The 230686-nt window shown below is 45.2% G+C and carries 176 protein-coding genes, 27 tRNA genes, 13 rRNA genes, 1 pseudogene and 1 riboswitch (1 of these 218 only partly in view); of the genes and pseudogenes, 80 read left to right on the forward strand and 137 right to left on the reverse strand.

What is annotated here, in order from left to right; all coding sequences use genetic code 11:
- Positions 1-83: 83 nt before the first annotated feature.
- From OCU87_RS14555 to OCU87_RS14615, 13 genes and pseudogenes are all read right to left on the reverse strand, one after another.
- Positions 84-159 (reverse strand) — tRNA-Ala (locus OCU87_RS14555).
- A gap of 42 nt (positions 160-201) precedes the next feature.
- A tRNA-Val gene (locus tag OCU87_RS14560) sits at positions 202-277 on the reverse strand.
- A 30-nt stretch (positions 278-307) separates the two neighbouring features.
- Positions 308-383 (reverse strand) — tRNA-Lys (locus OCU87_RS14565).
- A gap of 16 nt (positions 384-399) precedes the next feature.
- Positions 400-475 (reverse strand) — tRNA-Glu (locus OCU87_RS14570).
- Positions 476-572: 97 nt separating this feature from the next.
- Positions 573-2115 (reverse strand): 16S ribosomal RNA (locus OCU87_RS14575).
- A 714-nt stretch (positions 2116-2829) separates the two neighbouring features.
- Positions 2830-3030: pseudogene (locus OCU87_RS25010) on the reverse strand (methyl-accepting chemotaxis protein); the annotation flags it as partial.
- A gap of 248 nt (positions 3031-3278) precedes the next feature.
- Positions 3279-3363, reverse strand: a tRNA-Leu gene (locus OCU87_RS14585).
- Between the two features lie 168 nt (positions 3364-3531).
- A complete protein-coding gene (locus OCU87_RS14590) occupies positions 3532-4527 on the reverse strand; it encodes a LacI family DNA-binding transcriptional regulator (RefSeq protein ID WP_261857456.1) in 996 nt (331 codons plus the stop codon).
- A gap of 98 nt (positions 4528-4625) precedes the next feature.
- Entirely contained in the window at positions 4626-5360 is a 735-nt protein-coding gene (chbG, locus tag OCU87_RS14595) for a chitin disaccharide deacetylase (protein ID WP_315972477.1), read from the reverse strand.
- Positions 5361-5439: 79 nt separating this feature from the next.
- Positions 5440-6750 carry a 6-phospho-beta-glucosidase gene (locus tag OCU87_RS14600; RefSeq protein WP_261857457.1) on the reverse strand — a complete coding sequence of 437 codons (1311 nt, stop codon included), beginning with the start codon at positions 6748-6750 and terminating at the stop codon, positions 5440-5442.
- Positions 6743-7072, reverse strand: coding sequence for a PTS lactose/cellobiose transporter subunit IIA (locus OCU87_RS14605; RefSeq protein WP_062691853.1), 330 nt, complete (start codon positions 7070-7072; stop codon positions 6743-6745). Before OCU87_RS14605 ends, OCU87_RS14600 begins: the two co-directional genes overlap by 8 nt.
- A 63-nt stretch (positions 7073-7135) precedes the next feature.
- A complete protein-coding gene (locus tag OCU87_RS14610) occupies positions 7136-8470 on the reverse strand; it encodes a PTS sugar transporter subunit IIC (RefSeq protein ID WP_062691852.1) in 1335 nt (444 codons plus the stop codon).
- 107 nt (positions 8471-8577) lie between these two features.
- On the reverse strand, positions 8578-8892 hold the full coding sequence (locus tag OCU87_RS14615; RefSeq protein WP_094958525.1) for a PTS sugar transporter subunit IIB: 315 nt from the start codon (positions 8890-8892) through the stop codon (positions 8578-8580).
- Between the two features lie 430 nt (positions 8893-9322).
- On the opposite strand from OCU87_RS14615, the gene OCU87_RS14620 reads away from it, so the two are divergent.
- A complete protein-coding gene (locus OCU87_RS14620) occupies positions 9323-9814 on the forward strand; it encodes an RDD family protein (protein WP_062691848.1) in 492 nt (163 codons plus the stop codon).
- 79 nt (positions 9815-9893) lie between these two features.
- Here the strand turns inward: OCU87_RS14620 and lptG are convergent, their stop codons facing one another.
- Together lptG and lptF are read right to left on the reverse strand one after the other, a co-directional pair.
- Positions 9894-10964: an LPS export ABC transporter permease LptG gene (gene lptG / locus OCU87_RS14625; RefSeq protein ID WP_261857458.1), complete on the reverse strand. Its 1071-nt coding sequence runs from the start codon at positions 10962-10964 to the stop codon at positions 9894-9896.
- Positions 10957-12063, reverse strand: coding sequence for an LPS export ABC transporter permease LptF (lptF, locus tag OCU87_RS14630; protein WP_062691847.1), 1107 nt, complete (start codon positions 12061-12063; stop codon positions 10957-10959). The genes lptG and lptF overlap by 8 nt, the downstream gene beginning before the upstream one ends.
- Positions 12064-12259: 196 nt before the next feature.
- Between lptF and pepA the strand changes: the two genes are divergently transcribed.
- From pepA to OCU87_RS14650, 4 genes are all read left to right on the forward strand, one after another.
- A complete protein-coding gene (pepA, locus tag OCU87_RS14635; protein WP_062691845.1) occupies positions 12260-13768 on the forward strand; it encodes a leucyl aminopeptidase in 1509 nt (502 codons plus the stop codon).
- 55 nt (positions 13769-13823) lie between these two features.
- Positions 13824-14276, forward strand: coding sequence for a DNA polymerase III subunit chi (locus OCU87_RS14640; RefSeq protein ID WP_261857459.1), 453 nt, complete (start codon positions 13824-13826; stop codon positions 14274-14276).
- Positions 14277-14304: 28 nt separating this feature from the next.
- A complete protein-coding gene (locus tag OCU87_RS14645; protein ID WP_062691842.1) occupies positions 14305-17178 on the forward strand; it encodes a valine--tRNA ligase in 2874 nt (957 codons plus the stop codon).
- 170 nt (positions 17179-17348) lie between these two features.
- Positions 17349-17756: a DUF2061 domain-containing protein gene (locus OCU87_RS14650; protein WP_062691840.1), complete on the forward strand. Its 408-nt coding sequence runs from the start codon at positions 17349-17351 to the stop codon at positions 17754-17756.
- Positions 17757-17864: 108 nt separating this feature from the next.
- Here the strand turns inward: OCU87_RS14650 and OCU87_RS14655 are convergent, their stop codons facing one another.
- Both OCU87_RS14655 and OCU87_RS14660 read right to left on the reverse strand, forming a co-directional pair.
- Positions 17865-18863 (reverse strand): M48 family metallopeptidase, encoded by a 999-nt coding sequence (locus tag OCU87_RS14655; protein ID WP_261857460.1) that lies wholly within the window; start codon positions 18861-18863, stop codon positions 17865-17867.
- Positions 18860-20008: a YjgN family protein gene (locus tag OCU87_RS14660; RefSeq protein ID WP_261857461.1), complete on the reverse strand. Its 1149-nt coding sequence runs from the start codon at positions 20006-20008 to the stop codon at positions 18860-18862. Before OCU87_RS14660 ends, OCU87_RS14655 begins: the two co-directional genes overlap by 4 nt.
- A 266-nt stretch (positions 20009-20274) precedes the next feature.
- Here OCU87_RS14660 and OCU87_RS14665 point away from each other — a divergent pair, with 266 nt between their 5' ends.
- Complete coding sequence (locus tag OCU87_RS14665; RefSeq protein WP_261857462.1) at positions 20275-21180, forward strand: bifunctional helix-turn-helix transcriptional regulator/GNAT family N-acetyltransferase; 906 nt, start codon at positions 20275-20277, stop codon at positions 21178-21180.
- Positions 21181-21277: 97 nt separating this feature from the next.
- Here the strand turns inward: OCU87_RS14665 and rraB are convergent, their stop codons facing one another.
- Complete coding sequence (gene rraB, locus OCU87_RS14670; RefSeq protein WP_062691835.1) at positions 21278-21679, reverse strand: ribonuclease E inhibitor RraB; 402 nt, start codon at positions 21677-21679, stop codon at positions 21278-21280.
- 537 nt (positions 21680-22216) lie between these two features.
- Between rraB and OCU87_RS14675 the strand changes: the two genes are divergently transcribed.
- The 11 genes from OCU87_RS14675 to OCU87_RS14725 all read left to right on the forward strand — a co-directional run bounded on the left by OCU87_RS14675 (position 22217) and on the right by OCU87_RS14725 (position 34306).
- Complete coding sequence (locus OCU87_RS14675) at positions 22217-22390, forward strand: hypothetical protein (protein ID WP_157072684.1); 174 nt, start codon at positions 22217-22219, stop codon at positions 22388-22390.
- 213 nt (positions 22391-22603) lie between these two features.
- Positions 22604-24049, forward strand: a complete 1446-nt coding sequence (locus OCU87_RS14680) for a YfcC family protein (RefSeq protein ID WP_261857463.1) — start codon at positions 22604-22606, stop codon at positions 24047-24049.
- 1109 nt (positions 24050-25158) lie between these two features.
- Positions 25159-26379: an arginine deiminase gene (gene arcA / locus OCU87_RS14685; RefSeq protein WP_261857464.1), complete on the forward strand. Its 1221-nt coding sequence runs from the start codon at positions 25159-25161 to the stop codon at positions 26377-26379.
- 88 nt (positions 26380-26467) lie between these two features.
- Positions 26468-27379: a carbamate kinase gene (arcC, locus tag OCU87_RS14690; RefSeq protein ID WP_062691832.1), complete on the forward strand. Its 912-nt coding sequence runs from the start codon at positions 26468-26470 to the stop codon at positions 27377-27379.
- Positions 27380-27503: 124 nt separating this feature from the next.
- A complete protein-coding gene (argF, locus tag OCU87_RS14695) occupies positions 27504-28514 on the forward strand; it encodes an ornithine carbamoyltransferase (RefSeq protein WP_062691830.1) in 1011 nt (336 codons plus the stop codon).
- A gap of 482 nt (positions 28515-28996) precedes the next feature.
- Positions 28997-29926, forward strand: a complete 930-nt coding sequence (gene pyrB / locus OCU87_RS14700; RefSeq protein ID WP_062691829.1) for an aspartate carbamoyltransferase — start codon at positions 28997-28999, stop codon at positions 29924-29926.
- A gap of 16 nt (positions 29927-29942) precedes the next feature.
- A complete protein-coding gene (pyrI, locus tag OCU87_RS14705; RefSeq protein ID WP_062691827.1) occupies positions 29943-30407 on the forward strand; it encodes an aspartate carbamoyltransferase regulatory subunit in 465 nt (154 codons plus the stop codon).
- A gap of 233 nt (positions 30408-30640) precedes the next feature.
- Positions 30641-31717, forward strand: coding sequence for a serine protease (locus OCU87_RS14710; protein ID WP_261857465.1), 1077 nt, complete (start codon positions 30641-30643; stop codon positions 31715-31717).
- 240 nt (positions 31718-31957) lie between these two features.
- A complete protein-coding gene (locus tag OCU87_RS14715) occupies positions 31958-32452 on the forward strand; it encodes an arginine repressor (protein WP_062691821.1) in 495 nt (164 codons plus the stop codon).
- A gap of 153 nt (positions 32453-32605) precedes the next feature.
- Positions 32606-32992, forward strand: coding sequence for a RidA family protein (locus OCU87_RS14720; protein WP_261857466.1), 387 nt, complete (start codon positions 32606-32608; stop codon positions 32990-32992).
- Positions 32993-33101: 109 nt separating this feature from the next.
- Positions 33102-34306, forward strand: a protein-coding gene (locus tag OCU87_RS14725; protein WP_261856952.1) for an IS3 family transposase whose coding sequence is annotated in 2 segments (ribosomal slippage) — positions 33102-33489 and positions 33489-34306 — 1206 coding nt in all. Because the reading frame shifts where the segments join, the coding sequence is not laid out codon by codon here.
- A gap of 60 nt (positions 34307-34366) precedes the next feature.
- On the opposite strand, the gene idi is transcribed toward OCU87_RS14725, so the two are convergent.
- The 8 genes from idi to nudF all read right to left on the reverse strand — a co-directional run bounded on the left by idi (position 34367) and on the right by nudF (position 42822).
- Positions 34367-34900 (reverse strand): isopentenyl-diphosphate Delta-isomerase, encoded by a 534-nt coding sequence (gene idi / locus OCU87_RS14730; RefSeq protein ID WP_261857467.1) that lies wholly within the window; start codon positions 34898-34900, stop codon positions 34367-34369.
- Positions 34901-35002: 102 nt separating this feature from the next.
- Positions 35003-35725: a 1-acylglycerol-3-phosphate O-acyltransferase gene (locus OCU87_RS14735; protein WP_261857468.1), complete on the reverse strand. Its 723-nt coding sequence runs from the start codon at positions 35723-35725 to the stop codon at positions 35003-35005.
- Positions 35726-35878: 153 nt separating this feature from the next.
- On the reverse strand, positions 35879-38146 hold the full coding sequence (parC, locus tag OCU87_RS14740; RefSeq protein WP_261857469.1) for a DNA topoisomerase IV subunit A: 2268 nt from the start codon (positions 38144-38146) through the stop codon (positions 35879-35881).
- Between the two features lie 106 nt (positions 38147-38252).
- The gene (gene parE, locus OCU87_RS14745) at positions 38253-40136 is read right to left on the reverse strand and encodes a DNA topoisomerase IV subunit B (protein ID WP_261857470.1); all 1884 of its coding nucleotides are present in this window, start codon (positions 40134-40136) and stop codon (positions 38253-38255) included.
- A gap of 83 nt (positions 40137-40219) precedes the next feature.
- Positions 40220-40816 carry an esterase YqiA gene (gene yqiA / locus OCU87_RS14750; protein ID WP_261857471.1) on the reverse strand — a complete coding sequence of 199 codons (597 nt, stop codon included), beginning with the start codon at positions 40814-40816 and terminating at the stop codon, positions 40220-40222.
- Positions 40816-41640 carry a 3',5'-cyclic-AMP phosphodiesterase gene (gene cpdA, locus OCU87_RS14755; RefSeq protein ID WP_062691813.1) on the reverse strand — a complete coding sequence of 275 codons (825 nt, stop codon included), beginning with the start codon at positions 41638-41640 and terminating at the stop codon, positions 40816-40818. The genes yqiA and cpdA overlap by 1 nt, the downstream gene beginning before the upstream one ends.
- 106 nt (positions 41641-41746) lie before the next feature.
- Positions 41747-42139 carry a DUF1249 family protein gene (locus OCU87_RS14760; RefSeq protein WP_062691866.1) on the reverse strand — a complete coding sequence of 131 codons (393 nt, stop codon included), beginning with the start codon at positions 42137-42139 and terminating at the stop codon, positions 41747-41749.
- Positions 42140-42177: 38 nt separating this feature from the next.
- Positions 42178-42822 (reverse strand): ADP-ribose diphosphatase, encoded by a 645-nt coding sequence (nudF, locus tag OCU87_RS14765; protein ID WP_261857472.1) that lies wholly within the window; start codon positions 42820-42822, stop codon positions 42178-42180.
- A 288-nt stretch (positions 42823-43110) separates the two neighbouring features.
- Between nudF and tolC the strand changes: the two genes are divergently transcribed.
- Entirely contained in the window at positions 43111-44409 is a 1299-nt protein-coding gene (tolC, locus tag OCU87_RS14770; protein ID WP_062691809.1) for an outer membrane channel protein TolC, read from the forward strand.
- A 112-nt stretch (positions 44410-44521) separates the two neighbouring features.
- Here tolC and hldE read toward each other — a convergent pair whose 3' ends face one another.
- From hldE to OCU87_RS14785, 3 genes are all read right to left on the reverse strand, one after another.
- Complete coding sequence (gene hldE / locus OCU87_RS14775) at positions 44522-45952, reverse strand: bifunctional D-glycero-beta-D-manno-heptose-7-phosphate kinase/D-glycero-beta-D-manno-heptose 1-phosphate adenylyltransferase HldE (RefSeq protein ID WP_062691807.1); 1431 nt, start codon at positions 45950-45952, stop codon at positions 44522-44524.
- An 86-nt stretch (positions 45953-46038) separates the two neighbouring features.
- Positions 46039-48921, reverse strand: coding sequence for a bifunctional [glutamate--ammonia ligase]-adenylyl-L-tyrosine phosphorylase/[glutamate--ammonia-ligase] adenylyltransferase (gene glnE, locus OCU87_RS14780; RefSeq protein ID WP_261857473.1), 2883 nt, complete (start codon positions 48919-48921; stop codon positions 46039-46041).
- Between the two features lie 212 nt (positions 48922-49133).
- Positions 49134-50735 carry a methyl-accepting chemotaxis protein gene (locus tag OCU87_RS14785; protein ID WP_261857474.1) on the reverse strand — a complete coding sequence of 534 codons (1602 nt, stop codon included), beginning with the start codon at positions 50733-50735 and terminating at the stop codon, positions 49134-49136.
- 168 nt (positions 50736-50903) lie between these two features.
- Between OCU87_RS14785 and OCU87_RS14790 the strand changes: the two genes are divergently transcribed.
- On the forward strand, positions 50904-51734 hold the full coding sequence (locus OCU87_RS14790) for a potassium channel family protein (protein ID WP_094956112.1): 831 nt from the start codon (positions 50904-50906) through the stop codon (positions 51732-51734).
- Between the two features lie 109 nt (positions 51735-51843).
- Here the strand turns inward: OCU87_RS14790 and OCU87_RS14795 are convergent, their stop codons facing one another.
- Entirely contained in the window at positions 51844-53358 is a 1515-nt protein-coding gene (locus OCU87_RS14795) for a CYTH and CHAD domain-containing protein (protein ID WP_062691805.1), read from the reverse strand.
- A gap of 186 nt (positions 53359-53544) precedes the next feature.
- Here OCU87_RS14795 and OCU87_RS14800 point away from each other — a divergent pair, with 186 nt between their 5' ends.
- The 3 genes from OCU87_RS14800 to OCU87_RS14810 all read left to right on the forward strand — a co-directional run bounded on the left by OCU87_RS14800 (position 53545) and on the right by OCU87_RS14810 (position 56259).
- Positions 53545-54225 (forward strand): TIGR00153 family protein, encoded by a 681-nt coding sequence (locus OCU87_RS14800; protein ID WP_062691800.1) that lies wholly within the window; start codon positions 53545-53547, stop codon positions 54223-54225.
- 32 nt (positions 54226-54257) lie between these two features.
- Positions 54258-55526 carry an inorganic phosphate transporter gene (locus tag OCU87_RS14805; protein WP_062691798.1) on the forward strand — a complete coding sequence of 423 codons (1269 nt, stop codon included), beginning with the start codon at positions 54258-54260 and terminating at the stop codon, positions 55524-55526.
- A gap of 115 nt (positions 55527-55641) precedes the next feature.
- Positions 55642-56259, forward strand: coding sequence for a TIGR04211 family SH3 domain-containing protein (locus OCU87_RS14810; RefSeq protein ID WP_094956113.1), 618 nt, complete (start codon positions 55642-55644; stop codon positions 56257-56259).
- Between the two features lie 111 nt (positions 56260-56370).
- Here OCU87_RS14810 and OCU87_RS14815 read toward each other — a convergent pair whose 3' ends face one another.
- Positions 56371-57282, reverse strand: coding sequence for a general secretion pathway protein GspB (locus OCU87_RS14815; RefSeq protein ID WP_261857475.1), 912 nt, complete (start codon positions 57280-57282; stop codon positions 56371-56373).
- Positions 57282-58949, reverse strand: coding sequence for an ExeA family protein (locus tag OCU87_RS14820; RefSeq protein ID WP_261857476.1), 1668 nt, complete (start codon positions 58947-58949; stop codon positions 57282-57284). Before OCU87_RS14820 ends, OCU87_RS14815 begins: the two co-directional genes overlap by 1 nt.
- Before the next feature lie 75 nt (positions 58950-59024).
- On the opposite strand from OCU87_RS14820, the gene OCU87_RS14825 reads away from it, so the two are divergent.
- On the forward strand, positions 59025-60263 hold the full coding sequence (locus OCU87_RS14825; protein ID WP_062691794.1) for a multifunctional CCA addition/repair protein: 1239 nt from the start codon (positions 59025-59027) through the stop codon (positions 60261-60263).
- Between the two features lie 114 nt (positions 60264-60377).
- On the opposite strand, the gene OCU87_RS14830 is transcribed toward OCU87_RS14825, so the two are convergent.
- The 3 genes from OCU87_RS14830 to folB are packed head-to-tail and all read right to left on the reverse strand — an operon-like array spanning position 60378 to position 62021.
- The gene (locus tag OCU87_RS14830; RefSeq protein ID WP_062691792.1) at positions 60378-61181 is read right to left on the reverse strand and encodes an undecaprenyl-diphosphate phosphatase; all 804 of its coding nucleotides are present in this window, start codon (positions 61179-61181) and stop codon (positions 60378-60380) included.
- Positions 61168-61671, reverse strand: a complete 504-nt coding sequence (gene folK, locus OCU87_RS14835) for a 2-amino-4-hydroxy-6-hydroxymethyldihydropteridine diphosphokinase (RefSeq protein WP_094956118.1) — start codon at positions 61669-61671, stop codon at positions 61168-61170. Before folK ends, OCU87_RS14830 begins: the two co-directional genes overlap by 14 nt.
- On the reverse strand, positions 61668-62021 hold the full coding sequence (gene folB / locus OCU87_RS14840) for a dihydroneopterin aldolase (protein ID WP_062691788.1): 354 nt from the start codon (positions 62019-62021) through the stop codon (positions 61668-61670). Before folB ends, folK begins: the two co-directional genes overlap by 4 nt.
- 260 nt (positions 62022-62281) lie before the next feature.
- Here folB and plsY point away from each other — a divergent pair, with 260 nt between their 5' ends.
- The gene (gene plsY, locus OCU87_RS14845; RefSeq protein WP_062691787.1) at positions 62282-62923 is read left to right on the forward strand and encodes a glycerol-3-phosphate 1-O-acyltransferase PlsY; all 642 of its coding nucleotides are present in this window, start codon (positions 62282-62284) and stop codon (positions 62921-62923) included.
- Between the two features lie 74 nt (positions 62924-62997).
- Here the strand turns inward: plsY and tsaD are convergent, their stop codons facing one another.
- A complete protein-coding gene (gene tsaD / locus OCU87_RS14850; RefSeq protein ID WP_062691785.1) occupies positions 62998-64026 on the reverse strand; it encodes a tRNA (adenosine(37)-N6)-threonylcarbamoyltransferase complex transferase subunit TsaD in 1029 nt (342 codons plus the stop codon).
- A 194-nt stretch (positions 64027-64220) separates the two neighbouring features.
- Here tsaD and rpsU point away from each other — a divergent pair, with 194 nt between their 5' ends.
- The 5 genes from rpsU (at position 64221) to OCU87_RS14875 (ending at position 69002) form a co-directional block, all read left to right on the forward strand.
- Positions 64221-64436: a 30S ribosomal protein S21 gene (rpsU, locus tag OCU87_RS14855; protein ID WP_062691783.1), complete on the forward strand. Its 216-nt coding sequence runs from the start codon at positions 64221-64223 to the stop codon at positions 64434-64436.
- 27 nt (positions 64437-64463) lie between these two features.
- On the forward strand, positions 64464-64907 hold the full coding sequence (locus OCU87_RS14860; protein ID WP_094956119.1) for a GatB/YqeY domain-containing protein: 444 nt from the start codon (positions 64464-64466) through the stop codon (positions 64905-64907).
- A 151-nt stretch (positions 64908-65058) separates the two neighbouring features.
- Positions 65059-66807, forward strand: a complete 1749-nt coding sequence (dnaG, locus tag OCU87_RS14865; RefSeq protein ID WP_261857477.1) for a DNA primase — start codon at positions 65059-65061, stop codon at positions 66805-66807.
- Positions 66808-66900: 93 nt separating this feature from the next.
- Positions 66901-68745 carry an RNA polymerase sigma factor RpoD gene (gene rpoD / locus OCU87_RS14870; RefSeq protein ID WP_261857478.1) on the forward strand — a complete coding sequence of 615 codons (1845 nt, stop codon included), beginning with the start codon at positions 66901-66903 and terminating at the stop codon, positions 68743-68745.
- Between the two features lie 181 nt (positions 68746-68926).
- Positions 68927-69002 (forward strand) — tRNA-Ile (locus OCU87_RS14875).
- Positions 69003-69195: 193 nt separating this feature from the next.
- Here the strand turns inward: OCU87_RS14875 and OCU87_RS14880 are convergent.
- The gene (locus OCU87_RS14880) at positions 69196-69567 is read right to left on the reverse strand and encodes a hypothetical protein (protein ID WP_062691779.1); all 372 of its coding nucleotides are present in this window, start codon (positions 69565-69567) and stop codon (positions 69196-69198) included.
- Positions 69568-69952: 385 nt separating this feature from the next.
- Entirely contained in the window at positions 69953-70954 is a 1002-nt protein-coding gene (locus OCU87_RS14885) for a hypothetical protein (protein ID WP_062691777.1), read from the reverse strand.
- Positions 70955-71568: 614 nt separating this feature from the next.
- Here OCU87_RS14885 and pykF point away from each other — a divergent pair.
- Positions 71569-72981 carry a pyruvate kinase PykF gene (gene pykF / locus OCU87_RS14890; RefSeq protein WP_062691776.1) on the forward strand — a complete coding sequence of 471 codons (1413 nt, stop codon included), beginning with the start codon at positions 71569-71571 and terminating at the stop codon, positions 72979-72981.
- Positions 72982-73269: 288 nt separating this feature from the next.
- A complete protein-coding gene (locus OCU87_RS14895; protein WP_062691774.1) occupies positions 73270-73923 on the forward strand; it encodes a GntR family transcriptional regulator in 654 nt (217 codons plus the stop codon).
- Between the two features lie 37 nt (positions 73924-73960).
- Here the strand turns inward: OCU87_RS14895 and OCU87_RS14900 are convergent, their stop codons facing one another.
- The 8 genes from OCU87_RS14900 to OCU87_RS14935 all read right to left on the reverse strand — a co-directional run bounded on the left by OCU87_RS14900 (position 73961) and on the right by OCU87_RS14935 (position 86196).
- Complete coding sequence (locus OCU87_RS14900) at positions 73961-74092, reverse strand: hypothetical protein (protein ID WP_048899495.1); 132 nt, start codon at positions 74090-74092, stop codon at positions 73961-73963.
- 306 nt (positions 74093-74398) lie between these two features.
- The gene (ilvN, locus tag OCU87_RS14905) at positions 74399-74896 is read right to left on the reverse strand and encodes an acetolactate synthase small subunit (protein WP_062691772.1); all 498 of its coding nucleotides are present in this window, start codon (positions 74894-74896) and stop codon (positions 74399-74401) included.
- A complete protein-coding gene (locus OCU87_RS14910) occupies positions 74896-76614 on the reverse strand; it encodes an acetolactate synthase 3 large subunit (RefSeq protein WP_261857479.1) in 1719 nt (572 codons plus the stop codon). Before OCU87_RS14910 ends, ilvN begins: the two co-directional genes overlap by 1 nt.
- Before the next feature lie 651 nt (positions 76615-77265).
- Positions 77266-79077, reverse strand: coding sequence for an AMP-dependent synthetase/ligase (locus OCU87_RS14915; protein ID WP_261857480.1), 1812 nt, complete (start codon positions 79075-79077; stop codon positions 77266-77268).
- A gap of 290 nt (positions 79078-79367) precedes the next feature.
- Positions 79368-80321, reverse strand: a complete 954-nt coding sequence (leuO, locus tag OCU87_RS14920; protein WP_062691768.1) for a transcriptional regulator LeuO — start codon at positions 80319-80321, stop codon at positions 79368-79370.
- Positions 80322-81098: 777 nt separating this feature from the next.
- Positions 81099-84212, reverse strand: a complete 3114-nt coding sequence (locus OCU87_RS14925) for an efflux RND transporter permease subunit (protein WP_261857481.1) — start codon at positions 84210-84212, stop codon at positions 81099-81101.
- Positions 84209-85555, reverse strand: coding sequence for an efflux RND transporter periplasmic adaptor subunit (locus tag OCU87_RS14930; RefSeq protein ID WP_261858394.1), 1347 nt, complete (start codon positions 85553-85555; stop codon positions 84209-84211). Before OCU87_RS14930 ends, OCU87_RS14925 begins: the two co-directional genes overlap by 4 nt.
- On the reverse strand, positions 85555-86196 hold the full coding sequence (locus tag OCU87_RS14935; RefSeq protein ID WP_261857482.1) for a TetR/AcrR family transcriptional regulator: 642 nt from the start codon (positions 86194-86196) through the stop codon (positions 85555-85557). Before OCU87_RS14935 ends, OCU87_RS14930 begins: the two co-directional genes overlap by 1 nt.
- A gap of 607 nt (positions 86197-86803) precedes the next feature.
- Here OCU87_RS14935 and leuA point away from each other — a divergent pair.
- The 8 genes from leuA (at position 86804) to thiQ (ending at position 96213) form a co-directional block, all read left to right on the forward strand.
- Positions 86804-88348 carry a 2-isopropylmalate synthase gene (gene leuA, locus OCU87_RS14940; protein ID WP_261857483.1) on the forward strand — a complete coding sequence of 515 codons (1545 nt, stop codon included), beginning with the start codon at positions 86804-86806 and terminating at the stop codon, positions 88346-88348.
- Positions 88349-88452: 104 nt separating this feature from the next.
- The gene (leuB, locus tag OCU87_RS14945) at positions 88453-89541 is read left to right on the forward strand and encodes a 3-isopropylmalate dehydrogenase (protein ID WP_261857484.1); all 1089 of its coding nucleotides are present in this window, start codon (positions 88453-88455) and stop codon (positions 89539-89541) included.
- Positions 89542-89567: 26 nt separating this feature from the next.
- Positions 89568-91007, forward strand: a complete 1440-nt coding sequence (leuC, locus tag OCU87_RS14950) for a 3-isopropylmalate dehydratase large subunit (protein WP_261857485.1) — start codon at positions 89568-89570, stop codon at positions 91005-91007.
- Positions 91008-91024: 17 nt separating this feature from the next.
- A complete protein-coding gene (gene leuD / locus OCU87_RS14955; protein ID WP_062691765.1) occupies positions 91025-91627 on the forward strand; it encodes a 3-isopropylmalate dehydratase small subunit in 603 nt (200 codons plus the stop codon).
- 185 nt (positions 91628-91812) lie between these two features.
- Positions 91813-92616 (forward strand): DUF547 domain-containing protein, encoded by an 804-nt coding sequence (locus OCU87_RS14960; protein ID WP_261857486.1) that lies wholly within the window; start codon positions 91813-91815, stop codon positions 92614-92616.
- A gap of 56 nt (positions 92617-92672) precedes the next feature.
- Positions 92673-92791, forward strand: a riboswitch (TPP riboswitch).
- A 99-nt stretch (positions 92792-92890) separates the two neighbouring features.
- Positions 92891-93889 (forward strand): thiamine ABC transporter substrate binding subunit, encoded by a 999-nt coding sequence (thiB, locus tag OCU87_RS14965; protein WP_390960112.1) that lies wholly within the window; start codon positions 92891-92893, stop codon positions 93887-93889.
- Between the two features lie 13 nt (positions 93890-93902).
- Positions 93903-95492 (forward strand): thiamine/thiamine pyrophosphate ABC transporter permease ThiP, encoded by a 1590-nt coding sequence (gene thiP / locus OCU87_RS14970; RefSeq protein ID WP_261857488.1) that lies wholly within the window; start codon positions 93903-93905, stop codon positions 95490-95492.
- A 1-nt stretch (position 95493) separates the two neighbouring features.
- Positions 95494-96213: a thiamine ABC transporter ATP-binding protein gene (gene thiQ / locus OCU87_RS14975; RefSeq protein ID WP_261857489.1), complete on the forward strand. Its 720-nt coding sequence runs from the start codon at positions 95494-95496 to the stop codon at positions 96211-96213.
- Positions 96214-96305: 92 nt separating this feature from the next.
- On the opposite strand, the gene OCU87_RS14980 is transcribed toward thiQ, so the two are convergent.
- Positions 96306-97682: a PhoH family protein gene (locus OCU87_RS14980; RefSeq protein WP_261857490.1), complete on the reverse strand. Its 1377-nt coding sequence runs from the start codon at positions 97680-97682 to the stop codon at positions 96306-96308.
- A gap of 362 nt (positions 97683-98044) precedes the next feature.
- Between OCU87_RS14980 and rapA the strand changes: the two genes are divergently transcribed.
- Positions 98045-100963 (forward strand): RNA polymerase-associated protein RapA, encoded by a 2919-nt coding sequence (gene rapA, locus OCU87_RS14985; RefSeq protein ID WP_261857491.1) that lies wholly within the window; start codon positions 98045-98047, stop codon positions 100961-100963.
- 139 nt (positions 100964-101102) lie between these two features.
- Positions 101103-101933: a bifunctional tRNA pseudouridine(32) synthase/23S rRNA pseudouridine(746) synthase RluA gene (gene rluA, locus OCU87_RS14990; RefSeq protein ID WP_261857492.1), complete on the forward strand. Its 831-nt coding sequence runs from the start codon at positions 101103-101105 to the stop codon at positions 101931-101933.
- 64 nt (positions 101934-101997) lie between these two features.
- Here the strand turns inward: rluA and djlA are convergent, their stop codons facing one another.
- Positions 101998-102837, reverse strand: a complete 840-nt coding sequence (gene djlA, locus OCU87_RS14995) for a co-chaperone DjlA (protein WP_062691757.1) — start codon at positions 102835-102837, stop codon at positions 101998-102000.
- Positions 102838-103012: 175 nt separating this feature from the next.
- Between djlA and lptD the strand changes: the two genes are divergently transcribed.
- The 6 genes from lptD (at position 103013) to OCU87_RS15025 (ending at position 109910) form a co-directional block, all read left to right on the forward strand.
- Positions 103013-105412: an LPS assembly protein LptD gene (gene lptD / locus OCU87_RS15000; RefSeq protein WP_261857493.1), complete on the forward strand. Its 2400-nt coding sequence runs from the start codon at positions 103013-103015 to the stop codon at positions 105410-105412.
- Between the two features lie 80 nt (positions 105413-105492).
- On the forward strand, positions 105493-106812 hold the full coding sequence (gene surA, locus OCU87_RS15005) for a peptidylprolyl isomerase SurA (RefSeq protein WP_261857494.1): 1320 nt from the start codon (positions 105493-105495) through the stop codon (positions 106810-106812).
- Positions 106799-107791 carry a 4-hydroxythreonine-4-phosphate dehydrogenase PdxA gene (gene pdxA / locus OCU87_RS15010; protein ID WP_062691753.1) on the forward strand — a complete coding sequence of 331 codons (993 nt, stop codon included), beginning with the start codon at positions 106799-106801 and terminating at the stop codon, positions 107789-107791. The genes surA and pdxA overlap by 14 nt, the downstream gene beginning before the upstream one ends.
- Positions 107788-108600, forward strand: a complete 813-nt coding sequence (gene rsmA / locus OCU87_RS15015) for a 16S rRNA (adenine(1518)-N(6)/adenine(1519)-N(6))-dimethyltransferase RsmA (protein WP_094956085.1) — start codon at positions 107788-107790, stop codon at positions 108598-108600. The genes pdxA and rsmA overlap by 4 nt, the downstream gene beginning before the upstream one ends.
- A 102-nt stretch (positions 108601-108702) precedes the next feature.
- Positions 108703-109083 carry a Co2+/Mg2+ efflux protein ApaG gene (apaG, locus tag OCU87_RS15020; protein ID WP_261857495.1) on the forward strand — a complete coding sequence of 127 codons (381 nt, stop codon included), beginning with the start codon at positions 108703-108705 and terminating at the stop codon, positions 109081-109083.
- A gap of 8 nt (positions 109084-109091) precedes the next feature.
- Positions 109092-109910, forward strand: coding sequence for a symmetrical bis(5'-nucleosyl)-tetraphosphatase (locus OCU87_RS15025; RefSeq protein WP_261857496.1), 819 nt, complete (start codon positions 109092-109094; stop codon positions 109908-109910).
- A 126-nt stretch (positions 109911-110036) separates the two neighbouring features.
- On the opposite strand, the gene folA is transcribed toward OCU87_RS15025, so the two are convergent.
- From folA to rplU, 7 genes are all read right to left on the reverse strand, one after another.
- Complete coding sequence (folA, locus tag OCU87_RS15030; RefSeq protein WP_261857497.1) at positions 110037-110519, reverse strand: type 3 dihydrofolate reductase; 483 nt, start codon at positions 110517-110519, stop codon at positions 110037-110039.
- A 54-nt stretch (positions 110520-110573) separates the two neighbouring features.
- Positions 110574-111047 carry a threonine/serine exporter family protein gene (locus OCU87_RS15035; RefSeq protein WP_062691748.1) on the reverse strand — a complete coding sequence of 158 codons (474 nt, stop codon included), beginning with the start codon at positions 111045-111047 and terminating at the stop codon, positions 110574-110576.
- On the reverse strand, positions 111047-111835 hold the full coding sequence (locus tag OCU87_RS15040; protein ID WP_094956080.1) for a threonine/serine exporter family protein: 789 nt from the start codon (positions 111833-111835) through the stop codon (positions 111047-111049). Before OCU87_RS15040 ends, OCU87_RS15035 begins: the two co-directional genes overlap by 1 nt.
- 130 nt (positions 111836-111965) lie before the next feature.
- Entirely contained in the window at positions 111966-113138 is a 1173-nt protein-coding gene (gene cgtA, locus OCU87_RS15045; protein WP_261857498.1) for an Obg family GTPase CgtA, read from the reverse strand.
- 85 nt (positions 113139-113223) lie between these two features.
- Complete coding sequence (locus OCU87_RS15050) at positions 113224-114153, reverse strand: DMT family transporter (protein ID WP_062691744.1); 930 nt, start codon at positions 114151-114153, stop codon at positions 113224-113226.
- A gap of 131 nt (positions 114154-114284) precedes the next feature.
- The gene (gene rpmA / locus OCU87_RS15055) at positions 114285-114542 is read right to left on the reverse strand and encodes a 50S ribosomal protein L27 (protein ID WP_062691743.1); all 258 of its coding nucleotides are present in this window, start codon (positions 114540-114542) and stop codon (positions 114285-114287) included.
- Between the two features lie 17 nt (positions 114543-114559).
- The gene (rplU, locus tag OCU87_RS15060; RefSeq protein WP_062691742.1) at positions 114560-114871 is read right to left on the reverse strand and encodes a 50S ribosomal protein L21; all 312 of its coding nucleotides are present in this window, start codon (positions 114869-114871) and stop codon (positions 114560-114562) included.
- 279 nt (positions 114872-115150) lie between these two features.
- Here rplU and ispB point away from each other — a divergent pair, with 279 nt between their 5' ends.
- Both ispB and OCU87_RS15070 read left to right on the forward strand, forming a co-directional pair.
- Positions 115151-116122 carry an octaprenyl diphosphate synthase gene (ispB, locus tag OCU87_RS15065; protein ID WP_261857499.1) on the forward strand — a complete coding sequence of 324 codons (972 nt, stop codon included), beginning with the start codon at positions 115151-115153 and terminating at the stop codon, positions 116120-116122.
- A 163-nt stretch (positions 116123-116285) separates the two neighbouring features.
- The gene (locus OCU87_RS15070) at positions 116286-116477 is read left to right on the forward strand and encodes a hypothetical protein (RefSeq protein WP_062691739.1); all 192 of its coding nucleotides are present in this window, start codon (positions 116286-116288) and stop codon (positions 116475-116477) included.
- Positions 116478-116556: 79 nt separating this feature from the next.
- On the opposite strand, the gene mdh is transcribed toward OCU87_RS15070, so the two are convergent.
- Positions 116557-117495 carry a malate dehydrogenase gene (gene mdh, locus OCU87_RS15075; protein ID WP_094956077.1) on the reverse strand — a complete coding sequence of 313 codons (939 nt, stop codon included), beginning with the start codon at positions 117493-117495 and terminating at the stop codon, positions 116557-116559.
- Positions 117496-117889: 394 nt separating this feature from the next.
- Between mdh and argR the strand changes: the two genes are divergently transcribed.
- The 4 genes from argR to OCU87_RS15095 all read left to right on the forward strand — a co-directional run bounded on the left by argR (position 117890) and on the right by OCU87_RS15095 (position 122849).
- Positions 117890-118360 (forward strand): transcriptional regulator ArgR, encoded by a 471-nt coding sequence (argR, locus tag OCU87_RS15080; RefSeq protein WP_062691860.1) that lies wholly within the window; start codon positions 117890-117892, stop codon positions 118358-118360.
- 299 nt (positions 118361-118659) lie between these two features.
- Positions 118660-119631, forward strand: a complete 972-nt coding sequence (locus OCU87_RS15085; protein ID WP_094956076.1) for a TAXI family TRAP transporter solute-binding subunit — start codon at positions 118660-118662, stop codon at positions 119629-119631.
- Positions 119632-119757: 126 nt separating this feature from the next.
- Positions 119758-122343: a TRAP transporter permease gene (locus OCU87_RS15090; RefSeq protein ID WP_261857500.1), complete on the forward strand. Its 2586-nt coding sequence runs from the start codon at positions 119758-119760 to the stop codon at positions 122341-122343.
- A gap of 56 nt (positions 122344-122399) precedes the next feature.
- Entirely contained in the window at positions 122400-122849 is a 450-nt protein-coding gene (locus OCU87_RS15095; RefSeq protein WP_062691736.1) for a universal stress protein, read from the forward strand.
- A gap of 100 nt (positions 122850-122949) precedes the next feature.
- Here the strand turns inward: OCU87_RS15095 and OCU87_RS15100 are convergent, their stop codons facing one another.
- Positions 122950-123564: a flavin prenyltransferase UbiX gene (locus OCU87_RS15100; RefSeq protein WP_062691734.1), complete on the reverse strand. Its 615-nt coding sequence runs from the start codon at positions 123562-123564 to the stop codon at positions 122950-122952.
- 11 nt (positions 123565-123575) lie between these two features.
- A complete protein-coding gene (gene mpl / locus OCU87_RS15105; RefSeq protein ID WP_062691732.1) occupies positions 123576-124934 on the reverse strand; it encodes a UDP-N-acetylmuramate:L-alanyl-gamma-D-glutamyl-meso-diaminopimelate ligase in 1359 nt (452 codons plus the stop codon).
- Between the two features lie 185 nt (positions 124935-125119).
- On the opposite strand from mpl, the gene fbp reads away from it, so the two are divergent.
- Together fbp and ppa are read left to right on the forward strand one after the other, a co-directional pair.
- Positions 125120-126136: a class 1 fructose-bisphosphatase gene (gene fbp, locus OCU87_RS15110; RefSeq protein WP_062691731.1), complete on the forward strand. Its 1017-nt coding sequence runs from the start codon at positions 125120-125122 to the stop codon at positions 126134-126136.
- Positions 126137-126302: 166 nt separating this feature from the next.
- Positions 126303-126830, forward strand: coding sequence for an inorganic diphosphatase (gene ppa, locus OCU87_RS15115; protein WP_261857501.1), 528 nt, complete (start codon positions 126303-126305; stop codon positions 126828-126830).
- Between the two features lie 117 nt (positions 126831-126947).
- Here the strand turns inward: ppa and OCU87_RS15120 are convergent, their stop codons facing one another.
- The 3 genes from OCU87_RS15120 to tamA are packed head-to-tail and all read right to left on the reverse strand — an operon-like array spanning position 126948 to position 132783.
- Complete coding sequence (locus OCU87_RS15120) at positions 126948-127301, reverse strand: gamma-glutamylcyclotransferase family protein (protein ID WP_261857502.1); 354 nt, start codon at positions 127299-127301, stop codon at positions 126948-126950.
- Between the two features lie 8 nt (positions 127302-127309).
- Positions 127310-131065 carry an autotransporter assembly complex protein TamB gene (gene tamB, locus OCU87_RS15125; RefSeq protein WP_261857503.1) on the reverse strand — a complete coding sequence of 1252 codons (3756 nt, stop codon included), beginning with the start codon at positions 131063-131065 and terminating at the stop codon, positions 127310-127312.
- Positions 131062-132783 carry an autotransporter assembly complex protein TamA gene (gene tamA / locus OCU87_RS15130; protein ID WP_261857504.1) on the reverse strand — a complete coding sequence of 574 codons (1722 nt, stop codon included), beginning with the start codon at positions 132781-132783 and terminating at the stop codon, positions 131062-131064. Before tamA ends, tamB begins: the two co-directional genes overlap by 4 nt.
- 164 nt (positions 132784-132947) lie before the next feature.
- Here tamA and msrA point away from each other — a divergent pair, with 164 nt between their 5' ends.
- Positions 132948-133583: a peptide-methionine (S)-S-oxide reductase MsrA gene (gene msrA / locus OCU87_RS15135; RefSeq protein WP_261858395.1), complete on the forward strand. Its 636-nt coding sequence runs from the start codon at positions 132948-132950 to the stop codon at positions 133581-133583.
- Positions 133584-133626: 43 nt separating this feature from the next.
- Here msrA and OCU87_RS15140 read toward each other — a convergent pair whose 3' ends face one another.
- Positions 133627-133836 carry a DUF1107 domain-containing protein gene (locus tag OCU87_RS15140; RefSeq protein ID WP_062691725.1) on the reverse strand — a complete coding sequence of 70 codons (210 nt, stop codon included), beginning with the start codon at positions 133834-133836 and terminating at the stop codon, positions 133627-133629.
- Between the two features lie 282 nt (positions 133837-134118).
- Between OCU87_RS15140 and OCU87_RS15145 the strand changes: the two genes are divergently transcribed.
- The 6 genes from OCU87_RS15145 (at position 134119) to OCU87_RS15170 (ending at position 139042) form a co-directional block, all read left to right on the forward strand.
- On the forward strand, positions 134119-134670 hold the full coding sequence (locus tag OCU87_RS15145; RefSeq protein ID WP_062691722.1) for a YtfJ family protein: 552 nt from the start codon (positions 134119-134121) through the stop codon (positions 134668-134670).
- 191 nt (positions 134671-134861) lie between these two features.
- The gene (gene zrgA, locus OCU87_RS15150) at positions 134862-135536 is read left to right on the forward strand and encodes a zinc uptake protein ZrgA (protein WP_261857505.1); all 675 of its coding nucleotides are present in this window, start codon (positions 134862-134864) and stop codon (positions 135534-135536) included.
- 41 nt (positions 135537-135577) lie between these two features.
- Positions 135578-136273, forward strand: coding sequence for an ABC transporter ATP-binding protein (locus tag OCU87_RS15155; protein WP_062691719.1), 696 nt, complete (start codon positions 135578-135580; stop codon positions 136271-136273).
- Entirely contained in the window at positions 136270-137529 is a 1260-nt protein-coding gene (locus OCU87_RS15160; protein ID WP_062691718.1) for an ABC transporter permease, read from the forward strand. Before OCU87_RS15155 ends, OCU87_RS15160 begins: the two co-directional genes overlap by 4 nt.
- 9 nt (positions 137530-137538) lie before the next feature.
- Positions 137539-138024: a DUF3299 domain-containing protein gene (locus OCU87_RS15165; RefSeq protein WP_062691716.1), complete on the forward strand. Its 486-nt coding sequence runs from the start codon at positions 137539-137541 to the stop codon at positions 138022-138024.
- A gap of 148 nt (positions 138025-138172) precedes the next feature.
- Positions 138173-139042: a TIGR03899 family protein gene (locus OCU87_RS15170; protein WP_062691713.1), complete on the forward strand. Its 870-nt coding sequence runs from the start codon at positions 138173-138175 to the stop codon at positions 139040-139042.
- Between the two features lie 37 nt (positions 139043-139079).
- Here the strand turns inward: OCU87_RS15170 and OCU87_RS15175 are convergent, their stop codons facing one another.
- The 22 genes from OCU87_RS15175 to cysG form a co-directional block, all read right to left on the reverse strand.
- Complete coding sequence (locus OCU87_RS15175) at positions 139080-140087, reverse strand: glycosyltransferase family 9 protein (protein WP_261857506.1); 1008 nt, start codon at positions 140085-140087, stop codon at positions 139080-139082.
- A 414-nt stretch (positions 140088-140501) separates the two neighbouring features.
- Positions 140502-140578: transfer RNA gene (locus OCU87_RS15180), tRNA-Asp, on the reverse strand.
- Between the two features lie 66 nt (positions 140579-140644).
- A 5S ribosomal RNA gene (gene rrf, locus OCU87_RS15185) occupies positions 140645-140760 on the reverse strand.
- Between the two features lie 122 nt (positions 140761-140882).
- Positions 140883-143776, reverse strand: a 23S ribosomal RNA gene (locus tag OCU87_RS15190).
- Between the two features lie 287 nt (positions 143777-144063).
- Positions 144064-144139 (reverse strand) — tRNA-Ala (locus OCU87_RS15195).
- Positions 144140-144185: 46 nt separating this feature from the next.
- Positions 144186-144262: transfer RNA gene (locus OCU87_RS15200), tRNA-Ile, on the reverse strand.
- A gap of 76 nt (positions 144263-144338) precedes the next feature.
- A 16S ribosomal RNA gene (locus OCU87_RS15205) occupies positions 144339-145881 on the reverse strand.
- 358 nt (positions 145882-146239) lie between these two features.
- A 5S ribosomal RNA gene (gene rrf / locus OCU87_RS15210) occupies positions 146240-146355 on the reverse strand.
- A 122-nt stretch (positions 146356-146477) separates the two neighbouring features.
- Positions 146478-149371, reverse strand: a 23S ribosomal RNA gene (locus tag OCU87_RS15215).
- A 336-nt stretch (positions 149372-149707) separates the two neighbouring features.
- Positions 149708-151250, reverse strand: a 16S ribosomal RNA gene (locus OCU87_RS15220).
- Between the two features lie 427 nt (positions 151251-151677).
- Positions 151678-151793: ribosomal RNA gene (gene rrf / locus OCU87_RS15225) — 5S ribosomal RNA — on the reverse strand.
- A 122-nt stretch (positions 151794-151915) separates the two neighbouring features.
- Positions 151916-154808 (reverse strand): 23S ribosomal RNA (locus tag OCU87_RS15230).
- A gap of 336 nt (positions 154809-155144) precedes the next feature.
- Positions 155145-156687 (reverse strand): 16S ribosomal RNA (locus tag OCU87_RS15235).
- A gap of 358 nt (positions 156688-157045) precedes the next feature.
- Positions 157046-157161 (reverse strand): 5S ribosomal RNA (gene rrf / locus OCU87_RS15240).
- 122 nt (positions 157162-157283) lie between these two features.
- Positions 157284-160177, reverse strand: a 23S ribosomal RNA gene (locus OCU87_RS15245).
- Positions 160178-160512: 335 nt separating this feature from the next.
- Positions 160513-162055: ribosomal RNA gene (locus tag OCU87_RS15250) — 16S ribosomal RNA — on the reverse strand.
- Together the 16S, 23S and 5S rRNA genes with 3 tRNA genes alongside form the textbook arrangement of a ribosomal RNA operon.
- A gap of 739 nt (positions 162056-162794) precedes the next feature.
- Positions 162795-163538, reverse strand: a complete 744-nt coding sequence (gene cysQ / locus OCU87_RS15255; RefSeq protein ID WP_261857507.1) for a 3'(2'),5'-bisphosphate nucleotidase CysQ — start codon at positions 163536-163538, stop codon at positions 162795-162797.
- A 19-nt stretch (positions 163539-163557) separates the two neighbouring features.
- Positions 163558-164178: an adenylyl-sulfate kinase gene (gene cysC, locus OCU87_RS15260; protein ID WP_094957217.1), complete on the reverse strand. Its 621-nt coding sequence runs from the start codon at positions 164176-164178 to the stop codon at positions 163558-163560.
- A gap of 25 nt (positions 164179-164203) precedes the next feature.
- Positions 164204-165931, reverse strand: coding sequence for an SLC13 family permease (locus tag OCU87_RS15265; protein WP_261857508.1), 1728 nt, complete (start codon positions 165929-165931; stop codon positions 164204-164206).
- A gap of 4 nt (positions 165932-165935) precedes the next feature.
- Entirely contained in the window at positions 165936-167366 is a 1431-nt protein-coding gene (gene cysN, locus OCU87_RS15270) for a sulfate adenylyltransferase subunit CysN (protein WP_062691700.1), read from the reverse strand.
- A 10-nt stretch (positions 167367-167376) separates the two neighbouring features.
- Positions 167377-168285 (reverse strand): sulfate adenylyltransferase subunit CysD, encoded by a 909-nt coding sequence (gene cysD, locus OCU87_RS15275; RefSeq protein WP_261857509.1) that lies wholly within the window; start codon positions 168283-168285, stop codon positions 167377-167379.
- A gap of 13 nt (positions 168286-168298) precedes the next feature.
- Positions 168299-169705 carry a siroheme synthase CysG gene (gene cysG / locus OCU87_RS15280; RefSeq protein ID WP_261857510.1) on the reverse strand — a complete coding sequence of 469 codons (1407 nt, stop codon included), beginning with the start codon at positions 169703-169705 and terminating at the stop codon, positions 168299-168301.
- A 408-nt stretch (positions 169706-170113) separates the two neighbouring features.
- Here cysG and OCU87_RS15285 point away from each other — a divergent pair, with 408 nt between their 5' ends.
- From OCU87_RS15285 to OCU87_RS15295, 3 genes are all read left to right on the forward strand, one after another.
- Entirely contained in the window at positions 170114-172078 is a 1965-nt protein-coding gene (locus tag OCU87_RS15285) for a bifunctional 2',3'-cyclic-nucleotide 2'-phosphodiesterase/3'-nucleotidase (RefSeq protein ID WP_261857511.1), read from the forward strand.
- A gap of 88 nt (positions 172079-172166) precedes the next feature.
- On the forward strand, positions 172167-172748 hold the full coding sequence (locus OCU87_RS15290) for a Crp/Fnr family transcriptional regulator (RefSeq protein WP_094957222.1): 582 nt from the start codon (positions 172167-172169) through the stop codon (positions 172746-172748).
- A gap of 107 nt (positions 172749-172855) precedes the next feature.
- The gene (locus OCU87_RS15295; RefSeq protein WP_062691688.1) at positions 172856-173317 is read left to right on the forward strand and encodes a GNAT family N-acetyltransferase; all 462 of its coding nucleotides are present in this window, start codon (positions 172856-172858) and stop codon (positions 173315-173317) included.
- Between the two features lie 99 nt (positions 173318-173416).
- Here OCU87_RS15295 and OCU87_RS15300 read toward each other — a convergent pair whose 3' ends face one another.
- Complete coding sequence (locus OCU87_RS15300; protein ID WP_261857512.1) at positions 173417-174112, reverse strand: LysM-like peptidoglycan-binding domain-containing protein; 696 nt, start codon at positions 174110-174112, stop codon at positions 173417-173419.
- A gap of 136 nt (positions 174113-174248) precedes the next feature.
- Here OCU87_RS15300 and OCU87_RS15305 point away from each other — a divergent pair, with 136 nt between their 5' ends.
- Both OCU87_RS15305 and OCU87_RS15310 read left to right on the forward strand, forming a co-directional pair.
- Positions 174249-174869, forward strand: coding sequence for an FKBP-type peptidyl-prolyl cis-trans isomerase (locus OCU87_RS15305; RefSeq protein ID WP_062691685.1), 621 nt, complete (start codon positions 174249-174251; stop codon positions 174867-174869).
- A gap of 210 nt (positions 174870-175079) precedes the next feature.
- On the forward strand, positions 175080-175580 hold the full coding sequence (locus tag OCU87_RS15310; protein ID WP_094957225.1) for a DUF2780 domain-containing protein: 501 nt from the start codon (positions 175080-175082) through the stop codon (positions 175578-175580).
- Positions 175581-175694: 114 nt separating this feature from the next.
- Here the strand turns inward: OCU87_RS15310 and OCU87_RS15315 are convergent, their stop codons facing one another.
- From OCU87_RS15315 to dusA, 7 genes are all read right to left on the reverse strand, one after another.
- Entirely contained in the window at positions 175695-176483 is a 789-nt protein-coding gene (locus OCU87_RS15315; RefSeq protein WP_062691683.1) for a phosphoadenylyl-sulfate reductase, read from the reverse strand.
- Positions 176476-178167 carry an assimilatory sulfite reductase (NADPH) hemoprotein subunit gene (cysI, locus tag OCU87_RS15320; protein WP_261857513.1) on the reverse strand — a complete coding sequence of 564 codons (1692 nt, stop codon included), beginning with the start codon at positions 178165-178167 and terminating at the stop codon, positions 176476-176478. The genes OCU87_RS15315 and cysI overlap by 8 nt, the downstream gene beginning before the upstream one ends.
- Positions 178167-179984, reverse strand: a complete 1818-nt coding sequence (locus OCU87_RS15325; RefSeq protein ID WP_261857514.1) for an assimilatory sulfite reductase (NADPH) flavoprotein subunit — start codon at positions 179982-179984, stop codon at positions 178167-178169. Before OCU87_RS15325 ends, cysI begins: the two co-directional genes overlap by 1 nt.
- A gap of 144 nt (positions 179985-180128) precedes the next feature.
- Positions 180129-180362 (reverse strand): hypothetical protein, encoded by a 234-nt coding sequence (locus OCU87_RS15330; RefSeq protein WP_062691681.1) that lies wholly within the window; start codon positions 180360-180362, stop codon positions 180129-180131.
- A gap of 149 nt (positions 180363-180511) precedes the next feature.
- Positions 180512-181159, reverse strand: coding sequence for a TIGR04219 family outer membrane beta-barrel protein (locus tag OCU87_RS15335; protein ID WP_062691679.1), 648 nt, complete (start codon positions 181157-181159; stop codon positions 180512-180514).
- Between the two features lie 151 nt (positions 181160-181310).
- On the reverse strand, positions 181311-181547 hold the full coding sequence (gene pspG / locus OCU87_RS15340; RefSeq protein WP_062691677.1) for an envelope stress response protein PspG: 237 nt from the start codon (positions 181545-181547) through the stop codon (positions 181311-181313).
- A gap of 246 nt (positions 181548-181793) precedes the next feature.
- Complete coding sequence (dusA, locus tag OCU87_RS15345; protein ID WP_239928787.1) at positions 181794-182741, reverse strand: tRNA dihydrouridine(20/20a) synthase DusA; 948 nt, start codon at positions 182739-182741, stop codon at positions 181794-181796.
- Between the two features lie 1006 nt (positions 182742-183747).
- Between dusA and zur the strand changes: the two genes are divergently transcribed.
- Complete coding sequence (gene zur / locus OCU87_RS15350; RefSeq protein ID WP_062691676.1) at positions 183748-184197, forward strand: zinc uptake transcriptional repressor Zur; 450 nt, start codon at positions 183748-183750, stop codon at positions 184195-184197.
- A gap of 28 nt (positions 184198-184225) precedes the next feature.
- Positions 184226-184687: a chemotaxis protein CheX gene (locus tag OCU87_RS15355; RefSeq protein WP_048900367.1), complete on the forward strand. Its 462-nt coding sequence runs from the start codon at positions 184226-184228 to the stop codon at positions 184685-184687.
- A gap of 173 nt (positions 184688-184860) precedes the next feature.
- On the opposite strand, the gene OCU87_RS15360 is transcribed toward OCU87_RS15355, so the two are convergent.
- Both OCU87_RS15360 and pgi read right to left on the reverse strand, forming a co-directional pair.
- Complete coding sequence (locus tag OCU87_RS15360) at positions 184861-186255, reverse strand: SPFH domain-containing protein (RefSeq protein ID WP_083541006.1); 1395 nt, start codon at positions 186253-186255, stop codon at positions 184861-184863.
- 305 nt (positions 186256-186560) lie between these two features.
- The gene (pgi, locus tag OCU87_RS15365; RefSeq protein ID WP_261857515.1) at positions 186561-188213 is read right to left on the reverse strand and encodes a glucose-6-phosphate isomerase; all 1653 of its coding nucleotides are present in this window, start codon (positions 188211-188213) and stop codon (positions 186561-186563) included.
- Between the two features lie 276 nt (positions 188214-188489).
- On the opposite strand from pgi, the gene OCU87_RS15370 reads away from it, so the two are divergent.
- Complete coding sequence (locus OCU87_RS15370) at positions 188490-188909, forward strand: secondary thiamine-phosphate synthase enzyme YjbQ (protein WP_062691672.1); 420 nt, start codon at positions 188490-188492, stop codon at positions 188907-188909.
- A gap of 46 nt (positions 188910-188955) precedes the next feature.
- Here OCU87_RS15370 and OCU87_RS15375 read toward each other — a convergent pair whose 3' ends face one another.
- From OCU87_RS15375 to OCU87_RS15385, 3 genes are read right to left on the reverse strand one after another with little or no spacing between them, the layout of a single operon-like run.
- Positions 188956-190206, reverse strand: a complete 1251-nt coding sequence (locus tag OCU87_RS15375; RefSeq protein WP_261857516.1) for a BamA/TamA family outer membrane protein — start codon at positions 190204-190206, stop codon at positions 188956-188958.
- Positions 190207-190236: 30 nt separating this feature from the next.
- The gene (gene alr, locus OCU87_RS15380) at positions 190237-191316 is read right to left on the reverse strand and encodes an alanine racemase (RefSeq protein WP_062691668.1); all 1080 of its coding nucleotides are present in this window, start codon (positions 191314-191316) and stop codon (positions 190237-190239) included.
- A gap of 24 nt (positions 191317-191340) precedes the next feature.
- Positions 191341-192738, reverse strand: coding sequence for a replicative DNA helicase (locus OCU87_RS15385; protein WP_062691665.1), 1398 nt, complete (start codon positions 192736-192738; stop codon positions 191341-191343).
- Between the two features lie 209 nt (positions 192739-192947).
- Here OCU87_RS15385 and OCU87_RS15390 point away from each other — a divergent pair, with 209 nt between their 5' ends.
- On the forward strand, positions 192948-193697 hold the full coding sequence (locus OCU87_RS15390; RefSeq protein ID WP_062691663.1) for a DUF481 domain-containing protein: 750 nt from the start codon (positions 192948-192950) through the stop codon (positions 193695-193697).
- A 197-nt stretch (positions 193698-193894) separates the two neighbouring features.
- Here OCU87_RS15390 and rplI read toward each other — a convergent pair whose 3' ends face one another.
- The 7 genes from rplI to nsrR all read right to left on the reverse strand — a co-directional run bounded on the left by rplI (position 193895) and on the right by nsrR (position 199507).
- Positions 193895-194347: a 50S ribosomal protein L9 gene (gene rplI, locus OCU87_RS15395; RefSeq protein ID WP_094957913.1), complete on the reverse strand. Its 453-nt coding sequence runs from the start codon at positions 194345-194347 to the stop codon at positions 193895-193897.
- Between the two features lie 38 nt (positions 194348-194385).
- A complete protein-coding gene (gene rpsR, locus OCU87_RS15400) occupies positions 194386-194613 on the reverse strand; it encodes a 30S ribosomal protein S18 (protein ID WP_006233798.1) in 228 nt (75 codons plus the stop codon).
- Positions 194614-194616: 3 nt separating this feature from the next.
- A complete protein-coding gene (gene priB / locus OCU87_RS15405; protein ID WP_062691661.1) occupies positions 194617-194931 on the reverse strand; it encodes a primosomal replication protein N in 315 nt (104 codons plus the stop codon).
- A gap of 7 nt (positions 194932-194938) precedes the next feature.
- Positions 194939-195352, reverse strand: a complete 414-nt coding sequence (rpsF, locus tag OCU87_RS15410; RefSeq protein WP_062691660.1) for a 30S ribosomal protein S6 — start codon at positions 195350-195352, stop codon at positions 194939-194941.
- A 243-nt stretch (positions 195353-195595) separates the two neighbouring features.
- Entirely contained in the window at positions 195596-196333 is a 738-nt protein-coding gene (rlmB, locus tag OCU87_RS15415) for a 23S rRNA (guanosine(2251)-2'-O)-methyltransferase RlmB (RefSeq protein WP_062691658.1), read from the reverse strand.
- A 3-nt stretch (positions 196334-196336) separates the two neighbouring features.
- On the reverse strand, positions 196337-198904 hold the full coding sequence (gene rnr, locus OCU87_RS15420) for a ribonuclease R (protein WP_261857517.1): 2568 nt from the start codon (positions 198902-198904) through the stop codon (positions 196337-196339).
- Between the two features lie 162 nt (positions 198905-199066).
- On the reverse strand, positions 199067-199507 hold the full coding sequence (nsrR, locus tag OCU87_RS15425) for a nitric oxide-sensing transcriptional repressor NsrR (protein WP_062691656.1): 441 nt from the start codon (positions 199505-199507) through the stop codon (positions 199067-199069).
- Positions 199508-199612: 105 nt separating this feature from the next.
- On the opposite strand from nsrR, the gene hmpA reads away from it, so the two are divergent.
- Positions 199613-200797 (forward strand): NO-inducible flavohemoprotein, encoded by a 1185-nt coding sequence (gene hmpA, locus OCU87_RS15430; protein WP_261857518.1) that lies wholly within the window; start codon positions 199613-199615, stop codon positions 200795-200797.
- A gap of 96 nt (positions 200798-200893) precedes the next feature.
- On the opposite strand, the gene motX is transcribed toward hmpA, so the two are convergent.
- The 12 genes from motX to OCU87_RS15490 all read right to left on the reverse strand — a co-directional run bounded on the left by motX (position 200894) and on the right by OCU87_RS15490 (position 214122).
- Complete coding sequence (gene motX, locus OCU87_RS15435) at positions 200894-201520, reverse strand: flagellar protein MotX (RefSeq protein ID WP_062691652.1); 627 nt, start codon at positions 201518-201520, stop codon at positions 200894-200896.
- A gap of 273 nt (positions 201521-201793) precedes the next feature.
- On the reverse strand, positions 201794-203110 hold the full coding sequence (locus OCU87_RS15440) for an adenylosuccinate synthase (RefSeq protein WP_062691651.1): 1317 nt from the start codon (positions 203108-203110) through the stop codon (positions 201794-201796).
- Positions 203111-203231: 121 nt separating this feature from the next.
- The gene (locus OCU87_RS15445) at positions 203232-203426 is read right to left on the reverse strand and encodes a DUF2065 domain-containing protein (protein WP_062691649.1); all 195 of its coding nucleotides are present in this window, start codon (positions 203424-203426) and stop codon (positions 203232-203234) included.
- Between the two features lie 64 nt (positions 203427-203490).
- Entirely contained in the window at positions 203491-204483 is a 993-nt protein-coding gene (gene hflC / locus OCU87_RS15450; protein ID WP_062691647.1) for a protease modulator HflC, read from the reverse strand.
- A gap of 2 nt (positions 204484-204485) precedes the next feature.
- Complete coding sequence (hflK, locus tag OCU87_RS15455; RefSeq protein WP_094957837.1) at positions 204486-205640, reverse strand: FtsH protease activity modulator HflK; 1155 nt, start codon at positions 205638-205640, stop codon at positions 204486-204488.
- A gap of 51 nt (positions 205641-205691) precedes the next feature.
- Entirely contained in the window at positions 205692-206981 is a 1290-nt protein-coding gene (gene hflX, locus OCU87_RS15460; protein WP_261857519.1) for a ribosome rescue GTPase HflX, read from the reverse strand.
- A 27-nt stretch (positions 206982-207008) separates the two neighbouring features.
- Positions 207009-207275 (reverse strand): RNA chaperone Hfq, encoded by a 267-nt coding sequence (gene hfq, locus OCU87_RS15465; protein WP_062691638.1) that lies wholly within the window; start codon positions 207273-207275, stop codon positions 207009-207011.
- 86 nt (positions 207276-207361) lie between these two features.
- The gene (gene miaA, locus OCU87_RS15470) at positions 207362-208297 is read right to left on the reverse strand and encodes a tRNA (adenosine(37)-N6)-dimethylallyltransferase MiaA (RefSeq protein WP_062691636.1); all 936 of its coding nucleotides are present in this window, start codon (positions 208295-208297) and stop codon (positions 207362-207364) included.
- Positions 208290-210449, reverse strand: a complete 2160-nt coding sequence (gene mutL / locus OCU87_RS15475) for a DNA mismatch repair endonuclease MutL (RefSeq protein ID WP_261857520.1) — start codon at positions 210447-210449, stop codon at positions 208290-208292. Before mutL ends, miaA begins: the two co-directional genes overlap by 8 nt.
- Before the next feature lie 2 nt (positions 210450-210451).
- Positions 210452-212158, reverse strand: a complete 1707-nt coding sequence (locus OCU87_RS15480; protein ID WP_062691634.1) for an N-acetylmuramoyl-L-alanine amidase — start codon at positions 212156-212158, stop codon at positions 210452-210454.
- Between the two features lie 4 nt (positions 212159-212162).
- On the reverse strand, positions 212163-212627 hold the full coding sequence (gene tsaE, locus OCU87_RS15485; RefSeq protein WP_062691632.1) for a tRNA (adenosine(37)-N6)-threonylcarbamoyltransferase complex ATPase subunit type 1 TsaE: 465 nt from the start codon (positions 212625-212627) through the stop codon (positions 212163-212165).
- Positions 212628-212634: 7 nt separating this feature from the next.
- Positions 212635-214122 carry an NAD(P)H-hydrate dehydratase gene (locus OCU87_RS15490; protein ID WP_261857521.1) on the reverse strand — a complete coding sequence of 496 codons (1488 nt, stop codon included), beginning with the start codon at positions 214120-214122 and terminating at the stop codon, positions 212635-212637.
- A 297-nt stretch (positions 214123-214419) separates the two neighbouring features.
- Between OCU87_RS15490 and OCU87_RS15495 the strand changes: the two genes are divergently transcribed.
- Both OCU87_RS15495 and queG read left to right on the forward strand, forming a co-directional pair.
- Positions 214420-215199 (forward strand): PEP-CTERM sorting domain-containing protein, encoded by a 780-nt coding sequence (locus tag OCU87_RS15495; protein WP_094957843.1) that lies wholly within the window; start codon positions 214420-214422, stop codon positions 215197-215199.
- Between the two features lie 206 nt (positions 215200-215405).
- Complete coding sequence (gene queG, locus OCU87_RS15500; protein ID WP_062691625.1) at positions 215406-216539, forward strand: tRNA epoxyqueuosine(34) reductase QueG; 1134 nt, start codon at positions 215406-215408, stop codon at positions 216537-216539.
- A gap of 834 nt (positions 216540-217373) precedes the next feature.
- Here the strand turns inward: queG and OCU87_RS15505 are convergent.
- The 19 genes from OCU87_RS15505 to orn form a co-directional block, all read right to left on the reverse strand.
- A tRNA-Gly gene (locus tag OCU87_RS15505) sits at positions 217374-217449 on the reverse strand.
- 24 nt (positions 217450-217473) lie between these two features.
- Positions 217474-217550: transfer RNA gene (locus OCU87_RS15510), tRNA-Met, on the reverse strand.
- 72 nt (positions 217551-217622) lie between these two features.
- Positions 217623-217698, reverse strand: a tRNA-Gly gene (locus OCU87_RS15515).
- A 24-nt stretch (positions 217699-217722) separates the two neighbouring features.
- A tRNA-Met gene (locus tag OCU87_RS15520) sits at positions 217723-217799 on the reverse strand.
- A gap of 72 nt (positions 217800-217871) precedes the next feature.
- A tRNA-Gly gene (locus tag OCU87_RS15525) sits at positions 217872-217947 on the reverse strand.
- 24 nt (positions 217948-217971) lie between these two features.
- A tRNA-Met gene (locus tag OCU87_RS15530) sits at positions 217972-218048 on the reverse strand.
- A 73-nt stretch (positions 218049-218121) separates the two neighbouring features.
- Positions 218122-218197 (reverse strand) — tRNA-Gly (locus OCU87_RS15535).
- A gap of 24 nt (positions 218198-218221) precedes the next feature.
- A tRNA-Met gene (locus tag OCU87_RS15540) sits at positions 218222-218298 on the reverse strand.
- Positions 218299-218368: 70 nt separating this feature from the next.
- A tRNA-Gly gene (locus OCU87_RS15545) sits at positions 218369-218444 on the reverse strand.
- 24 nt (positions 218445-218468) lie between these two features.
- Positions 218469-218545: transfer RNA gene (locus OCU87_RS15550), tRNA-Met, on the reverse strand.
- Positions 218546-218615: 70 nt separating this feature from the next.
- Positions 218616-218691, reverse strand: a tRNA-Gly gene (locus tag OCU87_RS15555).
- A 24-nt stretch (positions 218692-218715) separates the two neighbouring features.
- Positions 218716-218792: transfer RNA gene (locus tag OCU87_RS15560), tRNA-Met, on the reverse strand.
- 72 nt (positions 218793-218864) lie between these two features.
- A tRNA-Gly gene (locus tag OCU87_RS15565) sits at positions 218865-218940 on the reverse strand.
- 24 nt (positions 218941-218964) lie between these two features.
- Positions 218965-219041, reverse strand: a tRNA-Met gene (locus OCU87_RS15570).
- Between the two features lie 87 nt (positions 219042-219128).
- Positions 219129-219204: transfer RNA gene (locus tag OCU87_RS15575), tRNA-Gly, on the reverse strand.
- Between the two features lie 24 nt (positions 219205-219228).
- A tRNA-Met gene (locus OCU87_RS15580) sits at positions 219229-219305 on the reverse strand.
- 70 nt (positions 219306-219375) lie between these two features.
- Positions 219376-219451 (reverse strand) — tRNA-Gly (locus OCU87_RS15585).
- 57 nt (positions 219452-219508) lie between these two features.
- Positions 219509-219585 (reverse strand) — tRNA-Met (locus OCU87_RS15590).
- 129 nt (positions 219586-219714) lie between these two features.
- On the reverse strand, positions 219715-220260 hold the full coding sequence (gene orn, locus OCU87_RS15595) for an oligoribonuclease (RefSeq protein ID WP_062689322.1): 546 nt from the start codon (positions 220258-220260) through the stop codon (positions 219715-219717).
- Between the two features lie 82 nt (positions 220261-220342).
- Here orn and rsgA point away from each other — a divergent pair, with 82 nt between their 5' ends.
- The 3 genes from rsgA (at position 220343) to OCU87_RS15610 (ending at position 224033) form a co-directional block, all read left to right on the forward strand.
- Positions 220343-221395: a small ribosomal subunit biogenesis GTPase RsgA gene (rsgA, locus tag OCU87_RS15600; RefSeq protein WP_062689324.1), complete on the forward strand. Its 1053-nt coding sequence runs from the start codon at positions 220343-220345 to the stop codon at positions 221393-221395.
- Between the two features lie 211 nt (positions 221396-221606).
- Entirely contained in the window at positions 221607-222473 is an 867-nt protein-coding gene (gene asd / locus OCU87_RS15605; RefSeq protein ID WP_094958452.1) for an archaetidylserine decarboxylase, read from the forward strand.
- A 144-nt stretch (positions 222474-222617) separates the two neighbouring features.
- Positions 222618-224033, forward strand: a complete 1416-nt coding sequence (locus OCU87_RS15610; RefSeq protein ID WP_062689325.1) for an SLC13 family permease — start codon at positions 222618-222620, stop codon at positions 224031-224033.
- A 58-nt stretch (positions 224034-224091) separates the two neighbouring features.
- On the opposite strand, the gene OCU87_RS15615 is transcribed toward OCU87_RS15610, so the two are convergent.
- A complete protein-coding gene (locus tag OCU87_RS15615; RefSeq protein ID WP_261857522.1) occupies positions 224092-224673 on the reverse strand; it encodes a porin family protein in 582 nt (193 codons plus the stop codon).
- A 579-nt stretch (positions 224674-225252) separates the two neighbouring features.
- Here OCU87_RS15615 and OCU87_RS15620 point away from each other — a divergent pair.
- Positions 225253-227136: a methyl-accepting chemotaxis protein gene (locus OCU87_RS15620; RefSeq protein WP_094958450.1), complete on the forward strand. Its 1884-nt coding sequence runs from the start codon at positions 225253-225255 to the stop codon at positions 227134-227136.
- A gap of 288 nt (positions 227137-227424) precedes the next feature.
- Entirely contained in the window at positions 227425-228159 is a 735-nt protein-coding gene (locus tag OCU87_RS15625; RefSeq protein WP_261857523.1) for a carbonic anhydrase, read from the forward strand.
- 357 nt (positions 228160-228516) lie between these two features.
- Here the strand turns inward: OCU87_RS15625 and epmA are convergent, their stop codons facing one another.
- Complete coding sequence (epmA, locus tag OCU87_RS15630; RefSeq protein ID WP_062689331.1) at positions 228517-229482, reverse strand: elongation factor P--(R)-beta-lysine ligase; 966 nt, start codon at positions 229480-229482, stop codon at positions 228517-228519.
- A gap of 597 nt (positions 229483-230079) precedes the next feature.
- Here epmA and frdA point away from each other — a divergent pair.
- A protein-coding gene (gene frdA / locus OCU87_RS15635; RefSeq protein WP_261857524.1) for a fumarate reductase (quinol) flavoprotein subunit crosses the window boundary here: on the forward strand, positions 230080-230686 show its beginning. The gene runs 1208 nt beyond the window's last position; 607 of the gene's 1815 nt are visible here — the first part of the coding sequence; the start codon lies at positions 230080-230082; its stop codon lies beyond the right edge, outside the window.

The following is a 230686-nucleotide window of genomic DNA, read 5'->3' on the forward strand; positions in this document are numbered from 1 at the left end:
AGATTGTTAAAGAACAGGTGTTTTGATCATCAGAGATGAAAAATCCACTTTCTAATCACACTCTATCGAATGTCTTTAGAAAGTGGTGGAGCTATGCGGGATCGAACCGCAGACCTCCTGCGTGCAAGGCAGGCGCTCTCCCAGCTGAGCTATAGCCCCATAAAGTTTTACTTCTTAGGAGAAGTTCTCTTAAAGAGAAGATGGTGGGCGATACCGGGCTCGAACCAGTGACCCCCTCCTTGTAAGGGAGGTGCTCTCCCAACTGAGCTAATCGCCCTCCGATATTTTACATCCTCAAAGGAGAAGATGGTGGGTCGTGCAGGATTCGAACCTGCGACCAATTGATTAAAAGTCAACTGCTCTACCAACTGAGCTAACGACCCATACTTCTAAAAGAAGTGGCGTCCCGTAGGGGAGTCGAACCCCTGTTACCGCCGTGAAAGGGCGGTGTCCTAGGCCTCTAGACGAACGGGACTAAGTATTTCTCCATGTTATTGGGTAACATGGCTGTTCTTTTACATTTTAACCAAGCAATCTGTGTGGACACTGCATCAAACAAGCAGTCTATCGTTTAAGGAGGTGATCCAGCCCCAGGTTCCCCTAGGGCTACCTTGTTACGACTTCACCCCAGTCATGAACCACACCGTGGTAAACGCCCTCCCGAAGGTTAAGCTATCTACTTCTGGTGCAGCCCACTCCCATGGTGTGACGGGCGGTGTGTACAAGGCCCGGGAACGTATTCACCGTGGCATTCTGATCCACGATTACTAGCGATTCCGACTTCATGGAGTCGAGTTGCAGACTCCAATCCGGACTACGACGTACTTTCTGGGATTCGCTCACCATCGCTGGTTGGCAGCCCTCTGTATACGCCATTGTAGCACGTGTGTAGCCCTACTCGTAAGGGCCATGATGACTTGACGTCGTCCCCACCTTCCTCCGGTTTATCACCGGCAGTCTCCCTGGAGTTCCCACCATTATGTGCTGGCAAACAAGGATAAGGGTTGCGCTCGTTGCGGGACTTAACCCAACATTTCACAACACGAGCTGACGACAGCCATGCAGCACCTGTCTCAGAGTTCCCGAAGGCACTAAGCTATCTCTAGCGAATTCTCTGGATGTCAAGAGTAGGTAAGGTTCTTCGCGTTGCATCGAATTAAACCACATGCTCCACCGCTTGTGCGGGCCCCCGTCAATTCATTTGAGTTTTAATCTTGCGACCGTACTCCCCAGGCGGTCTACTTAACGCGTTAGCTCCGAAAGCCAGGACTCAAGGTCCCAACCTCCAAGTAGACATCGTTTACGGCGTGGACTACCAGGGTATCTAATCCTGTTTGCTCCCCACGCTTTCGCATCTGAGCGTCAGTCTTTGTCCAGGGGGCCGCCTTCGCCACCGGTATTCCTTCAGATCTCTACGCATTTCACCGCTACACCTGAAATTCTACCCCCCTCTACAAGACTCTAGTCTGCCAGTTCAAAATGCTGTTCCGAGGTTGAGCCCCGGGCTTTCACATCTTGCTTAACAGACCGCCTGCATGCGCTTTACGCCCAGTAATTCCGATTAACGCTCGCACCCTCCGTATTACCGCGGCTGCTGGCACGGAGTTAGCCGGTGCTTCTTCTGTTGCTAACGTCAAACGGCAACGCTATTAACGTTACCGCCTTCCTCACAACTGAAAGTACTTTACAACCCGAAGGCCTTCTTCATACACGCGGCATGGCTGCATCAGGGTTTCCCCCATTGTGCAATATTCCCCACTGCTGCCTCCCGTAGGAGTCTGGACCGTGTCTCAGTTCCAGTGTGGCTGATCATCCTCTCAAACCAGCTAGGGATCGTCGCCTTGGTGAGCCATTACCCCACCAACTAGCTAATCCCACCTGGGCTAATCTTGACGCGAGAGGTCCGAAGATCCCCCTCTTTGGCCCGTAGGCATTATGCGGTATTAGCTATCGTTTCCAATAGTTATCCCCCACATCAAGGCATATTCCCAGGCATTACTCACCCGTCCGCCGCTCGTCAGCAAATTAGCAAGCTAATTCCTGTTACCGCTCGACTTGCATGTGTTAGGCCTGCCGCCAGCGTTCAATCTGAGCCATGATCAAACTCTTCAATTTAAAGTTTTTGATGGCTCAATGAATACTGATTGAATATCGATAACTAGAAGCTAGTCATGATATTCGAATTGACTGTGCCAAAGCTTAAGTAAACTTAAGTTTTGTATTGGTCACTCAGTTCATTGATGCCAAATTCATTGTTACTTAAAAAGTCACAATGAACAGTTTCGACTATTCATTTCACGAGTGCCCACACAGATTGCATGGTCAAATTGTTAAAGAACATACTGACTTCGTAGCGGGCTTAGCGCCTTGCTCCGTGTCAGTGAGGTCGCATTATAGAGATTTCGATCACGTTGGCAAGCGTGAATTACAAAAAAATCGAAATTAAATACCAAGCGTTTAAAATACAACCAAGAGACTCAAATCTGATTAAATTCGAGCCATCGTTTATTACGTTTCCTTTATATTGTCACAGACTCCCACGATACAAATTATGCCTGTGGGTGCGATTCCAACTTAAATTTAATCAATGAGGCTTTAAGGTGTGCCACCTGCTGCAGTAATATTTCCTGCTGTTGGCTACATTGGTTGATAACCTCATTATTATGTACCGCAATATTTAATACGCTCGAAATACTTGCCGCTTGCTGCTCTATAATAGATAAGGACTGTTGAAGCTGCTCAATTGCATCACTGCTACTTTTTACGCCATCTATATTAGCATCTGTCGCAGCTGTCGTTTCTGAACAATATTAAGCGCGTCCTGCGAGCTTTGTCCTAAACGTTCAATAATTCCATCTACACTCGCTGTACTTTCTTGAGTACGAGTTGCTAATTTTCTCACTTCATCGGCAACAACAGCAAAACCACGCCCCTGCTCTCCAGCACGCGCAGCCTCACAATAGCAGCATTTAATGCAAGTAAGTTAGTCTGCCCCGCTATCCCACCAATTTCAGTAACGACACTTTCAATTTCATTAATGTCTTTATTCAATGCTGTCATCGCTGCTACAAGCTGATCAATATCTGTAGATAGTAGGTAAGTAGGTAAGTAGGTAAGTAGGTAAGTAGGTAAGTAGGTAAGTAGGTAAGTAGGTAAGTAGGTAAGTAGGTAAGTAGGTAAGTAGGTAAGTAGGTAAGTAGGTAAGTAGGTAAGTAGGTAAGTATTGTACGCCAGATACAACAAAGCCCCAACCGAAGTTGAGGCTTTATCATTTTATCTGGTGCCCGAGGACGGACTTGAACCGTCACGCTCGAAAGCAACGGATTTTGAATCCGTCGTGTATACCAATTTCACCACTCGGGCAGATGCAGCTCATTATACGTATGCACTAAACCGACGCAAGCCTTTATTTACAAAAAACAGCATCAAACAGACCAACAGATGAATAAGCAACCAAAGCGAAACAATAACAACCACAAATCCTTTTATTATTTTGATTTTAAAGCATATGCTGATTAGTCATGATTGCGATTACCGTGGCAATACACTGCAACGAGAGATCAGTTTAGGTAAAAAGTGGCGGTCTATATCTGTCTCAGTTTTTTTGAGTTGATGATTCAATACAGCAACCGCTGTACGTGCCATATCGCTAATTGGGAAATGAACCGCTGTCACTGTTGGATAAAAGCTGGCACAAAGGTACACACTGTCAAAGCTCGTGACAGATAACTGTTCAGGAACTGCGATCTTGTGCTGATGAAAGAACTGTAATGCCCCACTCATCATCTCTTCACTGCACGAGAATAAAGCATCCATATCATCATGTTGCTGATAAAGGTTCAGTGCTGCTTGATAACCACTTTCTCGACCATAGTTTCCCTCACTCGTAAGCGATGATTCAAAAGGGATCCCTGCGGCTTGCAGTGCATTCTTATAACCTTGAAAACGTTGTTTACTTGTTTCTCTATTTAGGTCACCAGAGATACACGCAATTTTCCGGTGCCCTTGTTGAATTAAATGCCCTACCGCTAATTGAGCGGCAAGAGTATGATCGAAGGTAATGCAACGGTCTTCAAGTCCTTCCACGAAACGATCAAGTAACACAAATGGTGTAGGTAGCTTGGCTAACTCTCGTAATTCATCATCACTTAAATAGCGGCTATGTAGAATATAACCATCACATCGCAGGTCATGAAAACGTTGGATAGCTTCTCGCTCGCCTTCTGCATTATGGTGACCTTGGGCTGTGATCAAAAATTTATTATGGCAGTCTAATTCAGACTGCACTTGATCCATCATTTCGCCAAAGAAGCCCCCAGTATAATAAGTGACTAATAACCCAACCATATTCGATGAAGCTGTCGCCAACGAACGTGCAATCGCGCTAGGCCTATAATTAAGCTCTGCCATTGCTTGCTCGACTTTACGCTTAGTATCAGCGCGAAACTTTCCTTCACCATTAATAATGCGCGATACCGTGGATCGATTCACTCCAGCCAGTAATGCAACATCTTTGATTCTTGCCATTCAGGCTTCATTCCTTTGTTATTAGCTGTGATTAATGAGAGAAATAGTGCTCTCTACCGATACGAACTTCAATAAACAAGCAACTTCACTCTCTCATTTCATGAAAAAACAGCATAGTCACACAATGTAATATCTCGATTAGCTAATTGTTCAAGTAAATAAGGATCCGTCAACACGGCTAATTCTTTCGCTCTTGGCATCGTATAGCCGCTGCATTCCAATAGCGGTTGATCAACATAGGCGGGATGACACATGATTTCTAATACATCACACAACCCTTGTTGTTGATCGATAACACTTAGCAAGCTATCGATGCTCACGGCCGTATCGTAGAACTGATTACAAAATGCATAATGGCACCCCTTCACCTGCTCACTATCCGTAACACCGCGTACGACGAGTTGATGCGATGACGCTATCTCTTTTACCACAGGTAAGATTTGAGGATGAAAGTGCGCATGATGATGGCTATCTAAATGGCTTAAGGGGATCCCCAATGCCTGAAATGCGCAGATTTGAGCTTCAATTTCATCTGCGATTTCCATCGCATCAAAATCCATATATCGAGCAATGTACTCTTTCGACCAACAATCCCCTCGAGGATCCACTAACGTTTTTCCAGAAGTTAAAGGCTTCCCTGTCGTGAAACGCAAGTGCAAGCCAACTTTCAATGACGGAGACTGCGCTAATAAATTCAGCGCATGTTGCTCGGCAGGCATGCCGACCATCAAGGTAGTAGAACGCACTACACCATGTAAGCACGCATCTAAAGTGCCAAGGTTAACACCTTTCGTTAATCCAAAATCATCAGCATTGAATATCAGTTTCATCATTAGTCCTTTTACACGAAACACCACTAAACGCTCTAACCTTGCCCCCGAAGAAAGCAAGGTTAGCGACCGCCATTACACCCTAACTAAATTGCGGTAGATAATCATGGTTGGTCCGCAAGATATCATCCAAAATAGCTTTGGCTTTATTAATATCTGGCACTAATGGGTTATTCGTTAATGCCATCAAGGCTTTATCATAATCACCATGTACAGCAGCTTCGACTGTCAGCTGTTCATACGCTTTAACCTGATGAATCAAACCCGTTACATTGGGGCTCAATGCCCCTACGACTAATGGTCGAGCCCCCGCACTACCAACAACGGCGCTGCACTCTATAACAACATCATCAGGTAAAAAATTTAATGTGCCATTGTTGCGTACATTAACGACATTGATTGTATTTCGATTGTTGTACAAGGCATCAACTAAATTTAATGAAGCATCGGAATAGTAAGCCCCACCACGCTCTTCAAGTAAGGCCGGCTTCTCATCAAGCGTAACATCTTTATAAAGTTCAAATAACGCTTGCTCAGTTGCCATTACCTGTTCTGCGCGTGTGCCTTCTTTGGCCGCACTTTCCTTCTCATCCGCGAGCATGGCTTCGGTCTGATAAAAATAGCGATGATATGGGCATGGAATTGCACCTAACGCTTTCAGAAAAGCGGGATCCCAAGGTTCTTCAAATATATTTTTCATACTGAAGTTGGCACCATCCCCGACTTTCTCGAGTACCTGCGCTGTAATATTCTCACCATTAAGCCAGGCGCGATGCGCCCACAATAAGTGATTTAATCCAGCACATTCCAACGTGAGATCTTCTGGCTGACAAGCCATCATGTCTGCAATCATCATGCTCATTGAGACAGGAACATTACATAAGCCAATCGTTTTGACTTTAGTATATTTCTGCACAGCTTCAGTGACTAAGCCCGCTGGGTTGGTAAAGTTAAGCATCCAAGCATTGGGGGCTAATGCTTCAATGTCTTTACATACGTCGAGAATGACAGGGATAGTGCGCAAGGCTTTAGCAAAGCCACCTGGGCCTGTGGTTTCCTGTCCAATAACATCATACTTAAGTGGAATACGCTCGTCGTTCGCACGAGCTTGTAATCCACCAACTCTAAACTGAGTCATCACAAAATCAGCATCCGCGATTGCTTTACGGCGATCCAACGATGCTTGAATAACAATATCAGCCCCGTGTTTGGCAACCATTCGCTTCGCTAAGGCGGCAATAATCTCAAGTTTCTCTTGCCCGGCTTCAACATCCACAAAATGGATTTCTTTAACGGGCAAATACGCTAAGCGCTTTAAAACCCCTTCAACCAATTCAGGGGTATAACTGCTGCCGCCCCCAATAATGGCTAACTTTAATGCCCCTCTAGCCATGATGAACTCCTTGTTCTGTTTGACGAAGTTCATGCAATACAACCAACTCGGTGGCGAGTTCATGGGCAAGGATCGTTGTCATTAAATGATCCTGAGCATGCACCATCACCAAGGTCATTTTCACTTTACCCTCACCTTCATCGGCTTCTATTAGCTGGGTCTGCGTTAAATGAGCTCTATTCAAACAAGCCTTCGCTTGCGTTAAACAACTTTTCGCTTCATCAATCTGCATCTTCTTTGCATACGCTAATGCTTCAAAGCATAAACTTCTGGCTTCACCTGCATTAACAATGATGTCCATGACTACCGCTTCTTGATCCATTTCGTTCTCTCCCGAAACCTATTTTCATTGAGGAGGCATGTATATACCTCCTCATCATGCATATTAAGCAGTGGCTCCCTCACCCGCAGGCGTTGCCGATTTATCGCTGCTTTTTTCAATTTTGCTTTCTTCTTCCACTAATTGCTTTTCAAACATTTTGAAGAAAGGCAGATAAATAAAGATATCCATAATAAGTAACCCAATGACTAACAAGACTGGCGATAATGTCCATCCGGTTCCCCAAGATGCCCCCAATAATGCAGGTGCAGTCCAAGCCGTTTGTGAAACCGCCATACCAACAATACCGGTATGAACAGCGGTATAAGCAATAATGGCGTTAATCACAGGAGCAAAAATAAATGGAATAAACATGGTCGGGTTTAAGACTAATGGGCTCCCGAAAATAACGGGCTCATTAATTTGGAAGAAGCCAGGTACAACACTCATTCTACCTAAGCTACGAAGATGAATGGATTTACTAAACACCATTAAAATCACCAAGGCTAACGTTGCACCAGAGCCACCAATGAAGATATAAAAATCCCAAAATGGCTGAGTAAACACATTTGGAATTGGCTCTCCTGCTAAAAATGCTTCTTGGTTTGCACCTATATTAGTCAAGAAGATAGGTGACAACAGACCTACCACAATGGCCGCGCCATGAATACCAGCAAACCACAACAACTGGCACAATAATAAAGCGCCAATAATTGCAGGCAGTGAATTAGAAGCACTAACTAATGGGCGGAACATTTCAAGCACCAGATCAGGAATTAGCATCTCGTATTGCGATTGAAAAAATAGGCTTAATGGATAAACCGTCAAAAAGACAAACAACACTGGGATCAGTATTTCAAATGACCGAGCAATAGCTGGCGGTACTTGCTCTGGCAATCGGATAGTCACATTGTATTTGTTCAAAATGCGAATCAATTCAACCGAGAAGAACGCACTGATCACTGACGTAAATATCCCAGTACCTGATAAATGACTCGTCGACAAAGCACCGTCAGCAACCGGTGCTGATGCCACTAAAAAAGTCATTAAAGATAACGATGCGCTCGTAATACCATCCATATTATAGGCTCGAGCGAGGCTATAGCCGATCCCCATCGACACAAAAATAGCCATCAACCCCATTGTCATTTCGTAGGGCAACATAATATTGTCAAAATTTGCAGCAGCAAAATCTAACCATGCGCGGCCAAAAGTATTCTGCGTATCTTCAGCAAAAGGAGGAAACGCAAATACCAGCATGAAACTACCAACAATAATAAATGGCATAGCAACAATAAAACCATCACGCATGGCACGTATATGTTTTTGGTTACCCACCGTCACTGCAATTGGCGCTATCTTCCCTTCAACAATTTTAATTATTGAATCATAGAGCTTCATAACATGAATCCTTTTTTGAATATGAAACATCCCACCCCACATAAATAAATGCAGAGTAAATATATTTAAAATAAACCGCTAAGTTAATTTAGCGGCTATAAATTGAATTAAGCTGTTGCAGGCAACAAAGATAGCGCCAATGCTAACGTCTCATCACCTTTCATCATTCCATACATTTGAGGGGGAATTGGCGCGACTGTCTTATTGTAGCTATCTGCTATCTTCTGAAGTTCTTCTTGTTGAAATCGAACTTGCGGGCCAAGAAGGCAAACGTCAAACTCTTGTATTAATTCATTAAAGTTAGTCACAGCATGTGCTTCAATCAAGCAAGTGATACCTTGCCTCTCTGCTGTCTGCTGCATTTTCTTTACCAGCATACTGGTCGACATCCCGGCACTACAACATAATAAAATCTTTTTCATTTCATGCTCCTTGCTTATGTTATTCACGCTATTTCAATGATGTGTAAATTGTATACAATGAAAAACAAACTTAAAAGCGCAACCGGTTGCGTTAATGGTGAGAGAGATCGAATTTCAATTATTTAATAATGCAAAATTTTACATATGGATATTATTCATCATTTATTTAATTTAAAAAAACAAATAAACAACAATATCTGTCAGGATAAAACCTGATGATGTGAAACGTCTTCTTAGATGGTTTAGCCTTCCGTAGTTAATATTTTACCTGCATAATATCAGTCAGTTACACGCAAACTTTTATTAAAAGCAACAATCCTTGTCTATTTCAGAAAAAACAAATAGTTGATAGACTGCCCTCAAAGAGTGTGACGTCACCACAATTGAAGCATCACGCGGTGAACTAGTAGATGGAATTATCGGAGTTATCATGAAAAAAAAGCAGCAAAATGTACAACCTTCTAAAGAGTACGCCACTCTACTTCGACGATTAGGTGCGTGGTTTTATGACGTATTGATCGTTGCCGCTGTGCTGATGCTCGCTGGCGGTATTGCGATGGCTCTCATTGCAGGTTTACTGCAACTTGGCATATTAGATATTAGTGGGTATGAAGATGCGAGTGCTTATCTTGGGAAGCACCCAGTCGCAGGCATGCTGTATTCAGGTTACTTAGCGGCTGTCGTTATTGCTTTCTATGCTTTCTTTTGGTGTAAAGCAGGACAAACCTTAGGAATGCGTGCATGGAAACTGCGCTTACAAAATAGCGATGGATCTAATATTCGCCTAACACAAGCTTTCATTCGGATGGCAACGTCTGCCTTTGGCTTGGGTAATTTTATTGCTCTGTTTAGTAAAAAGAAGCAATCATTTCAAGATATTATGGCTGAGTGTGAAATGATCATCACACCCAAGGTCCGTTGATCCTGTTTCATTTGATACAAAAAAGGAGCACTAGGCTCCTTTTTAATCATCACGTTACAAGTTTTACGCTGCTAACTAACTACAATTTACGCCGCAGTAAGTAGATAGTGATCAGTAAGAACACGACACTAGGCCCTATCGCACCAATGATCGGCGGTAAGCTATACACTAGGCTCATAGGCCCAAATACTTCGTTTGAAATATAGAAAGCAAAACCAAAAATAACGCCGGATAAGACCCTTACTCCCATCGTAACTGAACGTAATGGACCAAAGACAAATGACAGCGCAAGTAGCATCATTACTGCGATAGTTACCGGTTGTAAGGCTTTACGCCAAAACGCCAACTCATACCGCGAGGCATCTTGCTTCGACTCTCTCAAGTAAGAGACATAATCATATACCCCAGACAAAGCCAGCTCTTCCGGTTTTACTGTCACAACGGCTAATTTATCGGGTGACAAGACAGTATCCCAAATCTGAGTGTCAGCATGTGTATTTATTTGACGATCTTCGCTAAAGGTTGTCTCAGTTACATCGCGTAACTGCCAGCCTTCATCAGTCAAGTATTGCGCAGAGCTGGCATAAATAGATTTTTGAAGTTTATCATTATCGTCAAATTCCCAAATGTTAACGCTTTCTAAGCCCTGCTTCTCTTTAACGCGACCAATGTAAATAAAATCATTGTTATCTTTTGCCCAGACTCCGCTTTGCACCGACAACATGCTGCCGCCAGACGTCCAAATCGTACGGAGTTCACGCGCCATTTTCTGCGCTTGCGGTGACCCCCATTGCCCTAACGCCATGATAATCAACATCAAAGGCACTGCGGTTTTCAAAACGGATAATCCAATATCTAATTTTGAAAAACCAGCCGCTTGCATAACCACCAGCTCAGAGCTTGATGCCAGCATTCCCAAGCCAATCAATGCTCCCAGCAACACTGCCATAGGGAAAAACATTTCAATATCACGTGGCAAACTTAAGCCAACAAATGCTAATGCTTTCCATAAATCATAAGTTCCTTCGCCGACTTTTCTTAACTGCTCAACGTACTTGATGATTGCCGATAGCCCCACCAAAGTTGCCAGCGTCAACGAAGTCGTCGCAATGATGGTACGGCCGATGTACCAGTCAAGGATCTTAAACATTACCACGTCTCCGGAACTTATCTTTTAATACACGAATAGGCATGGTATCCCACATGTTGAGCACCACGGCGATCACTAAGGTCACCACATTTACCGACCATAAACCAATATACGTCGGCAAAGTACCATCTTCTAAGGCAGACTTTGCTGCACTCATTGCAAGGAAGTACGCGAGATAAATCATGATAGCGGGGAATAACTTAGCAAAGCGCCCTTGGCGAGGGTTAACGGCTGACAGCGGTACCACCACCATAATCAATAGTGGAATACATAAGAACATCGACACCCGCCATTGGAATTCAGCAACCGCGGATAAATTGCTATGACTAAGCAACTCAACTGTGGGTACCGCTTCCCAATCTCGGTTTTTTTCTCGCACAGCCCGCTGACCAATTAATGCTTGATAGTCCTCAAAATCCGTAATGGTGTAATCTAATCGGGTCGGCAAACCTTCGTAGCGAGTCCCGTCTTTAAGATCGAGCACTTGGCGCCCATCAGGCAACTCACTAACATAACCACGATCTGAGAACGTAATACTTGGGCGTAGTGTATCGGTTGAAAATGGCTGAGCCACAAACACCCGGTGCAGCTTCTTGCCACTTTCTGTTATGTCATCAACAAAAACCACGCCTCGACCATCTGGCGAGCCTTGGAATTGGCCTTTTACTAGCAGGTTAAGCCCTGAATCAGCTTCCGCTTGCTCCATCACTTTTGTTTCTTGCTCTGCCGCCCATGGCGTTAACCACAAGGAATTGAAAGCAGCAAATGAGCCAGAAATAAGCGCCAATAGTAAAGCTGCTTGGATCAGAAATTTATTGCCAATCCCCGTAGCATTCATCACAGTAATCTCACTTTCGGCATACAATCGGCCGAATGTCAGTAAGATCCCGACAAATAAACTCAGCGGTAACATCATTAGCGCCATGTATGGGAAGTAAAGCCCCATAATGGTCAATATTAGATCACCAGGCAGCGAGCCTTCCGATGCGGAGGCTAAAATACGAATAAACTTTTGACTCAGAAATATTAAAAAAAGCACAAAAAGAATCGCAAATTGGCTCTTTAATGTCTCACGTGTCAAATACCGAACAATAATCACGCTTTATATACCCATAGAAAACTTGTTTTTTTGCTGGAATAACTATAGTTTCTCGGTAAACCAGTTATTTTTTTATCTTTCAGCTAAATGTTAGCCTGCACTTTAGATCCTATACTGTTACAGCGATCCAGCAAGTCAGTACGGCATTATCCAACATTTAGCCCTAATTGTCTTTATATAGGATGTAGGAGTACGCATGGAGTTCAGTGTTAAAAGTGGCAGCCCCGAGAAACAGCGCAGTGCCTGTATTGTCGTGGGTGTATTTGAACCACGTCGACTTTCTCCAATTGCTGAACAACTAGATAAGATTAGCGATGGCTATATTAGTTCCCTACTTCGTCGTGGTGATCTAGAAGGTAAGCCAGGCCAAATGCTACTGCTTCACCATGTACCGAACGTACTGTCTGAGCGTGTACTACTTGTCGGCTGTGGTAAAGAGCGCGAACTCGATGAGCGCCAATACAAGCAAATCATCAAAAAAACGATCAGTACATTGAACGAAACCGGTTCAATGGAAGCGGTATGTTTCTTAACAGAGCTTCACGTTAAAGGCCGCGACACTTACTGGAAAGTTCGTCAAGCGGTAGAAACAACCAAAGACAGCCTATACACCTTCGACCAATTCAAGAGCAATAAGCCTGAAACGCGTCGTCCACTACGCAAACTTGTTTTCAACGTGCCAACACGCCGTGAACTCTCTCTTGGCGAGCGTGCAATTTCACACGGCCTTGCTGTTGCATCGGGTGTAAAAGCGGGTAAAGATTTAGGTAACATGCCACCAAACGTGGCAAACCCAGCTTACCTTGCTTCTCAAGCACGCCGTCTGGCTGACGATTTCGACACCGTGAACACCAAAATCATTGGTGAGCAGGAAATGAAAGAGTTAGGCATGACATCTTACCTAGCTGTTGGTCGTGGCTCTAAGAACGAAGCCATGATGTCGGTTATTGAATACAAAGGTAATCCAGACTCAACCGCGAAGCCGATTGTACTTGTAGGTAAAGGTCTAACATTCGATTCAGGCGGTATCTCCATCAAGCCTGGCGCACAGATGGATGAAATGAAGTACGACATGTGTGGTGCTGCGACCGTATTCGGTGCAATGAAATCATTGGCGAAGCTAAACCTTCCAATCAATGTTGTTGGTATTCTTGCTGGCTGTGAAAACATGCCAGGTGGTAATGCTTACCGCCCAGGTGACATTCTGACGACTATGTCAGGTCAAACAGTTGAAGTACTTAACACCGATGCTGAAGGCCGTTTAGTGCTTTGTGATGCACTCACTTATGTTGAGCGCTTTGAGCCTGAATGCGTTGTTGATGTTGCAACATTAACTGGCGCATGTGTTGTCGCCCTTGGTCACCACATTAGTGGCCTAGTTGCTAACCACAACCCATTAGCCCACGAACTGATCAATGCATCAGAGCAAGCAGGTGACCGCGCTTGGCGTCTACCTATGGCTGATGAGTACCAAGAGCAACTAGCGAGCCCATTTGCTGATATGGCAAACCTTGGTTCACCAGGTGCTGGCACTATCACCGCAGGCTGTTTCCTGTCGCGCTTCACGAAGAAGTACAACTGGGCGCACCTTGATATTGCAGGTACAGCTTGGGTTGGCGGTAAAGCCAAAGGCGCTACGGGTCGTCCCGTCCCATTACTAGTCCAATTCTTACTCAACCGAGCTGGCCTAGAGAACGTCGAATAAGACGAATCATAGAAAAAGGGCCCTAAGGGCCCTTTTCTTTTAACGAGTAAACACGATGACTCATGCAACATTTTATATACTTGAAGACACCCATGTAGCTGCTGATAGCGACTATCAGTTGCACTTTGCCTGTCATCAAGCTGCATGGAGTTATCAGCAAGGTCAAAAAGTCTATATTCTTGCCGAGAGTAAAGACCAAGCAGAACAGATAGATGAATACCTTTGGCAGCAGGAGCCCGATAATTTCGTGCCCCACAACTTAATTGGTGAAGGCACCCGTGGTGGCGCTCCAGTTGAGATTGGCTGGCAAGGTCTTCGTCATACAGGCCGCCGAGGTGTCTTGATTAATTTAAGCCCAGACGCACCAAATTTTGCGGTTACCTTCGCACAAGTGATAGACTTTGTGCCTTGCGACGAAAAGCTCAAGCAGCTAGCACGTGAACGTTATAAAGCTTATCGGCTAAATGGCATTCAATTGCAAACAACCGCTGCCCCTGAGACGCCCTAATTCCCATATAGATCCTTCTAAGAGCGCTATGGAAAAGACATACAACCCACAATCAATTGAACAGGCGCTATATCAGCGCTGGGAAGAGGCTGGTTACTTTAAGCCTCACGGTGATACATCAAAAGAAGCTTACAGCATCATGATCCCGCCGCCAAACGTCACTGGTAGCTTGCACATGGGCCACGCCTTCCAAGATACCATCATGGATACTCTTATCCGTGCACAGCGTATGAAGGGCAAAAACACCCTTTGGCAAGTGGGTACTGACCACGCTGGCATTGCAACTCAAATGGTTGTCGAGCGCAAAATTGCAGCTGAAGAAGGTAAAACAAAACACGACTACGGCCGTGAAGCTTTCATCGACAAAATTTGGGATTGGAAAGCAGAATCAGGCGGCACAATCACGAAACAACTTCGTCGCCTAGGTGCATCTGTCGATTGGGATCGTGAGCGATTCACGATGGATGACGGTCTATCTGCAGCCACTCAAGAAGTCTTCGTTCGCCTATACGAAGAAGATCTTATCTACCGTGGTAAACGTCTTGTAAACTGGGATCCTAAATTGCACACTGCAATTTCTGATCTTGAAGTTGAAAACAAAGACAAAAAAGGCTTCATGTGGCACTTCCGTTACCCATTAGCGGATGGTGTTAAAACAGCCGATGGCAAAGATTACATCGTTGTTGCAACAACACGTCCAGAAACCATGCTGGGCGATACAGGTGTTGCGGTAAACCCAGAAGATCCTCGTTACCAAGATCTGATCGGTAAAGAAATCCTACTTCCTATCGTTGGTCGTCGCATTGCTATTGTTGGCGATGAGCACGCAGACATGGAAAAAGGCACGGGTTGTGTGAAAATCACGCCAGCTCATGACTTTAACGATTACGAAGTAGGCAAGCGTCACAGCCTACCAATGATCAACATCCTAACGTTCAACGCTGATATTCGTGATGCTGCTGAAGTATTCACCACTAACGGCGAAGAAAGCGATGTTTACTCAACAGAACTGCCAGCTAAATACCAAGGTATGGAGCGCTTTGCTGCACGTAAAGCGATTGTTGCTGAGTTTGAAGAGCTTGGTCTTCTTGAAGAAATCAAAGATCACGACCTAACCGTACCTTACGGCGACCGTGGTGGTGTGGTTATCGAACCAATGCTGACTGACCAATGGTACGTGCGTACAGCACCTCTTGCTGAACCAGCAGTGAAAGCCGTTGAAGATGGTCAAATCCAGTTCGTACCTAAGCAATACGAAAACATGTACTTCGCGTGGATGCGCGACGTACAAGACTGGTGTATTTCTCGTCAACTTTGGTGGGGCCACCGCATCCCAGCTTGGTACGATAACGAAGGCAAAGTCTACGTTGGTCGCAGCGAAGAAGAAGTACGTGAGAAAAATAACCTAGCACCTGTTGTTGTGCTTAACCAAGACAACGACGTGCTTGATACCTGGTTCTCTTCTGCACTTTGGACGTTCGGCACACAAGGCTGGCCTGAAGACACAGAAGCACTTAAAACATTCCACCCATCAGAAGTACTAGTATCAGGTTTTGATATTATCTTCTTCTGGGTTGCTCGTATGATCATGATGACCATGCACTTCGTGAAAGACGAAGACGGCAAGCCACAAGTACCTTTTAAAACCGTTTACATGACGGGTCTTATCCGTGATGAAAACGGCGACAAGATGTCGAAATCGAAAGGTAACGTACTTGACCCAATCGATATGATCGACGGTATTGGTCTTGAAGAGCTAGTAGAAAAGCGTTGTGGCAACATGATGCAGCCTCAACTAGCGAAGAAGATCGAAAAAGCGACACGTAAGACATTTGAAGATGGTATCGAACCATACGGCACAGATGCACTACGTTTCACTCTAGCTGCTATGGCTTCAACTGGCCGTGACATCAACTGGGACATGAAGCGTCTTGAAGGTTACCGTAACTTCTGTAACAAGCTATGGAACGCAAGCCGTTACGTGCTGATGAACACAGAAGAGCACGATTGTGGCATGTCTTTATCTGTTGAAGACCGTGCAAACATGGAATTCTCTCTTGCTGACAAGTGGATTGAATCTCAGTTTGAAGTTGCTGCGAAAGAGTTTAATGCTCACCTAGACAACTACCGTCTAGACATGGCGGCAAACACGCTTTATGAATTCATCTGGAACCAATTCTGTGACTGGTACCTAGAACTAACTAAACCAGTTCTGTGGAAAGGTTCTGAAGCGCAACAGCAAGCGACTCGTTATACGCTGATCACGGTTCTAGAGAAGACTCTGCGTCTTGCTCACCCTGTTCTTCCTTACATCACTGAATCTATCTGGCAGAGCGTTAAGCCGCTAGTAGACGGCGTTGAAGGCGAGACCATCATGACTCAAGCACTTCCTCAGTTTAATGAAGACAACTTCAACGCTGACGTAGTCGCTGATCTTGAATGGGTTAAAGCGTTCATAACTAGCATCCGTAACTTACGTGCTGAATACGATATCGCACCAAGCAAAGGCTTAGATGTGATGATTAAAGTAGCTGACGAAAAAGACGCTGCACGTATCAAAGCAAATGAGATTGTTCTAACTTCTCTAGCGAAACTAGACAGCATTAAAGTATTGGCGGATGGCGAAGAAACCCCAGCGTGTGCAACATCACTAGTTGGTAAATCTGAGCTAATGATCCCAATGGCAGGTCTTATCGACAAAGATGCCGAGCTTGCACGTTTAGACAAAGAAGTCGCTAAAATCCAAGGTGAAATTAAACGCATCGAAGGTAAGCTAGGTAACGAAGGGTTCGTTGCTAAAGCACCGGAAGTGGTTATCGCGAAAGAGCGTGAAAAGTTAGATGGCTATAAAGAAACATTAGCTAAACTAGAAGCGCAAAAAGTGACAATCGCAGCACTGTAAGCCTTACAGTTACTGTAATAAAGAACGAAAAGCCCGACGAATTATCGTCGGGCTTTTTTTTACCGCCAAGAAAATCAATAGCTTTTACCTATCAATATAATAATTACAGTCACTTTTAACTATCAAAAAATAAAGGTAATAATAGCGGCATAAAGAACGAGGACACCACCATGAAAAAGACCATTAGTTTTGCCGTTATTCACTTTACTGTTGCTTTCAGTGTTGCTTACCTACTAACTGGTGACATTTTGATCGGTAGCTTGATTGCGATGATCGAGCCTATGGTTAATACGGTGGCGTTTTACTTTCATGAAAAAGCATGGCAAACAAAAGCACTCAAAAAATCGCATTACAGTGCCCCCGTTAGTAAAACAATCAGCTTTGCTGTTGTTCACTTTACCGTCGCCTTTACTGTTGTGTACCTGCTTACTGGGGATATTCTAATTGGCAGTGTAATGGCTATGATTGAGCCAGCCATTAATACCCTTGCTTACTACTTTCACGAGCGTGTTTGGCAGAAGAAAGAACATCAACAAGCTTCTGTTAGCCTATTTGATGCAATGGCTTGCCAGCATTAATACCATTAAATTTACGCAGTTTAAGCGCACAAAAAAAGGGCAACGCAATTTAGCATTTCCCTTTTTGTTTAAACTCCCCCGCCTAAACAGACTCCTTTAACGCCTCTATCACTCGCCAAGTCTCTGTATTCGAGTTTCTAATGCCGGATGTGTATTCATCCATTCAGGTAACTCATTGGCAACACCATTAGGCGTAATGAAGAGCTGTAACATCTGCTGCATAGGATCTGTGGTTCCATATAAATCTAACATCGACTTAACCGCGAACTCATCAGCCTCAAGTTCCGCTTTTCGTGAATACCCCTGCGTCACAAAAAACACACCCGCGCCACTGAATGTATCGATTAAGCCAGTGCTCTCACCCGTTAATGCCGCTACAGAAGCTGAAAAAAGTGCCGATCTTACAATCGATTTCATAACATGTTGATGCTGTATATGACCTAACTCATGCAACAATATACTGTCCAATTGTTCCGGCGTCTGAGCAAGTGAAACCAAGGCATCAAATACAACAATTGAACCATCACTCAAGGCTAACGCATTAGGCCTTGCATGCCAACGACGAAAATGTAACTGTGGTTTAACTGGCATAGGGGGTAACTGTGCCACCATAGTTTGAAAGCGTTGCTTAATCTGCGCTTGCTGTGCCACGCTCAATTCACTAGGCGTTAATACATTATCATCCAATGTCTGCATGACATGCTGGCCAACCAGCACAGGTACTTGTTGCGGTAAAGCTTTAACTATACCGCTAGTTAACCAAGGAATACCGTGAGTAAAAAACAACGCAAATAGTAATCCCATCAATACGAGGCTACTCACGATCGCGGGTAAATTACGTTCAACCCTATGAAGCCAAGTCCGCTCTCTTGCTTTCAACACCCCTTCAAGCAGCAGGGAGTCATCAGGTATAAACTGTGAACCATCAGGAAAAGAAAGCCGAATTGGCAGTCGCCCTAGCGGCTCATTGATATTCACCGTCTCCAACAACAACACTTGATGGCCTTGGGCCGTGCTTAGTTGTAAACGCCCTTCAGACAGTAACATCACACTCGCAGCAAGTTTGTCTGCGCTACGCGGTGGATGACAAAATCCTTTGATAATCATCCTATACCTATATTTAAATCAAAGGCTTCAGCGACTTCATCGGCCACAGCGGAAGAGGTGTCAAACTCGTCGCCGTCAACCATCAGTGTATTAAGATCACCTTTCACCGTCGTTACAGAAGCCACATAACGGCTGCTTCTGACCTTAACCCAAGGGTGTGCAAAGCCAAGCGTTACAACCAAGATCGCAAAGTTAGTGACCATCAAAGACACTAAGCCTACTGTCGTCATAGCGGAAGCAAAACTGTAGTCAGTTTCATCATTAATTTTGATTTGACCAAACAGGTAATTACGAATACGCGCCTTAATAAAACCATTCACCACCAGTGCAATAAGGATCATGCCCCCGTAGCCAGTTAGCATAACCAATACGAAGTCAACACCGCCATCGACAACGCTTATTTGTGATAAATTTATTAACTCGTAATATGACGAGCCACCAACAAAAACAGCAACTATCAATAATACGATTGCCAGTGTCATTCCCAGTAGACCGCCAAGCAAATAGGTGACCATATATTGCTTAGTCGAAAGCTCTGCACTGAACAAGTAAGAGCCATAGCGGTAACCATTAATAAAATATGTCGCTATTTGTGCTGATACCCATGAAAAAAGAATAAAACCAAGTACAGCAGTCATAAGCCCGCCAATCATTCCTGCGGTCAGAGAGGTATAACCCACCGATGAAGCAAAGACAAAACAACAAGCAAGCAAGAGGTAACAAAGAAACGGCCACAACAGAAAAACACTGTATGCGCTTTTTACTGTCCCAGTAAAATCAAATCGGACATTACGATAACTCGTAACACGTGCATCAAAGCGGGTGTTATTGCGGATCAACCATGGCGTTAATGCAGAAAAAATAAGGAAGAGCAAAGCAGATACGAGTGGAAATATACTGCTTGATATAAACCAAACCAGCACACATGCCATCGCGATAATGCGCCCTTTTAATATTTGTATCGGTGCACCATGGTAATCAAAGCGATCACCGCCAAATTCCGTATTACCGTAAAAGTACTTTTTAGTCCGTACTTTTGCCCATGCAGAATAAACCCCTAACGTGACGATACTCAGTAATAAGTTCACAATCCAGATGCCGAAAAACTCTCCGCCTCGCCCATGAAACTTAATCTGATTTTCCATTTTTATATCCATATTATTCAACTACTAATCAAAAAATGAAGCGTTTGTCATCACAAGTGCTATCAGTAATTTGGCATTTTCGCACAACCAGAACAAACAAGATGCATATGAGTGGCATCAAGGGGAAGTAATTTACTGCTTTGGTTCGATATTGAGAGCAAGATCGCTATATGAACCCTGTCCTTAGCAATAAAAAACATTGATTTAATTGCGAATAGCAACTAAATTTAGTTGCAAACCGCAACCATAACCATAACGAGAAAAATATGCAGCCACAGCAACTTCGTTTGTTATCACGCCAACTTGTTCGTCAACTAGGTATGCTTGACTGCTATTGCGGATCATTCAAACTGACCCCAGCTCAAGCCCATGCACTCATCGAGTTAGAACAATCCCCTTGCACCGTCAATCAGATGGCTCAAAAGTTAAATATCGATAAATCAAATGCTAGCCGTACACTTGCCATTTTACTGAACCAAGGGCTAGTACAAACAACAGTTAACCCAGACGATAAACGTAGCCAACTCTCGCAGTTAACGCCAACAGGCCAGCAAACACTCACCGCACTTCACCAACAATTAAACCAACATATGCAAAATATTTTGGATCAAATGGAGTGCGATGAAGTTAATCAGCTAGAAAGTAGTTTATACCGTTATTGCCGCTCAATCAGTGCCGCAGAAAATCAACAGGGCTTCACTTTACGTACCATCACGCCCGAAGATAACCCTTCTGTCGCCGCCGTTATTCGACGCGTATCCTCTGAATATGGCTTAACCGCAGACAAAGGGTATGGCGTTGCAGACCCTACATTAGACTCCATGTATCAAGTTTATGCAGATAAGAAAAACCACTACTGGGTGATAGAAAAAGATCATCGAATTTTAGGTGGAGGCGGCGTCGCATCGTTAGCGGGATCGGATAATCTGTGTGAATTGCAAAAAATGTACTTTCTGCCACAACTTCGCGGTAAAGGATTAGCACGAATGTTGGCAGTAAAGGCATTGAATTTTGCCCGCAAGCAAGGCTATAGCGGCTGCTACTTAGAAACTACAGGAAACCTCAAAGAAGCGGTTGCTTTGTACCAGTCATTAGGATTTGTGACTGTACCGCATGCATTAGGAGACACAGGTCATGATGCGTGTGAAGTACGAATGCTAAAAACATTTTAGTCCAGGGAGGCAATGGAAAACATATCCCACCATATTGCAGAGACAAAAAAGTCGGCTATATAAGCCGACTTTTGATACGTAAAACTGTGAAACGCGATTACTCGTCGTCTTCTTCACCGTCTTCGTCTTCATCTTCACCCGACTCGAAGTATGTACCCCAGCCGTCGTAATCGATGTTGTGCTTTTCAGCAAGCTGGATCATTTTGTCCGCTTGCTCATCAATAAGTTCTACTTTAAGTGCAGATTCCATTACGGCATCAAAACAAACAACTTTACCGCCACCATCTTCAGGCGCCAGTTCAAGCTCTTCTGCTTCCATCACCTCATAGCCCATCTTGAATGCCTCAACAGCTGCTGCTTCAAGTTCTTCAAAGGTATCCGCTGAGAAGTGGTGCTCAATCGTGTAAAGCGCTTCAGGCTCGCTGCCATCTTCTAAGATAGCGGCAATAATTTCGCGAGTCTCTTCCTTCTGCTCTTCAATCAGTTCTGCATAAGACATGGGGTAACTCCAACTATGGAATAAATTTGCTGGCAAATATCGCATGGATTTAAACGAATTACCATCCTGTTAATGTTACGGGAAGGTAAAATTGATTTTGATCAAAGAAATTGTCGATTTCTTAATGCACTAAGCTGCTTTAGTCCCATTTTTACGAGTGAATAAAGTTTCAGCTTATGCAAAAACACGTCATGCCATAAATGCGTAATTCAGAAGAAAAAACGCATAAGAAAACGAAGATGTTATAAAACGCAGGCATAAATTATCGTAATTATGCGATTTTCAGGCTGAAAATTAACATTCTGGTGAATATTCACCCAACTTTTAAGCTGAGACAAAAAACATATTCATCCATTAATTAACGAAAAATACCCTAACACACAAACTGTGTGGTTATTTACGCCAAAACAGCCTTCTGAAAAAGTGTGAACGGCTGCAAAGTTACCTACTTAGTAGCAGATTACAATCACCCCGTCCAAAGAGATATGACTCGGTGGCAACGACCAACCGGGCACTAAAATAAAGAGAGATACGATCATGAGTAAGTTCACTATCGATACAGGAGTTCGCCATGTCTGCCGACGCAACCGACTCCGCCGTTCTCGAGGCGCACTCGCTCCATTCACCCACTCTGATCATAGTGTGCCGTTGCCTTTCGAGGTATTGGCTAACGATAAAGGGGTGACAGAGCGTTCGCGCACCATGTCATAACTTCAATAGCCGATCACCCATTCGCTTCGATGTTACCGAATAAGTAACTCAAGCAAATATGGTTATGAGCAAATAGCTCATACACCGAATTAATTTCCAATAATACGTTTTACTGAACGCGACTGTTCAGGGAGCCCTTTTGCGCCTACTTCGATGTTCGGCGTGCTGGATCACACCCATACACCACCACAATATGGGTGCAAGGAGATAAAAATGACGACTCAAACGGTACAACAAGAAGAGAAAGGCGGCTTCTTTGCCAACTTTAAATTCCCTTCTGCTTACACCATTCTGTTCGGCCTCATTGCGTTTGTCGCACTGCTAACCTGGATTGTTCCAGCGGGTCAGTATGATCGCGTAATGAATGAAGATCTTGGCAAGGAAGTGCCAGTAACCGGCACCTACCATGCAGTAGAAAACAACCCTCAAGGCGTGATTGATGTTCTTATCGCTCCGATTGATGGCTTCTACGACCACAACACTTACGAAGCTGCTGCAATCGATGTTTCATTATTCATTCTTGTTATCGGTGGCTTCCTTGGTCTTGTGACTAAAACAGGTGCTATCGATGCAGGTATCGAACGCGTAACTGCTCGCTTACAAGGGCGAGAAGAAATGATGATACCTATCCTGATGGCATTGTTTGCTGCAGGCGGTACTATCTACGGTATGGCGGAAGAATCATTACCTTTCTACACCTTACTTGTTCCAGTCATGATGGCGGCACGCTTTGACCCAGTTGTTGCAGCAGCAACAGTACTACTGGGTGCTGGTATCGGTACGCTTGGCTCTACTATTAACCCATTCGCAACAGTAATCGCAGCAAACGCCGCGGGTATCCCATTCACAGACGGCATCATGCTTCGTGTTGCTATGCTGGCTATCGGTTGGGTAATTTGTGTTGGCTACGTAATGCGTTATGCAAAAATGGTTCGTGCTGACAAAACTAAATCTATCGTTTACGACAAGTACGAAGAGAACAAAGCACACTTCCTAGGCAACCAGTCTGGTGAAATGTTAGAGTTCACAACATCACGTAAAATCATTCTTGCTATCTTCGCTGCATCATTCGGTGTGATGATTTACGGTGTATCTGTTGCTGGTTGGTGGATGGCTGAAATTTCAGGCATGTTCCTAGCGTCAACAATCATCATCGGTCTAATTGCTCGCATGAGCGAAGAAGAATTCACTTCAAGCTTTATCGACGGTGCTCGTGACCTACTGGGTGTTGCACTTATCATCGGTATCGCACGTGGTATCGTGGTAATCATGGACCGCGGTATGATCACAGATACAATCCTGTTCGCAGCTGAAAGCACAGTAACAGGTCTGTCTTCTATCGTGTTCATCAACGTAATGTACTGGCTAGAAATCGTACTATCATTCTTAGTACCTTCTTCATCTGGTCTTGCTGTTCTAACCATGCCTATCATGGCGCCACTTGCTGACTTCGCAGGCGTTAGTCGTGACCTAGTAGTAACGGCTTACCAATCAGCATCAGGTATTGTAAACCTAATGACCCCAACATCTGCGGTTGTTATGGGTGGTCTAGCTATCGCACGCGTTCCTTACGTTCGCTGGGTAAAATGGGTAGCACCACTACTAGGCATGCTAACTGTACTTATCATGGTTATGCTAAGTGTAGGCGCAATCCTTTAATCAATACTGCTTTATCTTCATCCCCTAAAAACCGCCTTCGGGCGGTTTTTTTTCATTTATACAACCGTATGATAGCCCGCAACTCCCAATCTCTATTGAGAGAGTAAACCAGCGTGACTTCAGAACATACGTAAAAACCTAACCATTCTTACCGCAGTATCAAGCAAGACAAGCACATGCAAAATATAGCGTTGCTAAATCATGCCATGCTGTCGTAGGTTTTAGACTCTCCTAGTCATACTCCTTTCTCTTTCTCATATTCACTGATGCCTCAGGCAACCTAACTCAACCAAAGTAAAGAGGTCAGATGAGTGACGCGGGGGTTACATGCAATAACAGGCCGTGCAGTAGCGGGGCTAAGTGAAGGGATCTACACGCCTGGTTCATTCCATTTATTAAAAACTTTATTCACTTAAATCATGAGACTCTCCAGTGAACAAGATAGAAATAGAAGCCAGCTTTGACTAAACAATTAAAAACCTCAAATAACCACATATTTCTTATGACAATTTGGCACTTAATCGTTATTAATATTTTCTTACATAAACATGACAATAATATTTAAAAATAATGACGACCCTAATTTCAAATATTAAACGCAAGATATTTAAACCATCAAAAAAAACCTCTTTTTTGATATGTTTTAAAATTACAAAAACAGCATAAGATCAAATTAAAAGAAAAAGTTTTGTTACCAACACTTTAACAAAGTCACTTTTTTTAGATAGACAGCCACTTTATGTGCATAAGATTGTATTTAATACAAAAAACACCCCACATAAAATTTGCATAAAGTCTCTCACAAAAACAACAAAACACTTTAAAACAGAGACTTAAAAACTTAGGCTTGTGCATAAACCCACTTAACCAACATAAATTCCCAGCCTTGAAAACTAATGACAAATGCATTGAAAATGTTAATAAAATAGCGAGATAAGTTATTTTGTTAATATATAAAGTGTGACAAACCTCTAAGACTAATACCCCGTTAAGAGTAGAATGATTCACAACAAAGGAGAGCAGGGAAATAAATAAACATTACTTTCCCAGCCATAAAACAAATAAAGCCAACCGGATTTAGTTGGCAAATTAAATAGAGAGATACGATCATGAGTAAGTTCTACGTAGGTTCTGAAATAGGTCAACTGCGCCGCGTTCTAATTCACCGTCCAGAACGTGCGCTGACTCACCTAACTCCATCAAACTGTCACGATCTACTATTTGATGATGTATTAGCGGTTGAGCGCGCTGGCAAAGAACACGACGTATTTGCTAAAACACTACGTGACCAAGGCGTTGAAGTAATGCTACTTGGTGACCTACTAGCTGATACGCTAGCAGTGCCAGAAGCGAAAGAATGGCTTCTTAACACGCAAATCTCTGACTACCGTTTAGGTTCAGCATTCGCAAATGACGTTCGCTGCTTCCTAGCTGACCTTCCTAACGCAGAATTATCTTCAATTCTTCTAGGTGGCCTAAGCTACGCTGAGTTACCAATTCAATCTTCTTCAATGATGCAAGGTATGCACGAGCCTACTGACTTCATCATTGAACCACTACCAAACCACCTATTTACTCGCGACACATCTTGCTGGGTATACGGCGGCGTTTCAATCAACCCAATGGCAAAAGCTGCTCGTCAACGTGAAACAAACCACGTTCGTGCAATCTACCGTTGGCACCCAACCTTCGCTGGCCAAGACTTCATTAAATACTTTGGCGATGAAGAGAAAATCTACGACAACTCAACAATCGAAGGCGGCGACGTACTAGTAATTGGTAAAGGCGCTGTACTTATCGGTATGTCTGAGCGTACAACAGCTCAAGGTGTTGAGCAACTTGCTTCTAGCCTATTCAAACACGGCGAAGCGAAACAAGTTATCGCAATGCAACTACCTAAGCACCGCTCTTGCATGCACCTAGATACAGTAATGACTCACATGCGTGAAGATACATTCTCTGTATACCCAGAAGTTGTACGTAAAGACGTTCAATGCTGGAGCCTAACAGGTGACGAGTCTGGCGCTGTTAAGGTTAAAGAAGAAGGTTACTTCGTAACTGCTATCGAGAAAGCACTAGGCGTAGACAAACTAAACCTAATCACTACTGGTGGTGATAGCTTCGAAGCAGAACGTGAGCAGTGGAATGATGCGAACAACGTATTAACTGTTAAACCAGGTGTTGTAATTGGTTACGAACGTAACACTTACACTAACGAAAAATACGACAAAGCTGGCATCACAGTTCTACCTATCCCAGGTGACGAACTTGGCCGTGGTCGCGGTGGCGCTCGCTGCATGAGCTGCCCAATCGAACGTGACGGCATCTAAGCAATCGTCTTTCACTAGACAATGCTAAGACGGTTAGCCGATTAAATTGAATCGGCTAACCACACTAAAACCAAGAGAGAATAATCCCATGACTAAGCAAACAGTTGTTGTTGCATTGGGTGGTAACGCACTACTTCGTCGCGGTGAGCCATTAGAGGCTTCAACCCAACGAATCAATATCGCAAAAGCTGCACAAACTATCGCGGCTATCGCAGAAGAATACAACGTAGTGTTAGTACACGGTAACGGTCCACAAGTTGGCCTACTAGCACTTCAAGGTTTGGAATACAAAGCAGTAAATCCATACCCACTAGACGTACTAGGTTCAGAAACACAAGGCATGATCGGCTACATGCTGATGCAAGAGCTGAAAAACCTATTACCAGAACAACACGTTTCATGCATGTTGACGCAAATGACTGTTGATCCAGCGGATCCAGCATTTATCGACCCAACAAAACCTATCGGCCCTGTATACCAAGAAGCCGAAGCGCGTGAACTAGCAGAAAAATACCACTGGACTGTAAAACCTGACGGCGAATACTTCCGTCGCGTAGTACCAAGCCCACAACCAACCGGTATCGTAGAAGACGATGCAATCACAGCACTGATTAAACAAGGTCACCTTGTAATCTGTACTGGCGGTGGCGGTATCCCAGTGAAGAAAGTCGACGGTAAATTAGTTGGCGTAGAAGCTGTTATCGACAAAGACATGTCAGCAGCCTTCCTAGCAAAACAACTAGAAGCAGATGCACTGTTGATTCTGACAGATGCACAAGCAGTATTCTTGGATTGGGGCAAGCCAACGCAAAAAGCATTGAGCAGCACTACTCCTGCAGAATTAGCGAATTACGAATTTGATGCTGGCTCTATGGGGCCAAAAATTGAAGCGTCATGTGAATTCATCAATCAAGGTGGCAAGTTAGTAGGTATCGGCGCTCTAGAAGACGGCCTACGCATCCTGAAAGGTGAAGCTGGTACGAATATTATTTCAGAATAACAAAATAGTTATTCACAAGAACGCAATAATACGATAAACAATAGATACTACTTACCAACAGCGTACTCTGTAATTATCAGGTCGCTGTTGGCAGAGAGATACCGATTCTTAAAAGGAAATCATCATGGCTTTTAATCTTCGCAACCGTAACTTCCTAAAATTACTAGACTTCACTCCACGTGAAATTCAACACATGCTAGAACTAGCAGCTGAGTTGAAAAAAGCGAAGTACAACGGTTACGAGCAGCCTCGCCTAACGGGTAAAAACATTGCGCTTATCTTTGAAAAAGCGTCAACTCGTACTCGCTGTGCATTTGAAGTTGCTGCTTACGACCAAGGCGCTAACGTAACTTACTTAGGCCCTTCTGGTTCTCAAATCGGTTACAAAGAATCAATGAAAGATACAGCACGTGTTCTTGGCCGTATGTACGATGGCATTGAATACCGTGGCTTCGGTCAAGAAATCGTTGAAGACCTAGGCGCTTACGCTGGTGTTCCAGTATGGAATGGTCTAACTGACGAATTCCACCCAACTCAAATCCTAGCTGACTTCCTAACTATGCAAGAGCATGGTCGTGGTAAGCAACTACACGAAATGACATTCGCTTACCTAGGTGATGCACGCAACAACATGGGTAACTCTCTAATGGTTGGTGCTGCTAAAATGGGTATGGACATCCGTCTAGTTGCTCCTAAAGCATTCTGGCCTGAAGAAGCACTAGTTGCTCAATGTCGTGAAATCGCTGAAGAAACTGGCGCTAAAATCACAATGACTGAAGACGTGCAAGAAGGCGTTAAAGGTTGTGACTTCCTATACACTGACGTATGGGTATCTATGGGTGAAGCGAAAGAAGCTTGGGCTGCACGTATCGACCTAATGATGCCTTACCAAGTAAACATGGATATGCTAAAAGCAACTGGCAACCCACATGTTAAATTCATGCACTGCCTACCAGCATTCCACGGTGAAGACACTGTAGTTGGTAAAGAACTTGCTCAAGAATACCCTATGCTAAAAGACGGCGTAGAAGTAACTGACGAAGTGGTTGAGTCTAAGCACTCTATCGTATTCGACGAAGCTGAAAACCGTATGCACACCATCAAAGCTATCATGGTTGCAACACTAGGTCAGTAATCGACTCTCTTGAGTTTTATTTCATTCCCAACGGAATGACAAAGCTCTTATAATTAATGCCAACCTTCGGGTTGGCATTTGCATTTATGCTACACTAGAATTGCATAACCCTTCTGAATATCAAGCTGCAAAAAACCCAAAATTTCAGCCAGTTGCCCCACCTCACCCTGATGAAAAATATGCACCGAAACATGCATAATCTCCCATTAAATGAATAGTTTACGCAAACGCTTGCGCTCCCAAAAAATGGGCGTATAATCCTTCGCAATTTGTCTAAACAGAGAAGAGAAATGACAACGATCCTTCAGCAAAGCTTGCTTAAGATGCGCCGAAAAATGGCGTTCGTTGCGTTTTTTATTTTTTCTGTTTTTTATAAAAAGAGCCTCCTTTTTTAAGGGGGCTTTTTTTTGTCTGTTTTTTACTAAGAAAGAGAGCAGACAGTGTTTCGTTCGTATATTGAATCAACAGAAGGGAAGAGAGCCATGGCGAATTCGCTGTTCCAAAAGCACATCATTTCCATACCGGAATTAAACCGCAGTGAACTAGAACTGATTGTTGAAACCGCAGGTAAATTGAAGGCAGAGCCAAATCCAGAGCTACTGAAAAATAAAGTAGTCGCAAGCTGCTTCTTCGAGCCTTCTACGCGTACTCGCTTATCATTTGAAACCGCAGTACAACGCCTTGGTGGTACAGTCATCGGCTTCGATAACGGTGGCAACACATCGCTAGCGAAAAAAGGTGAGACACTGGCTGACTCAGTACAGGTTATTTCTTCATACGTTGATGCATTTGTTATGCGTCACCCACAAGAAGGGGCTGCACGCCTAGCCTCTGAATTCTCTAACGGTGTTCCAGTCGTTAATGGTGGTGACGGTGCAAACCAACACCCAACACAAACCCTACTAGACCTGTTCTCTGTCTTTGAAACACAAGGCCGCCTAGATAACCTTAACGTCGCCTTCGTCGGTGATTTAAAATACGGCCGTACAGTGCACTCGTTAACACAGGCGTTATCGAAGTTCGATAACATCAACTTCTTCTTCGTCGCGCCAGAAATTCTAGCGATGCCAGATTACATCTGTGAAGAATTAGATGAAGCCGGTATCAACTACAGCCTGCACGCCACCATGGAAGAAGTAATACCTGAACTTGATGTGTTGTACATGACCCGCGTTCAAAAAGAGCGTTTCGACGAATCTGAATACGCACACATGAAAGCTGCGTACATCCTAACGGCAGAAATGCTGAAAGAAGCGCGCGACAACCTGAAAGTGCTGCACCCACTACCACGTGTGGATGAAATCACGGTTGATGTTGATAAAACCAAACACGCTTATTACTTCCAGCAAGCAGAAAACGGTGTGTACGCCCGTGAAGCCTTACTGGCACTTGTACTAAACGAACAACTTTAAGCAGGAGAGCGCAGTCATGACTAAAGAAACTCAACTACAAGTTGAAGCAATCAAGAACGGTACTGTTATCGACCACATCCCTGCGAATGTTGGCATTAAAGTACTAAAACTGTTCAAAATGCACAAAACAAACCAACGCGTTACCATTGGTTTAAATCTGCCGTCTTCAGCGCAGGGTGCAAAAGATTTGATTAAAATCGAAAACGTCTTCATCAGTGAAGACCAAGCTAACCAGCTTGCGATGTACGCTCCTAAAGCGACCGTTAACCAAATCGAAAACTACGAAGTGGCGAAGAAGCTGCACCTAACGCTACCAGAACAAATCAATGGCATTTTTGAATGCCCAAACAGCAACTGTATTAGCCACGGTGAACCCGTAGACAGTAGCTTCAAGGTGATAACCAAAAAAGAAGACATTCAGCTCAAGTGTAAATACTGTGAGAAAGTATTCTCACGTGAAATCATGACTGAACGTCGCTAAGACATTTTTGCAACACTAAGCCTTGTATTAACTCTGGGCTTTACTGCTTAAATACTAAGAAAGCCTGCTCACTTCTGAGCAGGCTTTTTTATTCTCATTTCTACCGCACTGTCCCTTTACGCCTATAGCTAGCTTGTTAAAAGCAGCCTGTGATTATTTGAACCACAACGCCTAAGTATTAATAAGCGTTGATACACCGGCTGCCCATAATAATTATTAATAGGCAGACAGCAATGGCACAATTTACATCACCAACAATCAGGCATATTGCCAGGATAGCCCTTGGTACACTCATCACACTCTCATTGACTCAGTGTATTGCGAGCAATGGCAAGATTGAACATACCGCCTCGCATGAGGCCAACCATATGGTCGTTATTGGTGTCCCCATGCTACTTGGGGGATTCGGCTCTTCCGTCCCCATTAACGAGCAATATCATATTACTGCGAGGCATGTCGCGCAGTTGTCATGGGATCTCGATGTTATTCATCACCCCTATTGTGACTTATCTTTGGTGCGTTCTCGTACCCCTCAAGAATCGATTCCACAATGGGGCTTGATCTACCCAGATCAAGCTGTCAGCCATCAGGGGCACTCGCTGCTTGGCACAACAATAAAAGGCGAAGGGAAATACTTACAAGACGTACTGGATACCAATAGTAAATGCCTATACTCCCTGAGCGATGCGCCCAGTATGTCAGGTATGAGCGGTGGCCCGGTCTTTAATGCGCAAGGACAAATCGTTGGGATCACTGTCGCGATACTCGATAACCCAGAAGATATTCAAAATTTACGACAAGCAGAACGGTATACCCAATTTGTTCCTGCCACGTTAATCTTTGATTGGTTAACCCAATTAGGGATCAGCACCTCATATGCCAGCTCCGAATTAGCCAACATCCGGGTCGCCCCTTACATCGAGAACATTAACACCCCTCATTACCGACTAGGTGTCCAATCACAACCAGCCTCACCGCAAAATGCCTCATCATTTCAGCTAAGCTCTCAGCCACAAACAACACGTCAGCGTGTGATAGGCCAAACGAATAACCGTGAAGAAAACACCAGCGCGACCATCTCTATTTTCAATCACTACGCCGTCGTACAACATCCTTTATCGTCATCATTAACATCGTCGTCAATCAAACCATTATCTCCCCCAAAAACACCGTTTAGAGACACGCAAGAAGCAACCATTAATTCACAACAAAAACAAGGAGATAAAGCACAGAAAAGACAAACAAAAACACAACAAGAGAAAAACAGCAATCTCATAAATGAAATAGGGTATCGACCTTCATATTGGTAATGCAACCAGTTCATTATTTTGGTGACTAGCGTCAAACAAACGATGTTATCTAACTGGTATGATTCGTATGCAAGATTATGCAAGGCTTGAATAATCTCGCACACAAAACCTCATAACAAATAAAAGTAACGATTCAGCTCGCTAATGCTGTTGAACTTGCTACACCAACAGAATAACGCTCTGCGCTGAATAGCTACAAGATACGATCTTTGTACCTACTAAAATAATAAGGAGTTGCCCGTGAATGGATACGAATTACACGGCGCGCTAGAGTTGAGTGCATCTGACGAAGACATCATCACAGCATGTAAGCGTCTACTGCAACAGCAAAGCTTTTCTACCCAAGATGATATTCGCCAAAGTTTAATCGACATGGGTTATACCGATGTCAGCCAATCAACCGTTTCACGCCTGCTTTCTCGCATGGGTGTAGCAAAAGTACCGAATGCCTACGGCAAGAAAGTCTATTGCTTAACTGTTGAAAACGAACCCGTTCAAGTGGGATCTTCAATCGCATCACAGATTGAATTTATCACCCATAACCAACTGGTCGTGGTCGTAAAAACACACCCAGGTGGCGCGCAGTTAGTCGCACGTTTAATTGATGTTCAACCGCATGCTGAAATTCTTGGCACTGTGGGGGGCAACGATACCGTGATGGTGGCGCCAAAAGATATCAACCGCATAGATGAATGTGAGAAAGTCGTTAAAACACGTTTAGGTATTCCTGTTTAAATTCTCTTTCTCGATTGAAAATCTTTGACCTTAAGCAGTGAGAGTTGCTAGCCTCTAGACTCTCAACTGCTCAATACCAAGTCGGTCACACGCCAGCTCTGCTGCAATGACATTTCGCTTGGTATTACTTTGATATATATTTAAGGATTTTCAATGACTCAAGTTCTACATACCGAACAAGCACCAGCAGCAATTGGCCCTTACGTACAAGGTGTTGACCTAGGTAACATGGTGCTAACCTCTGGCCAAATTCCAGTAAACCCAGAAACAGGCGAAGTGGCTGATGGCATTGCAGAGCAAGCGCGCCAGTCACTAGACAACGTCAAAGCAGTCGTTGAATCATCAGGCCTGAAAGTCGCTGACATTGTAAAAATGACAGTCTTTGTAAAAGACCTCAATGACTTTGCAGCAGTAAATGAAGTGTACGGTGCGTTCTTTGATGAGCACAATGCACCATACCCTGCACGTTCTTGTGTAGAAGTTGCACGTCTACCAAAAGATGTGAAAATCGAAATTGAAGCAATTGCGGTTCGTAAATAATTTCGACTTAAGCATTCAATAAAAAAGCTGCCAATGGCAGCTTTTTTTATTGTTCTTGTACCGTCCTAAATATGGTTGACACATTTCCAACATGAAATTGGAGAGTGTCATGAAAACAACAAGTAGACGTACTCAACGAGATTATTCTCTTGCCTTTAAATTGGCAGTCGTAAGCCAAGTTGAAAAAGGCGAAATGACTTATAAGCAAGCTCAAGAGCGTTATGGGATCCAAGGTCGCTCTACCGTTTTAGTTTGGCTTCGCAAACATGGTCAACTAGATTGGTCTAAAGGAATAGAACAATCGAGAGCGTTAGGAGCGACTATGTCAAACCCTTCCTCAACTCAAACCCCAGAGCAACGAATCAAAGAACTCGAGCAGCAATTGGAAGAGACTCAGCTCAAAGCTGAGTTCTTTGAAGCGGTAGTAAAAGTCATGGATCGAGATTTCGGTGTCCGAATCTCAAAGAAGCGCAAGGCCGAGTTATTAAGGAAAAAACGGTCAGAAAGTTGACCGTCACTAAAGCTTGTCACTTCATAGGTATTACACGACAAGCCTTCTACAAGCGCTGTGTTGCAGAAATTCATCAAACAAAGAAAGATGAATCAGTACTCGGTTTCGTGAAGGATCAAAGGATGATGCACCCTCGTATAGGGACTCGTAAGATCAAGTATTTACTTGCTCAGAACGATATTGAAATCGGGCGAGACCGCTTATTCTCTCTGTTGAGAATGAATCGATTATTAGTGCAAAATCGAAGGGCTTATCATCGAACCACAAACAGTAATCATCGCTTTTACTGCCATCCAAATCGAATCAAAGAAGGCTTAATACCGGAAAGACCAGAGCAATTATGGGTTGCCGATATTACTTATCTAGCAACGCGACGTGGTAGTACTTATCTCAGTTTAGTGACGGACGCTTACTCAAGAAAAATCGTGGGCTATCACATAGGTGATGATATGAAAGCTCGCACGGTCAAGCAGGCCTTTTTAAACGCGTTGAAAGAGCGGAAGAATACAGGTGAGCTTGTTCATCACTCAGATCGAGGTGTTCAGTACTGCTCTGTTGAATACCAAGAGTTGCATCGACAGTATGATGTATCTTGCTCAATGACTGATGGCTATGACTGTTATCAGAATGCGTTGGCAGAGAGGATCAACGGAATACTGAAGATGGAGTATCTGTTGAATAAGCCGAATGATTTAGATGAAGCAAAGAAAATGGTCGCCGAATCAGTAAAAATCTATAATGAATATAGGCCTCACACAGCTCTAAAATACAAAACGCCCGATGAAATACATCGAGCGTTTTAGTCAATCAAGTGTCAACCCATATCAGGACGGGTCATCTGAATAACGGTACCTTCAGCACCACTAAGCGGCATGCGCTAAGGTTAATTGCCATACTTGCGGAAACCATGCAGTGAAGATCGAAGGCGTATTATCTAATGCCGCAATCACATCCGACTCAGGCCACCAGCGATATGCCATGACTTCATCCTCACTGGGATCAAGTTGGATTTGGCCACACTTCGCAATCAAGACATGATCCAATTCATGCTCGACCAATCCATTATCAAGCTCGGCACGGTATAAAAACGTCGCCACATCTTGCAATGGGATCGACCCTACCACTCCCATCTCTTCCCCAAGACGGCGAAGACCCGCATCAATGAAGGACTCATTTTGGCGTGGGTGAGAACAACAGGTATTAGTCCATAGCCCTCCGCTATGATACTTCCCCATAGCTCGCTGGTGCAGTAGATATTCTCGCCCTTGCTCACCATCACGATACAACAGAACAGAGAAAGCTAGATGTAATTGGCCATCATAGTGGGCCTGCATTTTCTCTTGCAGCCCTATTGGTTTACCTTCAGGCGTTACAAGTACCACTAGCTCTTTCTTCATTCTATAGCCTTAGCAAATCTTTACGTTTCTTTCTTATTTTAAGACAAAATAAAAAGGACAAGCCGAAAGCTCATCCTTTTAGTTGTTTGTATGTACGGAAAATTACGCTGAACGTTGTGCGATCTCTGCATCCAACTGTTCAATTTTATCTTTCATTTGATTACGGCTGGTCTCAGAGAGATCACGTACATCTTCTTTCGACAAACCGTCAGTGGAAATAGGAGGCATGACTTCAACAATCACAACACCGTTATTCCAACGATTCAACTTAATGCTTTCCGTCGAACTACACACAACGGGCACAACAGGCACATTCGCACCTATCGCGGCATGAAAAGCACCGGTTTTAAATGGCAGCAAACCACGGCCACGAGAGCGAGTTCCTTCTGGGAACATCCAAATTGAAACATTTCGCTGTTTGATCTTTTCAACGATCTGACCAATGGTGCCCACCGCCTTGCTGCGGTTTGCGCGATCAATCAGAATATTACCGGTGATCCAGTAAAGCTGACCAAACAATGGCATCCACACTAAGCTCTTTTTACCCACAGTCACAGTGCGCGGCATAATCGCGCCAGACACGGTAAAAAGATCATAGTTATTTTGGTGGTTAGCAATATATACGCTGGATCCTACATTTTGAGCACCGTCGGCATAACGGATCTCAAGTTTAATCCCTAAGATACGTGCCATTTTGCTAAATTGGCGGCCACAGGTATATACGTGTGTTGGATTACGAGGGCTTAATAGGCAGTAGCCACAGCCAAATACAAACATGAATACGGCAAAAAGTGCCATGGCGATCATGCGGAACAACAATATCATTGATATCTCCTCAGCGTACAAGCGTTCGCTAGTATACTTAGGCAACAGGAAATTACACCCCTTTTCAGCACCAATCAGAAAAAACAAAGCCCTCATCACTGAGGGCTTTATTGTCATTGCAAAACGCGTATCGATATTACATCGTAGACACGATTACTCGTCGTTATTATTGGTTTCTGGCGCAGAGATTTCCATCTCAGTCACACGCTGTAAACCACGCGGTAGCATCGCACCACGACGACCACGTTCACCACGGAAGTTATCTAGATCCGCGGGCTTCAAGCCAAGCTTACGCTTACCTGCATGCAACGTAATATGGCTATTAGCTGGTAAGATAATCATGTGTGCCACCATTTCCTCACGTGCTTTCGAACGCGCAGCTGGAATGTTGATGATCTTATTACCTTTACCCTTGCTAAGCTGTGGTAAATCTTTCACTGGGAACATCAACATGCGCCCTTCATTGGTAATCACCAATACATCGTCGCTATCAAGATCTGTGACGGGCTGCGGCGGTAACACCAGTGAATTCTCAGGCACAGTCAGTAGCGCTTTACCATTACGGTTCTTCGATACCATGTCGCTGCCTTTACAGATAAAGCCGTAGCCTGCATCTGAACTCATCAGCCACATCTGATCATCTTCCGACATCAAGACTTGGCGCACATGGCTACCCGCAGTCAGGTTCAAACGTCCGGTGATCGGCTCACCTTGACTACGTGCCGATGGCAATGAATGTGATTCCAGTGCGTAGCTTCGACCGTCAGTCCCCATAAAGATCGCTGGCTGGTTACTCTTACCACGTGTATGTGCGAGGTAATTATCACCCGATTTATAGCTTAATGTTGATGGGTCAACATCGTGGCCTTTCGCGTGACGGATCCAACCTTTTTCAGACAGCACTACTGTGATGATTTCACTTGGGATCAAATCACGTTCAGTCAGTGCTTTTGCTTCTTCACGCTCAACCAATGGCGAGCGACGATCATCACCATAATGCTCTGCATCGGCAATAATTTCTTTTTTAATCAGGGTGTTTAAACGGCGCTCTGAACCTAGTAGTTTTTCTAAGTAATCACGCTCTGTCGCTAATTCGTCTTGCTCCGCTCGAATTTTGATTTCTTCTAACTTCGCCAATTGACGCAGTTTAATTTCTAAAATCGCATCCGCTTGGATTGCTGACAAATCAAAGCGCGACATAAATTCCGCTTTGGGATTATCTTCGGTACGGATAATCTCAATCACTTCGTCAATATTAAGGTAAGCGGCTAATAAGCCTTCCAGAATATGTAGGCGAGCGAGTACCTTATCTAGACGGTACTGTAAACGACGGCGGACTGTCGAGCGACGGAACTCCAGCCACTCACCCAGAATCGTCACCAACCCTTTCACGCGTGGACGACCATCAAGACCCAGCATGTTCAAGTTCACACGGAAGCTTTTCTCAAGATCGGTCGAGGCAAATAAGTGATTCATCAACTGATCACAATCGATGCGGTTAGAGCGTGGGACAATCACGATACGCGTTGGGTTTTCATGGTCAGACTCATCGCGTAAGTCTTCAACCATAGGGAGTTTCTTGGCTCGCATCTGGTTTGCAATCTGCTCTAGCAGTTTTGCGCCAGATGTTTGATGTGGCAATGCGGTGATCACTATGTCACTGTTTTCTTTATGCCATACCGCACGCATCTTGATGCTACCACGGCCAGTGCGGTACACCTTTTCCAGATCGCTCTGAGGAGTAATAATTTCCGCTTCTGTTGGGTAATCAGGGCCTTTCACAAACCCCATTAACGCATCAAGTTCCGCTTTTGGATTATCAATCAAATGCACCACAGCATTTGCCACTTCGCGGGCATTATGCGGTGGAATATCGGTCGCCATGCCCACGGCAATACCTGTCACACCATTCAGTAAGATGTGAGGTAGGCGTGCTGGCAACATTTTAGGCTCGTTCATGGTGCCATCAAAGTTCGGCACCCAATCGGCTGTACCTTGGCCTAATTCAGCCAGTAGTACTTCAGAAAAACGAGAAAGGCGTGATTCGGTATAACGCATTGCAGCGAAAGATTTCGGATCATCCGGCGCACCCCAGTTACCTTGGCCGTCAACCAGCGGGTAACGGTATGAAAATGGCTGCGCCATCAATACCATCGCCTCGTAACATGCCGAGTCACCATGTGGGTGGTATTTACCTAATACATCACCGACAGTACGTGCCGATTTTTTGTATTTAGCGGTAGCAGACAAACCAAGTTCAGACATCGCATAAATAATACGGCGCTGTACGGGTTTAAGGCCATCACCAATGAAAGGTAAAGCACGATCCATGATTACGTACATGGAGTAATTAAGGTAAGCGTCTTCAGTAAACTTCCTAAGTGGAAGCTGTTCAACGCCATCCATTGAGACATCAGTCATCGTCGGTAATCCGTTTAAATCTTACTTTGAAGGCCAGTAAGCACAATGCCACCAGCCTCCATAAATCGTTATTGTGGGTAACCCCATCTGAAAGCAACGCTATCCGTTACACTTCAGCCATATCGCCTTTGTCTTGCAACCAGTGACGACGGTCTTCTGCACGCTTTTTGCCCAGCAGCATGTCCATCATTTCATTGGTTTGGGTATCATCATCAATGGTTAATTGCACCAAGCGACGAGTATTTGGATCCATGGTGGTTTCACGCAGCTGTAATGGGTTCATTTCACCCAGACCTTTAAATCGCTGGACGTTGACCTTACCGCGCTTACCGCTCAGACGCTCTAGGATGCCGTTCTTCTCGCCTTCATCAAGGGCGTAATACACTTCCTTGCCTAAATCGATACGGTACAGTGGCGGCATAGCGATGAATACATGGCCAGCACGAACCAATGCTTCAAAGTGCTTCATGAATAAGGCACACAACAAGGTCGCAATGTGAAGACCATCGGAATCCGCATCGGCAAGGACGCAGATCTTACCGTAGCGTAAGCCACTCAAATCATCGCTATCTGGGTCGATACCCAGTGCGACGGAAATGTCGTGTACTTCTTGCGATGCCAAGACTTGGTCAGCAGAGACTTCCCAAGTATTCAGAATTTTACCACGCAGCGGCATGATCGCTTGGAACATACGGTCACGGGCTTGTTTCGCAGAACCGCCCGCCGAGTCACCTTCCACTAAGAAAAGTTCGGTGCGGTTTAAATCTTGCTGCGAACAATCGGCAAGCTTACCCGGCAAGGCAGGACCTGATGCGATTTTTTTACGGACCACTTTCTTGCTGGCACGCATGCGGCGGTGAGCATTAGCAATACACACTTCCGCTAACTGTTCTGCAATTTGCGGACACTCGTTCAACCAAAGGCTAAAGGCATCTTTGACCACACCCGATACAAACGCGGCACATTGGCGTGACGACAAGCGTTCTTTGGTTTGACCGGCAAACTGTGGGTCTTGCATTTTTACCGACAGTACGTAAGCACAACGTTCCCAAATATCATCGGCAGTCAGCTTTACACCACGCGGTAGCAAGTTACGGAATTCACAGAACTCACGCATGGCATCAAGCAAGCCTTGGCGTAAACCATTTACGTGCGTACCGCCTTGCGCCGTTGGGATCAAGTTGACGTAACTTTCGGTGATCAGTTCGCCACCTTCAGGTAGCCATAGCAGTGCCCAATCCGCCGCTTCTGTTTGTGCACTGAACACACCAGTAAACGGTTCTTCTGGCAATAAAGTGTAACCTTTTACACCTTCTGCTAAGTAATCTTTTAGGCCATCTTCGTAACACCAACGAATGGTCTCGTCGGTATTTTTATCGGTGAAAACAATCTCCAGCCCTGGGCACAAAACGGCCTTGGCTTTTAAATTGCTTTTTAAGCGAGTGGCTGAGAATTTAGGGCTATCAAAGTAGCTGCCATCAGGCCAAAAGTGGACACTTGTCCCTTTTGCGCGGCGGCCACAAGTACCAATGACTTCCAGCTCTGAAACTTTATCACCATTTTCAAAGGCAATTTGATACACCTGACCATCACGTTTAACCGTGACTTCCACGCGCTTCGATAAGGCGTTTACTACCGAGATACCTACCCCGTGCAAACCACCTGAGAACTGATAGTTCTTGCCAGAGAATTTACCACCGGCATGGAGCTTACAGAGGATTAACTCAACCCCTGACACCCCTTCTTCAGGGTGAATATCGACAGGCATACCACGCCCATCATCGGTAACTTCTAAGGATTGGTCCGCATGGAGAATGACTTCAACTTTGCGGGCATGGCCGGCTAATGCTTCATCGACACTGTTATCGATAACCTCTTGACCAAGATGGTTAGGGCGTACCGTATCAGTGTACATGCCGGGACGGCGGCGTACTGGCTCAAGGCCATTTAGAACCTCTATGGCTCCAGCGTTATAGCTTTGATCTGTCATATCACGGAAGTTTACGAGAAAATTTTGGCAACAATAGTCAGTAACCCCAGCTCAGTTGTCAAGCTGAGGTCGTTATAATCGGCTCAAAGGCCAAGAAATTGAATGATGTCGGCAGGAAAGCGTTCAAATCCAACGAAGCTATGATCTCCGTCAGGTTCAATCGTTTGTTTACAGTCGGCATATTTGGTCACGGCTTGGCGATAATCAAGAACTTCATCGCCTTCTTGCTGTAGCAACCACAATTGTTGTGGCTGTACTACACGCGCAACGTCTATCAAGCGTAGTTCATCCATATGATGAGGCTCTAAGTAATAGCGCTCATCGGTGTACGGGTTCACTTGCTCACCTAAAAAGTCAGCTAATAAATCATACGGGGTCACCGCAGGGTTCACCAATACCGCTGGGTATTGGTAACGATCATTCAACCAAGTGGAAATATACCCCCCCAATGAACTACCCACCAAACCAATGCGATAGTCTTTCGCTAACGCTTGCACCGTATTATCGATGAACTCAGCGGCTTGCGCGGGGTAACACGGCACCTGAGGGATCTCTACTCGAATATCAGGACGATACTGACGGCAGTAATCCAGCATTTGCTGTGCTTTCAACGATTTTGGTGAACTGTTAAAGCCATGGATATACAGCAACAACGGCTTTTTGGGTGGTGTTTCCATCATTAGTATCCTGCTTCGTCGAATTGTGGCGCAAACTGCAGCCCCTGCACACGAGACACTTCTGTACGAATATCACCGTTAGCGTAAAGCTCTAAATAACGCCACCCAGGGTTCACTTGGTCTAACGCAAAGTCGTTCGAGTCAGGCAAGAACTGAATACACGTAGAAGGCGTTGCGAGCACACGTACATTGCGGTACATACGATCAAGTTCTTGATGAATATGTCCACACAGCACCGCTTTAACTTGTGGATGCTGGTCCAACACATACCAAAGTGCTTCGTTGTTATGCAATTGGTGCTGATCTAACCAACTGCTACCCACCTCTAGTGGATGGTGATGAAGTAACACCAATGCATGACGTTCAGGGTGCATGCGCAATGCATTATCCAGCATTTCAAGTTGCGCAGAACTAAGTGCACCATGTGGAACGCCAGGGACTTGGCTGTCTAATAAGATGACTTGCCAATACTCGCCCGCAAGTACCTGCTCGCAAGGTTTAATCTGCGGCGAAGGCAACACGGAGCGCATGGTCGGTTGGTAATCATGATTACCTGGAAGCCAAAAACAAGGTTGTGTCCAACGGCTAATGCCGTCAGCAAAGCGTTGGTAGGAGTTTTCGCTGTGATCTTGAGAGATATCTCCCGTTGCTATAATCGCATCAAATGGACGCGCAGCATCGTCTACAGCATCTAACACTGCATGAAAACTTTTCTTTGTTTCTATGCCTAATAAGCTTCCTGATATGTCATTAAATAAATGCGTATCAGTAATTTGAAGCAAGACAACCTTATCTGGACCTTGCTGAGGCAACGTATACGTCTGCAAAATCGTTTAAATCCTGTAATGTCTCAATGTATGTACGGGTAACCACGAGAGGAGCTGCCACTCATTGTCCCAATCTAATTTTTTAATGGTAGCAACCAATAGAATATCAACAAACCGATCGTTTGCTGATGCCGTTTTTCAGGCAATAAGCTAACCAATCCCCAAGAAAGCGGTTAACTTGATGTTTTTCATCTTGTTGATGCATTCGCATATTGGGGTAATCATACCTTGGCTTCAAGCGCGAAATCTGCTGCGCTGAACACACTTCTGCGACTCGCGCATCGTGATATAAACGAATAATTAGGTGCGGATGCATATAAACAGGAAGGGATGCTTCGTCGTGTTGAAGCAGCTCAATCACCGTGGTATAGCGCGTTGACTCAGTAATGGTTATCGAATATTCATGACCAAACACGCGGTACACACAGCAGTCCCCTACCTCATCAGATTTTGGTAGTAATGGAAGCAGCTTCGCATAGTTGGTTTCATACAAGCGCATGATACCCGCGAGATCAACGGTATAACGGTTCTTCAAACTTAATCCTTGCACCATTGCTGTTGGAGACGTAAATGATTCAGCTGCAACCATTGTAGCGCAATGATAGAAGCTGCATTTTCTATTTTACCAGATTCTACCCATTGATAGGCTTGCTCACGCGAAACAACGTGGACTCGAATATCTTCACCCTCTTCAGGTAAACCATGAATACCCGATGCAAGCTGGCTTTCAACGCGGCCAACAAAGACATCAAGAGTTTCAGAACAACCACCAGAACTGGCAATATAGCGGGTGATTTTCTCCACCTCATGTACCTCGATGCCTGCTTCTTCGTGGGCTTCACGACGGGCAACGTCTTCTGATATTTCGTTTTCTTCAATCATGCCTGCAACCATTTCAAGTTGCCATGGTTCACAATCAGCGGCTAATGCACCAATACGAAACTGTTCGACAAGCACAACCTGATCGTGTTTCGGATCATACGGTAATAGCACCGCAGCATGACCGCGTTCAAACATTTCACGATTGAGTTCTTCACTCCAACCGCCAGAAAAGAGTTTATGTTTGAAGGTGTAAGACACCATTTTGAAGAAGCCCTGATAAAGCGGCTTTGTTGACAAAATTTCGACATCATCCTTGGTATACACTACCTGCGCTGACACTATTGTGGGATCTTTGCTCATGCTTGTGTTCTCCTTTAGCACTATTTTTCCACTCAAGTTGAATATCAGCAATGATTTTATTCAACATTTTTGATAATTATTGTGATTTTATTTAAGTCGTATAAATTTTTATATCGCTTACAATCTTATACAGTAATATCAATGATGTGATTCAAGCTTTAAACCAGCAGTTTCACACTAAAATAATGATTCTAAGTAAAATAGCGAATTGATCAGTTTACTGTCAGCATTCTTTCGTTACACTGATCGCTTGCACTATTTTGACTGTCAGGACCAGGAAAGGCATCCATGAAAAAATTGCTCCCACTCTTTATGAGCGTAGCCCTAGGTAGCATCAGCCACTCTGTATTGGCCGATGACCTTGCTGAAATTTACCAACAAGCAAAACAAAATGATCCGCAACTATTAAAAGCAGCGGCGGATAAAGACGCATCATTTGAAGCAATCAATTCATCGCGTAGTTCTTTACTGCCACAGATCAATTTGAATGCGGGTTACAATGCGACTGAGCTAACTGATAATGATAGGGACAGCAACGGCTTTAATGCTGGTGTGACTCTTAGTCAGTCAATTTACAACCGAGCTAGCTGGGTAAATCTAGACATTGCTGAAAAGCGTGCGCGTCAAAGCGATGCATCGCTAGCCGCAACACAGCAAGGTTTAATCCTACGTGTTAGCCAAGCATACTTTGATGTGCTTAAAGCAATGGACGATCTTGAATTTGTTCGTGCTGAAAAAGCTGCCGTTGGCCGCCAATTGGAACAAACTAAACAACGTTTTGAAGTAGGCCTTTCAGCTATTACTGATGTACATGATGCGCAAGCACAGTACGATACCGTACTTGCTGATGAGATCTTGAAAGAAAACGCGTTAACCAACAGTTATGAAGGTTTACGTGAAATCACAGGTCAAGAGCACACTAACCTTAACATTTTGGATACTGCACGCTTCTCAGCTAGCCGTCCACAATCTAAAGTGCTGCAATTGATCCAAGACGCTGAAAAAGAAAACCTATCACTACTTACTGCACGTATCTCACAAGATATCGCACGTGATAGCATTTCATTAGCTGAATCTGGTCACCTACCAACGCTTGGTTTTGATGCAGGTTACAACTACAACGAGCTTGATTCGTCTTCATCTGATAACGGTAAATTAACGGCAGGTATTCGCCTTGATCTACCGGTGTACAGCGGTGGCAAAACAAGTTCTGATGTGAAACAAGCACAATTCTCGTACGTGTCAGCAAGTGAGCAACTTGAAGGCTCTTACCGTACTGTTGTTAAAGATGTTCGTGCATTCTACAACAACATCAATGCCTCTATTGGTGCACTTCGTGCTTACCAACAATCTGTTATTTCAGCGCAATCTGCACTGGAAGCAACAGAAGCAGGTTTTGAAGTCGGTACCCGTACCATTGTTGATGTACTTGATTCAACACGTCGTCTATACGATGCGAACCGCCAACTAGCGAACGCTCGTTACGATTACATCCTAAGCCAACTTCAGCTAAAACAAGCTGTCGGTTCGCTTAACGAGCAAGACGTGACTGATATCAACACAGGTTTGATCAAAGCAAAGAAGTAATTCAGAGCTTATAGCCGCCACTTTTTGGCTGCGATATCGAGATACAAAAAAAGCGCCCATCGGCGCTTTTTTATTCCCCGCAAATCAGCCTATCTCAATAGGCCAGCGGCGATTAACCTCGACCACCACGGATCGCTTCAATAATTTCAGTGGTTGAACAACCATCTTCGAAGTTCAGCACTAGCACTTCACCACCAGCCGCAATCACTTCTTGACCACCCGCAATTTCTTCAGGTTTGTAATCGCCACCTTTCACTAAGCGTGTCGGTAGGATTTCACTGATTAAACGCTGTGGGGTTTCTTCGGTAAAAGGAACCACCCAATCAACCGCACCTAAACCCGCCAGTACAGCCATACGACGATCTTCAGGGTTGACTGGACGACCTGGGCCTTTCAGCGCTTGTACGGAAGAGTCTGAATTCACCGCTACAATTAGGCGATCGCCCAATTTTGCCGCTTCGTTCAAGTAAGCAACATGGCCGGCATGAAGAATATCGAAACAACCATTGGTCATTACCACTTTCTCGCCACGTGCACGTGCAGTCAGTACCGCTTGTTTTAGCTGATCTTCTGCAATCACACCAAAACCACTATCTTGGCTTCCATGGATTGCATCGGTAAGCTCAATCGTCGACAACGTAGATGTGCCTAGCTTAGCAACCACAACACCTGCCGCTGCGTTAGCAAGCTTACATGCATCAGACAATGATTTCCCTGCGGCAAGCGAAGACGCTAGTACCGAGATAACGGTATCACCAGCACCTGTCACATCATAAACTTCTTGCGCTTGGGTTGGCATATGCAGCGGCTCTTGGCCACGCTGTAGCAAGGTCATACCGTGCTCGCTACGCGTTACCAGTAGCGCTTCAAAATCGAATTGCTCCATCAAGGCAAAGCCTTTCTCAACAATATCGGCATCGCCATTTACTTTACCGACAACAGTTTCAAACTCAGATAAGTTTGGTGTCAGTAGTGTTGCACCGCGGTAACGTTCAAAATCAGCACCTTTCGGATCGATAAGAACAGGTACACCCGCTTTACGTGCCATTTGGATCATGGTTTGCACATGCTCCAGGGCGCCTTTGGCATAATCAGACAAAATCACTGCTTTCACTTGCGACAGTGATTGTTCAAGGCGTGGCATAATCAAATCAGGGTCCACATCATGGAAGCCTTCTTCGAAGTCTAAACGGATCAGCTGTTGACCACGGCTCATCACTCGTAGTTTGGTGATGGTTGGGTAATCTGGTAGCGAAACAAAGTCACAACGTACTTTGAGTGACGATAACTTTTCAGTTAGCGCTTTCGCTTGCTCATCGATCCCGGTTAAACCCACTAAACGTGCGTGACCACCCAGTGCTGCAATATTCATAGCAACGTTAGCTGCGCCACCTGGACGTTCTTCAATCTGATCGACTTTTACCACTGGTACTGGCGCTTCTGGCGAAATACGCCCTGTAGGCCCATACCAGTAACGATCTAGCATGACATCACCAACAACGAGCACATCTGCTTGATCATAATCAGGAAGAGTCAATTTCATTTTTATCTCCGGGAAAGTGAAAACTGCGAAATAGTATCACAAAGCAAAAAAAGCAAACACTCACCCAGTGCTTGCTGATCATTAAATTATTCGGCTAACGTATCCGATCCATCGCTGTTCGCCAAGTATTGTTGCCATACTTGGCGAACTATCGCTCTTTCAGCACTAAATTGCTGCTCATCAACATACGCGGATTGCCCCAATAAGTTTAAACGATGAATGGCATCACGCATCGCACAATAAGCTGATTTTATGGCCGTCACTTGTTCTGGCGACATTTGTTCATGTTCAGCCATCGTATCAAATATACGTACATTATCAGACCACCGCGCTAACGCAGGATTATCATAAGCATGTTGTAAGACTAAATATTGGGCAATAAATTCAATATCCGTAATACCACCTTCATCTTGCTTCAGATCGAACAACCCGATTTTTTTACTGCCTAGGTGATCACGCATCTTATGACGCATTTCAATCACCTTCTGCCGTAATGTTGCTTCTTCACGCTCTTGCGTCAAAGTATGTTGGCGTACTAAGGCAAAGCCTTGCTGTAACTGTGCATCACCGTAAATTAAACGGGCCCTTACCAGTGCTTGATGCTCCCATGTCCACGCTTCTTGTTGCTGGTACTCATCAAATGCTTCTAAGGTACTCACCAACAAACCGGATGCGCCCGATGGACGTAATCGTATGTCTACTTCGTACAACACACCTGAGGCGGTTCGAGTCGAGAACAAATGCACAATACGCTGGGCTAGTCGCAAGTAAAACTGACGACCATCGATCTCTTTCTTACCCGTGGTGTTCACATTGGCAGGGCAATCGTGCAGGAATACTAAGTCTAAATCCGATCCATAACCGATTTCCCAGCCCCCCACTTTGCCATAGCCAATAACACCAAAGCCTTTACCATCGCGCCCTTCTAAGTGGCTTGGGATTCCATATTTTTCGGCCATCTGCAGCCATGCTTGATTAACGACGGCTTCGACAATCGCTTCCGCTAAGAAAGTTAAGTGATCACTCACTTTCATTAATGGCAATGCACCTGCGATGTCAGCCGCAGCAATCCGCAATAATTGGGCTTGCTTAAACTGGCGGATCGCTTCCATCTGTTGCTCCATATCCTCTTCTGGAATACGGGCAAGGTACTCGCGCAACTCTTCGCGATACTGATGGAGTGGCGTTGGGTTATATAAGTGCTGCGGATCAAGCAGCTCATCTAACAAAATCGGATACTGTGCTAATTGCTCCGCCACCATAGGGCTGGCTGCACATAAGCGTACCAGTTGATCGAGCGCCGCGGGATGCTCACTTAATAATTCAAGATAAGTGGTACGTGTCGCGATGCGGACAATCAGCTTGGTTACTCGCCCCAAGACTTGCGCGGCATCGGGACGATTAACAATACGGCTGAGTACGCACGGCATTAGAGTCGCTAAGACTTCGCGTCCTCGCGGCCCTAGGGTGCGTTTTGATAATTCGGCTTTCATCCCCAGCAAGGTACTGGTTTGTTGGGCAGGATCATGCACATCAAGTTCTGCAAAGATAGACAGTAACACCTCTTCATCTTTACTCATCGCCCACAGTTCTTGATATTGTGGGCCCGCAACACAAGCGCTGTCACTGTCATCCTCATCGCTACCTACGATCGCGTCAAAGACATGGTGAACATCAGCCATGTGCTGCTCAGTGCTGGCTAATAACTGTTGCCAACCCTCAAACCCCATCGCAATCGCGAGGCGCACTTGATCCAGTGGCTTATCGGGCAAAGTTTGGGTTTGCTTGTCGTCTATTGCCTGCAGTAGGTTTTCAAGCTTGCGTAAGAAACAGTAACCGCGTTCTAAATCATCAACTTGCTCAGGCGGTAAGAAGCCTTGCTGCTTAATGGCTTCCAGCGTTTCGAGCAAACCTCGGCCACGTAAACTGGGTTCACGTCCACCACGAATAAGCTGGAAAGACTGAGCGATAAACTCCACTTCGCGGATCCCACCAGCCCCGAGCTTGATATTGTTACTGAGGCCACGACGGCGCACTTCACTACTGATCATCGACTTCATTCGACGCAAAGCTTGAATCGCACTGAAATCAATATAACGACGGAACACAAACGGGCGCAGCATCTGACGCAATTCTTGATACTGGCTAAAACTTTCACGCCCCATCACCCGCGCTTTAATCATCGCGTAGCGTTCCCAATCACGCCCTTGTTCTTGGTAGTAATCTTCTAATGCTGCATAGCTCATGACCAGTGGACCACTGTCACCAAATGGCCGTAAACGCATGTCGACCCGATAGCAAAAGCCATCGAAAGTGGGTTGATCTAGCGCTTTTATTAAACGTTGGCCTAAGCGAGTGAAAAATTGGGCATTGGCGATACTGCGACGCCCGCCCTGTGTTTCACCGTTTTCAGGATACGTAAAGATCAGATCGATATCAGATGAGAAGTTCAGTTCGCCACCACCCAGCTTCCCCATCCCCAGTATCAACATCGGCTGCGCTTCACCTTCAGCGTTGGTTGGCGTGCCCCATTCCGCGCAACATTGTTGATACAGCCAATGGTAAGCTTGCATGATTAACGCTTCCGCCAGCATGGACAAGTGATTCAAGCTATCGGGCAGGGTTGATTTTCCCATGAAGTCGCGCCAAGCAATCCACACCATTTCTTGGCAACGAAAAGCGCGAAGTACTCGCATGAGTTCCGCTTCATCATTGACACGATTTAATTGTTCAGCCAGTTGGTCACGGTAATTGTCACAACGAGATTCATCATCAATGTGCTCAGCAAGCCAAGGTATCAGACGGGCATCACGCACCATAGATGTACTGATAAAATCGCTAAAACCAAGCGCTTGCATCAGTTCCGTTTTACGTGACGCCGGCCACTGTGCTAGCGCATCAGGGTGAGCATTGTGGAGTTTGTCCCACGCTTGGGTTGATGCGGTTTGCAAAAGCTCATTGTGATTCATGACTCGTCCTCGCCCTGTTCCTTGTGAAATTTCGATGAAGCCTCTTGGTATCGCTACTCGTCATATGTCAGCGAAAAACGATACCAAGCAGGATTCAGTTACTTCGTTAGCTTGATATAAAATACCACAGCTATTTGTTTGAGAATAAGATAACAAAACGCCCGCAATAGCGGGCGTTAAATCAGAGTTTCTATCCGTTTTTTGAGCGAGCGTTAAACATGGAACGCCTGAATTTTTTTCTCTAATTCTGTCGCTTGCTCTTGCATGATATCAGAGGTTTCCGACAACTCAGTCACAACCAACACCGAGGCTTCTACCAATTCACGCACATTACTCAGGTTTTGGCTCATCTCTTCCGCGACAGAACTTTGCTGCTCGGCTGCTGAAGCAATATGGAAATTCATGTCATTGATGTTAGTGACTTGCTCGACTATTTTATCCAACTCACCCCCAGCATTCGTTACCAACTCAACACCTTCTGCAGCTTCAACCACACTTTGTTCCATCAGCGAAACCGCCTGTTGGGCACTGTTTTGCAGCTGAGTGATCATATCTTGAATTTCAACGGTCGCCGTTTGAGTTCGCTGTGCAAGGTTACGTACCTCATCGGCAACCACGGCAAAACCACGGCCCGCATCACCGGCACGTGCCGCTTCAATCGCAGCGTTCAATGCCAGCAAGTTGGTTTGTTCAGAAATACCTTGAATAGTCACGATCACGCTACTGATTTGTTCAACACGGCTTTCAACTTGATTCACCGCACCAGCGGATTGACTGATATCTTGTGATAATTGGTTAATCGTACCGATAGTTTCTGAAACAAAGCGCTGGCCTTGCTCCGCTTGTTCAGAGGTACCTTCCGTCGCATTCGAGGCTTGGCGTGCATTATCTGCCACCGTTTGAACGGTAGAAGTCATCTCACTCATGGCAGATGCCAGTTGATCAATTTCCGCAAATTCTTCTTGTGATGATTCTTTGGTCTCCACCATGCTGATCGACATCACTTCCGCCAAGCCTGACAGCTCAGAAGATGCTTCGCGTTGATTACAGATCACATCACGCAGTTGTACTCGCGTTTGCTCAAGTTCACGCGCTAAATCACCATATTCATCTTTACATTCCATGATGATAGGTTGTGATAAATCACGCTGAGCTAAACGCTTAATGCTCTCTGCAAGGTAGTTGATTTGGCGAAGCATAATGCTAGAGCCACCCAATAGAATGACCATAAAGGAAACAATCATCAGGCCGGTTTGCCATGCCACTTGAAGTAAATAATCGCTGTAGTAGCGATCAGCTTCAGAAGAAGGTTGCGACGCGACTAAAACCCAATCCTGATTAGGCATAGTGACCGCATGTTCAAATCGCTCCCCCTTACTCAGTACAATATCACCCGAGCCTTGTAGCTGTGATAAGTAACCAGACAGCGATCCGCCTTGGTCCATTTGGCTATTCAATTGATTTATAGCTCGAGCCGTAGGGTGACCAAATACCGTACCGGTATCACGCTCGACCAAATACAAGTAAGCCCCTTCTCCCCAGCTATTTTCTTGTGAGAGAATGGCGGTTTCAGCCAGTTTTTTTCCGTTATCTCCCTGCGCAAGCAGCGATGTTAATAACGCAACATTGGCACTGGCGACCTCTTTTGAGCGCTCTTGCTGGATCTTGACCACACTTTGATAAAACGTATTGGCATCCCACAATTGCTTACCAATCAATAAGACGGTACTGAATACCATCAGTAGTACTAACTTAGGGACTAAACGGATATTAGTGATCCCTTTTTCCCATGGCTTAAAAACCAACGTTGCCATTCTTAATCTCCCTATTTAATAAGCTCGCGAAACCCGGCTACTGATGCGTTATAATATTGTTCACAATAAGAAATCACGCTGGGTATTCACTCAAATGCCGTGACTATACTTTCACAAGCTAGAATATTGCGACCATCTTATATGTCGGCAGCTAATAGGGAAAATTGAATGTCTAAAAAAGTCGATGTCATCAAACATGAACTCAATCCTATGAGTTTGATGTCACTGGTATTATCGATTGTGTCGTTGGCCATAGTCACGAGTCTTATCTTTATTCCAAAGACAGATGATGTTTATACGCTGCTATTTGGTATTGATACCTTCATTTGCCTGTTCTTTTGGTTCCAACTACTTACTGATTTATTCAGAAGCAAGCAAAAATGGGCCTACCTCAAAGTGCACTGGATCGACTTTGTCGCCAGCTTACCCATTATTGAACAAGTCCGTTTTGCGCGGGTGATTCAAGTTTTCCGGGTGATGCGCTTGATCCGATCGAGTAATCAGATCCTCCATTACATTCGCAGTAACCGCCGTGAAGCCACCGTCGCCTCGATCTTTTTACTGTTAACCTTATTAGTAACGGTTGGTTCGGCGCTAATGCTCATGATTGAAGGGGATATTCCTGAATCCAACATTCACAATGCCAGCGACGCGCTGTGGTGGGTCTTTGTCACTATTTCGACGGTAGGCTACGGCGACCACTACCCTGTGACCACGCTGGGCAAGATTTTAGCGGCAGTGATTATTGTTTGTGGTGTGGGGCTATTTGGTATGGTGGCAGGTTTGGTCAGTTCGATGATTTCCGATCCTGGCAAACTGAAACATGAAAAAGAACAAGAGCACTTACATCAGCAAGAATGGAAGCAAATGCTAGACATACAGCAGCAATTACTCATGCGATTAGAACAATTGGAAAATCGGCTCCCCCCCCATCAAAATACTGCAGATACAGAGATGCCCAAAACAGTAACGGATGTAAGGCATCCGAAGGAAAGTTAATAAGTAGAGCTACATTTGCAGCCAAAACAAAAACGCCGCTAGTGTCATTGCACTGGCGGCGTTCTATTAACTATTTCACTCGTATTTGGTGTTAAATACGCAGTCAGCGCTAAGGCCAATACGGTGATAGTTCAATCCCAATTTGACGCGTTTGGTCCATGGCATGCAATAACGACTCTTCGTGACGCTCTAGCCATTTCTCCATTTGTACCAAATCATCACCTTGGTGTTCAGCCAACAAGATGCGGATAGGTTCAAGCTGGCGTAAATCTTCTATGCCACTCAATAGATCAAGCCAAGGCATTCTAAAGCCTGCACGTTTGTCTTCATCGTACAGGCTGGCAAAACACAAACCGCTCATCAAATTACGAATCAAGCGAGGTTGTTGATCGCAATACTCGATACGACCTAATTGACGTTTCGCTGGGAAGACATCTTGCAGCTCTTGCCAAGAACGCGTAAGCGTTGCATCAGCGTATTGCTTAACACTGCCTGACAACTTAACTCGCCCCTTATCATCAAGGAACGGCTGCCAGCCTCGACTTAAAATCCAACGACTTAAATCAAGTAGCAAGTTGCAATAACGTGATGACTCCATCAGAGCCAGCATAGCTTCTTCATTGGGTAATGTTTCTTGCTGCTCGCACAGTTGCTTCATCAGCACTTTCTGCGCATTCAGTTTACGCAGTGCGTACCCTTTATCCGCCAGCAGTTGTTCAATACTGGCCGCTTCTTCTAGCCACTCTAGTTCGCCTTCAAGCCATTGCAGTTCTTGACGCAGTAATGCACTTGCCCGACGCGGGATCATGCCACCAAATAACACGAATACCTGACGAATCAAACCTAGTGCTTGCTTGATTTGAATTAATGCGTTGGCATCTTGGCGTTCAGCATAAATCTGCTCATGGCGATGCCAATGTTCTAGCGCATACTCAAGCGTATGGATAAATACCGTTTCAACCGATTCATCAGCACGTAATGGCATGAAGTCCATCGTGGTGATTTCATCCCCTTGATAGCCTGCCGCTAATCGATAGCCGCGGGCGGCTTTGCTCAAACTACCCAAGCGCATTCCGCCTTCAGTGCACAGTTCACGCGCTAACGTAAACAAGGCATCGGTTTGACCCGACTTCAGTTCTAGCTCTACTTCACAAATAGGATCGCTTAAACCATTTGTGCTGACATCACCTTGATCAAAAGCCAATTCAATTTGGCTGCCATCAGGCATTGCAATCAGCCATTGCTGACGCTCAAAGTCAGTTGAAAAAAGAGGAGAAAGCTGTTGCTGAACATCAGCAACGACAAAAGACTCAGGCCATGCATCAGCGGGATGCAAAGTGAGATCAGGATCAGTGCCATTGGTTTCAGCATTGTATTCTGGGCGTTGGTGCAAACCTGCTACCACGCGTCCTGCTGTCTTCAATGTCTGAACAAACACATCATCAATACGACGGACCCGAAGGCCAATATCATGCTGGCGAAGAATTTGGTCTGGGGTGTCGAAGTAAATGTTCCCTAACATTCGACTACTTTGTTGCAGAATTTTCGCTTGTGATATTTTGCTCAACAATTGACTCGAAAATTCTGGTGAGACGAAAAACTTCAGTTCTATCTCGGTTTCCATATGGGTACCTATAAACAGTGGCAAACCAAGGATATTTCCTTATCCGCTCGGGGGCAAGTGAGAAATATCAACAAAACCTTGATCAAAATGGGTTCCCCTGCCGAAACTTATACGTTACCATTCGCGCCTCTGTGACCATCGCTCAAGATTTAGCCATATCGTAGGCACTCTTTAGGTTGATCGGCTATGCCAGTAAATACAATTATGGGGCTCTTTGCTAAATCCCCAATCAAACCACTGCAACGTCACGTTACTCGCGTAAATGAATGTTGCGAACTGCTTGTTCCATTCTTCGAGGCATGTAATGCCGGAGACTGGGAAAAGGCATCGATTACACGTGAGCAAATCTCGCAACTTGAAAAAGAAGCGGATGTGCTGAAGCGTGAAATTCGCCTTAAGCTTCCTCGTGGGCTTTTCATGCCAGTAGATCGTACTGATATGTTAGGTCTTCTTACCCAACAAGATAAACTTGCTAATTTGTCCAAAGATATCGCTGGTCGTGTCTTAGGGCGTCAGTTACAAGTTCCTTCTACAATGTACCCTGATTTTCTCGCGTACGTTCAACGTTGTTTAGACGCTGCCGAACAAGCACGTCGTGTGATCAACGAACTGGACGAACTTCTTGAAACAGGTTTCAAAGGCAGAGAAGTGACTTTAGTTGCGGAAATGATTAATCAGCTTGATGTTATTGAAGATGACACCGACAGCATGCAGATCAAATTACGACAACAACTAATGGCCATCGAAGACCAATACAGTCCGGTGGATATCATGTTCCTGTATAAGATTCTCGAGTGGGTTGGCGGTATCGCTGATCAGGCACAACGTGTCGGCTCGCGACTAGAAATCATGCTATCGCGTTCATAAGCGAAGAGAATTAACAAAAACAAGGTTTTACAATGGAAATCCTGGCTAATTACGGCACCATTCTTATTTTGGTGGCGGCTATCTTTGGTTTTATGATGGCAATCGGTATTGGTGCAAATGACGTTGCCAATGCAATGGGTACATCTGTCGGTTCAAAAGCGCTTACTGTTAAACAAGCAATCATTATTGCAATGATCTTCGAGTTTGCAGGTGCATACCTTGCCGGCGGTGAAGTTACCGATACGATTCGTAAAGGGGTTATTGAAACATCTCTCTATGCTGCTCAACCTGAAGTGTTGGTATACGGCATGATGTCAGCGCTACTTGCTGCTGGTACATGGCTATTACTTGCGTCTTACATGGGTTGGCCGGTATCGACAACTCACTCAATCATCGGTGCTATCATCGGTTTTGCGTGTGTGTCTGTTGGTACTGAAGCTGTAGATTGGGCTTCTGTTCAAGGCATTGTAGGCAGTTGGTTGATCACTCCGCTGATCTCTGGCTTGTTTGCTTACATGATTTTTATCAGTGCTCAGCGTTTGATCTTTGATACCGATAATCCACTCGTAAACGCTAAACGTTTTGTACCTGTTTACATGTTTATCACTGCACTTGTTATTGCATTGGTAACCATCAAAAAAGGTCTTAAACACGTTGGCCTTCACCTTTCAAGTGGTGAAGCTTGGATGGCTTCTATTGCCGTTTCAGCTGTCGTTATGTTTTTAGGCTATGTCTACATTGGCCGTAAATATACCGACGATGGTAGTTCAGTGGACAGCAATGGCTATGCCGGCGTTGAACGTGTATTCAGCTTACTAATGGTTGTAACCGCTTGTGCGATGGCGTTTGCACACGGCTCAAACGACGTAGCTAATGCGATTGGTCCTCTATCTGCTGTTGTTTCCACCGTGGAAAACATGGGCGAAATCACAACGAAAAGTTCGATTGCATGGTGGATCCTTCCACTAGGCGGTATCGGTATCGTTGTCGGCCTTGCGACCATGGGCCACAAAGTAATGGCAACTGTTGGTACAGGTATTACTGAACTAACACCAAGCCGTGGCTTTGCCGCTCAGCTAGCAACAGCGTCAACTGTTGTATTGGCTTCTGGTACTGGCTTACCAATCTCAACCACACAAACACTTGTTGGTGCGGTATTGGGTGTTGGTTTTGCGCGTGGTATCGCGGCACTTAACCTAGGTGTAGTACGTAACATCGTTGCATCTTGGGTTATTACCCTCCCAGCAGGGGCATTACTTGCAGTCATTTTCTTCTACGTAATGCAAGCCATCTTCGGTTAATTAGTGGCACAGGTTCAAAAGAGGGAGGCTTTGCCTCCCTCTTTTCTTGCACCTTGCGCGTAAAATTTTTAGTATCGGAACCAACATTGTATTCAGGCTCCTCAAGGATCAAATCGTGAAGCAACTAATCAGCTTATTATTACTCGCTTGCGCTGTGGTGACTGCCCCAGCACATGCGGAACAAGTACGTTATATCTCTGACGACTTGTTTACTTACATGCACAAAGGCCCAAGCACACAATTCCGTATTATCGGCAGTGTGAATGCTGGCACTAAGGTTTCACTACTGGAAACCAATAAAGACACAGGCTATAGCCGTGTTACTGATAGCCGCGGCCGTACAGGCTGGGTGAGCAGCAAATTTATTTCACGCCAAGTTGGCTTGAAAGACCGTGTACCTGCCCTAGAGAAAGAGCTGACAAAAGTGAAAGCCGCTCTAGCAGAAGCAGTGAAATCAAGTGACGAGCAAAATGCGGGTCTGAAAAATTCACTGACACTACGTAACGACCAAATCACCGAGCTTGAAACACAAAATACCAACCTGAATGATCAGCTAATGACATCTCAGGCTGAAATTCGTGAGCTTCGTGCCAAGATCGATACCCAAAAAGATGACCTGCTAATGCGCTGGTTCACTTACGGTGGCATGGTTGCAGGTGTTGGTCTGTTACTTGGTTTAGTACTGCCACATTTAATCCCTCGTCGTCGTAAGAGCAACAACGGCTGGGCATAATACTGACGAGCTTCAGTAAACAAGACAAAAAAGGGTAGCCATTGGCTACCCTTTTTTTTCACTCAGCCTGCATCACTCGCTTAGAACACGTCATGCATGACCTTCATTCGATTACCATTCCGATAACGCAGGCATCGCAATATGGTATTTTTCAAAATCCAATACGACTTGGCGTGGCTCGATACTGTGCAATGTCACCCCCGGTGCAACTACATCCCCTTCAAACACCTCGCGTCCATTCACTTTCACCCAACGGCTTTTCGCACTCGACGAGTAAATATGCGTCTGTAAATTCATCGTCGGTAAACGCTGCTGTACATCTGCGGGTAAATCACCAATCGCCATAACCACTTTTGCAGCCTGTTGACTTGGTGGCGGCGTTGTAGCTCGCTCCGAGGTAGCACGTAAGGTCGAGCTATCGACTGAAGGTGAAGGTGAAGGTGAAGCAGAATCAAAACCTTGATGTGCATCCGTTGCCGCAATCGCAGATTGCAGCTGTTCGGCAAGTTCAGGTGACAGACCTGATAAGTCTAAGCTCTCCAGCCCCCAGCCGTCGCTGCTAGGGTCACGAGGCTCTGCCGAAATAACTCTTGGCTCATTCAACGCTGCACGTGCCTCAGACTCACTCGGCGAGTGGCTCGTATTGCTGACAGCGACAGACTGCGGACGATTCCAGTTAGGATCGGGTAAGGCTTCGGTGATCAATTCTGGATAAGGTAGAAAAATAACATCAGACAACACATCATGCTGAGTGTTCGTCGTAGCAAGGTGAACGTCCACAACCGCTTTATGCTCTGACTCTTTAGCCTTGCTAGCAACAAAGAGACCTGAGGCTGTTAAGTGGGGCCACAACACCGTGTATCCCAGCACAGCGACGATAGGTAGAGCAAACAATGCCATACTTCCCCATCCTCGGTGTGACGTCGGCACGGCCTTCTCTGGCGCATAGGCAAGCGTGTTAGGGGCTGATTGCGCCTGATAGCTCTGTTCAGACTGAGCTATCGCGGTAAATAACTTCGACATTAGCTTTCTCTCGGCTGTAATGTTGGCCCTGGTAAATTTAAGGCGGCATCAATCATCATCAATGTTTTTGGCCCGGCAATACCATCCGCAGAAAGACTTTGAGACTGCTGGAAACGGCGTAATTTATCCAGCACGCTCTGATCAAAGCGATTATGCTTCGCGCTCGGCTCCCCCAATAAGAGGCTTAATTGTTGATTGAGCCATTCCACTCGTTCACCGCGCTGTCCAAAGCGAATGCTGGTCTTATCCCCCAGTGGAGGGCGCCATAACAAGGTATAGCCACCTTGCCAGTGACGAGCAAACCACGCATGGCTCACCGCTATACGCTGACCACCAACCAGTAACTCAACCTGCTCACGCGAATAACGATAAAGTACCGCGAAATAGCGTCCAAATTCCTCGCTGTTCATGCTGATTAGCGCAGGACGATTGATCAGGGTTAATCCACTGATACTCGCCGTTATATTTGTCGACTTGTCTTGATAGCAAGATAAATACAAACGCTGACTCGTCGTGCAATTCGCTTGGCTTGGTGATGTATCGTAACCCCATAGTCGATATAAGGTTTGCATGGCATCCCGCTCGCTCCTACTTTGTGCAATTGCTTGCTCGAGCAGCGTGGTTTCTGACTGGATCTGAATATTCGCTAAAGGCTGAGCTGTCGATGGTAAAACTTGCGCCTCATCCGCCACCGTCAGCCAACCTTGTTGCTGAGCAAACCAATAGCCCCCCAGCGCAACGGCAATGCCTAACGTTAATACCGTTAGACTCTGCGTTATTGTATTGGGTGCAGGGTGACCCGGCTCCTTACGCACTTGTTGCGTTGTAGGCGCCGCTCCCGTCGATGACCCCACAGGAAGGTGCCAACTTAATACATCGTCACAAGCACGACTCATTAATGCTTTAGACACCTGCTGAGTGCTTTGTTGGTGCGCCAACTGCATCGCCTTATCACACACCAAGTTAATTAAACGTGGTATCCCTTGCGTTCGCTTAACGATCACAGCAATAGCTTGATCATCAAATACGGCAAACAAACAATTAACTGCACGCAATCGATAATGCACATACTCACAAACCTCTTGTTCTGTTAACGCTAACAAGTGATAACGTGAGGTGATCCGCTGTGCTAACTGACGCAAGCGTTCTTGCTGCAACAGTTGTTGTAATTCTGGCTGCCCAATCAATACCACTTTAAGCAGTTTACGGCTTTCAGTTTCAAGATTAGTCAACAAGCGCAGTTGCTCGAGCACCTCTGGCATTAAGTGCTGTGCTTCATCGATCAATAGCAGTGTTTGACGGCCTTCACTGTGATTACTCAATAAATGCTTATAGATGGTATCTGTCAGCACTTTGTAACTGGCTTCCACTGGGTAGGTTAACCCTAGTTCATCACAAATGGAGGCTAACAACTCCTGCGCCGAAAGCGCAGGATTTAAAATCACGGCAACTTGAGTATCTTGAGTCAAACGAGCGATAAGGCCACGTAATACTGTCGTTTTGCCTGTGCCGACTTCCCCTGTTAGCAGCCCAAAACCACCACCGTCAGTTAAGCTATTGAGCAAATGTGTAAGCGCTTCTCGGTGACGATCACTAAGGTAAAGAAATCGTGCGCTAGGCACAATTGAGAAAGGCGCCTCAGTTATACCGAAAAAATCCTTATACATGCTTTATACTCTGATACCGATAACAAAAATGATTCTATAACGATAAATCGCATAGTTACATGATAGGAGCTAGATTTGCAGACATATCTTGTTGGAGGTGCGGTACGTGACGCACTTCTCGGTCTAACAGTCATAGACAAAGACTGGGTTGTCGTCGGAGCAACCCCAGAACAAATGATCGCCCAAGGCTATAGCCAAGTCGGCAGTGACTTTCCCGTTTTTCTGCACCCGAAAAATAAACAAGAATATGCGTTAGCGCGTACCGAGCGCAAGTCTGGCCAAGGCTATACTGGCTTTGTCTGCCACGCGGCACCAGATGTGACTCTGGAACAAGATTTAATGCGCCGTGATCTTACTATCAATGCGATCGCTCAAGCTGATGATGGCACCTTGATTGATCCTTACAATGGCCAAGCTGATATCGCCAATAAATGGCTGCGTCATGTCTCGCCTGCTTTTATCGAAGACCCATTGCGTGTACTGCGCGTCGCGCGCTTTGCTGCTCGCTTTGCTCACCTTGGTTTTCACATTGCACCAGAAACCATGGCTCTCATGCAAGAAATGGTCGTGAACGGTGAACTCAATGCACTAACCCCTGAGCGTGTCTGGAAAGAGTGGGAAAAATCGCTCGGTTACACCAATCCAGAAGTGTTTCTAACAGTACTGCGCCAGTGCGGTGCATTACACGTTATCATGCCTGAAATTGATGCCCTCTTTGGGGTTCCTCAGCCAGAGAAGTGGCACCCTGAAATTGACTGTGGTATTCACACGCTACTGGTGGCTAAGCAAGCCGCCTTACTCAGTGAAAGCCTTATTATTCGTTTTTGCGCCCAAGTACACGACTTAGGCAAAGCGCTAACACCCGAGAGCGAATGGCCAAGCCACAAAATGCACTGTCACACAGGGCTCAAAGCGATAAAGCAACTTTGTCAGCGCCTACGCGTACCCAACGATTACCGCGATACAGCCTTAATGGTGTGTGCTCAACACACCAAAATCCATCGCGCCGATGAAATGCGTCCTGATACCTTCATTAAAATATTCGATCAAATCGATGCATGGCGAAAACCAGAAAGAGTCATGCAATTGGGGCTATGTTGCCGTGCCGATGTCCGTGGCCGTACAGGCTTTGAGAACGATGCTTACCCACAAGCCGATTTACTCATGCAATGCTTTGACGCCGCCGTTGCCGTGGCAGTTAAACCCATTGTCGAAGCAGGTTTCAAAGGCAAAGAAATCAAAGAACAATTAGCCATTCAACGCAGCCAAGCTGTTGACGTCGTGCTGACTCAATACCGCCAAGCAGCAAACTAACGACCTTTGATACTGTAATCTCTTTAATGCCTTTAATATCCGAGATATCGAAATAAAAAAGGCTCAAACCTTCGCAGGTTTGAGCCTTTTTTAGTGTCTCTGTTTGTGCATTTGCTATTGCATCAATAAAAATGCAAACAAACCGACACCCAGTAGAAGACGGTAAATCACAAACGGTAGCATGCCTAAACGTGTCACTAGCTTCAAGAACACATGAATACAGGCGTATGCGCTTACAAACGACACCACCAGACCAATACCTAAACCGCCAAAATCAATCGGTGCACCGCTAGTCACTAACTTCAAAGTTAAGTAACTACCCGCCAGTAGAATAATCGGGATCGACATCAGGAACGAGAAACGGGCTGCCGCTTCACGGGTAAACCCTAAATGTAGCGCCGCTGTCATGGTTGCCCCTGAACGCGATGTGCCAGGAATAATGGCAGCCGCTTGCGCGAGACCAATAAACAAGGCTTGCTTCCAACCCGTTTGGTATTCATTCACTTGCTGAGTCGCACGCTTATCCACCCACCAAAGTAACAGGCCAAAAATAATCGTCGTGCACGCAATCACCCACGCGGAACGTAGGTACAGCTCAATGAAGTCTTTCATCAACAAACCGAAGATACAGGCAGGGATCGTCGCCAATGCGATCATCCAAGCCAGTTTCGATTCAGCACTGCGATGACCTTTAAAAATCGACGCAACCCAAGCTGATAACAACGCGACCACTTCCTTACGGAAATACAAGATCACCGCAGCTAACGTACCAACATGGACGGCAACATCGAATGCAAGCCCCTGATCAGCCCAACCAAAAACTTGAGAAGGTAAAATTAAATGCGCCGAACTTGAAATCGGCAAAAACTCGGTTAACCCTTGAATAAGCGCTAACACAAAAGCTTCAAAGTGACTCATGAGATCCCTCAAAAATAACATCTACAGGCCATAAAGCCTGCTCAGTTCCAAACTCATTCCATAGCTGCAATATGGTGCGATCCTCCCCTGGAATTTTCATATCAGGAGCGATCTCAGCCATTGGCCATAAAACAAAAGCAAATTTATAGATATCTGCGCGAGGTAACGTCGGCAAGGAATTTTGTTGAACATTACCGTACAACAAAATATCTAAGTCTAACGTTCGGCTTTGATTTTTCTTCGCATCGGGTGCGCGACCATAATCCAGCTCTAGCTGCTTTAAAGTCTGCTGCAATACCGACAACGACAAAGACGTCTCTAACGCTACCACGCAATTATAAAAATTTGGGCCACTAAACCCAACAGGCTCCGCTTCAAAAATACGGGACACTTCAAAATGTACACCTAACTTTTTCAGCTCAGTCATCGCCACATGAATATGATGCTCACGCTCGATATTGGAACCTATGCTGATAAAAGTTCGTGTCACTTTGTGCCTCGTTCAATTTGAACGCCAACACCACCCGCATTGGCGACAGCGGTAGGTTTGGTCACACGAACACGCAACCATGGCACACCAAATTGCGTCATCAATAACGAGGCAACTTCTTCTGCCACGCGCTCTACCAAGAGAAAACGACCGTTCTGAATGTGTGCTGTAACCGCTTCACTCACCGCCGCATAATTTAGGGCATAGGCGACATCATCACTATTGGCGGCAGGACGGTTATCGTGAGCCATCTCCAAATCCAATACCAATTTCTGTTTAATTTCCTGCTCCCAGTCATACACTCCAATAGTGGCGATAACTTCGAGTTGTTCGATAAATACTGAGTCCATGTTCAATCGCTAATTTTGTTAGAGGTCGGATACCCAATGTGAGCAAAAGCGCGTATTATCAGGTCGTAATCGTCAATAAAAATGACATTCACTCTCCACTTCGCTCATCGCTGAGCATATCAAGCACTTGCCGAGTAATAGCAGTGGTGTGAGAGGTGAAGAACTATATCACAGGAATGAGTCACTACGATGAAACTCAGTGATCATTATCATTCAACTAAAGTGACAATGAACATGTTGTTGGCTAGCAGGATGTAACCATGACGCCATTAATACTTTTGATCATTATTGGGGCCTATTTACTAGGGTCGATTTCTAGTGCGGTATTAATTTGTCGACTCTTTGGCTTGCCTGATCCTCGTGAATCCGGATCTGGAAATCCAGGAGCTACCAACGTTTACCGCCTTGGTGGACGCAAAGCTGCCGCGCTGGTATTGGTATGCGATATTCTTAAAGGCATGATCCCAGTTTGGATCAGCTATTTCCTTAACGTAAATCCCTTTTTACTGGGCGTTATCGGCATTGCCGCCTGTCTGGGCCACATCTATCCCATATTCTTCCACTTTCGTGGTGGTAAAGGGGTGGCAACGGCACTAGGTGGACTCGCGCCAATTGGGTGGGATCTTAGCGGCATGTTAATTAGCTGTTGGCTGTTAGCTGTGTTAGTCACAGGCTATTCATCACTCGCTTCGCTATTTACTGCATTAGCTGCGCCACTGTTTACATGGTGGGTAAAACCAGAATACACCATGCCTGTTGCCATGCTCTCGTGCTTAATTGTTTTGCGCCATCACGACAACGTGAAACGCTTACTTGATGGTAATGAGACCAAAATTTGGCAAAAAATCAGTCAAGGCAATAAAGCTGAAGCCGAGAAAAAAAACAAAGTATTGGATGACTAAATCACTTTTGTTGCTCAATAAAAAACGGGCTGATTAGCCCGTTTTTTGGTATCTGCATATCTCTAAGATAGCGATTATTCAGTATCTGCACCAATAGGCTTTAACTGATCAATCGGCCAACGAGGGTACGCTTTCACAGCCAGATCCATCGTCTCTTGATTCTTCAAGCGCTGCATACCCGCGTAAGCAATCATTGCACCGTTATCAGTACAAAACTCGGTTCGAGGGTAGAAAACTTCACCTCGTAGGTTAGTCATCAGCACTTCAAGTTGTTCACGCAGATATTTATTCGCGCTCACACCACCAGCAATTACTAGACGCTTGTAACCCGTTTGCTTAAGCGCACGCTTACATTTGATCGCCAATGTATCAACAACGGCTTCTTGAAACGCAAAGGCAATATCTGCACGCGTTTGGTCATCATCATCGTTTGCGCGAACCGTATTGGCAGTAAACGTCTTCAAACCTGAAAAACTAAAATCTAATCCAGGACGATCTGTCATCGGGCGTGGAAACTTAAAACGACCTTTTGTGCCGTTTTCTGCCAATTTCGCTAAACGTGGACCACCAGGGTAATCAAGTCCCATCAGCTTGGCGGTTTTATCAAACGCTTCACCGGCAGCATCATCGACAGACTCACCTAGAATTTGGTACTCACCAATGCCTTTTACATCCACCATCATGGTATGACCGCCAGACACTAATAACGCGACAAACGGAAATTCTGGTGGATTATCTTCTAGCATAGGCGCAAGTAAGTGCCCTTCCATATGGTGAACCGCCACCGCTGGAATTTCCCATGCGTAAGCTAGGCTACGACCAATAGTAGCACCAACCAGTAACGCCCCCACAAGGCCAGGGCCTGCGGTGTATGCGATACCGTCTAGATCATCATGGGTAAGACCCGCACTAGCCAACGTTGCCTTGATCAATGGGATCGTTTTTTTCACGTGATCGCGTGATGCCAATTCAGGAACAACACCGCCATAATCAGCATGTAATTTTACTTGGCTATACAGCTCATGAGCCAATAAGCCTTTTTCATCATCGAAAATTGCAATACCTGTTTCATCACAGGAGGTTTCGATGCCCAGTATACGCATAACAACCTCTATACTAGTTAGTAACTGGTGGTAATTATGGGCATGTTACCGCTGTTGACAAAAATTAACCAGTTCATGGTTGCAGAATGCTTTACAAATGCCCCTAGATCAGATTAGAATTTCGCACCATTTTTAATCAGCTGACTCATTACGATTGTCAGCGTTAAACCGAATCACTCAGAGGTGAGTATTACATGCCAGTAATCAAAGTACGTGAAAACGAACCGTTCGACGTAGCACTACGTCGTTTTAAACGCTCTTGTGAAAAAGCAGGCGTTCTTTCTGAAGTACGTCGTCGCGAGCACTTCGAAAAGCCAACGACAGTACGCAAGCGCGCTAAAGCAGCGGCAGTTAAGCGTCACCTGAAGAAATTGGCTCGCGAAAACGCGCGTCGCGTTCGTCTGTACTAATCTAACGATTATCAGAAGGAACGTGATATGACTCTGATTGAACGTCTAAAAGACGAACAAAAAACGGCAATGAAGGCGAAGAATAAACCTCGCCTTGGTGCCATCCGCCTTGTTATGGCAGCAATCAAACAACGTGAAGTTGACGAAAAGATCACTCTTTCCGAAGACGACGTGATTGGTGTACTAACCAAGATGGTGAAGCAACGCCGTGACTCTGTTGTTCAATATGAAGCAGCGGGCCGTCAAGACCTTGCTGATGTTGAGCATGCTGAAATTGCAGTCCTAGAGGAGTTTATGCCTCAACCACTAAGCGACGACGAAGTTGCCGCTTTACTGGATGAAGCTATTGCTGCTACTGGTGCTGCAGGTATGCAAGACATGGGTAAAGTTATGGGCGTATTAAAGCCTCAAATTCAGGGTCGTACTGATATGGGGAAAGTTAGCCAATTAGTGAAAACTAAACTAGGTTAAAACTCCCCCAGCTCTGCAACAAGCCGTGCTATCCTTTTAGGAATGCGCGGCTTGTCTGTATTCTAACCCTGTATATTTCAAGTAAAAATAAAACACTCAATCACCATTTCCTGGTGGTATTTCACCCGAAGAAGTAGGTTTAACACGTTGTATGGCAGGAAAAATCCCTCGTTCGTTTATTGATGATCTCATCGCACGTCATGATATTGTCGACGTGATTGACGCACGAGTGAAGCTAAAGAAGAAAGGGAAAAACTTCGGTGCCTGCTGCCCTTTCCACAACGAAAAAACCCCTTCATTCTCTGTCAGCCAAGAAAAACAGTTTTATCATTGTTTTGGCTGTGGTGTGCACGGCAATGTGCTCGATTTCGTCATGGAATTCGACCGCTTAGATTTTGTTGATGCCATTGAAGAGCTTTCATCGCAACTTGGGTTAGAAGTACCACGAGAAAATGGTGGCGAACCATCCGGTCCACGTACCGCGGAAAAGCGCAACCTGTACGATTTAATGGGCCAGATTTCCCAGTTCTATCAATCTCAGCTTCGTGCTGGAGATGGCAAAATTGCGATCGATTATTTAAAAGATCGTGGTTTATCTGGCGATGTAGTCAAAAAGTTTGGTATTGGCTATATTCCCGACCAATGGGATTTAGTTCGTAGCCGTTTTGGCCGAGATAACAACGCACAAGAAGCGTTAGTGACAACAGGCATGTTGATCGAAAACGACAACGGTCGTCGTTACGACCGTTTTCGTGGTCGCGTCATGTTCCCGATTCACGATCGCCGTGGCCGCGTAATTGGCTTTGGTGGACGAGTATTAGGTGATGGTACACCTAAATATCTTAACTCACCCGAAACACCAATATTTCATAAAGGCCGTGAACTGTACGGCTTGTACGAAGTCATGCAAGCTTACCGTGAACCTGAGCGCCTGCTGGTTGTTGAAGGTTATATGGATGTGGTCGCGCTAGCTCAGTTTGGTGTGGACTACGCTGTTGCGTCCTTGGGAACAGCAACAACGGGTGAGCACATGCAAACCTTATTTCGCCAAACAGGTACGGTGGTTTGTTGCTACGATGGTGACCGCGCTGGCCGCGATGCAGCATGGCGCGCAATGGAACAAGCACTGCCATTTCTTACCGATGGTCGCCAATTGAAGTTTATGTTTTTACCTGATGGTGAAGACCCTGACTCCTATATTCGTCAGTACGGTAAAGAGGCGTTTGAACAAAGCGTTACCGATGCAATGACGCTGTCAGACTTCATGTTTAACTCGCTGATCCAGCAAGTCGACACCAGCGCACGTGAAGGTAAAGCTAAATTAAAAACACTCGCAGCCCCTTTGATTGAGAAAGTGGCAGGTGAAACATTACGTCAATACTTAATCAATACGCTAGGCTATAACTTAGGGTTACCGCCCGATCAAATTCGCATTGAATTAAAACAAAATGTGGCCGATAAACCTAAAAAGCCGCAGCAAGAAATTAAACGCACACCAATGCGAGAAGTCATTGCACTGCTAGTTCAGAACCCAAATTTTGTTAACACGCTCGCATTTGATACCTCGACATTTGAAGGTATTGATATCGCGGGACTAAATTTATTGTTGTCAATAGTTGATAAGTGTCGCGCGCGCCCCAATATAACTACAGGCCAGCTACTTGAAAACTGGCGAGGCCGCAAAAGTGAAGCCATGATGGCACGATTAGCCGCATGGGAACTGCCGTTGTTGGATAACGAAGACAACACACACGATGTATTTTTAGACGCATTGGATAAAGTTTTTGACCAGTGTGTCCGACAGCAAATAGAAAAGTTGCAGGCTAAATCGAATACTATCGGCTTATCAGTCGAAGAGAAGCGGGAATTGCAGTTGTTGTTGCTCAATCGTCCCGGCTAATATTTAGCCAACAGTTTAGAAGTTTGTTATAATTAACGGTTTGCATTTCTGCATTCTACTATTCTCACTCAGACCCGAAGTTGGATATCGTCTATGGAGCAAAATCCGCAGTCTCAGCTAAAGTTACTTGTCGCGAAAGGCAAAGAACAAGGCTATCTGACCTACGCCGAAGTAAATGACCACCTACCGGAAGACATCGTAGATTCCGATCAGGTTGAAGACATTATTCAGATGATCAATGACATGGGTATTAAGGTAGTTGAAACTGCCCCTGATGCCGATGAATTGATGATGACTGAAGATAATGCAGATGAAGACGCCATCGAAGCTGCGGCGCAAGCATTATCTAGCGTAGAAAGCGAGATCGGCCGTACTACTGACCCAGTGCGCATGTACATGCGTGAAATGGGTACAGTCGAGCTACTGACTCGTGAAGGTGAAATTGATATCGCCAAACGCATTGAAGATGGTATTAACCAAGTTCAGTGCTCTGTTGCCGAATACCCTTCTGCGATTGCTCACCTACTCGAGCAATTCGACAAAGTTGAAGCCGATGAACTTCGTCTTACTGACATCATTTCTGGTTTTGTTGACCCGAACGATGACGGTACAACAGCACCAACTGCAACCCACATTGGTTCAGAGCTAAGCGAAACTGAGTTAGAAGACGAAGATAAAGATCTTGAGAATTCTGACGACGACGAAGACGAAGAAGAAGAAGACACAGGTATCGACCCTGAGCTTGCTCGTGAAAAATTCATGGAGCTACGCACGTCTTACGAAAGAATGGCAACTGCGATTACGACTAATGGTCGTCATCATGCAGACACAGAAACTGCCGTTGAAGAATTGTCTGAAGTATTTAAACAATTCCGTCTGATCCCAAAACAGTTCGATAAGCTTGTAAGCTCGCTACGTGCGTCAATGGATAAGGTACGCACTAACGAGCGTCTTATCATGCGTATGTGTGTTGATAACTCTAAAATGCCGAAGAAAACTTTCGTAAACCTATTTTCAGGTAACGAGTCTTCAGCAGAGTGGATCGACGAAGCACTGAATGCAGGTAAACCTTACTCTGAGCGCCTAAAAACGTACGAAGAAGATCTTCGCCGTGCCGTATCTAAGCTAAATATTCTTGAGAAAGAAACTGGCCTAACGATCGAGCGTATCAAAGATATCAGCCGTCGCATGTCTATCGGTGAAGCGAAAGCACGCCGTGCGAAGAAAGAGATGGTTGAAGCGAACTTACGTCTGGTTATTTCTATCGCGAAGAAATACACCAACCGTGGTCTACAATTCTTAGATCTTATCCAAGAAGGTAACATCGGTCTGATGAAAGCGGTTGATAAGTTTGAATACCGCCGCGGTTACAAGTTCTCGACTTACGCAACGTGGTGGATCCGTCAGGCTATCACTCGTTCAATCGCTGACCAAGCACGTACCATCCGTATTCCGGTTCACATGATCGAAACGATCAACAAACTGAACCGTATTTCACGTCAGATGCTACAAGAAATGGGTCGTGAGCCGTTGCCGGAAGAATTGGCTGAACGCATGCAAATGCCGGAAGACAAGATCCGTAAAGTACTGAAGATTGCAAAAGAGCCAATCTCAATGGAAACCCCTATCGGTGATGACGAAGATTCACACCTAGGTGATTTCATTGAAGATACAACGCTTCAGCTACCTATGGATGCCGCAACAGCGACTAACCTACGTGGTGCTACAAACGAAGTGCTAGCTGGCCTAACGCCTCGTGAAGCTAAAGTTCTGCGTATGCGCTTTGGTATCGACATGAACACTGACCACACGCTTGAAGAAGTAGGTAAGCAGTTTGACGTAACGCGTGAGCGTATTCGTCAAATCGAAGCGAAAGCGCTGCGTAAACTACGTCACCCAAGCCGCTCAGATGTACTACGTAGCTTCCTAGACGAGTAAGTAGCACTTATATCATCGCTAGTTAGTTATTCAAAAAAGCGAGCTTATCAGCTCGCTTTTTTATTGCCTGTAATAACCTACCAATCAAGCCTCTACATCTTAAGTGTTGAAAAAGCACACAATTTAGCCAAGGAAAGCTATAGACAAGCGATCCTGCATCCCATATAATTTCTCGCACACTGGCCCCTTAGCTCAGTGGTTAGAGCAGGCGACTCATAATCGCTTGGTCCCCAGTTCAAGTCTGGGAGGGGCCACCAAATATAGAAAGGCCGAAGCGGTTAATAACCACTTCGGCCTTTTGCATTTCTGAAATCTGTATTTCACATCTGTCGCTTGGTATACGCCTTAATCAACTCAGCCAAATCTTAGTCCAGAATGCTCTCTTCAAATAATAGAAGAGGGTAATCAACTTACCCTCAAGAAGCCTTAAGCAAACATGAAGCGCTGTACTTAAATCTCTTTCATGGCTGAAACAACAGAAGGATCATTGATCAGATTAAACAACAGGCTCTTAGCTGAAGATCGCTGAGCATCAGATAAAACCTTCTTAGGGTTCTCTCTTGATTGCGTCAGTATGTTTTTGACAAACTTACTATTTGTACCGGAAAGCTCATACACAAATCTGAGTGTGTCTAGCAACTCCCCCTGAGGTAAACTATAAACCGCCATTTCACAGCTAAGGTTATCCATGGAAAGTAAGTTATTCACTATCTCTTTACGTTCCGCATTGAATTTTTCTTTTGCTATATAGGCATCAATTAAAGTCTGTACTCTCTCAGCGATAGCGACAGGTACTTCCATAGTTTTAGTTTCATGAGTCATTGCTGATTCTCCTGCTCTAGCTGACATTGAATCACTGGGTAATACTGATGCTCATAGGCTTATTTACCCACAAGCCCAGCAATCTAGGGATATTTCACTCCAGACAACTTTAGACTAATCGCCCTCTACTTCTCAACCCCTTTCAGTGACCTAAGTGTACTTATTCACAACACTTAACCTGAAGCCACGAAAAACACCTAAACATAACAGCACTTTTCAATCGACGTATGATTATCACCTTACCTTCTATCGACTCATTTTATTATCTTCGCACCTATGAAGTGTCTTACCAGAACACAAAATAGAAAAAGGCCGAAGGAATTGTAATCCTTCAGCCTTGTTGTTTTAGATAATTGTCTCTATTTACTGTTTTTTATACAGCTCATTACTTATTGACGAAGAACCACTTATCCATAAAGTCATTTAGTGGTTTAAAGGCTGGACTAGCCCAGCTCACATCTGTCGCTTTACCTTCGCCCAGCTTGCCACTATTGGTAAAAGCTGCTCCCTTGGAACCTTTTAATTCACCAGCAGGCGTATTCTTTCCAGGCTCAACCTTGTACTCATAAACCGTCCCCAGCAGTGCACCAGGGTTAAGGTTCAGTTTTACGGTATGCACCATATCAGGCTTACCATTAGCAATATCATTACCTTCATCATCAATACTTGGTTTGGCGGGGTCGTCTGGGTGACTCAAAATGCATTTACTCGGTGTATCAACCGCACGATCTGCGCCTAACTGCTGATTCCCATAATTACACTCATTAAAGGTCAAGTATTCAGCTGCACCAGCTTCACTTTTTTTAGCTTTTAAAACCCGCTTGAACTCCCCATAGGCAGAGGTCAATTCTGAGCCGACCGCAGAGTTACTATTACCATCAATGTAGTAATCATATACCTGCATCATCTTTTGGTAGGTTGTTGGGTATAGCGTTTCATCTTTACCTTGGTTGGTATAAATCAACTCAATCCCTTCAATGGTGAGCCCTTTTACCTTCTGGCTGTTTAAAGCGAGAACAAACTCACCTAAAGGCCCGTTCAACTGCGCCTCACCTTCAACAATACCAATAACAGTACGTTTATTGGCAAACTGTTTACGTACCTCGTCATGTGCCCACTCCATCATGTTCTTCACTCGCTGAATAACACGTTGCTGCTGTGCATCTGTCGTCGCCTTATTGACTTTAAGAATATAAATCCCTTTCTCAAAGTGGCAATTAGGCACATCAGCTTTCACTGAGCAATTTTCCACCGAAGAATACACATTTACCTTAGTGGTGGTTGGCTTTGTTGGCGTTGGATTATTGTTGTTAGAATCGTTAGCACCACCACAACCAGAAAGGGCGGAAGCAATAACTACTGCTACTGTCGTACGGCTTAAATACATAAAAGTCCTTGTTATAAAAAGAGTGATACACCTATGGTCATTTATCTTTTTTTTTGACCCGTCACTTATAAGCAGAATATTACTACAACACAACCCCATAAAAAACACTGTTGTTTTGTGTGATGTATTACCGACTCCATCCAAATATCCGAAGTAATAAGCAAGCATCCTTAAAGGCTCAAGAAAGATAAGTTTGAAAAAAAGCACCACAATTGATAAATGACAAAACTTTTTTGTTGAAGTTGGGCATAATCAGCCACCTCTTTGTGAAATGTTGATTAACGTCACAAGGTGTTAATAGAATGAAACCCTGCTATAATCCTCCACTTGTTTGAGTGCAGCTTTTATGATTGGGATGATTGAAAGTTAACCTATTTTTAACGCAGTTCTATATTTTATGTTTCGTTACACAAGCAAGTACAATGCTTGTGTAACGCAATATTTTTGTAACACTTTTGCATTACTACAGTTTTTAACGATAGTAAGTTTCGTTTATTTGAACTGCCTCTCGTTTTGTAGTCATTTTTCAACATATTTGATCACTGACTTTCATGTATAACACTGTGGTTTTTTAAATTTCCCTTGGGTTTAAGTTTTTCCGGAGAGTATCCTCAATGAAAAAGACCAAAATCGTATGTACGATTGGACCAAAAACAGAATCAGTTGAAATGCTTACTAAACTAGCTAACGCTGGTATGAACGTAATGCGTCTTAACTTCTCACACGGTAATTTCGATGAGCACGGTCAGCGCATCCAAAACCTACGTGACGTTATGGCTGAGTCTGGTAAGCCTCTAGCTATTCTGTTAGATACTAAAGGTCCTGAGATTCGTACTATCAAACTAGAGAACGGTGAAGACTTCCCTCTAGTTGCTGGTCAAGAATTCACATTCACAACTGATATTACAGTTGTGGGCAACCAAGATCGCGTTGCTGTGACTTACCCTGGTTTTGCGAAAGACCTTCAAAAAGGCAACACTATCTTGGTTGACGATGGTCTAATCGAGATGGAAGTACTTGCAACAACTGAAACTGAAGTTAAGTGTAAAGTACTTAACAACGGTGATTTAGGTGAGAACAAAGGTGTTAACCTACCTGGCGTTTCTGTAAACCTTCCAGCACTATCTGAAAAAGATAAAGCTGACCTTAAGTTTGGTTGTGAGCAAAACGTTGATTTCGTTGCTGCATCTTTCATTCGTAAAGCATCTGATGTAATCGAAATTCGTGAGCTTCTAACAGCTAACGGCGGCGAAAACATCCAAATTATCTCGAAAATTGAGAACCAAGAAGGTGTTGATAACTTTGACGCTATTCTTGAAGCTTCTGACGGCATCATGGTTGCTCGTGGCGATCTAGGTGTTGAAATCCCAGTTGAAGAAGTTATCTTCGCGCAGAAGATGATGATCGAGAAGTGTAACCGTGCACGTAAAGTGGTTATCACTGCAACTCAAATGCTTGATTCAATGATCAAGAACCCACGTCCAACACGCGCAGAAGCGGGTGATGTTGCTAACGCAATCATGGATGGTACTGATGCAGTAATGCTTTCTGGTGAGTCAGCTAAGGGTAAATACCCTATCGAAGCTGTAACTATCATGGCTCAAATCTGTGCACGTACAGATTCAGCACTTAAAGCAGAGCTAGGTTCTCGCCTAGATAGCTCTCGTCTACGTATCACTGAAGCGGTATGTAAAGGCGCAGTTGATACTTCTGAGAAGCTAAGTGCTCCACTTATCGTTGTTGCAACTGAAGCGGGTAAATCTGCACGTTCAGTACGTAAGTACTTCCCAACTGCAAACATCCTAGCAGTAACAACAAACACTAAGACAGCTGCACAACTTGCACTGACTAAAGGTGTTACACCTGTTGTTGTTGATTCAATCGACAGCACTGATGCATTCTACGGTCGCGGTAAAGAGCTTGCGCTTGAAACTGGTCTAGGTGCTAAAGGTGATATCGTTGTTATGGTTTCTGGTGCTCTAGTACCATCAGGCACTACAAACACAGCATCTGTACACGTACTATAAGCCTAGCTTTTTGTACAATCAGATTTAAATGGGAGCCTTATGGCTCCCGTTTTTTTATCTGTTATTTTTGACGTTATCATCGCTGAACCCTCGCTCGTCCTCACATTTCAAATGTTTGCTTATCGCTCTAATTTCATATAAAACATATACTTTCAACTTCGCGTTTGATACCCAACAGGCATATACCGCCCTGTGATAGCCTAATTTGCCGTACAATGCATAATAATATCCCTTTGCTTGCCACTGGCATGACTATAGAGGGAATATAAAACTCATAAGAGGAATTTTGTGTCTAGCCCAACTTTGACCAATCAAGTCACAGAGGTGATTCGACAAGACATCTTGCTCGGCGAACTAGCGCCCGGCCAAAAGCTTGTTGTTGCCGATTTAAAGCAACGTTATAACGTTGGTGCATCTCCGATCCGAGAAGCTTTAGTCCAACTATCTTGGAAAAAGTTTGTCCGATTCGCTCCTCAAAAGGGATGCTGGGTTTCCCCTATTTCTTTAGCTGAACTCGAAGATTTATTTGAGACTAATTTGGTACTTTCTCGGGTGCTGATCGAGCGAGCAATCCAAAATGGTGATGAGGCATGGGAAATCAATATTTTGACAAGTTACCATAAACTCAGCCGGATCAACCCAGCTGAATCTGAAGTGGATTTTGTCGAGTGGGAACAACGCCACAGCCAATTTCATTTAGCACTGTTAGCGGGAAGTAACTCCCCTATCATGCTCGATTTATACCGTGAGGTGTATGACCAAATAGAGCGCTATCGTCATATTTGGGTATGCCGTTCTCGTGATTATCAAGAACGCTATCACGATAATGGTGAACATGAAGCTATGATGAAAGCGGTGCTGAATAAGGACACCGAGCAAGCATTAACCTTGCTCAATAGTCATTTCCAACGTGCCGTTGAAATGATTAAAGCCTATCTGTAGGTCTGATGTTATAGCTCGATCGGGCGATCGAGCTTCATCACCAACCAAAAATATCTCTGTGATGGGTATTTAGTAGCAGCACCACCAGCAAAAAATATATCGCACTGACATTAAACCCCAGCAATAAAGCGGTTAACGCCGTTAAGCGTACTAAGAATTTATTGATCATTGTTACTACTCCACCAGCGAGTATCCTTTCACTTTGATCGTACCGCATCCTAATAATTAACCTATCCGCGCTGCTCTATACCGAACCTACGACTTTAGTCGATATAAGCACTTTATCGCCCGTATAAAAAGAGGCGCTAGTTTACGCCCTTTCTTGTGTTGTGCAAATTTTAACCTTCTACAACTTTAGTCTAATACTACCGTCATAAATTTGCTAAACAGAAATAGCACCCTCTCAATCGTTCAAAACCAACCAACAAAAAAAGCCACCATCGTTGGATGGTGGCTTCGTGAACGTCTTTTATAATTAAGCTTTTAGCGCACGCTCCCCTCGAGCTACGCCAACCACACCACTGCGGGCAACCTCAATAATCTCTGTCGCTTCACCAACGGCAGAAATAAACGCATCAAGCTTGTCACTCGTTCCTGCAAGTTGAATGGTGTAAATCTGAGTCGTCACATCAACAATCTGCCCACGGAAAATATCCGCGGTGCGTTTCACTTCAGCGCGAGCAAAACCACTGGCCTTTACCTTCACCAGCATCAGTTCACGTTCGACATGTTCGCCTTCCGTCACATTGCTGACTTTCAGAATATCGATCAGTTTATGAAGCTGTTTCTCTATTTGTTCCAGCGCGGCATCATCTTCCACATTGGTGGTGATATTCAGTCGGGATAATGTTTTATCATCCGTCGGGGCTACGGTAAGCGATTCAATGTTATAACCACGCTGAGAGAACAAGCCAACAACACGTGATAATGCCCCAGATTCATTTTCTAATAATACTGATACTATCCTGCGCATTATGTTCTCTCCGTTTTACTTAACCACATTTCACTCATTGAGCCACCACGGATCAGCATCGGGTAAACGTGCTCAGTTTCATCCACACTGATATCAATGAAAACCAATTTATCTTTTAACGCCAGTGCTTTTTCTAGCTCACCTTCCAATTCTTTCGGATCCGAGATCCTGACACCTACATGGCCATAGGCTTCAGCTATAGCAGCAAAATCAGGCACTGAGTCCATATAAGAATGTGAATGGCGACCTTGGTAGATCATATCTTGCCACTGTTTTACCATCCCCAAGAAGCGATTATTCAAATTGATAATTTTCACTGGGATATCGTATTGCAGCGCTGTCGATAGTTCTTGGATATTCATTTGAATACTGCCATCACCAGTGACACAAACCACTTCTGCATCAGGCAAGGCAAACTTAACGCCCATTGCTGCAGGTAGACCAAACCCCATGGTGCCTAAACCACCAGAATTAATCCAACGACGCGGTTTATCAAACGGATAATACAAGGCTGCAAACATCTGATGCTGGCCTACATCTGATGTGACATAAGCATCACCATTGGTCAGGCGATAAAGAACATCAATCACTTGTTGTGGTTTGATGCGATCACCCGAAGCATCGTAGTTTAAGCACTTACGGCTACGCCATGTTTCGATATCCGCCCACCAGCTTGCTGCCGCATCCTGATCATTCGTTGCCTCTTGATCGGACAATAGTTTAAGCATGCAATTAAGGATCGTATCAGCCGAGCCTACAATTGGAATATCAACTGCAATTGTTTTCGATATTGAAGATGGATCGATATCGATATGCATGATCGTTGCATTAGGACAGTACTTTTCAACATTATTGGTCGTACGGTCATCGAAACGCACCCCAACCCCAAAAATAAGGTCAGCATTATGCATGGCCATATTGGCTTCATAAGTACCATGCATGCCTAGCATTCCTAAGCAGTTTTTATGAGTCCCCGGGAAGGCGCCTAGGCCCATAAGGGTATTAACAACAGGAATGTTTAGCGATTCAGCAAGGCTCAGTAGTTGCTCACTACAGGCTGACATGATTGCACCACCACCCACATATAGCACTGGCTTTTTCGCCGCTAATAAGGCTTTAAGACCGCGCTTAATCTGCCCTTTATGACCTTGAGTGGTTGGGTTATATGAGCGTAATGAGATATCTTCTGGGTACTGATATGGGTAGGCCTCCGCTGGATTCAGCATGTCTTTAGGGATATCAATAACCACAGGCCCAGGACGGCCGCTCGCGGCAATATAAAAGGCTTTTTTGATGATCGCAGGAATATCTTCAGGCTTCTTAACTAAAAAGCTGTGTTTCACGACAGGACGAGAAATACCCACCATGTCACACTCTTGGAAGGCATCATTACCAATAAGATTACTCATCACCTGACCGGAAAAGACCACCATTGGGATAGAGTCCATATACGCCGTTGCAATACCGGTAATCGCATTAGTAGCACCAGGGCCTGAAGTCACAAGGACAACCCCCACATCTCCAGTTGCACGGGCATAACCATCAGCCATATGAACCGCGGCTTGCTCATGACGTACGAGGACGTGCTCTATATCGCTTTTTTCATGCAGTGCATCGTAGATATCGAGCACCGAACCACCAGGGTATCCAAAGATGTGTTTTACGCCTTGATCGATCATTGAACGAACAATCATATCGGCGCCGGACAACATTTCCATATTTCTTGCCTCCAGGTCAGTGTGACCAGCCTATATAGCTAATTCTTCCAACTAAGCCGCGATTCTCACCACAGACACTGGTATGAACATCATGTCTTCATACGCCTGCTTGATTTGCGATATATCGGCTCGCTGTGCATTACCCTGTGATTGATGACGTAATCCATTAACGACAAGACAAATACAGGGTGCCAAATAAATAATTAGCTATATGGGCTGATACAACATAGTTAGGGCTTACTTTTAGCCTAAAGTGAATTTTTCGCGCTATGTTTCCGCTTAATCTGATAACAGATAACGGACAACCGTAATAACTGTAACGTTTTATTAGCATTTAAGTCTATGCGCAAAAGTCACTATGCGTTATTGCTCTACCATTAATAAAAATTCATCGAAATCATCTGGGTGTGGCTGTGTTGAATGGTGTTTATCGCTAATAAATACGCCATACGCAGAGTATGCTAATTATAAAATAGCGGCGTTACGGGAAAGCGATGGCAGATCGTATTGCTGTAGCAAGATAAACAGCGGGGAGTGATAAGCAGAAAAATGGGGGGGCAAGTAGAAAAAGAAAAGGAGCACAAGGCTCCTTTTCAACAGGGGATTTTCAGTTGCGTCTCCACTGGCATTAGCAGTATTGCAACCTACTGACTATTTAGCTTTTTTGTGACTCTCTTCGTACATGCGTTCAATTTCTTGATGGTAACGATCATGAATCACTTTACGACGCAGTTTCTGCGTTGGCGTCAGCTCACCTTTATCCATCGAGAAGGCTTTTGGCAACAAAGTAAACTTCTTCACTTGCTCAAAACGCGCCAAGTCTTTTTGTAGCTCAGCGATACGTTGATCAAGGAGTTCTTTAATTTCCGTTTTCTTAAGTAGGTCGATGCGGTCTTTATACTTAATATTCAGTTCGCGGGCATGCTCTTCCAGCGATTCAAAACACGGAACAATCAATGCAGACACGAATTTACGCGTATCAGCAATAACAGCAATTTGCTCGATAAAGTGGTCTTTACCAATTTTACCTTCAATCACTTGTGGTGCAATGTACTTACCACCCGATGTTTTCATCAGCTCTTTGATACGATCAGTAATATATAAATTACCCTCAGCGTCAAACTCACCAGCATCACCTGTTTTCAAGAAACCATCTTCAGTGAAGTTGTTTGCAGTCTCTTCCGGCATTTTGTAATAGCCGCGCATTACCATTGGACCACGGACTAAAATTTCGTTGTCTTTGCCAATTTTCACTTCAGCGCCAGGCATAATCACGCCGATAGAATCAGGATTAAAGTTATGATCACTCCAGCATGAAACAGTCGCTGTAGTTTCTGTCATGCCGTAGCCCAGCTTCACGTTAACACCGATAGCATGGAAGAAACGGCCAATGGTTGGATCCAGCTTCGCGCCACCACATGGCATGAATTTTATCTGACCACCAAGCACGTCACGGAGCTTAGACAGCACCATTTTATCTGCCAGCTTATGCGCACGCTTCAACATCGCTGAAGGTTTGCGACTCTCTTGATGGCATGCAGCCATACGCGCGCCCATGTTCACAGCCCAAGTAAAAATCAATTTACGGTGGAAAGGAGCTTTAGCGACTTTTTCATATACAGACGAGTAAATTTTTTCATAAACACGCGGTACTGCCGCCATTACATTTGGCTTAACATCCGCTAGAGCTTCACGCACTTTATTGGTATCGCTTAAATAACAGTTCACCCCACCACGGTGCAATACAAAGAAAGTCCAAGCACGTTCAAAAACATGTGATAGCGGAAGAAAACAAAGCGAACTATCGCCTTCATCTAACGCTAAGTTCGTATCATGGCTCTCTAATTGCGAGGCAATATTGGTGTAATCCAGCATGACGCCTTTCGGTGTACCAGTCGTACCCGAGGTGTAAATGAGTGTCAGCAAATCGTCCATTGCGATGTTATCAAGACGCTCAGTTAATGCATTTTCTGCTTCAATTGAGTGTTCAGTAACAAACTCACTTAAACGGCTAACTAATGGGTGATCCGCTAATATAACGTCATCACACATCACAACAATGTGCTCTAGCTCAGGGCATTGTTCTGCAATTTGCACAGCAGCATCATGCTGAGCTTGCTCACCAACAAACAAGATACGCATATCTGCATTGTTAATGATGTACGCAGCCTGATCGGGCGTACTGGTTGGGTAAATCGGCACGGTTACCGCGCGACAGTACAAGGTTGCCATATCTGCAACTGTCCAGTTCGGCATATTATTGGAGAAAATACCGACCTTGTCTTGTACGTTTAGGCCTTTGGCCAACATTGAAATAGCAAGTTCTTGGATCTGAGCACCAAACTCAGACCACGTGATATCTTGCCATTCATCGGCAACCTGATGACGTAAAGCAGCACGGTCACCCAGACGAGCAATCTGCGTGCGGATACGATTTACTAAATGAAAGTCACGTTTACCCATAACAACCCTGATCTTTTAGCTTACACATGTAAGCTTAACTGAGGTGCGAAGTTTACCTTTGATGGTAAAAAAGGCAACCACTCGCCTTCAAAATTTACTGATTTTGTTGCATCTATCTCACTCTAACCCCTGACCACTACAGGGCTGATACGACTTTTTAATACATTTCATACAAATGTAAGAAAGTAAGACAGCCCAGCAAGCTAGTTACTAAGAGAAAGCCCGTTTGTTCCATATAAAACAAAAGCCAGCAACGCTGGCTTTTATTCATCAATAAGCAAAGTGAGCACTTAGGCATGATTGCCACAGATAGACATCAGTTGATCACGCATCCAGATGTGACCTTTGTCTTTTTGTGAAGACTCGTGCCAGCTCAGGTAACCGCTAATGCTTGCCGCTTCAAATGGTAAATCCAGTATCTTTAATTCTAGATTATCAGCAACAGACTCCGCCAACCAACGTGGAGCCACGGCAATAAGGTCAGATTGACCAACAACATACATAATGTTGCTCAAGCTCGCGCCTTGGTAAGCTTCTTGGTAAGAGTTATGTTTATTATAAATATGGTCAGCAAACATCTTCACACCAGGCATCGCTTTTAGCAGCGCATGTTTTTCAGAGGCGAACTGAGATTCAGACACGCTGTCGCTCAAACGCGGGTGGTTTTGCGCTGCAATCACCACAAGCTCATCGCTGAATAACTCTGTACTGCAAAAACCCGCTTCGTCGAAACGTACGTAATCAATCACAAAATCGATTTCTTGGTAACGCATCTTTTGCGTTAGCTTCGCATCAAATTCTGCTTCAAGTTGCATGCGCAGATTCGGCGCTTGCTCAGTAACAGAGCGTAAGATATGCGGGGCAAAACGCATATCTGACGGGCTGCATAGGGCTAACTTAAAGGTACGCGTTGATGTTTCAGGCGAAAAGATTGATGAAGGTAGTTCGTTTTTTACCAACTGCAGTGCTTGGCGCATAGGGCCAAATAATTGTTTGGCACGTTGGGTCGGTTGAATGCCGCGACCATGGCGAATAAACAATTCATCATTAAACATCACTTTTAAACGCGCAACCGCATTACTAACTGCGGGCTGAGACATGCCTAAGTTATGTGCCGCTCGTGTGATGTTCTGTTCTTGCATTACGGCATCAAACACTGTGAGCAAATTAAGATCTACACTACGTAGGTTTGACTCCATTTTATAACCATCAACAGAGTGAATAGCTGAACTTCTGCGTGTCATTTTTTAGCCTCAATTTTGAATGAATATGAGCGTTATATTTGAGATGGTCATCAATACTAAAAAACAACCACACTTAAAAATCATTACATCCCACCGTTGGGATGCGCTCAGTATTGTCCAAACAGATTGATGAAACCAATAGGCTAACAACACGGTTAATCGCAATTAACCACACAAAATATAAAATCAGAATATAAATTATTTAAAATCAAATCATTAATGTACATCTAAAAAAAACAAAAATATCTTTTATTAAGATAAAGTCTTAATTATAAGCAAGTTAATCGATTGCTTTTTGACATCGACAACCTAATCAAACACCGTTCCCATCGAGAAAACAGCGAATCAATAAACCCCAGTTATCAAATTAATCGTCGAAAAGTGAGGCTATTTCATTGAAAAAATAAGTTCGATTTCAATGAAAGGCTCAAAGAATTCAACCTGTGTTCACCGGTGAAATCACAATTCATCAAACTGATATTTATTCAAATTCAACATCCATGCATACCAACCGAAACAAGGTAAGGAAAATGTAGCTCAATCAGAGGCTCTACACCCAACCAACATTGTATGTTCAAGAGGTCCATCATCGTCACTGGCTGCACTAATCTCATCATGTTGAGTATTAAGGCATTAGTTGCAGGTAGAGGTGGGAAGAATAAGAGAGTCGCGCTAATAAGAAGAGAGCATGACAAAGCAAACAACGGTCTGCTTTGTCATTTTATATATCGACAAGCCTATCAATTAATAAACGCCTTTCAGCGCAATAAGGTTACTTTACGCAGCTAACGGCTCATGTTTTTTAACTAACCCAAAATCAGCCAAAATCGCATAGGCTGCTGGGATCATAAACAGTACCAGTAAGGTGGAAGTGAAAATACCAAATACGATAGAAATCACCAACGGCTGAATGACTTGGGCTTGTAGGCTTGTCTCTAATAGTAACGGCAATAAACCCGCTGCAGTCGTGAGAGACGTTAAGAACACGGCGCGAAAACGCTCTCGGCTCGCTTTCACTACCGCATCGTGCACGCTGTCGCCATCATCCACATGGTGTCGAATATATTGCACCAGTAATATAGAGTCATTGACCACGACCCCAGCCAGCGATACAAAGCCCATGATACTTGGCATACTTAACGCGTGCCCTAGTAGCCAGTGTCCCCAAAATACCCCAATCAACGCCAATGGAATAGCAAGCAATACCACAAAAGGTTCAAGGTAACTGCGGAATTGAAAACTCAAAATCACAAACACCCCAAACACCCCAAGTGCAAAACCTATCGCCATCGACTGACCGGTTTCAGCCGTATCTTTAGCTTCACCTTCAAAGTTGAAGCGTAACCCTGGGTACTTCATTTTCAGGTTAGGGATCTCTTGCTGGCGAAATAATGTCAGGATCTCGGTCGAGCTGATTTTACTGTGCTCAAGGTCGGCATAAACACTTAAGGTCCGCAAGCCATCAATTCGCTGGATACGGACATAGTTACGCTGATAACTGAGCTCGGTTATTGATGCTAATGGAATTTGGCTACCGTCGCTAAGAATAATAGGGAAACTGGCCAAGGTTTGCAGATTGCCAGCTTCCGCTTTATCAAATCGAACTTCAACTTCGATGTTTTCAGGGCCGAGCTGGATATCATCCGCCTTTTGACCAAAGTAAGCTGCCCGCAATTGCGATGCTATCATTTGGCCATCAACACCAAAGCTTTCCGCCCCAGGACGCAGAGTCACTAAGACTTCTTGCTTACCCATCCGCATATCATCCAACACCCCGTACACGCCATCAAACTCATTCAAGAAGGCCTGTACTTCCAGCGACGCTGCTTTTAACGCCGTGAGTTCATCGTGCTGCATCCGAATTTCAACCGCTCGCCCACCCGGCCCCATGATTGGCTGCTTAAACACCAGCGAAATAGGGTCAGCTAATGTACCGACTTCTTCTCGCCAAGCCGCAACAAACTCATCAATCACTGTATTGCGTGACTCCGCGCCACGTAAATCGAGTCGCACTGTCGCGACGTGTGGGCCTTTTTCGTCAGCATCAGCATTGGCGTTATATTGCTCTGTAATGTGTTCTACTAGCGTATTACCGCCTTCTACATCACGGCTCCATTCAACATTCAAGCGCTCAGCAGCCTGAACTATATGAGCCACCACTTTTTCCGTCTGAGACAATGATGCGCCAGGCGCTAAAATAATGCGCGCTTCTGCGATATCACCATCAAGATCAGGGAAGCCAACAAATTTTAGAGCGCCCCCCGCCAATAACGCCGCAGATGCAAACAACATTGCAACTACCGCCCCTAGGAACAAATAACGCCAACGCACGACGGCATCAACGGCGGTAACTAATTGGTTTTGACGAAAATGCTCAAATTTAGCCAGAAACACCCGCTTGAACTTGATATCAGGTTTTTCTTCTTTGCTACGCTGCTTTTGTAATGAATGGCTTAAGTGGTGCGGTAAAATAAAGAAAGCTTCAATTAAACTGATGGTTAGCACTAATATCAGCACCTGCGGTACAACCTTAAGTACAGCCCCCATTTCACCATCAAGGAATAACAAGCTACCGAAAATACACACAGTGGTCAGGTAAGAAGAGAGAACACCAGGAAAGACTTTTTTGACCCCATTAAACACAGCATCAGGCACCGATTGACCCCGCTCTAAATGGGCGGCAATAGACTCAGCGATCACGATGGCATCATCCATCATGATACCAATCGCCATCAGCAAGGCGACTAGCGACATAATGTTGATGGATAACCCCAAGCCCGCCATCAAGAACAGGCTGCCCATAAAGGCAACAGGTAGACCCGCGGCAACCCAAAACGAATAACGGAAGGTAAAGAACAGCCACATGGTGAAGAACACCAACACCACCCCTTGCAAACCGTTATCGACCATCATGGTTAAACGATCCCACAGTACCGATGAAATATCATTGGTCAGGCTAAGTGTGACACCCGTTGGGGCAATTTGGCTTTCAGCTTCAACAAACGCCTGTACCCGCTCTTTGATCCGCAAAGCATCATCAGCTTTATTTTTACTGATTTTCAAAATAGCGGAGGGCTTGCCATCAAACAGAATTTTTTGTTCATCAAGTTCAAAGCGATCGGTGATCGTCGCAATATCACCGAGGCGTAATACAGCCCCTGCGGGATCAGCACCAATCACCGTTTGCGCCAATGTATCTGGCGTGATCTTTTGCTCATCAAAGCGGATCAATAGGTTTTTATCTGCTAATTCAATATTGCCGCTTGGCAATTTTATGTTTTGGCGTGATAAGCGATCCGCAATATCCCCAACACTCAGCCCTAATTGACGCAGCGCCGTTTCTTTTAATTCCACTCGTAATTGATGGTCAGAAAAGCCACTCACTGCAACCAAAGAGACGCCATAGTCAATTTTGAGCTTACGCTTTAATTCTTCGGCATACGCTTTCAAATGTGGCCAGTTGGTATCTGCGCTAATTGCGACATCAACCACAGGTTCATTCCAATCCAATTCACGCACGATTGGGGATTCAATTTCTGCAGGGAAGTCATTGATCGCATTAATTTGGGTTTGTACATCCACCAGCATGCGAGAAACCACATCACTACTGGTGAGTTTCAAAACCAATGAGGCAGAGCCCTCTACGGCTTCACAACGGGTTTCTTCGATATTGGCAAGACCATCAACTGCGTCTTCCATTCTCATACATATGCTTTGTTCCACTTCTTGTGGCGACGCCCCTGGATAGACCACAGAGGCAATAATGTATGGTGGTGAAAACTCAGGAAAGGTTTCCCGTTTTATTTGCGGTAACGACACAAAACCCAACAATAACAACGCAAACATCATCAAGTTTGCGGCTGTTGGATGACGAGAGAAAAAGCGAATCATGATTGTGACGCCCCTTCACCTTTGGGTGGTTTAGCAACGGCTTGGCCATCCTTACTCACCACTCTTAGTGCCATACCTTCAACCGCAGGCAAAAGATCGTTAACCACTAGTTGTTGCTCAGCAATAAAATCCCCCTGTACAGCGACCAAACCTTCACGACGGAATAACACAGTGGCAGGTTTAATGCTTAAGGTGTTGTCATCACTCAGTAAGTACACTTTATCACCGTGTAATGCACGTTCAGGGATCACCCAGTGTGGATTATCTTGGCCTTCCAAAGTCGCTTGAACAAACATCCCATTCACTAACGGCGGCGCGGTTTCAGGAGACAGTTGACTGTAATCTTGCGCTACTTCAAGGATCACCCCGACAGTCGCTTGATTGGCACTGACGGTATCGCTGATCCGCGCAACTTTGGCGGTCCATTGCTGCACAAACTGGCCACTTGCCAATTGAATACTCGCTTGCAGCGCCAACTGATCGGCACGTGGGCGTCCGTCGGCGTGGGCTGTATAGTGATTCAGGCTTGATGCCAATGCTTGCATGTCATGCAGCGCCACTTGAGCATCGACTTCAATCTCAGCAATACCATGAGCCACTAACATGGTTTGTTGCATATTAACGACTTGGTTTTGCTCAATATCTACACTCGAAATACGTGCATCAATCGGCAATACAATCTCGGTCTTACTTAGCGATCGTTGGGCTTCTTCTACTTTCGATTGATTCACTTGCAGCTGCGCTTCACTAACACGACGCTCTTTCGGTAAGACTTGGAGCTGGCTTTCTAAATCCTGTACCACCTTTTGGCTTGCCAAGTAGGATTGCTTCTCTAAATCTAATGCCGATTGCGACGTCAGCCCTTTACGACGTAACTCTTCTTTGCGCGTCACTTCTTTTTTACTGATCGCTAAACGATTTTTTTCTATTTTAAGTGTGCTTTTAAGGTTTTTTTCTTCCAAGTCCAACTTAGCTAATTGCGCCTCGCTTGAGCTAATATCGGCCTCTGCTTTTGCTAGCGTTAACTGGTAATCAAGTGGATCAATTTTTAATATCACCGTACCTGCGTCAAGGACTCGGCCTTTTTCTAATTCTGGATGGCGAAAAATCACTTTACCGCTGACTTCTGAAATCGCCTTCCACTCTACCTTGGGTTTTACGCGGCCAAAGCCTGTTACTTGAGGGGCTAACGGTTGCTGGTGCAAGGTAATAACATCCACCGCCCGACTGCGTTCCAAGGCGGGCTTACTGCTAGGAGAAGGGCGTAACTTAACAGCTAACACTAAGATTAAAATGCCAGCCATCAAGGCAGGTATGAATAATAGCTTTCTATTGAGATCAATCACTTACCCTCTCCTTTTTGATTAAAAATTCCTTGTGTAAGCACTTTTACATTGTGCTCCGCTAGCTCAAATAAATACTCTTCCGTCATTTCTATCCCATGAATTTCAAGCATGGCAGGCGGGATTAAAAACGGGAAAACCATCATACTAATGAATGTCATCCGTGCCTTTTCGGGATCCATACCTGGATTTAGCTGACCATTTTGCTGCAACTTGGTAAACATCATGTCGGTCGCTGGACGGGCAATATCTCTCACCATTTTTTCCATCATTTGACGCTGAGGATCATCAGGCGCAAGCATCATGGCGCGTGACATTAGCTTCGGCATATCTGGGTTTGGCGCCATAATACGGTAATAAGTACGCATGAATTCGCCAATAGAATCGAAATCCCCTTTATCCATTACCACTCTCATCTGGGCTTGGATGGGCTCCATGGTTTCATGCATCATGGTTTGGTATAAGCCGGCCTTATTTTCAAAGTAGTAGCGAATCAGCGCGACGTTCACATCGGCCCTTGATGCAATCATGCGGGTCGAAACCTTGCTATAAGGTAAAACGACAAACAACTTACGCGCTTCTATAATTAGACGTTCACGCGCATCGGAATCACCTACTGGACGACCTGCTTTTCCTGCCATTAACTTACATCTCTACCAAATTAATCATACGATTAATAATTGTACTAACTGAACCATTAAAAGGTTCACTCTATTATTCATCTTAATTTAACCAATTGATTAATTAATACTGTGAACCAAGTAAACAACCCGTGACAAACCTTAAATACAGCAGATTATTCGATAGAAAATGCATTTCACTTATTTAACGTCTGTAACAACAAAGTGAATAATCACTCATCGCTTCATCTCTTGTATCAATAACTTAACCAGCGACCACCGCGCACTCGCAAAAAGAAATAAAACCATAAATATCATAATGATAGCAACACAAACAAAATTAAACACCAAATAGTGGTTGACCTTTAACCTGTCTATTTGGTATTCATTTGTTATCAACTTTGTGGAAGACATGTAAATATGACTAACCGTTTCTTTATCCTCTTAAGCCTCCTCCTTATCGTGAATAATTCGCGCGGGTAGCTTATGAGTAGGAAACGCCACTAAGCATTGAATAAGCCCGCGCAGATAGCGCGGGTTTTTTATATCAGAGCCAGCGCAAGCGGATGCAGACTAAGCCTAATACCAATGAACGCACTATTAGGCAGGCCAATAAAAGGAAGTAGCAATGAAAGATCAAGTCATTATTTTCGATACCACGCTTCGTGATGGTGAACAGGCACTATCAGCAAGCCTAACGGTAAAAGAAAAGCTACAAATCGCTTACGCGCTGGAACGCCTAGGGGTCGATGTAATAGAAGCGGGTTTTCCAGTTTCTTCACCTGGCGACTTTGAATCAGTGCAAACCATTGCTAAACATATTAAAAACAGCCGAGTGTGCGCTCTATCACGGGCGGTGGCGAAAGACATAGATGTGGCGGCTGAATCGTTAAAAGTTGCCGAAGCCTTCCGTATTCATACCTTTATCTCCACCTCGACAGTACACGTACAAGATAAACTACGTCGTAGCTACGATGATGTTATCGAGATGGGCGTTGCTGCGGTTAAACGCGCACGTAATTACACGGATGATGTGGAATTTTCCTGTGAAGATGCAGGTCGTACACCAATCGATAACCTATGTCGCATGGTGGAAGCTGCTATCAATGCAGGCGCCAACACCATCAATATTCCTGATACCGTGGGTTACACCCTACCCAACGAGTTTGGCGGTATCGTGGCCCAACTATTTGATCGCGTACCTAATATCGATAAAGCCATTATCTCGGTGCACTGCCATGACGATCTTGGTATGTCGGTAGCTAACTCGATGGCAGCAGTCCAAGCGGGGGCTCGCCAAGTTGAAGCCACCATTAATGGTCTGGGTGAACGTGCTGGTAACTGTTCACTAGAAGAAATTGCGATGATCATCAAAACCCGCGCTGACTTCTTGGGTGTTCACACCAACATCAAACACGATGAAATTCACCGTACCAGTAAGATGGTCAGCCAACTGTGTAACTCACCTATTCAAGCGAATAAAGCCATTGTCGGTGCCAATGCCTTTAGCCACTCATCGGGTATCCACCAAGATGGGATGCTAAAGAACAAGAACACCTACGAGATCATGACCCCTGAGTCTATCGGGCTTAAAAACCAAGCACTGAACCTAACCAGTCGATCTGGTCGCGCCGCCGTTAAAAGTCATATGGATACCCTTGGCTACACTGAAAATGAATACAGCCTAGATGCGCTATACGCCGATTTCCTAAAACTGGCCGATCGCAAAGGCCAAGTGTTTGATTACGATCTAGAAGCCCTAATGCACTTCGCTAATCTACGCGAAGAAGATGACTTCTTTAAGCTAAATTACCTAAGTGTGCAGTCAGGTAGCATCATGGCGACTACCAGTATCAAGCTACAGTGCGGCGATGACGAAAAGTGCGAAGCCGCGGTCGGTAACGGCCCTGTTGATGCGCTATACCAATGTATCTACCGCCTAACGGGTTATGAAATCGTCTTGGATAAATTCGACCTTACCGCCAAAGGTGAAGGGGAAGACGGTTTGGGCCAAGCTGACATCATTGCCAACTACAAAGGCCGTAAATACCACGGTACGGGCCTTGCGACTGATATTGTTGAAGCATCAGGCCAAGCATTGCTACACGTTATCAATAGCATCCACCGCGCCGATCAAATTGCAGAAATTAAAGAGCGTACCGCGACGGTATAACACCGCCCATCATATTTAGGCGTAGCCGTTAATCAGCAAAATGAATACGCGCTACGCCAACCCAATTTATAACGAATCACGACAAGTTACGGAGACAAATAACCATGGCAGGTACATACAAAATTGCAGTTCTACCGGGTGACGGTATTGGCCCAGAAGTGATGCAGCAAGCCCATAAAGTGCTAGATGCTGTTGAAGCCAAATTTGGTTTTACCCTAGAGCGCGCCGAGTTTGATGTTGGCGGTATCGCCATTGATAACCATGGTTGCCCGCTACCCGATTCGACTCTAAAAGGCTGTGAAGATTCTGATGCGGTATTGTTTGGCTCTGTAGGTGGCCCTAAATGGGAGCACCTCGCCCCAAATGATCAACCAGAACGAGGGGCACTACTGCCATTGCGTAAACATTTTCAGCTTTTTTGTAACTTGCGTCCTGCGCAAATTCATAGCGGGCTAGAAAAGTTCTCACCACTGCGCGCAGATATTTCTGAACGTGGTTTCGATATTGTAGTGGTACGCGAGCTAACAGGTGGGATCTACTTTGGCCAACCTAAAGGCCGTGAGGGTGAAGGCCCACAAGAAAAAGCGTATGACACCGAGATTTATCATCGCTACGAGATAGAGCGAATTGCCCGTATCGCGTTTGAATCCGCGATGCTACGTAATAAAAACGTCTACTCGATAGATAAAGCCAATGTTCTACAAAGCTCGATCCTATGGCGTGAAGTCGTTGAAGAAGTCGCGAAAGATTACCCTGAAGTCACGCTTAATCACATGTACATTGATAACGCGACCATGCAACTGATCAAAGACCCGTCTCAGTTTGATGTAATGCTGTGCTCAAACATTTTCGGCGACATTATTTCCGATGAGTGCGCGATGATCACAGGCTCAATGGGCATGTTACCGTCGGCTAGCTTAAACCAAGAAAAGTTCGGCATGTACGAACCCGCTGGTGGTTCGGCTCCTGATATCGCAGGTAAGAACATCGCGAATCCTGTTGCACAAATTCTGTCAGCCGCGCTAATGCTACGTTATAGCCTTGATGAAGAAGACGCTGCCCGCGCGATTGAACAAGCGGTTTCGCAAGCGCTAGAAGCGGGAGAGCTAACCGCAGATCTTGCGGGAGAAGGCCAAGCACTAACGACCAGCGCTATGGGCGATAAGATCGCCGACTACATCCGCCAAGCATAAGCAACATAGGCAAGGAGCACCGATCAATGTCAGCACAAAATACAGAAAATAAAGCGCCTAAGACGCTATACGAAAAAGTTTACGATGCCCATGTTGCGGTTGCCGCAGAAGGCGAGAACCCAATCCTATATATCGACCGCCATCTGGTCCACGAAGTCACATCACCTCAGGCGTTTGATGGCTTGCGTGAAAAAGGCCGTCAGGTTCGCCAAGTTGGCAAAACGTTTGCCACTATGGATCACAACGTATCAACCCAAACCAAAGACATTAATGCCTCTGGTGAAATGGCCCGTATCCAAATGGAAACGCTCGCCAAAAACTGTGAAGAATTTGGCGTAACACTTTACGATCTGAACCATAAATACCAAGGTATTGTGCATGTTATGGGCCCTGAACTGGGCATTACCCTACCAGGCATGACAATTGTTTGTGGGGATTCACACACCGCAACACACGGCGCATTTGGCTCGCTAGCCTTTGGGATTGGCACTTCAGAAGTTGAACATGTATTAGCGACCCAAACCCTCAAACAGTCGCGTGCTAAAACGATGAAAATCGAAGTCAAAGGTAAAGTCGCAGAGGGCATTACCGCCAAAGATATCGTGCTAGCCATCATAGGCAAAACCACCGCTGCTGGCGGTACTGGCTATGTGGTTGAATTTTGTGGTGAAGCGATAACAGATTTGTCGATGGAAGGACGTATGACAGTCTGCAACATGGCAATCGAACTAGGCGCCAAAGCCGGTTTAATCGCCCCAGACCAAACCACCTACGATTACATTAAGAACCGTAAATTCTCACCAACCGATGCCAACTTTGATGCCGCGGTTGAATACTGGAATACTCTAAAAACCGATGAGGATGCAGTATTCGATGCGACGGTGACGTTAGCGGCTACCGATATAAAACCGCAAGTGACTTGGGGGACTAACCCAGGCCAAGTGATTGCAATTGATACACCTATCCCGAGCCCAGCTGACTTTGCCGACCCAGTCGAAAAAGCCTCAGCGGAAAAAGCCTTGGCCTATATGGGGCTAGAAGCGGGCAAGACGCTGTCGGACTTTTCAATTGATAAAGTCTTTATTGGCTCTTGTACCAATTCTCGCATTGAAGATATGCGCGCCGCCGCCGCTATCGCGAAAGGGCGCAAAGTCGCCGCCAATGTTCAAGCACTCGTTGTTCCGGGATCTGAGCAAGTCAAAGCCCAAGCAGAACAAGAAGGGTTGGATAAAATTTTCATCGATGCCGGCTTTGAATGGCGCCTACCAGGCTGCTCGATGTGTCTAGCGATGAACAACGACCGCCTAGGGCCAAAAGAGCGCTGCGCCTCCACCAGCAACCGTAACTTTGAAGGTCGCCAAGGCCGTGATGGCCGTACCCACCTTGTCAGCCCTGCAATGGCAGCGGCGGCAGCGTGTGCTGGCCATTTTGTAGATATTCGCGACTTAGACAGCGCAACGGCATAATCGAGAGGAAGATAACAATGGCAGGTTTTAAACAACATACAGGCTTGGTCGTGCCGCTAGATACCGCGAATATCGATACCGACGCAATCATTCCTAAGCAATTTCTACAAAAAGTGACGCGCACAGGCTTTGGTAAACACTTGTTCCATGACTGGCGTTTTCTTGATGATGCAGGTAAGCAAGCGAACCCTGAGTTTGTGATGAATGCGCCTCGCTACCAAGGTGCAAGTATTTTACTTGCACGTGAGAACTTCGGTTGCGGCTCTTCGCGTGAACATGCACCTTGGGCGCTAGCAGATTACGGTATTCAAGTGATGATCGCGCCAAGCTTTGCCGACATTTTTTACGGTAACTCCATAAACAATCAAATGGTTCCAGTACGCTTAACCGAGCACGAAGTTGATGAGATTTTTCAATTTGTTGAAAGTACCGAAGGCGCAGAGATCAACGTTGATTTGGAAAAGATGTTAGTGATTGCTAACAACAAACAATACCATTTCGAGATTGATGAGTTCCGCCGTCACTGCTTATTGAACGGCTTAGATAACATCGGGCTAACGCTGCAACATGAAGATAAAATTGCGGCTTACGAAGATAATATTCCTGAATTTTTAAAGTAAATATTACGTTTGTTAGTATTTACTGACTCAATTACATCAGTGTCACAACACCCTGCGTTAGTGGGGTGTTGTTCTATTTAACGCTTTACCCAACACTCTCATTCAACCGATTGTAAAACCTGCAATAAAAAGCCCGTCACCTCGGTCTATAGTTGTTAGGTTATTACTGATTAAAAAGGTTGATTATGCAGTCTCGTCTTTTACTTACCTTTCATCTTGTTTTTGCGGCATTCATTTTTCTCGTCAGTAGCACTGTGTTCGCAGCTCCCAAAGCGGATTTATGGTCATATTGGCAAAGCAGTAATGAAGCCAACAGCATGCCAATCAACCATCAATTATGGCAACAGACGCTCAACCGCCACATAGTGCAGCAGGGCGATCAAACGCTATTTAGCTATAACCAAGTCGATCAAGAGGGAAAGTGGCAGCTCGATCGCTACGTTCGCGAAATGAGTAAAATCAATCCTTTAAAATACCGTAAGGCGGAGCAATTTGCCTATTGGGTCAACCTCTACAATGCTCTCACAGTACAACTCATTGTTGATAATTACCCAATCAAGTCGATAACGAAGATCGGTGGGTTGTTTAGCTTTGGGCCGTGGGATGATGACGTCGTGACCGTGAACGGCAAAAAGCTCACTTTAAATGATATTGAGCACCGAATCTTACGTCCGATTTGGCAAGACAACCGTATTCATTATGCGGTGAACTGCGCTAGCCTAGGTTGCCCTAATCTACAAGTACATGCCTTCACTGCCAGCAATAGTGACCACTTACTTGATCTCGCCGCCAAGCAATTCATCAATAGTAAAAAAGGCGTTATCAGCACGAATAACAAGACCCAACTGTCGTCTATATACGATTGGTATCAAGCTGACTTCGGCAATACGGCGCAGCTCCAGCGACACCTGAATCAATACCGCACCACTCCAGTGACACTGAAAAATATCGATTATGATTACGACTGGGCACTGAACGAGGCAAAATAATGCCAATCATTGTCCCCGTCCCCTAGCAACACCACGCTTGCACCATTACAATGACGACGTTCTCATTGGGGAGCTAACAAGAAGGCTTACGCTTTCTTCAGCTGAGATTGCACACGCAGAACCCACAGAACCTGAACCAGCTAATACTGGCGTAGGAATTGAGAAGTCGCTAAGTACTGTTTATCTAGCCAGATACTCCCTTAAGCCACCTTTTTCTCAACCCTCGCTCATTTGATTTATTGCCAGCAGGATGCAACGGCATCAGGAGCGCTTTGTGAAAAAACTACTACCTCTACTGACTTTAACGCTTGCGACCAGCAGTGTATTTGCCGCCGAACAAGACGCAAAAGCAACATTAACTGTGTACACCTATGGCTCATTTGCCTCTGATTGGGGCCCCGGTCCTGCGATTAAAAAAGCATTTGAAGCCGAGTGTGACTGTACGTTGAATTTAGTCGCGCTAGATGATGGCGTCTCAATTTTAAATCGTGTTCGCCTTGAAGGCCGAAACAGCAAAGCCGATATTCTATTGGGACTCGATAACAACCTTATCGAAGAAGCAAAAAAAACCGGTTTATTAGCGCAGCACAAAGTCGATACCAGCAAGGTTATCTTGCCTAATGGCTGGAATGACAACACCTTCGTACCTTACGATTACGGTTACTTTGCGTTTGTTTACGACAGCACTAAACTGAAAAACCCGCCAAAGAGCTTAAAAGAATTAGTGGAACGTGACGATCTATCGATCCTTTACCAAGATCCTCGTACTTCCACCCCTGGACAAGGTTTGATGCTATGGATGAAGTCAGTGTATGGCGATCAATCCACCAATGCATGGCAGCAAATGGCAAAGAAAACAGTGACCGTCACCAAAGGCTGGTCTGAAGCATATAGCATGTTCCTCAAAGGCGAAGCTGATATGGTGTTGTCATACACCACCTCTCCGGCTTACCACATCATCGCTGAACAGAAGAATCAATATATCGCCGCAGATTTCAGTGAAGGGCATTACATGCAAGTAGAAGTGGCCGCCAAGCTCAAAAATAGCCCACACCCCAAGTTAGCCGATCAATTTATGGATTTCATTGTTAGTGATGGCTTCCAATCCAATATGGCAACAGGTAATTGGATGTATCCAGTGACATCCCAGCCGCTTCCTGATGGTTTCAACCAATTAACTGTACCTGAAAAAGCACTGGAGTTTGATGCTACTGAGGTTGCTAAACAGCGCCGTAGCTGGATCCGCGAATGGCAACATGCGTTAACGCAATAAAGGCATATCTCGTTTGAACACTCGCTTTACCTCGTTACTACCCGGCATTACCGCTGCTGGGTGCATCTTGGCGTTAATGGTATTAGCCATTAGCGCCCTACTCGGCCAAGCCGACGAATTATCACCTCTCACTTTATGGCACGACCCCTATTTACGCCACGTTACTGGGTTTAGTTTCTACCAAGCATTCCTATCAACCCTATTAAGTGTTGTTCCCGCGATTCCCGTCGCCTATGCACTTTCTCGCCGCCAATTTATTGGACGAGCTCTATTACTGCGTATCTTTGCCATGACGCTGGTACTACCCGTCTTGGTCGCGGTGTTTGGTTTACTGTCGATATACGGTAAAAGTGGCTTAATTAATCAATGGCTTGCCGCTATTGGTGTAGATATCCAGCTCAATATTTATGGTTTAAGCGGGATCTTACTGGCCCACATCTTTTTAAACCTCCCCCTTGCCGTGCGTTTGTTACTGCAAAGTTTAGAAGGGATCCCTCACGAGCAACATCAGCTCGCCGCACATTTAGGTATTACTGGGTGGGACAAATTTCGCTTAGTGGCGTGGCCTCGATTACAGCAGCAATTACCGCACGTGATCGGCTTAATCTTTATGCTGTGTTTCACTAGTTTTGCGGTGATCATGTCGCTCGGTGGCGGACCAAAAGCCACCACCATCGAGCTTGCGATTTACCAAGCCCTACGTTACGACTTTGACCTAGCAGCGGGAGCCTTATTGGCATTGTGGCAAATGCTACTGTGTTGCTCATTAGTGTTAGCATCACAACGTTTTGCTAAACCGTTAGCCACCCTTAGCGGTACAGTGAATCAAGATCCTCACAACTACCAAGATAGGTGGCATAGTAAACTTTGGGACGGCTTATGGATTGGCGGTGGGATCTTACTGGTTGCCCCACCCTTACTGTCGGTGATCATTTCAGGCATTAATCAACAGCTCATTAGCCAACTGAGCTCACCTGCATTATGGCAAGCCATCAGTCAATCATTACAGATTGCGACAATGTCTTGTTTCATTGCTGTTATCAGTGGCATCGCCATTTTGCTCACAAGCCGCCAATGGCGTCTGCAACGCAAAAAGTGGGCAGCCGATGGTATTGAATTAATCGGCGCAATCATTCTTGTGACCCCAGGCTTAGTGCTTAGTACTGGGTTATTTTTATTACTGCGCCAATATACCGATGCCTTTGCGATGGCCTTTTGGGTCGTGGTGACGGTTAATGCTTTAATGGCACTTCCTTACGTGATTAAAACACTCAGCCAACCAATGCTGCACGTCGCTCAGCAATTTAATCCACTCTGTGCCAGTTTAGGCATGACAGGCTTATCACGCCTGCGATTGTTGGAATGGCGAGCACTGCGCAAACCGCTAGCCCAAGCTTTTGCGATCGGCTTTGTTCTGTCACTGGGGGATTTAAGTGCGATTGCCTTATTTGGCAGCCAAGACTTTAAAACCTTACCGCTGTATTTATTTGAATTATTAGGTAGCTATCAAATGGATGCCGCCGCCGTCGCAGCACTCATCCTACTACTACTGAGCTTAGGGTTATTTACCTTAGTTGAAACTGTGCTACTTAGGAAAAAATGATATGTTGAAACTCGAGCAGCTTAGCCACAGCTACCAACCTCACACCGCTAATGCCCAGCCAATGAACCTGTCTTTTTCACTTGAGGCGCAACAAGGCGATATCGTGGCATTAATAGGTCCAAGCGGCGCTGGGAAAAGTACCTTACTGGGATTGATTGCAGGGTTCCTTAAACCTGATAACGGTAAGTTAACCATAGAGAATCAATCTATTTTTCAGCAGGCTCCGGCTGAGCGTCCGCTATCTATGCTATTTCAAGAACATAATCTATTTCCACATCTCACTGTGTCAGAAAATATTGGGCTAGGTATTCACCCGGGCTTAAAACTGACCCAAGCTGATAAAGAATCGATCGTGGTTGCCGCTGCACGTGTCGGCATCCAGCAATACCTCGGCCGCCTCCCTGAACAATTATCGGGTGGTCAAAAGCAGCGCGTTGCGCTCGCCCGTTGTTTAGTACGACACCGTCCACTGTTACTGTTAGATGAGCCCTTCTCAGCATTAGATCCCGCGCTACGTAAAGAGATGCTGGAGTTAGTGAGAAGTCTGGCCCGTGAGCATCAAATTACCGTCCTTATGGTCACTCATAGTCCAGAAGATGCCCTCAAGATCGCCAACAAATGTGCATTTATCACAAATGGTAGCATCACCGTCTTTGGTGATACTCAGCCGATGCTAACGCAGCCTCAAGATGCTGAACTCAAGCATTACCTTGGTCTTTAATTGTTAACAGGGCCATAAGCTAAAAATGAGAAAGGGAGAACACGATAATGATTCTCCCTTTTTAATGTTCACACATTTAATCAATCAGAAAGTTAGAGATTTTCTTCTGCAAATTCCGCCAAGCGGCTACGCACAACGCCATTGAGATAAATATTGGCGCTACCTTCAAAGTTTTTAAAGCGCTCAACGATATAAGTAAGCCCTGACGTTACGGGCGATAAATAACTCGAGTCAATCTGAGCAAGGTTACCCGAACAGACCAATTTAGTGCCTTCACCGCAACGGGTGATGATGGTTTTGATTTGTGACGCAGTGAGGTTCTGACATTCATCCAAGAGTACAAACGCATTTTGGATAGAACGCCCCCGCATGAAGTTAATCGATTTAAATTGAATATTGGCTTTATCAAAAATGTACCGCATTGATCCATCAGTACAGACATCGTTTTTGTGTAACGCTTCCATGGTATCGGTGACAGCCGCTAGCCATGGCATCATTTTTTCTTCTTCTGTTCCGGGTAAAAAACCAATCGACTCTGCGATTTCAGGGGTATTTCGAGTCACAATGATTTTATCGTACATGCCCTTTTCAATCACTTGCTCTAACGCTGCTGCCATCGCCAAAATGGTTTTACCACAGCCCGCTGGCCCCGTTAAAATCACTAAGTCGATGTCAGGGTCGAGCATGGCATCAAGTGCCATACCTTGATAGACATTTTTAGGGTGAATACCCCACGCCTTACGGTGCATTAACCGCTCATGACCAATATCTTTTAATGTCACAGTGTCATTATCAATTTGCTTGATACGCCCAGCAAACTCTTGTTCTTCATCAATCAGGTATTGATTGACGAACGGTTGATCAAACAAATTAACAGGGAGTTTATGTAACGTGGCACGACCTCGGCTTTCCGATTGGCACTCACCAACCTGATCCCAGAAACGGCCAGGGTATTTAATGAAACCTTTGGTCAGTAAGCTCACATCATCAATTAACTGATCCGAACGGTAATCATCAACAAAATAAACACCCGCGCCTTTCGCACGTAAACGCATGTTGATGTCTTTGGTGATCAACACAACATCGCGCGGTGCATAATGTTGCTGTAAGTACAGCACCCCATTCAAAATGCGGTTGTCACCCGCTTTGTCAGTAAATGCATGTACTGTTTCTGTGATTTCATAATCCGCAAAGATAGCAATGGTGCCATTGTGTGCGGTTTGTTTTGAGAAAGGGATCCCCGCAGATATCTGCTCTGGGGTAGCGTCGTGGAAAATATCTTCTAGCGCTCGAATCGCGACTCGGGCATCGCGGGCAACATCACGCTTACTATCCTTAATGCGATCAAGTTCTTCGAGGACAGTCATCGGTATGACGACGTCATGTTCTTGGAAGGAATAAATCGCGAGAGGCTCGTGTAGCAAGATATTAGTATCGAGAACAAAGACTTTCCGATCTGAATCGCCCATAGGCACCTCCTTGGTAACATTCAGGTGATATTACATCTACCACCACTCTTTAAGCGTATGACAGTTATTGGCATTTGCTGCATTTTCACTAAACTATCGCTCCTCTGACTCTATTAAAGACCGGACATTTTTAAATAAATGTGACAAAACTACTTTGTCGCATTCAAAACACTTTCACCGTGACCTCTTTCACATCATGCAGTAACATGACTTCCCTTTTTTCTGGTACGAATTCTGGCTTACACTTAATAGCTGTGCTTTTTTAGCTTCGCATGACACTTTGAGTGTTCAGTGCTTAGCCAAAGCACCAATACCAGATAACGCATTTTCAATTTCAAAGAATTTAGAAGGTTTTAGCCACTATGCCATTTGCTTTGGGTCAACGTTGGATCAGTGATACTGAAAGTGATTTAGGATTAGGTACAGTTGTCGCCTGTGACGCACGTACTGTCAGCCTAATGTTCTCCGCGAGTGAGGAGAGCCGCCTGTATTCCCGAAACGAAGCCCCTGTAACCCGCGTGATGTTCAACGTGGGTGATGTGGTTGAAAGCCATGAAGGTTGGTCTTTAAACGTTGAACGCGTTGACGAAGACGGCGGTGTACTTACGTATGTGGGTACACGCGCAGACACAGGTGAAGAAGACGTAAAATTACGCGAGATTTTTCTAAACCACCAAATCCGCTTCAACAAACCACAAGACAAGCTATTCGCAGGTCAAATTGATCGTATGGATCGCTTTGCGCTGCGCTACCGTGCGCTAAAAAATCAATACGAACAGCACAAGAGCCCGCTACGTGGGCTGTGTGGTATGCGTGCAGGTTTGATTCCACACCAGCTATTCATTGCTCACGAAGTCGGTCGCCGTTACGCTCCGCGCGTTTTACTGGCAGATGAAGTAGGTCTAGGTAAAACTATCGAAGCCGGTATGATCATCCACCAGCAAGTGCTCTCAGGCCGAGCTGAACGTATTTTGATCTTAGTACCTGAAACGCTGCAACATCAGTGGCTAGTCGAAATGATGCGCCGCTTTAACCTGCACTTCTCTATCTTTGATGAAGAGCGCTGTGTTGAAGCTTATGCCGATTCAGCAAACCCATTTGATACCGCACAATACGTTCTGTGTTCGTTAGACTTCCTACGCAAGAGTCGTCGTCGCTTTGAACAAGCGCTAGATGCTGACTGGGATCTATTGGTTGTCGACGAAGCCCACCACCTTGAGTGGAGCGAAGACAAACCGAGCCGTCAATACCAAGTCGTTGAAGCCATTGCTGAAAAAACACCTGCGGTACTGCTACTAACCGCAACACCAGAGCAACTGGGTCACGAAAGTCACTTTGCCCGTCTACGTTTGCTCGACCCAGATCGTTTCTACGATTACCAAGCATTTGTTGAAGAAGAGCGCCAGTACGCGCCCGTTGCCGATGCGGTATCACGCTTACTCTCTGGCGAGAAACTCGATAACGATGCTAAAAATACGCTCGTCGAGCTGCTTTCAGAGCAAGATATCGAACCTATGCTACGCATTATCGAATCGAGTGATATCGACGATGAAGCAAGCCAAACCGTACGCCATGAACTGATCGATAACCTCATGGATCGCCACGGTACGGGTCGTGTTCTGTTCCGTAATACTCGATCTGCGATTAAAGGTTTTCCAACACGTCACTTAAACCTTTACCCACTTGCGATGCCAACGCAATACACCACGGCAATGCGTGTAGCAAGCATGATGATGGGCAAAGTAAGCGACGAAGAGAAAGTACTGAAGTTACTTTACCCAGAAGACATCTTTCAAGAATTTGAAGGTGAATCAGCAACATGGTGGAACTTCGATCCGCGTGTTAACTGGTTACTGGATACGCTGAAAGCGAACCGCAACGAAAAAGTGTTGGTTATCTGCTCTCGTGCTCAAACCGCATTAACGCTAGAACAAGCATTGCGTGAACGTGAAGGTATTCGCTCAACCGTCTTCCACGAAGGCATGTCGATCATTGAACGAGATAAAGCGGCCGCTTACTTCGCCCAAGAAGAAGACGGCGCACAAGTTCTGCTGTGTTCAGAAATCGGTTCAGAAGGCCGTAACTTCCAATTCGCTAATCAGTTGGTGATGTTTGATCTACCAAACAATCCAGACCTGCTGGAGCAACGTATTGGTCGCTTAGATCGTATCGGTCAAAAACGCGATATCGAAATTCATGTTCCTTTCCTAGAAGGCACCTCACAAGCTCTATTGGCACGTTGGTTTAACGAGGGTCTAAACGCTTTTGAAGAAACCTGCCCAACAGGCCGTGCCGTTTATGAGCACGTTCGTAGTGATTTAATTACCCTACTAACCAGCAACGGGCATGATAGCGAGGCTTTGGAAGCCTTGATTGAGCAAAGTGCAACTATGCACAACGAGCTAAAATCTAAGCTAGAACAAGGCCGTGACCGTCTATTAGAAATTCACTCTAACGGTGGTGATGCTGCGAACGATTTAGTAACCCGTATCTCAGCCAAAGATGGCGACACCAATTTAGTCACATTTGCACTGGGTCTGTTTGATACCATAGGTTTAAACCAAGATGACAAAGGCGAAAATGCGATTGTGGTTTCACCATCTGAGCACATGATGGTCGCGAGCTACCCTGGTTTACCTTACGACGGTTGTACCATCACCTTTGATCGCGACACGGCACTATCTCGCGAAGATCTGCACTTCCTGAGCTGGGAGCACCCAATGATCCAAGGCGGTATCGATTTACTGCTATCTGAAGGAGTGGGTACCACTGCAGTTTCGCTATTGAAGAACAAAGCACTACCAGCCGGTACACTGCTATTAGAATTGGTATACGTGGTTGATGCTCAAGCACCTAAGCAATCGGGTATTGGGCGTTTCTTACCGCAAACACCTATTCGTATTTTGCTTGATGCAAAAGGCAATAACCTGTCAGCTCAAGTGGAATTTGAAAGCTTTAACCGCCAGCTCAGCCCAGTTAACCGCCACCTTGCGAGTAAGCTGGTAAACTCGGTGCAAAAAGAAGTGCACGTGCTGATTGAACACGCAGAGCAAGTGATCACTAAAGAAGCGGTAAGCATTCGCGAAAATGCACAAGCAGAGATGGAAAGCACCTTACGTGCTGAACTAGATCGACTACAAGCCTTGAAAGCGGTTAACCCGAACATTCGTGATGATGAGTTAGAACTGATTGAATCGCAGATCCAAGATCTCACGACTTATATCAGTAAAGCGCAAGTGCAGCTAGATTCACTACGCTTAATCGCCGTCAGTCATAACTAAAACGGCTCTAGGTTTCACACCCTAGTCAACAGATAAGCCAGGACCGTATCATGCAAACATGATGCGGTCTTTCCTTATCACTAAGACGACCGATACAGTAAAAACCAATTCCAATCTGGATAATCAGATCGAGCATGCTATGAACCCATTACCAGTACTGGACTACCACCCTCCTATCGACCCTTGGCTTGATGTTTTATACCAAGACGATGATATTATCGCGCTAAACAAGCCTGCAGGGCTGCTGTCTAACCCCGGTAGATTGCCAGAGCATAACGACAGTATCTATAGCCGAGTACGCCGTGACTACCCAGATTCACATATTGTGCATCGCCTTGATATGGGAACCTCTGGCTTAATTATTATGGCCTTAAATAAAGCGTCTGAGCGTGATTTACATGCCCAGTTTCGCGAACGCTTAACCCATAAGGTTTATTATGCACTGGTTTGGGGACATATCGAGCAAGATGAAGGTTCGGTGGATTTACCCTTGATTTGTGACTGGCATAACCGTCCTCGTCAAAAAATCTGCCACACCGATGGCAAACCATCACTGACACATTACAAGGTCGTGTGCCGTAACCAAGATAATACGACGCTAGTACGCTTATTGCCGATCACTGGCCGATCACATCAGCTACGCTTACACATGATGGCATTAGGACATCCGATTCTTGGGGATGAGTTTTATGCCAATGATGAAGCCAAAGCGATGTCACCACGACTGAACCTGCATGCAACAGAGCTATGCCTGTACCATCCAGCCACCAACCAACCGATCCATTTATTTGCGCCTTGCGATTTTTACCCTGATGCACCAAGCCAAACGTTGCCGCTGAATGAGCCGCGCCAAGAAGAGCCAGAGCGCCAATCACGCCGAGCTAAACGCGCAGAAAAACGTAAAGTCCATGAAGCACTAGTGGCACGCGCATTGTTGGCCCGTAACCAAGCGGGATCAGACAGTAACTAATCCCGACTCAACATAAAAAACGGGCGCCCTAACTAAGGCGCCCGTTTTACGTTTAATGCGATTATCACTTATCGTTTTTTTCTTTACGAATCAGATCATAAGCCGCTTGTAGTTCTTGCGTTTTTTGCTTCGCAATTTCCATCATTTCAGGCGGTAGACCTTTAGCTGCAAGCTTATCGGGATGATGTTCATTCATTTGTTTACGATAAGCTCGCTTTAGCTCTTGCGAAGAAGCCGTTGGACTGACGCCTAACACGTCATAAGCTGCTGCCAACTGATCTTTACTTGGCGGTGCTTTGAAGCCTCCAGCGCCCTGCTGCTGATGAAAGCCCCCTTGCTGAAAACGAAACGCGGCTTCTTGCATGTGAAGGCGCTGTTCCAATTGCTGCTCAGAGAAACCGAGGTAGCGTGCAATAACATGCAATAGTTGACGTTCATTGGGATGAAGCGACCCATCAGCAAACGCCGCTTGGATTTGTAATTCGAGGAAGAATTGCAGTAAATCAGCCCGACCAGCACAATTTTGGCGAACGCGTTGTAGCGTTTCTTCTAACGGGAAATCATCGTTTTTTCCTTCACGAAATGCATTTTGAGCCTGACGACGTGATTCGCCCTGTAACCCCATGCGTTCCATGATCGCTGTTGCGACGCGAATCTCTTCTTGTGTTACTCGCCCTTTCGCTTTGGCCATATGCCCCATGACAGCAAAACCAGCATGGAAGAAGTCAGCCTGACGTTCAGCTTGGTTAGCACGATTGCCACCAAAACCACCGAATCCGCCAACATAAACATTTCGTCGCGCTTTATCGAACTTATGGCCTAAAAATAGACCTAAGAACAAACCAAAAGGGCCACCAAGAAGGAAACCAAAAAATGCGCCAAGTATTTTGCCCCACACCTGCATTCGATACTCTCTGGTAATTTGCTAAATTTAAAATATATTTTGCTCGACAACATTGTCGAAAACGTGCTGTCGAGTAGAATTTGCATTATGATAGCTGTCATTTATCGGGAATGCTTGTAAAAAGCGCCACCAATTCACGACGCGACAAAAATTCAATACAGGAATGTGAAATTAGATGTCATTAACCTCCCGCAGCATACTTGCAACCATGATCAGCCTTGCCCTTTATGGACCGGCGATGGCAGATGACAATCCACAAGCAGCTAATAACATCACTAACAATACCACCCCACAAGTACCCCAAGCAAAGCAATTGCCTATGCTTGAAGTTTCTGATGAGGGATTATCAGGGATAGAGGTCGTTAAAGGCACCTGTATAGCCCCTAAAGATCGCTCACAAAATATTAACAACGAACCCATTCGTATCAGCTCAGATCAAGCTGATGCCGAAAATGCAATAGCCATCACTTATACTGGTGATGTTGTCGTTAAACAAGGCCACCGCACTATAGCTGCAGACACTGCTACGTATCATCAGCCAGATAACAGTGTCACAGCTGAAGGCAATGTCTATTTTCATGATGGTGGGATGGAAGTGTATTCCGAGCGACTAGAAAGTGATCTAGACACCGAAGATTCCGAAATGGAAAACGCAGTGTATAGCATGACTTGTGAACCAGGCCGTGGCGAAGCTGAAAAAGTCATTAAAGACGGACTGGAATATTATCGTTTAAAAAACGGTACTTATACGACCTGTCCAGCAGGCGATCAAAGTTGGCGCTTTTCAGCAACCAGTATTGAACGTGAAACAGATTCACCATTTGCTAACTTATACAATGCGCGCTTTGAAGTCGCTGATGTGCCTATTTTCTATTTACCATACCTACGAGTTCCCGTTGGCAATGAACGCTTAACCGGCTTCCTCTATCCAAGTATGAAACTAAACTCAAGAGATGGTTTTACACTTGAAACCCCGTTCTATTGGAATATCGCCCCTAACTACGATATGACAATAGCACCTAAGTACATGACCAATCGTGGTTTACAGTTAAATACGGAATTCCGTTATTTAACCGTCTTTGGCTCAGGCAGTATCAAAAGTGAGTTCTTAGGTAGTGACCAAAAATCCCCCGATCTCGGGGAACGCTGGGCATTCAATATTAATCACACGGGTGTATACCAAAGCCACTGGCTCTTTGAAGTCGATTACAGCAAAGTGAGTGATGTCGCTTACTTCAACGACATCGACTCCAACATCGGTAAACGTGAAGATAACAACTTACTGCAAACTGCCGAGGCATCTTACCGAGAGACAAATTGGGATGCCACACTACGAGTTCGTGATTTCCAGCCTCTCACAACAGGGGTATCTTCGAACTACCGCTTAATGCCACAAGTCGAGGCGAACTATTATCGTCCTGACTTACCGTATGGCCTCGACTTTTCAATGAACAGCCACATCAGTCGATTTGAAAATGATGACCCTAATAAGCCATCTGCAGATCGTTTGCACCTAGAGCCAACATTAACGCTGCCTTACTCAACGCCTTGGTGGTCTGTTACTTCAGAAGCCAAGTTAATGTACAGCTACTATAACCAACAATTTGATAAAAATGTGTCTGCCAATGAGCACTTAGAAGAAAGTGTCTCGCGCATGATCCCAAGCGCACGTGTACACTCAGGCTTATATTTAGAGCGAAACACCAGCCTTTGGGGTGACGCATATACCCAAAGCCTAGAGCCTCAAGTTCAATACCTGTATGTCCAAAATGTCGATCAGAAAAATATTTATGATGCCTACGACACCACATTGTTGCAAACCGACTATTACGGATTATTCCGTGATACACGTTATTCCAGTGTTGATCGCATTGCTGCCGCGAATCAATTTACTGTAGGTGCATCAACACGTTACTTTGACAATCAATACATTGAACGATTTAACCTTTCGATTGGCCAAATTTTCTACTTGAATCCGGGGGCTGCAGACATTGATGCTAGTAGTGACGAAGCGTCGCCAAACTATTCAGCAACCGCTTTAGAGTCTGATTTTAACTACGATGATTGGCTATTTTTCCACGGCGGCTTACAATTTGACGCTGGTAACAGCGATATCCAATTTGCCAACTCGACCTTGGAATATCGTGAATCAAGTTTCTTTACTCAAGTAAACTACCGCTATGTGTCGAAAGAATATATTAAGAGCAGCTTGAAAGATAACAATGACATAGACAAATACACCAATGATGGTATTTCACAAGCAGGCATTGTTACTGGCTTCCCTATCTATGATGGCTTCAGTGTTCGTGGAGACTATTACCACGACCTTACTGAAAGCCAAATGATAGAGAGTCAAATAGCCCTTAATTACCGTACGTCTTGTTGGTTAATCAGCGTTGGCTATAACAAATACCTCGTTTCTCGCGGTGATGTTCGTTTTGAGAGTCCAACCTATGATAGTAATGTCAGTATTTCCTTTAGCCTATTAGGGCTGGCTGGAGTGAACAATTTTGGCGCATCAACCGCCAGTGGTAATGCAATCGGTTATGGTCAACCTTTCAATCTAAACAACTAATTACGTATCCTGATGTCTAACGCGATAGCGATTTGTACATCACGATAAATTTACGCGCACAGCGCAATATGGAAATCAGTATGAAGAAGTGGAAGTCCTCACTACTAGGTCTAATGATATGGGGTGCAGCTGCAAGTAGCTTCGCCGCTCCAACTGAAATGGATAAAGTTGTCACAATAGTGAATGACAGCGTGATTTTGCAAAGTGATATCGACGCAATGCTAAAAACGGTGCGTCTTAATGCTGCCGATCAAAATCAAGCATTGCCTGCAACAGACGTGCTTACTGAGCAGGTCAAAGAAAAGTTGATCATTGAAGCACTGCAAATTCAGCAAGCTGAGCAATTTGGTATTCGTATTGACGACAATAAGTTAGATCAATCAATCCAGCAGATGCTTAAGCAACAGCAAATGACGTTGCCTCAGCTTCAGAAAAAGCTAGCAGACAATGGTATCAGTTACGCGATGTTCCGCGAGCAAATGCGTCGTGATATTACGGCAAGTGAAGCACGTACAATTCAGGTGCGTCGTCGCATTAACATTCTTCCTCAAGAAGTCGACACGTTAGCTGAACAGCTTAACGCTCAGAACTTACAAGGCGTGCAATACAATGTTAGTCACATCCAAATTCGTGTAGAAGATGACGCGGATAAAGCAGAACGTGACGATGCAGAACAACAAGCAAAAACCTTGGTTAAAGAGCTCAATAACGGCGCTGATTTTGCCAACCTAGCCTATAGCTACTCAAAAGGTCCTAAGGCCCTTCAGGGTGGTGAATGGGGTTGGATGCGCCAAGAAGAAATGCCAACTATCTTTGCTGATGAAATCAAATCTCATGGTAAAGGCGCAATCATTGGCCCTTTCCGCAGTGGTATTGGCTACCACATCATCAAAATTAATGATGTAAAAGGCTTAGAAACCGTTTCTGTCACCGAAGTTAAAGCGCGCCATATCTTAATCAAAACCTCGGTAATCCTAAGCGATGAGGCCGCTAAACATCAGCTTGAACAAGCACGTAATGCCATCATTGCTGGCGATCAAAGTTTTGCAGCAGCCGCTGAAGCATTAAGTGCAGATCCTGGCTCTGCGGCTAATGGTGGTGAACTTGGTTGGCACACACCCGATATTTATGTTCCTGAATTTAAAGATAAGGTAGAAACCATCAGCGAAGGCGTTATCAGTGAACCATTCAAAACAGTGCATGGTTGGCACATTGTTGAAGTAATGGATCGCCGTAATGTTGACCGTACTGATGCCGCAGTTAAAAACCGCGCATACCAAATTCTATTTAGCCGTAAGTTCAATGAAGAAGCACAAGCATGGCTGCAAGAACTTCGGGCTGGTGCGTATATTGAACAGCTAAACAACAATAACAATGGTGACGATAATGAGCGAAGTTAAGCGCCTTGCCATTACCCCTGGTGAACCAGCGGGGATTGGCCCTGATTTAGTGCTCGCAATGGCACAACAAAATTGGCCACATGAGCTTGTTATTTGTGCTAACGCTCAGCTTATGGTAGAACGTGCAGCCCTATTGGGTCTCGACATCACCATTAGGGATTACAACTCAGCTCTGCCTGCTCAGCCACACCAAGCAGGTACCTTGGTCGTGGCTAACTGCGCATTAGCCGCAGAGGTGACGCCAGGCACTCTCGATGAGAAGAACGGCCACTATGTGTTAGCAACCTTAGAACGAGCAGCACAAGGATGTATGCAAGGTGAATTTGCCGCTGTTGTTACAGGCCCTGTGCACAAAGGTGTTATTAACCGTGCAGGGGTTTCATTCAGTGGCCATACTGAGTTTTTTGCGCAACAGTCAGATACCGCACAAGTGGTGATGATGCTAGCAACGGAAGGATTACGTGTCGCACTAGTGACAACCCATATTCCTTTAGCTTATGTATCAAAAGCGATTACTGAAGAGCGTCTAAAAGATGTGATTCGAATTTTACATCACGACTTAGTGACAAAATTTGGTATTGAACAACCGAACATTTATGTTTGTGGCTTAAACCCACACGCAGGTGAAGAAGGGTGTTTAGGGATGGAAGAGATCGAAGTGATCACCCCCGCACTTGAACAGCTTCGTCACCAAGAAAATATGAATCTGATTGGCCCATTGCCAGCAGATACCATTTTCCAAGAAAAATATTTAGCTGATGCCGATGCGGTATTAGCGATGTATCACGATCAAGGGCTACCGGTGCTTAAATACAAAGGCTTCGGTAATTCGGTTAACATTACGTTAGGCCTGCCCTTTATCAGAACTTCAGTAGATCATGGTACCGCACTGGAACTCGCAGGTACTGGACAGGCGGACACGGGTAGCCTTTGGACAGCGCTATCACACGCCCTCGAATTGGTAGAAAAACAAGCATGAGCAGCGATCAAGTCCACCTAGGTCACCGTGCGCGTAAGCGCTTTGGCCAGAACTTTTTGAACGACCCTTTTATCATTGATGGCATTGTATCTTCGATCAATCCTCTTCCAGGTCAAAACTTGGTAGAAATCGGCCCAGGTCTTGGTGCTATCACCGAACCTGTGGGCAGATTAGTTGATAAATTCTCTGTTATTGAACTTGATAGAGACTTAGCAGCACGCCTACGCAACCACCCAGATTTAGCTGATAAGCTAACGATCTATGAAGGTGATGCGATGCGTTTTGACTTTACTCAACTAATAAAAGAAAACAACAAGCTGCGTATTTTCGGTAACTTGCCGTACAACATTTCAACGCCGCTAATGTTCCATTTATTTACGTTCCACCAACACGTACAAGACATGCACTTCATGCTACAAAAAGAAGTGGTTAACCGTCTTGCAGCGGGTCCTGGTAGTAAAGCGTATGGCCGCTTGACGGTGATGGCACAGTACTACGCTAAAGTAACCCCTGTGTTAGAAGTACCGCCAGAGTCTTTCACACCAGCACCAAAAGTAGATTCTGCGGTTGTTCGCCTAACGCCATATGAAACACTACCGCATCCATGTACTAACCTTAAGTGGTTAGACCGTGTATGCCGTGAAGGCTTCAACCAACGCCGTAAAACAATTCGTAACTGTTACAAGGCGCTATTTACTGTTGAACAGTTAGAAGCACTTGGCGTGAACCCAGGCCATCGTCCTGAAAACATCACGTTAGAGCAATTTGTTGCTATGGCTAATTGGCTGGATGCCCAAAACGCTAAATAACGGATTCGACAGCCTCTTCATAGAGGCTGTCGGCTTACCCTCTTGGTATCCGTGTATTTCCTCGATCCATAGATGAAATACAAAGAGAAAGGAAGCAAGCCAATGAAAACACAGTATCCGACTATCAAATGCCACGTCGCCACTCACTATCTTGCCGATCGTTCCGAACCTGAAAACCAACGCTTCGTCTTTTCCTATACAGTCACCATCGCCAATTTAGGTCGAGGCAATGCCAAACTACTCACCCGTTATTGGTTAATTACTGACGCCAATGGCAAGCAACTCGTGATTGAAGGGGAAGGAGTGGTTGGCGAGCAACCTAATATCATTGCGCACGAAGAATATACCTATACCAGCGGCACCATTATTGAAACACCAGTTGCCGTCATGCAAGGTCGCTATTCCATGCAAACAGACGATGGGGAAACATTCGACGCTGAAGTCCCTCCTTTCCGACTCGCTATTCCCAATATTTTGCATTAAGGAGCCTTATGGCCACCTACCTCGTTGGCGATATTCAAGGTTGCCTTGATGATTTGCGTTATCTGTTAGATCAAGCGCAATTTAACCCACTGAATGATGAATTATGGCTAGCGGGCGATCTGGTCGCCCGTGGCCCTCAATCTTTGGAAACGCTACGCTTTGTCAAAAATCTCGGCAAGAATGCAACCACAGTACTAGGCAATCATGATTTACATCTATTGGCCGTTGCTGAAGGCATTGCCAAGTGTAAAGCGAAAGATAAAACCCAAGCCATACTCGATGCCGATGACAGCCAAGAGCTGCTTGAATGGCTACGTCAGCAACCTTTACTTGCAGAGCACCCTAAGTATTCTTTTGTCATGGTGCATGCAGGTATTCCCGTACAGTGGGATTTAGAGCAAGTGCAGCAGCAAGCTCGACGTGTTGAAGCCGTACTTCAATCGGATCGCTACCTATGGCTACTTAAAAACATGTACGGCGACGGGCCAAATCAATGGTCTGCATCACTGACAGAATTGGAACAGCTTCGTTTCACCATCAATGCTTTAACGCGTATGCGATTTTGTTACCCCGATGGCAAGCTCGATATGGATTGTAAACTTTCACCGGGAGAGGCTGACATCGGTGAATTAGTGCCATGGTTTCAACTACCGCGAGCAAAGCAGCTAAATAAGAAAATTATTTTTGGTCATTGGGCTGCGCTGATGGGACATGAAGATGAGCACGTTATCGGATTGGATACAGGATGTGTATGGGGCAACAGTATGACGCTACTACGTTGGGAGGATGGACAGCGCTTCGTCAAAGAATGTCCACTTTATGCGTAATGACGGTCTGTTTGTCTTCAATACTTGCGGTATAAAACAATATAAAAGAAAAGGGTGAGATCAGAGAGCTCACCCTTCAGGCTATTAGTAATCACTCACCTTGACTGAATCTAGAGTCGCTATACTTTATACACGTTCAAGTATCACAAACCGCATGTCATAGGCATTTTTATCATCAGCTTGATAACCTTCTTCTTGGCTAACAGACCAACCCTGCCCCCAATCGGGAAAGCAAGTATCGCCATCAAGGTCAGCATCAATGAAGGTTAAATACAAAGCATTTGCCATCGGTAAGCAAGCTTGATAAATACTACCACCGCCGATAACCATCAACTCTTCAATATCGCCAGCCGCGATAATCGCTGCATCAATATCAGCAACAACCGTGACCCCTTCCGCTTGGTAGTCCGCATTACGACTAATTACAATATTTTGGCGGCCAGGTAATGGACGACCTATCGACTCAAACGTCTTGCGGCCCATCACAATCGGTTTACCGAGTGTTGAGCGTTTAAACCAGGCAAAATCAGCAGGTAAATGCCATGGCATTGCATTGTCTTTACCAATAATTCGGTTATTCGCCATCGCGGCAATCATACTGATTTTCATCTAAAATCCTCTGGTTTTATCATCCATCACAGCGCTTCCCGATCTTAAGAAGCATTACACTACTGGTCGGCGACGATAAAACAATAGCCCTGGCATTGCCAGCCCTATTGCCAGTGCTGCGACGATAAACACCGCCTTCACACCATTATCCATCAATGCAGCTAATAACTGAGGGTTATAACCTTTGTGGTTAATTTCAACAATCGCAATCATGGCTTTAAAAGCAAACACTCCCGGTACCATTGGGATCATCGCCGCGACAGTAAACACTTTAGGGTGGGCCAGAAAACGGTGAGACCAATGCACACCAATCATGCCCACTAAGGTCGCGGCACATAATGTCGCCCACTCAATCGGCACGCCATAATGCATCAGTAAAAAGCGACAACCGTGACCAAGTGCGCCACCAATTGCGCAATATTTCAATGCCTTTTGTGGCACGTTAAATACAAGCGCAAATCCTACAGCAGGAATAGATGCGAAGAACATGTCATTCAACAAGGCAAGCAGTAACGATGACGTATCCATTATAACCACCCCCAAACACCGAGCACATTCATCGCGACCACGATACCTAAACTGGTTGATAACGTCAGTAAGGTGGCCATCGTCCAGCGAGCAATGCCCATATTGGCGTAGCCTTTCACCATATCTGATACCGCATTAATCAAAGGAAAGCCGGGCACAAACATCAGTACTGATGATGCCATCGCAAGAAATGGAGTCTCGCCAATGTGATATACCTGCCCAAAGCCAGCAATCAAGGTCGTCACAAATGCAGACACCCCAAAGTTAACTAAGGGGTTAAAATGGGCATGTGCAATTTCTTGTCGAACGAACATGCCAACCGCAGACGCGACAAAGGTAAGCGCAAATACAGGCCAATCTCCTCCCGCTAAACGACTGAAAGAAGCGCAAGATAGGCCGATCATCACAATGACTAAAAAACGGTTATAGCGCATCGGCTGCACTTCTTCGAGACGATCATGGACCGACTCAAGATCCAACAAACCCCGTTCAGCCATAATACAAATACGTTGAATATCGGTGACGACCTGCATATTGATCCCACGATCTTGGCAACGTCTTGTGGTCGTTATACAGCGCCCTTGATGTAATGTGGTGATCACCATTGAGCTTGCAGATAACGACACCTCTACGCTATCCACACCTAACGCTAACCCTAAACGTCGCGTCACTTCCATCACTAAGGTACTTTCCGCCCCGTGCTGTAACAACTTTTGACCCGCACCAACGGCTAAACGTGAAATTTCACGCTGCTGAGGCTCTGTTAATGATTGTTCTGGTGATGACATCCTGTTCCCTCAATCTAGTATCACTTGCAAATTATCATACAAAGCGAGATCCTCAGTGTTGATTAGGCACAAAAAAAGCCGCTCATCTCTGAGCGGCTTTCGTTTATTATTTTATCGACAAGATAAAAGATTAAGGTTTGTAGATGATTTCAACATCGTAATCATCTTCATTCCAATTATCCCAATCATCATCGTCGTCATCGCTGTCTTCAGCTTCTTTCATTTTCTGGGTATGGTAATCATCCCATTTGAAGTCCACTTTATCTTCAGGCGCTTCTTCAACAAGTGCTTCAGCAGGCATCGTTTCGATAAGTTCCATCAAATCGTAAGACAGTTGCTGAAGACCCATGCGATTGATCGCTGAGATGCTGTAGTGCTTATCTTCCCACGCTAATGCTTCTAAGATCTCTTCGATCTTCGCTTGTGCATCTTCGTCAGAAAGAAGATCTACTTTATTGAAAATTAACCAACGTGGCTTATTCGACAGTTTGTCACTGTACTGTTCAAGCTCGTTAATAATCGTAAATGCATTTTCAATCGGATCTGAACCATCAGCAGGTAAAAGGTCGATCATGTGCAGTAACACACGACAACGCTCTAAGTGCTTCAAGAAACGAATACCTAAACCAGCACCATCCGCTGCACCTTCGATAAGGCCAGGAATGTCAGCAACCACGAAGCTACGATCATCACCCACACGAACAACACCAAGGCTTGGTACTAGTGTCGTAAACGGGTAATCAGCAACTTTAGGTTTTGCCGCAGATACAGAACGAATGAAAGTTGATTTACCCGCATTTGGTAAACCAAGCATGCCCACGTCAGCCAACAACAGTAGCTCTAAACGTAAGTGACGAATTTCACCTTTTGTACCCATGGTCTTTTGACGTGGAGCACGGTTAACCGATGATTTAAAACGTGTGTTACCTAAACCGTGGAAGCCACCTTTAGCCACCATGATTTTCATACCATGCTCGGTAAGATCGGCAATCACTTCACCCGTTTCTTCATCAACAGCACGTGTACCAACAGGCACAGATAACACACTATCTTCACCACGTTTACCCGTACAGTTACCACCGCGACCATTCTCACCACGTACCGCAGCATGAAAACGCTCAAAACGGAAATCGATCAAAGTATTCAGGTTTTCGTCAGCCAGTAGGTATACATCGCCGCCATCGCCGCCATCACCACCGTCAGGACCACCACGAGGAACATACTTTTCAGTACGGAAACTAACGGTACCATTACCGCCATCACCCGCATCAACGCGGATTACCGCTTCATCTACAAATTTCATTTTTCTCTCCGCGCTGTGGCGTTTAATTACAAGGCAACGACAACCTATCGCTATCACTACCTGTATTAACTATTGCAAATAGCCGTTACACATTACGCTGTCGGATGAATTTATGCCCAATAGCACAAAACATAGCACCGCTCACGACAACCAAGGCGCCTAGATACCCAAGAATATTCAAAGGTGCAGCCACAAAAAATTGCGGCCAAACAAGGCTAGCTAAATCAACAAATATGATCGTAAACAAGGGAGCTAAAGTTATCACTGCGCTCACTTGCGATGCCTGCCAGCGTGCCATTGCTTCTGCAAATGCACCGTAACCGACAAGCGTATTTATACAGCAAAACATCAACATGCCTAGCTGTCTCGAATCCATTAGTAACAGTTGCTCTGGCTCTGCCATCGGTGTCAGCATGACGGCACAAATAACGTAGATCATTAATAAGATCTGTGCAGAACTGTAGTGCTTTAACAACTGCTTTTGGGCAAGCCCATACACCACCCAAACTAAGGCGGCTAACACTGCTAATGATACGCCAACTGTATAACCAGTAAAACTAGTGAACAGTTCTAACAAGCGTTCATTAAAGAACAATAGCAAACCAAGAAGTAAGCACCCCACCCCTAAAATCTGGTGGACCCCAAGTTTTTCTTTAAACACCCAAGCACTGGAGATCAACAAGATCACGGGTGCCAATTGGATGATCACTTGAACAACGGGGGGATGTAAATATTCTAGCGCACTATTGAAAAGAACAAAGTTTCCAGCAAGGCCAATGCTCGCTAATATGAGAATAACGGCACTGCTTTTGCCACCTACTAACCGCGTAGGTAGTTGTTTACGAAAGCCTAATATCAACCCAAGCCCAATAGAAGCCGTAAGAAAGCGATACCAAACGATAGTAAAAGGTGACATCACTTCGACAGCCTGCTTCATCGCAATAGGTAGCGCCCCCCAAAATACAGCGGTGGTTAGCGCCAAAGCGATGCCTATTGTCGTGTTTTTACTCGACATACAGACCCCTCAATGTGACTTATATCATGTATTTATCATCAGCAGAGCCAAACTCACACATCAAAATAAACACCGACATAATAAAAAGCCCCGCCAATTGGCAGGGCTTTGATATTCATTACGAGGCTAAATTATTCAGCTTCGATAGAAATGAATTTACGGTTTTTAGGACCTTTAACTTCGAACTTCACTTTACCGTCAGATAGAGCGAATAGAGTGTGGTCTTTACCGCAACCTACGTTGTTACCAGCGTGGAATTTAGTACCACGTTGACGTACGATGATGTTACCTGCAAGTACAGATTCGCCACCGAAACGCTTAACACCTAGGCGTTTGCTTTCTGAATCACGGCCGTTATTAGTAGAACCGCCAGCTTTTTTATGTGCCATTTTTTATTCTCCTGTTATTAAGCGCTGATGCCAGTAATTTTGACTTCAGTGAACCACTGACGGTGGCCCATTTGCTTACGAGAATGCTTACGGCGACGGAACTTAACGACTTTAATTTTATCGCCACGACCGTGTGTAACAACTTCAGCTGTTACTTTACCGCCAGCTACGAAAGGTGCACCAACGGTAACTTCTTCACCGTTAGCTACTAGAAGAACACTGTCAAACTCAACGTTTGCGCCAGTTTCTGCGTCTAGTTTTTCCAAGCGTAAGGTTTGGCCTTCGCTCACTCGGTGTTGTTTACCACCACTTTGGAAAACAGCGTACATGTCTTACTCCGCTTTTCCGCATAGGCCATCTGCCACGGTTAAATATTGGGCAATGGGTATGCGCTTAATCTTGTCATCAATAGGGCGCGAATGTTACGTGAAATCGCATCTTCTGGCAAGCGATTAAACAAAAAAATTGGCGAAAAGCTATTCACAAACGAAAGTCACGTGATTCACCCCCTTAGAGGTTAGGAAGATACCACATTTTTGTGTAATATTCGGGCATCAATTAAAAATAACTTTCCGCCTTTGCGGGGTCTCTTTTAGCTGGATGTATTAATGGATTTTAAAGCTATCCAAGCGCTTACCGCCTTAGATATGGCGGAAGTTGACGCGAAGATACAAGCACAACTTAATTCCGACGTAGCACTCATTAACCAACTGGGTTTTTACATTGTCAGTGGAGGTGGAAAACGCCTTCGCCCAATGCTGTCGGTAATAGCCGCTCGAGCTCTTGGCTACGAGGGTGAAAAACATACAACTGCAGCGGCTTTTGTCGAATTTATCCATACCGCAACATTGCTTCATGATGACGTGGTTGACGAGTCTGACATGCGCCGTGGAAAAGAAACGGCGAACGCTGCATTTGGCAATGCGGCGAGTGTGTTAGTTGGCGATTATATCTACACCCGTTCATTCCAAATGATGACCAGCTTACGCTCACTGCGTATTCTCGACATCATGAGTGAAGCCACCAATGTTATTGCCGAAGGTGAGGTTCAGCAGTTAATGAACTGCAACGATCCAAATACCACCGAAAATAGCTACATGCAGGTCATTTACTCGAAAACGGCACGCCTTTTTGAAGCCGCAACCCAAGTAGCCGCTATCATTGCAGAGGCACCTGAAGAAATTGAACTCGCGCTACAGGAATACGGCCGTTACCTAGGGACTGCTTTTCAACTTATCGATGATGTTCTCGATTACATCGCAGATGGTAAAGAGATGGGCAAAAACGTCGGTGACGATCTGGCCGAAGGGAAACCAACACTCCCATTGCTTCACGCCATGCATAATGGCAACGATGAGCAAGCAGCGATGATTCGTGAAGCCATTGAGAAAGCCAATGGTATGGACAAGCTTGATGCGATTTTAGCGTGTATGCACCAAGCTGGCTCACTGGAATACACTCAACAACGTGCAGAGGAAGAGGCGGACAAAGCAATTGCTTCGCTTTCACCACTGCCAGAGTCACCTTACAAAGATGCATTGGTCGCCCTCGCCCACTTAGCCGTGAAGCGAAATAAATAACCGCACATACCTTCGACTAAAAGCCTGCCTAACCGCAGGCTTTTTTATTTGTGGTCTCACTTTCTCTCTCGCTCAATAAGGATCTTCTATGATCTAAACAGCACTCAGATCGTATAACGCTTATCTGAGGTGCGTTTTTACAAAGGTAAGAAGGAATTATGAAATGCAGGCTACCGATTTAAAGCAAGGTATGTGGGTTGAGCATCAACATGAGATCGCAGAAGTGATAAGCATCGATCCAAACAACAACACAGTGATCATCGAAAACCAAAACGATCATCAACGATCCACGGTGTCATGTGAAGAGATCCCAGATCAACCACAGCTTCATGCCGGCTGTGATCGCTATTATTAATACGTTTGAATTGACATAAAAAAGCGGCAGATCTGCCGCTTTTTCATTAATAAAATTCAAGAAGCTCTACGCGAAGACATTATTTCGCAGCAAACTCTTCGCCTTTCGCGATATCGCCTTGAAGTGTTTCTAACATACTTTCTAGTGCTTGTTGCTCAAATTCACTTAGACTACCGTAGTCCATCACTTCTTCTACACCTTCTTTACCAAGAAGAACAGGTTGAGCAAAGAAGCGAGCATGCTTGCCATCACCTTCAACATAAGCACACTCAACGACACTCTCTTCACCTTGCAGCGCACGAACAAGTGCTAGACCAAAACGACATGCCGCCTGACCCATAGACAAGGTTGCAGAACCGCCACCCGCTTTCGCTTCAACAACTTCCGTACCCGCATTCTGAATACGTGGTGTCAATGCTTGGACTTCTGCTTCTGTGAACTCAACGCCTTCTACTTGAGATAATAGCGGAAGGATTGTTACACCCGAGTGCCCACCGATAACAGGAACACGTACATTACATGGCTCAGTGCCTTTTAGTTCAGCCACAAAAGTTTCAGAACGAATAACATCCAGTGTCGTTACGCCAAACAATTTACGTTTGTCGTATACGCCCGCTTTTTTCAGTACGTCAGCAGCAATGGCTACAGTGGTATTTACTGGATTAGTAATAATACCGACACAAGCTTTTGGACATACCACAGCAATTTTTTCAGCCAATGATTTAACAATACCGGCATTCACATTAAAGAGATCAGCACGGTCCATACCAGGTTTACGTGCAACACCTGCTGAAATTAAAACAACATCAGCACCTTCTAACGCAGGAGTTGGATCTTCACCACAATAACCTTTAATAGATACAGGTGTTGGGATATGGCTAAGATCAACTGCGACACCAGGTGTAACAGGGGCTATGTCATAAAGAGCAAGGTCAGAACCTGCAGGTAAGCGGTTTTTCAATAGCAAAGCCAACGCTTGGCCGATACCACCAGCAGCACCAATGACAGCAACTTTCATATTCGTTCTCCTTTACGATAGAAGTATATTTTTCAGACCAAAATCAATCACATTAACTAATTGTCTCACGATTCTTTTGAGCGATCCTTTATGATCAATTAATTAATCTGGTTAAAACGTTATAGCAAGCCCAAAAGAAATACAATCAAACACCACTTGGTTTGCGAAGTCACGCATAAGGTGCAAAGAATGTGCTAGAAAGATGGATTAGTCTGCTCGATCATGAGGTTTAAATCCAATCACTTCCCCTCCTAATAATGCTTAAATCTATCCGAATATGATTAATAATTTTCCGTAATAGTGACTAGAACATCAGTTTCCATGAACACTGTTTGCTACAACTAGCATGCTTATGCAAAAATACGCTACCTCGTCCCTGTTCATACTAAAAATCATGCGCAATTCAGATAAGCAAGAACGTCTAATCAAAGCTTTTAAATCAATCTTGAAAGAAGAGAAATTCAGCTCTCAAGGTGAAATTGTTGATGCTCTTAAAGCTCAAGGGTTCGAAAATATTAACCAATCGAAAGTATCCCGCATGCTGACTAAGTTCGGTGCGGTACGAACCCGTAATGCAAAAATGGAAATGGTGTACTGCCTTCCTGTTGAACTAGGTGTTCCAACAACCTCTAGTCCACTGAAAGAATTAGTAATGGAAGTTGGCTACAACAGTGCCTTAGTGGTTATCCATACTGGCCCAGGTGCTGCACAAGTTATCGCCCGTTTACTGGATTCTTTAGGTAAAGCAGAAGGTATTCTTGGTGTTGTTGCGGGGGATGATACTATTTTCATTACTCCAACAAACACCATCACTACTGAAGACCTATACGCCTCTGTATGTGAACTGTTTGATTATAGTAATTAAAACATTATAACTGGGTAGCCTGCTACCCAGTTATAAAGTGAGACAACTCTCACATTCACACAAAACCACCGTCCCTCACAGTTTCGATTCAACACTTTGATTTTTAACATTAATCAAACATTTCTCCCCACCCCACTTTGTTACTTATTCTTTACCAAACACCAAAACTGTTAACATTGTTTTAAACTTATGGTTTAGTTTTGCTATTATCATCATGATTTGCATCTCGCAATGATGCCGTTTCCAACGATGGAAAGCATTTCCATATGCACGATAACAACAATGAGGAAGGGATAAACATGGCATTGAAACAACTATTAAAAGTTAGTGCTATCGCGGCTGTATTTGCCGCATCTGGTATGGCTAACGCCCAAGAGTTTATTACGATTGGTACTGGTTCTGTAACCGGCGTTTACTACCCAACAGGTGGTGCTATTTGTAAGCTTGTAAATAAAGATCGTAAAGAACACAAAGTGCGTTGTTCTGTCGAGTCTACAGGCGGTTCAATTTACAACGTAAATACCATGCGAGCGGGTGAATTAGATTTCGGTATCGTTCAATCTGATTGGCAATACCATGGCTACAACGGTACGAGTAAATTCAAGGAGCAAGGCCCGTATAAAAAGTTACGCGCTGTATTCTCTCTTCATACCGAACCATTCAACATTATCGCCCGTTCTGATGCAGGCATTAATGGTGTTGAAGATCTAAAAGGCAAACGCGTCAATATCGGTAACCCTGGCTCTGGTGACCGTGCAACCATGGGCGTTGTTATGGATGCACTAGGTTGGACCAATGCAGACTTTAAACTGGCTTCCGAGCTAAAAGGCTCTGAGCGTTCACAAGCCCTTTGTGATAATAAAATCGATGCCTTCATTTATATGGTTGGCCACCCAAATGGATCTATCAAAGAAGCAACAACATCATGTGACGCAAAACTAGTACCTGCTGAAGGTGCTGTCATTGACAAAATTGTTGCCGACAACCCTTACTACGCAAAAAGTACAGTCCCAGGTGGCATGTACAAAGGTACCGATGGCGATGTAAACAGCTTTGGTGTTGCAGCAACACTGGTTTCATCAACAGATGTTTCTGATGATGTGGTTTACGCACTCGTTAAATCTGTCTTCGAGAACTTCGATACCTTTAAGCGCCTACACCCTGCATTTGCCAACCTAAAACCAGAGTTGATGGTGAAAGATGGTCTATCTATTCCATTACACCCTGGAGCTGTTCGCTACTACAAAGAAAAAGGTTACCTACCAAAGTAATTGCTTTCAACTAAAGTTAAGAGGCACTTGCTGCCAATCTATGCGCCGCCTCTGCGGCGCATAGTGCTTTATAGAACACAACATCTATAACAAATAATAAATCAGCCCATCGAAGAAGGATGATGCATGACGAAGACAACGCAAACGTCGGCAGATGTGCAGGATATGGTGGCGCAGGCAGACACAGGGGCAAGGAACCCTGTTGGTCTTGCCGGACGTATCTTATGGTTTGTACCTTTATGCTGGTCACTGTTTCAGCTTTGGTACGCTTCACCACTGCCATTTATTTTTAATTTCGCCATTCTAAATGACACAGAAGCCCGTTCTGTTCACTTAGCTTTCGCTATTTTCTTAGCCTTTACTGCCTACCCCGCCTTAAAACGCTCACCTCGAGATCATATTCCTGTTATTGACTGGATACTTGCTCTCTCAGGAAGCTTTGCTGCGGCTTATATCTATATTTTCTATACCAGTCTTGCTGAGCGTTCAGGCGCCCCAACCCAAGTCGACATCATTGTCGCGGTTGCAGGAATGATTTTGCTGCTCGAAGCAACCCGTCGTGCATTAGGTCCACCACTGATGGTGGTCGCAGCAGTCTTCCTGCTGTACACCTTCGGCGGCCCACACATGCCCGATGTAATCGCCCATAAAGGCGCTAGCCTCAATAAAGCGATGTCACACTTGTGGCTCACCACAGAAGGGGTATTCGGAGTTGCATTAGGGGTTTCAACCTCATTCGTCTTTTTGTTTGTGCTATTTGGTGCCATGTTAGAACGTGCAGGCGCGGGCGCATACTTTATCAAAGTCGCTTTTTCTCTACTCGGTCACATGCGAGGCGGCCCAGCCAAAGCTGCAGTTGTCGCTTCAGGTCTCTCAGGGCTGGTTTCTGGATCATCTATTGCAAATGTTGTCACCACTGGTACTTTCACTATTCCATTAATGAAGCGTGTTGGCTTTCCGGGTACCAAAGCGGGCGCCGTCGAAGTAGCCGCTTCTACCAATGGTCAGTTAACGCCTCCCATTATGGGGGCCGCTGCATTCTTGATGGTTGAGTATGTAGGAATTTCCTATGTTGAAGTCATTAAAGCAGCATTACTTCCGGCTTTAATCTCCTACATTGCACTGCTTTATATTGTCCACCTTGAAGCCTGTAAAGCCGGCATGTCAGGACTTCCGCGTCGTTACAAACCGACGATGGCACAAAGCTTATTGTCCTTCACTGGCACTATTTTAGGCTTAGTCGTGATAAGTGCAGCTGTATATTATGGTATCGGTTGGACCAAAGGGGTGTTTGGCGCAGCTGCAACCCCGATGATCGCGGTCGTGGTACTTATTGCTTACGTGGCCTTAGTACGTTATTCGGCAAGCTATCAAGATCATATTATGGAAGATCCTGATCAAGAACTGACCGAAGTACCAGAACCTGGCCCGACGGTTAAATCAGGTTTGTACTTCCTTTTACCTATCGTTGTTCTGGTGTGGTGTCTAACCGTTGAACGCTTTTCACCGGGGCTATCTGCGTTTTGGGCTACCATCTTTATGATCTTCATCTTGCTAACACAGCGCCCGCTATTAGCGCTGTTTAATAAAGAAAAGACACTACCAGATGCAGCGATGGAAGGCGTTCACGATTTACTCGAGAGCTTAGTATCAGGTGCGCGAAATATGATTGGTATCGGGGTCGCCACGGCCGCTGCAGGTACTGTCGTTGGCGTTGTAACTCTGACGGGGATCGGGCTCGTGATGACAGATTTTGTCGAGTTCATCTCTGGCGGTAATATCATTATGATGCTTATCTTTACGGCTATCATTAGCCTGATACTGGGCATGGGCTTACCTACCACAGCAAATTACATCGTTGTTTCGACCTTAATGGCTCCCGTTATTGTTACTTTAGGTGCGCAAAATGGGCTTATCATTCCATTAATTGCGGTGCACCTGTTCGTGTTCTATTTCGGGATCCTCGCCGACGATACCCCACCAGTCGGCTTGGCGGCTTTTGCCGCTGCTGCAATCGCAAAATCAGACCCCATAAGGACAGGTATTCAAGGGTTTACCTACGACATCCGTACTGCAATCTTACCCTTCATGTTCGTCTTTAATACCCAGCTATTGATGATGAATATTGATTCTTGGTGGCACCTATTACTCACAGTTCTATCCGCAGTAATAGCCATGTTGACCTTCTCTGCAGCCACTCAAGGGTGGTGGTTTACTAAAACAAAATGGTGGGAAGTCGCGGCACTATTAATTATTACCTTCTCATTATTCCGCCCTGGTTTTTGGTGGGATATGGTTTACCCGCCGAAACATGAAATGCCTGGCACACTCATTGTTGATGCCACAGATAAGCTCGCTATTGGTGAACCTATCGAGCTGCAAGTTTCAGGAGAAAACCTTGAAGGAAGAATCATTACTAAACATGTGCGATTACCTTTCGATGAATCCGCTGTGAACCCAGACGATCGTATTGCCTCTACAGGCCTGATGCTTCGCCAAGATGGTGACAAAATGCTCGTTGATATGATCGAGTTTGGAAGCCCAGCAGAAGCGGCTGGAATCGACTTCGACTGGGAAATCACCAAAGTGAGCCTTCCGGCGGTTAGGCCAATGAAAGAATGGGTCTTTGTACCCACTTTATTATTGCTGATTGCTTTAGGATGGAATCAACGTCGACGTGCGCGATTAACGCAAATGTCCACAACAGCATAACCTCATTGTCAGGGAAGCGAACCTTCCCTGATAATGCTATTTGCAAAGAGACGACTATGTATAAACAAATTTTGGTTCCAGTAGATCTCAATGAGCAAGGCTTTGCGGATAAAGCCGTTGAGCTTGCGGTGTGGCACGCCAGACAAAGCAACGCAACCATCCATTTATTGAACGTACTGCCCGGCATTCACATGTCGATAGTATCAAGCTACTTTCCCAAAGATGCCGCGCGGAAAATGCGACAAGATGCTCAGGCACAACTAAAAGCTTTTGCGGAAAAATACATTCCTGATGAAGTGCTCCATCATCAATATGTTTCAGAAGGAAAGACATGGAGCACTATCATCGATAATGCCACCCGTGTAGGTGCCGATCTGATCATAATGCCAAGCCATCAACGCTCAAAACTCGATAAAGTTATGCTCGGTTCTGTGGCGGCAAAAGTAGTCGAAAACTCTCCGATTAATGTTTTGGTACTCAAGCCACAAAGTCTCGTTGCTGAGTAGTTCCCAGCCTTAATACCACTTGCATCCAATAAAAAAGCTCGCATTAGCGAGCTTTATCTTTGTGCTTTATTCAATATAGATTGAACAAATTATCAGCCACTTAGCGATGGTCATAACCCCAACGTGGCACTAGCCCTTGCTCTATGCCTAAATGATCCAATATTCTCGCCACCATAAAGTCGACTAAATCATCAATCGATTGTGGTTGGTGATAAAAACCAGGGGCGGCGGGCATAATAGTGACACCCATTTTAGATAGCTTGAGCATATTCTCGATATGCAAGGTCGAAAATGGCGTTTCACGTACCACCATCAATAGCTGCCCGCGCTCTTTCATCACCACATCTGCGGCACGCTCTAATAGGTTATCCGACATACCATGTGCCACTGATGCCAAGGTACCAGCCGAACAAGGACATACGACCATTTTTTTCGGTGCAGCAGAACCCGATGCAACCGGTGAAAACCAATCTTCTTTACCGCACACCTCTAGTTTACTGGCATCACAGGCGAGGTGATCAACCAAGGCTTTTTTTGCGGCTTCAGGGCCCGATGGTAACTTCAAACCATGCTCTGTCGCTAATACCACCCGCGCAGCAGACGATATCAATAAGTACACCTGATAGTCAGCAGCCAGCAAGCATTCGAGCAAGCGTAAACCATAAGGTGCACCGGAGGCGCCTGTCCACGCAAGTGTGATCCGTTTGTCGGTCATTTTACTTCTTCTTATTCCTGTTCAGCTAATGCATGTAACAACTTGTCATGGATCCCACCGAACCCACCATTACTCATCACCAAGATATGATCTTTCGGTTTTGCTTGCGCAACGATACGCGCCACCAGCGCATCAAGATCACTTTCGGTATACGCAGGCTGATGACATTGATCCGCAATCTCTTGGACTGACCAAGGAATATTATCAGGCTGCAATAAAAACACTTCATCAGCAGCGTGCAATGACGGAGCTAAATCATCTTTGTGCACACCAAGCTTCATGGTGTTAGAGCGCGGCTCCAATACCGCGAGAATACGCTCAGAACCGACTTTAGCGCGTAAGCCACCCATAGTAAGTTCAACGGCTGTTGGGTGATGAGCAAAGTCATCATAAACCGTAATATCGTTCACTGTTCCTTTAAGCTCTAAGCGTCGCTTCGTATTCACAAATGTAGCTAATGCTTCACAGCCTAAATCAGCTGTCACCCCAACATGACGCGCAGCTGCAATCGCCATCAACGCATTATTAACGTTGTGATCACCCACCAAGTCCCACTTAACGGTGCCCACTCGCTGGCAGTCGAGGTAAACGTCAAACACACTACCGTCAGCAATCTGTTTTTTGGCCTGCCAATGCCCATCATCACCTAGGTATTCCAACTCACTCCAGCAGCCCATATCTAAAGTTTGTTGAATATTCTCGACACCTCTCGGCGCTAAAATACGACCATTTCCCGGTACAGTTCGCACTAAATGATGAAACTGACGCTGAATCGCTTTCAAATCATCAAAAATATCTGCGTGATCGAACTCGAGATTGTTCATAATCAGTGTTCGTGGTCGATAATGAACGAACTTAGAACGTTTATCGAAAAAAGCACTATCGTATTCGTCCGCTTCAACCACAAAGAACATGCTTTCGCCTAACCTCGCGGAAATACCGAAGTTTCCAAGCACACCACCCACTAAGAATCCAGGTTGATACCCACAGTCCTCAAGGATCCACGCCAGCATACTGGCTGTTGTCGTCTTACCGTGAGTACCCGCTACCGCCATAACCCAGCGATCATGCAACAGAAACTCTTGTAGCCATTGCGGGCCAGAGGTGTAACGCAAATTGTGATCAAGTACATATTCTACACAAGGATTACCACGGCTCATCGCGTTACCAATCACGACTAGATCTGGTTCAGGCTTGAGCTGTTCAGGATCATAACCCTGAATTATTTCAATACCTTGAGATTCTAACAATGTACTCATTGGTGGATAAACATTGGCGTCACACCCAGTGACTTTGTGGCCAAGTTGGCGCGCAAGTAAGGCTGCACCGCCCATGAAAGTGCCGCAGATTCCTAGTATATGGATATGCATAATTGTCGACTCACAAACTTAAAAAATGTGAAGTCACGCTTTTGCGTTACTTCGTTACCATAAAAAAGATCTTTATATACAATTGGATACGAGGCATTAATGCCGAAACACGTACAAAATTGTCCAATAGAGACATTGTACCTGAGTTTTCAGCCCCCCATGACAACTTGATGCAAGGATTGTGTATGTCCGATATTAGAACCTTAGGTGAGTTCATTGTCGAGAAACAAAATGACTTCTCCCACGCCAGTGGCGAACTCTCTTCACTGCTTGGTTCAATTAAGCTTGCAGCGAAAATCGTCAACCGTGAAATCAATAAAGCTGGCCTTGTTGATATTACAGGATCGGTAGGCTGTGAAAATGTGCAAGGTGAAGAACAACAAAAGCTCGACCTATACGCGAACGATAAATTCAAAGCAGCATTAGAAGCACGCGATCAAGTGTGTGGTGTTGCAAGTGAAGAAGAAGATGAAGCCGTTGCGTTCAATAAAGAACTTAACCGTAATTCAAAGTACGTTGTTTTAATGGATCCACTGGATGGTTCTTCGAACATTGACGTAAACGTTTCCGTCGGTACTATCTTCTCCATTTACCGCCGAGTTTCGCCTGTTGGCACTCCTGCCGTTCAAGAAGATTTCCTCCAGCCGGGTAACCGCCAAGTAGCTGCTGGTTACATCATCTACGGTTCATCAACCATGTTGGTATACACCACGGGTAATGGAGTACACGGCTTTACTTATGACCCATCACTAGGTGTATTTTGTCTATCTCATGAAAACATGTGTATTCCTAAAGATGGCCGTATTTATTCGATCAATGAAGGGAACTACATTCGTTTTCCTGAAGGTGTGAAAAAGTACATTAAGTACTGCCAAGAAAATGTGCCAGAAGATGATCGTCCGTATACCTCTCGCTACATTGGTTCATTGGTTGCCGACTTCCATCGCAACCTACTGAAAGGTGGTATTTACATGTACCCAAGTACGGCGACTCACCCTAGCGGTAAATTACGCCTGCTGTACGAATGTAACCCGATGGCACTCTTGATTGAGCAGGCGGGTGGTATCGCCTCTGATGGAAAAAATCGTATTCTAGATATTAAGCCAACAGAGCTGCACGAACGCGTGCCTTTCTTTGTCGGCTCTACCAATATGGTTAATAAAGTTGAAGAATTCATTAAAGAATTCCCATCAACGCACTAAGCTCCAACATATAAAAAGTTAAATAATTATGTACAAGCTGTGTGATGCAGCTTGTACATCTTCACTGAAACGCTTACAACCCCTCCCTATTTCGCTTCTTTTTCACCATTGCTGGTTATACTTCTAGGCATGTAACATTGTTTTAACTCATCAAAAGGAATGCGTTATGAGCCTAAATAATGTCCCTGCAGGTAAGGACATTCCAGAAGATATCTATGTCGTGATTGAGATCCCTGCGAACGCAGATCCCATTAAATATGAAGTGGATAAAGACACTGGTGCTATTTTTGTAGATCGCTTTATGTCGACAACTATGTTTTACCCATGTAACTACGGATACGTAAATAATACCCTTTCACTTGATGGCGACCCCGTCGATGTTTTAGTCCCAACTCCCCATCCGCTCGTGCCCGGCGCAGTGATCCGCTGCCGTCCTGTTGGTGTACTAAAAATGTCTGATGAATCTGGTGAAGATGCCAAAGTTGTGGCCGTGCCACACAGCAAGCTAAGTAAAGAATATGATCACATCCAAGATGTGGGTGATCTTCCTGAACAACTGAGAGCCCAAATCACCCACTTTTTTGAGCGCTATAAAGAATTAGAAGTGGGCAAATGGGTAAAAGTAGAAGGCTGGGGAGATGTCGCAGCAGCCAAAGAAGAGATTCTAGCGTCATACCAACGCGCACAAAAATAACTCTAACGGCTACTACCTGCAGCTACTAATAGGTAAGTACATAAACAAAAGCCCCAAACACAGCTGTGCTTGGGGCTTTAACGTATCAATTCACTGATTATAGCAAGCTAAGTCGTGCTAGTGCTGGCACCAATTACCCGAGGTTATTAACGGCATCCCTTCCAGCGAGTGCAAGTACAAATATACCCAAGCTTGACCATAAGGCGTGACAACCAATTCCCGCGTATAACCTGTTGGGTATTGCTCTAGCCTATCTAGCACCTCAAACGTGGTTGCGTTCACTTGGTAAACTTCACCGTATAAAGCTTTCACTGAAAGTTCATCTGTCACCGCGCCAGGATAGGCACCCAAATCATACAGTGCATAGCCTACCGTAAGCTCAGCCTCACCTAGAAATTTGGCATCGGCTAATAAGTGATGATTAGACTCACCTTGGCGTAAAGTGCCATATACAAAAACTAAGCTCATCACCCTTCCTATTAATCAAATTCAAATTGATACAGTAAATCGACCGCATTATGCACACCAGAGATGGCTTCAACGTATAAGTCAGTCATTAAGCGGTAGCGAACCGTAAACTCACCAAGGCTGTTGAAAATACCAACGCCGTACTTCACCTGTAGCCCCGGCGCAATATACCCACTGATCGTCACCTGAGAGTCATCCCCAGATCCTGCTGTATCCACCGCAAGATCTTGAACCCCAAACGCTTTACCTACATCGCCCACCAGCTGACTACTTTGCGCAAGTCCCATGCTAATCAAGGCCGTTGTCATCGCGCTGCTGTTATCCCCAGACTCACTGTCGATATCCTTCCCTCGCAAAATATACGACAACGCATTTTGCTGAGGCATCGAGGGATCAGAGAAAATATCAATTTTAGGAGCATCAGCAGGGCCCGTTACCCGAATCCCAGCAGTTACGCTGTCTTCAATATTATCGGGATCACGAATGGCTTCCATGGAAAGGTATGGTTGATCCGCAGGGCCATTAAAGAGGATCTGCCCTTTACTGATCACAAGTTCCTGACCAAACGAACGATAAGTACCATTATTAATATTTACTTCGCCATACACTAGCGGCTCATTGTCTTTTTGGCGCACATTCAGATCGCCTTGCAAGTTAGCTTTTAGACCAAATGCAGATATTTTTACATCATTACCAATCTTGACTAGCACATTGGTTTTGATAGTAAATGGAATCGGTTTCTCTTTTTCTATCGGCTCCAACTGATCATTGAGTAAGACTTCATCAGCCGATACAGCAACAGCCGATTGCGGTAACTGATCGACCTTAATGCGTCCCCACGGAATACCAATATTACCGCTAATTTCAGCTTGTTTCGGCGATGCGGCTATCTTTAAGTGCGGTGATACTTTCATCGCTAACATAGGCGGTACGCTTAACGCTAACTCGTCACCATTCACATTAAGTTCTGTACGCCAGTTTTCTAACTCGGTCCAATCCGCTTTACCACGGAGTAATAACTTACCATCTGGCGTTATCACATTGCCGTTAATAACCGCGCCAAAACCGGTGAAGGTCGCGGTTAGATCTGCTTGCTCAACATCGATCGGGGCCGTTTTACCACTGAGCTTCACCTTGCTTACACTTAATCCGCCATTTACCGCAGGATGAAGTGCAGAGCCTGTCAGGTGCATATTTGCATCAACCTGCCCACCAAAATCACGAAAATCACTCAACAATGGATGTAAGAAATCCAGCATAAAACGATCAATCTTCACTTTGGCATCTATCTGCTGTTCCGCTGTTAATTGAGTCACTCGAGCTTGACCGCTGATGTCGCCATTATCTTTCACACCAATCAGCCAATCAGCATTTAACACATCATTTTTCATTTCAGCGTTAATAATGACTTTATCCCAGCCCACATTTAATGGCGGTTGAGTCTCATCAACTTGCTGCAATACCGAGCCTGCAGGCATAACCACTGCCGCTTTCACATACGGTGCCGACTCTGGAGCCCAGACAGCTTCGACGTTAGCACCCACTTCGCCTTTAATAACTAATTCTGGTGGTAAGAAAGGTTTAATGATATCGAAATCAAACTGCTTAAGTGCAACTTTGGCGTGACCAGATTTACCCGCTTCTAATGGCTGATCTAAACACAACGCTGAATTCTTCTGCTGCCAACAATGTGCCGCAACCGTCGCCAATTCTGTTTTCAGGTTATAACCGATCGCTGTTGCTTGATTCAAACGCCATGGTCCAACTGGCGTGCCAAATTCAGCTTGCTGTAAAATACCTTGCCAACCCAACTTACGATCTAACGCACCAGTTAAACGTAACTGTGCACTCGCAGGCTCTGCATCGATATCCACCACCAGCTCATGCCGCTTTTCCGTTCCCGTAAAGTTAAGCGATAAATCTTTTAACTTAGCTTCTTCGTACTGTCCATCCTGTGCGGTTAAAACAATATCAGCATTCAGTTGCGGCAGCGGTGAAACACGCCCTGTTAGGTTAAACGCTTGTAGGCTTGCAAGCTCTTGCCAGCCTAACGCTTGGCCTTGTAAATCTAACTGAATATCAGGTTCGAGCATCTTGCCTGACAAGGCCACATTACCAATAATAGAACCACGAACATCAGGTATTGATTGGCCTAAATTGGGTGCATTGATCGTCGCAGTCATATCCCAATTTTTTGCTAGCGAGCCTTTTGCCACTAAGCCATTAGGACCATGATTTAAAGACAAGCCATTGGTGACCAATTCAACATTACCGTTACCCGCAATATCTTTGGCATCAAGTTGGCCTTTTAGCGAGAAGTCTTGCGACATCACATTGCCATCAACACTCAAGACGGGGAGTTTGACAAACCAGCCGCCTTTCGTGGTCAGTCCACCCGATGTTTGTAACTGCCCACTTAAATTGCCAGGGACTTCTGACCATTGTTTGTCGGGTTGGATGTCTGAAAACGCAAGCTGCCCCTGCCAAGTGACGTTCTTCTTCCAGTTTGCTTTTGCTTTACCTGAAATCACACCACCTAAGGTATTAATCTTCAGTGACGAGAGTGAAACCTTCTCTAAATCTCCTCGCCCTTTCAAATCCACAGCCACAGCAGGCATAGGCTCGCCATCTATTGCGCTCTTTAGATCAAAATTAAAGCCATTCAAGCTACCTTTCGCCTTGAGTGAGGTATCTGCCACTTCAAACTCAGCTTTACTATCAATCGGCCATTGGATGTGATGACTCTTTAACGATAGATCGAACGGTAGCTTTGGATCTAACGGTGATAACTTACCTGCGAGTACTGCGTCTATCGTGCCTTTTAGTTTCGCATCTAACGCTAACTTACCTATGCTGCCATCTGCTTTTAGTACTAGTTGATGCCCACTTAACGGTGCCATAGCAATATCAACGACAGCATCGAGTGTCAGTGGATAATCATCACGCAGGGATACGTTCGTGGATGCATTCAATACCGCTTGGGGCACATCGAGTAATAGTTTTGAAACGCTAACATCATGCCCTTGCGCTGAAGCCACCAGCTCCAGTTGATTGACAACCTGTGGTGTTTCCCCTTTCAATGTGAAGTTTTTTATCGTGAAACGCTGCACATCGAAGTCCAACGGCAATATCACTTCAGGTAAAGCGATGACTTCGTCTGTTTTATCAACCGCTTCAACGGGTTTAGGCGCTTGATCTTGGCTTGTTTCAGGTGTTGCTAGCGTTAGCTCTATATCTTGCCAATCCGTGGGCTTTAATGTCACTAATGAGCCGGCTAACTCAGCCGCTGTTGAAAAGTGCTGCCAACGGACTTTATTACCCAGAATATCTAAATCAATATCGTCTAGCTGCACCCGATCAATACTGATCGGTAAGGGTAACGTAATCGCCGCCGACTCTGACTCTTCCTCAACAGGCGCTTCATCTGACGCACTTTCAGGCAAGGTTGGCATCGAAAATTGCACACCCGACACCGCAAGCTCTCGCACGCAGACTTCAGGAGCAAGCAAGCAACGATCATCCAGATCAAGTTGGAGGCGATCAGCATGCAAGTTGATCCCTTGATCTTGATAAAGCACATTATCAAGCTGAAAACCTCTAAATAATGCCCCTTGTGAATCTGAAATCGTTAACGCAGGCAGCGCTTTTTGTGCCCCCCACACCGCCACTTTTACCCCTGCAGGCGTATAGAGCAATGTTACGAGTAAAAGTACAAGAAAAATAAGAATCGCGATAACTGCAATAGAAATACGCTTAAGCCAAATCATAATTCAGGCCCTAAGGTAAAGTGAAGTTGGATTCGATCATCAGCTGGACGCTCTAGCCCCCATGCGACATCAAAACGAATAGGCCCTACGGGTGACGCCCAACGAACCCCGACACCTGTTCCGCTTTTCCAATCTGGCGAATCAATCCATGCCGAACCGTAATCATAGAAAAGCGCTCCCCACCAATTCCCGTAGACACGATATTGGTACTCAACGGAGCTGGTGAGCATGTACTGACCTCCGCGAAGCTTATTGCCATTGTCTCTCGGTGCAATAGTCTCGTAACCATAGCCACGAAGACTGTTATCGCCGCCAATAAAGAAGCGCATCGATGGCGGAACATCTTCAATACTATCAGCAACAATCGCACCACCATCAAGGCGCAATAGCCCACGATGGTTCTCGCCTGCACTGCGGATCCAGGCACTACGGCCACGGAAACGCGCAACACGCGTGTCCGAACCTAAGTTAGGGTCTGCATATTCAATCGAGATTAAATGCTTATCCGCCCATGTAGGCATCGCACCACCACGTGCCCGTGTTTTACTGTATGTGATGCCAGGGATCAGCATGTTCAACACGCCTTTTTCACTATTACCCTGTTTATAGTCTTCCGTTAGCCAACGTAATGAAGCTATACGCTTCCAGCCATGCTCTAACAGCCAATGACGTTCAAGGCCGAGTGTCAGTTGCGTACTTATTGTGTCGTGGTTATCGGTATAACTTAACCCCCCTACCACCTGATAATAATCGTTTAATACGTCATCAAGTGGGATTTTGTAGGTGGCTTCTATTTTAGGTTGTACAGCCGAGATTTCAGTTTTAACACTCAAACTATGCCCTGCACTATTAATCCAGGGTTTTTTCCAGTTAAACTTTAAGCGAGGGCCAGTATCAGTTGAAAAACCAATACCAGTTTCAATTTGGTTACGTACCTGAGGGGCTAAACTGACTTGGATGGGGATCGTATTATCTTCTAGCTGAGAAACATCACCCCCGACAAAAATTGAAGAAAACCATCCAACATTTGATAGACGCTGGTTAAACTCCCCCAATTTAGAAGCTAAATAAGGCTCATTATCTTCATAAGGGATCAATGACTGTAAACGATCTTCATCAATCTGACTTCCGGTGAATACAGTATCACCAAAGTTATAACGGATACCGCTATCAAACGTGATCAAAATAAAAGCTTCACTCCGCGATGGGGCGACTTCCATCACGCTCTTCTCAAACTTAGCGTCAAAGTATCCCTTGCGAAGTGCTAGGCTACTTAATCCAGACTTTAAAGCTTCATATTTACCATGGTTAAGCGGCTCACCTAACCCCATCCCGCTCTTTCGCACCAAGGCAATAAAATCAATATCCTCTTTTGCCATCCCACGGATATCAATATTACTGCGGGCAATTCGCGTTTGAGGGCCCGCATCAACAGTTACCGTTAGTTCACTATCCTTCCCTTCTTTGATGTCATAAGAAAAAGATGGCTGATAATGACCAAGGGCCTTAAGTGCTGACTTTATTTCATTTTCAAGCTGTTCACGAAAACGAAGTGATGTGCTGTAGTCTTCTTCTGGGATCCCTTGAATATAAGCATCGACATTATCTTCAAGGCTATCACTAAGCCCTTTAATCGTCAGATCCGTGCTCGCACTTACTGGGAGAGAAAACAGGAGAGCTACAGCGGGAAGGCTTAACCGCTTATACAATGCATTCATTCTTATATTGCTTCTTTTTCTAAAGTCGGACCAAAGTACGCTCAAAATATTCTGACAAACCACACGCTTAGTCGCCAGCATTTATTGCAGAAAAATTGATCATTGATTGTGGCTCGCAATTTCACTATTTTCTTTATATCAAGCAGCATAAAAAGGAAATAATGATGACGCTGACAAAACAAACCATGATCGCGCAGGATGCAGCTCTCATTGGCAGAGCAACAACAATTCAACCAAGTCACCTTCATACTGTACTCGAAACACCACTCAATGACGTAATTCCAACAGGTTTTGACTCATTAATTATAGGTATGGGCTGTTTTTGGGGAGCTGAACGTTTATTTTGGAAGCAGGTGGGAATTTACAGTACCGCCGTTGGCTACTGTGGTGGGTTTACTCCAAACCCAACCTATGAAGAAGTGTGCTCAGGGAGAACGGGACATACCGAAGCGGTTAAAATTATTTTTGATCCTAGCTCAATTTCGTTCAGCCAACTTTTAACACTCTTTTGGGAGAACCACAATCCAACACAGGGTATGAAGCAAGGTAATGACGTAGGCACCCAATACCGTTCTGCGATTTATATTAACTCTGAGCAACAAAAAACAGATGCAAGTGCCAGCCGTACACGCTATCAGCAAGCGTTAAATGATAATAAGGAAGGAGCACTGATCACAACGGATATTCAAACCGCGAGTACGTTTTACTTTGCCGAAGAATACCATCAACAGTATTTAGCAAAACACCCTAATGGTTACTGTGGTCTAGGAGGTACAGGGATCTGCCTTCCCCCTAGTTAAACAACCTCATCAATAATTAGATACCCACAATTTTAAGTGGGTATCAATATGCTTCAACTGCAAGTAACTGAATCTCCTTATTCACCTCAGTCAACGTATTCAATGCTTTCAAGTTATGTGATTTAGCCGGTAATAAGCGTCCACAATCAAACTCAAAGGCTCCAATCCCCATGATAAATAGACGCCCTCTGAAATAACTTTTCACATAACGGGCAATTTGATTTGGTCGGTATTGCTTAAATATTTTCAGCATGAGTTCCTCTCTTCAATACATAGCTATAGACCAATAGAAACTAAAAATGTTTCATTCTTCTAGCATAAAAAACCATGCAATTTATTCGCCAAAATATCCTTGCTCTGACGCTTTTTTCTTCCCGCAAACAGACTCTAGAACAAAATCATAATGCGATTCGCCTTATTTCTGATTATGGCCTAAAAAATAAGTGACACATGTCTAATCTTGTTAACTGGTATAACCAGATTGATGTGCTTTTACTAAGATAATAAGGCGTCTAACTATAATCGGAAAAAAACAATGAATAAGAAGCTTATCATTACCTTACTCGCAGGCTTACTACCAACATTAGCATCTGCTCATAACCTTGAAATTGGCCAAGTATTACCAAGTGTTGATGTCGCCGATAAAGGTGAGATTTTATTAACCCAAGACAAGATTGCTTATCAAGCTTGGGCTACTGAACAACTGGTGGGTAAAGTGAGAGTCATCCAAGCAATTGCAGGTCGTAGTGCAGCCAAAGAAATGAATGCACCTATGATTGATGCGATTAAAGCGGCGGATCTACCAACGGATAAATACCAGACCACAACCATCATAAACCAAGATGACGCGATCTGGGGCACCGGAGGCTTTGTGAAATCCTCTGCCGAAGACAGTAAGCGAGAGTTCGCATGGTCATCCATGGTGCTGGATGCAAATGGTAACGTCCAACAAGCCTGGGATCTACAACCAGAAAATTCAATGATTGCGCTGCTTGATGCAAAAGGAACCGTGCTTTTCGCCCAAGAAGGTCAGCTTTCTGAACAAGAAATACAACAAGTCATGAAGCTGATTAACAATAACCTGTAACACTTCCTATTCTTATCAAGCCATACCAGAGAACTAAATGTAATGTTATAATGTCACACATTGTAACAGCATTGGTTTTGGAGCAAAGCTAATGGGGAGCAATTTGCACTAAGCATTTGCTCCTTACTTTGTAACATCCCCCTTGTTGCCGCGCTGTATTTATATCGTTTTCAACCATAGGGAAAGCAAACATGACGATCCGCCGTACTGTATTCGCAACACTCGTAAGCTCACTCATCACAGGGCAAGCTTTAGCACACAATCATCACGATGAAAGTGAATATCGTCAGCATGGCGCGCATGTTCATGGTGTCGTTGAACTCAATATTGCACAAGATGCCAACGCTCTACTCGTTGAAATTACCGCTCCTGGCGCCGACGTTGTGGGGTTTGAACATGCTCCAAAAAACGACCAACAAAAGAAAGAGCTAGATAACGCATTAAAAACACTCGCTCAACCTCTTCAATTACTCACTTTTTCAGCTGGCGCACAATGTACGTTAGTTGACACTGTCGTAACAGAGACTCTTACAGCCCACGATGATAAGCATGGCGATCATGACAGCCATGATCATAATGAACATGAACATCACGACCATGATAGCCACGATCATGATGAACATGCACATCACGACCACGACCACGACCACGACCACGACCACGAAGATGGTAGCTATAATGGCCAACATGGCGAGTTTTCTGCGCAATATACTTTTAATTGCGACAACATTGAAACGTTAACAGACATGCAATCGGATTGGTTCAAGCATTTCGCCACTACCGAGAAAATCACAATTCAGGCAATTACAAACAAAGGACAAAAAGCGGGTCAACTGACTCCAGCACAAACCCAGTTTACGTTCTAATGAAGTAAGAGGGGCTCACGCCCCTTTTTAGGAAACCAACCATGACTGTTATAGACATTTCAAATCTCACTTTTCGCTGGGCACGACAACACGCTGATATATTAGCAATCCCTCAATTCACGGTGCAGCAAGGTGAGAAAGTTTTTCTCAAAGGGCCAAGTGGGAGTGGAAAGTCGACGTTACTGGGATTACTATCGGGAATAAGCCAACCTACCTCTGGTGATGTATCTATCCTTGGGCAAAAGCTGAGCGAATTAAAGGCCTCTCAACGCGATACATTCAGAGCAAATCACATTGGTTATATCTTCCAGATGTTCAATTTGTTGCCGTACCTATCTGTACTTGAAAATGTGATGCTGCCTTGTCGTTTCTCATCCTTACGCCAACAACGAATCTCAAGTAACTTAGAACAAGAAGCCAAGCGCTTATTAGCACAACTTCATTTACCACAGGATTGCCTCCATAAACCTATCAGTGAATTGAGTATTGGTCAGCAACAACGCGTTGCTGCCGCGCGAGCACTTATGGGCCAACCCGAGCTACTCATTGCAGATGAGCCAACATCAGCACTAGATCAAAATAATCGTGAAGCCTTCATTGAACTACTAATGGCAGAGTGTGAACGTTCTAATACCACTCTTTTATTTGTGAGCCATGATCAGACACTTGAAGGGCTTTTTGATCGAACCGTTGCTCTCAATGACATCAATACTACCCACCAAGAGATAACATCATGAAGGCTATCTTACATTTAGCATGGAAAAGCCTAAATAACCGAAAAGCCACTGCGCTACTCACCATACTAACAGTGGCAATCTCAGTTACTCTGTTACTCGGTGTTGAGCGCGTAAGAACACAAGCCAAGGCCAGCTTTGCCAATACTATTTCTGGTACAGATCTTATTGTTGGTTCACGCGCAGGTTCAGTCAATTTATTACTCTACTCGGTATTTCGCATCGGTAATGCGACCAATAATATCGATTGGAAAAGCTATCAGGAAATCACTTCACATCGTTCAGTTAAGTGGGCAATTCCAATTTCTCTAGGGGATTCACACCGTGGGTTTAGAGTAATTGGTACTAATAGCGATTATTTCGAACATTATAAATACGGTAAAAAACAGCTGCTTAACTTTGATAAAGGCTTACCTTTTACGGGCTTATTCGAAACTGTCGTCGGCGCGGAAGTTGCGAGGAAATTAAACTATAAGTTGGGAGATGAAATTATTATCGCCCATGGCATTAGTGATAAATCATTCAACCGCCATGATAACTTACCGTTCAAAGTAGTCGGAATACTGTCCCCAACTGGAACGCCTGTTGACCGTAGCGTGCATGTTTCTTTAGAAGCTATCGAGGCCATTCACGTAGGGTGGGAATCAGGAGCGCGCTTAGGCCCTACGCCTGAAGCTGAGTTACTGCTACAACAACAGTTTAAACCAAACCAAATTACCGCCTTCATGGTCGGACTTAATTCAAAAATCCAAACCTTTGCCCTTCAGCGCTATATCAATACATATAGTAAAGAACCATTGAGCGCTATCGTGCCAGGTATTGCTTTACATGAACTCTGGCAAATGATGTCAATTGCCGAACAAGCACTACTCATCGTTTCAGGGTTTGTCGTGATTGCTGGTTTATTAGGCATGCTTTCTAGTCTATTAACGAGCCTAAATGAGCGTCGGCGTGAAATGGCTATACTACGAGCAACAGGAGCAAGGCCTAGTCATATTTTCTTTTTGCTAATCAGTGAAGCAACCTTCTTAACTGCATTAGGAGTATTACTGGGATCTATCATGCTCTACGGTCTGCTTTTCCTTGCTCAGCCATTTATCTTGACGCACTTTGGAATGTATATCGAGATCACACCACTAAATATTTATGAGCTAACTCTACTGGCGGTCGTTCAAACTGCAGGTATCCTAGTCGGTATCATTCCAGCAATTCGCGCTTATCAACACTCACTGTCTGATGGCATGACAATCAAGATTTAAGGGAACATCATGAGAAAATGGCTTATCGCCTTATGCTGTACATTTTCATTACTAGTACATGCTTCCGAGCCACTGACACTCGATTGGCTAGACCTAGTGCCAGAGAGTGAACGCTCAATGATCAATGAACAAGGCATCGCTGCGTTTATAGATCATAACGGTGGTAAAGCAAAACAGAACCAGATGGGAAAAGTACGAGAAGAGTTAAATGGTAGCCAAGTGAAGATCCCTGGCTTTGTTATTCCGTTGGAAGGGGACGATAAAGCAGTTACAGAGTTTTTACTTGTTCCCTATTTCGGCGCTTGCATTCACGTACCGCCACCACCGCCAAACCAGATTATTTATGTGAAGTTTCCATCTGGTGCTCCTATTCAACAGCTTTGGGATGTTGTTTATATCATCGGTGAGTTAAAAACCCAGCATGTCAGTCATGATTTAGCTGAAGTCGGCTACCTCATTGAAGGCACTCGACTCGAAGAATACGACGACATGTAGATGCTCAATAAACCCCACAAAGGCTAATATTCTGTATTAGCCTTTTTTCTACCGAGATACTTTCCCTCTCTCAAAATACAAAATTTCATTTCGCGATTAAGACTAATTACTGGTACAACAAAGATACGACTAGATTGAGTTACTCTACATGAGCACACCTTCAGATAAATCTTCCCAAGCGCTAACAATGAAAAGCACTCAGCCCCCTAAAGATAGTGCATCTTCACCCCTACGAAGCTCAAAACAATATACAGAAGCGATAGGTAAACTATTCGCCATCAATCATTTAATAACGGAAAGTGAAGAACGCTCCCTTGAGTTACGAACTCAACAACGAGAACAAAAAGAGCGTGAAGCTCAGCAGGTTAATCTTGAGAAAATACTCAAAATTGCTTACGACGTTAGCACTGACGATAGTGCAAATATGCCAGATCCTGATTGGCTGGCACACTTCATGTTTATCGCCAAAAATATTTATAGTGCCAATATGCAAGCATTATGGGGAAGAGTATTAAAAAAAGAAGTCATAGCACCGGGTAGCTTTTCTATCAAAGCACTTAATACACTAAAGAATATGACAAAGAAAGATGCACATGCCTTTCAGCACGCGTGTTCACTCAGCTGTAGCTTTGGCACTGATCAAGGCAGAAAACTACTCACAGGTGCAATTAATCAGAAAATGAGCCTTTTCGTCATACCTAGACGTGAGCAATCAAAATTAACACTAGGACAATACCAATTACCCTACCATGAACTTTTATCACTCATCGAGCTAGGAATCATTCACGCTTCAGAACTTGAGTCTGGGACTATATCTCAACACCAAGCAATGCCACTCAATTATCAAAACCACCACTTTAAGGTATTAGCCAACAGTAAAATTAGTGCATTGACTTATTACCGCTTTACTCCAACAGGTAATGAACTTGCTCATTTACTACCAGTTAGTAAATATGAAAGCTATCAAACCGACTTAATCCACCTACTGAGCCAATACTTCATTATTGAATCTAGCTAAATAAAAACGCCCTTGAAAGAGCGTTTATAGGTATCACTTATTTTAAACCCAACTGAGAGAATATTACGTTGACATCAATATTCTCTATATCGGTTACATTGACCGTATTAGCACCAATACAACCGTATACTGTTGGATCGGTTTCTGTAAATAAGCCAATACAGTTTGCACCTGCCGCATCAGCCAAATGCAAAGGACCAGTATCAGAGCAAATAAACATGTCACATTGCGCTAAAAATGCAGCTAGAGCGCGCATGTCCGCATTTTGATAGACTTGCGTATCGCCTTCTAAAGGCGTTTGAATGTCAGGGCTCAAAATCTCAACACAAATAGTATTTTCAGGATCATAGTCTTTAAACTTAGCGACTATCCCTTTCCATACATTCTCGCTCAAAACTTTCGTACCTCTCGCACCACGAAAGTATGCGAGTACTCGAGAACTACTATCTTTGGACAAATCACGTAAAGCTGTTGTTGCCGATTCGACTTCACCCTCAGACAAAATAATTTCATAACCATAAGGTTTTTCTAAATGATTACCTATCCCCTCTAATATTTTAAGAGGCTTAAAAGCAAAGTGCCTTTCACAATCGTCTTCAACAACAGCATGTGGGAATGCAATACCATTAATATCAGAGACAAAAGCGGTTTTATTACGTCCATTCATCAGTGCTGAAGTAACGGCATCACCAACAGACTGATAAGGCATCAGCACTAAATCATAATCATTTTTCTTCAGCTCTTTAATACATTCTCCCCACTTGAAAATATCTTTAAAAGAAAAGTGAGAATAAAATATTTTATTAATCGAGATATTTTCGAAGATCTTCCCTTGCCAAGGCAAATTCAAAACAAGATCAATCTCAGCATTCGGGTAACACTTTCTGGTTTCATGCAGAAACGGTAATAAGAAGAACATATTACCGATACGCTTATTTGTCCTAACAATCAATATCTTCTCAACGTATTCAGGCTTGATCAACGAATCAACCATAATCTTTTTGTTGTTGATAACTTGAAACAGGAGCACTTCAAGTTTCATCATTTTTTTTCGTCGATATTGATCAAATTTTCGCAGCGAATCTTTAAATGTCATCAAAAATTTACCGCAGCTAAAGGAGAATAATTAAGATATTAATCCCCCACAATACTTGGATTACTTCGCAGCCTCCACCTAATTTACGGATTCTAAACACAGCTCTAATTAGTTTATTGCAAGTGACATATCAACAGATAGAGAAGCACCCAGCTGATTATTTATTATTCGTAACGAAGAAATAGCTAAGTATGGATAACGAAGAAATTAAGAAGGAAGAGTCGTTGGAACAAGGACATCTATTTCTGAGGCTAGTAAGCTAATATCGCAATAGTTTACACAGGCGATTCAGAGATCATATACTTTTTCACTTTTATACAAACGTAAAAAAGCCCAAGTCGTGAGACTTGGGCTTAGTATAAGTGGCGGAGCGGACGGGACTCGAACCCGCGACCCCCGGCGTGACAGGCCGGTATTCTAACCAACTGAACTACCGCTCCACACGGTGATAAACAGTTGCCTGTCTACCCGATAAATGTCGTTCAATACATTTATCTAAATTTGAAGCCTGGCGATGACCTACTCTCACATGGGGAGACCCCACACTACCATCGGCGCTATTACGTTTCACTACTGAGTTCGGCATGGGATCAGGTGGGTCCATAATGCTATGGTCGCCAAGCAAATTCGGTTTATCTTACGCCGTCGGCGGAAGATACAATCTGGGAAAGTTAACTAGTTACAATATTCGTTCTTAACACGCATTCAAGCGTTATGGAGTCCGTAAAACCCCTTGGGTGTTGTATGGTTAAGCCTCACGGGCAATTAGTACAGGTTAGCTCAATGCCTCGCAGCACTTACACACCCTGCCTATCAACGTCGTAGTCTTCGACAACCCTTTAGAGACCTTAAAGGTCTAGAGATGACTCATCTTGAGGCTCGCTTCGCGCTTAGATGCTTTCAGCGCTTATCGATTCCGAACGTAGCTACCGGGCAATGCTATTGGCATAACAACCCGAACACCAGCGGTTCGTCCACTCCGGTCCTCTCGTACTAGGAGCAGCCCCTCTCAATCATCTAACGCCCACGGCAGATAGGGACCGAACTGTCTCACGACGTTCTAAACCCAGCTCGCGTACCACTTTAAATGGCGAACAGCCATACCCTTGGGACCGACTTCAGCCCCAGGATGTGATGAGCCGACATCGAGGTGCCAAACACCGCCGTCGATATGAACTCTTGGGCGGTATCAGCCTGTTATCCCCGGAGTACCTTTTATCCGTTGAGCGATGGCCCTTCCATTCAGAACCACCGGATCACTATGACCTGCTTTCGCACCTGCTCGAATTGTCATTCTCGCAGTCAAGCGGGCTTATGCCATTGCACTAACCTCACGATGTCCGACCGTGATTAGCCCACCTTCGTGCTCCTCCGTTACTCTTTGGGAGGAGACCGCCCCAGTCAAACTACCCACCAGGCACTGTCCGCACCCCCGATTAGGGGGCGACGTTAGAACATCAAGCATACAAGGGTGGTATTTCAAGATTGCCTCCACATCATCTAGCGACAATGCTTCAAAGGCTCCCACCTATCCTACACATGTAGGGTCAATGTTCAGTGCCAAGCTGTAGTAAAGGTTCACGGGGTCTTTCCGTCTAGCCGCGGGTACACAGCATCTTCACTGCGATTTCAATTTCACTGAGTCTCGGGTGGAGACAGCGTGGCCATCATTACGCCATTCGTGCAGGTCGGAACTTACCCGACAAGGAATTTCGCTACCTTAGGACCGTTATAGTTACGGCCGCCGTTTACCGGGGCTTCGATCAAGAGCTTCGACCGAAGTCTAACCCCATCAATTAACCTTCCGGCACCGGGCAGGCGTCACACCGTATACGTCATCTTTCGATTTTGCACAGTGCTGTGTTTTTAATAAACAGTTGCAGCCACCTGGTATCTGCGACTCCCAGCAGCTTAGAGAGCAAGTCTCATCACCGCGAGGAGCGTACCTTCTCCCGAAGTTACGGTACCATTTTGCCTAGTTCCTTCACCCGAGTTCTCTCAAGCGCCTTGGTATTCTCTACCTGATCACCTGTGTCGGTTTGGGGTACGATTGCTTATAACCTATCGCTTAGAGGCTTTTCCCGGAAGCATGGCATCAATGACTTCATCACCGTAGTGACTCGACATCGGGTCTCAGCCTTAAGATAGTCCGGATTTGCCTAAACTATCAGCCTACACCCTTGAACTTGGACGACCGTCGCCAAGCCCACCTAGCCTTCTCCGTCCCCCCATCGCAGTTATAAGCAGTACGGGAATATTAACCCGTTTCCCATCGACTACGCCTTTCGGCCTCGCCTTAGGGGTCGACTTACCCTGCCCCGATTAACGTTGGACAGGAACCCTTGATCTTCCGGCGAGGGAGTTTTTCACTCCCTTTATCGTTACTCATGTCAGCATTCGCACTTCTGATACCTCCAGCAACCCTTACAGATCACCTTCAACGGCTTACAGAACGCTCCCCTACCCAATATGAACAAGTTCATATTGCCGCAGCTTCGGTGTATAGCTTAGCCCCGTTAAATCTTCCGCGCAGGCCGACTCGACCAGTGAGCTATTACGCTTTCTTTAAATGATGGCTGCTTCTAAGCCAACATCCTGGCTGTCTGAGCCTTCCCACATCGTTTCCCACTTAGCTATAACTTTGGGACCTTAGCTGGCGGTCTGGGTTGTTTCCCTCTCCACGACGGACGTTAGCACCCGCCGTGTGTCTCCCGGATAGTACTTACTGGTATTCGGAGTTTGCAAAGGGTTGGTAAGTCGGGATGACCCCCTAGCCTTAACAGTGCTCTACCCCCAGTAGTATTCGTCCGAGGCGCTACCTAAATAGCTTTCGGGGAGAACCAGCTATCTCCAGGTTTGATTGGCCTTTCACCCCTAGCCACAAGTCATCCGCTAATTTTTCAACATTAGTCGGTTCGGTCCTCCAGTAAGTGTTACCTCACCTTCAACCTGCCCATGGCTAGATCACCTGGTTTCGGGTCTAATCCTAGCAACTATGACGCCCAGTTAAGACTCGGTTTCCCTACGGCTCCCCTAAACGGTTAACCTTGCTACTAAAATTAAGTCGCTGACCCATTATACAAAAGGTACGCAGTCACCCAACAAGTGGGCTCCTACTGCTTGTACGTACACGGTTTCAGGTTCTATTTCACTCCCCTCACAGGGGTTCTTTTCGCCTTTCCCTCACGGTACTGGTTCACTATCGGTCAGTCAGGAGTATTTAGCCTTGGAGGATGGTCCCCCCATGTTCAAACAGGATATCACGTGTCCCGTCCTACTCGTTTTCACTAATAATGCGTTGTCGGTTACGGGGCTATCACCCTGTATCGCTGTGCTTTCCAGCACATTCACCTAACGCAAGACTGGCTTAAGGGCTAATCCGATTTCGCTCGCCGCTACTCTCGGAATCTCGGTTGATTTCTCTTCCTTCGGGTACTTAGATGTTTCAGTTCCCCGAGTTCGCCTCGTTACGCTATGTATTCACGTAACGATACGTGCTTATGCACGTGGGTTTCCCCATTCGGAAATCCCAGTCTCAAGTGATTTTTACTATCTAAACTGGGCTTATCGCAAGTTAATACGTCCTTCATCGCCTCTGACTGCCAAGGCATCCACCGTGTACGCTTAGTCACTTAACCATACAACCCCAAGAGGTCTGTATGTTCAAACAACCAAGGTTTTATCGTCACTCATTTCCGATCAAGAAAAATGAGGACATTGGTTTTTCGCCGGACTCTACACAAGACACTTGAATGTGTGTTGTTTTGAGAACTCGTTTTTATCATTAAAGATAAAAACTATTGTAATTGAATCTATTGATTCAATTTACTAGTCAGCTTTCCAGATTGTTAAAGAACAGGTGTTTTGATCATCAGAGATGAAAAATCCACTTTCTAATCACACTCTGTCGAATGTCTTTAGAAAGTGGTGGAGCTATGCGGGATCGAACCGCAGACCTCCTGCGTGCAAGGCAGGCGCTCTCCCAGCTGAGCTATAACCCCAACGTATAAAAAGACTGTTTACCGCCACTTTTTCTGGGAGAAAAAGTGGTGGGTCTGAGTGGACTTGAACCACCGACCTCACCCTTATCAGGGGTGCGCTCTAACCACCTGAGCTACAGACCCAAGTCTTTTTTGCGTTCTTTTACATTTTAACCAAGCAATCTGTGTGGACACTGCATCAAACAAGCAGTCTATCGTTTAAGGAGGTGATCCAGCCCCAGGTTCCCCTAGGGCTACCTTGTTACGACTTCACCCCAGTCATGAACCACACCGTGGTAAACGCCCTCCCGAAGGTTAAGCTATCTACTTCTGGTGCAGCCCACTCCCATGGTGTGACGGGCGGTGTGTACAAGGCCCGGGAACGTATTCACCGTGGCATTCTGATCCACGATTACTAGCGATTCCGACTTCATGGAGTCGAGTTGCAGACTCCAATCCGGACTACGACGTACTTTCTGGGATTCGCTCACCATCGCTGGTTGGCAGCCCTCTGTATACGCCATTGTAGCACGTGTGTAGCCCTACTCGTAAGGGCCATGATGACTTGACGTCGTCCCCACCTTCCTCCGGTTTATCACCGGCAGTCTCCCTGGAGTTCCCACCATTACGTGCTGGCAAACAAGGATAAGGGTTGCGCTCGTTGCGGGACTTAACCCAACATTTCACAACACGAGCTGACGACAGCCATGCAGCACCTGTCTCAGAGTTCCCGAAGGCACTAAGCTATCTCTAGCGAATTCTCTGGATGTCAAGAGTAGGTAAGGTTCTTCGCGTTGCATCGAATTAAACCACATGCTCCACCGCTTGTGCGGGCCCCCGTCAATTCATTTGAGTTTTAATCTTGCGACCGTACTCCCCAGGCGGTCTACTTAACGCGTTAGCTCCGAAAGCCAGGACTCAAGGTCCCAACCTCCAAGTAGACATCGTTTACGGCGTGGACTACCAGGGTATCTAATCCTGTTTGCTCCCCACGCTTTCGCATCTGAGCGTCAGTCTTTGTCCAGGGGGCCGCCTTCGCCACCGGTATTCCTTCAGATCTCTACGCATTTCACCGCTACACCTGAAATTCTACCCCCCTCTACAAGACTCTAGTCTGCCAGTTCAAAATGCTGTTCCGAGGTTGAGCCCCGGGCTTTCACATCTTGCTTAACAGACCGCCTGCATGCGCTTTACGCCCAGTAATTCCGATTAACGCTCGCACCCTCCGTATTACCGCGGCTGCTGGCACGGAGTTAGCCGGTGCTTCTTCTGTTGCTAACGTCAAACGGCAACGCTATTAACGTTACCGCCTTCCTCACAACTGAAAGTACTTTACAACCCGAAGGCCTTCTTCATACACGCGGCATGGCTGCATCAGGGTTTCCCCCATTGTGCAATATTCCCCACTGCTGCCTCCCGTAGGAGTCTGGACCGTGTCTCAGTTCCAGTGTGGCTGATCATCCTCTCAAACCAGCTAGGGATCGTCGCCTTGGTGAGCCATTACCCCACCAACTAGCTAATCCCACCTGGGCTAATCTTGACGCGAGAGGTCCGAAGATCCCCCTCTTTGGCCCGTAGGCATTATGCGGTATTAGCTATCGTTTCCAATAGTTATCCCCCACATCAAGGCATATTCCCAGGCATTACTCACCCGTCCGCCGCTCGTCAGCAAATTAGCAAGCTAATTCCTGTTACCGCTCGACTTGCATGTGTTAGGCCTGCCGCCAGCGTTCAATCTGAGCCATGATCAAACTCTTCAATTTAAAGTTTTTGATGGCTCAATGAATACTGATTGAATATCGATAACTAGAAGCTAGTCATGATATTCGAATTGACTGTGCCAAAGCTTAAGTAAACTTAAGTTTTGTATTGGTCACTCAGTTCATTGATGCCAAATTCATTGTTACTTAAAAAGTCACAATGAACAGTTTTGACTATTCATTTCACGAGTGCCCACACAGATTGCATGGTCAAATTGTTAAAGAGCTTTGCTTTCAGTGCCTTAACACTTAAGCAGGAGGCGTATAATACGCTTTCTACTTTGAAAGTCAACATAAAATTCTATGTAATTCACACAAAACATTATGTTGACTCGTCTCATCGAGACAAGTCGAAATTAAAGCCTGGCGATGACCTACTCTCACATGGGGAGACCCCACACTACCATCGGCGCTATTACGTTTCACTACTGAGTTCGGCATGGGATCAGGTGGGTCCATAATGCTATGGTCGCCAAGCAAATTCGGTTTATCTTACGCCGTCGGCGGAAGATACAATCTGGGAAAGTTAACTAGTTACAATATTCGTTCTTAACACGCATTCAAGCGTTATGGAGTCCGTAAAACCCCTTGGGTGTTGTATGGTTAAGCCTCACGGGCAATTAGTACAGGTTAGCTCAATGCCTCGCAGCACTTACACACCCTGCCTATCAACGTCGTAGTCTTCGACAACCCTTTAGAGACCTTAAAGGTCTAGAGATGACTCATCTTGAGGCTCGCTTCGCGCTTAGATGCTTTCAGCGCTTATCGATTCCGAACGTAGCTACCGGGCAATGCTATTGGCATAACAACCCGAACACCAGCGGTTCGTCCACTCCGGTCCTCTCGTACTAGGAGCAGCCCCTCTCAATCATCTAACGCCCACGGCAGATAGGGACCGAACTGTCTCACGACGTTCTAAACCCAGCTCGCGTACCACTTTAAATGGCGAACAGCCATACCCTTGGGACCGACTTCAGCCCCAGGATGTGATGAGCCGACATCGAGGTGCCAAACACCGCCGTCGATATGAACTCTTGGGCGGTATCAGCCTGTTATCCCCGGAGTACCTTTTATCCGTTGAGCGATGGCCCTTCCATTCAGAACCACCGGATCACTATGACCTGCTTTCGCACCTGCTCGAATTGTCATTCTCGCAGTCAAGCGGGCTTATGCCATTGCACTAACCTCACGATGTCCGACCGTGATTAGCCCACCTTCGTGCTCCTCCGTTACTCTTTGGGAGGAGACCGCCCCAGTCAAACTACCCACCAGGCACTGTCCGCACCCCCGATTAGGGGGCGACGTTAGAACATCAAGCATACAAGGGTGGTATTTCAAGATTGCCTCCACATCATCTAGCGACAATGCTTCAAAGGCTCCCACCTATCCTACACATGTAGGGTCAATGTTCAGTGCCAAGCTGTAGTAAAGGTTCACGGGGTCTTTCCGTCTAGCCGCGGGTACACAGCATCTTCACTGCGATTTCAATTTCACTGAGTCTCGGGTGGAGACAGCGTGGCCATCATTACGCCATTCGTGCAGGTCGGAACTTACCCGACAAGGAATTTCGCTACCTTAGGACCGTTATAGTTACGGCCGCCGTTTACCGGGGCTTCGATCAAGAGCTTCGACCGAAGTCTAACCCCATCAATTAACCTTCCGGCACCGGGCAGGCGTCACACCGTATACGTCATCTTTCGATTTTGCACAGTGCTGTGTTTTTAATAAACAGTTGCAGCCACCTGGTATCTGCGACTCCCAGCAGCTTAGAGAGCAAGTCTCATCACCGCGAGGAGCGTACCTTCTCCCGAAGTTACGGTACCATTTTGCCTAGTTCCTTCACCCGAGTTCTCTCAAGCGCCTTGGTATTCTCTACCTGATCACCTGTGTCGGTTTGGGGTACGATTGCTTATAACCTATCGCTTAGAGGCTTTTCCCGGAAGCATGGCATCAATGACTTCATCACCGTAGTGACTCGACATCGGGTCTCAGCCTTAAGATAGTCCGGATTTGCCTAAACTATCAGCCTACACCCTTGAACTTGGACGACCGTCGCCAAGCCCACCTAGCCTTCTCCGTCCCCCCATCGCAGTTATAAGCAGTACGGGAATATTAACCCGTTTCCCATCGACTACGCCTTTCGGCCTCGCCTTAGGGGTCGACTTACCCTGCCCCGATTAACGTTGGACAGGAACCCTTGATCTTCCGGCGAGGGAGTTTTTCACTCCCTTTATCGTTACTCATGTCAGCATTCGCACTTCTGATACCTCCAGCAGCCCTTACAGACCACCTTCAACGGCTTACAGAACGCTCCCCTACCCAATATGAACAAGTTCATATTGCCGCAGCTTCGGTGTATAGCTTAGCCCCGTTAAATCTTCCGCGCAGGCCGACTCGACCAGTGAGCTATTACGCTTTCTTTAAATGATGGCTGCTTCTAAGCCAACATCCTGGCTGTCTGAGCCTTCCCACATCGTTTCCCACTTAGCTATAACTTTGGGACCTTAGCTGGCGGTCTGGGTTGTTTCCCTCTCCACGACGGACGTTAGCACCCGCCGTGTGTCTCCCGGATAGTACTTACTGGTATTCGGAGTTTGCAAAGGGTTGGTAAGTCGGGATGACCCCCTAGCCTTAACAGTGCTCTACCCCCAGTAGTATTCGTCCGAGGCGCTACCTAAATAGCTTTCGGGGAGAACCAGCTATCTCCAGGTTTGATTGGCCTTTCACCCCTAGCCACAAGTCATCCGCTAATTTTTCAACATTAGTCGGTTCGGTCCTCCAGTAAGTGTTACCTCACCTTCAACCTGCCCATGGCTAGATCACCTGGTTTCGGGTCTAATCCTAGCAACTATGACGCCCAGTTAAGACTCGGTTTCCCTACGGCTCCCCTAAACGGTTAACCTTGCTACTAAAATTAAGTCGCTGACCCATTATACAAAAGGTACGCAGTCACCCAACAAGTGGGCTCCTACTGCTTGTACGTACACGGTTTCAGGTTCTATTTCACTCCCCTCACAGGGGTTCTTTTCGCCTTTCCCTCACGGTACTGGTTCACTATCGGTCAGTCAGGAGTATTTAGCCTTGGAGGATGGTCCCCCCATGTTCAAACAGGATATCACGTGTCCCGTCCTACTCGTTTTCACTAATAATGCGTTGTCGGTTACGGGGCTATCACCCTGTATCGCTGTGCTTTCCAGCACATTCACCTAACGCAAGACTGGCTTAAGGGCTAATCCGATTTCGCTCGCCGCTACTCTCGGAATCTCGGTTGATTTCTCTTCCTTCGGGTACTTAGATGTTTCAGTTCCCCGAGTTCGCCTCGTTACGCTATGTATTCACGTAACGATACGTGCTTATGCACGTGGGTTTCCCCATTCGGAAATCCCAGTCTCAAGTGATTTTTACTATCTAAACTGGGCTTATCGCAAGTTAATACGTCCTTCATCGCCTCTGACTGCCAAGGCATCCACCGTGTACGCTTAGTCACTTAACCATACAACCCCAAGAGGTCTGTATGTTCAAACAACCAAGGTTTTATCGTCACTCATTTCCGATCAAGAAAAATGAGGACATTGGTTTTTCGCCGGACTCTACACAAGACACTTGAATGTGTGTTGTTTTGAGAACTCGTTTTTATCATTAAAGATAAAAACTATTGTAATTGAATCTATTGATTCAATTTACTAGTCAGCTTTCCAGATTGTTAAAGAGCATAACGCAAAAAGCGTTAATCAATAACCGAAGTCATTCATTAGCGCTTTCGCTATTTCTAAAACTAATTTACCAAGCAATCTGTGTGGACACTGCATCAAACAAGCAGTCTATCGTTTAAGGAGGTGATCCAGCCCCAGGTTCCCCTAGGGCTACCTTGTTACGACTTCACCCCAGTCATGAACCACACCGTGGTAAACGCCCTCCCGAAGGTTAAGCTATCTACTTCTGGTGCAGCCCACTCCCATGGTGTGACGGGCGGTGTGTACAAGGCCCGGGAACGTATTCACCGTGGCATTCTGATCCACGATTACTAGCGATTCCGACTTCATGGAGTCGAGTTGCAGACTCCAATCCGGACTACGACGTACTTTCTGGGATTCGCTCACCATCGCTGGTTGGCAGCCCTCTGTATACGCCATTGTAGCACGTGTGTAGCCCTACTCGTAAGGGCCATGATGACTTGACGTCGTCCCCACCTTCCTCCGGTTTATCACCGGCAGTCTCCCTGGAGTTCCCACCATTACGTGCTGGCAAACAAGGATAAGGGTTGCGCTCGTTGCGGGACTTAACCCAACATTTCACAACACGAGCTGACGACAGCCATGCAGCACCTGTCTCAGAGTTCCCGAAGGCACTAAGCTATCTCTAGCGAATTCTCTGGATGTCAAGAGTAGGTAAGGTTCTTCGCGTTGCATCGAATTAAACCACATGCTCCACCGCTTGTGCGGGCCCCCGTCAATTCATTTGAGTTTTAATCTTGCGACCGTACTCCCCAGGCGGTCTACTTAACGCGTTAGCTCCGAAAGCCAGGACTCAAGGTCCCAACCTCCAAGTAGACATCGTTTACGGCGTGGACTACCAGGGTATCTAATCCTGTTTGCTCCCCACGCTTTCGCATCTGAGCGTCAGTCTTTGTCCAGGGGGCCGCCTTCGCCACCGGTATTCCTTCAGATCTCTACGCATTTCACCGCTACACCTGAAATTCTACCCCCCTCTACAAGACTCTAGTCTGCCAGTTCAAAATGCTGTTCCGAGGTTGAGCCCCGGGCTTTCACATCTTGCTTAACAGACCGCCTGCATGCGCTTTACGCCCAGTAATTCCGATTAACGCTCGCACCCTCCGTATTACCGCGGCTGCTGGCACGGAGTTAGCCGGTGCTTCTTCTGTTGCTAACGTCAAACGGCAACGCTATTAACGTTACCGCCTTCCTCACAACTGAAAGTACTTTACAACCCGAAGGCCTTCTTCATACACGCGGCATGGCTGCATCAGGGTTTCCCCCATTGTGCAATATTCCCCACTGCTGCCTCCCGTAGGAGTCTGGACCGTGTCTCAGTTCCAGTGTGGCTGATCATCCTCTCAAACCAGCTAGGGATCGTCGCCTTGGTGAGCCATTACCCCACCAACTAGCTAATCCCACCTGGGCTAATCTTGACGCGAGAGGTCCGAAGATCCCCCTCTTTGGCCCGTAGGCATTATGCGGTATTAGCTATCGTTTCCAATAGTTATCCCCCACATCAAGGCATATTCCCAGGCATTACTCACCCGTCCGCCGCTCGTCAGCAAATTAGCAAGCTAATTCCTGTTACCGCTCGACTTGCATGTGTTAGGCCTGCCGCCAGCGTTCAATCTGAGCCATGATCAAACTCTTCAATTTAAAGTTTTTGATGGCTCAATGAATACTGATTGAATATCGATAACTAGAAGCTAGTCATGATATTCGAATTGACTGTGCCAAAGCTTAAGTAAACTTAAGTTTTGTATTGGTCACTCAGTTCATTGATGCCAAATTCATTGTTACTTAAAAAGTCACAATGAACAGTTTTGACTATTCATTTCACGAGTGCCCACACAGATTGCATGGTCAAATTGTTAAAGAACGTTGACTTTCAATACCTTAGCGTTGAACGCTTCAGCAAGTCAGGACGCGTATAATACGCTTCTCAACTTTTAAGTCAAGATAAAACTTTCATCTTTTTAATCATTCGATTAAAACATAAAAACCTTATATTGACTCCGCTCACACCGCTTGATGCTAGAGCGAAATAAAAGCCCGTTGTTGCCAACGGGCTCTCAAAATTGAAGCCTGGCGATGACCTACTCTCACATGGGGAGACCCCACACTACCATCGGCGCTATTACGTTTCACTACTGAGTTCGGCATGGGATCAGGTGGGTCCATAATGCTATGGTCGCCAAGCAAATTCGGTTTATCTTACGCCGTAGCGGAAGATACAATCTGGGAAAATCTAACTAGTTACAATATTCGTTCTTAACACGCATTCAAGCGTTATGGAGTCCGTAAAACCCCTTGGGTGTTGTATGGTTAAGCCTCACGGGCAATTAGTACAGGTTAGCTCAATGCCTCGCAGCACTTACACACCCTGCCTATCAACGTCGTAGTCTTCGACAACCCTTTAGAGACCTTAAAGGTCTAGAGATGACTCATCTTGAGGCTCGCTTCGCGCTTAGATGCTTTCAGCGCTTATCGATTCCGAACGTAGCTACCGGGCAATGCTATTGGCATAACAACCCGAACACCAGCGGTTCGTCCACTCCGGTCCTCTCGTACTAGGAGCAGCCCCTCTCAATCATCTAACGCCCACGGCAGATAGGGACCGAACTGTCTCACGACGTTCTAAACCCAGCTCGCGTACCACTTTAAATGGCGAACAGCCATACCCTTGGGACCGACTTCAGCCCCAGGATGTGATGAGCCGACATCGAGGTGCCAAACACCGCCGTCGATATGAACTCTTGGGCGGTATCAGCCTGTTATCCCCGGAGTACCTTTTATCCGTTGAGCGATGGCCCTTCCATTCAGAACCACCGGATCACTATGACCTGCTTTCGCACCTGCTCGAATTGTCATTCTCGCAGTCAAGCGGGCTTATGCCATTGCACTAACCTCACGATGTCCGACCGTGATTAGCCCACCTTCGTGCTCCTCCGTTACTCTTTGGGAGGAGACCGCCCCAGTCAAACTACCCACCAGGCACTGTCCGCACCCCCGATTAGGGGGCGACGTTAGAACATCAAGCATACAAGGGTGGTATTTCAAGATTGCCTCCACATCATCTAGCGACAATGCTTCAAAGGCTCCCACCTATCCTACACATGTAGGGTCAATGTTCAGTGCCAAGCTGTAGTAAAGGTTCACGGGGTCTTTCCGTCTAGCCGCGGGTACACAGCATCTTCACTGCGATTTCAATTTCACTGAGTCTCGGGTGGAGACAGCGTGGCCATCATTACGCCATTCGTGCAGGTCGGAACTTACCCGACAAGGAATTTCGCTACCTTAGGACCGTTATAGTTACGGCCGCCGTTTACCGGGGCTTCGATCAAGAGCTTCGACCGAAGTCTAACCCCATCAATTAACCTTCCGGCACCGGGCAGGCGTCACACCGTATACGTCATCTTTCGATTTTGCACAGTGCTGTGTTTTTAATAAACAGTTGCAGCCACCTGGTATCTGCGACTCCCAGCAGCTTAGAGAGCAAGTCTCATCACCGCGAGGAGCGTACCTTCTCCCGAAGTTACGGTACCATTTTGCCTAGTTCCTTCACCCGAGTTCTCTCAAGCGCCTTGGTATTCTCTACCTGATCACCTGTGTCGGTTTGGGGTACGATTGCTTATAACCTATCGCTTAGAGGCTTTTCCCGGAAGCATGGCATCAATGACTTCATCACCGTAGTGACTCGACATCGGGTCTCAGCCTTAAGATAGTCCGGATTTGCCTAAACTATCAGCCTACACCCTTGAACTTGGACGACCGTCGCCAAGCCCACCTAGCCTTCTCCGTCCCCCCATCGCAGTTATAAGCAGTACGGGAATATTAACCCGTTTCCCATCGACTACGCCTTTCGGCCTCGCCTTAGGGGTCGACTTACCCTGCCCCGATTAACGTTGGACAGGAACCCTTGATCTTCCGGCGAGGGAGTTTTTCACTCCCTTTATCGTTACTCATGTCAGCATTCGCACTTCTGATACCTCCAGCAGCCCTTACAGACCACCTTCAACGGCTTACAGAACGCTCCCCTACCCAATATGAACAAGTCATATTGCCGCAGCTTCGGTGTATAGCTTAGCCCCGTTAAATCTTCCGCGCAGGCCGACTCGACCAGTGAGCTATTACGCTTTCTTTAAATGATGGCTGCTTCTAAGCCAACATCCTGGCTGTCTGAGCCTTCCCACATCGTTTCCCACTTAGCTATAACTTTGGGACCTTAGCTGGCGGTCTGGGTTGTTTCCCTCTCCACGACGGACGTTAGCACCCGCCGTGTGTCTCCCGGATAGTACTTACTGGTATTCGGAGTTTGCAAAGGGTTGGTAAGTCGGGATGACCCCCTAGCCTTAACAGTGCTCTACCCCCAGTAGTATTCGTCCGAGGCGCTACCTAAATAGCTTTCGGGGAGAACCAGCTATCTCCAGGTTTGATTGGCCTTTCACCCCTAGCCACAAGTCATCCGCTAATTTTTCAACATTAGTCGGTTCGGTCCTCCAGTAAGTGTTACCTCACCTTCAACCTGCCCATGGCTAGATCACCTGGTTTCGGGTCTAATCCTAGCAACTATGACGCCCAGTTAAGACTCGGTTTCCCTACGGCTCCCCTAAACGGTTAACCTTGCTACTAAAATTAAGTCGCTGACCCATTATACAAAAGGTACGCAGTCACCCAACAAGTGGGCTCCTACTGCTTGTACGTACACGGTTTCAGGTTCTATTTCACTCCCCTCACAGGGGTTCTTTTCGCCTTTCCCTCACGGTACTGGTTCACTATCGGTCAGTCAGGAGTATTTAGCCTTGGAGGATGGTCCCCCCATGTTCAAACAGGATATCACGTGTCCCGTCCTACTCGTTTTCACTAATAATGCGTTGTCGGTTACGGGGCTATCACCCTGTATCGCTGTGCTTTCCAGCACATTCACCTAACGCAAGACTGGCTTAAGGGCTAATCCGATTTCGCTCGCCGCTACTCTCGGAATCTCGGTTGATTTCTCTTCCTTCGGGTACTTAGATGTTTCAGTTCCCCGAGTTCGCCTCGTTACGCTATGTATTCACGTAACGATACGTGCTTATGCACGTGGGTTTCCCCATTCGGAAATCCCAGTCTCAAGTGATTTTTACTATCTAAACTGGGCTTATCGCAAGTTAATACGTCCTTCATCGCCTCTGACTGCCAAGGCATCCACCGTGTACGCTTAGTCACTTAACCATACAACCCCAAGAGGTCTGTATGTTCAAACAACCAAGGTTTTATCGTCACTCATTTCCGATCAAGAAAAATGAGGACATTGGTTTTTCGCCGGACTCTACACAAGACACTTGAATGTGTGTTGTTTTGAGAACTCGTTTTTATCATTAAAGATAAAAACTATTGTAATTGAATCTATTGATTCAATTTACTAGTCAGCTTTCCAGATTGTTAAAGAGCATAACGCAAAAAGCGTTAATCAATAACCGAAGTCATTCATTAGCGCTTTCGCTATTTCTAAAACTAATTTACCAAGCAATCTGTGTGGACACTGCATCAAACAAGCAGTCTATCGTTTAAGGAGGTGATCCAGCCCCAGGTTCCCCTAGGGCTACCTTGTTACGACTTCACCCCAGTCATGAACCACACCGTGGTAAACGCCCTCCCGAAGGTTAAGCTATCTACTTCTGGTGCAGCCCACTCCCATGGTGTGACGGGCGGTGTGTACAAGGCCCGGGAACGTATTCACCGTGGCATTCTGATCCACGATTACTAGCGATTCCGACTTCATGGAGTCGAGTTGCAGACTCCAATCCGGACTACGACGTACTTTCTGGGATTCGCTCACCATCGCTGGTTGGCAGCCCTCTGTATACGCCATTGTAGCACGTGTGTAGCCCTACTCGTAAGGGCCATGATGACTTGACGTCGTCCCCACCTTCCTCCGGTTTATCACCGGCAGTCTCCCTGGAGTTCCCACCATTACGTGCTGGCAAACAAGGATAAGGGTTGCGCTCGTTGCGGGACTTAACCCAACATTTCACAACACGAGCTGACGACAGCCATGCAGCACCTGTCTCAGAGTTCCCGAAGGCACTAAGCTATCTCTAGCGAATTCTCTGGATGTCAAGAGTAGGTAAGGTTCTTCGCGTTGCATCGAATTAAACCACATGCTCCACCGCTTGTGCGGGCCCCCGTCAATTCATTTGAGTTTTAATCTTGCGACCGTACTCCCCAGGCGGTCTACTTAACGCGTTAGCTCCGAAAGCCAGGACTCAAGGTCCCAACCTCCAAGTAGACATCGTTTACGGCGTGGACTACCAGGGTATCTAATCCTGTTTGCTCCCCACGCTTTCGCATCTGAGCGTCAGTCTTTGTCCAGGGGGCCGCCTTCGCCACCGGTATTCCTTCAGATCTCTACGCATTTCACCGCTACACCTGAAATTCTACCCCCCTCTACAAGACTCTAGTCTGCCAGTTCAAAATGCTGTTCCGAGGTTGAGCCCCGGGCTTTCACATCTTGCTTAACAGACCGCCTGCATGCGCTTTACGCCCAGTAATTCCGATTAACGCTCGCACCCTCCGTATTACCGCGGCTGCTGGCACGGAGTTAGCCGGTGCTTCTTCTGTTGCTAACGTCAAACGGCAACGCTATTAACGTTACCGCCTTCCTCACAACTGAAAGTACTTTACAACCCGAAGGCCTTCTTCATACACGCGGCATGGCTGCATCAGGGTTTCCCCCATTGTGCAATATTCCCCACTGCTGCCTCCCGTAGGAGTCTGGACCGTGTCTCAGTTCCAGTGTGGCTGATCATCCTCTCAAACCAGCTAGGGATCGTCGCCTTGGTGAGCCATTACCCCACCAACTAGCTAATCCCACCTGGGCTAATCTTGACGCGAGAGGTCCGAAGATCCCCCTCTTTGGCCCGTAGGCATTATGCGGTATTAGCTATCGTTTCCAATAGTTATCCCCCACATCAAGGCATATTCCCAGGCATTACTCACCCGTCCGCCGCTCGTCAGCAAATTAGCAAGCTAATTCCTGTTACCGCTCGACTTGCATGTGTTAGGCCTGCCGCCAGCGTTCAATCTGAGCCATGATCAAACTCTTCAATTTAAAGTTTTTGATGGCTCAATGAATACTGATTGAATATCGATAACTAGAAGCTAGTCATGATATTCGAATTGACTGTGCCAAATCTTAAGTAAACTTAAGTTTTGTATTGGTCACTCAGTTCATTGATGCCAAGTTCATTGTTACTTAAAAAGTCACAATGAACAGTTTTGACTATTCATTTCACGAGTGCCCACACAGATTGCATGGTCAAATTGTTAAAGAGCTTTGCTTTCAGTGCCTTAACACTTAAGCAGGAGGCGTATAATACGCTTTCTACTTTGAAAGTCAACATAAAATTCTATGTAATTCACACAAAACATTATGTTGACTCGTCTCATCGAGACAAGTCGAAATTAAAGCCTGGCGATGACCTACTCTCACATGGGGAGACCCCACACTACCATCGGCGCTATTACGTTTCACTACTGAGTTCGGCATGGGATCAGGTGGGTCCATAATGCTATGGTCGCCAAGCAAATTCGGTTTATCTTACGCCGTCGGCGGAAGATACAATCTGGGAAAGTTAACTAGTTACAATATTCGTTCTTAACACGCATTCAAGCGTTATGGAGTCCGTAAAACCCCTTGGGTGTTGTATGGTTAAGCCTCACGGGCAATTAGTACAGGTTAGCTCAATGCCTCGCAGCACTTACACACCCTGCCTATCAACGTCGTAGTCTTCGACAACCCTTTAGAGACCTTAAAGGTCTAGAGATGACTCATCTTGAGGCTCGCTTCGCGCTTAGATGCTTTCAGCGCTTATCGATTCCGAACGTAGCTACCGGGCAATGCTATTGGCATAACAACCCGAACACCAGCGGTTCGTCCACTCCGGTCCTCTCGTACTAGGAGCAGCCCCTCTCAATCATCTAACGCCCACGGCAGATAGGGACCGAACTGTCTCACGACGTTCTAAACCCAGCTCGCGTACCACTTTAAATGGCGAACAGCCATACCCTTGGGACCGACTTCAGCCCCAGGATGTGATGAGCCGACATCGAGGTGCCAAACACCGCCGTCGATATGAACTCTTGGGCGGTATCAGCCTGTTATCCCCGGAGTACCTTTTATCCGTTGAGCGATGGCCCTTCCATTCAGAACCACCGGATCACTATGACCTGCTTTCGCACCTGCTCGAATTGTCATTCTCGCAGTCAAGCGGGCTTATGCCATTGCACTAACCTCACGATGTCCGACCGTGATTAGCCCACCTTCGTGCTCCTCCGTTACTCTTTGGGAGGAGACCGCCCCAGTCAAACTACCCACCAGGCACTGTCCGCACCCCCGATTAGGGGGCGACGTTAGAACATCAAGCATACAAGGGTGGTATTTCAAGATTGCCTCCACATCATCTAGCGACAATGCTTCAAAGGCTCCCACCTATCCTACACATGTAGGGTCAATGTTCAGTGCCAAGCTGTAGTAAAGGTTCACGGGGTCTTTCCGTCTAGCCGCGGGTACACAGCATCTTCACTGCGATTTCAATTTCACTGAGTCTCGGGTGGAGACAGCGTGGCCATCATTACGCCATTCGTGCAGGTCGGAACTTACCCGACAAGGAATTTCGCTACCTTAGGACCGTTATAGTTACGGCCGCCGTTTACCGGGGCTTCGATCAAGAGCTTCGACCGAAGTCTAACCCCATCAATTAACCTTCCGGCACCGGGCAGGCGTCACACCGTATACGTCATCTTTCGATTTTGCACAGTGCTGTGTTTTTAATAAACAGTTGCAGCCACCTGGTATCTGCGACTCCCAGCAGCTTAGAGAGCAAGTCTCATCACCGCGAGGAGCGTACCTTCTCCCGAAGTTACGGTACCATTTTGCCTAGTTCCTTCACCCGAGTTCTCTCAAGCGCCTTGGTATTCTCTACCTGATCACCTGTGTCGGTTTGGGGTACGATTGCTTATAACCTATCGCTTAGAGGCTTTTCCCGGAAGCATGGCATCAATGACTTCATCACCGTAGTGACTCGACATCGGGTCTCAGCCTTAAGATAGTCCGGATTTGCCTAAACTATCAGCCTACACCCTTGAACTTGGACGACCGTCGCCAAGCCCACCTAGCCTTCTCCGTCCCCCCATCGCAGTTATAAGCAGTACGGGAATATTAACCCGTTTCCCATCGACTACGCCTTTCGGCCTCGCCTTAGGGGTCGACTTACCCTGCCCCGATTAACGTTGGACAGGAACCCTTGATCTTCCGGCGAGGGAGTTTTTCACTCCCTTTATCGTTACTCATGTCAGCATTCGCACTTCTGATACCTCCAGCAACCCTTACAGATCACCTTCAACGGCTTACAGAACGCTCCCCTACCCAATATGAACAAGTTCATATTGCCGCAGCTTCGGTGTATAGCTTAGCCCCGTTAAATCTTCCGCGCAGGCCGACTCGACCAGTGAGCTATTACGCTTTCTTTAAATGATGGCTGCTTCTAAGCCAACATCCTGGCTGTCTGAGCCTTCCCACATCGTTTCCCACTTAGCTATAACTTTGGGACCTTAGCTGGCGGTCTGGGTTGTTTCCCTCTCCACGACGGACGTTAGCACCCGCCGTGTGTCTCCCGGATAGTACTTACTGGTATTCGGAGTTTGCAAAGGGTTGGTAAGTCGGGATGACCCCCTAGCCTTAACAGTGCTCTACCCCCAGTAGTATTCGTCCGAGGCGCTACCTAAATAGCTTTCGGGGAGAACCAGCTATCTCCAGGTTTGATTGGCCTTTCACCCCTAGCCACAAGTCATCCGCTAATTTTTCAACATTAGTCGGTTCGGTCCTCCAGTAAGTGTTACCTCACCTTCAACCTGCCCATGGCTAGATCACCTGGTTTCGGGTCTAATCCTAGCAACTATGACGCCCAGTTAAGACTCGGTTTCCCTACGGCTCCCCTAAACGGTTAACCTTGCTACTAAAATTAAGTCGCTGACCCATTATACAAAAGGTACGCAGTCACCCAACAAGTGGGCTCCTACTGCTTGTACGTACACGGTTTCAGGTTCTATTTCACTCCCCTCACAGGGGTTCTTTTCGCCTTTCCCTCACGGTACTGGTTCACTATCGGTCAGTCAGGAGTATTTAGCCTTGGAGGATGGTCCCCCCATGTTCAAACAGGATATCACGTGTCCCGTCCTACTCGTTTTCACTAATAATGCGTTGTCGGTTACGGGGCTATCACCCTGTATCGCTGTGCTTTCCAGCACATTCACCTAACGCAAGACTGGCTTAAGGGCTAATCCGATTTCGCTCGCCGCTACTCTCGGAATCTCGGTTGATTTCTCTTCCTTCGGGTACTTAGATGTTTCAGTTCCCCGAGTTCGCCTCGTTACGCTATGTATTCACGTAACGATACGTGCTTATGCACGTGGGTTTCCCCATTCGGAAATCCCAGTCTCAAGTGATTTTTACTATCTAAACTGGGCTTATCGCAAGTTAATACGTCCTTCATCGCCTCTGACTGCCAAGGCATCCACCGTGTACGCTTAGTCACTTAACCATACAACCCCAAGAGGTCTGTATGTTCAAACAACCAAGGTTTATCGTCACTCATTTCCGATCAAGAAAAATGAGGACATTGGTTTTTCGCCGGACTCTACACAAGACACTTGAATGTGTGTTGTTTTGAGAACTCGTTTTTATCATTAAAGATAAAAACTATTGTAATTGAATCTATTGATTCAATTTACTAGTCAGCTTTCCAGATTGTTAAAGAGCATAACGCAAAAAGCGTTAATCAATAACCGAAGTCATTCATTAGCGCTTTCGCTATTTCTAAAACTAATTTACCAAGCAATCTGTGTGGACACTGCATCAAACAAGCAGTCTATCGTTTAAGGAGGTGATCCAGCCCCAGGTTCCCCTAGGGCTACCTTGTTACGACTTCACCCCAGTCATGAACCACACCGTGGTAAACGCCCTCCCGAAGGTTAAGCTATCTACTTCTGGTGCAGCCCACTCCCATGGTGTGACGGGCGGTGTGTACAAGGCCCGGGAACGTATTCACCGTGGCATTCTGATCCACGATTACTAGCGATTCCGACTTCATGGAGTCGAGTTGCAGACTCCAATCCGGACTACGACGTACTTTCTGGGATTCGCTCACCATCGCTGGTTGGCAGCCCTCTGTATACGCCATTGTAGCACGTGTGTAGCCCTACTCGTAAGGGCCATGATGACTTGACGTCGTCCCCACCTTCCTCCGGTTTATCACCGGCAGTCTCCCTGGAGTTCCCACCATTACGTGCTGGCAAACAAGGATAAGGGTTGCGCTCGTTGCGGGACTTAACCCAACATTTCACAACACGAGCTGACGACAGCCATGCAGCACCTGTCTCAGAGTTCCCGAAGGCACTAAGCTATCTCTAGCGAATTCTCTGGATGTCAAGAGTAGGTAAGGTTCTTCGCGTTGCATCGAATTAAACCACATGCTCCACCGCTTGTGCGGGCCCCCGTCAATTCATTTGAGTTTTAATCTTGCGACCGTACTCCCCAGGCGGTCTACTTAACGCGTTAGCTCCGAAAGCCAGGACTCAAGGTCCCAACCTCCAAGTAGACATCGTTTACGGCGTGGACTACCAGGGTATCTAATCCTGTTTGCTCCCCACGCTTTCGCATCTGAGCGTCAGTCTTTGTCCAGGGGGCCGCCTTCGCCACCGGTATTCCTTCAGATCTCTACGCATTTCACCGCTACACCTGAAATTCTACCCCCCTCTACAAGACTCTAGTCTGCCAGTTCAAAATGCTGTTCCGAGGTTGAGCCCCGGGCTTTCACATCTTGCTTAACAGACCGCCTGCATGCGCTTTACGCCCAGTAATTCCGATTAACGCTCGCACCCTCCGTATTACCGCGGCTGCTGGCACGGAGTTAGCCGGTGCTTCTTCTGTTGCTAACGTCAAACGGCAACGCTATTAACGTTACCGCCTTCCTCACAACTGAAAGTACTTTACAACCCGAAGGCCTTCTTCATACACGCGGCATGGCTGCATCAGGGTTTCCCCCATTGTGCAATATTCCCCACTGCTGCCTCCCGTAGGAGTCTGGACCGTGTCTCAGTTCCAGTGTGGCTGATCATCCTCTCAAACCAGCTAGGGATCGTCGCCTTGGTGAGCCATTACCCCACCAACTAGCTAATCCCACCTGGGCTAATCTTGACGCGAGAGGTCCGAAGATCCCCCTCTTTGGCCCGTAGGCATTATGCGGTATTAGCTATCGTTTCCAATAGTTATCCCCCACATCAAGGCATATTCCCAGGCATTACTCACCCGTCCGCCGCTCGTCAGCAAATTAGCAAGCTAATTCCTGTTACCGCTCGACTTGCATGTGTTAGGCCTGCCGCCAGCGTTCAATCTGAGCCATGATCAAACTCTTCAATTTAAAGTTTTTGATGGCTCAATGAATACTGATTGAATATCGATAACTAGAAGCTAGTCATGATATTCGAATTGACTGTGCCAAAGCTTAAGTAAACTTAAGTTTTGTATTGGTCACTCAGTTCATTGATGCCAAATTCATTGTCACTTAAAAAGTAACAATGAACAGTTTTGACTATTCATTTCACGAGTGCCCACACAGATTGCATGGTCAAATTGTTAAAGAACATTCAGCGCAACACTTCGTGCTGGCTAGGCTGCGTATACTACGCTACCAAACTTTTCAGTCAAGCGTTATTTTAAATTAATTAAAACCGCTTAGATACTGAGGATAATAAACCAACAAATCAACTTTTAGCCAACTCACCAGAACATCATCAAGATGCCATCATTTATCATCACTAACAAGAGCAAAATAAGCTCATTTCAATCAAGAAAAAGTTAAGAACACCTTACCGACATGTTATACACAACTTATGAATAACTTATTCATCCGTTGTATTCCCTGTCGATGGAGCGGCATTATAGGGAGTCCACACTAAAGCACAACCCTTTTATTGAACTTTCAGGGCGAATGCTGCTTTTAGACACTAAAAGCAGCAAAAGAACACGAAAACCCATCAATAAGGGCATCGAACTACTTTAGGGGCATCTAAAAAGTTAAGTAGGATCTAGTGTAGTTGATAAAAATAGCGCTCGTAGCACTAAATCTCGCTCTTAAGTAAGACTAAGAGCGATAGTATTTAGGCTGCCTTTACAAGGAAGGAGGGATTTAATAGATTTTCTCTGTGGTAACTTAGTGCCGTACCATCCAACATACTGACATGAGCTCCAGCACTGACAGCTACGCAGTGACCTGCCGCTGTATCCCACATCATCGTTGGACCTAAACGAGGGTAATACTGCGCCCGCCCTTCCGCAACAAGGCAAAACTTTAGTGATGAACCCACTTCGGCTAACTTATGCTCTCCCAGCTGCTCTAAGAAAGTAGCTAAATCAGGGCTGGGGTGAGAGCGGCTTCCTACAACCGTCGGAACAGATGCTGTTTTTACCTTAATGGCATCGCGGCTAACTTTTGTTTGAAGCCATGCAGTTTTACCGTCAGCTAACCACGTTTTATCTAACGCAGGAGCATGTACAACAGATAGTACTGGTACACCTTTATCTATTAGTGCAATGTTAACCGTGAACTCACCGTTCTTTCGAATGTATTCTTTAGTGCCATCCAGTGGATCCACCAGCCAAAATGTCTCCCACGATTGGCGATCTTTCCATTCAATGTGAACAGACTCTTCCGATAGAATGGGAATATTAGGCGTCAAGCTGGTTAATCGATCAATAATGATGGCATTCGCAGCAAGATCGGCTTCTGTTACAGGGCTTGAATCCGCTTTTTCTTTTACTTCTATATTGCTGTGATAGCGTATCATGATGGCATCTCCTGCCGATAACGCAATTTCAACGATCGATTCTAGCAATGCTTTCACCTATGACTTCTCCTTTATTCTATGAAATAACATTATGGCGCTTTAACGCTTGAATACATGCTTCCACTGACTCAGCAACTGTCTGCTCACCAGCATTCAAATGTATTTCAGGTTTCAGCGGAATTTGATATTCAGAATCTATGCCCGTGAACTGGCTAATTTCGCCTGCCCGCGCTTTTTTGTACAAGCCTTTAGGATCTCGCTTCTCGCATTCAGCTAATGAAGTATCAACATAGACCTCAAAGAATGCATCATCACCAACCAAATCTCTGACCATTTCCCTCTCTTCTCTATGAGGCGAGATAAAAGCAGATAAAACAATTAATCCAGCATCAACCATTAAGTTAGCAACTTCACCAATCCGACGTATATTTTCACGACGGTCTTGGCTTGAGAAACCCAAATCACGACACAGCCCATGCCGCACATTATCACCATCCAAAAGGTAAGTGTGATAACCCAACTCGACTAACCTATTTTCCAATGCGCCAGCGACGGTAGATTTACCCGCTCCACTAAGACCAGTAAACCATAGTACGCAAGGTGTTTGATTCTTTTGTTGAGCGCGTTGCTGTTTAGCAACGTGGTGTTGATGCCACACGATGTTACTTGAATCTTCCATTTGCACATCCGTAGACATATATAAGACTCCATTCTGTCTGTCGTTAAAAAGGAAACAGCACAGGGATCAAACCAAGCACTACGATGGAATACACTATCGAGAGCGGCAGACCAATCCGTACATAATCTTTAAGTTGATAATTTCCTATGGTGTAAACCAATAAATTAGTTTGATACCCATAAGGAGAGATGAAACTCGCACTGGCACCAAACAAGATAGCCATAATAAAAGGCATAGGATCTGCGCCAGAACTAACTGCAAGGCTATAAGCAATAGGAAATGACAACGCGGCGGCGGCATTATTCGTGACAAGTTCAGTCAAAATAAGGGTAAGTAGGTATACCGCAATTAAAGCACCGTAAAGTCCCCAGCCGTTTAACGCGGTCATGAAAAGGTCGCCAATACGTTCAGATAACCCACTGGACATCATTAACTGGGCCAATGACAGCGCAGAACCAACAATCACGACAATATCAATAGGAAACCGGCGACGAAGTTCAGCAAAAGAGATGATGCCAACAGCAACGAGTAATAGTAAGTAACCAGCCAACCCTTTAATAATTGGAAAACCGCCCAGTAGTGCTCCAGCAATAACGGTCATAAAGCCCAATAAAACCGCGATGCTTTTCTTTCTATCTAAACGAGCACTGGAATCAAGCCCATTAACCAAGACAAATTCACGATTAAGTTGCTGCTTGTTTGCATGGAAGCTTTTCCCCGGCACTACCACCAGCGTATCTCCAGCATGTAGTTCTATATTGCCTAAGCCCCCCGCTAAACGCTCATGTCCACGGCGAATTGCCACAACAACGGCATCAAATCGCTCCCGAAACTTCACGCTTTTTAAGGTATTACCTCGAATACCAGCAGAGTGACTCACAATAACCTCCATCATGGATTGCCCATTCAGGTGGTGCTGTCCAAAGAGTTGTAATCCGTCTATTTCTTGCAGTGTGGTGACACTTTCCACATCACCACAAAATAATAAACGATCACCCGCCTGTAGTTGTGTGCTTGGACACACGGGCGCTATGGTTTGTCCGTCTCGAATCACCTCAGCCAAAAACAAACGTCGCAAGGCACGTAAACCATTTTCAGCAACTGACTTGCCCACCAACGGAGATAAAGGTTCTATTTTGGCTTCTAAAAAATACGGCAATGCATCTTGCTGACCATCATCGTTACTCGGTAGGAAGTAACTGAGCGGGATCACAATCAACATACCTGTAACCAAAACTGCCAGACCAATTAAAGTAGGAGCAAAAAAATTAAGACTCGGCAGACCCGCATCTTCAACAAAACTGTTGATGATTAAATTCGTTGAAGTCCCAATGAGAGTCAGTGTTCCACCAAGAATAGCCGCATATGATAAGGGAATGAGTAGCTTCGATGGCGCATGTCGTTGATTACGCTTAATGGCACCAATTAAAGACACCACCACGGCGGTATTATTGGTAAAAGAAGAGAGAAGGGCCGTCGATAATCCGAGTTTAGCAATCACGCTAGACTGGCCTCCTCGGGAGATCTGTTGGCCAACCCAGCTAATCAAGCGCGTTTTCTCTAACGCAATGGAAACAAGGATCAGCAACACCAAGGTTAATAGTGATGAATTAGTAAAATTGCCAGCCAACGTCACCAAATCAATCATATCAGTTTGATAACCAATAAAAGCAGCCCCAGCAAACAAGTATGCGGGTTTGATTCGCGTTGTTAATAGACAAGTCACAATCACCATTAACATGGCAAGCACAATGCCTTGCTCCCAGTTCATCCGGCTACCTCAGCTTACTGATATCTTTCGCATCCCAATGTGGGAAGTGTTTGCGAACTAAAGCATTAAACTCCAATTCAAAAGCACTCACATTCGTTGCTTTCCTACTATCAGCATCTTGCACTAATGCTTCTCGGATCATTCCTGCGCCAACGGTAACATTGGTTAAGCGATCGATAATAATAAAGCCACCAGTATCCGTACTTTGCTGATAACCATCGACCGCGATAGATTCAGTCAACACGACTTCACACAAGCCAATACCATTAAGTGGCAGCACATCAGTCGCAAATGTATCAAGGTTATTAATATCAACTTGATGACGAATAGCCTGAACAGAGCCGACTGTTTTCTTACCTGCAATTTTCATATCGTACTGGCGACCAACCTCTAGTGGCGCCTCTGCCATCCAAACAATATCAGCTAGAACACGATCACTGAGTTGTACCTCATCATTAGCGGCGACAATGGTATCACCACGGCTGATATCGATTTCATCAGCCAGTGTCAGCGTGATTGCCTGACCGGGATAAGCTTCAGGTAAGTCACCGTCAAAAGTAACAATACGCTCCACGACCGATGCTTTACCCGATGGCAGCACTTTCACCGCATCACCAGCCTTGATCGTTCCTGTTGCGACTGTACCCGCAAATCCTCGAAAATCGAGATTCGGACGATTCACATACTGCACAGGAAAACGTAACGCTTCCCCTTCGCGCTCCTGACCAAAATCGACATCTTCAAGCAGTGTTAATAACGAGTCCCCGCTATACCATGGTGTTTTATCACTTAAGCTCACCACGTTATCCCCTTCAAGAGCCGATAAAGGCACCAACTGAATATCGATATTGCGGTTAAGCTTTTGTGCAAAAGCGAGATAATCCTCTTTTATCGACTCAAAGCGCGCTTGCTCGAAATCAACCAGATCCATTTTATTAATCGCAACCACAAAATGACGGATACCCAATAAGCTGGCGATATAAGAATGACGACGCGTTTGATCTAACACCCCTTTACGGGCATCAATAAGAATGACTGCGACATCACAGGTCGATGCGCCCGTTGCCATATTGCGGGTGTACTGCTCATGCCCTGGCGTATCCGCAATAATAAACTTACGCTTTTTAGTTGAGAAATAACGATAAGCAACATCAATCGTGATCCCTTGCTCTCGTTCCGCTTGTAGACCATCCACCAGCAAAGCGAGATCCGGTTTATCACCCGTTGTTCCCACCTTTTGGCTATCAGTGTGAATAGCCGCTAGTTGATCTTCATAAATTTGGTGTGAATCATGGAGCAAGCGCCCTATTAACGTACTCTTGCCATCATCAACGGAACCACACGTTAAAAAGCGCAGCAATGATTTGTTATGGTGCTGATCAAGGTAAGCTTCGATGCCTAGCTCAGCCACTTGTTGTTCAATAAGACTATTCATCACTCTTCCCTTAGAAGTAACCTTGGCGTTTTTTCAATTCCATCGAACCTGATTGATCATGATCGATAGCTCGCCCTTGTCGTTCACTCGATGTCGCTACCAGCATTTCTTCAATAATACCTGGCAAGGTATTGGCTTCAGATTCAATAGCGCCAGTGAGTGGGTAGCAACCCAAGGTACGGAAGCGCACACTTTTATGTTCAATCGCTTCTCCAGGTTCTAGTTTTAATCGATCATCATCAGCCATAATCAACATCCCATCACGCTCAACCACAGGGCGAACCTCAGATAGGTATAGAGGCACAATTTCGATATTTTCTAAGTAGATGTATTGCCAAATATCGAGTTCTGTCCAATTGGAGAGTGGAAAAACTCTAATACTCTCACCCTTGTTGATTTGACCGTTATACGTTTTCCATAATTCTGGGCGTTGATTTTTAGGATCCCAGGTGTGGTTTTTATCGCGAAACGAATAGATTCGTTCTTTAGCTCGTGACTTCTCTTCATCACGACGTGCGCCCCCAAATGCCGCATCAAAACCATACTTATCTAACGCCTGCTTAAGCCCTTGGGTTTTCATAATGTCGGTATGCTTTGATGACCCATGTGTAAACGGCCCTACCCCCATCGCCATCCCTTCAGGGTTTTTGTGTACTAACAGGTCAAAACCGTATTTTTTTGCGGTGCGATCACGAAACGCAATCATCTCGCGAAATTTCCAGTCGGTATCAACATGCAACAACGGAAACGGGATTTTGCCGGGATAAAAGGCTTTACGAGCCAAATGCAACATCACCGATGAATCTTTACCGATGGAATACATCATTACTGGGTTATCGAACTCAGCAGCGACTTCACGGATAATATGCATACTTTCCGCTTCAAGCTGCTTGAGATGAGTTAATCGTTTCGGGTCCATCACTCTCTCCATGCTAAAGACTGACCACTGATCGTGGCTCTGGTTGAACGTCCTGATTGCCAAACCAACGTAGTTTTTCTGATAATGTCACGACCTCGCCCACCACTATCAACGATGGGGAAGCCGCATTTTTTGCGAGCTCAGCCAGTTCACTTAGCTGACCTTTAAAAATTTTCTGATTCTTCTGAGTGCCACGCTCAATAATGGCGATTGGAGTGTCAGCCTCGCGGCCATGTTGCAGTAGCTGTTGCTGAATGTAGCTCGATTTCATCAAGCCCATATAAATAACGAGAGTTTGCTTACCCCGCGCCAAAATAGACCAATCAAGGGGATCACTTTCCGATTTGGTATGGCCAGTAATAAACATCGCTGTTTGTGCATAATCGCGATGGGTCAGCGGAATCCCAGCATACGCTGTCGCCCCAGCAGCAGCCGTAATACCCGGCACAACCTGAAACGGAATACCAGCATCAACTAAAACCTCCAGCTCTTCCGCACCACGGCCAAACATAAAGGGGTCACCCCCTTTTAACCGCACCACTCGTTTACCTTGTTGAGCATATGCGACGATTAATCGATTAGTTTCTTGCTGCGGCACACTGTGAAAACCCGCACGCTTGCCCACGCAGACAAGTTCTGCATCACGGCGTACTAAATCCATAATTTCATCCGACACTAAATAGTCGTACAGCACCACATCCGCTTGCTGCATTAACTGCAAAGCACGCAGTGTCAACAAACCTGCATCGCCAGGACCTGAACCGATAAGTGAGACGCCACCTTGCGGCTGCATCGTCTGTGATAAACGGATCAACTCATTTTCCGCATCTTGTTTTTTACCCGTAGCAACTAGCTGTGAAAAACGACCCTCGAAGGCCTGCTCCCAAAACAAACGACGCGTAGAAAAATCAGAAATAGTCCGTTTAAGGCGATCACGAAAGCGACCTGCGATGGTTGCCATCGCCCCTATGTGGTGTGGTAATAACACTTCAATTTTTTCACGTAATAAACGCGCAAGAACGGGCGCTTTACCCGAAGAGGAGATCGCGACCACTATCGGTGAACGATCAATAATAGAAGGCACTATAAAACTGCAACGCTGGGTATCATCCACCACATTCACCAGCACTTGGCGCTGATTAGCCGATTGATACACTAAAGCATTAAGTGCTTTACGCTCAGTCGCGGCAATGGCGAGGAAAATGCCATCAAGCAATTCAGGAGAAAACTCAGCAGCAACGTGGGTAACTTGCAGATTGATCACCGCCGCTTGAAAATCTGCGTTCAACTCTTCCGCGACCACACGAACATCTGCGCCCGCCTTTAGCAACATCTGAGTTTTACGCCATGCGACAGTATCGCCACCCACCACGACACACGGTCGGTGCTTTAAATCTGCAAAAATTGGCAAGTAGTCCATGTCTGCGCCCTCTTTCATTCCTATTAAGAGCACTATAGACACAGCTCGATATTACCTGAAATTCTAAAATTGTATTTTTTATTCCAAAAAGTTTGGTTCAGATAAGGAAATCAAAAATGGGAGAGTAGACACAATAAATTAACTGTAATTCGGGTAAAAAAGGCGGCAAATGTGCCTAATTGGAATGATGTGGCACTTTCACTAGTTCTTTTGGATGTAACTTATGCTGTTTTTTTCTTAAATAGCACAGGCGTCATCTAGACCTAAAATAAGAACTGCTGATGAGATAACATTTATCGCACTTAAAGTGAGAGTTACAGCACATTAAAGTAAGAATCAAACTTTCACTCGACATGTTTTTTGATACCTTAGCCGAGCTTTTCCTAACTCACTTTCTTGGAGTAAATCATGAAATTATCTGCCAAGCCTCTTACTATTGCGGTATTAGGTGGTTTATTGACAATGGCTGGTCCTGCAACGGCAGAAACCATCAAGCTACGTATTCTTGAAACCACCGACATTCACATGAATGTGATGGACTTTGACTACTACAAAGATAAGCCAACATTAAAAACAGGCTTAGTTCGTACAGCAACATTAGTAAAAGAAGCGCGTGCAGAAGTGACCAACAGCCTATTGGTTGATAACGGTGACTTACTTCAAGGTAGCCCTATGGGCGACTACATGGCTGACAAAGGCATTAAAATGGGTGAAATCCACCCTGCTTATAAAGCCATGAATCAGCTAGATTACGAAGTGGGCAATATTGGTAACCACGAATTCAACTATGGCTTAGAGTTTTTGAAAAACTCAATTGCGGGTGCAAACTTCCCGTATGTAAATGCCAACGTTGTTGATATCAAAACAGGTAAAAACCTCTTCACGCCATACATCATCAAATCACACACGTTAAAAGATACCGATGGTGTTGAGCACGAAGTAAAAGTGGGTTACATCGGTTTTGTACCACCACAGATCATGATTTGGGATAAGAAGAACCTTGAAGGCCGCGTTGATGCGCTAGATATCAAACAAACAGCTGAAAAGTATGTTCCACAAATGAAAGCAGAAGGCGCAGACATTATTGTTGCGATCCCTCACTCTGGCATTTCTACGGATCCTTACAAAGTTCAAGCAGAAAACTCAACATACTACTTAACAGACGTTAAAGACATTGATGTCATTGCTTTTGGTCACTCTCATGCCGTATTCCCGAGCAAGAGCTTTGCCAATGTTCCAGGCGCTGATATCGAAAAAGGTACTATCAATGGCGTTGCTGCCGTTATGCCTGGCCGCTGGGGTGATCACCTAGGTGTTGTCGATCTTGTGCTTGAAAAAGAAGATGCAGGTTGGGAAGTAAGCGATGCGAAAACCGAAGCTCGCCCAATTTTTGATAAAGAAAAGCGCGTAGCATTGGTTGAAGCTGACCAAAAAATGGTGAAAGCCATTGCTGACGATCATGATGCAACCCGTACTTTTGTGAATCAACCAATAGGTAAAGCTAGCGATGTCATGTACAGCTACCTTGCCTTGGTACAAGACGATCCAACAGTGCAAATAGTTAACCTTGCGCAAAAAGACTATGTAGAACGCTTTATTCAAGGTGACCCAGACTTAGATGGCATCCCAGTCCTTTCTGCTGCTGCACCGTTTAAAGCAGGTGGCCGTGGTAACGATCCAACAAACTTCACTGAAGTAGAGTCAGGCCAACTAACGTTCCGTAACGCAGCTGACCTTTATCTATACCCAAATACGCTTGTTGCAATGAAGGTAACCGGTAAAGAAGTCAAAGAATGGCTTGAATGTTCAGCGGCGCAATTTAACCAAATTGATGTCAACAGCACTGCACAACAAGGCCTAATCAACTGGGATGGTTTCCGTACCTACAACTTTGATGTCATTGATGGCGTAAACTACGCAATCGACATTTCACAGCCAGCCCGTTACGACGGCGACTGTAAATTAGTTAATGCCGATGCAGAGCGTATTCAAACATTAACCTTTAACGGTAAGCCGGTAGATCCAAAACAAGACTTCATCATTGCCACCAACAACTACCGTGCATACAGTGGTAAATTTGCGGGTACCGGTGAGAAGTTTGTCGCATTTGCATCACCAGATGAAAACCGCACAGTACTGTCTGACTACATCAGCCGTGTAAGCAAAGAAAAAGGCCAAGTGATCCCAAGTGCCGATAATAACTGGCACTTTGCACCACTGAAGAGTGACAAAAAACTAAACGTTACCTTTGAAACATCACCAACAGACAAAGCGGCGGCGTTTATTAAAGAGAAAGGCGTCTACCCGATGACAAATGTCGGTTCAGACAAAGTAGGCTTTGCGATTTACCGTATCGATCTACAAGCAAAATAACCCTCAAGCTCTATAAATAAAGACCGTCGCTTTTGCGGCGGTTTTTTTTGTTATGCTACCAACACCATCACTTTTCAATGAGTTCAGCATGAAAGCAGCATTGCACCAATTTTTACTGCAATTTGGGTTAAGCGATGAAGACGCTCAAGCCGTTACAGCACAAGCAACACCACTGGAACTACCTACTCGCCATATTTTGATCCACCAAGGTCAAACCGCGGAACACTTTTACTTTTTAGCGGAGGGCGTATGCCACGCGTGCTACTTAACGGAAGAAGGCCGCGCTTTTAGTAAAGAGTTCTACTGGGAACAAGAAACCATTATCGGTTTTGAAGCGCTAACCACTCATGGTCATTCGCCATTTTTACTTGAAACGCTTGTCGCCAGTCGCATCTTAGCCTTGCCAATTCGTTTACTCGAACAATGGCGTACCCAGCAGCACCCTTTATATACAGCCTTACTCGAACGCCAGCTCACCTTCAAAGAAAACAAAGAGCGCTTCATGCTGATGTATAGTCCAGAGGAACGCTATCGATTATTTGCCAGCAACTTTGCACTGCTGGATGTACAGATCACAGATAAACAGCTCGCCTCTTATTTGGGGATCACAGCCACCAGCCTCAGCCGAATAAAAGCGCGGCAGGATGAAGATAAAGGCCTAAAAAAATAACATCAAAAAATAACTATTTGAGTAGAACGATTATAAATAAAATATCACCACTATTCATAATAATGACTAGCCTTGAAAAGCCAACCTTGAAGAGATGAGAATACCGTATGCAATGGCACTGTTTACCGTTTGAACAACTGACGACCCACCAACTGTATGATCTACTAAAAGTACGTGTTGATGTCTTTGTGGTAGAGCAAAATTGCCCATACCACGAATTAGATGAACATGACCGTCACCCAGATACGCAGCACTTATTGGCTTACGATAATGATCAGTTAGTGGCGTACTTACGCCTTCTACCTCCAGGTGTGACTTACGACAATGTCAGTATTGGACGAGTATTAACGACAGGTCATGCTCGAGGAAAAGGCTTGGGGCATAAATTATTAACGCGGGCATTAGATGCCGCACAAGTGCAATGGCCAGATCAAACCATTGATATTGGCGCCCAAGACCACTTGCAAGCGTATTACAAGGGCTACGGCTTTAGCGCGATATCCGAGATGTACTTAGAAGATGACATTCCGCATATTGATATGCGTTTAGAAAAAGCAATTACTCGCTAACACTATTAAGTACCATCTTATTAAAACGAACAAAGCCGCATTATGCGGCTTTGTTATCGGTAACCTCTGTTGCCCTCATATCAAGAACACCTAACGTCCCTACTTACCTCGCGAAAAGCTACCATCAGACAAACGGTAATACATCACAGATTTACCACTGGTAGTTTCAATTTGAATCGCATCAAGATTACCCGTGGCCGTTTGCTTATAACGGATCCATTGACCCGATTTAATTCTACTTAGTGGCTTATCTTTCCCCTCAATTGCAGCTACAGCATACAAGTCAGAGAGTGGCAGTGACTTTTCACGGAAAATATTCGCCAATGTCTGCCCTTGCTGAATTTGATAGCGCTGCCATTCAAGCGAAAGCGCTTTCGTGCTAGTTGAAGCAACGCTGCTTGTTTTCTCAGATTGAATACTCACTGTTTTAGGCGTCGATGGTGATGCAGGTTCTGCCCGCTTCACTCGTTGCGGCGATACGGGTTCCGAGCGTTCGCCAATCGGTTCTGGCGCACTTTCCCCTAAATTTAACGTCACTTCGCGACGAACACTGTCCGTCTCGGGTTCAACTGTCATGCTAGGGCTACTGGGTAACAGCAGTAATAGCACCACCACAGGCACTAAAACGGTTAATGCTCGACGATGTAATGTCGGTAACTTAGCCCATCGCCCACGGATCGGAGCAAGTGCAGTCAGGCCTTTATCCTTTAGCGCAGAAAGAACCGCACGATCAAACTGCCATTCTGGCAGCTTAAATTCGCTTTTTTTCTTTGAACGGCGTCTGGCCTGTCCCATAACTAACTCTCCATAACGAATACAGCAAAACACATCTACGACGTAAAAAAGGTGACAATTATTAACAACAGTTTACCCGTAAGGGTCGAAACTGGTATCCTGCTTGCCTTATTGACTCTAATTAAGAGATGACAACATGTCTGACGTTAAACTAGATACAGTTGAAACTAAAGCAAGCTACGGTATTGGTCTACAAATGGGCCAACAGCTAGCACAAAGCGGTCTTGAAGGCCTAAACGTTGCTGCGATCGCTAAAGGTATCGCAACTTCTCTAACTGGCGACATGCCAGAAATCGAAGTTGATGATATCAACAACGCGCTTCGCGATCTTCACACTCGTGCAGAAGAAGCACGTGCAGAGCAATCAAAAGCAGCTGCTGCTGACGGCGAAGCTTACCTAAAAGATAACGCACTACGCGAAGAAGTTACAGTAACTGAATCTGGTCTTCAGTACGAAGTTCTTGTTGAAGGTAACGGTGAAATCCCAACTTCAGACAAGCAAGTACGTGTTCACTACCACGGTCAACTAACCGACGGTACTGTATTTGACAGCTCTGTAACTCGCGGTCAACCTGCTGAGTTCCCTGTAACTGGCGTTATCGCTGGTTGGGTTGAAGCTCTACAAATGATGCCTGTAGGTTCTAAGTGGAAACTACACATTCCACAAAACCTAGCATACGGTGAACGCGGTGCGGGTGCAGCTATCCCTCCATACGCAGCACTAGTATTCGAAGTTGAGCTTCTAGATATCCTGTAAGTTACCCGCTAACTTTCAGTAATAAAACGGCGCGCTTGCGCCGTTTTTTGTATGTGCTGTAACCCTCTATAGCTATAGCACTTTTTAGTGAATTTATTTGCTACGAGTGCCACATTCTCCACTAGGCTTAACTACGTTGCTGAGCATAAAAGTATTTCATCCCATTGAGATACCTCTACGCTCCTAGCCTTGGTTAAATAGGAGAAAGCCATGAAGTCATTTGCCTCACGAAGTCACCTTTTCAGCACTGTGCTGACATTATTTGCCTGCCTCAGTTTCAGTACCGCCGCTAACGCGTTCAGTTTTTCCGATCTGTTTGGTGGTGAAGATGAAAAAACAGAAGCCGCCAGTGAAGTATTAAGTAACCCTTTAACTGATATGCTAACCAGCCAACTCGGGATCAGTAATGAACAAGCAGCCGGTGGCGCAGGTGCATTGTTATCACTCGCAAGTAAACAACTGACAGGCGATCAGGCTAGCGAACTCACCAACATGATCCCAGGGGCTGAAGGCTTAGCCGATTCACTTCCCGCCGGGCTTGGCAGTATGATCACCAATGCGGATAGCTTAAATAAAGTCTTTGCCACCCTAGGCATGGACCCGAGTATGGTCAGCCAATTCATTCCCGTCGTCATGCAATTCATGGGCGACCAAGGAGCCAGTGCAGGCCTGATGGAAGCTGTCGGAAAAATATGGAACCCAGCGAGCTAAAATAAACATGTAAATTGCAATACCACTTTTTAGCGCCGCATAGCATACAGGGTAGCCAAAGCTACCCTGTCAGAGTCTTGTAAACATTGAAAATAAGAAGGTTTAGTCTACCAACTAAATACCTGAACCATCGGATTCCGCATCATCTTCATGTAGTCCACATTCACGCTTTAGCCCAAAGAAACGGGTTTCTTCTTCTTTCATACCTGGCTCCCACTTCTGAGTTGTATGCACATCGCCTACCGACATATAACCTTGTTCATATAGCGGGTGATAAGGCAACTTATGATCAACTAGGTATGCATCTACATCATCATTACTCCAATCAATCAGAGGGAGAAATTTAAACACCCCATTTTGAATCGCAAGGACTGGCAACGAAGATCGAGAACTTGACTGTGCACGACGTAAGCCAGAAAACCACGTCCCAACTTGAAGTTCATCAAGTGCGCGACGCATCGGTTCAACTTTATTCAATCGATTGTAAAGCTTAATTCCTTCGACACCTTGCTCCCATAACTTACCATAACGAGCCTCTTGCCAAGCAGGTGTCAGTGGCGAACGGTAAACTTGAACATTCAATGACAAACGCTCTTTAAGCTCATCAATAAACAGATACGTTTCAGGGAATAAGTAGCCCGTGTCAGTCAAAATAACCGAGATATCCGCCTTTACTTTGGTCACTAAATGCAACATAACCGCCGATTGCACACCAAAACTAGAGGCTAACGCAAAATCACCTTGAAGGTGCTCAAGCGCCCAACGAACACGCTCTTCAGCCGATAGCACTTCAAGTTCAGCATTGATTTGAGCCAACTGAAGTATTTGATCGACCTTATTTAAAGCCAATAAATCCTGTAGCTGCCAACGTACAGGCAACACGGCAGTGGTTGAATTAGGCATAGAAATCCCTCTTGGATACTAATACTGGCTCAATAATGCCAGCACGGATCGTAAAATCACCAAAGCCTTCATTTTCTTCACGCTCTCGTGCCCAGCGCCCCACTAACTCATCAATATCGGCAAGTATCTGAGCTACGCTAATATTTTCTTTGTACATTTTCGGCACGCGGGTGCCGTTACGATTGCCGCCAAGGTGCAAGTTGTAACGTCCTGGCGCTTTTCCGACTAAGCCAATCTCAGCCAACATGGCACGGCCACAGCCATTAGGACAGCCCGTCACTCGAGTAATGATATTTTCGCTAGCGCCAAGTTGATGCTTCGCTAAAATACCTTCAATATCCGTCACAAAATCCGGTAAAAAGCGTTCGGCTTCTGCCATGGCTAATGGACAGGTAGGCAATGACACACATGCCATTGAATTTTTACGTTGCTCGGTTACGCCATCATCAATCAAACCATGATCACGCGCGATCCTTTCGATCCTTTCTTTTTCCGCAGCAGGTACACCAGCCACAATAACATTTTGATTTGCCGTCATACGAAAATCACCTTTATGGATTTTCGCAATTTCTGCCATACCTGTTTTTAGTGGTTTATTAGGAAAGTCGAGTAAACGACCATTTTCAATAAACAGCGCTAAATGGTGTTTACCATCAATGCCTTCTACCCAACCAATCCGGTCACCGCGATCAGTGAACTCGTACGGGCGACTCGTTGCAAACTCGACGCCTGCACGCTTTTCTACTTCCGCTTTAAATACATCAGAGCCGACACGATCCAGCGTATACTTAGTTTTGGCATTTTTGCGATTAGAGCGATTACCCCAGTCACGCTGGGTAGTCACCACCGCCTCGGCCACTGCAATCGTCTTATCTAAAGAAATAAAACCAAAATCATCAGCACGGCGTGGATATGTCGATTTATCACCATGTGTCATAGCAAGGCCACCGCCCACCAGCACATTAAAGCCGATTAACTTACCTTCATCGGCAATCGCGACAAAGTTGAGATCATTGGCATGGACATCCACATCGTTTTGCGGCGGAATAACCACGGTCGTTTTAAACTTACGCGGTAGGTAAGTACTGCCTAAAATTGGCTCTTCGTCCGTCGTTTCCAGCTTTTCACCATCTAACCAAATCTCAGCATAAGCCCTTGTTTTTGGCAGTAAATGCTCACTTATTTTCTTTGCCCACTCATAGGCTTCTTGGTGTAGCTCTGATTCAACAGGATTGGTGGTACACAGCACATTACGGTTTACATCACCCGCCGTTGCAATCGAATCAATTCCGATTTTATTTAGCGTCTGATGCATTAACTTAATGTTGGGTTTTAATACCCCGTGAAACTGAAAGGTTTGGCGGGTGGTTAAACGAATACTGCCGTAAATACTGTGGTCCGCGGCAAATTTATCAATCGCCAGCCATTGTGTAGGGGTGATAATCCCCCCCGGCATACGCGCGCGTAACATCACATTTTGTAACGGTTCCAGCTTCTGCTTGGCACGTTCAGCGCGAATATCACGGTCATCTTGCTGATACATGCCGTGAAAACGGATCAACTGAAAGTTATCACCCTGGAATGCTCCAGTAACTGGGTTTGCTAAGTCTTCAACGATGGTGCCACGTAAGAAATTACTTTCGCGCTTCAGGCGTTCGTTATCTGCTAATTTTTGTTCGCTCATTAGTACACATCCTTTTGATAACGCTGACTCTTACGTAGCTCAGTTAAATACTGTTCGGCTTGCTCTCGGCTTTGTTGGCCGTGGTGTTCAATAATAGTGAGTAACGCTAGATGGACATCTTTTGCCATCTGGTTCGCATCACCACAGACATAAATGTGTGCCCCTTCTTGAAGCCACTGCCATACCTTGGCACCTTGCTCTAATAAGCGATGCTGCACATAAACTTTTTCTGCTTGATCACGACTAAAGGCTACATCGAGTTGATCAATCACACCGGCTTTCAAGTATTTCTGCCACTCGACTTGATAGAGGAAGTCTTCTGTGAAAGTGCGATCACCAAAGAATAACCAGCTTTTACCGCTTGCTTCGCGGTTTTCTCGCTCTTGTACAAACGCACGGAAAGGTGCAATACCGGTGCCCGGCCCTACCATAATGATGGAAGTATCATCATTTTCAGGCAGTTTGAAATGCTTATTCGCTTCTACGAAGACACGAACATTTTCACCTTCTTCAAGGCGGTGAGATAAGAAGCTCGAAGCGCCACCTTGTCGGGTTTCCTCACCTTGCTGATATTCAACAACCCCAACGGTTAAATGCACTTCTTCACCGACTTCTTGTTGGCTAGAGGCAATAGAATAAAGACGAGGAGTAAGGCGACGTAGTAACCCTTGTAGTTGCTCTGCAGTTAGTTTGGTTTTCTTTTCAGCTAGTACATCCAATACTTGAGTATTACCCGCATAGGCACGTAACTTATCTTTATCAGACAGTAACTTTTCTAATTTTTTACTGCCTGACAACGAGGCATATTGGGTGACTAACTGAGGGTTGGCATTGGTAATTTCATAATGCTTCGTTAATGCCTCTAACAGCACTAATGAAACGCCATCAACATCGACTTGAGTCTTTTCTGTCAATCCAACTTGGGCTATCACTCTGGCGGCGAGGGCTGGATCATTGTCATACCACACCCCGAGCGCATCACCAGGCTGATAAGTTAGCCCTGAACCTTCAAGGTCAATCTCAATATGACGAACATCTTTGCCCGAATTACGCCCAGTGATTTTCTGGCTGCTAAGTAATGCCGCGTCATACGGATTCTGTTTAGTATATTGCGACACCGATGCTTGGCTTTGCCCGACAGGCAACTGCACCACTTCAGCCTCACCCGTTGAAAGCGTTTGCTGAACAATTTCTAGTGCAGATGCACGCCATTGCGCTGCCTGCGCTTCATAATCAACATCACAATCGAGGCGTTCAAGTACTGATTCCGCCCCCAGTTTGTTTAAGTAACTATCGAAGTCTTTGGCAGTTTGACAGAAGAATTCATAGCTAGAATCACCCAGTCCAATCACCGCATATTTCAGGTGAGATAAATTCGGGGCTTTCTTCGACTGCAAAAACTCATGTAATTCAATCGCATCATCTGGCGCTTCACCTTCACCATGAGTAGAAGCAATAATAATAAGATGCGTAGCTTTTGCTAAATTTTTACCTTTGTAATCACCCGCAGAGAATACTTCGGCATGAATACCCGCAGCATCCGCTTCGGCATGCAAGGTTTCTGCAAGCCCCTTCGCATTACCGGTTTGAGAGGCATAAATGATGGTTAGCTTACCAACAGGTTGGCTTGCAACAGCGGCAATAGAATGGCTCTCAGCTTGTGGCTGCGCGGTGGGTTGCGTTTGGCTTAACCCCCAAAAGTAACCACTGATCCACGCCATCTGTTGAGATGACAATTCTGATGTAGCCTGTTGAAGTTGATCTATTTGTTGATCATTGAGTGGGCTGGCTAAGGCCGACAGTTCCTTGAGTACCATGACACGACGTTCCCTATACATTGCGTAAGGTTAGATTAGCCACTCAATGAAATAACAAGAAAGAATAGATAAGAATGTTTTATAACTTTTAGTAAGGTTGAGTGCCGCCGTAACACCTCACCTATCATAAGAAAGAAAGGAAATTTAAAAGTTATCGGCGATACGCACTTGGTGAAAACCCACTTCAAACGCACGCTCACTCGCGGTATCAATATCTTGATAACACTGTTCGCTACCCGCACCATCCGTTAGTGGAACAAAGCCACCCCGGCGATGACGAAACTCAACGATCCAGCCCCCTTCTTGAATCGAAGGTTCAACAACCGCCTCAACTAAGTCGCTACGTGCATATAAGCCCTGCAGTTCCGTTAATGTCATAAGCCTGACTCCTGATAACTCAGTCATCTATTAAAAATGGTACATAATTGAGAAAACAGGCAACAAAAAAGCCACGATAATCGTGGCTTTCAATTTATAGGATATTTCCCTAAGGCTTTTCGTACAAACTTACAAGGTAAGTGTAACGATTAGATGTCTACTTCAACACCTAGGAACCAACCGTCATTCTTCACTTTTACAGAGTTGTAACCGTTAATGAATGCAAAGTCATGATCCATCACGCGGTAGCCCGCACGAAGGTTTAGATCAACAAGTAGAGGAATGGTCCATTTAACACCAATTTGTGCATCAACGGTTTTCGTATCGTCGTATGTACCGTATGTCAGATCACCAAACGCAGAAACTGGCGTCATTGGGATACCGATTTCACCTGCACCGTAAACTGCTGGCTGCCATTCACTGAATGATTGACCCGCAAACTTACCGGCGTTGAATTTAGACATCACCACACCAAGATCCAGTGCAACTGCGTCGTTGTCTAGAATTTCGTAGTATGCTGTGTAATCCATTTGGTTGAAAGACACAGTGCCATTATCAACTTCGCTGTAACGAATACGAGCATTCGGAACTAATGGGATGAAGTGCTCAAACGCAATATGGAACGAACCCATTGTTTTATCATCTGCATCTTTAGAAAAAGAACCAGCTTCAGTTTTACCGCTTGTTAACCATGCATCAGCACCTACTTTTACACCAAGAAGGGTAGCTGCTTGTGCTGGCATTGCCGCTGCAAATGCTACAGCAGCTGCCGCTGCTGTAAGAGTAAATTTGTTCATGCAGAGTCTCCGCTCTTATTTTGTATAAAATTCGGGCGAGACTATACCAGATGCTGTACAAAATGACCCCATTTGATTTGTTAAACAATGCCTTCTATACAAAAAATAACACTCTCTTGACGTAACTTATAACCTGAGTAAAAACTCAATTTTAACGTCGGTAATTCATGCGGCTACGGTGTAATTTATCAGCCTTATGCTCACGGTAAAACCATACACCTAAGGCTATAACAATAAGCCAAGGGAGTAGCTTAAACATCACACCTAACATCCCAATAACCGCCATAACAGCAAAGCCTGCTGCCACCGCTAAGAACATCCCCAACATGCTGATACCTGTAAATATCAGCACCATCGCAAATGTGAATAGAAATAAAATCTCGACCATACGTCCCCCTCAAATTCCAAATTATGCAGACATTCAATAACCGCTTTATATCGGCAACGTCTGCTTAATTACTGTATTCATCATTCATCACTACCATCTAAACTGCACAAACTGCGCCACTTCCACACACTAAAATAAAACCTATATAATCAATAGGATAAGCCGCAATCAAAAAAAAGAGCGAGGGCTTTTCGCCTATCGCTCTTTTAAATGTGGTCAATTTTACCAATAGATTAGTTAAATCAACTAAACATCCAATTCCGCTGGAATTTTTGCTACCGCTTGCTGTAACACTTCAATACCAGCACCCGCTTTATGTGCATTTTCGCTAATGTGACGACGCCACTGACGCGCACCCGGCAAGCCTTGGAATAAACCCAGCATATGGCGAGAGATATGGCCAAGGTACGAACCATTAGCAAGTTGACGTTCAATATATGGGTACATAGCTTCAACCAGTTCACGCTGCTTGATAATCGGCTTAGTACTACCAAATAAGCGTTGATCCACTTGCGCCATGATATAGGGATTTTGGTATGCCTCACGACCTACCATCACACCGTCAAGATGCTTTAAATGCTCATCCATCTCATCAAACGTCTTAATGCCGCCATTCAGCGCCATTTTAAGATGAGGGAAGTCTTGTTTTAATTGATAGACTCGCGGGTAATCCAACGGTGGAATTTCACGGTTTTCTTTCGGGCTTAACCCCTTTAGCCATGCTTTACGCGCATGAATAGTAAAGTCGTCACAACCACTTTTCTCAGAAACCGTCGAAATAAAGTGGGTCAAAAATTCATAAGAATCTTGCTCATCAATACCGATACGCGTTTTCACCGTAACAGGAATATCAACGACTTCACGCATTGCGGCAATACTCTGTGCCACTAAGTCAGCCTCACCCATCAAGCAAGCACCAAACATTCCGTTTTGCACTCGATCTGAAGGGCAACCTACATTCAGGTTTATTTCATCGTAACCACGCTCTTGCGCCAATTTAGCACAACGCGCCAAGTCAGCAGGGTTTGAGCCCCCTAGCTGCAGCGCAAGTGGGTGCTCTTCTTCGTTATACGCAAGAAAATCACCCTTACCGTGAATAATCGCACCCGTTGTGACCATTTCGGTATAAAGCAATGCATGGTCACTCATTAAACGGTGAAAATAACGGCAATGACGGTCAGTCCAATCGAGCATAGGCGCGACAGAGAAACGACACGAAGGAAACTCCTCCTTATGTGTAAGTTCTGTATGTAAATCGTCGCAACTCGCAACAGCACTGTTTGGCATTAGATAACCTCGTTAATCACCATTATTACGTTCTCCCACTCGATACAAACAAAGAGTGAAAAATGACCACGAATTCTACCTTATTCACCCCTGTTTCCCAATTGGATTTATTTGCACGGCCATAAAGCCCTCATAACAGCTATCAACGCATTAATTCCAGCTCAAAATAGAAACTAAAAGTAATATGATAGGCCAAATTCTAAATATCAAATAAAAACATAACCAACTGTTTTAAATGAAGATAAAACCCAAAGACTCCATTGCAAATTAACGGCGTACAGCAAAAATAGCTTTTGGAATATAGCAACCCAAAAGCTGCACAGCCATTATAATAAATATGAATCAATGACTTACAAAAGTCCAAAACACACAACTTTAAGAAGGTGTAGCTTTCTACTGAACATTCTACCTTTTGCTGTACAAGCGAAAACTATCAATTGAAATCTTCCCTCAAAGAACAAAGAACATAATGTAACTTTCAACTTTAACATAAGCACCTGAAATATAATGACAAAAAACAAACCGTACAGCTCTTTTAGATTTTGCACAATAATAACCCAAAAGCTGCACAAGCCATTAAAAACCATAATATCAACGACTTAAATCAGTAAACACTCTACCCACTCACCAATGGACACAAAAAAGCGGAAAAAAGACAACAAAGCTGTACATGATGCATATTTGGGACAAAAGTGGGCTAACTTAGAGGACATAGTGCGATTTATTGGAAATAAACCTTCGCGCAGTAAAGAAAAATGGAAAGAGTGCCGCTATATAGACGTAACTAGCGATAATAATTTGTGATCAGAAACACAAAAAATCCTCATCTTCCAATCAGGAACTTTTTGTTCTGAGATACCTTTATTATTAGCTGTGGTAAACTACAGGTCCTACCGCTGTTATTTGAGGTTATATGGCAAGCCAAGCACAACTGTTGCTTCAAGCACAACAACTTTGTGAGCAACGAGGTGTACGCTTAACGCCTCAGCGTTTGAAAGTTCTCGTTCTTATTGTTGAGCATCGTCGCTCGATCAGTGCCTATGAGTTGCTAGATTTACTAAAAGTAACGGAACCACAAGCGAAGCCACCTACAGTTTATCGAGCGTTAGACTTTCTCATGGCTCAAGGCTTTATCCATAAAGTCGAGTCGACCAATAGCTATATTGCTTGTTGCTTGCTTGGTCATGCCGAGCATTGTTCACAGCTATTGATCTGTGATGAGTGTGGCTCAGTAGATGAATGTCATGATGAAGAGCTGGCAAAATTATTACGTATTAAAGCTGATTCTCATGGATTTAAAATCGCTCACCATGTGGTAGAAAGCCATGGTATTTGCAAAGACTGTCAGAGCGATCAGCAGTAACCTTTAATTAAAGAATAATAACGTCATTATGCGCGCAGAATTCGTAAATCCTTTTTTAGCATCATTGCTAAACGTATTAAAAACAATGGCATCGATGGAGCTTGCTCCTCAAAAGCCTCGTTTAAAAAAAGATGAAGTAGCCCGAGGTGATGTCTCTGGGTTAATCGGTATGGTTGGCCCGACGACAAAGGGATCTATGTCGATCACTTTTGATGAAGGCTTAGCCCTTGAAATCATGCAGCGTATGCTGGGTGAGCGCCCTAACGGTATCAATGAAGAAGTCACTGATATGGTGGGTGAAATTACCAATATGGTCACGGGTGGTGCTAAACGTATCCTATCCGACAAAGGCTATGAGTTTGATATGGCAACACCAGCAGTTGTTTCTGGTCGCGGCCACACTATTACGCACAAGTGTGATGGCGCAATCATTATCATGCCATTTGATTCTGAGCACGGAAAAGCATTCATCGAAATCTGCTTCGATTAATATTATGCCTACCGCAGCGACGATATTAGAACACCAGTCAGAGTCTCTGACTGGTGTTTAATACTGCCTAAATTTCACAAATACCCTCATATCACCCCAAGCAAGCTTTCCTAACTATACCTCTACCGATATATTTACTCACTCAGGCTGATATCAAACAAGCATCGTCACGATTAGTTCTGTTTCTCATCCGTTAGTTTTTGCGTTTTATCCAATATGCCTAACGCCCCAAAACCAGTGATCACATCTAAGTTCGTGGTTAGCTTGCCACCATTACCACCACCAAAGTAGTTCTTAGGCATCTCAACTTGGTAGTTTTTCAAGTTATTGTATAACGCTGTAGAAACATCACGATTAAGCTCAGCTAAGTACACATCACGGTTCGCACCATAGGCATCGTATTTCGCTTTTAATACCACAGCCTCAGCTCGGCCTTTTGCCAGAATCGCTTTCGCTTCATATTCTGCCGATAATGCATTGGCTTTTTGAATGGCTAAGTTCGCCTCAGCAATCGCCAACTCTTTCTCTTTATCGACTTCCGCTAAGCGTTTTTTCTTTTCAACTTCAACGATTTCACGTTCTGCAATTTGACGAGCAATTTCCACTTCTTTTTGCTGTGAGATTATCGCTAATTCTTTATTACGCTGAGCATCTTGTACTTCACGAGTACGCTGAATTTCTTTACGCAACTGCTCGGTTTCAGCTTGCGCTTTTGATGTTTCTTGTTCTTGGATAGCACGAATTCGATCAGCAACTAAACGCTTTTTATCCATCAACAATTTGTTTAATTGCTCTTCTGGCGATGGATCGCCAATCGTCACCTGTGTCACCGCGATACCATACTGCTGTAGCGGGTTATCTTGACGTTTGAGGTTACCATCGGCATCAAACACAGGAACTGTTTTCCATACTAACTGCTGTGTGCGTTGCAACTTATTGGAGTTAGACTGATTCACCCCTACAGGCGCAAGATCGATCTGCTCAACTTCAACTTGTTTACGCTCGGTCATATAAATACCGTCACGAAGTTGATCGCCCAACTGTGTTTTAAACTGATTTAATCCACCTTGGAAGAACTCTTCACCCGTGTACTGCGTGGCTGTAATAACCGTGACATTACGGGCATTCTTTACCAGTAATGCATCAATGAGGTTGCTGTTATTACGAAACTCACGGTGCATCTTAATAACGGCTTCAGGGTTCAACGATAATTTGAATCGGAAGGTAACTGGGATATTTCCAATATAGGTATCAGCAAAACGCGCTTGTATCGCAGGTAGTCGTTGGTAGAAGTCTTCGCCTGTCGTATTACCGTAAGATACAGTGATCACTTGATCGTACTTGGTGATTTTCGACAAGAATGGCATACGAAAATGAATACCGGGCTCACTAAATACATCTAATTCGCCCGTCAGGTTATTCTGGTGCACATAGGTATACCCAGCATCCGTCATCAGCACCGAATTATTAAACAACCCGAAGATGGCAGCCGCTCCCAATACGCCAGCCACAACAGGAACTGACACTTTCTTTTTCAAATTACCTGCTAGCTGAGTTTTCATATCCATTGTATCGTCCTTTATTTCCATAATTACCCACTCGTTTATGATGCCACTTGTCACAGCCTTCCTTGATATAAAAGGCTGGAAACAGTTCTAAAAATCACTATTTACCAACGCGTTAGCACATGCATTATTTTCATTATCTTATCAACCCAGCATTGTAAGCATTTTAGAGCTTTTATGACACAAAAATAAAACGACGTACAATTGATGGGGTCCACAATAAATATATGGCGATATAAAATAGAGATATAAAAAAACGCGACCATTGGCCGCGTTCTAATTTTACAAATAATTTCTAATCGAAAGGCTTATTTAGCCCATGATTTAAATTGGTTGATCAGACCATTAGTTGAACTATCGTGGCTAACCACAGCTTCGCTATTGGTTAGTTCAGGCAGAATTTGATTTGCTAATTGCTTACCTAACTCAACGCCCCACTGATCAAAGCTGAAGATGTTCCAGATAACACCCTGTGCAAAGATTTTGTGTTCATACATTGCAATCAAAGAACCCAATACGCGAGGTGTCACTTGCTTAACAAGAATGGAGTTCGTTGGACGGTTACCTTCAAACACTTTAAATGACACTAAATCTTTCACGTCATCCAGTGATTTACCAGCGGCTACAAATTCAGCTTCAACTTGTTCTTTGCTCTTACCAAACGCCAGTGCTTCAGTTTGGGCGAAGAAGTTTGCCATTAGTTTCGGATGGTGATCGCTGATTGGATTGTGGCTCACTGCTGGCGCAATAAAATCACAAGGAATTAGCTTAGTACCTTGGTGGATTAGCTGGTAGAAAGCATGTTGGCCGTTAGTACCCGGCTCACCCCAAATGATAGGACCTGTTTGGTAATCAACTGGGTTGCCACCACGATCGACGCATTTACCGTTCGATTCCATGTTACCTTGCTGGAAGTATGCAGCAAAGCGGTGCATGTACTGATCGTAAGGCAGGATAGCTTCAGATTCAGCACCGTGGAAGTTGTTGTACCAAATACCGATTAACGCCAAGATAACTGGGATATTTTGCTCTGCAGGTGTTTCTGCAAAGTGTTTATCCATTGCATGAGCACCTTCTAATAACTCAACAAAGTTATCAAAGCCAACCGCTAACGAAATAGATAAACCGATCGCTGAACATAGCGAGTAACGACCACCAACCCAATCCCAGAATTCGAACATGTTGTCGGTATCAATACCAAACTCAGCAACAGAAGTTGCATTAGTTGATAGAGCCGCAAAGTGCTTAGCTACATGTGCTGAATCTTGCGCTGTTGCTAGGAACCAATCACGAGCAGAGTGCGCATTGGTCATCGTTTCTTGCGTTGTAAATGTTTTCGACGCAATCAGGAATAGTGTTGTTTCAGGGTTTAAACCTTTTAATGTTTCCGCAATGTGCGTGCCATCAACGTTTGAGACAAAGTGCATGTTCAAGCGTGTTTTGTATGCCGCAAGCGCTTCAGCCACCATGTATGGGCCTAAGTCTGAACCACCGATACCAATGTTCACCACGTCGGTAATTTCTTTACCTGTGTAGCCTTTCCATTCACCATCAACGATACGTGCCGTGAAAGCTTTCATCTTATCCAGAACCGCATTAACACCTGGCATTACGTCTTGGCCATCAACCATGATCGGGGGATTGCTACGGTTGCGCAATGCCGCGTGTAGTACCGCACGATCTTCAGTTTGGTTGATTTTCTCACCGCTGAATAGTTCGGCAATCGCCGCTTTCAGCTCAGTTTGATCAGCAAGATCGAACAACTTCGCTAGCGTTTCTTCTGTGATTAAGTTCTTTGAGTAATCAAGCAGAATATCTGAACCGAACTCGGTAGAAAACTTAGTAAAACGTTCGCTATCGTTAGCAAACAACTCACTCAGTTGTAAATCTTGTGCTTGTTCAAAATGCGCAGTCAGTGCTTGCCACGCAGGCGTTTTTGTTGGATTGATGTTTTTCAACATGGTGAAAATTCCTGATTTTTTTATGTTTAATCCATTAGCTATTCGGTGTGACTCACTAATGGACCCCCGATAAAGTAGAATGTTATAAATATGTAGTCTTGTTCATGACTATCTTTATGTAATATTACAACGTTTCGTCAATTATGACGCTAAGGTATAGCTATCTGCATTGCGTCAGGTCACGAAATTTAAGACTTATCATCATGACCAAATGAAACCAGTTGTCCATTAATCTACCGCTGATTGCACCAGAGCTTTACTACGAAGGCAAGTATTATGTGGTTCCAAAAAATCATTCAACTTTCAGCCCAGTCACGAGGCTTTCATTTAGTGACAACTGAAATTGAGCAACAACTTACAGAATTATCGTCTATTTCGATTGGCCTTGCGCACCTCTTCATTCAACATACATCCGCTAGCCTAACGATTAACGAAAATGCCGACCCGACAGTTCGTCACGATATGGAAGCCCACTTCAATCGCTTTGTCCCTGAGCGTGCGCCGTATTACCAACACACCTATGAAGGCGATGATGATATGCCTGCTCATATTAAAGCGTCTTTACTGGGCAATAGCATTACTCTGCCGATTAATCAGGGTCGTTTTACGCTCGGAACATGGCAAGGTATTTATTTAGGTGAGCACCGTGATCATGGTGGGAAGCGCAGCGTTGTCGTCACAATTCAAGGGCAATAAAAAAGCGAGCACTTAGGCTCGCTTTCACTTGATACTGTCTGTCAGATTAAAATGGCTGGTTCACCATAACGCGGAACATGCTTTCTTCGCTGCCCCAAGCCATTTCCGTCCGAACCACAATACCTTCAACTTGGAAACGAACAGCGCCACCGGCACTCCATTTCATGTCTTTATGCAATTCCAACAAGTTGTACTCATCAGCAACACGTCCTACATCGGCAAAAGCAACCCACTGCCACCAAGGCACGTCATACCAATTGAAAATTGGCCAATCGCCAAGCGGCTGCCAATCAGGTAAGACTCGGTATTCCATGCTGTAGCTCATGGCTGAGCGACCAACATAGCGGTTACTTTGGAAACTACGTAAACGGTATAAACCACCCAGGCTATTAGCCGCAAACTCAGGCGGGCGGTTATAAGTTTCTTGCCCATTAATGGTTTCGGTTTGATTCCATGTCGGGGTATCCGCCGTATAGACATTAAAAGCAAAGACCTGTTGGTCAAGCAATTCCCCCAAAGGGCCCATATCCCAGAACCAACTTTGGCTCGCTTCCCACGTTACCCAGCTTGCGCGATCTGAGCTACCCGGATCGACCGTTAAGGTAAACTGGCTACGACTACCATCTGTTGGGTTACGGCTATTATTGCGGTTATCCCAATCAAGCCGCGTTTCTAAGCCATAGACATGATCGCTATTGTTGGCTTTCGGCTGTTCGGGAAAAAGTGAGCCGTTAGCAAATTGGCGACTTTTATAGAAAGGACGAAACTCAATTGAAGTCACCCCACTTTCCCAGGGCACGCTACCGGTTATTTCGCGGTTCGGACGTAATGCGGCCATTAACCCTTGGGATTTAGCTGCGCCAAACGGCAAGATGTAACGTGCGGTTATGCGGTAATCATCTTCACGGGCATCAGCAATAATGACATCTTCAATCGAGGAATCATTAGAGGTTCCTTCCCCGACAAAGTATTCAAACTTTTTATACGATGCGGAGTACAGCTCAAGACCAAACAACCATCGGCTATCCATTGAAAATGCATAGTTATAGGCACCAAAATATGAAATCCAAGTGCCTTTATCACTCATCAAGCCTGCACCGATCACTGACGCCTGAGGTTGACCTGCACCTTTGATCAGCCCTGCCACACCTACCGATAAGCCCATGGAATCCGTCGAAAAAGCAAAAGGGACAACATTAATATCAGGTTCGTATTCAGGCCATGCTTGCTCGGTTGCTAGAGCCGAGTTCACACTTGCAGCGAACAAAAGACTAAAAGGGATAGCTAACTTTTTCAAAAAAAATCCATTCGATTACTGTGCGCTCGCCTAGATATAGGCCATAGCAACACGCGGTGTTAATTTGGTAACGAGTTCGTAAGCAATAGTACCCACATACTCCGCAACGATTTCAGCAGGTAATCCTTGCCCCCACAAAATCGCTTCATCACCGACTTTATCATTGCATTCAGGCCCAAGATCAACCGTTAGCATGTCCATAGAAACACGCCCAGCCATTGGCACAATACGACCGTTCACTAAAACAGGTGTGCCATTTGGTGCCGAACGTGGATAACCATCACCATAACCAATCGCAATAACACCCACTTTCGTATCTCGTGCGCTTACCCACGTACCGCCATAGCCAACAGCTTCGCCTTTCTTCACATCACGTACTGCAATCAGCGAAGAAGTAAGCGTCATCACGGGCTTCATTGAAAAGGCATCGGCATTACGCTCAGGCTCAACAAACGGTGACACACCGTACATGATAATCCCTGGACGAATCCACTCGAGTTGGCTATCTGGCCACGCTAATGTCCCTGCAGAGGCTGCCAGCGAACGTTCACCCGCACAGCCAGCGGTTAGACTCAAGAAGGTATCCAACTGCTCTGCAGTAACTGAGCTAGCTGAATCATCGGCACAACCAAAGTGACTCATGTAGCGCAGCGGTTTGGCGACATTTTCGCACGCATGCAAGCGAGTCACAAAATCATCAAACTGCTCAGGCCTAACACCTAAGCGGTGCATGCCACTGTCGATTTTAAGCCATACCACAACGGGCATTTCAAGCTCAGCATCTTCAAGCGCAGCCAGTTGTTCAACGCTGTGCACAACGGTATGAATATTATTGGTCACTAAAACAGGCAGATCGGATGCGCTGTAAAAACCTTCCAATAATAAAATAGGCTTAACGACCCCACCCGCTCGCAACGTTAGCGCTTCTTCAATACGCGCAACGCCAAAACCATCAACATCCGCCAAATGTTGTGCGACAGGCAACAGGCCATGACCGTAAGCATTCGCTTTAACCACCGCTAACATTTTACTGTTCGGGGCTTTCTGGCGCAGTTGAGCAATATTATGCTGCAGTGCATCTGTACTGATATAGGCGGTAGCCGCTTTCATCGCGAGTTCCTAGTGATGTGGTTATTATTCTTCGTCAAACGCAGGGCCTGCGTAATTATCAAAACGTGAAAACTGCCCTTGGAAAGTGAGTCGCACAGAACCGATAGGGCCGTTACGCTGCTTACCAATAATAATTTCGGCAATACCTTTAAGCGCACTCTCTTCGTGATAAACCTCATCACGGTAGATGAACATGATTAAATCGGCATCCTGCTCGATAGCACCTGATTCACGCAAGTCTGAGTTAATCGGGCGTTTATCGGCACGTTGCTCCAAGGAACGGTTAAGCTGAGACAATGCAACAACAGGCACATTAAGCTCTTTTGCCAACGCTTTCAACGAGCGTGAAATCTCTGAGATCTCTAACGTACGGTTATCTTGCATGCCAGGGACGCGCATTAATTGCAGGTAATCGACCATGATCATGCTTAAACCGCCGTGATCACGGGCAATACGACGAGCGCGAGAACGTACATCAGTCGGGGTTAGACCCGAGCTGTCATCGATGTACATATTCTTCTTCTCCATGAGGATTCCCATGGTTGAAGAAATACGCGCCCAATCTTCATCATCGAGTTGACCAGTACGGATCTTAGTTTGGTCTACACGTGATAACGATGCCAACATACGCATCATGATTTGTTCCGCGGGCATCTCTAGCGAGAAAATCAGCACCGGTTTATCTTGATCCATGGCGGCGTTTTCGCACAAGTTCATCGCAAACGTGGTTTTACCCATAGATGGACGTGCTGCAACAATGATCAAATCCGAACCCTGTAAGCCCGCGGTTTTCTTATTCAGATCGGTAAATCCCGTCGTTACACCCGTTACACCATCTTGTGGTGATTGGTATAACAACTCAATACGTTCTAGGGTTTTCTCTAGAATCGTATCTACATTCTGAGGACCTTCATTTTCCGAGGTACGTTGCTCGGCAATAGCGAAAACTTTACTTTCAGCCATATCCAGCAAATCTTCACTGGTACGGCCTTGGGGATCGTAACCTGCGTCAGCGATTTCATTCGCAACGCCAATCATGCCTCTGATCATTGCACGCTCACGAACAATGTCGGTATAAGCGGCAATATTGGCGGCTGATGGCGTATTTTTTGCGAGCTCGGCTAAGTACGCAAATCCACCCACATCTTCGAGTTTATCCGCTTGCTCAAGCTGCTCAGAAAGCGTGATCAAATCGAGCGGCTTACCGCCTTCTAGCAAAGCCGAGACCGACTCGAAAATAATACGGTGAGGGCGACTGTAAAAGTCACTCGCCAAGATTTTTTCGGCAACAGAGTCCCATTTTTCATTATCCAGCAACAAGCCACCTAAAACAGATTGCTCGGCCTCCAATGAGTGTGGTGGCATTTTAATGGCATCCACTTGGGTATCTCGTTGATTATTCGGTTTACTTTTCTCTGCCATAGGGATCGCGTACTTACTAAAAACGTAGCCTGATAGTATACCTCATTCACGGTTTAGTAGTGAAAAACTCATTAATGCTCAGCGGTTGGTGCCTATTATGCGCTTTTTAATTCTAATCGATATTCACCACAGAATTCTTGACCAAAAGTTGACATTATTGCGGTACACTGACCGCTTTCTTTCCATTTATACACCTCATAGGAGGATGCTTGGCTAAATACCTTATCGCTGCACTGCTGCTTGCCACTAGCACTGCCTATGCTGAGGAAGAAGACGCACAAGTACCACCCTCTCCATTAAAAACAGAGATTGAATTGGGTTACCAATCACTTTCTGGCAACTCTGATTCTCAATCATTGAACAGCCGACTGGGTCTGACTTACGTTAAAAATCAATTTCGTAATACCGCCGAAGCTAAATATTTATTGGCAACCAAAAACGAAAAAGAAGATAAACGTAAAGGCCAACTAGAACTGCAAAGCGATATGAAAATTAATGAGCGTACCTATGTGTTAGGTAATGCCAGCTACACCAATGATCGCTATGGGCCTTACTTCAATGATTTCACCCTCGCAACAGGTTTGGGTTATCAGTTGATCCGTCGAGAGACGTTTCAGATGGAAGTAGAAGCGGGGCCGGGTTATCGCTTTCAAGATCCCAACTTTGACGAGATTGATGACGATGACATTGTGGTACCAGAAACGGTACAAGAAATTATTTTGCGTGGTAGTACTAAATTTACTTGGAAGCCAACCAAAACCGTTGAGATCAATACGCGAATTACGGGTATCGGTGGTAACAGTAACAGCACCTTAGAAGGTGAAGTTAATCTAACCAGTTCGATCACCGAGCACATCGCGATTAAGATCAGTAATACTCAGAAGTACAATACTTGGGTACCTGACGGCTTAAAGAAACGCGATTCGACCCTTACCATGACACTGCTGTTCAAAATTTAGATCTCACCGCACCACCAACAGACATGATGTAAATACCCGCCTGTCGTTCGACTAGACTCAATACCACCATGTTGACATGGTAAACATACATATCTTGGCGTTACACCTATTTAGTTCGATGCGAGAGCTCGTCACTCAAATAACAGGCATAAAAAAACCAGCCCTAAGGCTGGTTTTTTAATTAACACAAAACGTTATTAAGCTTCAGCTACAACGTTTAGGTTAACTGTAGCGAATACTTCAGAGTGTAGCTGAATGCTAACTGCGAATTCGCCAGTGTTACGTAGTGCGCCTTCAGGTAGACGAACTTCGCTCTTCACTACTGTAACGCCTGCCGCTGTAATAGCGTCAGCGATGTCACGAGTACCGATAGAGCCGAATAGTTTACCTTCGTCACCAGCTTTAGAAGCAATAACAACTGCTTCTAGAGCGCTTAGTTTGTCTGCACGAGCTTGACAAGCAGCTAGTTGCTCAGCAACTTTAGCTTCTAGTTCAGCACGACGAGTTTCAAACATTTCTACGTTAGCTTTAGTAGCCATAACAACTTTACCCTGTGGGATAAGGAAGTTACGAGCGTAGCCAGCTTTAACGTTAACTTGGTCGCCAAGGCCACCTAGGTTACCGATTTTATCAAGTAGAATAACTTGCATTATCTATGTCCTCTTAAACTTAATTTAACCGCTACCTATTACAGATGCTTATCTGTGTATGGTAGAAGTGCTAGGTAACGAGAACGCTTGATAGCGCGAGCTAGCTGACGTTGGTATTTTGCGCGAGTACCAGTGATACGGCTCGGTACAATTTTACCAGCTTCAGTAATGTAGTTTTTTAGAGTAACTACGTCTTTGTAGTCGATCTCTTGTACGTCTTCTGCAGTGAAACGGCAGAATTTACGACGACGGAAGAAACGTGCCATGGGCTAATCTCCTGAACAATTTATTTCAATGTGGTCGGCATGTAACACTAATTTACCTATGCCATTACGGCCGGTTTGGTACGAGATAAATCCCGAAGCCTTAATGTGACTGCCAACGGCTAAATCTTGAGTAACTGCTTGTTGACCTTTACCGCTAACAACAACGTTAATGTAGCAATACACTTGACGAGGTAAGTCAGCTTCCCGTTGGTAAGAACGATGCTCAAGCACAAAGTGACAATGAGGAACGCCTGCCGGGGATTGGCTTCGTTTGGGCTCTTTGGCTATAACACCAGATAACGCCAGACGATTGGTCACTTACAAATTACTCAGCTTCTGCTTCACCTTCAGCTTTCGCTGGAGCTTCTGCTGGAGCTTCTGAACGCTCATCACGCTTAGAGAAACGCTCTGTACGCTCTTCTTTAGCCTTCATCATTGGAGATGGCTCAGTAACAGCGTTTTTCGCACGCATGATCATGTTACGGATCACTGCATCGTTGAAACGGAAGCTAGACTCAAGCTCGTCAATTACAGACTGCTCAGCTTCAACGTTCATAAGAACGTAGTGTGCTTTGTGCAGTTTGTTGATTGGGTAAGCCATTTGACGGCGGCCCCAATCTTCTAGACGGTGAATTTCACCACCAGCATCTTTGATTGAACCAGTGTAACGTTCGATCATGCCTGCAACCTGTTCGCTTTGATCAGGGTGCACCATGAATACGATTTCGTAATGACGCATTGGTTGCTCCTTACGGATTAATCAGCTTCCTTAATTGGCTCGGTTATCCAGAGGAAGCAAGGAACTAAAAAAAGAACCGAGAATTTGGAGGCAGAATAGTATAGAGAATGGACGATTTTCGCAAGACTTTTTACGCTCATTCACCCAAATACCAACAAATAAAAAGGGCTGCAATCATTGCAGCCCTTTCGATGACATTTTAACTCGGTGTTATTACTAGAAACAGTATAAACAACCGAACTATTAGCCTTGGCGTTGACGCACAGCTTCAAACAAACAAATGCCTGTCGCAACCGATACGTTCAAACTAGAAACCGTGCCTGACATTGGAATTTTGATCAGGTCATCACAGGTTTCACGCGTTAAACGACGCATACCGTCACCTTCAGCGCCCATGACAATAGCCAAAGGACCTGTCAGTTTACTTTGGTAAACATCATGCGTTGCTTCACCTGCTGTACCAACAACCCATACACCTTGCTCTTGAAGTGCACGTAGGGTGCGCGCTAAATTGGTCACACGTACCAATGGCACGACCTCTGCAGCACCACACGCCACTTTAGAAGCAGTACCATTAAGTTGTGCCGAGCGGTCTTTAGGAACGATCACGGCTACAGCACCCGCCGCATCAGCATTACGTAAACAAGCCCCTAAATTATGCGGATCTGTCACGCCATCTAGCACAAGTAGCAATGGATTCTCTTTGCTTGCCAGAATCGCATCAAGGTCATGCTCGTTGTACTGCTTGCCCGCTTTCACACGCGCAATAACGCCTTGGTGAGACGCGCCTTTGGCTTTGTCATCTAGCGCTTTACGACCCGCTTGTTGGACAGTAATACCCAACATATTTAGTTCATCCAGTACTGGCTGTAGACGATCGTCTTCACGGCCTTTCAACACAAATACTTCAATAAAGCGTGCAGGATCTGACGCTAACACAGCTTTCACGGCATGAATGCCGAAGATCATTTCATTACTCATTGCTTAGTTCTTCTTTGCGGCGCGTTCGGCTTTGCCCGCGCGTTGCTTTTTCTTTTTACGAGCAGCAGCCGACGGTTTCTTTCTGCTTTTCGTTTTCGGTTTAGTATCGTCGTCTGCGTACACTTTTGGTTTTTTATCACCAGCTTTAGGGATAGCACCCGCTTTAAGCTTTTGACGTACCGACGCGCGATTTTTCTTCGATTTAGCACGCTGTTCTTGCTCTGCATCAGTCTGCGCTTCACCGCCTTCAACGCGGTAAGACTTCAAATTCTGACGCTGCAAGCCTTGCGCTTTGCGCATGCGTTGCTGCTTTTCACGGGTTTTAGCCGTTTTGCCTTCACCACGCGCTTTGCGTGACGTGCCCACAATATCAAAATCAATCTGACGATCATTTAAATTAATTGCCGCCACTTTCACTTTTACGCTATCGCCTAAACGGTAAATTTGCCCCGAACTCTCACCGACTAAACGCTGACCAACCGGATCAAACTGGTAGTAATCATTCGCAAGGTTCGAGATGTGCACCAGACCATCAATGTTCAATTCAGTTAAACGAACAAAGAAGCCAAAACCAGTGACATTAGCAATCACGCCATCAAACTCATCACCTAGGTGATCTTGCATGTACTCACATTTGAGCCAATCTGCAACATCACGCGTTGCATCATCGGCACGGCGCTCAGTGGTTGAACACTGCTCACCCAATACGTCGATGTCATCATACGAGTAATGGTAGCCACCTGTTGGCGTCCAACGATCGGTATTGGTACCATTTTGCTTCGCGATTAAATATTTAAGTGCACGGTGCAACGTCAAATCTGGGTAACGACGAATTGGCGAGGTAAAGTGCGCGTACTGCTTAAGCGCCAAACCAAAGTGACCAATATTATCGCCTTGATACACAGCTTGCTTCATTGAGCGTAGCAGCATCGTTTGGATCAACTCTTTATCTGGACGATCTTGGATCATCGCTGCCAACGCGGCGTAATCACTTGGCGACGGCGCTAAACCACCCGATAAATTTAAGCTCAACTCTCCTAAGAAGTCACGGAAACCCACAAGGCGCTCTTCACCTGGGCTATCGTGGACACGGTACAATGCTGGCTCTTTGGCTTTTTCAACAAAACGTGCTGATGCAACGTTCGCCATGATCATACATTCTTCGATGATCTTGTGCGCTTCGTTACGCTCTGCAGGCACAATGCGGTCGATCTTACGATCAGCATTGAAGATAAACTGGGTTTCGATAGTTTCAAATTCGATCGCACCACGTTCTTCACGTGATTTTTTGATCGTTTTGTACATCGCAAACAGCTCTTCAAGATGAGGGACTAGCGGCTTATAACGCTCACGTAGCTCTTCATTGCCATCCAGCATCTTGCTTACTTTGGTGTAAGTCAGACGTGCATGCGAGTTCATTACCGCTTCATAGTGCTTGTAACCCGATAGCTTACCGATATCTGAGATAGTCATCTCACACACCATACACAAGCGATCAACTTGCGGGTTAAGCGAACATAGGCCGTTCGATAACACCTCTGGTAGCATTGGGATAACTTGCGACGGGAAGTACACCGAGTTACCACGGTTAACCGCTTCTTTATCTAGCGCGGAACCTTGGCGAACATAGTGACTAACATCAGCAATCGCGACCCATAAACGCCAGCCGCCTGACTTTTTGCGCTCACAGAAAACAGCATCATCGAAATCACGTGCATCTTCACCATCAATGGTTACTAACGGTAAGTCACGTAAATCAACACGGCCTTGCTTGGCTTCTTCTGGCACCTGCTCGCCTAAGCCTTCGATCTGCTTCTCGACTTCAACAGGCCATTCGTGTGGAATGTCATGGGTACGCAGAGCGATTTCAATTTCCATACCCGGTGCCATATTCTCACCAAGTACTTCAACCACTTTACCCACTGCATTGTATTGGCGAGTAGCACGTTGGTTGATTTCAACCACAACCACGTTACCCATACGTGCACCCATACGATTGTCGTTCGGGATCACAATATCTTGTGCAATACGTGAATCATCAGGTACAACATAGCCCATACCATCTTCAACAAAGAAGCGGCCCACAATTTGGCCTGTACGTTCTTGTACTACACGAACGACACGTCCTTCACGACGGCCACGTTTATCAACGCCATCAGCTTGAGCAAGGATATAGTCACCGTGTAAAACACCACGCATTTGGTGGTTAGGTAGCATTAGGTCGTTATCTTTACCAACGCTGCCTTCAGGGCGAACAAACCCAAAGCCATCACGGTGGCCAATAACATAGCCTTTAATCAAATCAAGACGCTCAGGCAAGGCATAGCACTGGCGGCGAGTAAATATAAGTTGACCATCTCGCTCCATCGCACGTAAACGGCGACGAAGACCTTCATAATGATCATCCCCTTCCAATTTCAACTCGGTAAATAGTTGGTCGCGACTCACGGGTGTACTGAAACCACGAATAACTTCAAGCAACATTTCACGGCTTGGAATAGGGTTTTCGTAGTTTGACGCTTCGCGATCGCGGAAAGGATCGACCGGTAAATCGGTAGTACCTTTAGGCATAAATAGATCCATATTGGCGAGGACATAACATTAAGTATATCCAGACCATAGGTGAACAGATGGGAGCCAAGTACAAATTTAAGGTCATCAACCTAAGTACTTCACTCCACAGAATTTGAGGATGGCACAGAAACGTGCCCTTTAAGAGAGATTGTACAGCGATTAGTTCAGCGGCTCAGCAGGCACATCTAACAACACACGCAGTGGTGGGTTATCATCAATTAAGCTTTCCAGCGTATGCTGATCCAATTCATTCAAAAACGCTTCACGTGCTGTCGCTAAAATACCTTTCAAACGGCAAGCTGGGGTGATGTGGCAAAAATCTTCACTGCAATTTACGATTTGAAGTGGTTCAATTGCACGTACAACATCGCCAACAACAATGTCTTTTGCGGCCATTCCTAATCGGATACCACCATTTTTACCGCGCACAGTTTCAACGTAGCCCAATTGACCAAGTTTATTAATAATCTTGACCATGTGGTTACGCGATACGCTGTATACATCTGTCACTTTTGTAATGCTGGCTAATTCGCCTTCAGGCAAGGTGGCAAGATAAATCAAAGCCCTTAAGCCAAAATCGGTAAAACTGGTTAACTGCACAATAGCTCCTCCTAGAAGTATTCTAATCTTGTTATTGACTAAAAGATACAGATCAGATACAACTTATAACATACATTATAAATACAACTTCAAGAGAAAGTAGTAATGATTAGCCAACAAACTATTGATACCGTCAAAGCAACGGCACCAGTAATTGCTCAAACAGGTCCCGCTCTGACCGCCCACTTTTATGACCGCATGTTTAACCATAATCCTGAACTCAAAGATATTTTCAACATGAGTAACCAGCGTAATGGTGACCAGCGTGAAGCATTATTTAATGCTATTTGTGCTTATGCAAATAACATCGATAACCTTGCTGCGTTATTACCTGCAGTTGAAAAAATAGCGCATAAACACACCAGCTTTATGATCACAGCCGAGCAATATTCTATTGTTGGTGGGCATTTGCTGGCAACTATCGATGAACTTCTATCACCAGGTCAAGCCGTGCTGGATGCATGGGGGGAAGCTTATGGTGTACTCGCGAATGTATTCATTCAGCGTGAAGAAGCGATTTACCAAGAAAATGAAACCATGGCTGGCGGCTGGCGTGGCACCCGTGAGTTTGAAGTTGTTGCCAAACAACCAGAATCTCACGTGATCACCAGTTTTACCTTTAAACCTACCGATGGTGAAGCCGTTTCAAGCTTTAAGCCAGGTCAATACTTAGGTATTTACCTTACTCCTGACGCATTTGAAAACCAAGAGATCCGCCAATACAGCTTATCTTCGGCGCCTCAAGACAATACTTACCGTATATCGGTTAAACGCGAAGAAGGCGGCAAAGTTTCGAGCTATCTTCATGCTCACTTGCAAGTAGGCGACAAAGTTCAACTTGCAGCCCCTGCTGGTGATTTCTTCCTAGCTGCAGCACCCACAACACCTGTTACCCTTATTTCTGCCGGTGTGGGTTTAACACCGACACTATCGATGCTTGAAACCCTAACAGCACATCAAGCACAGGTTAACTGGCTACATGCAGCTGAAAATGGTGAGCATCATGCTTTCAAGGATCACGTTAACGCTGTAGTTGATCAACATGATCATATGACAGCAACCACCTGGTACCGTGAGCCCTTGACGACAGATCGCCCTGCTGAAGATTTTGACTTCACCGGTATCATCGATCTATACCAAGTCAAAGCGCAGATCAGTCATCCAGAAATGGAATACTACTTCTGTGGTCCAGTAGGCTTCATGCAGCATGTCGCGAAGCAGTTGATTGAGTTAGGTGTAACGGAAGATCGCATTCACTACGAATGCTTTGGTCCGCATAAAGTACTGTAGTTCTCAGTCACAACAGCCAAAACGTAAAAAGAGCGCATCGGCGCTCTTTTTTGTGTCTGCAGCTTTTAGCTGAATATTAACCGCTAGCCTAATGGCTCACCAAAACGTATCACGGCGTTTCGCCCGAGCGATCACATTGGCAGGCATGTGCGTTTCAAGGTTACGCCTTAATGTCGTGATTTTACGGTGAGTAGATTTATTGGCTACCACGGTGTTATACAACCAGCGATAGGCATCTTCAAAATCAAGAGGACTGCCATAATTATTAAGCAATAATTCAGCAAGTTGAATACGGGCAGACACATTCCCCATGGAAGCAGCTTCACGTAGATAAGGGATAGCTCGTTCGCGGTCTTGCTGAACTAAAATACCACGAGCAAAGTAACGCCCCAATTGCTCGAGTGCTGCCGGTGAACCTTGATGCGCGGCAGATTGCATGTAATCAATCCCCAACTCCACATCACGCTCAACACACACACCCCAAGCTAACATGTCGCCGTATAAGAACTCATAGGCAGGTGACTCTACACGTTGGGCGCGTGCTTCAATATCTTGTACTAACTGGCATTCATCCGCTTTAACTCGTTCAAGGTGGCTATTAGTGTCGAATAAGCGAAATAACTCAGATTCTGTGTACACTTCTACAGCTTCGCCCACGCTTTCAATCGCATGTACAGGCGTTGCAAATAACACTGTAGTAAGAAGTAATGTACGCAGTTTCATCACACCAAGCTCATATTTCCGAAATCGCAACGCCACCAAAGCGCTACATTGTTTTTACCAGATGAATAACTGGCAGTAAAAAACGTATCGGCGAAAGCGGTAAACTCTTTAATAACTTTTCGCAAAAACGGCATTTTTTTGCCGCAATATCACAAAAGTATTTCATCTTTTTTGACACAAGAGGAAATACCAGATCCCCCTTCATTGTATAGGACGATATTACGGGCACAAAAAAGCCAACCCTTAGGTTGGCTTTTGGCGAAACATCAGCAATTACTCACCGTATGGGTGAACCTTGATGATTGTTTCGTTACGGTCTGGACCAGTCGAAATAATATCGATTGGTACACCAGTTAGCTCTTCGATACGCGCGATGTAATCAAGCGCAGCTTGTGGAAGTGCGTCTAGTGATTTAGCACCGAAAGTACATTCAGTCCAACCAGGTACTGTTTCGTAGATTAGCTCTAGATCTTCGTAAGCATCAGCCGCCATTGGTGATACTTCTAGGATTTCGCCAGTCTTAGTTTTGTAACCAGTACAGATCTTGATTTCTTCAATGCCATCCATTACGTCAAGCTTAGTTAGGCAGAAACCAGAGATTGAGTTGATTTGTACTGCGCGGCGCATCGCCACTGCATCAAACCAACCAGTACGACGTAGACGACCAGTCGTTGCGCCAAACTCGTTACCAACTGTACCTAGGTGCTTACCAATTGGGTCTTGCTTATCTAGACCGTCGTATAGCTCAGTCGGGAATGGACCTGCACCTACACGTGTGCAGTATGCTTTCGCAATACCTAGGATGTAACCTAGGTGACGAGGACCAAAACCAGAACCTGCAGCAACACCACCAGCAGTCGTGTTAGAAGACGTTACGTATGGGTAAGTACCGTGGTCGATATCTAGTAGCGTACCTTGTGCACCTTCAAACATGATCTTGTCGCCACGTAGACGTGCATCATCAAGTTCTTTAGTTACATCGATAACCATAGAAGTCAGGATGTCAGCTTGTGCCATCACACCTGCAAGTACTTCTTCATAGCTTACTGGTTCAGCATTGTAGTAATGCTCAATTTGGAAGTTATGGTAAGCCATTACTTCTTTAAGCTTCTCAGCAAATGCTTCTTTGTCGAATAGATCGCCAACACGCAGACCACGACGAGCAACTTTATCTTCGTACGCAGGACCGATACCACGACCCGTAGTACCAATTGCTTTTTTACCACGAGCAAGCTCACGCGCTTGGTCAAGTGCGATATGATAAGGAAGAATTAGCGGACAAGCTTCAGACAGGAATAGACGTTCACGAACAGGGATACCACGCGCTTCTAGCGGGCCCATTTCTTTCATTAACGCGTCTGGAGAAAGAACAACACCGTTACCAATAATACATTTAACGTTGTTACGCAGAATGCCTGATGGGATCAGGTGCAAGACAGTTTTTTCACCGTCAATGACAAGGGTATGACCTGCATTGTGACCGCCTTGGTAGCGAACCACATATTTTGCATCTTCGGTTAATAGGTCAACAATCTTACCTTTACCTTCGTCACCCCATTGGGTGCCAAGAACGACTACATTATTTGCCATCTGTCTTCATCTATAGTAGTTAAAAAAGGATTCTAGCACCTTAGTGCACGCCTTGCAGTCATTTTTTAAGCATGGCAATTATTTTTGCAAGAAGAGTGTCACAGGCGGCACTCAGCACAATTTACAGGCTGCGATACATCATGTAAGCAATCGTACAACCTGCAACCACCAAGCACCCTCCAATCCGGCGGAGGGAATTATCGTCTTGTTGCGCTAGCTGCCCAACCATGTCACGCCATCCCCTAGGTGCCAGTAGTGGACCTAGCCCTTCAAAAACAAGTACTAGCCCTAAGGCTAACCAAATTGCATCACTCACTTTATTTCTCCCAAAAAAAAGACAAGGCCTTAGCCTTGTCTTTCTGTTCACTCTAAACGTTAACTTAGTTTATACCGTCAGACTTCTTCATGTAGCGGAAGAAATCAGAGTTAGGGTCAACAACTAGCATATCGCTCTTCGAGTTAAAGCTGTTTTCGTAAGCTTTTAACGAACGTACAAAGTTATAAAACTCGGCATGTCCTTTAAAGGCATCAGCATAAATCTTAGCAGATGTAGCATCCGCACCACCTCGAACAACACGCGCTTCACGATCGGCTGCTGCAAGAATTTTAGCCACTTCTAGCTCAGATTGAGCACGAATAACTTCAGCTTTCTCACGGCCTTGCGAACGGTGTTTACGCGCAACTGATTCACGTTCAGCACGCATACGACGGTAGATAGATTCACTGATCTCATCAGGTAGGTTGATTTTCTTCATACGGAAGTCAACCACTTCGATGCCTAGGTCTTTTGCACTTTCTTGCGCTTCAACCAATACATCTGCCATGATTTGATCACGTTGACCTTCAACTTCTTTACGCGGCACAACTTGAGCCACAATTTCCGTTGCAGGGGCTGTGTCATCAACGACTACAGCACCAGGGTCAATCGTCTGACCACGATCAGGACCAGAAACGATTTGCTTGATTTCTTTCGCACCGATTTCAGCACGTAGGCTATCAACTACTTTACGTTTCAATAGTGCTTCAGCCGTCGACTTATCACCGCCACCCGTTGTTAGGTAGTAAGCACCAAAGTCTTTGATGCGCCACTTAACGTAAGTATCAATGATAACGTCTTTTTTCTCAGCCGTTACGAAACGGTCAGCTTGATCATCCATGGTTTGAATACGTGCATCTAACGTACGAACACGGTCAAACACAGGCACTTTAAAGTGAATACCAGGCTCATAGATACGCGCAACTTCAGTATTATTATCTTTAATAATACGACCGAAGCGAACGACGATACCGCGATCACCCTCTTTAACCACAAAGATCGACATCAGTAGTAAAGCAATAAAAATCACTACTACTGGGATAATTAACTTACGCATTATTAATATCTCCCCTGGCGACCAGTGTCATTACGTGGCGTTGTCGCTGGAGTTGGTGTTGCCACTTTCTCTAGCTCGATACCGTAAGAACTGCTTGATGACTTTTTAGGTTTCGCTTGTGCATCACCTTGGTTCATCAGTTTATCTAATGGCAAGTACAGTAAGTTACCGCTCGACTCAGAATCGATCATTACCTTGCTGGTACTTGAGTAAACACGCTCCATTGTATCTAGGTACAGACGGTTACGCGTTACTTCTGGTGCCGCTAGGTATTCAGGTAGTAGTTTTTCAAATTGAGCAACTTCACCCAATGCACCGTTAACCACTTTCTCAGAATAACCTTCAGCTTCTTTTTTCAGACGTTCTGCACGACCTGTCGCTTTTGGCAAAATATCATTGCTGTAAGCTTCGGCTTCACGAACAAAACGTTCTTCATCTTCTCGCGCTGCGATAGCATCATCGAATGCATCTTTCACCGCTTCTGGTGGACGCGCAGACTGGAAGTTCACATCAACAACTAAAATACCCATGTCGTACTTCGCAATGATCTTATCAATTGCTTCTTGGGTATTAGCACGGATCGTTTGACGACCGGTTGTTAGTGCTTCATCCATCTTTGAGTCACCGATAACAGCACGTAGTGCTGAATCAGTTGCTTGACGTAAACTGTCATCAGCGTTTACCACGCTAAACAGATACTTCTGAGCATCAGAAACACGGTACTGAACATCCATTTCAACTTTCAGTACGTTTTCATCTTTGGTCAGCATTAAACCTGAGCTACGTAGTGAACGAATCGCTTGAATGTTGACAGCTTCAACTTCGTCAATGAAGGTTGGTTTCCAGTTCAGACCTGGATCAACCATTTCATAAAACTTGCCGAAACGAAGTACGACACCACGCTCTGCTTCACCAATAGTGTAGAAGCCAGAGAAGCCCCACACTGCAGCTGCAAGTACTGCAATTGCCCCTAATCCAACAGCACCGCCGCCAGAAGATGGACCTTTTTTATTCCCAAAAATACCGCCAACCTTACGACTCAGTTTTGAAAAAACCTCATCAAGATCAGGCGGTCCTTGTTCACGTCCACCGCGATTATTATTACCCCAAGGGTCTTTATCACGGCCGCCGTTGTTTCCAGGCTCATTCCACGCCATTATAGAACTCCATCAATGTGATATGACGACAGTTTTCTTAAGAGCACATCCTCAACTGACAATAAAGTCATCCAGTGATGCACTGTCTCTTTTTTCTAACCGCGACCAGTCTGCCTGCGGTAATCGAATGTCAATCGTCAGGCTGCCATCCGGTTCATATTCTTCACGCAAGATACAATCTAACTGACAAAACTTACTACGAATACGGCCAATATGTTGCGGAGGTATCCGCAAAGAATGGCTAACCATAGTGCCAGCTAAACGCTCTGTTAGCGCTTGGAATAGTAAGTCGATACCGATCCCTTCCATTGCTGAGACCCACACGCGGCGAGGAACACCCTCGTCATCACGTTCAATACGTGGTTCAGCACTTTCTAGATTATCGATTTTATTCATCACTATGAGCATCGGCACCTCATCGGCGTCGATCTCTTCAAGCACTTCGTCAACCGCTTCAATATTTTCACGGAAACGATCATCACTGGCATCCACCACATGAAGCAATAGACTGGCTTCTTGGGTTTCTTTCAGTGTGGCTTTGAATGCTGCCACCAAGTCGTGTGGCAAGTGACGAATAAATCCAACGGTATCCGCTAAAATAGAGGTGCCAACATCGGCCACGTTAATTTTGCGAAGCGTTGGGTCGAGGGTTGCAAACAGCTGATCAGCTGCATAAACCCCAGCATCTGTAATACGGTTAAATAATGTTGATTTACCCGCATTGGTATAGCCAACAAGCGATATAGTTGGAATTTCAGCACGATTACGTGCCCGACGACCTTGATCACGCTGCTTAGAGACTTTCTCTAAACGACGTAAAATCGCCTTAATACGATCACGTAATAAGCGACGGTCGGTTTCCAACTGAGTTTCACCGGGGCCACGCAAACCAATCCCGCCTTTTTGACGTTCAAGGTGCGTCCAACCACGGATCAAACGTGTAGAGATATGACGCAACTGCGCCAACTCAACTTGCAGCTTACCTTCGTGAGTACGCGCTCGTTGGGCGAAAATATCCAATATCAGACCAGTACGATCTAATACTCGACATTTACAAAGGTATTCCAAATTGCGCTCTTGCGCGGGAGATAGGGCATGATTGAAGATGACTATTTCAGCCCCTTCCATTCGTACCGCATCAGCAATTTCTTGCGCCTTACCTTCTCCAACGTAATATTTAGGGTGAGGAGTCTTACGGCTGCCTGTTACTACACGCAGTGTATTGACTCCCGCAGAGGAGACCAGCATTTCACATTCGCTAAGATCTTCCCATTCCCCTTCTTGCGTGAAGTTGATATGGACAAGAATTGCCTGCTCACCGGCTTCATAACGGTCAAACAAGCAACCAACTCCTTAAAGAAGAAATTATTATTCTTCTGTTTTCTCTTGAGGACGGTCACCTGCTGGACGGTCACCTGTGTGATGATGATTCACAGGGCGAGCAGGAACAACTGTCGAAATTGCATGCTTGTATACCATTTGGTTTACAGTGTTTTTAAGTAGGATTACAAACTGGTCAAATGATTCGATCTGACCTTGCAATTTAATGCCGTTTACCAGGTAAATTGAAACCGGGATTCGTTCACGACGTAGCGCATTCAAAAACGGGTCTTGCAAAGATTGCCCCTTAGCCATTATTTCTTTTCCTTATTAGTTTGTAGTTGTATTAGCAACGAACAAAAATTAAAAATACGCAAAACAGTAATGAGTATACACGTTTATCAAACATCACATCTAACTGAGTTTGTGACTGTTTGTAACGCTATATCTACGTTACTGCTATCCAACCAGGTCAAATTTTCCCAGCCTCTCAGCCAGGTAATTTGACGCTTCGCTAATTGACGAGTAGCACAGATTCCGCGAAAAATTGCTTCATCCTTATCACACTGCCCGTCCAAATAGTCCCACATCTGACGGTAACCAACACAACGAATAGATGGCAAATCAGGCGTCAGGTCTTCACGCTCATATAGCGTGCGAACTTCTTGTTCAAAACCTGCTTCCATCATTTTGCCAAAACGTTGTTCGATCCGTTGATGCAGTACAGCCCTATCCATGGGAGCTATTGCAAATTGATGAACCTTATATGGCAGAGGTTCACCTTGAGTTTGTGTTAACTCTGTTAAAGTTTTACCCGAAATACGAAAAACTTCCAATGCACGAGAAAGACGCTGTGGATCGTTTGGGTGAATTCGAGCACCTGCAACAGGGTCAATACGCACTAATTCATCATGGAGCGCTTGCCAACCTAACTCGGCCGCATCACGTTCGATCTGCGCTCGCACATCGACGTCTGCAGCGGGCAATGGCGACAGCCCTTCCAGTAATGCTTTAAAATACAACATGGTGCCACCCACTAGAAGTGGGATGCGCCCTGCTGCAACTATATCAGCCATTTCTTTTAACGCATCGGCTCTGAAGTCTGCAGCCGAATAACTTTGCGCTGGATCACGAATATCGATCAGTCGATGCGGCGCTAAGGCGAGTTCTCGCTCATCTGGCTTCGCTGTACCTATATCCATATCTTTATAAATAAGGGCAGAGTCGACACTAATCAACTCTACAGGTAGCTGTTCTCGTAAACGAATGGCTAAATCCGTTTTGCCTGATGCGGTCGGCCCCATTAAAAAAATGGCCTGTGGTAATAGCTTACTCATGATTAAATGCTTCTATTGCTTCGTTGGTATTCACCGCACGGAGCAAATTCTTATAATAAAGTTCAAGATCATTGGCCCATAGATGCTCGAGCTCAGTAACTAACTGAATCGCTTGGGACAGACTAAATGCGTCTGTTGGCATCACACACTGTGTCGCCAGCCAATCTAATAATTTGTCCCAACCTTGGGCTTGTTGATCCTCAGCAACTGAGAGTAAATACGTTAATAGATTCGGGATCAGTTGCTGTAAATTTTGTTGTCGCAGTGGCATGCACACTGACAAAATAATGAGGCCATTATTGTTTTTCTTTTTCAGCTGAATCCCCAACTGTTTCAATAACAGTGCATGCTGCTCTGCACATGCGATCAATTCTGGCTCAACGGGCACAGAATGTGGGATCAATAATGGCTGTGGTTTCAACCCTTCGCTTTGCGCTAGTTTAAGCTGACCTTTATGACGCAAACGCTGCGCAACATCTAAAGACAGCAAATAAATCCCATCTTCTCGGCTTAATAATAAATAGCGCTGTGCCACAAGTGATAACGCTTTGCCTAACCCAACAGAGCTTGCCCCCCCAACCGGCATATTCACTGCACGACTGACTGGAACGATGGGAGTGCTTTGCTGCCATTCATTACGCACAGGTTGTGCTGATGACACGGGCTTAGAATATTGCCTCTCGTCCGATGCCGAAACTGACAACGACGGAGCCGCTTCAGTATGATACCTATCAGCATTATTCGCTGATTGACTATCAGTTTCAGCTTCAGCGGTTTGCATTAATCGTTGATAAGCTGCAACTTCTTGCCTTGATGGCGCATCACCACCGAATTGCCGTCCATTGCCAGAATTTGATGATTGAGAGCCCATCGTCGTTCTGGATGAGGACGTTCGAGCGTTACCATGATGCGTATCATGCGAACCACTTCGGTCATTGCTATGCCTAGGTTCGAGCGATGTTTTCACTTCGCTATCGAGCCACTCATTGGCATCCGCTTTATTCGGGTAATCCGGTGTATTTGCGATGGCGGCAGAAGACGGTGCTGCTTCAGCGACATGATGAACACGTCGTTCCGAAGAAGCTAAATCGACATAATGCTGCGCAGAAGCACTGGCTCGTTGCGGCGCTTGGTATGTTTCTTCACCAGCTTCCATGCTCTGCTGTAAAGCACTTTGGATAGCTTGATAAATAAAATCATGCACCCAACGCCCCTGATGAAAACGAACTTCATGTTTAGCGGGGTGAACATTCACATCCACTTGATGCGGATCAACTTCAATAAACAGCACATAAGCGGCATAGAGATCTGAAGGCAAGCTGCTTTCATAGGCTTGGCGAATAGCATGATTGATGAGTTTATCTTTCATCATTCTGCCATTCACATAGCAATACTGGATATCATTTTGTGGCCGTGCGCCGTGTGAGTTGCAAATCCACCCAGAGAGTTTTAAGTCTCCATGTTCTAATTCAACAGCAAGGGCATGCTTCAGGAATGGCCCACCACATACTGCGGCTAAACGACGCTCTTTTTGTACCTGCGTATCAGAAGCGCGATATTGGCGAATCAACTTACCGTTATGACGTAAATTAATTGCCACATCAAATCGGCTCAACGCGATACGCTTAAGCAATTCATCAATGTGGTTAAATTCAGTTTTTTCAGTACGGAGGAATTTACGGCGTGCCGGTGTATTGAAAAATAAATCCAATACTTCCAATGTAGTGCCCACTGGATGCGCGGCTGGTTTCAGCTGCACATCCATATCACGACCTTCTGCATACGCCGACCACGCTTCTTCTTGGTCTTGCGTGCGCGAGGTAAGGGTCAAGCGCGATACGGAGCTAATACTGGCAAGCGCTTCACCACGGAAGCCTAAACTCACAATGGCTTCCAGATCATCTAGCGAGGCGATTTTTGATGTGGCATGGCGACTTAACGCCAAACCCAGTTCATCTTTAACGATCCCTTTACCGTTGTCCCGAATTCGGATTGTTCGACTTCCCCCTTTATCGATATCGATATCGATTCGGGTTGCGCCAGCGTCGAGGCTGTTTTCGACCAGCTCCTTGACGACTGAAGCGGGACGTTCCACTACCTCACCTGCTGCAATCTGGTTTGCCAGTCTGGCAGGTAATATCTGAATGGGCATAATTAACTTCTAGGGATGATTAATTTCTGACCGACGGCCAAGTTATCAGAGCTTAGCTTATTCACACTTCGAATACTATCGACACTGACACCATATTGGCTGGCAATTTTACCTAAAAACTCTCCGCGTTTAACGGTGTGATTCAAGGCTTTACGGTTACTTAGGTTAATTTTTAACTTTTGACCAACAGCCAATGAATCAGAGCGTAACTTGTTCTCGCTTCGAATGCTGGCCACCGTCACACTGTACTTATCAGCAATCTTGCCAAGGAACTCACCGCGCTGCACTTTGTGCGTCACGATATTTACCTTCGCTGGCGTGGGTTTGTTCACCGCGACAGTCGTTGACGACGGTGCTTTACCACCAGGGATCGACAACACTTGCCCTACTTTTAGCGTATTCGATTTTAAGCTATTCGCTTTCTTAATTGCACTTACAGAGGTGCCATAGCGTTTAGCAATGATACTTAACGACTGCCCAGAGGTTACTTTATGTTTTATGCCGTGTTTACGTGAAGCAAACAAGGTACCTTCTGGCGGTTTCTCATTGAAATACTGCAACACCCCTTTATAGACCGCATTGGCGATTTTATTCTGGTGCGCTGATGAGTTAAGTAAACGCTCTTCTCTCGGGTTGGTAATAAAACCCGTTTCCACTAATAAAGAGGGAATGTCAGGTGATTTTAATACCGCTAAGCTCGCATGTTCAGGGCGACTTTTATGTAGCGTGGTCACTCGACCTAATTCTTTTAAAACGCGAGAAGCTACATCGTAGCCTTCTTTTTGCGAATGACTAAATTGCAAATCAAGCACAGCCATACTCAAGTATTGATCATCGTTATCACCCGACAACACATCACCACCACCAAGCAGCTGTGATTGTTTCTCGGTTTGTTCAATCCAACGACCAATTTCCGAATTCGCACGACGAGTATTCAAGACCCATACCGATGCACCACGAGGCTGTGGTTTGTGGAAACCATCAGCATGAATAGAAACCAAGAGATGCGCTTTATTTTTACGGGCAATCTCAGATCGTTTATTCAAGTTAACAAAGTAATCACCACCGCGGGTGAGGACAGCTTTCATGCCGGGAGTTGCGTTAATTTTCGCAGCAACGCGTTTTGATACATCCAGCGTTACGTTCTTTTCATACTTACGCGTTGGTCCAATGGAACCGGGATCTTCACCACCATGCCCAGGATCAATCGCTATGATAATGTCGTCGTTACCTGACGGTAATTGTGCCGCCTGATTTTCAACCGCTGGCTTTGACTTAGTCGGTTTAACTACCGCCGCTTTTTTACCATGGGGTAAATCCAACACTAACCGATGGCCGTAATGTCCATCAGGCGTTGGGGCCAGCGTAAATAGTTTAGGTGTCATACCCGTTTTAATTTCAAACACCAAACGGAATGAACCCTTATCCGGGGCACCACTGCTACGGATTTTTTTCAAGACCGCACTATCGCTCACCACAATGGGTAGCTTAGTTTTTAATGTGGTCTTCTTTAAGTCCACGACTAAGCGATTAGGCTTAGTGAGCGTAAAATAGGAATATACCGCCTCGCTTTGCATGTCGAGAACAACGCGGGTTTCGTCTGGCGCAGGCCATACACGAACACTCTTTAGCTCATTGGCCCATGCCGCCACCGAACTAAATAACCCAGCCCCTAAAATTACAATCTGAAAAAAAATCCGAACAGACATCCTATCAACACAACTCCAAACGTTTAACTATAGCCATGCCGTATTCGCTGTTTGCCGTTAATGTGGCTTTGCGTTGTTCACCATGGTAGCGCATATCTAATTCTAGGTCGGGTTCTGGCAATAAGCCGTGTCCTCTTTCTGGCCATTCCACTAAACAAATAGCATCAGCTGAAAAGTAGTCACGGATCCCCATGAACTCAAGTTCTTCTGGATCGGCTAAACGATAAAGATCGAAGTGATAAACTTGCCAAGGGGGCAGTTCATACGGTTCAACCAGAGTATATGTTGGGCTTTTCACATTCCCTTGATGGCCTAATGCACGAATAAAACCACGACTAAACGTTGTTTTACCTGCACCCAGATCACCATGAAGATAAATCGTTGTTTGACGATCACAAGCTTGTGCCAGTTGTTGGCCTAATTCTACCGTCGCTTGCTCATCGGCAAGTTGAATCTCAATTGTTTGCATGATCTTATTATCTTGAATTGACTAATTGTCGAATATACGGGAATAAATCACTGGCTATCATCCCACGCTCTCCCTCTTGAGCGCAAAGATCGGCAGCTTTACTGTGAAGAAAAACCCCCAGTACCGCAGCATCCGATAATGATAAATTTTGCCCCAAAAGGCTACCAATAATACCAGATAACACATCGCCCATGCCGCCTGTTGCCATTCCAGGGTTACCTGCTCGACACACATAAAACTGCATACCATCAAAAACCAAGGTGCCAGCCCCTTTTAGCACTGCCACCCCACCATACTTTTGTTGTAATCGTTGCACCGCCAGAAAGCGATCGGATTCGACATCAGCAATACTGCACATAAGTAAGCGAGCCGCTTCTCCTGGATGGGGAGTAATTATACGATTATTTTTATAGTCAGGGGAAAGCGCCAATAAGTTCAATCCATCGGCATCTAACACCATCTTTTTTTCACAATCGGCGAGATGAAAGTAAAGCGCTTTACCCCAATCACCGGTTCCTAATCCTGGCCCCAAGACAATCACATCACTCCAATCGCGTTGCTGTCTGATTTCATGTGCTTTTTCTTGCCACCCTTGTACCATTATCTCAGGCCGAGCAGTCACAATTGACAAAACATTGTCAGGCCGTGTGACAACGGCCGTTAAACCAGCACCAGTACGTAAACAAGCTTCCGCCGCTAACCGAATTGCCCCCGCCATACCGAGATCCCCGCCAAAACACGTCACTCGACCATGATCGCCTTTGTGTGCAGTCCGCCTGCGTTGCGCTAATCGTGTCGGGATGATTGTATCTGTAAGAGCAAACGCACTTGGCTGTTGCTGACTATCAAAAATCGTATTTACGCCAAGACCCGCGAAATAAAGTTCACCCACCACATTAGAGGCTTGCCCTGTTGTTAACCCTTGCTTCACTCCAATAAAAGTTACGGTTTTCTTTGCTTGTATTGCACACCCCAGTATTCGTCCTGTATCTGCACATAAGCCAGATGGGAGGTCAACTGCAATAACGGGGTTGTGCGCTTGATTGATAGTCGTAATTAGCTGACTTGTCTCATCCCTTACTGAGCCAGATAACCCTGTACCTAACAGCGCATCAATAACAACATCTATATCATGAGGAAGTTCCGTTTTAGGCGCACTAATTCGCCCCCCTGCCGCCAACCAAGCATCACGCGCAGTAGCGGCATCACCCGTTAATTGATTCGCATCACCAAGGTGCCAAACTTCAACATCTATCCCTGCAGATAATGCTAAACGCGCCACTACATAACCATCACCACCATTATTTCCCCCACCACAACAAATCAAAAGTGAGGTCGTCGCTGGATAGTGGCCTTTAAGGCACTCAAACACAGCAGCACCAGCGCGTTCCATTAGCGTGTACATTGCCAACTGCATTGTTTCAGCGGCCTGTCGTTCACCCGCTTTTACTGTTTCCGCTAAATAAAGGGAAATAGGCAGCCTTGAAGTCACCATAAAATAATCCTTTTTGAAGTGCAGCTACGGGGAATCTGTCTCGACGTTAGCAGCCGTAACATAACCATAGAGATAACATTAAGAATAACTATATAAAGAAAACATCCCACTGTAATCCTCCCCCCAACAAACAGAACTGTCAGCTTTATTTACAGTTAAAAGGCATAACTGCCATTCCCCTTTGCTAACCACATAAAAAGAAAGGCCTTAATTTCTTGGCATCCCCTTTGCTTTATTAAAAACACAACAAAGCGCTAGCACATTGACTAACGCCATCGAAAGTCCAGGGAGATACAAATGAAAAAGTTAGTTATCGCAACTGCATTACTTGGCTTTGCATTTCATGCCAATGCGACATCAGTTATTTTCGATGATTTCAATATTGATCATGGCCCACTCAGTCTGGGCAAATACGATATGCAAACAACCAAAGATGCTGCAGCCCAAGACGGAAGTATTTTAGGTGGAGAAAGAGATATTCGTTTACATATTGTCACTTCATCTGGCGTTTCATCAGATGCACTTGCTGAAGCAGGCGCAAACCCGATGGCTTCACAGCTGAGCTGGAGCAATGCCAGTGGCGCCGTGTCTTGGGTTGAAATGGTTTACGATGGCACCACCAATGCGCATGATACTAAAGGTCCATACTCCACCACCGAAGGCTTAGCCGATAATATTGATAAAGATGGCTTAGGTGCCACTGATCTCTCAACATTCACTGACTTCTTCTTTAATATCACCAGTAATGATGCAGCCAATAACTTTGATTATTACTTTAGCCTCTACGACACAATGGGAGGCTCGGCGATATTTACAGGCAGTAATATGGGGAGTGTGGGACAAGTATTACTTGGCTTTGAAAACTTCGCAGGCGTAGATTTCACTAAGATCAGTGCCATTTCTTGGGGCTTTATTGGTGACGGTGATGCCATTGATATCAGCATAGACTCATGGGGTGTCGTACCTGAACCATCAATCATGGCCGTGTTTGGCACAGGATTACTCATGTTTGGCGCTATGGGATATCGCCGTAAAGAAAAGGGCGAGTCACTACAAAAGCCTAATGCATTGCAATAAGACCCTCATTTTAAAATTAGCTTGGTACAACAAAAGTAAACGTCTAGATAAAAAGAAGCAGACTACAGACTCTTCTTTTTATCTAGACCTTCCTATTAACACGCCTAGGCTCCTACCAACGCCTACCGTTAGCCCCTCATACTTTCACGAAATAACAGCACGGTTCTATGCTACACTTCGCCCCCCGAAATTGAGCGAGCAACACCATGAGCATCGACTATAACGCCCTAGCCCTACAAATTAAGCTGTGGGGAAAAGAATTAGGCTTCCAACACGTTGGAATTTGCGATGTCGACTTAAGCCAACATGAAGCACAGCTTCAGCGCTGGCTAGATGCTGGATACCATGGTGATATGGACTGGATGGCACGTCATGGCATGATGCGAGCACGTCCGCATGAACTCCTACCGGGTACCGTACGCGTCATCAGTGTACGCATGAACTATTTGCCACCGAATGCTGAATTTGCTCAAACATTAAAAAACCCAGACAAAGCCTACATTAGCCGCTATTCCCTCGGTCGTGATTACCATAAATTGATCCGTAATCGCCTGAAAAAGCTGGGGCAAAATATCGAACAAGTCGTGGGACAGTTTGGTCACCGCCCTTTTGTCGACTCAGCGCCTATTTTGGAGCGCCCATTAGCAGAAAAGTCCGGACTAGGCTGGACTGGTAAGCATTCACTCATTCTGAGCCAAGAAGCGGGATCATGGTTTTTTCTCGGCGAACTATTAATCGATTTACCTCTTCCCGTTGATACAGCGGAAACGAATCAGTGCGGTAAATGTGTTGCCTGCATAACAAGCTGCCCAACAGGTGCTATCGTTGAAGAGGGCGTTGTTGACGCTCGTCGTTGTATTTCTTATCTAACAATTGAATTTGATGGAGTGATCCCAGAAGAGTTTCGGGAAAAGATCGGTAACCGTATTTATGGTTGCGATGATTGCCAGCTAGTTTGTCCTTTTAATCGCTTCTCCGACATTACAGAAGAAGCTGACTACCATTGCCGTGACAATCTCTATCAACAAGACTTACTCGTATTATTTGACTGGAATGAAGCAGCATTCTTAAAAAATACTGAAGGCTCGGCTATTCGCCGGATTGGCCATACTCAATGGCTCCGTAATATAACGATTGCACTCGGAAATGCGCCCTACCAGCCAGCAATTATTAATGCGCTCACCGAGAAGCTGGGGCTTAATGAAATGTTAGATGTACACCTAGAGTGGGCATTGGCTCAACAGCAGCAAAAGCGTGCTGAAGCAAACCTTGAAATACTACCAACCAAAACAAAGCGCCTTGTACGAATTATAGAGAAAGGCTTACCGCGTGATGCTTAAGCCATACTTTAGCTAAGCCGACCCATCAGCCGTAATCTCACCGCTCTGAAATCGTTCTTATGTTATTCCCATACAAAATGCGAGCTAGGTCTTCATTCCGTGTATATGTGGAAAACATTTGCAGTTTGCTACTTTTCGCCTATAGCTCAAACAATTAAACACAGACAGCTTTATTCAACGTAGTCGTATTTTTTCCACAAGAATACATACTGATCAAGCTGTATATAAAGCTGGGAGAAAACAATCAAAACACATAAAAAACATACACTTAATATGTTGATAAAGTTATTAAGTTAGATCTGGGGATAGGTATAAAAATGGATATATGAAAGTTATTCACACGGCATCAGCACACGTAATCAACTGACTTACCCACAGCAACAATAATGTGGATAACTCTGTTAATTAAGATCGAAGATCCCCTGTTAGTATCACTGCGAGGCTAGATAATATAAGCCCTTAGATGAAAAACAGTACTGGATAAGAGAGCAGGTATGTTTGAAGCTTACCTTACCCGTCTAGCTCGTTGTATGAGCATTCACGAGGGTAACGCTACACAGCTATTAATCGTCACAGAGCATTAAAATACACAGATAACAAGAACAACCTCATAGAGGTTGCAGTATAAATTCTAATGATGTTTGAAGCTGATCACTTCTATGTATCCTAACCAACGTTAGGAATTTTTGAAGCCAACATGCAGGTGGTTTTCACACTTGGAAACCTGATGTAGCTAGGGACTATTACTTCACAGTAGTAGGGTACCGTTAAAGTACGGTAACAACTATTTGTTTTACTGCCTAAGCAATAAAATACTCTTTCATAAAGAAAAAGTGGAGCGACACATCGGGTTCGAACCGATGACCTCAACCTTGGCAAGGTTGCGCTCTACCAACTGAGCTAGTGTCGCATGCTTGTATTTCAACAAGTAAATTGGTTGCGGGAGCTGGATTTGAACCAACGACCTTCGGGTTATGAGCCCGACGAGCTACCATACTGCTCCATCCCGCGTCCGATTTATACTCACCGTTAAAGTACGGTAACAACTATTGCTCTCTCAGTCAGTGACTGAAGGAACCAATTTGGAGCGACACATCGGGTTCGAACCGATGACCTCAACCTTGGCAAGGTTGCGCTCTACCAACTGAGCTAGTGTCGCATGCTTGTATTTCAACAAGTAAATTGGTTGCGGGAGCTGGATTTGAACCAACGACCTTCGGGTTATGAGCCCGACGAGCTACCATACTGCTCCATCCCGCGTCCGATTTATACTCACCGTTAAAGTACGGTAACAACTATTGCTCTCTCAGTCAGTGACTGAAGGAACCAATTTGGAGCGACACATCGGGTTCGAACCGATGACCTCAACCTTGGCAAGGTTGCGCTCTACCAACTGAGCTAGTGTCGCATGCTTGTATTTCAACAAGTAAATTGGTTGCGGGAGCTGGATTTGAACCAACGACCTTCGGGTTATGAGCCCGACGAGCTACCATACTGCTCCATCCCGCGTCCGATTTATATCTCACCGTTAAAGTACGGTAACAACTATTGCTCTCTCAGTCAGTGACTGAAAGAACCAATTTGGAGCGACACATCGGGTTCGAACCGATGACCTCAACCTTGGCAAGGTTGCGCTCTACCAACTGAGCTAGTGTCGCATGCTTGTATTTCAACAAGTAAATTGGTTGCGGGAGCTGGATTTGAACCAACGACCTTCGGGTTATGAGCCCGACGAGCTACCATACTGCTCCATCCCGCGTCCGATTTATACTCACCGTTAAAGTACGGTAATAACTATTTGTTTTATTGCCTAAGCAATAAAACTAATTTGGAGCGACACATCGGGTTCGAACCGATGACCTCAACCTTGGCAAGGTTGCGCTCTACCAACTGAGCTAGTGTCGCATGCTTGTATTTCAACAAGTAAATTGGTTGCGGGAGCTGGATTTGAACCAACGACCTTCGGGTTATGAGCCCGACGAGCTACCATACTGCTCCATCCCGCGTCCGATTTATACTCACCGTTAAAGTACGGTAATAACTATTTGTTTTATTGCCTAAGCAATAAAACTAATTTGGAGCGACACATCGGGTTCGAACCGATGACCTCAACCTTGGCAAGGTTGCGCTCTACCAACTGAGCTAGTGTCGCATGCTTGTATTTCAACAAGTAAATTGGTTGCGGGAGCTGGATTTGAACCAACGACCTTCGGGTTATGAGCCCGACGAGCTACCATACTGCTCCATCCCGCGTCCGATTTATATCTCACCGTTAAAGTACGGTAACAACTATTTGTTTTACAGTCAGTGACTATAAAACTAATTTGGAGCGACACATCGGGTTCGAACCGATGACCTCAACCTTGGCAAGGTTGCGCTCTACCAACTGAGCTAGTGTCGCATGCTTGTATTTCAACAAGTAAATTGGTTGCGGGAGCTGGATTTGAACCAACGACCTTCGGGTTATGAGCCCGACGAGCTACCATACTGCTCCATCCCGCGTCCGATTTATATCTCACCGTTAAAGTACGGTAACAACTATTTGTTTTACAGTCAGTGACTATAAAACGCTCTTTCATAAAGAAAAAGTGGAGCGACACATCGGGTTCGAACCGATGACCTCAACCTTGGCAAGGTTGCGCTCTACCAACTGAGCTAGTGTCGCATGCTTGTATTTCAACAAGTAAATTGGTTGCGGGAGCTGGATTTGAACCAACGACCTTCGGGTTATGAGCCCGACGAGCTACCATACTGCTCCATCCCGCGTCCGATTTATACTCACCGTTAAAGTACGGTAACAACTATTTGTTTTATTGCCTAAGCAATAAAACCAATTTGGAGCGACACATCGGGTTCGAACCGATGACCTCAACCTTGGCAAGGTTGCGCTCTACCAGCTGAGCTAGTGTCGCATCACTGAAAGGTTTTTCACCTTTCGATCACCGCTTAATAAGCACTAATCTAAAATTTGGTTGCGGGAGCTGGATTTGAACCAACGACCTTCGGGTTATGAGCCCGACGAGCTACCATACTGCTCCATCCCGCGTCCGATTTTTCTCGAAAGGAAACAAACACGTTATTGCCTTCGAGGCTGCGCATTATACGAGGAAAACTGACGGATGCAACACTTCACAAAAAAAAACTGTTCACACCCCGCCAAGTGATTATTTTACAATCAAATACTGAAAATATGCTCACGATAGTAGCGCAGTTCAGCAATCGAGTCACGGATGTCATCGAGTGCAAGGTGGCTACCCTTCTTCGAAAACCCATCGAGAAGCTCAGGCTGCCAACGACGTGTTAGCTCTTTTAAGGTACTTACATCCAAATAGCGGTAGTGAAAGTACTGCTCTAATTCAGGCATGTGCTTATACAAAAAACGACGATCTTGGCCAATACTATTACCACAAATTGGTGATGCGCCTTTTGGCACCCACTTTTCTAAAAACGCAATTGTTTCACGAACAGCATCTTCTTCTGTTAGCTTGCTCTGGCGAATACGTTCAACTAAACCACTTCCCGTATGAGTATTGGTACACCAATCATCCATTTTATCTAATTCAGCTTCAGGCTGATGAATCGCAAGCGTAGGGCCTTCTGCTAAAATATTTAGTTGGGCATCTGTCACTATGGTCGCGATTTCAATGATTTTATGTGTTTCAGGATCAAGACCTGTCATTTCAAGATCGATCCAGATTAAATTCTGATCGCTGATTGTCATTGGATTATTGCCTATTTTATGACTAAACCATGTATCATACTTGGCTTATACCGAAAGCCAACCAATACAGAACGATAATCTTGTGGCCAAAAAGAAAAAGCTGACTAAAGGGCAGAGCCGACGTGTTCGCTCAAACCAAGACAAACGATTGAAACGTGAGAAAACTGATGTTCAGTGGGATGAAACCCTGCTGGAATCTGCTCGTGAAGGGCTAGTGATCACGCGTTTTGGCCAACATGCAGATGTTGAAGATCCTGAAACAGGAACAATTCATCGCTGTAACTTACGTCGAAGCATCCAAAGCCTCGTTTCTGGTGACCGTGTTGTTTGGCGCCCAGGTGTTGAAACCCTACATGGAATTTCTGGCGTCGTCGAAGCCGTTCATGAACGCAAATCAATGCTGACCAGACCCGATTATTATGACGGTGTAAAAGCGGTAGCGGCTAACGTTAACCGTATTATCATCGTTTCATCAGTGTTGCCAGAATTGTCGCTTAATATCATCGACCGTTACTTAATTGCAGCAGAAACAGTCGGCATCGAGCCACTGATTGTGCTTAACAAAGTCGATTTACTGAACGATGAAGAGCGTAAACAAGTAGAAGAAATCTTATCGCTTTACCAAGATATTGGGTATGAGCTGCGCTATGTCAGCTCGACTACAGGTGAAGGGATGGAATCTCTCAAGCTAGACTTGAAAGATCACATCAATATCTTTGCTGGCCAATCAGGCGTGGGCAAATCCAGCATGGTCAATACACTGATGCCGGAAGTAGACGCTGAAATTGGTGATGTTTCTGAGAACTCAGGTCTGGGCCAACATACAACAACCGCAGCACGCTTATATCACTTCCCTGGTGGTGGCGACTTGATTGACTCACCAGGAGTGCGTGAATTTGGCTTATGGCACTTAGAGCCAGAACAAGTGACTAACGCTTTTGTTGAATTCCGTGAATACCTTGGTGGTTGTAAATTCCGCGACTGTAAACACGGCAGCGATCCTGGTTGTTTGATCCGTGAAGCAATGCAAGACGGAAAAATCTCCCGCGAGCGCTATGACAGCTATCATAAGATCATTGAAAGCATGTCTGAGAATGTCGCTAACCGTCAGTTCTCACGCAATAAGGTAGACTAACATTCAAATGCCTCTGTTTCGTGCAGAGGCATTCTCAGCCCCATCCCTTCGACACGCTTGCTCTATTTTCATCTCTATCGCATTTAGTTGCTGACTGATTTAACTGACTTTAGAAAAGACTTTCGGTATTATTCTCGGTTCGAGTTATTATTTGTTTGTTAAAACGAGTAACTAGACTGTTGATTAATTGACACTTTCTGGAAAATATACTGTGCTAGATAACCTCAAAATCGGCTTGCAATACTGCACACCGAAACATGCGTTAACCCGCTTAGTGGGCAAAATTGCAGCTTTTGAAGGTGGTAAACTCACCACTGCAATCATTCGTTGGTTCATAAACCAATATAAAATTGATATGTCTGAAGCGCGTAATCCAGATCCAGCAGCCTACCCGACATTCAATCAATTCTTTGTTCGTGAACTTAAAGATGGCGCACGCCCTATTAATGGCGACAGCAACATCATCTCGCACCCAGCAGATGCATGTGTTAGCCAACTAGGTCCAATCAAAGAAGGTCGTTTATTCCAAGCAAAAGGTCATTACTTTGATGCTTGCGAGCTGCTTGGTGGCGACAAAGCTCTGGCTGATGAGTTCATCGAGGGTGAGTTTGCTACTCTGTACCTTTCACCTCGTGATTACCACCGCGTTCACATGCCATGTGACGGTACACTCCGTCAGATGATTTATGTACCTGGTGATTTATTCTCGGTGAATCCGCTTACCGCAGAAAACGTTCCTAACCTATTTGCACGTAACGAGCGTGTTGTTTGTATCTTTGATACTGAACATGGTCCCGTCGCACAAGTACTGGTTGGTGCAACCATCGTCGGTAGCATCGAGACAGTATGGGCCGGAACAGTAACACCGCCAACAGGCCCTGCTGTTCGTCGTTGGGATTATCCAGCAACAGGCGATAGCGCAGTGGTTCTGAAAAAAGGTGAAGAGATGGGTCGCTTTAAACTGGGCTCAACGGTAATCAACTTGTTCCCGAAAGATATGATCCATTTTGTCGAAGAAATGAAGCCACTTCAGAGCACGCGTATGGGCCAACCTTATGCAGAACTGAAAAAGTCTTAAACGACTAACCAGTTAACATTTCTAAAAAAAGGAACGCTGTGCGTTCCTTTTTTCGTACCAAAAATTGACCTTACCAACGGAATTTTTTTGGTCAAATAGTATGCTGATTTGTAATCTCATTATAAAAAGCAAACCAACATCACTATGAAAAATTTATCTGTCTCACAGCTCATACGGCTATTCATTGCATTTGGTATCCCGCTCGGTATTTTGATGATGCCCATAGATGCCATCCCCATTGATGATTTAACCCTAGTCCAACACCGTCTTCTTGCTATTTTCGCTCTCGCTGCACTCCTTTGGGTTTTAGAACCCGTCCCCGTTTTCGCGACATCCATTCTTATCATCGCCCTTGAACTGATCATGATCTCAGATAAAGGCTTACATTTATTTCGAGTGCCACCAGCAGGCCATGACATGGGTGAGATGATGAAATACACCGATATTTTCGGTGCATTCTCTTCCCCTATTATCATTCTTTTTATGGGAGGATTCGCACTCGCGATTGCAGCATCAAAATATGAACTCGATAATAATTTAGCCCGAGTATTATTGAAGCCTTTTGGCAAGCAACCTAAATTCATCATGCTAGGTCTAATGCTGATCACTGCTGTATTTTCGATGTTCATGTCTAACACCGCCACCACAGTGATGATGCTAGCGCTACTAGCACCGATTGTCGCATCTGTGCCCAAAGGGGACATTGGCATTAAAGCCTTAGTGCTATGTATTCCGATTGCTGCGAATACAGGTGGTATCGCCACGCCAATTGGGACACCGCCGAATGCCATCGCTTTACAATATTTAACCGGAGAGCACAGTATTAGCTTTCTTGGCTGGATGATGATGGGGTTACCTTTCGTGATTGTTCAGCTGGCATTTGCATGGTGGCTGTTACAAAAAATGTTCCCATCAAGCCAACAAGAAATGATTTTGAAGCTAGATGGTAAATTTCAAAAAAGCTGGCAGGCCATCGTTGTTTATATCACCTTTGCCTTAACCATCATGATGTGGATGACCACCTCATTACACGGTATGAACACCTATGTAGTGTCGATTATTCCATTGGCGGTTTTCACTCTGACAGGCATTATGGGTAAAGAGGAATTAAAGCTAATTAACTGGGATGTACTTTGGTTGGTCGCCGGGGGTATTGCCATAGGTTTGGCACTAGATAAAACCGGTCTTGCCGCAGCCTTAGCCCATGCTATCGACTACGATGCGCTCTCACCTGTTGCCGTAGTGTTTACCCTTTCCATTTTATGTTGGCTCATGGCTAACTTTATGTCTAATACCGCCACAGCTAACTTACTGATGCCGATTGCTGCAGCTGTTGCCGCTTCCATGGAAAGCTTGGCGTCGATGGGTGGCTTGCAAGGTGTATTGGTTGTTGTCGCCTTCTCAGCTTCGCTTGGTATGATTTTACCAGTCTCTACACCACCAAACTCCTTGGCTTACTCGACAGGCCTTATTGAAAGTAAGGACATGGCAAAAACTGGTCTTATTATTGGCTTGCTGGGCTTAGTGATTGTCTATATAGGCGCACTCATTTTGACCTAATTATATTTATTTATAAAAAGAGGCTGATTAACAGCCTCTTTTTAACTAAGTTCTTTAATTAAAACTTATACGTTGCACCTAAGTTAAGCGAACTAATACTGTAGGTTACATCTTCAGTAACCGTTGAACCGAAAAGACTATATTGTGTTTGAATACCAAAATAATCAATTTCATATCCTAAGCGAAAAGCTAATCCATTTAACATTGCTGGAGCATACTCTATGCCTAGACCAGCACGTAAAGCAATGCCCTGATCATCAACTAATGTCTCTTTCTGCTCATTAAGATTAATAGAAGATAAACCAATCAAACCGTATGGGCGTAAACCACTATCAAACGTATAACCAAGATTAGCCGTTACTGCTGTTGATGAAGCCGACCATGTATTCTTGTCTGCCGGGAGATTAATATCACCGTAACTCGTGTATTGCGCTTCAATACCTACAATACGGTTAAACTGATAACCGCCAATAAACTTATAACTTAAACCATCAGCGTTAATACTAATATCACGACTGGCATCAACCCCTGTTGAACCAATAGCACCACCAACATAGAAGCCATTTGTTTTAACTTCTGCTTGAGCAACTGAAACAACGGAAAGGCTTAATGCTGTGAATAATAACGCATTTAATTTCATGATAATTACCTAATGATTTTTTAATAAAAATAATTTAATCGGTAGTTAAACCGACTTGTTGATTCCAATTTATTCGCAACATGAAGTTAATTAAAAACCGACTTTACATTACATTGGATTTAATTAAACTCACTTCACACTTACGCCTAAAAGGATTAGTAAGCTCCCTTTAATTTCTTTTTAAATTTGTCGTATATATCATTTTATATAATCGGTTAATTTGACAGTCATGTACGAATATCAATGACATCAAAGGCATTGAAACAAAAAATGAAGGCAACATGGAGTATGTTCAAATCTATTGAATAACTAATTACAACTAGCACAACAAGCTTACCTATTAAACTCACTTGAGCTATGGCGGCATCATCATATATGAGACTAATGGATTAGCAATTAAATGCTATCATTTGTAGACGATGGTCACAAATATCGAACTAAACGCCCACAATTTGTACCTTTACTGCGCTTTATCATTAATGAAATGAGATATCAGTCGATAACCTTAACAAACAAAAATAATTCTACTCTTTTTGCGGTTGACGCAATGGAATAGCGAAAATAACCAGAGAGTCCACGATGAAACATACGATCAAGTTTAAAATTCAGGTGGCCATCGCCATTATTATTGCCTCAGTGAGTGCGGTACAAGCTTGGATTTCAATCAGCCAATTAAAAAACGAAACAACCAAACAAGTTTACGGTCAGATGACCGATATCGGAAAATCGACCAGTAATTACATTTCTAATTGGTTAGATACCCGTACGGGTATGATGCTCGCCAATGAAAGCATAATTAACACCAATAGTGATGTTGACCGTGAGCTGTTAGTCACCAAACGCGCAGGTAACTTCCTGTCGGTATACGCAGGGTTCACCGATGGCCGTATCGCTTTTGGTGACAAAACAGAAGACTGGCCTGCCGATTACGATCCGCGCACCCGCCCTTGGTACCGTGATGCCATCAACGCAGGCAAAACCATTATTACGGAACCTTACCAAGATTTCGACGGTAGCATTGTGGTCAGTATTGCTAAATCATTCCAAGGTCAGTACAGCGGTGTATTAGCATCCGACCTCACCATTAATAGCATTATCAAAGAAGTACTAAGCCTAGATATTGATAACGCTGGCTACGCATTCTTAGTCGATGGTGAAAACCGCATTGTTGCTTACCGCGATGAAGCCCTTAGCCAAAAGCCACTGACTCAGCTAGATAACGAATTAACCGCAGATGTTATTCGTAAGCTTGCGTCCAGCCAAAAAGTCGGCACCTTCTTCCAAGAAAGCGACAACAGCAATAAGCTTGTCTTTACGACACCAATTGCAGGTACAACTTGGACACTCGGTGTTGTACAAGATGAAGAATTAGCGTTTGCATCGATCAGCCAACAAATGAAATTTGTTCTAATTGCCTCTGTGGTTTTGTACTTGGTGATTGCCGCTATCGCAACCTACATCATTACCAACCTTCTGCGTCCACTTGCCGATTTAAGCAAATCGGTTGAGCAACTAGCACAAGGCAGTGGTGATCTAACCCAGCGCATCGAAATCAAACGTATGGATGAAATTGGTGAACTGGCAGAGAACATGAATAGTTTCCTTGGCCAGCTACAAACAATGATTAAAGGTATCGTGACTCAATCAACGAACCTAAGCCAATGTGCTGAAGAATCATCAAAACAAAGTGAATTGGCATCATTAAAAGTGTCAGAACAGCAAAATGATGTAAACCAAATTGCGACTGCGATTCATGAAATGTCAGCCACTTCCGCTGAAGTAGCGAGTCATGCCGAAATGACAGCGTCAGCGGCGCAAGCATCAACTGAAGCTTGTGAGTCTGGTAAGCACGTAATCGGACAAAACCGAGAAGCAATTACATCCCTAGCGAATCAAGTTCAAGATGCTGCCAATGTCATTCATGAATTAGAGAGTAATGCTCAAAACATCAATCAAATCCTATCGACTATTCAAGGCATTGCTGAGCAAACCAACCTACTCGCATTGAACGCCGCAATCGAAGCTGCCCGTGCAGGTGAGCAAGGCCGCGGTTTTGCGGTTGTTGCCGATGAGGTTCGTGTTTTAAGTAAACGCACTCATGATTCGACTGAAGAAATTCGCAGCATGATTGATACCTTGCAGCAAAATACTCGCCAAGCCGTAGATAGCATGCAATCAAGTACTGAACTTGCAGGGCAAAGTGTTGATTACGCGGGGGCGGCAAGTGATAGCCTGACTCAAATTACTCAGACCATCACAGAGATCTCAGACATGGCATCACAAATTGCTAGCGCAGCAGAAGAGCAACGCGCAGTTAGCGAAGACATTAGCCGCAATACGCAGGCAATCAAAGATGTCTCTGATCACCTTTCTGTTCAAACCGCAGAAGTCAGCAGTAGCGCACGTGATATGAATGCCTCGGCTGAAGCAATGCGTAGCGATGTGTCTCGCTTCAAAGTGTAATACTCGATAACGAACACACAATAACGATCTACTCTCATCAAACGCCGAAGCCTTGCTTCGGCGTTTTTATTTCAAGCCCTAATTGTCTGAGTCTGAGTCTGAGTCTGAGTCTGAGTCAAAATAGTGAACTGACTGCCACTTCTCAACATCAAATTGCTCCCTTTACCTCCTAGCCGCTAACGTTATTTTTAGTCAGTCGTTACACGATATCGCCACGTCTTCTCGATCTCTTCATTTAAAGAATACTGAGGCAGCGTGCGTGACCAGTACAATCCAAAGGAATAATAGATGAATAGAAAATGGGTAATAAAACTCAGTATTTTACTTCCGCTTACACTGCCTTTAAGCAGCCAAGCTGCAGCTGAATGGGGGTATCAAGGTGATCACGGAACTGAATCTTGGGGAAAAACATTTAGCACATGTGGTGAAGGTAAAAACCAATCGCCCGTTGATATCCAACAAACCATCGATGCCAACCTCACACCGCTACACATTAACTATCAGGGTGTTATCACGGAGCTGGTGAATAATGGTCACACGGTTCAAGCCAATGTCAGCGGTAAAAACACTCTCACACTGGCTGGTGAGTCATTTGAATTAAAGCAATTTCACTTTCACACCCCATCTGAGAATTACTTACAAGGTAAACAATATCCCTTAGAAGCACACTTCGTTCATGCTAACAGTAAAGGGGAATTAGCCGTGATTGGGGTGATGTTCGCAACGGGTGAACGTGAAAATGATAGTGTGAAATCCTTACTCAGCACGCTACCTGATACCAATACTCGTCAACAGATAACTGCGACTATAAGCCCTGCAGATCTGCTTCCTCGCAGTCGGGAGTATTATCGCTTTAATGGTTCACTCACCACCCCACCGTGCAGCGAGGGTGTACGTTGGTTTGTCCTTAAAGAGCACCTTACCAGTACCCGTGAAGAGGTTGATGCATTACAACAAGTGATGGGGAATAATGCGCGACCACTGCAACCGCTGAATGCGAGAACGATTTTAAGTTCACCATAGCATCAAACCACAAATGATAACCACTTGCATTTAGATTGGTAATTGCTTATAGTTTACCCAGCTCGACGAAGTAAGATGCCTTGAAATCCTAACTTGCCCTTATACGCGTCATCTTTACAGAATAGTCCTGTGAAGAAGCTACCTAAAACAACAACTAGCTGTTCCCCCCCCGCTTTCTGATGAGAGGAAGCGAAGCTATTCAACCGTTTGGTAATCGGTGCCATTCATCTAAATGACACTTTATTATCAAAAAAGCAGTATTAGTATGGAGCTTGGTCGCCCTCATACGATAAAAAAGCGCGATATTCGTATCGCGCTTTTGTCGTTGGATCTTTTTTACCGCTATATTTTGATCAATCAAGCAATATCGATCGGAAACGCCGTCACCTGATCAATATGATCGTCACCAATAGCCAGCATGATCAAACGATCGATTCCCAATGCCACACCGGCACAATCAGGAAAACCAGCACGTAAAGCGTTAACTAAATGCATGTCAATTGGCTGTGGCGCTAGCCCCATGGTTACACGCTTAGCATTATCTTCTTCAAAGCGGGCTAATTGCTCATCACCATCAGACAATTCATGGAAGCCATTCGCTAACTCAATCCCTTTAAAATAGACCTCAAAACGTTCTGCTACGCGTGAATCACTTGGATTGATTTGGGCCAATGCTGCCTGTGAGGCAGGGAAATCATAAACGAATGCAGGCGCTTCTTGTCCAATTTTAGGCTCAACACCCACACTAAATAGAAGCTGTAATAAGGTATCGCGGTCCTCTTCAGGATCTGCAATATCAGCCAAACCAAGATCCCGTGCCGCGTCTTTTAATGACGCCATCGAGCCTTCGAGAGGGCATACCTCTAATACCGATAAAAACGCGGCTTGGTATGTCATCCTTGTTGCCACAGAGCACTTTAAAACCAACTGCAATAATTCATCCATTTCATCCATCAACTGGTGATGATCAAAATCAGGACGATACCACTCTAACATGGTGAATTCAGGGTTGTGATAACGGCCTGATTCTTCATTACGAAATGATTTACAGATCTGATAAATAGCACCACTTCCTGCAGCAAGTAAACGCTTCATATGGAATTCAGGGCTCGTCATCAAATACAGCATCTGCCCTTGCGCATAACCCGGCCCGACAAATTCTGTTTTAAAAGTATGGAGATGAACATCTGTCACTGTTGCTTGGCTCATTGCGGGTGTATCAACTTCTAATACATTACGCATTTCAAAGAATTCGCGTATCGCTTTAAGAAGAACCGCACGTTGTTTAAGCTTGCTGATAGAGGCAGTCGGTTGCCAAATCATGAGAATGTACCGTTGATATAGACATGGAAAGGACCCTCAGTTTACCAAACCTATCAACTTGAAACCTAGTGCAGCCCATCAGAACCTTTCACTCACCTTCTTACGCTATTTTATCCCGAGAAATTTCCATTTTATGCAGCGAAGAAAACACACCTGTTATGAATAAACATGAACGAAAAGTTAACACCAAGATCGCCGAGATCACATTACTAACACATAAATACAACGTTAATTGATACAATATATAAACCAAATTATCATTATATGCACATTGCGACTTAGCCTTCGTAGCGAAAGTATTGATAAGCTTTTTATTTATATATACTTACACGCAAAATATGAAACACGCCGATAACAGGCCACAAACAATTAAAACAATTAAGAACACTTAATTAATATTTATGGGTAATGACAACTTGTGACAATAATCACAAAAAATGTAATCAACCTATACTTTTGGGCTATTTCGATGAAAAAGCTGCGTCTAAATCAAATTTTAATGAAGATTTGTTTCATAGAATAGTCATTAGGATTTCAAGGATAAGTGCGTACTACGCACTTTTTTTAATTTTATCGTCTTACCTTCGGAGGATAGCTGTGAAGACTATTACCACAGATATCGCTGTAATCGGTGCAGGTGGCGCAGGCCTACGTGCTGCCATCGCTGCTGCAGAAGCAAACCCAGACTTAGAGATCTCGCTGATTTCTAAAGTTTACCCAATGCGCTCACACACAGTAGCTGCAGAAGGTGGCTCCGCTGCCGTCATCAAGGATGAGGATAGCTTAGACAATCACTTCAACGATACCGTTGGTGGTGGCGACTGGCTATGTGAACAGGACGTTGTTGAATATTTCGTAGAAAACGCGACTCGCGAGATGACCCAACTAGAACAATGGGGTTGTCCTTGGAGCCGTAAAGAAAACGGTGACGTGAATGTTCGTCGTTTTGGTGGCATGAAAGTTGAGCGTACATGGTTCGCAGCCGACAAAACTGGCTTCCACATGCTACACACGCTATTCCAAACTTCTATCAAGTACACGCAAATCAACCGCTTTGACGAATACTTCGTGGTTGACCTTCTAGTAGAAGATGGCGAAGTACAAGGTCTAGTTGCTATTCACATGGCTGAAGGCGAACTGATCTGTATTAAAGCGAAATCTGTTGTACTTGCAACAGGTGGTGCTGGCCGCGTTTACAACTGTA

It is taken from the genome of Photobacterium sanguinicancri (genome assembly GCF_024346675.1).
In the GTDB taxonomy this organism is placed as follows: Bacteria; Pseudomonadota; Gammaproteobacteria; order Enterobacterales; family Vibrionaceae; genus Photobacterium; species Photobacterium sanguinicancri.

Excerpts from the sequence above, each read along its gene's own strand:
- hflC (WP_062691647.1), bottom strand. The coding sequence starts at position 204,483 with ATGCGTAAGTTAATTATCCCAGTAGTAGTGATTTTTATTGCTTTACTA.
- hmpA (WP_261857518.1), top strand. The coding sequence starts at position 199,613 with ATGATTAGCCAACAAACTATTGATACCGTCAAAGCAACGGCACCAGTA.
- OCU87_RS15495 (WP_094957843.1), top strand. The coding sequence starts at position 214,420 with ATGAAAAAGTTAGTTATCGCAACTGCATTACTTGGCTTTGCATTTCAT.
- leuC (WP_261857485.1), top strand. The coding sequence starts at position 89,568 with ATGTCAGCACAAAATACAGAAAATAAAGCGCCTAAGACGCTATACGAA.
- zur (WP_062691676.1), top strand. The coding sequence starts at position 183,748 with ATGGCAAGCCAAGCACAACTGTTGCTTCAAGCACAACAACTTTGTGAG.
- OCU87_RS15325 (WP_261857514.1), bottom strand. The coding sequence starts at position 179,984 with ATGGTACTCAAGGAACTGTCGGCCTTAGCCAGCCCACTCAATGATCAA.
- pepA (WP_062691845.1), top strand. The coding sequence starts at position 12,260 with ATGGAGTTCAGTGTTAAAAGTGGCAGCCCCGAGAAACAGCGCAGTGCC.
- zrgA (WP_261857505.1), top strand. The coding sequence starts at position 134,862 with ATGACGATCCGCCGTACTGTATTCGCAACACTCGTAAGCTCACTCATC.
- OCU87_RS15370 (WP_062691672.1), top strand. The coding sequence starts at position 188,490 with ATGTGGTTCCAAAAAATCATTCAACTTTCAGCCCAGTCACGAGGCTTT.
- OCU87_RS15175 (WP_261857506.1), bottom strand. The coding sequence starts at position 140,087 with ATGATGAAACTTGAAGTGCTCCTGTTTCAAGTTATCAACAACAAAAAG.
- cysC (WP_094957217.1), bottom strand. The coding sequence starts at position 164,178 with ATGTCTACGGATGTGCAAATGGAAGATTCAAGTAACATCGTGTGGCAT.
- argR (WP_062691860.1), top strand. The coding sequence starts at position 117,890 with ATGCGCAATTCAGATAAGCAAGAACGTCTAATCAAAGCTTTTAAATCA.
- rpsF (WP_062691660.1), bottom strand. The coding sequence starts at position 195,352 with ATGCGTCATTACGAAATCGTATTCATGGTGCACCCTGATCAAAGCGAA.
- glnE (WP_261857473.1), bottom strand. The coding sequence starts at position 48,921 with ATGAATCACAATGAGCTTTTGCAAACCGCATCAACCCAAGCGTGGGAC.
- leuD (WP_062691765.1), top strand. The coding sequence starts at position 91,025 with ATGGCAGGTTTTAAACAACATACAGGCTTGGTCGTGCCGCTAGATACC.
- rpsU (WP_062691783.1), top strand. The coding sequence starts at position 64,221 with ATGCCAGTAATCAAAGTACGTGAAAACGAACCGTTCGACGTAGCACTA.
- leuB (WP_261857484.1), top strand. The coding sequence starts at position 88,453 with ATGGCAGGTACATACAAAATTGCAGTTCTACCGGGTGACGGTATTGGC.
- queG (WP_062691625.1), top strand. The coding sequence starts at position 215,406 with ATGAGCATCGACTATAACGCCCTAGCCCTACAAATTAAGCTGTGGGGA.
- OCU87_RS14830 (WP_062691792.1), bottom strand. The coding sequence starts at position 61,181 with ATGAGTCACTTTGAAGCTTTTGTGTTAGCGCTTATTCAAGGGTTAACC.
- rraB (WP_062691835.1), bottom strand. The coding sequence starts at position 21,679 with ATGTCTTATGCAGAACTGATTGAAGAGCAGAAGGAAGAGACTCGCGAA.
- OCU87_RS15310 (WP_094957225.1), top strand. The coding sequence starts at position 175,080 with ATGAAGTCATTTGCCTCACGAAGTCACCTTTTCAGCACTGTGCTGACA.
- ispB (WP_261857499.1), top strand. The coding sequence starts at position 115,151 with ATGGATTTTAAAGCTATCCAAGCGCTTACCGCCTTAGATATGGCGGAA.
- djlA (WP_062691757.1), bottom strand. The coding sequence starts at position 102,837 with ATGCAGGTGTGGGGCAAAATACTTGGCGCATTTTTTGGTTTCCTTCTT.
- rplI (WP_094957913.1), bottom strand. The coding sequence starts at position 194,347 with ATGCAAGTTATTCTACTTGATAAAATCGGTAACCTAGGTGGCCTTGGC.
- OCU87_RS14805 (WP_062691798.1), top strand. The coding sequence starts at position 54,258 with ATGGAAATCCTGGCTAATTACGGCACCATTCTTATTTTGGTGGCGGCT.
- OCU87_RS14680 (WP_261857463.1), top strand. The coding sequence starts at position 22,604 with ATGACGACTCAAACGGTACAACAAGAAGAGAAAGGCGGCTTCTTTGCC.
- pyrI (WP_062691827.1), top strand. The coding sequence starts at position 29,943 with ATGACTAAAGAAACTCAACTACAAGTTGAAGCAATCAAGAACGGTACT.
- cysN (WP_062691700.1), bottom strand. The coding sequence starts at position 167,366 with ATGAATAGTCTTATTGAACAACAAGTGGCTGAGCTAGGCATCGAAGCT.
- OCU87_RS14935 (WP_261857482.1), bottom strand. The coding sequence starts at position 86,196 with ATGGCAGGAAAAGCAGGTCGTCCAGTAGGTGATTCCGATGCGCGTGAA.
- msrA (WP_261858395.1), top strand. The coding sequence starts at position 132,948 with ATGACGCTGACAAAACAAACCATGATCGCGCAGGATGCAGCTCTCATT.
- OCU87_RS15265 (WP_261857508.1), bottom strand. The coding sequence starts at position 165,931 with ATGAACTGGGAGCAAGGCATTGTGCTTGCCATGTTAATGGTGATTGTG.
- cgtA (WP_261857498.1), bottom strand. The coding sequence starts at position 113,138 with ATGAAATTTGTAGATGAAGCGGTAATCCGCGTTGATGCGGGTGATGGC.
- OCU87_RS15090 (WP_261857500.1), top strand. The coding sequence starts at position 119,758 with ATGACGAAGACAACGCAAACGTCGGCAGATGTGCAGGATATGGTGGCG.
- OCU87_RS15070 (WP_062691739.1), top strand. The coding sequence starts at position 116,286 with ATGCAGGCTACCGATTTAAAGCAAGGTATGTGGGTTGAGCATCAACAT.
- OCU87_RS15615 (WP_261857522.1), bottom strand. The coding sequence starts at position 224,673 with ATGAAATTAAATGCGTTATTATTCACAGCATTAAGCCTTTCCGTTGTT.
- nudF (WP_261857472.1), bottom strand. The coding sequence starts at position 42,822 with ATGAGCAAAGATCCCACAATAGTGTCAGCGCAGGTAGTGTATACCAAG.
- leuO (WP_062691768.1), bottom strand. The coding sequence starts at position 80,321 with ATGACACGCAGAAGTTCAGCTATTCACTCTGTTGATGGTTATAAAATG.
- OCU87_RS14915 (WP_261857480.1), bottom strand. The coding sequence starts at position 79,077 with ATGGGTAAACGTGACTTTCATTTAGTAAATCGTATCCGCACGCAGATT.
- OCU87_RS15305 (WP_062691685.1), top strand. The coding sequence starts at position 174,249 with ATGTCTGACGTTAAACTAGATACAGTTGAAACTAAAGCAAGCTACGGT.
- rplU (WP_062691742.1), bottom strand. The coding sequence starts at position 114,871 with ATGTACGCTGTTTTCCAAAGTGGTGGTAAACAACACCGAGTGAGCGAA.
- tsaE (WP_062691632.1), bottom strand. The coding sequence starts at position 212,627 with ATGCAAACAATTGAGATTCAACTTGCCGATGAGCAAGCGACGGTAGAA.
- OCU87_RS15620 (WP_094958450.1), top strand. The coding sequence starts at position 225,253 with ATGAAACATACGATCAAGTTTAAAATTCAGGTGGCCATCGCCATTATT.
- OCU87_RS14815 (WP_261857475.1), bottom strand. The coding sequence starts at position 57,282 with ATGTCGAAGTTATTTACCGCGATAGCTCAGTCTGAACAGAGCTATCAG.
- OCU87_RS15100 (WP_062691734.1), bottom strand. The coding sequence starts at position 123,564 with ATGACCGACAAACGGATCACACTTGCGTGGACAGGCGCCTCCGGTGCA.
- lptG (WP_261857458.1), bottom strand. The coding sequence starts at position 10,964 with ATGTTTAAGATCCTTGACTGGTACATCGGCCGTACCATCATTGCGACG.
- OCU87_RS15035 (WP_062691748.1), bottom strand. The coding sequence starts at position 111,047 with ATGGATACGTCATCGTTACTGCTTGCCTTGTTGAATGACATGTTCTTC.
- OCU87_RS15385 (WP_062691665.1), bottom strand. The coding sequence starts at position 192,738 with ATGGCAGAGAAAAGTAAACCGAATAATCAACGAGATACCCAAGTGGAT.
- surA (WP_261857494.1), top strand. The coding sequence starts at position 105,493 with ATGAAGAAGTGGAAGTCCTCACTACTAGGTCTAATGATATGGGGTGCA.
- OCU87_RS15355 (WP_048900367.1), top strand. The coding sequence starts at position 184,226 with ATGCGCGCAGAATTCGTAAATCCTTTTTTAGCATCATTGCTAAACGTA.
- OCU87_RS15170 (WP_062691713.1), top strand. The coding sequence starts at position 138,173 with ATGAGCACACCTTCAGATAAATCTTCCCAAGCGCTAACAATGAAAAGC.
- OCU87_RS14885 (WP_062691777.1), bottom strand. The coding sequence starts at position 70,954 with ATGTATTTAAGCCGTACGACAGTAGCAGTAGTTATTGCTTCCGCCCTT.
- OCU87_RS14660 (WP_261857461.1), bottom strand. The coding sequence starts at position 20,008 with ATGGAAAATCAGATTAAGTTTCATGGGCGAGGCGGAGAGTTTTTCGGC.
- folA (WP_261857497.1), bottom strand. The coding sequence starts at position 110,519 with ATGAAAATCAGTATGATTGCCGCGATGGCGAATAACCGAATTATTGGT.
- rpsR (WP_006233798.1), bottom strand. The coding sequence starts at position 194,613 with ATGGCACGTTTCTTCCGTCGTCGTAAATTCTGCCGTTTCACTGCAGAA.
- miaA (WP_062691636.1), bottom strand. The coding sequence starts at position 208,297 with ATGAGTAAGCTATTACCACAGGCCATTTTTTTAATGGGGCCGACCGCA.
- OCU87_RS14710 (WP_261857465.1), top strand. The coding sequence starts at position 30,641 with ATGGCACAATTTACATCACCAACAATCAGGCATATTGCCAGGATAGCC.
- OCU87_RS15315 (WP_062691683.1), bottom strand. The coding sequence starts at position 176,483 with ATGCCTAATTCAACCACTGCCGTGTTGCCTGTACGTTGGCAGCTACAG.
- ppa (WP_261857501.1), top strand. The coding sequence starts at position 126,303 with ATGAGCCTAAATAATGTCCCTGCAGGTAAGGACATTCCAGAAGATATC.
- arcA (WP_261857464.1), top strand. The coding sequence starts at position 25,159 with ATGAGTAAGTTCTACGTAGGTTCTGAAATAGGTCAACTGCGCCGCGTT.
- dusA (WP_239928787.1), bottom strand. The coding sequence starts at position 182,741 with ATGCTCGATTGGACTGACCGTCATTGCCGTTATTTTCACCGTTTAATG.
- OCU87_RS14610 (WP_062691852.1), bottom strand. The coding sequence starts at position 8,470 with ATGAAGCTCTATGATTCAATAATTAAAATTGTTGAAGGGAAGATAGCG.
- rpoD (WP_261857478.1), top strand. The coding sequence starts at position 66,901 with ATGGAGCAAAATCCGCAGTCTCAGCTAAAGTTACTTGTCGCGAAAGGC.
- apaG (WP_261857495.1), top strand. The coding sequence starts at position 108,703 with ATGAAAACACAGTATCCGACTATCAAATGCCACGTCGCCACTCACTAT.
- OCU87_RS15285 (WP_261857511.1), top strand. The coding sequence starts at position 170,114 with ATGAAATTATCTGCCAAGCCTCTTACTATTGCGGTATTAGGTGGTTTA.
- OCU87_RS15295 (WP_062691688.1), top strand. The coding sequence starts at position 172,856 with ATGCAATGGCACTGTTTACCGTTTGAACAACTGACGACCCACCAACTG.
- OCU87_RS15335 (WP_062691679.1), bottom strand. The coding sequence starts at position 181,159 with ATGAACAAATTTACTCTTACAGCAGCGGCAGCTGCTGTAGCATTTGCA.
- OCU87_RS15085 (WP_094956076.1), top strand. The coding sequence starts at position 118,660 with ATGGCATTGAAACAACTATTAAAAGTTAGTGCTATCGCGGCTGTATTT.
- OCU87_RS14960 (WP_261857486.1), top strand. The coding sequence starts at position 91,813 with ATGCAGTCTCGTCTTTTACTTACCTTTCATCTTGTTTTTGCGGCATTC.
- OCU87_RS14820 (WP_261857476.1), bottom strand. The coding sequence starts at position 58,949 with ATGTATAAGGATTTTTTCGGTATAACTGAGGCGCCTTTCTCAATTGTG.
- motX (WP_062691652.1), bottom strand. The coding sequence starts at position 201,520 with ATGAAACTGCGTACATTACTTCTTACTACAGTGTTATTTGCAACGCCT.
- cysI (WP_261857513.1), bottom strand. The coding sequence starts at position 178,167 with ATGAGCGAACAAAAATTAGCAGATAACGAACGCCTGAAGCGCGAAAGT.
- idi (WP_261857467.1), bottom strand. The coding sequence starts at position 34,900 with ATGAAGAAAGAGCTAGTGGTACTTGTAACGCCTGAAGGTAAACCAATA.
- OCU87_RS14605 (WP_062691853.1), bottom strand. The coding sequence starts at position 7,072 with ATGGATCAAGAAGCGGTAGTCATGGACATCATTGTTAATGCAGGTGAA.
- OCU87_RS15155 (WP_062691719.1), top strand. The coding sequence starts at position 135,578 with ATGACTGTTATAGACATTTCAAATCTCACTTTTCGCTGGGCACGACAA.
- pspG (WP_062691677.1), bottom strand. The coding sequence starts at position 181,547 with ATGGTCGAGATTTTATTTCTATTCACATTTGCGATGGTGCTGATATTT.
- plsY (WP_062691787.1), top strand. The coding sequence starts at position 62,282 with ATGACGCCATTAATACTTTTGATCATTATTGGGGCCTATTTACTAGGG.
- pgi (WP_261857515.1), bottom strand. The coding sequence starts at position 188,213 with ATGTTGAAAAACATCAATCCAACAAAAACGCCTGCGTGGCAAGCACTG.
- rnr (WP_261857517.1), bottom strand. The coding sequence starts at position 198,904 with ATGCCTAAAGGTACTACCGATTTACCGGTCGATCCTTTCCGCGATCGC.
- OCU87_RS14880 (WP_062691779.1), bottom strand. The coding sequence starts at position 69,567 with ATGACTCATGAAACTAAAACTATGGAAGTACCTGTCGCTATCGCTGAG.
- OCU87_RS14640 (WP_261857459.1), top strand. The coding sequence starts at position 13,824 with ATGACTCATGCAACATTTTATATACTTGAAGACACCCATGTAGCTGCT.
- hldE (WP_062691807.1), bottom strand. The coding sequence starts at position 45,952 with ATGAAATTGACTCTTCCTGATTATGATCAAGCAGATGTGCTCGTTGTT.
- OCU87_RS15165 (WP_062691716.1), top strand. The coding sequence starts at position 137,539 with ATGAGAAAATGGCTTATCGCCTTATGCTGTACATTTTCATTACTAGTA.
- hflK (WP_094957837.1), bottom strand. The coding sequence starts at position 205,640 with ATGGCGTGGAATGAGCCTGGAAACAACGGCGGCCGTGATAAAGACCCT.
- hfq (WP_062691638.1), bottom strand. The coding sequence starts at position 207,275 with ATGGCTAAGGGGCAATCTTTGCAAGACCCGTTTTTGAATGCGCTACGT.
- arcC (WP_062691832.1), top strand. The coding sequence starts at position 26,468 with ATGACTAAGCAAACAGTTGTTGTTGCATTGGGTGGTAACGCACTACTT.
- fbp (WP_062691731.1), top strand. The coding sequence starts at position 125,120 with ATGTCCGATATTAGAACCTTAGGTGAGTTCATTGTCGAGAAACAAAAT.
- cysD (WP_261857509.1), bottom strand. The coding sequence starts at position 168,285 with ATGGACCCGAAACGATTAACTCATCTCAAGCAGCTTGAAGCGGAAAGT.
- OCU87_RS14590 (WP_261857456.1), bottom strand. The coding sequence starts at position 4,527 with ATGGCAAGAATCAAAGATGTTGCATTACTGGCTGGAGTGAATCGATCC.
- cysG (WP_261857510.1), bottom strand. The coding sequence starts at position 169,705 with ATGGACTACTTGCCAATTTTTGCAGATTTAAAGCACCGACCGTGTGTC.
- OCU87_RS14615 (WP_094958525.1), bottom strand. The coding sequence starts at position 8,892 with ATGAAAAAGATTTTATTATGTTGTAGTGCCGGGATGTCGACCAGTATG.
- ilvN (WP_062691772.1), bottom strand. The coding sequence starts at position 74,896 with ATGCGCAGGATAGTATCAGTATTATTAGAAAATGAATCTGGGGCATTA.
- OCU87_RS15160 (WP_062691718.1), top strand. The coding sequence starts at position 136,270 with ATGAAGGCTATCTTACATTTAGCATGGAAAAGCCTAAATAACCGAAAA.
- OCU87_RS14760 (WP_062691866.1), bottom strand. The coding sequence starts at position 42,139 with ATGCGCTTGTATGAAACCAACTATGCGAAGCTGCTTCCATTACTACCA.
- pyrB (WP_062691829.1), top strand. The coding sequence starts at position 28,997 with ATGGCGAATTCGCTGTTCCAAAAGCACATCATTTCCATACCGGAATTA.
- tolC (WP_062691809.1), top strand. The coding sequence starts at position 43,111 with ATGAAAAAATTGCTCCCACTCTTTATGAGCGTAGCCCTAGGTAGCATC.
- OCU87_RS15290 (WP_094957222.1), top strand. The coding sequence starts at position 172,167 with ATGAAAGCAGCATTGCACCAATTTTTACTGCAATTTGGGTTAAGCGAT.
- OCU87_RS14650 (WP_062691840.1), top strand. The coding sequence starts at position 17,349 with ATGAAAAAGACCATTAGTTTTGCCGTTATTCACTTTACTGTTGCTTTC.
- OCU87_RS14860 (WP_094956119.1), top strand. The coding sequence starts at position 64,464 with ATGACTCTGATTGAACGTCTAAAAGACGAACAAAAAACGGCAATGAAG.
- OCU87_RS14795 (WP_062691805.1), bottom strand. The coding sequence starts at position 53,358 with ATGGAAACCGAGATAGAACTGAAGTTTTTCGTCTCACCAGAATTTTCG.
- OCU87_RS14600 (WP_261857457.1), bottom strand. The coding sequence starts at position 6,750 with ATGGCTAGAGGGGCATTAAAGTTAGCCATTATTGGGGGCGGCAGCAGT.
- OCU87_RS14900 (WP_048899495.1), bottom strand. The coding sequence starts at position 74,092 with ATGATCAATAAATTCTTAGTACGCTTAACGGCGTTAACCGCTTTATTG.
- OCU87_RS14665 (WP_261857462.1), top strand. The coding sequence starts at position 20,275 with ATGCAGCCACAGCAACTTCGTTTGTTATCACGCCAACTTGTTCGTCAA.
- mutL (WP_261857520.1), bottom strand. The coding sequence starts at position 210,449 with ATGCCCATTCAGATATTACCTGCCAGACTGGCAAACCAGATTGCAGCA.
- OCU87_RS15140 (WP_062691725.1), bottom strand. The coding sequence starts at position 133,836 with ATGCTGAAAATATTTAAGCAATACCGACCAAATCAAATTGCCCGTTAT.
- rsmA (WP_094956085.1), top strand. The coding sequence starts at position 107,788 with ATGAGCAGCGATCAAGTCCACCTAGGTCACCGTGCGCGTAAGCGCTTT.
- orn (WP_062689322.1), bottom strand. The coding sequence starts at position 220,260 with ATGACAATCAGCGATCAGAATTTAATCTGGATCGATCTTGAAATGACA.
- leuA (WP_261857483.1), top strand. The coding sequence starts at position 86,804 with ATGAAAGATCAAGTCATTATTTTCGATACCACGCTTCGTGATGGTGAA.
- OCU87_RS15095 (WP_062691736.1), top strand. The coding sequence starts at position 122,400 with ATGTATAAACAAATTTTGGTTCCAGTAGATCTCAATGAGCAAGGCTTT.
- yqiA (WP_261857471.1), bottom strand. The coding sequence starts at position 40,816 with ATGATGGAAACACCACCCAAAAAGCCGTTGTTGCTGTATATCCATGGC.
- chbG (WP_315972477.1), bottom strand. The coding sequence starts at position 5,360 with ATGATGAAACTGATATTCAATGCTGATGATTTTGGATTAACGAAAGGT.
- OCU87_RS14790 (WP_094956112.1), top strand. The coding sequence starts at position 50,904 with ATGTCTAAAAAAGTCGATGTCATCAAACATGAACTCAATCCTATGAGT.
- argF (WP_062691830.1), top strand. The coding sequence starts at position 27,504 with ATGGCTTTTAATCTTCGCAACCGTAACTTCCTAAAATTACTAGACTTC.
- OCU87_RS14655 (WP_261857460.1), bottom strand. The coding sequence starts at position 18,863 with ATGATTATCAAAGGATTTTGTCATCCACCGCGTAGCGCAGACAAACTT.
- OCU87_RS15300 (WP_261857512.1), bottom strand. The coding sequence starts at position 174,112 with ATGGGACAGGCCAGACGCCGTTCAAAGAAAAAAAGCGAATTTAAGCTG.
- OCU87_RS14645 (WP_062691842.1), top strand. The coding sequence starts at position 14,305 with ATGGAAAAGACATACAACCCACAATCAATTGAACAGGCGCTATATCAG.
- pdxA (WP_062691753.1), top strand. The coding sequence starts at position 106,799 with ATGAGCGAAGTTAAGCGCCTTGCCATTACCCCTGGTGAACCAGCGGGG.
- OCU87_RS15040 (WP_094956080.1), bottom strand. The coding sequence starts at position 111,835 with ATGTCATCACCAGAACAATCATTAACAGAGCCTCAGCAGCGTGAAATT.
- folB (WP_062691788.1), bottom strand. The coding sequence starts at position 62,021 with ATGGACTCAGTATTTATCGAACAACTCGAAGTTATCGCCACTATTGGA.
- tamA (WP_261857504.1), bottom strand. The coding sequence starts at position 132,783 with ATGAATGCATTGTATAAGCGGTTAAGCCTTCCCGCTGTAGCTCTCCTG.
- OCU87_RS14910 (WP_261857479.1), bottom strand. The coding sequence starts at position 76,614 with ATGGAAATGTTGTCCGGCGCCGATATGATTGTTCGTTCAATGATCGAT.
- mdh (WP_094956077.1), bottom strand. The coding sequence starts at position 117,495 with ATGAAAGTTGCTGTCATTGGTGCTGCTGGTGGTATCGGCCAAGCGTTG.
- OCU87_RS14925 (WP_261857481.1), bottom strand. The coding sequence starts at position 84,212 with ATGATTCGCTTTTTCTCTCGTCATCCAACAGCCGCAAACTTGATGATG.
- OCU87_RS15145 (WP_062691722.1), top strand. The coding sequence starts at position 134,119 with ATGAATAAGAAGCTTATCATTACCTTACTCGCAGGCTTACTACCAACA.
- epmA (WP_062689331.1), bottom strand. The coding sequence starts at position 229,482 with ATGATTTGGCAACCGACTGCCTCTATCAGCAAGCTTAAACAACGTGCG.
- dnaG (WP_261857477.1), top strand. The coding sequence starts at position 65,059 with ATGGCAGGAAAAATCCCTCGTTCGTTTATTGATGATCTCATCGCACGT.
- OCU87_RS15625 (WP_261857523.1), top strand. The coding sequence starts at position 227,425 with ATGAATAGAAAATGGGTAATAAAACTCAGTATTTTACTTCCGCTTACA.
- rlmB (WP_062691658.1), bottom strand. The coding sequence starts at position 196,333 with ATGAGTAATGAAATGATCTTCGGCATTCATGCCGTGAAAGCTGTGTTA.
- parE (WP_261857470.1), bottom strand. The coding sequence starts at position 40,136 with ATGACAGATCAAAGCTATAACGCTGGAGCCATAGAGGTTCTAAATGGC.
- alr (WP_062691668.1), bottom strand. The coding sequence starts at position 191,316 with ATGAAAGCGGCTACCGCCTATATCAGTACAGATGCACTGCAGCATAAT.
- OCU87_RS14620 (WP_062691848.1), top strand. The coding sequence starts at position 9,323 with ATGAAAAAAAAGCAGCAAAATGTACAACCTTCTAAAGAGTACGCCACT.
- lptD (WP_261857493.1), top strand. The coding sequence starts at position 103,013 with ATGTCATTAACCTCCCGCAGCATACTTGCAACCATGATCAGCCTTGCC.
- mpl (WP_062691732.1), bottom strand. The coding sequence starts at position 124,934 with ATGCATATCCATATACTAGGAATCTGCGGCACTTTCATGGGCGGTGCA.
- tsaD (WP_062691785.1), bottom strand. The coding sequence starts at position 64,026 with ATGCGTATACTGGGCATCGAAACCTCCTGTGATGAAACAGGTATTGCA.
- OCU87_RS14675 (WP_157072684.1), top strand. The coding sequence starts at position 22,217 with ATGAGTAAGTTCACTATCGATACAGGAGTTCGCCATGTCTGCCGACGC.
- OCU87_RS14785 (WP_261857474.1), bottom strand. The coding sequence starts at position 50,735 with ATGGCAACGTTGGTTTTTAAGCCATGGGAAAAAGGGATCACTAATATC.
- OCU87_RS15025 (WP_261857496.1), top strand. The coding sequence starts at position 109,092 with ATGGCCACCTACCTCGTTGGCGATATTCAAGGTTGCCTTGATGATTTG.
- OCU87_RS15490 (WP_261857521.1), bottom strand. The coding sequence starts at position 214,122 with ATGGTGACTTCAAGGCTGCCTATTTCCCTTTATTTAGCGGAAACAGTA.
- OCU87_RS15440 (WP_062691651.1), bottom strand. The coding sequence starts at position 203,110 with ATGGCAAATAATGTAGTCGTTCTTGGCACCCAATGGGGTGACGAAGGT.
- OCU87_RS15480 (WP_062691634.1), bottom strand. The coding sequence starts at position 212,158 with ATGTCTGTTCGGATTTTTTTTCAGATTGTAATTTTAGGGGCTGGGTTA.
- OCU87_RS14720 (WP_261857466.1), top strand. The coding sequence starts at position 32,606 with ATGACTCAAGTTCTACATACCGAACAAGCACCAGCAGCAATTGGCCCT.
- OCU87_RS15610 (WP_062689325.1), top strand. The coding sequence starts at position 222,618 with ATGAAAAATTTATCTGTCTCACAGCTCATACGGCTATTCATTGCATTT.
- OCU87_RS14800 (WP_062691800.1), top strand. The coding sequence starts at position 53,545 with ATGCCAGTAAATACAATTATGGGGCTCTTTGCTAAATCCCCAATCAAA.
- OCU87_RS14980 (WP_261857490.1), bottom strand. The coding sequence starts at position 97,682 with ATGGGCGATTCAGATCGGAAAGTCTTTGTTCTCGATACTAATATCTTG.
- OCU87_RS15050 (WP_062691744.1), bottom strand. The coding sequence starts at position 114,153 with ATGTCGAGTAAAAACACGACAATAGGCATCGCTTTGGCGCTAACCACC.
- rapA (WP_261857491.1), top strand. The coding sequence starts at position 98,045 with ATGCCATTTGCTTTGGGTCAACGTTGGATCAGTGATACTGAAAGTGAT.
- OCU87_RS15360 (WP_083541006.1), bottom strand. The coding sequence starts at position 186,255 with ATGGATATGAAAACTCAGCTAGCAGGTAATTTGAAAAAGAAAGTGTCA.
- OCU87_RS15330 (WP_062691681.1), bottom strand. The coding sequence starts at position 180,362 with ATGACATTAACGGAACTGCAGGGCTTATATGCACGTAGCGACTTAGTT.
- rpmA (WP_062691743.1), bottom strand. The coding sequence starts at position 114,542 with ATGGCACATAAAAAAGCTGGCGGTTCTACTAATAACGGCCGTGATTCA.
- rluA (WP_261857492.1), top strand. The coding sequence starts at position 101,103 with ATGAACCCATTACCAGTACTGGACTACCACCCTCCTATCGACCCTTGG.
- pykF (WP_062691776.1), top strand. The coding sequence starts at position 71,569 with ATGAAAAAGACCAAAATCGTATGTACGATTGGACCAAAAACAGAATCA.
- parC (WP_261857469.1), bottom strand. The coding sequence starts at position 38,146 with ATGACTGATGTCTCAATGGATGGCGTTGAACAGCTTCCACTTAGGAAG.
- thiQ (WP_261857489.1), top strand. The coding sequence starts at position 95,494 with ATGTTGAAACTCGAGCAGCTTAGCCACAGCTACCAACCTCACACCGCT.
- OCU87_RS14735 (WP_261857468.1), bottom strand. The coding sequence starts at position 35,725 with ATGATATTGTTGTTCCGCATGATCGCCATGGCACTTTTTGCCGTATTC.
- tamB (WP_261857503.1), bottom strand. The coding sequence starts at position 131,065 with ATGATTTGGCTTAAGCGTATTTCTATTGCAGTTATCGCGATTCTTATT.